This window comes from Pedobacter sp. NO84, assembly GCF_059703915.1.
In genome coordinates this window covers 3,806,103-4,036,788 of record NZ_AP046575.1, presented here as the reverse complement: position 1 = coordinate 4,036,788, position 230,686 = coordinate 3,806,103, and the positions used below count along the sequence as shown (strand labels likewise).

Below are 230,686 nucleotides of genomic sequence, written 5' to 3'. Positions count from 1 at the left end.
CTTATGAAGTTTGGCGAAATTTAAAACTTACGAAGTTTGAGCAAATTTTAAAAACTTACGAAGTTTGAGCGAGTTAAAAACTTACGAAGTTTGAGCAAAATTTAAACCTTTTTTATCATTTTTACTCTAAATACAACTAGAGTTCGTAGGTTTTAAAAATCTACGAACTTTGTTAAGATAAAAATCTTAACATATGGTAATTTTTAGCTTAAGAAATTTAGATACCTTTACAAAAACTTAAAAAAATTCAGATGAAATTAAAAATCTCTTCAATCTTATTGCTAGCTGTTATTGCTAGTTTCGCATTTGTTGCATTTGTTCCAAAAGACGACGTTTACAAGGTAGACGTTACAAAATCGACTATTTTATGGGATGCCAAAAAAACAGGTGGCGGTCATAACGGTACAGTTGATCTGTCTTCTGGTAGCCTAGCATTTAATGGCAAAAAATTAATTAAAGGTGGTTTTGTTGCAGATATGACTACCATTAAAGATTCTGGTAAAAATGGTGGCCTAGAAAAACACTTGAAAGCTGATGATTTTTTTGGTACTGATACATTTAAAGAAGCCGCATTCATCATAAAAAAAGTGGAAGGATCTGGAACAGCGTTTACAGTTACAGGCGACCTAACCATCAAAGGTGTTACCAACTCGATCACTTTCCCAGTTAATGTAGTATGGAATGCAGATAAAACCATCACTGCTACTGCTGATAAAATTACGATCGATAGAACTAAATATGGCATCAAATTTAAATCTAAATCGGTATTTGCCGACCTAGGTGACAACTTCATCTACGATGAGTTTAACTTAAGCGTAAAATTAGTTGCTTCAAAATAAATTAATTTAATAGAGAAGAAAAAAAGGCTTGATCAATGAGATCAGGTCTTTTTTTTTGTGTAAAACTTATTGTGATTGCCAAATGCAATATCTACCTTAGCCCATCACAACACACACAATACCCAATGTTAGATAGTAAAATCAATCTGTTAGTTATTGATGACGATGATATCAATATCTTTATCATTAAAAAGATTGTCGAAAAAACAGGATTTGATATCGATATGGTTTCCAAAAGTAATGGACAACAAGCAGTTGATTATCTAAAAGAAACGATTTCCAATAATATGCCTCTTCCACAACTTATTTTAATAGACATTAACATGCCTGTTATGAATGGATGGGAGTTTATTGAGGCCTATCAAACCTTAGGAATAGAAATCCCCGTAGACCTCTATATCCTTTCTTCTTCTGTTTATGAGAATGATATCGAAAAAACGAAAAGCTATTCTTCTGTAAAAGGATTTATTTCAAAGCCACTGTCTATGGAGCGTTTAACAGAGTTGATTAAGCCGTTAAGCATATAATCAGTTCGCAGTTTTTCACAAAGGGATGCCTTTAGCACAGTTCGCAGTTTTCGGTTACTATGCCCCTTGGATCATAAATTTTTCGCCATCAAATTTAACATAAGCTTGGCTTTGTGATTTTGAATGGTAGAACAAACACTTCCAGTTTTCGGCAGCTGCCTGTTTACCAAATTCCTCGCGTAGCTCCATTGCCTTACGACCATCGAAATCATATTTGGCAATAAATTTCCGAATAAGTTCTTCTGGTTCTGGCAAAACATCCCCGCCAAAAAAAACTTTTTCTGTTCCATCATCAAATAAAAAAACCTGATGGTAAGGACAATGTGCTCCTGTAAGTTGATAGTTTATCTCGTTTGTTAACTTTCCTGACCCTTCAACTAACTCGATCTGAGCATTTCTTTGCAAAAAATCAAAAATATCTGTGTGATAAGATGATGATGTACTACTGAAAGCACTCTCCCATTCGCCTCGCTGAATCACGTAAGTTGCGTGGGGAAAACTAAGCTCCATTTTGTTATTATGCTGATGGATCATGCCTCCAGAATGATCAAAATGTAAATGTGACATCAGTACAAAATTTACATCTTCTGGATTAAAACCCGCCTTTTTTATATTGTTATGCAGGTTTAACTGGCCTTTCTCATTGCTGTAGCCTAAACCCGTATCACACAAAACCAACATATCATTAAGTTTGATCAAGAAAGGTTGTACATGAATAAAAAGTGAAGCCGGGCGGTCTTTCGGGTTATCTTTTTCGGGGTCAAAAGGAATGAACTTTTTAGAAATATCAACAGAATAAGAACCTTCATGTAATGTAAAAACCGGTAATGACATCGTATTTTTTGAAAAGAAATTTTAATGATATATTTACGAACAATAGCACAAAGATAAAGAACCTGTATGAACTTATGGTCACCGCATTGTGCAAATAAGGATCATAAAAATCTAAGTTTACCCATTTCTTGGGGCAAAAAATAATAACTGAACTAAGCATAATAATAAATGGAAAAAAGATGGGCGCTGCTTGAGCAAGGCGAGATAGAAACAAGTGAGCAGCTGGCCAGCGAATTAAATATAGATCCCTGTTTAGCAAAGATCTTGGTTCAAAGGGGCATTTCTACATTTGAAGAAGCCCGATATTTCTTCAGACCTACCTTAACACAGCTTCATGATCCTTTCTTAATGAAGGATATGGAGCAGGCAATTTTGAGAATTACAAGTGCCATAGCTAGAAATGAAAAGATTTTGGTGTATGGAGATTATGATGTTGATGGAACCACCGCAGTTGCTTTAACCTATAGCTTTTTTAGTGGTTTTACCACTGAGATTGCTTTTTACATTCCCGATAGACATAAAGAAGGATATGGGATATCTACTGCGGGAATTGATTTTGCCCACGCAAATGGGTTTACCTTAATGATAGCCTTAGACTGTGGAATAAGATCAATTGATAAAATTGATTATGCGGCTAGTTTAGGCATTGATTTCATTATATGCGATCACCATTTACCTGGTGATGAACTCCCAAGGGCCGTTGCGGTTCTCGACCCAAAAAGAGCGGATTGCGAATACCCCTTCAAAGAATTGTCCGGATGTGGAATCGGTTTTAAATTAGCCCAAGCGTATTGCCAAGCCAATGGTTTACCCGATGCCCAATATGAGAAATATCTAGACTTGTGCATGGTAAGCATCGCGGCAGACATTGTGCCAATTGTGGATGAAAATAGGGTAATGGCACATTTTGGACTTATCAAGCTTAATCAAGATCCTTGTTGTGGATTAAAAGCCCTCATGCAGATTTCGGGCAAAACAGAAACTTATTCGATAACCGATGTGGTTTTTTTATTGGCCCCTCGTATTAATGCGGCTGGTAGAATGGGCGATGCAAAAGATGCAGTAAAGGTTTTATTAAGTGATGAAGTTGCTCTGGCTGATGAGCAAAGTACATTTATCAATAGTCAGAATACAGATAGAAGAACCTTTGATCAAAGTATAACTTTGGAGGCGCTGGCTATTATTGGAGAGAGCGAAATATTGATAAATCGTAAAACAACAGTGGTTTATCAGCACGATTGGAATAAAGGCGTAATTGGAATAGTTGCCTCACGCTTAACAGAAAAGTACTATCGACCAACCATTGTACTTACCGAATCGAATGGAAATTATACCGGTTCTGCTCGCTCGGTGGCGGGTTATGATCTATACGAGGCACTTTTGTCTTGCAGCGAACTATTGGAACAATTTGGCGGTCATAAATATGCCGCGGGGCTTACCATAAAGCCAGAAAATTTAGCGCTATTTTCAGAAAAATTCGAAGACGTTGTGGCAAAGAGTATCAGTCCGAATTTATTGATTCCCGAAATTAAAATTGATTGTGAGATTAAACTTGCTCAAATTGATGCCAAATTTTATCGTATTCTTTTGCAAATGTCTCCTTTCGGACCACAAAATATGGCTCCTGTTTTTATAAGCAACGGAGTGAAATTGGTTGGCGCTCCGCAACTAGTGGGTACAAATCATTTAAAGTTGAGTGTAAACCAACAAAATTCAGCTATTTTTGATGGCATTGCATTTGGACTGGGTGAGTTTGAATCATTATTAACTCCTAATCAGCTTTTCTCTATCTGCTATACCATAGAAGAGAACGTTTGGAAAGATAAAAAACGCTTGCAGTTAAATATTAAAGGCATAAAAATTGATAAGGACTGAGCAATAGGACAATCTTCAATCTATTCCGATAGTGCCACAGGCATTCCTTTGGAGCTATCGGGACATAAACCGTAAATCGTAATTCTAAATGATTCTAAAAGCCGAAAACCTAGTTAAAAAATACAAACAGCGTACAGTTGTTAACCATGTTTCTTTTGAAGTAAGTCAAGGCGAAATTGTTGGACTACTGGGGCCTAATGGTGCCGGCAAAACAACCTCATTTTATATGATTGTAGGTTTAATTAAACCTAATGAGGGCACAATTCTTTTAGACGGGATAGATATCACCAAAGATCCCATGTACCGTAGAGCGCAAAAAGGGATTGGCTATTTGGCCCAAGAAGCAAGCGTGTTCCGAAAACTTACAGTAGAAGACAATATTATGGCCATTTTAGAAATGACCAAGCTAACCAAAGAAGAACGGCACGAAAAATTAGAAGAACTGATCAACGAATTTAGTCTTCATAAAGTAAGGAAAAATCGCGGAGATCTACTATCAGGAGGCGAGCGGAGAAGAACCGAGATTGCCAGAGCTTTAGCTGCTAATCCCAATTTTATTTTATTGGATGAACCCTTTGCCGGAGTAGACCCTATTGCGGTAGAAGAAATCCAGACCATCGTAGCCAAATTGAAGAAAAAGAACATTGGTATATTAATTACCGATCATAATGTTCAAGAAACCTTATCCATCACCGATAGGGCATATTTACTTTTCGAAGGAAAAATTCTGGAATCAGGAACCCCAGAAGTACTTGCAGCAAATGAAATGGTAAGAAAGGTTTACTTGGGGTCGAATTTTGTACTACGTAGAAAAAATTTATAAAAACAGCACAGATGGCAATTGTAAATTCGATTTTTACTTGGTACATGAAAAAGCGCATCCATCAGATCGAGCTTTTCATGAAATATCCCTTAGACGTGCAGGAAGAATGGTTACATACCCTTATTTCTAGTGCCGAAAATACCGAATGGGGAAAGCTGTACGATTATAAGTCAATTTTAACCATAGGCCAATTTAAGGAACGTGTTCCGATCCAAAATTACGATACACTGAAGCCCTACATCGAGCGGATGCTAAAAGGCGAGCAGAATATCTTGTGGCCCTCAGAAATCAAGTGGTTTGCAAAATCATCAGGTACAACCAGCGATCGCAGTAAATTTATTCCGGTTTCTACAGAAGCCCTGGAAGAATGCCATTTCAAGGGCGGCAAAGACATGATTTCTATCTATTGCAACAATCGCCCCAGCACGCAAATGTTTACTGGCAAGGGATTGGTTCTAGGCGGAAGTCACCAAATTAACCAACTTTATGAAGATATCCAATATGGAGATTTATCAGCTGTGCTCATAAAAAATCTTCCCATGTGGGCAGAATATTATCGGACACCGGATATTTCTATCGCCTTAATGGATAATTACGAAGAAAAAATGGATAAAATGGCTGAGGCCACCATTAAAGAAAACGTTACCAATATATCTGGAGTACCTACATGGACGATAGTCTTGGCCAAAAAGGTGCTAGAGATGACAGGTAAAAAAAATCTGTTGGAGGTTTGGCCCAATCTAGAGCTCTATTTTCACGGAGCGGTAAATTTTACTCCCTATCGGGAACAGTTTAAAGAGCTCATTCCTTCTGATAGCATGTATTATTTGGAAACCTATAACGCTTCTGAAGGATTCTTTGGCATTCAGGATCAAGACAATTCTGAAGAGCTTTTGCTGATGTTGGACTACGGGATTTTTTATGAGTTTTTACCTTTAGAGAACCTAGCCGATGAAAATCCAAAAACCTTATCCTTAGAGCAGGTAGAATTACATAAAAACTACGCCATTATTATTTCTACAAATGCCGGTCTATGGCGTTACCAGATTGGAGACACCGTTCAGTTTACTTCTTTATCGCCGTTTAGGATTAAAATTACAGGCAGAACAAAACATTTTATTAATGCATTTGGCGAAGAACTGATCATTGATAATGCAGAGAATGCGCTAACAAAAGCGTGTACAGTTACAGCGGCCAAAATCCGCGATTATACCGCCTGCCCTATTTATTTTAAAGGTGAAGAAGTTGGCGGTCATGAGTGGATTATAGAATTTGAGACCGAACCTAATGATTTTGTGAGGTTCATTGATGTTTTGGATGAAACCTTACGCGAAATCAACTCCGATTACGACGCCAAACGCTTTAAAGATATGGCATTAAGACGGCCAAAGGTACACAATGCCCCCGAAGATACTTTTTACAATTGGCTTAAGGCCCGGGGCAAATTGGGCGGACAGCATAAAGTACCTCGATTGGCCAATGACCGATTGTATGTAGATGAAATTTTGAAAATGCTCTAATCAAATGGAAAAGAAACTCAGCTATTTCAGATTGGCTTGGCTCTTGTTTTTTTCATTTTTCTTCTTTTTGATGGCTCAGATCACGTTACGTTATATTCCATTTAACAGCGAGGTATCTTTCTTGATGATCAAGCAAACAGAAGTTACCACGGTTAAACCGTATTTAACCATTTTTTATGTACACGTTTACACCGCGATTTTCTGTTTAATTGCCGGATTTACCCAATTTAACAATGCCTTATTGCGTAGCTATCGAAAAGTGCACAGGGTGATTGGTTATCTCTACTTCATCTCCGTGGTCTTTTTTGCCGCTCCCTCTGGGATATTTATCGGCTATTATGCAAATGGCGGATTTTTTGCGCAGACTTCGTTCATGGTGCTGGGGTTTTTATGGCTTTTCTTTACCATTAAAGCGATTTGGGCAATTAAGCTTGGAAAAATTAAATTACATCGTCAATTTATGATGAGAAGTTTTGCGCTCGCTTTTTCGGCCATCACCTTGCGTTTTTGGAAAGTTATTTTAGTATATTTATTTCACCCAGCCCCAATGGACGTATACCAGGTGATAGCGTGGCTAGGTTGGATACCAAATTTATTGTTGATAGAATACTTGATTAGAAGAAAAATTGAAACAGCTCATCTTTATTAGTCTTGCCTCAACTTTACTTTTCGCCTGCAACGGAGCCCATAAATCCGACACATCAGGCACTGCAGAAATTAGTCATAAAGAATGGTATGGCTCTTGGGTCGGCGCTTTTACTCTCGCAAGGCAAGAGGATGGAATCGAAGAAGTTATCGTACCCCCTCACGACAAGATAAACCTCGTAATTAAGAAGATAAGCACCGATTCCATTTTTGGAGAAAGTATTTTGAAAGGCATAAAAAAACCAATAGTCGGAGTTTTTAAAGAGAATAAAGGAAAGTTCATCTTTACATTAAAACAAAATGAAAAAGATACTTTAGGTGGGATTTTCGAGTTTAGCATTAGAAATGATTCCCTTATTGGCACTTGGAAGCCCTATGACAGCCTGTCTTATAAGATGGGGTACACTCTTCTCAAAAAGAAACATATCTACAACGCTAGTTCTATGTTAGTTGGCGAAGGTGGATACATTGATTGGGAAAATGGGAAAGAGGAGAATTCGAGGGAAGTGTACAGACAATCATCTCCGGCAGTTTTTAAACTTAATGCTAGCACAACGGTGTTAAACGAGAAAGAACTGAAAAATTTAAGAAAGCTAGATTTAGAACTGATCAGGAATTGCATCTACGCTAGGCACGGCCTTATTTTTACCGATAAAAAAGCTTGGCAGTTTTTTGATTATGTAGATTGGTACATTCCCCTAAAAGATAATGTGGATAATGAGTTACTGTGCTAGAAAAGGCCAATATTAAACTTCTAAGTAGATTCGAAAAATACGCTACGGACAATTATGAAGCCTATGGGCGATGACGCGCTGAGCGTGGGGCTTAGGCATTTTTGGTTAAATAGTGTTTAGACATCAAGCTTAGGAAAAAATGAACTTACCAACTAAATTCTCATAACCTTACAACAAAATAATGGAAAAGCACTTTTATTACCTTTTGGTTATCGTGTTCTGCACTTCTTGTAATTCAAAACCGCAATCAAAGGTAGAGGAAGAAAAAGCACCTGTTACTGCGGTTGCAGATCAAGAATTAATAGGTTTTTGGGTAGGAGATTTTAAAGCTGTGGAGTTTAAAGCTGATCAACCTTACACAGAAATCAATAAAATCAATATAGCCATTAAAACCATAACGAGGGATTCAGTTTACGGACAAAGTATTGTAGCCGGAAACAGCAGACCAATTATGGGCAAGATTAGAAGAGAAGGCGACAAAATTTTTTTCACTTTAACCGAACCATCTGATGATAAATACGATGGTGAATTCGAGTTTGAATATGCGAATGGATTAATTAGTGGAACATGGACCGCATTTAATAAAACTTTGGCCGTTACCAAAAGATCTTATGAATTAAGTAAAAAGCAGTTCACGTATGTTCCCACCGTAATGCTCGATACAAACGATTATAGCGACTATTACAATACAAAAACCAAGACCATAACGGATACATTAGAAAATGGGGAAATCATAAAGCATACGGATGAGTTTCGTAGAAAGGGAAGTGAAAAAGTCTACACTATTAACTCATCCATACATGTCTTTACCGAAGATGAACTGAAAAACTATAAAAAGATAGATTTAGAGATTTTAAGAAATACTATTTTTGCTAGGCATGGTTATTCCTTTAAAGAAAAGATCTATCGCAATTTTTTTGATAATGCAGCGTGGTACATCCCTGTTTCAAATGATATTAAAGCGGAGTTGACCGTAGTTGAAAAAGAAAATATAAAACTATTCAAGAAATTTGAAAAATACGCTACCGATAATTACGACACCTACGGCAGATAGTTTTAGGTACGCTTATTGATAGCTTATCCGAAACCTAAACTATGAATTATTATAAATTAAAAATTCTCTTCTCTACGTTCACAAAACTTGCACAATCGTTAATAAATAATAAAAATAAGACACTAGCCAAGGTTCAAGAAGGCAGTAAAAAGGCCATCAAGAATAAAATAGAATTAACAACTGTTTGGGAAAACCTACAACTCCTTTTTTCTGTTGCCAAAGATTATTCAACAGGTGCCTATACTGCTATTCCTAAAGGCTCTATTATTGCGATAATTGCAAGTTTACTTTACTTTCTTTCACCGATAGATCTCATTCCAGATTTTATTCCTGCCTTAGGTTTTATTGATGATATTTATATTCTAAGCATGGTTTTTAGACAGGTCTCTAAAGATCTGGATAAGTACAAGGCTTGGAAAACTGCAAATAATAAAATTATTGCAATCTAACGCTTTCCGCTCTACGCCTACCGCCTATCTCCAAGCGCCTATCTCCAAGCGCAAAATTTGCTTTTCACATTTTTTTTGGTTAAGTTTAAGTAGCTAACCAATAAACGATTATGAGAACAGTTCAACAAATCCTAAATAGCAAACCCGTTCAGATATTCAGTGTAACACCTGACACTTCAGTTTTAGATGCACTTAAACTGATGACAGAGAAGAATATCAGTGCTGTGCTTATTATGGATCAGGAAAATATGCTGGGTATTTTCACTGAGCGTGATTATGCCCGTAAAATTGTGCTACTGGGTAAATCTTCAAAAGATACGCCAATTAGCGAGGCAATGACCGCTACTCCTATCACTGTAACACCAACAGATAGTATCGAACTGTGTATGCAGATCATGACTGATAAACACATTAGGCACTTGCCTATCGCAGAAAGCAACAAAATAGCCGGAATGGTTTCCATCGGCGATGTGGTAAAATTTATTATCGCAGACCAGAAGCAGACGATATCACAGCTTGAAAGTTACATCAATAGTTAGATAAGGATTACACCGATTAAAAAAAGATTACACCGATATATTTCACCATCTCCATTCCCCAGCAATCTGTAAAGGCAGTTTTAAATTCTGGCCTTCTAAAAACGCTTGTAGATCTTTTTCGCTTTGTTTCTTCACAGGAATCACTGGTGTATTGGCTAAAGCATAGGTTTGCATAGCCGAATAACGAACTGTATTTTTCATTCCCTGCTCATCAACAAGTTTAAACGTATCACCATCAGAGTGGTAGTAGGGACCAGCATTATTGGGTAATTTTCCTCCATATCCGCCCCCCGTTGTTATGCCTTCAAGCATAAATGGCTGATGGTCGCTATGTAAACCTGCAGCAGCCTGGAATAAGTTCTTGTAACCTGTGTCAATCTTTGCGATAGTTTCACCCCAACCTTTAAGCAAAGGTTCCATCTCCTTACGTGTAGTTGTAGCTCCTTTGGGATCATTAGACATATCGTAGTTTAACATATAGCTGATCTGATTAATCGTCCCGTCTTTTTTTGCTTGTTCAACATATGCTTTAGAGCCTAATAAGCCCTGCTCTTCACCCATAAACAGTACAAATTCTACAGTTCTCTTGGTAGTTAATTTGAGTTTCTTAAAAGTTCGTGCCATATCGATTACAGAAAATGATCCAATGCCGTTATCAATAGCTCCAGTAGCCAAATCCCAACTATCTAAATGTCCACCAACTACGATTTTTTCATTAGGAATGGTGGTTCCTTTAAAGGTGGCAATCACATTTCTTGCTTTGATTAATCCAGAAAAGTTAGTCATTGCTATTGCGCCAACCTGACTTTCGTTCTTCATTTTTTCCTTTAATGCCATGCCATCTTCCAGTCCGATGCAAACAGCTGGAATTGGAATTAACTTGCCGGTAACGGAAGCGGTACCGGTTAGCAACACCCCATTTGGGACCCCATTTATAATAATAACACCAACCGCACCGTATCTTGTAGCGATGGCAGTTTTTTCAGAACGATGCAAAGATGGGGTGCCTTGTGGCGATCCGGGGAGGACACCCAAATAAATCAACGCTATTTTCCCCTTAACCTTATCACCTAATCCCTGATAATCTGATTCCAATCCGTTGCCTACATCAATTAATGCGGCCTGTACGTTAGCACTTACTGGCGAATGGGCCAGAGTTACAGCTTTTACAGGAGCTAGGTTATTTGCACTACTTCCAATTTTAACCAAAATCGATCTTCTGTCCCAACTCTCTACTTCAAACGGTTGAAATCTTACTTTGCATCCATATGATTTCAATAAATTGTACACGTATTCTTCCGCCTTTGCCCCATTTGTCGACCCCGTTAACCGATGACCAATTGATGTTGTTGCATCTTTTAGTGTAGCATAAGCCTTAGAATTGGTTTGGACCTCTGCATTAATCTGCCTAAAAACCCGATCATAATTTTCTTGTGCGCTAGCCGAAAACCATATGCTCGTTAAGGCCAATAAAAAGAATTTCTTCATTGTGATTATTTTTTGCTGAAAGTAAGATTTTTTATTATGATTTCACCGATTAAGATGATTACACCGATTAAATGATTACACAGATTATGTGTCAACTGCAAACTAACTTTCAGCGCGCTTTGCTTTTTTAGGAAACATCAAAGAAGCCACAATACTTGACGTTAAAATAAACAGAATTACAAGTAACGAATGTTCAGTAGTAAAGCCCCATATCTTTAGATAATGGTGAGCTAGCATTTTTACCCCAATAAAAGTGAGCAGAAACGCCAGACCGGTTTTAAGGTAATGGAACTTATGGATGATGTTAACCAAAAGGAAAAACATAGATCGTAATCCCATAATGGCAAAAATGTTAGAGAAAAATACAATATATGCATCTTTGGTAACCGCAAAAATAGCTGGGATGGAGTCCACCGCAAAAATAAGGTCTGTAAATTCAACGATTAACAGCACTAAAAATAAAGGCGTAATTAACCTTTTCCCATTAATTTTATGAAAGAAATTATTGCCTTCGTAGCTGGGGTGGATGGCGAAAAACTTGGAGGCGAACCTCACAACAGGATGTTTTTCTGTATCTATCTTTTCTTCATCATCTTTGGAAAGAAACATTTTTATTCCTGTAAATACCAAGAAAGCGCCAAATACATATAAGATCCAAGAGAATTTGTTAATAAGCGCTGCACCGGCAAAAATAAAGATGAAACGCATGATGATAGCTCCTAAAATACCCCAAAACAGTACACGGTGGTAATATTTTTCGGAAACTGCAAAGGCGGAAAATATCAATACGATTACGAAAATATTATCAACAGAAAGTGCGTATTCGATTACATATCCCGTTAAGAATTCTATGCCAAGGTTTTGGTTATAAATCTTAATGCTTTCTGTCAAATTTCCGGGAACCAAGGTAATTTGATGCTGATGCGCCTTTACCACCTGTTCTAACTTACTAAAACTATTGATGCCATGTAGCTCCTGCCCTTCTAAAACCAAGAGAAAATAAAAGCCAACCGCTAAAAGCACCATTACAAAGCTCATTATGCCGGCTTGTTTAAGGCTTACAACATGATCTCTTTTACTAAATAGCCCCAAATCCAATGCTAAAATAAGCACGATAAAAAGTAAGAAACCACCAATAAATAAAAGTTCGTTCGACATTATTTTTTACGTTCTGTGGTATATCTTACCAATTGTTCCAATCCAGTTCGGGCTTCACTTTCTTTAAATTGGTATAAGATATCAAAAGCTTTTTGTTGATATTCTAGCATTTTTTGGTCGGCATAGTGCACACCATTCTTGCTATTTACAAAATCAATTACTTCCTGTATCTTTTTAGGATCATCCTGATGATTTTTTACCAAATTAATTATTTTCTTCCGTTCCGATTTTTCAGCTTTGTTTAAAGCATAAATTAAGGGCAACGTTACTTTTTTTTCTTTGATATCAATGCCTAACGGCTTTCCTACATCGTCTGTGCCAAAATCAAAGGTATCGTCTTTAATTTGAAAGGCTATTCCAACCATTTCGCCAAAGAGACGCATTTTTTCAATGGTATCAGCATCAGCTCCTGCAGATGCAGCCCCACAAGCACAACAGGAAGCAATTAAAGAAGCGGTTTTTTGTCTAATTACATCGAAATACAATCCTTCGCTAATGTCCATTCTCCGTACTTTTTCGATCTGCAATAACTCGCCTTCGCTCATTTGCTGAACTGCTTCCGATACTATTTTTAACAGTGCAAACTCGTTATTGTTTACCGAAAGCAATAATCCTTTGGCTAATAAATAATCTCCAACCAAAACGGCGATCTTATTCTTCCATAATGCGTTGATAGAAAAAAAGCCCCTCCGCTCGTAAGCATTATCAACTACATCATCATGAACCAGAGTTGCGGTATGCAAAAGCTCGACCAAAGCCGCACCACGATGGGTTGATTCGATAATACCCCCACATAGCTGCGCTGCAAAAAACACAAACATCGGCCGCATCTGCTTGCCTTTTCTTTTTACGATATAATGGGTAATTCGGTTCAACAGTGGAGCATCACTGTGCATAGAATCCTTGAATTTTGCTTCAAATGCATCAATCTCTGCGGCAATAGGGAGTTTTATCTGATTTATTCCTGGCATTCAAAAAAATGTGTTTGCAAACTTACTTAAATTCCATTAAAACCGTATTTTTAATCAAACTATTCATAAATTATAGATGAAAATATTCTTAGGTATCCTGTGTGTGGTCGTATTAATTTTAGTAATCATTTACTTTATCGGGCCCAAACCCACCCATCCCATATACAATACAAAATTACCTACGGTGGCTACGCTATCGGCATTGCCTGCTTACGTTGCTTTGCAGGAATCAACTTTTAAGGTTAAACCTGGAAATGAGGCAGAAATTATTTGGGCAGATTCTACGCATCAGCAAACGCCATATGCGATTGTTTACCTGCATGGATTTTCTGCTTCAAAAGAAGAAGGTAACCCAGCTTATGACTATCTAGCTAAAGCATTACATGCTAATCTGTATCTGGCCCGCTTGGCAGATCACGGATTGGATACTATCGCACCACTGCAGTACTTTACTGCAGACCGCTTATGGGAAAGTGCTAAACAAGCATATGCAATAGGTAGAAAATTAGGGAAAAAGGTAATCTTGGTAGGAACATCCACAGGTGGCACATTGGCCCTGCAATTGGCGGCAACCTACCCGGAAGTGAATAGCTTAGTGCTCATGTCTCCAAATATAGCCATCAACGATCCAAACGCGTGGTTGTTAAATGATCCGTGGGGACTGCAGATTGCCCGTAAGGTTACTGGTGGGGAAGAAAGAAAGGTAGATGGGAAAAGTCCGGTGTACAAAAAATTCTGGTATACCAATTATCGGTTGGAGTCTGTGGTACAACTTGAAGAAATGATAGAAAGTAGCATGACCAAACCACTTTTTGAGAAAGTGAAACAGCCTGTACTGATGCTTTATTATTACAAAAATAAACAAGAACAAGACCCCGTGGTTAAGGTTGATGCCATGCTCAAGATGTTTGATGAATTGGGCACACCTGCAGCTAAAAAACAAAAAATTGCTGTTCCTGGTGCAGGAAACCATGTCATTGGATCATCCATAACCAGCAAAGACATCGAAGGAGTTGAACATGCCATGGATGGGTTTATTAAGGCGAGGTTGGAGGAAGGCGGAGGCTAAAGAAGGTGGAAGGTTGCTGTCTAGAAAGCAATGGCAGTGGTTCTTTTGAAAGTGCAGTCCCGCCATTCACTCAATCTTTTGCAACCTCGTAGGTTCTGTAGAACCTACGAGGTTGTTGCAAAAGGATTTTCGTTGCTGTCGGGTTTAGACAAAAAAAGGCAATGCAAAGCATAAACAAATTAATCGTACAAGCAATTCTTAAAATGAACTTTGAATTAGAAAATGAATTAATACCAAGCCTTGGTTCGGATGAAAAACTAATCTGGACAGGAAAACCCAAAGCAGGCCTCCGATTTTCGTCTTCCGATGTTTTTTTGATTCCTTTTAGTTTAATGTGGGGAGGCTTCGCTGTAATTTGGGAAAGTTCTGTAATCGCATCAGGAGCACCGTTTTTCTTTATGATTTGGGGCATCCCATTCGTAGCTGTAGGGTGTTACATGATTTTTGGTAGATTTTTCTTCGACGCAGCAAGAAGGGCCGGTACAATTTATGGCTTAACAAAGAATCGGGTTATTATTAAATCAGGGGTTTTCAGCAAGGAAACAAAATCATTGAATATTAACACCATTTCTGATATATCTTTTACTCAAAATGCGGATGGAAGCGGCACTATCACTCTAGGCCCCGTGCCTTTTGGAATATCTTTTATGAATAATCCTAGCTGGCCTGGCAGAAATCAGGTACCTAAACTCGAACTTATCGAAAATGTAAAATTTGTATATGACCAGCTCATTTCAGTGCAAAATAAGTATTAGGTATTTCCTCATTTCAATACAGAATAGCTAAAATAAAAGATGGAAATCAACATAGACACCTTGATTATCACTTCATTATAATTTTCATTATTATTGCTTTATGAAAGTTTCTAAAATTTTACTGTTTATTGTTCTTTCAGTTGGCGCATTACCTGCTTTGGCCCAACAATTTAAAATTAATGGCATTACCGAAGGTATAGTCGATCAAACCTGGCTCTACTTAAAAACTACAGACGAGGTTAAGCTTGATTCTTGTTTAGTAAACAATGGAAAGTTCGAACTTAAGGGGAAAATCAATCAGCCTCAGCAAATGGTAATGTTGCATGATGCCAAGCTCACAAACTATGTATTTTTCTGGCTTGAGCCTAAAGAAATTAATGTTTCACTTAAAAATGGCGAATTTAAAAAGGCAATCTTTAAGGGCTCTGCTACACAAGATGAAAGCGTTCGTTTAGCTACGCTGTTGGAGCCAATTAGAAAAAAAAGAGATAGTTTATCCCTTCTGCTTAGAACTGTAAAAAATGATCAGGGAAAAACAATGGAAGCCTATCAAGCTGTAGGTACACAAGAACAAGAATTTTTCCAAAATTATGTCAAAGACAATCCAAATCAGTTGATTGCAGCAAATGTATTAAACGTTTACTCGAAATCTTGGGGGAAAACTAAGACTACCGAGCTGTATACTAATTTAACTAAAGCAATAAAAAATAGCAAGGAAGGAAAGGACATTTATAATTTTATAACTTATAATCAAGAAATAAGCATCGGTAAAAAATATGCAGATTTTGAGCAAAAAAATGCAAATGGAGAAAATGTTAAACTCTCTAATATTAAGGCAAAATACATTCTATTAGAATTTTGGGCTTCTTGGTGTGGGCCCTGTCGTGGAGAAAATCCAAATTTGGTAAAAACATATAACGCCTATAAAGATAAAGGATTTGAAGTTTTAGGGGTCTCAGCTGATAATGATAAAGCTGCCTGGCTAAAGGCGATTAAAGACGATCAATTGCCCTGGCAAAATGTATGCGATTTAAAAGGCGATAAGAATGTTATCGTATTGATTTATGGAGTTAGTTCTTTTCCAACCAATTATCTAATCAATCAGAATGGAATTATTATAGCAAAAAACCTTCGTGGAGACGATTTAAAAAAGAAATTAAGCGAGCTATTGCCTTAATCTTTCATCGCCTTACTTGGACAAGCAAAATCGGTTCGTTTGAGGCTAGTCTCTTTTATTGCTCCATAACCGCCTGCAATATCTATCACATTGTCAATTCCTCGAGCTTTTAAGATTGAAGCAGCTATCATAGACCGATAACCCCCTGCACAATGGATATAATAGGTTTCATTGGGATTGATTTCGTTTGTCCAATCGTTGATATAATCTAGAGGTCGGGTTAAAGTAGCTTCCAAATGTTCTGCTTCATATTCGCCTGGTTTGCGTACATCCAAAACATTAATATGTTTATCCTCATTTATCAAGGTTTCGAACGCTTCTGCAGAGACAGATTCGATTACATCCACTTCTTTGCCTGCATCCTGCCAAGACTTTATTCCACCTTCCAAATAACCGATAGTATGATCGTAGCCTACTCTTGCCAACCGCGTGATGGCTTCTTTGGCCATACCATTTTCGGTAACCAATAAGAGCTCCTGTTTCAAATCAGTAATTAAAGCTCCCACCCAGGGTGCAAACTGGCCATTTAATCCAATATTAATGGAATTTGGGATAAATCCCTTTGCAAATGTTTGCGGATCTCGGGTGTCTAAGATCAATGCACTTGAATGATTTGCTTTGATCTCAAATTCTTGTGGGGATAAGGCAACCATTCCCTTCTCAAAAACATCATCAATGCGATCATATCCTCCCTTATTCATTGCTGCATTTTTTGCAAAATATTGCGGTGGAGGCAAAATCCCGTCTGTAACCTCTTTTATAAATTGCTCTTTAGTACTTGCTTTTAGTGCATAATTCACTTCCTTCTGATGTCCTAGCGTATCAAAGGTTTCTTTGCTCATGTGTTTGCCACAAGCAGAACCTGCTCCATGAGCCGGGTAAACGATCACCTCATCAGCGAGTGTTAATATTTTATGATGGAGAGAATCATATAATGTCGCCGCCATATCCTCCATAGTTAGGTCTCCTTTCTGAGCTAAGTCTGGTCTACCTACATCGCCAATAAACAAGGTATCACCCGTAAAAATGCAATAATCTTTGCCGTTTTGGTTCCTTAACAGATAAGTTGTCGATTCTAAGGTATGGCCGGGAGTATGCAGGGCGATAATTGTCAATTCTCCGACATTAAATTGTTCGCCATCTGCGGCGATATGAGCATCAAAATTAGTTTTTGCTGTAGGGCCATAAATAATGGTGGCGCCAGATTTTTCTGCCAAATCTATATGTCCGGATACAAAATCCGCATGAAAATGGGTTTCGAAAATATATTTTATAACAGCCCCATTATCTTTTGCTTTTTTAAGATAGGGGTTAATTTCACGAAGCGGATCAATGATTGCTGCCTCTCCATTACTTTCAATGTAATAAGCGGCTTCCGCTAAGCATCCTGTATATATTTGTTCGATTTTCATAGATATGCGTGTGCGTTAAGCGTGTGGCGTTTGGCGTTAAGCGCTAAGCGTAGTCCAATTACTTGCAAAAGTAACGCTAATATTTTTAAACGAAACGATTTATGAGCATAATTACAGAAGTTTTACGCAATAGGAGGCATAGAGCTGAGAGCTGTAGCAGAGGGTGTGTGGCGTATCATTGAAACTAATTGGTTAATTCTCCGGCGATGGAAACTTCCAATAGTTTTTTCACTTCAGCTGTGCTCAATTTTTGTCCTAATAAATACATTAATTTGGTAACGGCGGCCTCAAAAGTTAGATCATAACCACTAATTATTCCCATTTGCTGCAATTTTCTACTGGTTTCATAAAGCCCAAGCTGTACAGAACCACCCTTACATTGAGAGATATCCAGGAAGATCTTATCATTACCGATTGCCTCCTTTAAACAATCAATAAACCATGGTGCTGTGGTAGTGTTTCCAGAACCAAAAGCCTCTAAGATAATCGCATCAGCACCCGAATCTATAATTGCCCTCACCGCGGTTTCTGTAATACCCGGGTACATTTTTAGCACGCCTATATTCGAATTAAATGTGGTATGAATTCGAAAAGGCTGGGTTGGAATTGGAAGAATATAATTTGGATAGAAGGAAAGACTTACTCCCGCCTCGGCCAGGATGGGGTAATTTGGAGAGATAAAGGCTTCAAATTTTTCGGAATTATATTTAATAGACCTATTGCCACGGAACAACTGATAATCGAAATAAATGCAAACTTCAGGTACCATCGCATTCCCATCCTTTTTGGTGGCTGCAATTTCTAAAGCAGTAATTAAATTCTCCTTTGCATCCGTTCTTATCTCTCCTATCGGTAACTGCGACCCGGTTAAAACTACCGGTTTAGCTAGATTTTGGAGCATAAAACTTAATGCCGCAGCAGTAAACGACATCGTATCTGAACCATGCAAAATTACAAATCCATCAAATTCCTCGTACTTATCCTTAATCAACGTTGCTAAAGCTGCCCATACGGATGGATCCATGTTAGAAGAGTCCAAAATTGGATCGAAGGAGTGCACAGATAAGTGGTAATCCAACCGGGCCAATTCGGGTACATTCTCTTTAATCTGTTCAAAATCAAAAGGAATTAAGGTGCCTGTTTTGGCATCGTTAACCATTCCGATGGTACCTCCGGTGTAAATAATAAGAATTTCTGTCATTGGTTAAACAAATATGCAGATTTTCTAACCGCAAAGAAGCAAAGACCGCAAAGAAAATAAAATATTCCATGGTCATAAATGGTTAACAACTCTTCGTATACCATCCTTCAATCTTAAAGCATTAAAATTCATCAATAACCCAAGTTTGTAGTTCCCCAGCTTAAGATAAGTTAATGTCTGGGCTAAATGAATATCATTTAAATTGCTTACACTTTTGAGTTCAATTACTAGTTTGTCTTCTACTAATAAGTCGATTCTGAAACCACAATCTATCTTAACATCCTCGAAAATTACAGTCAGTTTTTTTTCCTTTTCAACCTTAAACCCTGCTTAAGCAATTTTGTAAAATAGACATTCTCTATAAACACTTTCTAGCAGTCCGGGTCCGAGGGCAGTATGGACTTTTATTGCCAATCCGATTATTTCGTTCGATAGTTCATCTTCAGTCATGCTGTAATCTATTAAAAAATTATAACAAACTGAAAATCAATTGATTAATTTAATTATTACGCAAATTATTTAACTTTTCTAAAAATTCTTTACCTCCATCGCAGCCCTTTTAGAGTTATTCGCAAGCTCTGTATTTGAAATACTAAAACAATCTTTACGACCTTTGCGGTTTAACATTCTTATATCCCGAATACCTTCTTCGAATTCTCTGTGGTTACTTCCGCAACTTCGGCAACGGTAATATTATAGATCTCCGCTACTTTTTGGGCGATATGGCTGAGGTAACTGCTTTCATTGGGCTTGCCACGAAATGGCACAGGAGCTAGGTATGGAGAATCGGTTTCCAATACAATGTCTTTCAAATCAATATCGGCCAAAACCACATCCAATCCAGCTTTTTTATAGGTAACTACACCTCCTATTCCCAAGTAGAAACCCAAATTAATGGCTTGTTTGGCTTGTACTAAATTGCCCGTAAAGCAATGAAAAATACCCCTCAATTTTTCGTCATTTAATTCTTCGAGCACTTCAAATACTTCATCAAATGCTTCACGACAGTGGATTACGATGGGTAAATTTAATCCTTTGGCCCAATTGATTTGCGTTTTAAACGCCTGTTGTTGAATAGCTAAGGTTGTTTTATCCCAATAAAGATCAATTCCGATTTCGCCTATGGCATAAATTTTTCTTTGGCCTATACTATTATAAATGGTGCTAAGCTGTGTTTCAAAATCATCACTTACATCACATGGATGCAAGCCCGCCATGGCAAAACAATTTTCGGGATACTTAGACACAAGATCATCAATCATTTTGATAGATGCCACATCAACATTAGGCAGGAACAGGCGTTTCACTTCATTTTCGAAACAGCGCTGCATTAAAAGTGCTTGTTTGAGTTCGTCTGTTTCGTAATAAAGATGGGTGTGGGTATCTGTTAAAAGCATGCACAAAGGTATTAATTATCAGCTCTTGCCATTAAAAATCTTGTGACAAAAAAAGCCCCGTCCAAGTAATGAACAGGGCTAATTTATGTAATTAATGCTTATTTCTGTACTTGCGGTGCGGTAGCCGTTGGCATTGCAGCAGCAGGAGCCATAGGTTTTCCTTTTATGATGTCAAGAATCTCGATCTCAAAAGCGATTGGAGAATAAGGTCCAATTCCTGCCGGCGGGTTACCTTGTTCGCCATATCCAAGTTTTGAAGGGATTAATAGGGTCGCTTTACCGCCTTTACCTACTAAGCTTAAACCTTCAGAAAAACCTGGTACAGTACCACCGATTACCATTTTGGTTGGACCAAATGGATGACCCACATGAAGTTTATTTTCTTGAGCTAATTTCTCATCACTTGTATCGAAAACTTTATATTTTTTATCTCTGTTTAATTTTGTTGAGCTACCTGTGTAATTTACCAATACAGTATCGCCATTAACACCTTTTTCGCCACCTGGCTTAGTCATAACATACATTAATCCGCTAGGGGTTGTAGTTACTTTAAGGTTTTTATCAGCGATATAAGCTTTGATTTTTCCATCTTCTGCAGCTTTCATTTTATCAAAAGTTGCTTTATAATCTGCCTGGAAATATTCGCCTGCTCTTTTTTGGAAGGTAGAATCCGCTTCACCAGCTTTCTTTTTAAATACTTTTTCAACCTTGATGGTGAAAGTGATGTATTTATCATTTTTAAATTGCTCAGGCTTAGGCTGTTTGCTGTAAAAAGCCATTGTGTCTAAGTTCACTTTAAACGTTGCGCTATCCCCTTCTCCAAATAGCAACAACACATCATTGATATCTCCGCTGTATGTTTTCTTCGAAACTGGGAATACTTGTGCCAATTCATTATCATAAGTGGTCATCATGATCGAATCTTTGTCGTTTTTTTGAGTAAAATGCATTTTGATCACATCGCCAACTTGAATTTTATCTTTTCCTTCACTATGGTGGATGGTATATAATAGACCACCTGGACCTTTTTTTTCTCTGTTACAAGCCGCCAAACCTAAAGTTGCCGCTAAAAGAATTACTAAACTTTTTTTCATTTATTTTTTGATTTGTTTTTTAATGGTAATGAAGCTATCATGATTTAACTCTATGATTTGTGATTTAAAATCATGATGGTTTCATTATTGATTATTATTTGATTTTTAAACTATTGTAATAATTGGGTTTTATATTCTGGTAAGATAGATTTAAATTTTTCAATGGTTTCAGTTAAATTCACATCAGAAGCACCTCCAGCAGCATTTCTATGCCCGCCACCAGCGAAGTATTTTTTACATATCTCATTGGCTGGGAAATCCCCTGTAGAGCGTAAAGATAATTTAACTTTATCAGTTCTTTCTATAATAAATGCAGCTAAGTTAATTCCATTAATAGAAAGCGCATAATTTACGATGCCTTCTGTATCTCCTGTAGCAATATCGTACTTTTTTAACTCCTCTGCCGAAACGGTAATAATTGCGGTATTAAACTCTCTTAGTATCTCTAACTTATTGGATAAACAAAATCCTAAAAAGCGGAGTCTATTTTCTGAAGCATTGTCGTACACCAACTGGTGGATGCGCCAGTGCTCAGCCCCTAAATCTATCAGATCAGCTGCGATACGGTAAACTTCTGAAGTGGCTGATGGAAAGCGAAACGAACCAGAGTCGGTCATAATGCCCGTATATAAACAAGATGCCACATCTTTATTGATTAAGCTGCCCTCGCCAAGTTCGTTTAAAATGAAATCATAAACCAATTGGGAAGCTGCACAGGCATTGATATTCCAATGACGGTAATCATCGAAATCTTCTGGCTCCAAATGATGGTCGATCATTACCTTTACTGCGCTTGCGTTACGGATATGCTCGCCAAGTTCATTTATTCTGCTCAATGTATTAAAATCGCAACAGAATATTAAAGAGGCTTCATTAATTAATGCAATCGATGTTTCTACCGCCTCAGTATAGATCACTACATTGGAGTTATTGGGAAGCCACTGTAAGAAATCAGGGTAATCTGTAGGTGTAACTACAGTTACATGGTGCCCTTTCTGAATTAAAAAGGCGTATAAACCCAAAGATGAGCCCATTGCATCGCCATCAGGTTTATGATGCGTTGTAATGACAATTTTTTGAGGCGTACTTAATAGTGTTTTTAATTCGAGAATGGATATCATAATTTTTCGCCTGCAAAGCTAATAATTTTAGATTTAATTGACACCTTTTATTCGTCAAGCTTTAATGTTATGTTTAAAAATCGTATTTTTGCAGAAAATTTGATTAAATAAAGATGAGTACAAATAGAACATTTACCATGATTAAGCCAGATGCCGTTGCTAACGGACATATGGGTTCAATTATAAATGACATTACCAAAGCAGGTTTTAAAATCATTGCTTTAAAATACACAAAGCTAACTCCAGAAAGTGCAGGCGAATTTTATGCAGTTCATAAAGCCCGTCCTTTTTATAACGACTTGGTAAGTTTCATGTCGTCGGGACCAATTGTTGCTGCCATTTTGGAAAAAGACAATGCAATTGAGGATTTCAGAAACCTGATCGGTTCAACCAACCCTGCAGAAGCTGCAGAAGGAACTATCCGCCAGAAATATGCCAAATCTATAGACGCTAATGCTGTTCATGGCTCAGATTCTGATGAAAACGCCCAAATTGAAGGTGATTTCTTTTTTAGCCCAGCTGAGCGTTTCTAAATTTCCTTAAAACTTACGAAGTCTTAAGACTTCGTAAGTTTATTTCGACCTTAATTTATTGAAATGAAATCACTATTCATAACCGCACTAATCGCTACAATCGGATTAAATGCACAGGCACAAAATGTAACCAAAAATACTAAAGCGCCCGTAAAAAAAATCATCACCCCAGCAAAAACCCTGGTAAAGCCGGTCTTATTTAAGACTACGCTCGACTCTGCGTGCTATGCTTTAGGGCTAAATGTTGCGAGCAGCTTTAAATCAGGAGGGTTAAATACTATAAATTACGAGCTCTTTAACAAAGGGATGCGTGATATTTTCGCAAAAGCCACCCCTTCTTTAAGCCAACAACAAGCACAAGAAGCAATTAATAATCTGTTTACGAGCTTTACTAAGCAAAGAGAAGCAGAGGCGATGAAAGAGTATGCGCCCATCTTAAAAGAGGGAAGTGATTTCTTGGCAGCAAATAAGGTTAAACCTGGTGTTAAAACTACGGCTAGCGGACTACAATATGAGGTAATTAAAGAAGGCGATGGGCCAAGCCCAAAAGCTAGCGACATCTTTGTTGCCCATTATACGGGAACCTTGCTTAACGGTACCAAGTTTGATAGTTCGGTTGATAGAGGCCAGCCTTTGGAATATCCTGTAGCTAAAGTTATCCCGGGTTGGACAGAGGGTTTACAATTAATGAAAGTTGGTTCTAAATATCGTTTTTATATCCCCTATCAATTAGCTTACGGAGCTTCGGGTAACGGTCCGGCAATACCTCCATACAGTACATTGATTTTTGATCTAGAATTACTAGGGATAAAGTAATAAATTTTAAATACCTATGGGCTTTTAAAAACCTCATAGGTATTTATTTTAAAACTATTTTGTGTAATGGTCTGTTTTAATCGAACATTAAAGCAAAATAGCATGAAAAAATATAGTCTCTTAGCAGTTGTTGCACTTATTGCCACCACTTTATCTAGTTGTGAAGTAATCGGCGGAATTTTTAAAGCTGGCGTTTGGTCTGGCGTAATTATCGTTGTTATCGTTTTGGCCTTAATTATTTGGCTTATCTCAAAAGTTTTTGGAGGCGGAAAAAATTAATCTTCCCGATAGTTTTCGGGAAACTATTATCAAATTAGCTAATCGGCTAATTTGATAATTATAAGAACACCAACTCGGTAATCACTTCCGAGCCCGCCCGCTCATTTAATTTCTCGATGATCCCGGTACGTACCATTAGTAGTTCGTTTTTGATAACTGATGATTCTATCCGGACAAACAATTTTTTTTGACTTACATAAATCTGTGTGGTCCGATTAGCTACCGCTGTTCCCATCAACTCCGGCCAATGTGCTACTACGCCAGTTTCGTCAAACTTTCCCCGCAAACGGTAAACGGACAGCATCTTTGTGATGGCATCCTTTAAAGTGATATCGTTGGGCTTACGCATGTTTTATTATTCCATTATCTACTTCAAACAAAGTTACGTCAACTTTTATCTCTTTAAAAACGGATACTACCCTTTCTTTTCCTGTGTCTGTGATAAAAATCTGACCAAAATCATGGTGGGAAACCATTTCCATTAATTTGTGTACACGGAGATCATCCAATTTATCAAAAATATCATCCAATAATAGCAAAGGTTTAAAGCCCTTAAATTTTTGTAAGTAGCTATATTGCGCCAACTTTAAAGCAATTAAAAATGATTTTTGCTGTCCCTGAGAGCCAAATTTCTTTAGGGGCATTTCGCCTATGGCAAATAACAGTTCGTCTTTATGGATCCCCACTGTTGTACGTTCCAAAATTTTATCCTTTTCTATCGACTGACCCAATAGGCCTTCAAAATTTTGGTCGTTCAATTGGGACTGATAATTTAAAGAAACGTGTTCTGCATCATCTGTAATGTAACGATAATGTTTATCGAACAAGGGAATAAAGTCTAATAAAAACTCCTTGCGCTTCTCAAAAATCTTATTTCCCGACAAGATGAGCTGTTCATCCAAAATCTGAAGCAAAGTAACATCCAATTTTCGTGTTGCTGCAACTTGTTTAAGTAAAGCATTTCGATTTAAAAGGTGTTTATTATAAACAATAAGTTCGTCGAGATAATTGGAGTCTGTTTGAGAAATTACGTTGTCAATAAATCTTCGACGCTCCTCGCTCCCATCCATGATCAGATTTACATCGTATGGCGAAATCATAACCAGGGGGAAAAGTCCAATGTGATGTGCCAATTTATCGTATTCCTTTTTGTTGCGCTTAAATTGCTTTTTTTGATTTCGTTTTAATCCACAGGTAATCTTCTCATTTTTCTCTTTTCGGTCAAAATCACCTTGTATCAAAAAAATATCCTCGTTTGCTTTAATTTGCTGGCTATCTATAGGGTTAAAATAACTTTTGCACAGGCATAAATAATGGATAGCATCCAGTAAATTGGTTTTACCAGCTCCGTTATTGCCTACAAATACATTCACCGTTTTAGCGAAGGTGAGTTCGGCCGATGAATAATTTTTAAAATTGAGAAGTGTAATGTTTTTTAACCACATAGTGTATGCTTCAAAGATAAGTTTTTGTAACCGTATTGCGTAGTGCGATATGCGTATAGAGAGCTGTTTCAGCCCTGATTTATCGTATATTATGCAACCAATCTCAATACGCTATACGCTATACGCTATACTATCTAAACGCCCTGCGCATTAAATAGTTAAAAAAGAGGTTGATACTTTGATTGAAAAACGTATTTTTGCAATCCTTAATTTTTTAAATAAAATGTCTACAACAGAGAAAGAAACAGATCAATCCGTAAGAAAGGGTTCCTTTGTACAAGAGAATACCAAAAGCTTAATTTTTATCGCTGGAGCAATAGTGCTTTTGATTTGTATTTATATATGGTACCAAAGTGTGTATCTAACCAACAGGGCTGAAGAAGCAGCGGGAAAAATGTACAAAGCAGAACAATATGTAGGGATAGATTCTTTATCAAATAAAGCAATCAATGGTGAAGGTGGATATGATGGCCTCGAGAAAATTGCCGAAGAATACGATAACACAAAATCAGCTAACTTGGCTAACCTATATTTGGGTGGTATTTATTTACGCAAAGGCGAATACAAAAAAGCTATCGAATCTTTAGGTAAATATTCTGCTACCGGCAGTCCGGTTATTGATCCCTTAGCTTTAGGACTATTGGGCGATGCTTATAGTGAGTTAAAAGATTTTAAACAAGCTGCTACTTATTATAAGAAAGCAGCCGATAAAGCCAGCAATAAATTTACTTCACCAATGTTCTTAAAAAAACTGGGGCTAGTTAACGAAAACCTGAAGGATTTCAAAGCTGCAGAAGAGGCATATACCAAAATCAAAACACAATATCCTGAGAGCCAGGAAGCCAACATGATTGATGAATATATTGGCCGTGCTCAAGCACAACAGAAATAATTAGTTAATCTATTAATTAGCTAATTAGCTAATTGGTTCATCTTAACATGGCAACACACCTTAAAAATCTATCCGATTTTTCACACACCACTATCCCTAACGGGGAAGCCTATAAAATAGCAATCGTTGTAGCAGAATGGAATGCTAAAATTACCAGCGCACTTTATAATGGGGCTTACGATACCTTAGTTAAACATGGCGTACTAAAAGAAAACATCGTTTCTATGGCGGTACCGGGAAGTTTCGAATTACCTGGGGCTGCAGAAATCCTCTTAACAAAAAACGCAGGGCTTGATGCCGTAATTTGTATTGGTTGTGTAATCCAGGGCGACACTAAACACTTTGATTTTATCTGTGATGCTGTTGCCAATGGGATAACAAATGTGGGGATTAAACACAGTAAGCCAGTTATATTTGGGGTTTTAACTACAAATGATGAGCAACAGGCCTTAGACAGAGCAGGAGGGAAACACGGTAATAAGGGGGATGAAGCTGCGATTACCGCCTTAAAAATGGCTCATTTTTCTGCAACAATTTAATTGTTGCTTTGTTATTATAAAAAATTTGTACTTTAGAGCTTTAATAAGGAACTAAAAATTAATTGATGAAAAAGGTTGCTATTCTATTGTTGGTTGTGTTTTCTGCTATCGCGATATTAGAATCTTGCTCTTCTCGTCTTTGTCCTGCTTATAGCTCTTATCCGGAAGGAAAAAGAAGAAGAGGAGCATAAAATGCAATGGATAAATCTGAGCAACCCTAATCAGGTTGCCTCAATAAAAGAGAGCATAGGTTATAGTGTAATTTTTAAACACAGCACCAGGTGCTCTATTAGTTCAATGGCTAAAAGAAATTTCGAGCTAAACTGGGATGTTATTCCAGAAAATACCTCATTTTATTTTCTTGATTTAATTGCACATAGAGATATTTCAGCACTTGTTGCAGAAACATTTCAGGTTCATCATCAATCACCACAGGTCTTACTGATTAAAGATGGCGAATGCATCTTAGATTCTTCACATAGTGATATTTCTGCAGATGAGATTGCCGAGGAAATGAGTCAGTAGTCCATAGTTGATAGTCCATAGTCCATAGATAGGATTCATCCTTTTTTCTACAAATAAGCATGCTCAGTAGCCGGTCATGGATACTCAACTTGGTGTGAAGGCAGAGGAAATATTCCGATTTTTTTTAGTGGTTAGCAGGGTTATTCAGGTGTTCATAGCTAACGGAAAAATAAATGAACTATATCTCTAACAACGAACCCTTCGCTCCCAGTCCATCATTTATCAACCATGAACTATTAACCAAGTTCAACCTCCATCTCGCAGCCTTTTTACAACATTTCAACATTCCAACTTCCAACATTTCAACTTATCCCGTATCTTTGTTCTTATGATCGAACTTCCGGTAGTTCCTGCTATTTCTGAAAAACCACGAAAACCTGATTGGTTGAGGGTAAAACTCCCTATTGGCAAAGAATATGCGCAAGTTAGAAGTCTTGTTGATACCCACAAGCTACATACCATTTGCGAAAGTGGTAATTGTCCAAACATGGGAGAGTGTTGGGGTGCTGGAACAGCAACTTTTATGATCCTTGGTAATATTTGTACCCGTTCTTGTTCTTTTTGCGCCGTAGCTACAGGTAGGCCTATGGCTGTTGATACCGACGAACCTAACCGCATTGCCAATTCGGTAAAGCTAATGAACGTTAAACACTGTGTAATCACTTCGGTTGATAGGGACGACCTAAAAGATGGTGGTTCTATTATATGGGCCGAAACCTTACAGGCTATTAGACGAGAAAGTCCAGATACAACGTTAGAAACCTTAATCCCAGATTTTAGGGGTCAATGGGATAATTTATACCGTGTACTAGAAGAAAGACCAGAAGTGATGTCGCACAATGTGGAAACCGTAAGACGGTTAACCAAACAAGTGCGGATCCAGGCAAAATACGATAGGAGTTTAGAAGCATTAAGAAGAATTTCCGAATTTGGACTCCGAACAAAAACCGGTATTATGCTTGGCTTAGGCGAAACAGAAGCTGATATTTTAGAAGCAATGGATGATTTGGTTGCGAACGGTGTACATATTTTAACTCTGGGACAATATTTGCAGCCCACTAAAAATCACCATCCCGTTGTTGATTGGATTCATCCTGATCAATTTGCCAAATACAAAGAAATTGGTTTGGCTAAAGGCCTTCGATATGTTGAAAGTGGTCCATTGGTACGTTCATCTTACCATGCCGAAAAGCATCTTTTTATTTTTTAGAGATTTACGTCTTAAGAAAACAAAAATTTCTTTAAGCGTGTTATAGAATCTGTATATTAGTAACCTTGACAACTACAAAAAAAATATCTCTATCTGAGGAGGAACTGGTTAGCGCATTAAAAAGTCGGGATACTATTGCAATTAAAGCATTGTATGATATGTATTCAGGCGCTTTACTTGGCGTAATTTTACGTATTGTAATCCATACCGAAGTGGCCGAAGACTTGTTGCAAGAAACTTTCGTTAAGATTTGGAATTCCTCAGGTAGCTACGACCCATCCAAAGGCCGTTTATTTACGTGGATGATGAATGTTGCACGTAATTTATCAATCGACAAATTGCGTTCCAAAGACTTTAAAAATTCCAGTAAAAACCAAGACATAGAAAATAACGTAGATTTTATTGACGAACAAAAAAAGGTGAGTTTTAATGCTGATACCTTAGGATTAAAAGATTTGGTTACTACGCTTAAGCCAGATCTTAAAAACGTGCTAGACATGGTATATTTTAAAGGGTATACACATGTTGAGGCAGCAGAAGAACTGAATTTACCATTGGGTACCGTGAAAACCCGTGTAAGAATGGCGATATTGGAACTAAGGAAAAAATTTAATTGAGGTGGAAGAAATACAATCATATATCGAATCTGGGGTACTTGAACTTTACGTTTTAGGGCAGTTAACTGCACAAGAAAATGCTGAAGTTGAAGAAATGGCTACCAAGCATTCCCTTGTAAAAGCAGAGATTGCGGCGATAGAAATTGCTATGGAAGCGTATGCCCTAGAGAACGCCATCTCGCCTTCAACCCCTGCTAGAGACCGGATCCTTGCTCAATTTGATCCAGAAACTTCGAATACCGATGTGAATTCTAAAATTGTTCCTTTATACGAAAATGTAAATGATGTAAAGGTTAAGGTTTTACGTTATGCACTTGTGGCATGCATCGCTTTATTGGTAATTAGTGTGGCTACCTTATATTCTCTTTATCATCAATTGAATAATGCGCATGAGCAGATTGCGAACTTAAGTACAGAGAAACAACAATTTGTAAAAACGGTTTCTAAATTGAAGTTTGATAAAGCTGGAATGGAAAACCGAATTGCAATGACCGAGACTAACGAATGGTCGACCATTAAATTAGCAGGTGTAAAAGATTCGCCCAAAGCGAAAATGTTGGTTTACTGGAATAAAAACAATAAAAATATCCTGATTAACTATGCCGCAATAGATTTACCTAAAACAGATCCCTCGCACGAGTATCAATTGTGGGCCATGGTTGACGGTAAACCCGTGAGTTTGGGCGTTTTTGGTATGGATGAAAATGCCACCGCAGCAGTGAAACAAATGGATGCTATCCAAAAAGCTCAAGCATTTGCAGTAACGATAGAACCTAAAGGTGGCAGCATAAATCCTACTATGGAAAACATGCTTGTGATGGGAGCCATCTAGTTTTCGCTTCTCGAATGATTACACCAATTTTTTAGTTAAATCCTTTAATTTTCCAATCTTCTTTCATCCAACTCCCACTCTCAACTCCCGACAACCCCCTCATCACCCTTGGCACCTCTCTTGCCACCTCGCTAGCGGTTACAACATAATTCTTTTTTGCCAACCTATCGCCAGCCTTTCCATGTAAAAATGTGGCTAAAATTACGGCATCGGCCGAAGTGTAGGATTGAGCCACTAATGAAGTGATCATTCCAGTTAAAACATCTCCCATTCCTCCTGATGCCATTGCCGGGTTTCCAGAGGGATTGATTACTACTTCGCCTGATGGCAAACAGTTAAATGTATATTGATTTTTAAGCACAATGATCAAATCTCTGGCACGAGCCTCACTTAAGGCAGTCTCTACTCTTTCCCACCAATTTTTATGCTCTCCAAACAACCGATCAAATTCCTTCATGTGTGGTGTCAAAATACTTTGAGCAGGTAGTTTATCCAATAGATCTTTCCTATAACTTAAAATTGCTAAGGCATCGGCATCTATAACCAGTGGTTTTTTTAACTCGATCAACAGTTCGAACAGGTATTCACTTTCTTCATCTACTCCTAAACCTGGGCCAATCGCCACAATATTAAATTTTTCGAAGGCCTCAAAGGCTAAATATTTAGTACGTGGCAATGCCATCACCTCTGGTAAAGCCGTGTTTAATGCTGTCAATCCGCTTTCAGGCAAGCAAACCGTAGTTAATCCTGCACCGGTATGGAGGCAGGCCGTAGCGGCTAGCAAGGCGGCTCCCATGGTGGTCGAGTTGCCTGCAACAAGTAACGCATGCCCGTAGGTGCCCTTGTGGCTGAAATTTTTTCTCCGCTTAATTAACTTTTGTATGGACTCTTTAGTTGTCAATTGCCAGCTTCTCGGTTGCTCGGAGATAAATTTTTCGTCGAGACCAATGTCTAGTACTTTAAACTCGCTCAATGCTTTTAGGGATTCAGGAAAGAAAAAATTGATTTTAGGACGCTGAAAAGTAAGGGTTAAAGATGCATGTATGCCTTGGTATTCCCCATCAAGTGGCCCTTCAGTATTTAATCCAGTGGGCACATCCACAGCAATAACTTTCGTTTGAAGTTGATTAACATAAGTGGCCAGTGCGGCAAATTTACCGGTAAGCGGCTTGTTCAGACCTGAACCTAAAATCGCATCTATAATAACTGCGGCACTCTCCAATTTTAGGTTCTCGGGTTCAGTGATAGTAAAAAAGGAGATTTTATCCTTTACCAAGCGCTTTAAGTTTTTTTTAAAATCATCGCTCTGCTTGGTCGAAAAGTCGATGCGATAAATAGCAATCGACTTATATCCTGCCTTAATCAGTAATCTTGAAATTGCCAGACCATCGCCACCGTTATTGCCCTGGCCACATAAAACGGATATTTGGGTGGTTTTATTTTTTACTTCTTTTTTGAAGGCTTTTACAAATGCCAATGCTGCTTGCTCCATTAAATCTATTGATGAAATGGAATGATGTTTAATAGTATAAGCATCAGCCTCTTGCATTTGCCGAGAAGTTAATAAGGTTTGCATGATACTAAGTTAGGTTAAATCATAGGTACTAATACGAATTAAATTGTTTGATTGCTCTATTGTTAAATTGCTGCATGATTCAGAACCCCCAACAATACAACAATCAAACAATTTAGTATTATGATCCATGTTAGTGCAAACCTTTGCGTAAATAGATGAGAATGTTCCATAAAGATAAAACTGAATTGGCGTATCTTGGGGTAGTCAATCCAATAGTATGAAAGCTGGTTTAAGAATACTTTTACTCATTTTAATTCCTTTTTCGGTAAGCGCTCAGAAAAATCGTTTTTTTGATGTAAAAGGTACAGAAATTATCGCTCCCAATGGCGAACCCATAGTTCTTAAAGGCACTAATTTAGGTAATTGGCTGGTCCCGGAAGGATACATGTTCAAATTTAAGGATGCCACTTCGCCAAGAAGAATTAATCAGGTGATAACCGAACTTATAGGACCCGATAAGGCCACTGTATTTTGGCAAAAATATTTAGATCAATACATTACCAAAGCAGACATCCACTATTTAAAACAAAGTGGGATGAACTCTATCCGTATCCCTTTTCACTATAAATTATTTACATCAGAAAGCTATTTGGGTGCCAATGACCCTGAGCGCGGATTTGTATTGTTAGATCGTGTAATCAAATGGTGCAAGGAAGAAAATCTGCCCGTGTTGTTAGACATGCACTGTGCACCTGGGGGACAAACGGGTGATAATATTGATGATAGTGACGGTTATCCTTTCTTGTTTGAAAATGAAAAAAGCCAAGAGCTAACAAAAAATATCTGGAAAAGGGTTGCTGCCCATTATAAAAATGAAACTGCAGTTATTGGATATGATCTGTTGAACGAGCCAATTGCCCATTATTTCGATACTAAAAAGTTAAATCCACTCCTTGAACCTTTATATAAAAGCATAACCTTAGCCGTAAGAGAGGTAGATAAAAATCATCTGATATTCTTAGGCGGAGCACAATGGGATTCGAATTTTAAAATTTTTAATGCTCCATTCGATAATAAACTAGTCTATACTTTCCACAAATACTGGACAGCCACTACCCAGGATGTAATCCAAGAATACCTTGATTTTAGCAAGAAATATAATGTGCCGATCTACGTGGGCGAAACAGGCGAAAATAAAGATCAGTGGATCCTAGAATTTAGAAATTTGTTGGAAAAAAATAACATCAGCTGGCATTTCTGGCCCTATAAAAAAATGGATGCCAAAAGTGGTATTGTTACTTTCCCAATTCCAGAGCATTATAATTTGGTAATTAAATACGCCGATCAGCCTAAATCAAGTTTTGCAGATCTAAGAAGATATGCGCCAGGAGATCGTAATCTGATCGAAATTGCTTTAAACAATTTATTAGCGCAATGTAGGTTCGAAAACTGCAGTACGAACGATGGTTACTTGAAGGCCCTTGGGCTGAAGGAAGGAAAGTAAATTGGTCCTATCACATTCACTAATAGCAATTCCAGACCTTCCGATAAACAAATAATGGTTAGGTCATAACAGAGATGAGATTGCTGTAATTTCTTTTGCGCATGTATTTCTGATTTAAGTGAAATATTACCTTTGGAAATAATACCTTTAAAAGCATTCTTTCCGGATCAAAATGGATTCTAAATTTGACGCATTAATTATCGGGGGCGGTTTAGGTGGTTTAACAACTGCTTTACATTTAAATAAAATGGGAAAGACAGTACTACTGCTTGAAAAAAATGGCTACCCTCACCATAAAGTTTGCGGAGAATACTTGTCGAACGAGATTATACCCTACTATAACTGGCTCGATATTGATCTCCAAGAGTTACATCCCACCCTTATCGATAAACTAGAAATAACTACTAAACGGGGCAAAAGAATAGTGGTTAAACTCCCCTTGGGTGGAATGGGAGTAAGCCGTTATGAGCTCGATTATTTATTATATAAAAAACTAATTGAAAGAGGGGGCTTGGTGGTTGAAGATACCGTAGACGAGGTATTATTTGAACACGATCAATTTATAGTACATACCAAACTTAACCATTCCTTTCGCTCCACCCAAGTAATTGGGGCCTACGGGAAACGATCTGCGATAGATATAAAGCTTGAGCGTGGATTTATAAGAGAAAAATCTTCATATTTGGCTGTTAAAGCCCATTATGAGGGAGACTTTCCTGATAATTTAGTAGCCTTACACAATTTTAATGGGGGTTACTGTGGCGTTTCCAAAGTAGAAAATGGAAAAATTAATATTTGTTACTTAGCAGATTATGATACTTTTAAACGATTCAAAAATTTAGCGGAGTATCAAAGAAGGGTGCTTTGTCAAAACAGATCGCTTCTGCAGGTGTTCACTAATTGCAAAATGGTGTTTGAAGAACCGTTAACAATAAGCCAGATTTCTTTCGCCAAGAAAGAAACTGTGCTAAATCATATCTTAATGATTGGGGATACCGCTGGGCTCATTCATCCACTATGTGGTAATGGAATGGCAATGGCTATTCATAGTGCAAAAATTTGTTCGGAATTAGTGGTCGATTTTTTTAACGGGCAGCTAAAAAATCGTGAAGAATTGGAGCATCGTTATATTAAATTATGGAATAAAAATTTTAAAGGGCGGTTAAAAATGGGTACTATTTTATCAATTTTATTGAAAAAAGAAAAGCTCGCCAACATTTTGCTAAATGCCTTGATTAGGATGCCTATTCTTTTAACCCATGCAATAAGAGCTACGCATGGCAAACCCATATTACCGATCAATAAATGAGCATAAACACTACCTATAGAAGTTCGGCTCCAGAGATAATGGACAATTTTAATATGGAGGGTGAAATCCTGAGGGATGCTTTGGATAAAATTGCGGCCATCAACCGGTTTTTAGGCGGCAATAATGCAACAGTTGAGGGCATAAAAACAGTAATCAAGAACAAACCTAAAGCACATCCTATACGTATTATAGATATAGGCTGTGGTAATGGGGATATGTTAAGAACATTGGCAGATTTTGCCTTAAAAAATAAGTTGAATTTCATACTGAAAGGTATTGATGCCAATAACTATACGGTAGAACATGCTAAAAATTTATCAATAAACTATCCCGAGATTAGTTATGAATGTAAAGATATCTTCAAAGAAGACATAGAAGAGTGTGAGATTATGTTATGCACTTTAACCTTGCACCACTTTAAAGATGAAGAAATATTGACCTTACTAGAAGGGTATAAAAAGAGCGCACTCATTGGTATTATCATTAATGATCTACAAAGAAGTGCTGTGGCTTATTACTTATTTACCGCCCTATGTTTTGTGTTCAGATTAAATAAAATGTCTAAGGATGATGGCTTAGTCTCTATATTAAGGGGATTTAAAAAAAATGATCTCGTGCGCTACTCGGAAAAATTAAAACTAACCTCGTTTACCATTAAGTGGAAATGGGCTTTTAGATACCAATGGATAATTAGGACAAGATGAGCGTAAAAGTAAAAGCAGTAAGCAAAGCACTACCCCAATATTCGAGAGCTACGGCCGAGATTATGCCGTTTCTGGATCTTTGGTTAAATGGACAGGAAGAACGCTTCATCAAAAAAGTAAAAAAAATATTCGAAAATGCTGCGGTGGATAGACGGTATTCGATCCTCTCCCCCGAAGCAGTTTTTAGTAGCCTATCTTTCGAGGAACGAAATGAAATATATGTGAAGGAAAGCATTAAACTAGGAGCTTCATGCCTAAATTCGGCCCTTGAAAAAGCATCCTGGCTGCCTGAAGACCTGGATTATATCATTACGGTAAGCTGCACGGGTATTATGATCCCCTCCCTAGATGCCTATTTAATTAATTCCTTAAAACTTAAACAGGATATTATCAGGCTTCCCGTTACAGAAATGGGCTGTGCAGCCGGTATTTCGGGAATGATCTATGCGAAGAATTTTTTGCAAGCCAACCCAGGGAAACGTGCAGCAGTAGTAGCGGTCGAATCGCCTACGGCTACCTTTCAGTTCAATGATTTTTCGATGGCCAATATTGTAAGTGCTGCCATCTTTGGCGACGGGGCCGCTTGCGTGCTAATGAGCTCGGACCCCAATGATGATGGCCCGGAATTAATTGCAGAAGAAATGTACCATTTTTATGATGCCGAGGAGATGATGGGCTTTAAATTAACCAATACCGGATTACAAATGGTTTTAGATCCCCAGGTTCCAGACACGATTGCTCAGCATTTCACATCCATTATTAACCCCTTTTTAGCTAAAAATGGACTTGAAATAGGTGATATCGATCATTTGATCTTTCACCCAGGGGGGAAAAAAATTGTACAATTGGTTGAATCACTATTTGGTGAAATGGGAAAAAACATTAATGATACGAAAGAAGTGCTGAGGTTGTATGGAAATATGTCAAGCGCTACGGTATTGTATGTGTTGGAACGATTTATGGATTCCGCTCCTAAAAAAGGAGAACGAGGGCTCATGCTTAGTTTTGGCCCGGGTTTTTCTGCACAAAGAATACTATTGCAATGGTAAAGATACATCAAGAAATACTGGACAAACTTCCTTACAGTAAACCTTTCCTTTTTGTTGATGACCTGCTATCAATAGATGAAAATGGTGCAATAGGCACCTATACTTATGAGGAGGATCTGGATTTTTATGAGGGGCATTTTAAAGATTTTCCTATCACTCCAGGAGTGATCCTAACCGAAACAATGGCCCAGATAGGCTTGGTGTGCCTGGGCATTTATTTACTTGGCCAAACTAGTGGAAATCTATCCTTTGCGATGACATCCACTCATATAGATTTTTTAAAGCCAGTTTATCCAAAAGAAAAAGTAACGGTAACAAGTAAAAAAATTTATTTTAGATTTAACAAACTAAGTTGTGAAGTAAAAATGGAAAATCAGCTAGGGGAAATTGTTTGCAAAGGAACTATTTCCGGAATGATAATCAATGGTATTAATGCATAATCGTGTTGTAATTACGGGTTTAGGAATAGTTTCGCCAAATGGGATAAATCTTAAACAGTTTAAAGAAGCTATAAAAAAGGGCAGTTCGGGAATTCGCCATGATCAACAACTAGAGGCATTAAAATTTTCTTGTCAAATTTCAGGAACACCTCAACTGAGCGACGAAATTATTCAAGCTTCGTTTACAGTACTTGAGCTTAAATCCATGGAAAGCACGGGGATCCTATATGGTGTGATTGCAGCATTAGAAGCCTGGAAAGATGCCGGATTAACTATACAGCAAAATGATGATCCAGATTGGGAAAGCGGTACCATCTTCGGCACGGGAACATCCGGAATAGACAAATTTAGGTCTTCTGTTTATAAAATAGACAATCTGGAGGTTCGAAAGCTGGGTAGTACGGCTGTGGCCCAGACAATGGCAAGTGGAGTAAGTGCCTACATTGGCGGAAAATTGGGATTGGGAAACCAAACCACTACCAACTCATCAGCTTGCATTACCGGAACAGAAAGTTTGTTGATGGCGTATGAACGAATAAAATTAGGGCAGGCAACCAGAATGCTGGCTGGTAGTACGAGTGATAGTGGTCCATATATATGGGGCGGTTTTGATGCGATGAAGGTCTGTACGTATAAGCACAACCAAGAACCAGAAAAGGGAAGTAGGCCTATGAGTGCAACCGCTAGTGGATTTGTACCTTCGAGTGGCGCAGGAGCTTTGTTGCTCGAATCTCTTGAAAGTGCCTTAAAAAGAGGAGCTAGGATTTATGCCGAAGTGTTAGGAGGAAATGTAAACTCTGGAGGCCAACGTGGATTGGGAACAATGACAGCTCCAAATCCTATAGCCGTTCAAAAATGCATTGCAACCGCCATTCGAAATGCAGGAATAACTGCAAAGGATATCGATTTGATTAATGGCCATTTAACCGCAACTTCAAAAGATTCGCTAGAAATTGAAAATTGGGCAAATGCACTTGGCCGGTCTGGCAAAGACTTTCCTTATATCAATTCGCTAAAAGGAATGATAGGCCATCCCTTAAGTGCAGCGGGAAGCATGGAATGTGTTGCCTCGGTTTTGCAATTAGCGGAGGGATTTATTTTTCCGAATATCAACTGTGAAGATCTACATCCTGAAATAAAAACTATAATCGATACAGATTGCATCCCCACCAAGGTATTATCAAAAGAACTTACTATTTTAGCAAAAGCCAATTTTGGTTTTGGCGATGTGAATGCCTGTATTATCTTTAAAAAATTTAAAAATGCCTAAACCGCTCATCATAGAAGACCTCAAAGAAATTATTAAACCTTATACCGATTGCAAAGAAGAAATCGACAATATGAGCGAGAATACCGATTTCTTAACTGATCTCAAAATCAATTCTGCCAATCTGGTTGATATTGTTTTAGACATTGAGGAGAAATTTGGAATAACTATCGACGACGCCTCAATGAACAAAATGCTGACGGTTAAAGCTACGGTTGCCATAATTGAAGAAAAATTAGCGGAGAATGCTGGGTAATGACCTAATCGATTTGCAAAAAGCTGCAATTGATAGCAATTGGGAAAGGAAAGGATATTTAGATAAGATTTTTTCGCATGAAGAAAAACTTCAGATCTTGAATTCGGAAAATCCTTCGATTCAGGTTTGGCTCTTTTGGAGCATGAAAGAAGCCGTGTACAAAATAATAAACAGGGAAACCGGGGTAAGATTTTACGCCCCTAAGGCATTTGACTGTAAAAATAGCTGTACAACGGCACTAAGTACTGGCAAAGTACATTATGATGGAAAAATCTATCTAACGCAAAGTACAATTACATCCAATTTTATCCATACCATAGCGCTTTCCCAAAAATCGGGCAACCTCGTAGGTTCTGTAGAACCTACGAGGTTGTCCTTTAGCGAAGTCGAGGTGCTTTATCTACCAAATACTACTTCTTATGTGGCAGATTTTAATTCAATTTCTACTCGCTACATATTAACAAAAAATGAACGCGGGATTCCAGAACTTACGCAAAGAAATTCAGGTTCAAAAAAGCTTATATCAATCAGCCATCATGGAAACTCTTTGGCGATTGCATGCTTGTTAACCGAAAACGGGTAATTGCCAACTGAGAACTGGAACTAATTACATTTCTTTTTTCAAGAACTTGCCTGTTAAACTAATGGGGTTTTGAATCAGGCCTTCTGGTGTTCCTTCAAAAATAATCCTACCTCCGCCGGCTCCCCCTTCCTCACCAAGATCAATTACCCAATCTGCTACTTTAACCACATCTAGATTATGTTCGATCACCAAAACGGTATTTCCTTTTTCAACCAGCTCATTTAAAACACCTAGCAATACATTAATATCTTCAAAATGTAGGCCTGTAGTAGGTTCATCAAGGATATAAAATGTTTTTCCTGTATCTTTTTTTGATAATTCGGTGGCCAGCTTAACGCGTTGGGCCTCTCCTCCTGATAGCGTTGTAGACGACTGTCCCAATCGGATATAACCCAAACCTACATCGTTCAATGTCTTAATCTTACGGTAAATCGCAGGCATCTGCTCAAAGAAAACACAGGCCTCCTCGATACTCATATCCAACACATCGCTAATGGATTTTCCTCGATAACGAACTTCCAGGGTTTCTCTATTGTACCTTCTTCCTCCACATTCTTCACAGGGCACAGCTACATCAGGCAGAAAGTTCATTTCAATTACCTTCATTCCAGCACCTTGACAGGTTTCACACCTTCCTCCTTTTACGTTAAACGAAAAACGACCAGGTTTATAGCCACGGATTTTCGCTTCAGGTAAGAGTACAAATAGGTTACGGATATCAGAAAAAACTCCCGTATAAGTTGATGGGTTGGACCTTGGTGTACGACCAATTGGCGCTTGATCAATCTCGATTACCTTATCAATTTCTTTTAGTCCATTAATTTTTTCGTATGGGAGGGGATGTTTTTTGGCTCTAAAAAAATGATGGTTTAAAATTGGATATAATGTTTCTGTAATCAAACTGGACTTACCGCTCCCCGAAACTCCCGTTACGGCAATAAATTTACCCAAAGGGAAGTCGACCGAAACATCTTTAAGGTTATGTCCGCTTGCTTTGATGATTGAAAGCTTATGACCATTTCCTTTTCGGCGTTTTTTTGGCACTACTATTCCCTTCTTACCATTCAAATAAGCAGCGGTAAGCGTTCCCGATTTTAAAATTTGTGCCGGGGTTCCCTGAGCTACAATTTCGCCACCGTGTACCCCAGCTGCCGGACCTATATCAATAACATGATCGGCCTCTAAGATCATTTCCTTATCGTGCTCTACCACGAGAACGGTATTACCCAAATCCCTTAAATTTTTAAGTGCACCAATTAAGCGTTCGTTGTCTCTTTGGTGCAAACCTATACTTGGCTCGTCTAAAATGTACATCACGTTCATTAATTGCGAACCAATTTGGGTAGCCAAACGGATGCGTTGCGCTTCGCCGCCAGAAAGAGTACGGGCTGTACGATCTAGTGAGAGGTAGTTTAACCCAACATCCGTTAAAAAACCGATGCGGGCCCTAATCTCTTTTAGAATTTCTTTGGCAATGGTATTCTGACGATCGTTCAGCCTCGTTTCAACGTTTGCAAACCAGGTTTTTAAACTGAAGATATCCATTTCTGCCAATTCAAAGATGTTTTTACCATCCACTTTAAAATGGAGGCTTTCCTGCTTTAAACGAGCTCCATTGCAAACTGGGCAAGTTTTTAACTTTCTGAACGCATCCATATCATCCGCGTTTGCGGTATCACTTCGGCGGTCTTGCTGCTCTTCTAAAAGTTTAATAATTCCATCAAAGGTTATCTGATAGTTTTGTACGTTCCATTTATTGTATTCAACAGCTACGCTTAATAGTTCATGGCTGCCATTCAAGATGATGTCTATATTTTCATCGCCCAACTTTTCTAAAGGCGTTGATAGTGAAAAGTTATATTTTTTGGCAAGGGCTTTCAATACTTGGAACATCCAAACATCACGGTATTCTCCCAAAGGAGCCAGTCCACCATTGATAATGCTTAATTTAAGGTTTGGCATTACCGAATCCTTATCCACTACAAAGATATACCCCAATCCATCGCAACGTCCGCATGCGCCATAAGGCGAATTAAAAGAGAAACTGTTGGGTTGTGGCTCATCGTAAGAAATACCTGTTGTTGGGCACATCAAGAATTTGCTAAAATGGGATACATTATTATCCTTATCGCTAATCTTGATAATTCCCTTCCCTGATCGCATCGCCGTTTGAATGCTATCCACCAAACGTTTATGATCTTTCTTATCTATAATCAATCGGTCGACCACAATTTCGATATCGTGAATTTTGTATCGATCTACTTGCATTTTAGCTACTAAATCCTGAATTTCGCCATCAATACGAACTTTTACATAGCCCTGCTTGCGAATTTGCTCGAAAAGTTCACGATAATGCCCCTTCCTACCTTTTACTACAGGTGCCAGGATATTTACTGGGATGCCATTAAACTTATTGTAGATGTTTTTGAGGATCTGGTCTTCGCTCATACGTTCCATTTTCTCTCCGGTATTGTAAGAAAAGGCATCCGCTACGCGAGCATAGAGCAAACGCATGAAATCGTAAATTTCTGTAATGGTACCCACTGTAGAACGTGGATTTTTACTCGTGGTTTTTTGCTCAATGGCAATCACTGGACTCAGTCCAGAAACTTTATCGACATCCGGGCGCTCCATCCCTCCCATAAACTGACGAGAATAGGCGCTAAATGTTTCCATATAGCGGCGTTGGCCCTCTGCATAAATGGTATCGAAAGCTAGAGACGACTTTCCGCTACCACTTAAACCAGTAATCACCACTAATTGGTTACGGGGGAAACTAACATCAATATTTTTAAGATTATGCACCCTGGCTCCATACACTTCTACATCTTTTTGTTCGCCCAGGTCAACGTTCTTTTCGCTCATAAATTTCTCGGTTCTCGCTATTAAAAACAGCCTGCAAAAATAAGGATTTTTAAGTTAAAAAGCTAAGAAGTTACTCATCTGATGACTCTTAGTCATCAGATGAGTTCCGATGAGTCATCCGATGACTAGATAAATTTGGAACGCAAGAAAATTAAGGATAGTTTTGAAGGAGAAATGCAACTAAATAAAATGCATTATTTTTAAGGATTAGCCAATCAAATTATGATTATTGAACCAAGAATGCGAGGATTTATCTGTTTAACTGCACACCCAAAAGGTGCGGAGCAAAACATGGTCAATCAAATCAACTATATCAAATCTAAAGGACCTATTAATGGACCAAAAAAAGTACTGGTAATTGGTGCTTCTACAGGCTTTGGGATGGCGTCGAGAATTACGAGCGCTTTCGGATCAGAAGCAGCTACTATTGGGGTTTATTTCGAAAAACCGCCAAAAGAAGGAAAAACTGCCTCTCCTGGATGGTATAATACCGCAGCTTTTGAAACCGAAGCCCAAAAAGCCGGACTATATGCAAAAAGCATTAATGGTGATGCATTTTCTAATGAAGTGAAACAACAAACCATCGACCTGATAAAAGCAGATCTTGGTAAGATTGACCTCGTAATCTATAGCTTGGCTTCTCCTGTTAGAACCAATCCAGCTACTGGCATTACGCATCGTTCAACACTTAAACCAATTGGCGGAGCATTTAGTGATAAAACGGTCGATTTTCATACGGGAATTGTTTCAGAAGTAACTATAGAGCCTGCAAACGAAGAAGAAATAGAAAATACAGTTGCCGTTATGGGGGGCGAAGATTGGGAAATGTGGATTGATGCTTTAAAGAAAGAAGGTCTACTGGCCGATGGATTTACAACGGTTGCCTATTCTTATATTGGCCCAGCTGTAACCGAAGCGGTGTATCGCAAAGGAACTATCGGAAGAGCTAAAGATCATCTAGAAGCAACTGCGTTTACCATTACCGATAAGTTAAAAGAAGTAAACGGAAAAGCTTACGTTTCAGTTAACAAAGCTTTGGTAACACAGGCAAGTTCGGCCATTCCAGTTATTCCTTTGTACATTTCGCTGTTATACAAAATAATGAAGGAAGAAGGAATTCATGAAGGCTGTATCGAACAGATCCAACGTTTGTTCCAAAAGAGATTATATACCGGCGATGCTGTTCCTGTTGATGAGAAGGGAAGGATTAGGATTGATGATTGGGAAATGCGTGATGATGTTCAGGCTAAGGTAGCAGCATTATGGAAAGAAGCAACCACAGAAAATTTACCTTCAATTGGCGATCTAGCTGGATACAAGAGCGACTTTTTGAATTTATTTGGCTTTGATGTAGCGGGAGTTGACTATACTACCGACACCAATGAAATGGTTGAGGTGCCGGGATTGGTTGAGCCAAAAGTGGATTAGCTATGGTGAATTTAACAATTAGCTAATTAGTACATTCACTAATTAGCTAATTTTTAGTCCCAACTAATAGTTGTCTCGTTCTCAGTAGGATGGCCTGTGCAAACCAGCACCCTACCCTTCGCTATTTCATCATCGGTTAGCACTTCGTTATAGTCCATGCGTACGCCACCTTTTATACAGGTTGCGGTGCAAGTGCTGCACACGCCCCCGCTACAACTATAAGGCAGATTGATTTTATTCTCGAGTGCCACCTCTAAAATCCTTTTGGGATAGGGCACCATTAAATGATGAATTTTTCCTCTGAAATGCAGGTTCACGGTATAATTACTGGTATCTTTTACTTTTTCGGTTGCATCATCTTCATCAAGCTCATCTTCTGGTGGTGCGAAAGTCTCCCTCTTTATTTGTGCTGGTGCAAAACCGGCACCGAGGAGCGTAATCTTGCACACATCCATGTAATCATATGGCCCGCACAGGTAAAAAAGTGCATCTTTCTTATCAAAACTCATTAATTCTTTTACCAATTGGTTAATAAGGAAACCGTTTAACCTAGCGCGTAACAAGTTTTTCGAGTTGCTATATAAATGCACTACCTTCAACCTACCGGGATAATTAGACTCCCATTTGGCAAGTTCGTTTGAGAAAAGTGTATCATCCGCAGATCTACTGCTGTAAACCAGCACTATTTTAGAGTTAATTTCGGCTATCAATGCTGTTTTAAGAATAGAAAAAAGAGGAGTGATCCCTACCCCTGCCCCAAACAAAAAAACAGTTCTTTTAATTTCACGGTGTGGATGATAGACAAATTGTCCGTTGGGAACTGCTATGGAGACAATATCGTTTATAGCAAGCTGATGATGGATAAACCTTGAAATTTCGCCATTCTCAACCAGCTTAACCGCTATCGAAATGGCTTTATCTGCTTCTGGAGAACTACAGAACGAATAAGATCTTCGCAATTCTTTTCCGCCTACCTCAAAGATCAAGGTTAAAAATTGCCCTGAACTATAGTTAAGCTTTTCACCATCGATAGTTTCAAAACTGATTTTGATAACTTCAGCCGGTTGTTTCTCTACCGCAATTACACGAAGTTTCTGAAAGCTCATGAGACAAACTTAAACTTAAACTTACGAAGTTTAAAAAACTTCGTAAGTTTTTAAGTTATTCTACTGTTGAGGGAGTAGTAGCGGTATAAGCTATTAAAGCTTTTTGACTGGTATAACCGTTTCGAACTGGGTTTTCCATAATTTCTTTCATTGAAATTAGTTTGTAAACATAACCTCCTGTTTCGCGGTTTAATTTCATTTTGAAATAATTATCTTGATTTTGCTTGTTGATCTGTCTTTTCATATGTACGTCGCCTACATTATAAGCGGCGGCTACCAAAGCCCAGTTATCAAAAATGGCATAGAGCTCCTTAATGTACTTACAGGCTGCAATGGTCGATTTTTTCAAATTTTTCCTTTCATCAACCCTACTATTAACTTTTAAACCATAGGTACGAGCGGTGCCTGGCATAAATTGCCAATATCCCGATGCCCCTTTTGGAGAAGTACCACTTTGTAGACCTGATTCGACTAAGGGCATATATTTAAAATCATTCGGGATACCATAGGCAGCTAAAATAGGTTCGATAACAGGGAACCATTCGGCAGCTTTTCGATGTAAACGATTTGTTTGCAGTTTGCGAAAGGCATATGAAGCTAATATTTTCCTCATTTTGCCGTTAACCCGAGCATCGCCCAATGGCAATGTTTCGTCCGCAAATTCTAGTTGAGCTATGGTAAATGCTGGCTCTTCAGCGTCTTTAACTATAGTGGTGAGATTGTTGTTCTTTAGATCTTTTTTTAATGTTGGTACTGTGTAAGCAAACACTTTTGCCATAACCAGTAATGTTAAAATTACCGTACATGGAATGAGGTGTTTCTTTATCATCTTCCTCCTTTTTTTGGTGAACAAATATAATTGGTTTTGCAAAGGTACAATACATTTATCTAATTATCAAATAGTTACGGATTTTTCGGTCAAAAACAAGGTTTAAACGGTTTAAACCGTGATTTCATTTTGTTCATTTTACCCTAAATTTTAAAACCTACATTGCCCTAATTTTGTTACCTTTGCAACCGCATATTTTATGCGAACAAAAAGTTTAAGGGATGAAAGACAATAAAAGGAACAGTCGTGATGACAAGTCCAAACCGGGCGAAAAACGTACAAGCAGAAGACCTGCTGGCACCGATAAACCCAAAAGCCGATATGGCAGCAATGAAGGCAGTAGCAGCGCTGGATTTGAAAAACGAGAAGATAAAGACAGCAAAAGACCTGCCTTTACAAAATCAGAGGGCTCGACCTTTAAACCCAGAGCATCAAGAAATGGCGATTCGAAGCCATACACATCAAGACCATCTTCTGGAAAGGATTTCAAGGCAAGAACTGGTAAAGAAGGTGGAGCAAGAGAAGATAGGCCTAGAACATCCAGAGATGGAGATTCGAAACCTTACAGTGCGAGGCCCGCTACGGGAAAAGATTATAAACCTAGAACTGAAGCCAACGAAAAAGGTGGTTTTAAACCTTGGGAGAAAAAAGAAAGTGGTAATTCGGGCTACAAACCTAGAGCCTTTAAAGAAGGTAGTTCAAAAGAAGATAGTACTGAAGGAAAACGGAGCTACGTTAAAAAAGACAATTACGCAACTGGTGGTGATCAACCAAAATTTGCAGCAAAAAAAGGAGGGGTCTCTAGAAGTACAGATAGCCGTCCTTATAGAAAAAGAGAAGAAGGCGATGCCAAACGTCCAGACCGTGGAGAACGCGTTGCCCCTGCAACCAGAGCAAGGAAAATTCAAGAACCCGTAGATGACGGTTTAATCCGCCTCAATCGGTATATCGCTAACTCTGGTATTTGCTCCCGTAGAAAAGCCGACGAACTGATAGAAGCTGGAGTAATTTCGGTTAATGGAGTACCAGTTTCAGAACTTGGTCATAAAATTGATCCTTATAAAGATGAAGTGCGCTACAACGGGGAATTGTTGAAACGCGAAAAGAAAGTGTATGTACTTTTAAATAAACCTAAAGATTATATCACTACAACAGATGATCCGCAAGAGCGTAGAACGGTGATGCAATTGGTTGAGAAGGCAAGTCGCGAACGAATTTATCCGGTAGGCCGCCTGGACAGAAATACTACAGGGTTATTGTTAATGACAAATGATGGCGAATTGGCCGATAAGCTTTCACATCCAAAAAATGGCATTACTAAAATTTATCATGTAGAACTGAGCAAGAATTTAAGCCAGGGCGATTTTAACAAGATCCAATTTGGTTTAGAGCTAGAAGATGGACTGATTAAACCCGATAACATCTCGTATGTTACTGGAGCGAGCAAAAAAGAAGTGGGCATCCAAATACATAGTGGAAAAAATAGAATTGTACGCAGAATATTCGAGCATTTGGGTTATGATGTGGTAAAACTAGACCGTGTAGTTTACGGCAATCTTACCAAAAAAGATTTGCCACGTGGCAGATGGAGGTTTTTGGAAGAGCATGAACTGATCCAGATTAAGCATTTGATAAAGTAGGGCGCTGAGCGTTTGGCGGAAGCGTTGAGCGGTAAGCGTTAGATTATTAGAGTCTCCAACATTCGTTCGGAGACTTTTTTACTTGGGCTCTTATCGCTTTGCGTTTCTTTCCGTATTTTGCAGTTTAAAAATTTGGATATGAAAAAATTAATTCCCTTTCTCCTAGCTTTATTTGCAGTTATCCAACTCCGAGCGCAATCCACCAAGCTCCTTATTGGCACCTATACCAATGGCGGAAAAAGTGAAGGGATTTACAGTTATGATTTTAATGGAAAAACGGCAGAAACCACGCTTTTAAGTGTAACTAAGACCGTTAATCCGAGTTATTTGACAATTAGTGCAGATAAAAGAAATGTGTATGCTGTAAACGAGGATGGGAAGAATAGTGCGGTGAGTTCTTATAGTTTTAATGCTAGAAAGGGAACACTAAGTTTTGTTGATAAGAAGCAAACAGCAGGTGCAGATCCTTGCTACATAACTACCAATGGTAATCAGATCATTCTGGCAAACTATTCTGGCGGAAGCGTTGAAGTTTTTTATACAAGTGTTTATGGTAAATTTTTGGCCCCTAAACAACTGATACAGCATACGGGTAAAAGTATCGATCTTAAAAGACAATTAAGCGCCCATGTTCATCAAGTGCAGCTAACTCCCGACAAAAAATACCTGATGGTTACCGATCTTGGCGAGGATCAGATTTATAGTTATAGCTTTGCACATTCGCACGCAAGAGAATTAATCCTTGAAAAGGTAATCAAAACCAATCCAGGAACAGGCCCTCGCCATCTTTCCTTTTCACCGAACGGAAAATTCGCCTATTTAGCACACGAATTTAATGGGAGTATTACTGTTTTTGCCTATCAAAACGGGAATTTAAATAAACTTCAAGAAGTAACTTCTACCCCACCCAATTTTACCGGTAAAGTAGATGGTGCCGATATTCATGTTTCAGCAGATGGGAAATTTCTTTATGAAACCAATCGCGGCGATGCCAATACCATTTCTACCTTCGAAATACTAGAAACAGGCTTATTAAAACACATAGAAACCATATCTACATTAGGAAAGGGCCCAAGAAATTTCGTAATTGCTCCGAATGGTAATTTTTTATTGGTAGCGCATCAATACTCCAATGATGTAGTTATTTTTAGTCGCGATAAATTAACAGGCACATTGAAAGATACGGGCAAGAGAATTGCTGTTGGTGCACCAGTATGTTTAATTTTTGATAAGTAGGTTATGGAAAACCTATATTTTTTTCATCCTCTTTAAAAAATTGCCGCATGATATTCATGTTTCAACGCTCAATTTTTATCGTTGTCTTGCTTTCGGTTGTAGCTCTCATTTCTTTCGCTCAAGATCCAACTCACGTAACACTAAACGGGAACGTTAAGTTGCTAGTTGGGGATAAAATTGTCACCGCCGATCATATATTACTTCTGCTCAACAATACGAATAAAATTACCGAAACAAACGCAAATGGAAATTTTAGATTTACGCAAGTAAAACCTGGCAAATACCATCTAAAAACCGCGGACGAGATCTATATTAAAGTTGACACAGTGATAACCGCTAGTAAAAACAGTAAATTTATTCAACTCTATTTAACGTTAAATTGTGAAGAATATACCGCTTTTCATGCAAAAGAAGATATTCGAAACCATAAAATTAAACTTTTATTGGCCTCTGGAATTGCGATGACAACCTATCCTGGGGACATAAATTTTCAAAAGAAATATCAGCTGCAATTCTATGATTTTGGATGCATCCAACCAGATATAAATTGTATTATCCAATACAACAAAACCATATTTGCTTATTTAGATCAAAAACATGGTATAGGCTGGAGAAAAGAAGTAAGAAAAGACGTGGTTGGTTTGCATCGATAAATCAGGGTAACCTATCCCGCAACCAAAGATTGTTGCAAGACCTCGGTATAATAATCGATATACATGGGCAAGATCTTCTTTAGATCGAAATCTTGCGCCCTCTTTAACGCATTTTCTTTAAAGTATTTCAAGATATCCTCATTGCTTAAAATGGTAATTGCCTTATTGGCCATATCGTCAATATCACCCACATCGCACATATACCCACAATAATCATCGATATTTAACTCGGGCAAACCACCGGCATTAGAGGTAATTACTGGAACCTTACAGGCCATCGCCTCTAGGGCAGCTAATCCAAAACTTTCAGATTCAGAAGGCATGATGAAAAGATCTGAAACCGATAAAATTTCTTCAACTGCATCTTGCTTTCCTAAAAATCTTACGTGATCGCATAAATCCAATTCTCTACAAAGTTGTTCATTAGCGGTACGTTCAGGACCATCACCTACCATCAACAATTTAGAGGGGATTTTTTCAAGCACTTTTTGGAACATCTTGATCACATCTTCGGTACGCTTTACTTTCCTGAAATTGGAAGTATGGATTAAAATCCGCTCATTGTTGGGTGCAATCGCCTTTTTGAAATGATCTTTAGGCTTTAGGCTAAATCGATTAAAATCAATAAAGTTTGGGATAACCCTGATATCTTTTTGAATTTCGAAATGCTTGTAAGTATCTTCTTTAAGATCCTGAGAAACTGTAGTAACCCCATCACTCTGGTTAATAGAAAAAGTAACCACCGGCTTATAAGTAGCATCCTTGCCCACCAAGGTAATGTCTGTACCATGCAAGGTGGTTACAAACGGAATGTTTATTCCGTAGGTTGCTAAAATCTGTTTAGCCATAAACGCCGCAGATGCATGAGGAATGGCATAATGCACATGTAAAATATCCAATTTTTCGAAGCGAACCACATCTACCAGTTTACTGGCCAGAGCAGATTCGTAAGGGGCATAATCAAATAAGGGATAATCTCTTACCGAAACTTCATGATAAAATAAATTGGCCGAAAAAAAATCTAAGCGTGCCGGCTGGCTATATGTAATAAAATGCACCTTATGACCTTGGTTAGCCAAAGCTTTGCCCAGCTCTGTGGCAACAACACCGCTACCGCCAAAGGTAGGATAACAAACTATTCCTATTTTCATTGTAAGAGTCTAACTGGCTAGATGGAACATCATATAGCATAGCAAATTAACCGATATCTTATTGAATTTGTGTTATCCCTTGGTAAATTTTGCGATTAGCGTAAGGCGTTGAGCGTTTGGCGATAGAATAACGCTTAACGCCACATGCCTATCGCTATGCGCTGGCCATTTCAGCCTTAATTACCAGATACATTTCATTTGGACGCTGCGTACCAATGAAATATTCGAGCCCATCCCGATCGGTTAGCACAATGGCATCCTTACCGGATGAGTAAAAGCGGATACTGCCATTTCTATGAAGATTATATACAGGGTTATTAAAAATGTAATTGCTATAGGTTGATTTTCTTACCTTAACGATGCTATTTAGGTCTATTTTCACTTTTTTAGCCGTCCATAGCCCATCAATAACCACACTTTTATTTTCGATCCGGATGCTGTATTGAATAAGAAAGAGTAGGATAATAGAAACCCCAATAATTCCAAAGCCCACCACTAAAAAAAGATCAACGGTGTTATCTCTATCTCGTTCGTAAACATAAGCAGCAAAACAGAAGGCAGACATGATTAACCTAATGGCAATCCGAATATAATCGCGGCCAATGTACTGTTTTTCGATATAAATGCTTTTCTGGTCCATTATTGATTTGATAATTCGAATATAGCAACTTTTTTTGTTGTTGCATTTACTTTATATCTATCGTCCTGCCTAAAACCGGCCACCCAAATGATGTCGCCATTTCCATTAATAAGCAACGGAATTTTATCTTTTTGAGGGAGCGGAACTTTATGATCTATAAAAAAATCGCTCAATTTTTTATGCTGTTTCATCCCTAATGGTTTAAACTTATCCCCCTCTTGTCTAAAACGCACAACCAGAGGGAAAATTAACTGATCTAAATCAACAAATGCTTTGTGCGCATTAGCTTCAACTAAATTAGAAGGCGTATGGAACATAGAGATTTTTTGATCCCCAATTTGTACAAACTCTTCTGTTGAATGGATAAAATAGTGCCCTTGAGTTTCCAATTTAGGCAAAGGCGATATCAATATTTCGTCCCTGTTAATTGTTGCACGATGTGTTTGGCTGTAGAATGACGTCCCACTTTGTTTGTCCAATGAACCCAAGAGCTCATCTACCACCAAATTCGTAAAATGAAAGGGCTTTAACAACTCGAATAAAATTAATTTTCGAGGTTTCAATTCTTTCAATTTTTGAATTGAAAAATAGGTTTCGTTTTTATCAGACCTGGTAATGGATTGTTTTACTTGTGCCACATAGAGCCCTAAAACTTCTTCAGTCTCTGCAAAACGTTTAATATTCTGCTCAAAGGTTTGCTCGAGGTTCGGATTAATTTCTTTTAGCGACGGAATAACCTGCAATCGGATCTTATTTCGTGCATATTTTTGACTCTCATTTGAACTGTCGGTTACAAAATCAATATGGTTATCTTCCACTAGCTGATCAATTTGCTGTCGCGATAAAAATAACAAAGGCCTAACAAGATGTTCTCTCTTAGGTAAAATTCCATGCATTCCACTAATGCCTGTGCCTCGGGTTAAATTGAGCAGAAGTGTTTCTATCGAATCATTTTGATGATGGGCAAGGGCGATCGAACTATACCCACCTTCGCTCCTAACCTGTTCAAACCATTGGTAGCGTAAATCTCTGGCCGCCATCTGTATAGAAACTTGATGTTGAACCGCATAAGTTTTCACATCGAAATGTGCAACATAAAACGGCACTTCGAAACTAGCCGCTAATAACCTCACAAAGGCTTCATCGCGTTGAGATTCGTCGGCCCTTAAATTAAAATTACAATGCGCAATACTAAAGTTATAGTTATAGAGTTTAAATAGCTGGGCCATAAGAACAGAATCCTTACCTCCGCTCACCGCAAGCAATATTTTATCCTGCTTGGTAAAAAGCACATTTTTTTGGATGTAATCAATAAACTGCGGCAAGGGTAACATGATTCAAAAATAGTTGAATAAAAGTATAACTGATATCTTTTTATAAAAAATTGGGTTTTTGGACCTCAATTGGTGTAAAGGGCTCGAACAACAATCCTTTAAAGGAATTAAAATAAAAACATAACTTTGTAAAGTGCAGAAATTACGCTTTTTCTTCCTTCTACTGATCTTTCCAAGCATCTTATTTGCCCAACAGGGAACACAAATTGAGCTGGTAAGATCCACAAGTTTAACCGTTGATACAAAGACAGGGGTAAACTATGTGAAAAATCCCGTGTTTAAACAGGATAATGCCACCTTAACCTGCGATAGTGCTGTTTTTTACAAGGAACGAAACTTTTTTGAGGCCTTTAGAAACGTACATATCAACCAAGGAGATACCGTAAATATTTTTTCTGACTTCCTGGATTACGATGGCAATAAAAAACACGCGCATCTATCCAGCAATGTAAGAATGATTGACCGCACATCTATCCTTACCACGAATGTACTGGATTACGATATGCAACCAAAAATTGGCACCTATGTAAATGGCGGTAAGATTGTTGCCAATAAAGGGGAAGTTACACTTACCAGTAAAAATGGCTGGTATTTCGCGAATTCTAAAGATGCTTATTTTAGGTTTAATGTAAAAGTTGTTACGCCGCAAAGTGTAATCACATCTGATACATTGCGGTACAATACCCTTACCAATTGGACCTATTTTTATGGTCCAACCAACATTAAAGGTAAAGACGACAATCTGTACACCGAAAATGGCGCCTATAATACCAGCAGTGAAAATGCCTATTTTGGTAAAAAGAACCTCTATACCCAAAATACCAAATCGTTAAAGGGCGACAGTCTATATTATTACGGAAAGATTGGATATGGCAGGGCGGTAAAGAATATTCTTTTTAAGGATACGGAAGATAAGACCGAATTAAGGGGACAGCTCGGAGAATATTATAAAGCTGATGAGCGGGTAGTAGTAACCCGAAATGCCTGGTTTGCGCTGGGCACAAAAGATTCAATAACCGTTAAAAACAAGAAAATCCCCGATTCGCTCTTTCTTGGTGCCGATACCTTACAAGCGCAAATGGTTTTACAAAAGACCTTGAAATTATTAAGTAAGCCTGTTGTTCAAAAAGACAATGAAGTTGGTAGTGAGGATGAAGCAGCAATTGCGCTAAAAGAAAAAGAAAAAGCCGAAGCCAGAAAAGCGGCAAAGAGTGTAGTTAACGAAACAACATCAACTCCTACCACGAAAAAAGACACTAAAAAGCTGAGTAAAAAAGAGCGGAAAATAGAAGAAAAAAAAGCTGAAGAGCTCAAAAAGAATCCTCCTCCCAAGCTCGCCGATAGGTCAAAGGAATTAAATGATAGCCTCAAAACCGATAGCCTGAAAAAGCAGTTGGCCCTTACAATTGCTCAGAAGAAAGTTGAGGCTAAGATCGATTCTACAAAAGCTGCCCAGAAAGCTATTGTTAAACCAAAGACCAATCAAAAAAACACCGCTGCACTACCTGCTGCCACGAAACCAAAGGTCGCTGCAAATGCCTCGAAAACAGATAGCGTTGTAGCGTTTAATCCTGCAGATACAATTAGAACAAGGGTAATAAGGGCTTATCACAATGTGAGGGTTTATAAATCTAACATGCAGGCAATGGCCGATTCTTTATTTTATACCGCCGCTGATTCTGTTTTGCGATGGTATAAAAATCCGATACTTTGGTCTGACGGCACTCAACAAACCGGCGACACCATTCATGTTTTTTTTAAGAATAATAAGATCAATAGCTTCCAAGTGCTCCAAAATGGGTTTATTGTAAACGTTGAAACAGATTCTACCAAGTTTAACCAAGTAAAAGGTAAAAAAATTACCGGATTTTTTGTGAAGGGGGAGCTTAATAACATGGTTGTTGATGGCAATGCCGAAAGCATGTACTATAACAAAAAAGACAATGGCGAATACGATAACCTAAGCCAGTCTGTTAGCAGTAGGATCAAGTTTAGTTTTGCGAACAAGGAACTAACTGATGTTTTAACCGTAAAAGGAAATGAAGGAGCAGTGTATCCAATGGACAAACTGCCCAAGGAAGTTACATTAACAGGTTTTATTTGGAAGCCAGAATTACGACCAATTAGCAAGGCTGATATCATTAAGGGCAAACCAAAATCTAAATCCGATGCAAAACCCAAAGTGCCAGCTAAAAATGCGAGCGCTAGCCCAACATTAATAAAACCCACCTCGGTTCCAAAGAAAGGAGGGGATTTAAAAACCCCAAGCCAACCCGTTGTTAGCCCTACATTAAAACCGGATTCTACTGTCAAACCAATGGTGAAGAAGGTATTATAACACTTACATTCCTTTAAGAAAAGCGATTAGTTTTTGCATGGCAATGGCGCGGTGACTGATGCTATTTTTTGATTTTGTATCCATTTCTGCAAAGGTGATGCTAAAGCCATCGGGTTCGAATATAGGGTCGTAACCAAAGCCTTTATCGCCAATTGGTATGGTACGAAGCTTGCCATAAACTACCCCTTCGAATAGATGGTGCTGTTTATTTTTAATTAAAGATATAACGGTTTTAAAACGCGCGTTCCGATTGCTGATCCCTTCCATTTTTTTGAGCAGAAAATCCATATTAACCTTATCATCCCTGATACCACTGTATCTTGCCGAAAAAATTCCAGGTTCGTTATTTAGCGCTTCTACTTCCAGGCCACTATCATCAGCAAAACAATCAAGACTGAAATTTTTAACAACGTACAAACTTTTTAATGTTGCGTTGGCGGCGAATGTCTTGCCAGTTTCAGGGATGTCTGCATTACATCCAATATCTGCCAAGTTGAGCACTTGGTAATCAGGCGCTAAAATTTCCCGTACCTCTTGAGTTTTATGCAGGTTGTTAGTTGCAAAAACAAGTTGATCGGCCATTACTTTAATTTTTTTAGGGTAGACCACAATACTTGTTTACTTGCCAGATCACTATCCAACGCATGTAAATTTGCGGTAAAAATCATTTTTGTAGTGCCAAAATGGTGCAGTTGGTGCTGCGAATGTGGAGCTAAACCCAACACTTCGGCCTCAACTCCAAAAGCTAAGAGCAATTGAAAATTAAAAAACCCATTTAGATCCTCAAATTTAGCTGTGGCATAGGAAGCATAATTTACAAGTGCAAAATCGTTATTTGCAAGTCCAATTGCATCAACCAATTTTCTCAAAAGTAAATTTCCATTAGAAGAACTAACTTTATTTTCGCTGTCGTTAACCAAAATTAAAATGCTTTTTTGGTTTTTGCCCAGGTATTCGAAATTCCAGGTCTTTTTTGGTAACTCTGCGGCGGGTGGTCCACTAATTGGCGCAGGCGGAAATATTATTTTCCCCACGGTTGTTGTTGCATTCCCCTCATTAACTGGCGACTCAAGATTTTGTTTAACGATGGGTTCAAACAGCTCTTCAGCCTCATTTTTAACCAAATAAACATCTTCGGTAAAAAATAAACGAAGCGCATCTGCGTTAGTAGTGAGTTGATTGGCCATAGTATGTATTTTTGGGTAAGCGATTGGCGGACCATGAGGCTCGCTTAACGCCTATCGCTCTGCGTATAACTTTATAAATATTTCTGTTAAAATTAGTTAAATATCTTATTATAGCGCCTTAAAATTGTTACTTTTATCCATTAAATTATATAGCTGTTGTCTTTTGTGAAAAAAGTCTGTTGCGTTTTTACCTTATGTTTTTTTGCCCTTGCTTCATTTGCACAAAATGTTGCTACTGTGAATGGAAAATCCATTAGCAGTAAAGAATTTATGTGGGTCTATAAAAAAAATCATGCTGGTATAACAAGTGCTACGTACCAAGAGTTGGCCAATTATCTTTCGCTTTACATTAACTTTAAATTAAAGGTGATTGATGCCAGAGCCCAAAATCTAGATACCGATACGGCCTATAAAAAAGAGATCAGTGGTTACGAAAAAGCCCTAAAAGCACAAAAAAAAGCGGGTTCAAAGGACGTCGAGTATGATTTAATAATGAACGAATATAGAGAGGGTGTGTTAATGTTTAACATCTCTGAGAAGAAGATTTGGAGCAAAGTACTGGAGAATGAGCAAGGAGTGAGAGAACAGTACAACAAACAAACTGAAAAGTACAAAGGAAAAAGTTTTGAGGAAGCTCAAGGTCAAGTTATTGCTGATTATCAGCAGGAACTTGAAAACGAATGGGTTAAAACGTTAAGGGCAAAATATACCGTTAAGGTAAATGATGACGAACTAAAAAAGCTAGCAAAGCAATAGTACAAGCGTTGTTAGAGATAATATTAACTTTGCATAAATACAAAATACCAAAACAATAGAATGAAGAAATTTTTATTAATAGCAGGCTGTTTAATTTGCCTGTTTATAAATGCCCAAGCACAAAAACCGATCTTAGATAAAGTTGTGGCCGTAGTAGGAAGTAATATTATTTTACTCTCAGATCTAAATCAACAATATGCGATTTATTTAAATCAAGGAAATCCTGCAGACGAAAAAGCGAAATGTTACTTTTTGCAACAAATGTTGGTGCAAAAATTGTTAAAGCAACAAGCTGAAATCGATTCGATTATGGTTGAAGACAACCAAGTAGATGATGAGCTCGACAAAAGAATGCGTTACCAGATCCAACGCATGGGCGGCCAGGATAAACTAGAACAGTTCTTGCAAAAATCGGTATTGCAGTATAAAGACGAAATGAGACCTGATGTAAAAGAAGGTCTGATTGCACAAAAGATGCAGCAAAAAATTACCGAAAACACTGCGGTTACTCCTTTAGAAGTGAAGAAATATTTTGAAACCTACCAAAAAGATAGTTTGCCAGATATTGGCACTGAGGTAGAAGTTGGCGAAATTTCATTGCATCCAAAACTAACAAAAGATGAAAAACAAAAATTTTATGACAAGCTTGATGCCATAAGATTAAGGGTCAAAAGCGGTGAAGATTTTGGCTTTCTAGCTAAGACCTATTCTGAAGATCCAGGTTCGGCAAGCGAGGGCGGCGATTATGGCTTTATCGATAGAACCACCATGGTGAAAGAATTTACAGCTTGGGCATTTAAATTAAGAGCAGGAGAAATGTCTCCGGTATTTGAAACAGAATACGGCTACCATATTGTACAGGTAATTGAGCGTAGAGGAGAACAGGCGCATGTTAGGCACATTTTGATCAAGCCCCAAACTACTCCGGCTAGCTTAGAAAGAGTGAAGTTAAAAGCGGATAGTATTTATGCTGATCTAATTAGCAAAAAATTGCCTTTCTCTAGCGCCGCCTCTTTATTTTCTGATAACAAGGAAACCCAGTATAATGGGGGTATGATGTTATATGCAGATAATGTAACTGCTAGAACAACATTTTTCCCTGTCGAAAAATTGGATCCTGCAGTTTTTGTGGTAATTGATACGATGAAAGTGGGCAGCATCTCTAAGCCTGTTCCATTTGTAAGTCAGCAAGAAGGAAAAGAAGGTTATAAAATTTTCTTCCTAAAATCTAAAATACCTCCACATAAAGGAAACCTTGATCAGGATTACCCTAAGTTTAAGGAACGTGCACAAAAAGAGAAAGAAGCCAAGGTAATGAGCGAGTGGTTTGAAAAACGCAAAGAAACTACGTATATTAGAATAGATGACGAGTTTTCAACGTGTGATGAAATGAAACTTTGGGTTAATAAAGACCAGAAACACTAAATGCAATTTAAGAACGAGGTAGAGGCCGTAGATGCACTACACCAATCCTTTAAAAATATTAAGGCCGAAATAGGCAAAGTAGTTATCGGGCAGGACGAGATTATAAAATCTGTGCTGATTGCAATTTTTAGTAATGGTCACTGCTTATTGGTTGGTGTACCGGGATTGGCTAAAACTTTATTGGTACAAACTGTTTCTAATGTTTTAGACCTTAACTTTAACCGCATCCAATTTACGCCAGACTTAATGCCCAGTGACATTATTGGCGCCGAAATTTTAGGAGAAGATCGTCACTTTAAATTTATCAAAGGACCTATATTTTCGAACATTATTTTGGCTGATGAGATTAATCGTACGCCACCAAAAACCCAGGCTGCATTATTGGAGGCGATGCAGGAAAAGGCGGTAACCGCTGCTGGACATACACACATTCTACCTCAGCCGTTCTTCGTGTTAGCCACTCAGAACCCAATTGAACAAGAAGGAACTTATCCCTTACCCGAAGCGCAGTTAGATCGATTTATGTTTAACATTCAGTTAAATTATCCTGCATTTGCTGATGAATTAACCATTGTAAAAAATACGACCAGCAACCGGGAAGTAAAACTCGAAAAAATCATTAGCTCGGCTGAAATCCAATACTTCCAAAAGCTGATTAGAAATATTCCAGTTACCGATAATGTATTGGAATACGCCGTAAAATTAGCAGCTAAAACCCGTCCAAATACCGAGCTGGCCTCAGAATCCATCAATAACTATATTTCGTGGGGCGCTGGTCCGAGGGCATCTCAATTTCTTGTTTTAGGTGCCAAATGCCATGCGGCTATTTCTGGCAAATATGCTCCCGATATCGAAGATGTACAGGCAGTGGCCGAACCAATCCTACGCCACAGAATTGTACGTAACTATAGGGCAGAGGCCGAAGGATTGTCTATTGAGCAGATTATTAAGGATTTGTTCTAATTTGTTTACCTTTTTTTCTAGAAATTAAATAGCTTAATTAAGTAGTTAGTTTTATTGACGCTTACATAACCTCGTAGGTTCTGTAGAACCTACGAGGTCTATTAAAACGAAAATCTACTTCCCATTATTTTTTCAATTGCCCCATAATATTCGGATAATCAGTTATAATTCCATCCACACCTAACCGGATAAAATATTCCAAATCTTTAACAGAATTTACCGTCCATGGGATAATTTTTACTCCCGCAGCATGACATTTATCCACCAAATTTTTACCCACAAGAACAGAATAAGGGCTATAAATGGATGGTTTAAACCCTAGTTGTTCAATGTTGTTTTCAAAATCCTCTTTCTCATCAATACCCAATGAAGTTCTTATTTTTGGATATTTCTGATGCAGGTATTGTAAGGTTCTCATATCAAATGATTGGATGATCACTCGTTTTTCCAATCGTTTTCTCTTAACGATTTCCATGATAATCTCTACGTAAGTTGCTGGATCGGGCTGAAATTCGCCATCCCCTTTTCGGATCATTTTCGTTTCAATGTTGTAATCAGGCTTTGCCAATTTATTTAACTTAACATATGCTTCAACAGAATCAATCAGTTCACTCAATAAGGGCTTGTAAGCTTTAAATTTCTGTTGCCCTGGAAAGCGGGGATGAATTTTACTTCCTACATCAAATTTACGAACCTCTTCATAGTTCATTTTATAGATATTGTACTTTTTTTCATCTTTAAACTCAATTGGATTACCGGTAGGTGTTAAACTAAACTCGTGGTTAAAATAGGGTTCTTGAGATACTACCGCCTGTTTATCCTTAGAAATCACAATATCCATTTCTAATGTTGTAACTCCTAATTGCAAGCCCTTAATCATTGCTGGAATGGTATTTTCGGGCATAATTCCTCTTGCACCACGATGCCCCTGTACATCAAATTTTTGTTGTGCGAATGCGTTAATAGAAATTAAAAAAGCGATAATTATCAGTGCAGGTTTTTTCATTCGGAATAAGCTTCAATAATAGCGCCAATTAGGTGATAAGCGGGTTGATTGTTTAACTGGTTAATCGATTGCTTATCTACAATTAACCGATTAAGTGCAGAAAGAATTTCTTTGAGAAAGTTAACCAAATAAAAAAAGGGATCTCCACTATGCGGAAATCCCCTTTAACCTATGTTATCCTATCGTGAAACTTAGCGCTCTGCTAAGGTATAAATTTGGCTCATAATGTTCCAATTCCCATCAGACTGTCGTTCCCAAATATACACGTAGTTAAAGCTTTCTCGAAGTTCCATGCTTTTATAATCGATTGTTGCAACCCCATAGGTATAAGCAATATCTGCCCCTAAGGCTTTATCAAAACCAAGAGTTTTTAAGCTAATCTTATCGATCATCCGGTTATTAAATGCTTGGATTCCTTCTTTACCCACAATTAATTCTGTGCCCGGGAACATGAGCTGTGCGCCCTTGTTTAAAAAGCCGGCAAATGCGCTCGGCCCGTAAGATTTTAACGTTGTATTTAATGTCTTTTCTGTTGTATTAATAATCTCCCTACTTGCCTTAAGATCCTTTTCCTTTGCAAGTTTAGGCATATAATGATCTGTTGGCTCAGCGAAATCAACAGTAAGATTTTTTAGGGGCTTACTGGTTCCGGTACCTAGGTCTAGGATTACTTCCCAAACTCCATCTTTCACTCTCCATACCGAAAGATAGTGACCATATGTTTTCTGATCTCCACTATGCACATAATTTCCTGATGTGAAACCCAAATCACCACTTCTTGAAGCCCTTGCCAAAGTAGGTGTCCAGCTTAGGTTTTTCATATCTGGAGCTGTAGCATAGAACTTTTTACCGTTTGTAGGGTTGGGCCTAAAAACAAGTCCATCATTAGCCAAAAATTTTGTAAAGGCTACATTTGTACCATTCTTCATGGCTTCAGCGGCAAATGCTTTTTCAGCATTTACCAGAGATTTTGTAGTTCCATCAGATTTTTGTGCATTTACACTAGCGCTAACTATAAGAATTAAAAGGGTGTAGAATATTTTTTTCATTTTTTTTAAATAGTGATGCGAATATAGGATTTGAATAGGATGAGTAGACGAAAAGTAATTAACAATTAAACAATTTGATTAGCTAATGAACGAATCCGCTATCCCGATAGCTATCGGGAAGCTAATACTTTCTCACGATAGATGGTTTCTAACATCGTTTGTCCAACCGCTTTTAAGGTATTCCTATCAATATTGTTGAGGTTATCCAATTGGGTATGCCAGTTCATATAAAAACCTGACGCATCAGCATAGTGAATAACATCTATGCACGGAATGTTAGCTTGGTTAACCCAAAAATGGTCGTCGATTAAACTTCCAGAAGGTACATTTAAAAAGTAGTCACTATAACCAATTTCATTACCAATATCCCACACTTTTTTTACAATCTGAGGGGCGTACTTTCTTGAGATCTCATCCTGTGTAAATTGCGCATTAGAGCCACCTACCATATCTAAATTAATGGCATAAAGGGGTTTATAACCTTCTACTGGAGGGTTCTTTGACCAATATTGTGATCCAATGCACCATGTGGTTTCTCCAGCTGATTCATCGTTTGCTTTCCCATAATCCTCAATATCCCACAGAATAAAGTCTACGCCAACATTGGGTTGTTTCTTATTGATCTGGCGGGCCATCTCTAACAGTATGGCCACCCCACTAGCGCCATCGTTTGCAGCATCAAAGGGTTTATCGTGCATTTTAGGATCAGGATCTTGATCTGAAAATGGTCTTGCATCCCAATGGGCAGTTAATAAAATTCGTTGTGTCTTTTCAGGACACAGTGCAGCAATAATGTTCTTAAATTGATGTGTTTTACCATCGAAGGTCTTAGCTGCGGCTTGTTGAATAAAAACTTGTGCTCCAAAAGACTTAAACTTTTCGGTTAAATACTTTGCACAATTGGCATGTGATGATGTTGACGGAATTCGAGGCCCAAAATCAACTTGTGCCTTTGTATAGGCAAATGCGCTGTCGGCATCGAATTCTGGCGATGATAGTTTGATTTCGCTACTTTGATCGTCACCTTTTGGCTTGTTAGGCTGGCAGGCCTGAAAATAAAGACTGACGATAAGCGCAAATATTAAAAGTTTTTTCATTTTTTCTAAGTTAACTATTTTAGTCATCGGATGATTGAAATCATACAATGGCTAATTTTTACTCCATGTTGTTCCATCTTTACTATCTTTAAGTTGGATCCCAATATGCTGTAAACCCACGCGGATACGGTCTGAAGTGGCATAATCCTTATTTTCTTTAGCTTCTTTACGCAGGGCGATGACCATATCCAATACTTCATTTAATTCGGTGTTGCTCGAATCCTCGTCCTTTAAGCCTAGCACATCCACTACAAAATCATGCATAAGTACTTTTAATTTTTCGAGCTCCGCTAAAGAAATCTTTAATCCTCCATCATAAATGGTATTGATTATACGTACCGCTTCAAACAATTCGGCAATTACCACGGGACTATTAAAATCATCGTTCATCGCATTTTCACAATTGATCTTTAACGGATCAATTTCGCATTCACCAGTCTCACTTGCTACTAATTTCGGCAAAAGATTTATCGCATTCATCAATCTTCTAAATCCCTTTTCCGAAGCATCTAATGCTTCATTTGAGAAGTCGAGCGTACTTCTATAATGTGCCTGTAGCATGAAAAACTTAACCGTCATTGGGCTATATCCTTTTTTTAACAACGGATGGTTACCCGTAAACAGTTCTTCAGGCAAAAAACCATTTCCTGCAGATTTTGACATTCGCGTACCATTAACCGTTAGCATGTTGGTATGCATCCAATATTTGGCAGGCTGGTGATGACTGCAGGCTTCTGATTGGGCAACCTCATTGGTATGGTGCGTTGCCGCCAAGTCTAAGCCTCCCCCATGAATATCAAATTCTTGGCCTAAATATTTAGCACTCATTGCTGAGCATTCGATATGCCATCCCGGAAATCCTGGACCCCATGGTGAGGCCCATTGCATTAAGGTCTCTGGCTTTGCTTTAATCCACAGTGCAAAATCCAGTCTGCCCCTTTTATCATCCTGGCCACCCAATTCTCTGGTATTGGCTAGCATATCTTCTAAATTACGATTGGTTAGAATAGTATAATTATAGCTTTTACTGTATTTTTCTACGTCAAAATAAACAGTCCCATCCACTTCATAGGCATATCCATTATCAATGATGGTTTTTACCATTTCAATTTGCTCAATGATATGTCCAGTTGCAGTGGGTTCTATGCTTGGTGGTAATGTATTAAACATATTCATCACCTCACGAAAGCCCAATGTATATTTTTGAACAATCTCCATGGGCTCTAATTGCTCTAATTTTGCTCTTTTTGCAAATTTATCATCACCCTCATCCCTATCGCCTTCCAAGTGGCCCGCATCTGTAATATTTCTAACATAGCGCACTTTATATCCACTATATTTTAGGTATCTAAAAATTAGATCAAATGAAATAAAAGTTCGGCAATTACCTAAATGCACGTCACTATAAACCGTTGGTCCGCAAACGTACATGCCTACATGAGGTGCGTTTAAGGGCTGGAATATCTCTTTTTTTCGTGAAATGGTATTGTATAACTGAAGCTTTTGTTCCATGGTGCAAATGTAAATAAAAAGTCCCAAAGGGATGCCTTTGGCTCATCTGATTTTGTGTGGGGTATTTGTCGCATAGCGATCAGAGGTAAGCGTTCGTAAATTTTATACCAGTTAGTTCGCTGGCTTTATTTTTAGAAGAAGGTCGCTACGCACTGGAAAGTGATCAGACAATTTTGCTTCTATAATGTGGTAATTTGTTACCTCAATATCTTTTGTGGTGGCAATATAATCGATCTGAAAATTGGGGAATTTACCATTGTAAGTTTTTCCTAATCCCTGTCCTTTTTTTATAAATGCATTGTTTAATGAATCCATCATTTTTGAAACAGCGTAAGATGCAGGGGTATCATTAAAATCGCCTAAAATCACATACGGTGTTGTGCAGGTTTTCATGTGTGCTTTCATCATATCAACTTGCAGACTTCTCTTATTAAAGGCACTCTTTAACATGCGCAAGATTCTTTTGGTTGAGCTTACTTCTGCATCCATGCCTTTAACCTTATCTAGATAATTATAATCTTCCTTTTCAAATGAAATAGATTGAAGGTGTATATTATATATTCTTAACATCTGATTGCCAATTTCCAAATCAGCAAATATACTTTCGTTTCCATCTGAGTTGGAGAAAGGGATCACACCATTGGATTTTATGGGATATTTCGAAAAAATAGCTAGACCAATCGCTTCAGATTGGCTTTTCATGGTGGGCTCAAAATAAAAATACTCTGTATTTAATAATTTTTTTAGGCTATCAATGATATCATAGGGGCCTTTAAACTTAGTAAAGAATTCTTGAAAGCAAATAATATCCGGGTTTTGCTTTTTAACTACGTCCAACATTTTTTCTTTAACCTCAACATTAATTTCATCCCCATAGGGTTTAAAGTTATGAACGTTATAAGTCATTACCCGAATAAGTTTTGGATCTTCCTTTACATTTTTACCCGCATCACCAAAAAAGCCAAAAGTGGCAATCAGCGTATACCACCCAGAACAGATAATCACTACGGTAAAAAAAGCTAAGGCCCATTTTTTATGCAGTAACCACCAAAATAAAAAAATCACGTTAGCTAACAAGAAAAAGGGATAGGCCAAGCCCAAAAAAGCTATTATAATGTGTTGTAAAGGATTAAAACTACCTGCAAGTGCGCCGCCGATTAAGCCTATTGCGGCAATTACTGCTATAGCTACAATAAACTTATTAAAAAAGGGTGTGTTATTTTTCGCCATTAATTTTTACTTGCCTTAAATAAGGTATCCTTTTCTGTTTTGCTAAGTTTGTCGTATCCTGTTTTAGAGATCTTATCTAAAATAGCATCAATTTCCTTTTGATTAACTACGTTATTTGATGGTCTTGGGTTTTTTTCACTCCTAACCACTTTTAATTTAGGCTTTTTCTTAAAAATCGCGCTTAAATCATTACCATTTTGCAAGATTTTAATATAGCCAAATCCAAGGAGTGCAGCGCCTAGATGGGTTACACCAGTTCCAAAATCCCCTTGCGCAACACTAATTAGGTTAGGTATTAAATAGATGAGAAATAGATATTTAACCTTAATGTTCCCAATAAACATCAACCTAAGGTTATAATTTGGAACCAAGGTAGCTAAAGATGCAAAAATAGCCATTACTGCTGTTGATGCGGTGGTAAGAGCTATATATGGCAATGGCTTGAAAAAGGAAACATTAGAATATAATCCGAAAAATAATGCACCGGCTACTCCACCTAACAAATAAATAAAATGGAACTGACGAGGTTTAATGAAATCCATTAAAATCCTTCCTGCCAGATACAACCAGATCATGTTAAATAGGAGATGAAAAAAATTATCATCAATAAATTGAAAGGTTATTATAGTATAGATGTGGGATAGCCAAAGGGATGATGTGGCTGGAAATGCCAAATGATATATAACCTGTTCTTCAAATAAGTCGCCATAACCCATTTTTGAGCTAATGGCCTTAATAAGTTCAATAACGATAAATACGCTTACATTTAGTATAATATAAAACATTAACGGACCGCCGGACTTGAAAAATTTTTGCTTCAAATCAAACCAAATGTTTCTATTCATAATAGTCGAAATAATTGGTTTTATTGCGCCAAAGTTTCACCAAAATGAAGCCGATCAATGCACCACCCAAATGGGCAAAATGGGCAACAGAGTCGCCTTGGATCCTAGCAACCCCCAAGAAAAGTTCTAGGACAATATATATTGGAATAAAATATTTAGCTTTAATGGGTACGGGGAAAAACATCAACATGAGTTCGATGTTGGGATAGAGCATCGCAAAGGCAATCATGATCCCGAAAAGCGCTCCCGAAGCACCAACCATCGTTCCTATGAAAATAGACAATAAATTTGAGGCCTGACTAGGCGTATAGAGAGAAGGATTATACTGTCCAATTGACAGCTCAGATCGTAATTGTTCGCTAAAAAAAATTGATCCCGTAAGTTGGTGCAACTCTACAGCCTGCACTGCCCATTGAAAAAATATAGCGCCCAGACCGGTTATTAAATAAAAGTTCAAAAATCTTTTGGCTCCAAAATGTGCTTCTAAAATGCTTCCAAACATATACAATCCGAACATGTTAAAAGCAATATGCATAAAATCCCGGTCAGAGTGCATAAACATGTAGGTAACAGGTTGCCAGATCTGAAATTTCGGGGAATCAAAATAATGTGCACCTAAGATCTCTGTTAAGTCTATTTGTTGAGACTTTAAAACCCAAGTTGCAATATAAAAGATCACGTTAATGATGATCAGATTTTTAACTACAGGCGTAATGTTATTCATATATTATATAATTGAGCATTGAGTGATTTCACCGATTTGAAGGTGATCACACCGATTTTTATCTAACTTGTTTGTTCAATCTCCTTCCAACCTGTCGCGTAGCGGTTGATTACACACCTGCCTGCCGACAGGCAGGGATTAAGATGATTTCACCGATTTTTATCTAACTTGTTTGTTCCAATTCCCTTTTCCATCTTCCATCTTCCATCTTCCATCTTCCATCTTCCATCTCCCATCTTGCATCTTCCTTCTCTCACTTACCTTTCAAACCTTTGTGCAATTTCACCCACGGCAATAGTTTGTACTACTGGCTTTCCACTAATGCTAAAATTAGGTGTTTTACAAGCAAAAAGCTCTTCAATAAGCGTATTCATTTCTTGCTGGCTTAACGTTGTACCCCCCCTAATTGCACTATTTCTTGCCATACTCCTGGCCAGTGCATCCCGTCGGTCTAATTTAAGCTCTTGTTGCGAATTTTTAAAACCTTCTATCAAATGTTCAAATAATTGGGTTTCGTTAATTTTAGCGCTTCCCAAATCAACGGGGATTCCTTCGATTACCAGTGTATTTTTGCCAAACTCCCTCACTTCAAACCCTAAACTTTTAATATCGTCGAGCAGACTTTTTGCCAATTCGTAATCGTTCGGGCTCAAGGTAACCGTTTGTGGAAATAAGCTTTGTTGCGATGCTCCTTTTCTATCCTCTAAATGCAGCAAAAATCGTTCGTACAAAATCCTTTCGTGCGCGGCTTGTTGATCAATGATCATTACCCCAGATTTAATTTGAGATACAATATAACGCTGATGTATCTGCATAAATTGCTTTTGCAAAGGCTCAAATTGGGTTTCATTTTCATTGCCCAAATCTATTGCACCTTGGGCAGGTAAGTGGTGATTATTGATTTCGTACAACGAACCCCAGTTTTTACTTGGAGCCAACTGTTGGTTCTGACCTCTTGAATAGCTGGATTCTTTAGTTTTTGTAGTGCCAAAAGGGTTAAAATCCGGATTAAAAGCTATGCTAGGGGGTACAATATCTTCTGGCGCTTTATGACTGATCATATTGCTAAAGCCTGTTTCTTGATTAAAATCAATGGTTGGACTAATATTAAACCTGCCCAATGATCTTTTTACTGCAGAATGAATGATGGCATAGATTGACCTTTCATCAAGATATTTGATCTCCGTTTTAGTGGGATGAACATTTACATCGATTTTTGCAGGATCAATATCGATAAACAATACATACAATGGAAAATTATCATCTGACAACAGTTCTTGATACGCTTTGTTTACCGCGTGATTAAGATAGGCATCTTTAATAAATCTATCGTTCACAAAAAAGAACTGCTCTCCCCTAGTTTTTTTCGCAAACTCTGGCTTACCAATAAATCCTTTTAGGTTGATAATGGTTGTTTCTTCTTCAACCGGAATGAGGCGTTCGTTGTAATTATTCCCAAATAAATGCACAATTCTTTGTTTCATCGATGCTGATGGCAACCTGTACACTTCTAGGCCATCATGATGCAGACTAAACGCAATGTGCGGTTTAGCCAGGGCCACACGCTGAAACTCGTCAATAATATGACGCATTTCTGCGGGATTGCTTTTGAGGAAATTGCGGCGTGCGGGCGTATTATAAAATAGGTTTTTAATACAAATGCTTGTACCATTTGCAGTACCAATAGGTTCTTGCTTTATAAATGTTGCACCTTCTATTTGGATAAGCGTACCTACTTCATCTTCATGACGTTTGGTTTTCATCTCTACCTGTGCAATTGCTGCGATAGAGGCCATAGCCTCTCCCCTAAAACCCATGGTACGGATGGCAAACAGGTCTTCCGCTTTGCGCACCTTTGAGGTTGCATGCCGCTCAAAGCACATTCTTGCATCGGTGATAGACATGCCACACCCATTATCAATAACTTGGATCAATGCCTTTCCGGCATCCTTTACAATCAATTGGATTTTATCTGCCCCTGCGTCTATAGCATTTTCGAGCAATTCTTTTACCGCTGATGCAGGTCTTTGCACCACCTCTCCAGCTGCGATTTGATTGGCAACACTATCGGGTAAAAGTTGTATTATATCAGACATTTATGTGCTTTAGTAAGGGTGCTAATTTAGCGAAAATAAGGGCGAAAATTAGCTAATTTATGCAAAAATGCATCACTTTGTGACAAATTTGTTAATTAGCTAATTAGTAATCCCTATCTTTAAAACATGAAACGAACGGTTACTTTATTGGCTTCACTACTCATTTTATGTAGCTGTAGTAAGCCGAAAGTAGATTTGATTATCTACAATGCTAAAATTTATACAGTTAATGATCACTTTGATGTGGTAGAGGCAATGGCCATTAAAGATGGAAAAATTTTAAGTGTTGGCAACAGTGCTGATATTCGCAAACAATACAGTTCAACTGAAGAGATAGATGCAGATCAAAAAGCCGTTTATCCAGGATTTATCGATGCCCATGCTCATTTTTTTGGTTATGGAGAGAGCTTACAAAGTGTTGATTTGAGAGGTACAACAAGCTGGGAGGAGGTTTTAGAACGTACTGTCGCATTTGCCAAGACCCATCCCGAGGGTTGGCTTACAGGAAGAGGTTGGGACCAAAATGATTGGACAGATAAACAATTTCCAAGCAAGGAAAAACTGGATGAACTTTTTCCGAATAGACCCGTTTTATTGGAACGGATTGATGGACACGCGTCTTTAGCCAATCAGAGCGCATTAAATGAAGCAGGCATCTCGAAATCGTTTACCCTTACCGGAGGTGATATTGTAGAAAGAAATGGTAAATTAACAGGGCTGCTTATCGACAATGCGGTTGAACTTGTTGCCAATAAAGTACCTCCGCCAGATGCTAAAAAAGCAGAAAAAATAATGTTGGATGCCCAAAAAAATTGTTTTGCAGTAGGCTTAACTACGATAGATGATTGTGGGCTAGATTATGAGGCCGTAGAATTTATAGAAAAACTACAAGCCAATAAAAGTTTAAAGATGCGTCTATATGTGATGCTGTCTGATGCAGAAAAGAATTACGATTACCTCTTTAAACGTGGCAAAATAAAAACCGATTGGTTAAACGTCCGTGCTTTTAAAGTATATGCAGACGGAGCCCTTGGATCTAGGGGAGCCTGCTTGTTAAAACCTTACAGTGACATGCCCAACAAATCCGGATTTTTACTGAGCGATATCAAACATTTTAATGAGGTAGCCAAAAAAATCAATGAACATGGCTTTCAAATGTGTACCCATGCCATTGGGGATTCGGCAAATCGAAGCATTTTAAATATATATAATCAGGTTTTAGGAGGAAAAAATGATAAACGTTGGCGTATAGAGCATGCCCAGGTAGTGGCACAGCCTGATTTTGCCTTATTTGGAAGCGCAAGCGTAATACCATCGGTACAACCTACACATGCTACTTCTGATATGTATTGGGCCGTTGATCGTTTGGGCAAGGAAAGAGTAAAAGGCGCTTATGCCTACAAGCAATTACTTGATCAAAATGGTTGGATTCCTTTGGGGACAGATTTCCCCGTAGAACAGATCAATCCGATGCTCACCTTTTATGCCGCAACAATTAGAAAAGACGATAAAAATTTCCCACAGAACGGATATCAAATGGAAAATGCATTAACCCCAGAGCAAGCCTTACGCGGAATGACGATCTGGGCCGCAAAAGCTAATTTTGAAGAGAAAGAAAAGGGAAGTTTGGAAGTTGGAAAATTTGCCGATTTTGTTGTGCTGGAAAATGACATCATGAAAGCGAACCCTCAACAAATATTAAGCAATACCGTACTTAGGACCTATTTGAATGGCGAGCAGGTATATGTATCAGATAAGATTAAAGCTAAAAATAAGAATTAAATAAGAGCCCCCGTTAATGTATAGAGAACTGCAAAAACCAATGAAAACAAATAACCTAATCGGCATAGTTGCCACCTGTTTGATTGCCGTGTTTACCTTCAGCGCTTGCGCCCAAGATCATAAACAAAATGAAATAAGATTAAAAAATATAACCTCAATTGCCAATAGTGTAGTCCTACTTAACAATCAATCAGCCTTTATTCCAATCAAAGGCTTGGCCGAAAAGAAATTTGTTTCAATAGATTTTGGCTTTGAACATCAGCTTGCCTTTGATAGCCTATTGAATAAATATGCAGACGTCAAATCATTAAGCGCCGCTAAATACAAAGATTCGGCTACCTATAATGATTTAGAAGATGATCTTAAATACTACAACACCGTATTTATAAATTTAAATAACCAGGCCGTAGTAAGCGGAAAGGTTTTAAATTTTATTGCCAATGTGGGCAAACGTAAGAACGTGGTGCTAACCTTATTTGGTGAGGGTAAAAATTTAAGCACTTTGGATAATTTCACTATGCCAATTGTTTGGAGCCCCCAGGTTAATGTCGAAGCGGCGATGGTTGTTCCCCAAATTATTTTCGGCGGGATTGCGGCCCAGCAGAAAATCACCAAAAACTTTTCTTCCAAATATAATAACGGGGCGGGTTTTACCACTACCGTTACCAGATTAAAATATACGGTACCCGAAGATGCGGGTGTGAATGCTGATGAACTAGCGGAAGTGGATAAAATTGCGCTTGAAGCCATCCAAGGGAAAGCCTCACCTGGGATGGTAGTTTTAGTGGCCAAAGATGGTAAGGTTATCTATAACAAGGCATTTGGATACCATACCTATGATAATGTAATGCCGGATAAGGTTACCGACATTTTTGATTTGGCTTCGGTTACAAAAGTTACTGCCACAACGCCAACTGTGATGCGCTTAGTTGAGCAAAATAAGCTCAATTTAGATACAAACATTGGCTTTTACATCCCAAAAGTGCGAAATACCCCGATGAATGCCATCCATGTACGTGAGGTGATGCTGCATCAGGCAGGATTTATTCCCTATATTCCATTTCATAATTATGTTAAAGAAGGAGACTATAGCAGGGATTCATCTGCAAATTTTCCAACAAAAGTGGCCGACAGGTACTACATCAAAAAAGGATTTTTTAGCGATTTTATGTGGCCTAAGATGTTGAATTCGCCCATTAAAACACGCGGTACTTATGTGTATAGTGACATTAGCATGTACGTAATGCAGGATATCGTAGAACACCTTACCGAAACACCAGAAAACCAGTACGTACTTGATAATTTTTATACCCCATTGGGGATGCACACCGCCGGCTATCTCCCAAGAAATAGGTTTAGCAAAGATCAAATTGTTCCAACAGAAGATGATCAGGCATTTAGAAAAACCTTGCTCGAAGGATATGTACATGATCAAGGGGCAGCCTTAAAAGGAGGCGTTGCAGGACACGCAGGTTTGTTTGCGAATGCCAATGATTTGGCTATCTATTATCAATTGATGTTAAATAGAGGCACCTATGGCGGAGAACAATATTTTAAGCCAGAAACGGTGGATATGTTTACTGCCAAGCAATCAAATGTGAGTAGAAGAGGTTTAGGTTTTGACCGCTGGGATCCAGATGCTACCAAAAAATATCCGTCTGAATTAGCTTCTTCTCAAACTTTTGGTCATACCGGATATACCGGAATCGGAGTTTGGGTAGATCCATCCCGAGGATTAGTATATATCTTTTTATCCAACAGGGTTAACCCAACCGTTACCGAAAATCTAGGAAATATGCGAATTCGTCCGCGGATCCAGGATGCGATCAATAGGGCAATTGATAAGGGGTTGAAGTAAGTTGGGAGTGTGGAGTTGGGAGTTGGGTTAAACATAAAAATAGCCACAGATTTTAAGGGTTAATCTTTAAAATCTGTGGCTAAAAATTTAAAGGCGGATTGCAAATCCGAGGGTCTAGGATCGGGATTGCAAATCCCGACCAACCTTTATAAACTACTTCTTAAGTCCTATCTCTCTCAATCTTTCGTCTAAATATTCTCCCGCCGTCATATCGCTATATACTTTTGGATGCTCGGCATCAATGGTTGATGGCAAACTGGTTAAGTCCATATCAGAACGTGGGTGCAAGAAAAACGGAACAGAAAAACGTGAAGTTTTCATCAGTTCGCGAGGCGGATTTACCACTCTGTGAGTTGTAGATTTCAATTTGTTATTGGTTAAACGTTGCAGCATATCACCCACATTAACCACAATATCAGTATGGTGAGCTTTAATTGGCAGCCATTCATTGCTTCTGGTTAGCACTTCCAACCCATCGGCACTAGCACCGATTAGTAGTGTAATTAAGTTTATATCCTCATGGGCACCTGCACGTACCGCATCATCAGGCAATGATTCTGGATCTTCAATTGGGAAATAATGAATTCCTCGTAAAATCGAATTTCCATTATGAACATGCTTATCGAAATAGTCGATAGGCAACTCCAAATAAGTGGCGATGGCTCTCAATAACTGTTTTCCATTTTCTTCGAGCTTCATGTAAATCTCTCGGGTAATGGCATTAAATCCTTCGATCTCTTCCAATACCTCATTATCAGGATATTCATTTTTGATAGGATCCCCATCGCTAACTTCATTACCAATTTGCCAAAACTCTTTTAGATCGGCTGTTTTAGCACCTTTTGCAGTTTCCTTACCAGCGCTAGTATAACCTCTCTGGCCGGCTAGTTCTGGTTTTTCATACTTTCGTTTAGTTTCAACTGGCAATGCAAAAACAGCCTTAATGTTGCTATATAATTTATCAATTAGTTCCTGACTTACGCCATGGTTCGTAATGGTTACAAAACCCGAATCGTTAAAAGCTCTTCCTAATTCATCAGAAAACTTTTTGCGTTGTTCTTCATTACCATTAATGTAAGTGCCTAGATCAAGGCATGGGATATACGGTGTAGACATATAATTTTGTTTTAATGAATAGTTAAATTTAGATATTTATGTTAACAAACCTTAAGCTGTTGCTTTTTTGTAGGATAACAAATTACAAAACAATTGTTTAAGTTATTAACAAATGATCTATACAATCAGGTTTTAGCTATTTTTCATAATGCGGTTGTCGTTACGTAACAAAGACCCTTTTCTTTATCTATCGAAACTTCTATTTTTCTTGTTTTCTTTGTGTCTACCCAAGTGGTGTCGTTTTTCTTTTTATAAGACCCGCTTCCCATTTTATCTGTAAGAGCCGGCATATAATTTAACGGTAGTACACTTGTGGATTTATAACAAACATCGTTTTTGTAATTAAAAATTGTTTGCATCCCTTCTGTAAAAACTAAAGTATCACAATCATTACCCGCTAACAGTTTAAAATTCGCATTTGATTTAATGATATTTCGAATATTCTCCTTCGATTCTCCGATGGTGCTTTGTGCTTTTAAGCAAAAAGGGGGAAATGTTATAATTAACAGGGCGAGTAATTTTCTCATCGTCATTTATAAAAAAAATATTGGCTATATAAATGTATGAATAATTTTAAAATTAAATTATGTCAGCGATAAGTCCCTTTTTACTTTAAAAAAACTATCATTTATAGTTTTACGTATAATTACTTAAAAATCAAATTCACATGAAATATATCACACTACTTGCGCTCCTCATTTTTTCTACACAAAATGTGGATGCCCAAAAGCCCGCGCTTCAGAAAGCAACCTTTGGCATGGGGTGTTTTTGGTGTACCGAAGCGATTTTTGAGCGCTTAAATGGGGTTACCTTAGTAAAATCAGGTTACGAAGGAGGAGATGTTGCAAATCCCTCTTACGAAGATGTATGCACGGGCACCACTGGACACGCGGAAGTTACTGAAATCACTTTCGATCCCGCAAAAATAAGTTATGATGAGCTGCTTGAAGTTTTTTGGAAAAGTCATGATCCAACTACGCTGAACAGTCAGGGTGCTGATTTCGGTACTCAATACCGTTCGGTTATATTTTACCATAACGATGAGCAAAGGGAAACTGCGGCCAAATACAAGGCCGAACTGAATAAAACGAATGCCTTTGGTAAGCCTGTAGTTACCAGTATTGAAAAAGCAAAACCGTTTTATGTGGCAGAAAACTACCATCAAGATTACTTTATAAAAAATGGCGAATTACCTTATTGCCGATTGGTAATCTTACCTAAGATGGAAAAATTAGAAAAATTGTTCAAGGCCAAGTTGAAACATTGAGGGAGGGAGTTATTAGTTTGGAGACATCAGTTAAAAAACCGGTGTAATCATCCTCGAAGCGTAAAGTTGGGAGTTTGGATTAATGCAGGATTTGTAAAATGACACTTATCTTATCATACATCAACTAGGAACAAAATTATATTGTTCAACTTTGTGCCATTCAAAATAAAAGAACGATTATGACCTTATTAGACGCCTTAAATTGGCGATATGCCACCAAAAAAATGAATGGCGAAAAAGTTCCGCAAGAAAAAGTTAATCAAATTTTAGAGGCCGCTCGTTTGGCACCTACTTCTTCTGGTCTACAGCCTTATCAAGTAATTGTAGTTACTAATCCAGATGTAAAGCAATCCTTATTGTCTCATGCAAATAATCAATCGCAAGTGGTGGATTCGTCACACCTTTTGATTTTTGCCGCTTGGGATAATTATACTGAAGAAAGAATTAAAAATGTATTTGCTCATAGTAACCAAGAACGAGGCTTGCCCGATTCAGCAACTGCTGATTTCGAAAAATCCTTAATCAATCTCTATACGCCTAGAAGCGCGGAAGAAAATTTTCAACACGCTGCTCGCCAAGCTTATATAGGTTTTGGTTTAGCCATTGCACAGGCTGCACTATTACAGGTAGATGCTAGTCCGATGGAAGGATTTAATGGCCCAGAAGTTGATAAAGTATTGAACTTAAAGGCCAAAGGGCTGAGAAGCGTAACCCTATTGCCTTTAGGCTACAGAGACGCGTCGGGAGATTGGTTAGTAAATATGAAAAAAGTACGCCGACCAGTTGAGGAGTTTATTATAGAGTTTAACTAAAATATAACCAAATGGGAGCACCTTTAGACACCCCAAGGTGCGCGCGCTATAATTTTGAACCATATAAGGTAGATAAGCCGAAAACTTAAATATCTTATATGGTTTTTTTTATGCGCTACACCCTCCCCCACACGTTGTACGCTCTACGCAAATTGTAAAAATATGTTAAAGATTACTATTGATATCTTCCTAACCATCATAAATCAATATATTAGCGATTATTCCAAAAGCTAAAATATTAATGAGATTTACTAGAGTTTTTTTTCCATTACTTATCTTAACTATAATTTTCAATCTTTCTGCAGTGGCCCAGGATAGTGTGGTTTTAAACAATATCCTTGCTAAAACAAAAAGATTAACGGACGAACAGCCCATCGAAAAAGTTTATCTTCATTTTGATAAACCTTACTATGCGGTGGCTGATACAATGTGGTTTAAGGCCTATGTAACTATTGAGCAAAATCTTCCCTCACCTTTAAGCAAAATTGTTTACGTTGAAGTTAGAAATTCAAAAGATTCGTTAATGCAAACGCTAAAACTGCCTGTCAAAAATAGCGTAGCCTATGGCAATATTCCTTTAAATATGCTCAATTATAAACAGGGCAATTATTATGTAAGGGCATATACGCTCTGGATGCTTAATTTCAGTGATGCCTATTTTTTTACTAAAAATATTCCATTGGGCGAGGCTATCGATAAGCAATTAATTACCAATGTCTCCTATTTAAACGAACAGAATGATAAGAATATTAAGACTACCGTAAAGATCCAATTTAAGGATCTGAACAAAAAAGCTTATGCCAATAAAACAGTAAATTGGAAGGTGATCTCTAATTACGACGAATTTTCTAAAGGCAGGGGAACTACTGATCAGAACGGGGTCTTAAATGTGGTGGTAACGAGTAAGGGAGGCGAGCCAATCACTTTTGGCAGTATTATCACCGATATCAATATTAGCGATAAGGAAACTGCCAATGCAGTTTTTAATTTAAAACAAGTTGTAAATGATGCCGACTTCCAATTTTTCCCGGAAGGCGGCGAATTGATTCAGGGCATCCCCAATCAGATAGGATTTAAGGCATTAAAATCATCTGGTTTAGGTTTAGATGTTAAAGGAAGTATAATAGATGATCAAAATAATGAAATCACCTCATTTAATTCTTCTTTTGCGGGCATGGGTTCATTTTATATCTCACCCGAACCTGGAAAAAGTTATAAGGCAAAAGTAATATTTAAAGATGGACTGGTAAAAACATACGATCTCCCAAAAGCAAAGGAATCAAGTATCGCACTACAGATTATTAATAGCAATGCCGATGTTATCAACCTAAAGGTGTTGGCTAATGAGGCCTATTACAACGCCAATAAGGATAAAAGCTTTTTTATCGTTGCGCAAAATTCGAACGTAATTTATTACGCGGCAAAAACCAGCTTAAAAAATCAGATCATCATTACCAAAATCCCAAAAAAGAGCTTTCCTTCGGGCATATTGCAACTTACATTATTTGACGATAAAGGCAATCCCATCAGTGAGCGATTAACTTTTATTATGCATCCAGATGTGATGAATATCACCCTGAAAACAGATCTACCTACCTATAAGCCTCGCCAAAAAGTTAAGATAACAGTTGATGCAAAAAGTGCAGGATTGCCAGTTGTTGGTGATTTTTCTGTGGCGGTAATCGATGAGCAAAAAGTACCAGTGGATGAAAATACCGAGACTACCATATTGAGTTCATTGTTATTAACTTCAGACTTAAAGGGTTTTATAGAAAAACCCAATTACTATTTCACTAAAATGGACGAAAAAAAGGCATCCGATTTGGATAAGCTTTTATTAACACAAGGTTATCGAAGGTTTGCTTACAAAGATATTCTAGCTGGAGTTTACCCAACCGTAACCTTATTGCCTGAAGATGGGATCTCGATAACAGGAACATTAAGAGACCGTACGGGAATGCCCTTTAAAAAAGGCGCAATGCGATTGATGGTTCCAGGAAAACCCATTTCAGCGCAGACCTTAACGAGTAATTTAGGCGTATTTAGTTTTAAAAATTTAGTATTTCCTGATTCTTCCCAAGTGGTTATTAGCGCAAAATACAATCCAAATTCAGCAAATTTAATGATTATGCTAGATGGAAGTCCGACGCCTGGATCTTCAAAAAATATATACGCCGCAGAAGAAGTTACCAATATCGATACGGTATTATCTGCGTACTTAGCTAACAGCCAGAAACAATACCGGTTTATGAGAACCCTAAAAACCGTGGAAATTAAAGGCGCTGCGATTAAGAAACCCAGTCACGCAGACCATAGCGCACTCTCGGGCCTAAGCATGATGCCTGATCACCTCATACCAGGCGATAGGTTCACTGTAGGTTGTTCGCTATTGCTCGAATGTTTAAAGTCGCAAGCATCAGGATTAACTTTTGATCAAGAAAACTTCTACGTTACGAGAGATTTTAATCAAGGGAACAAAACGCCCGTACAGGTTTTTATCAATGGCAATTCTGTTGACGCCCGTGATATCAACTCTGTTAATGTTGCTGATCTCGAATCTGTTGAGATCTTTTTGAAAGACGATTTAGGCACAATAGATAGGGTCTATGGAACTAAAGGGGTGATGGTTATTAATACCAAGAAAGCACCAGTAGGCAAAAAAATGACAAAAGACGAGTTGATGAATCTATTCCCAAAAAACAACATCATCACCTTTATGCCAATGGGATATAGTAAAGAAAGGGAGTTTTATTCTCCAAAATATCTTCCTGGTGTAACCTATCCTAATAACGACCTTCGTACTACCATTTACTGGAACCCAAAGGTGATTACGGATGAAAAAGGGAACTTTAGCTTCGAATTTTTTAACGCAGATGGAAGAGGTAATTACAGAGCAGTTATCGAAGGGATTGATAAAAATGGAAATGTGGGGAGAACGGTCTTGCATTATGCGGTGAAGTGAGCTGGGCAATAGTCGATAGTCCATGATCGATAGTCCATAGTTTGGGCGCAAAGGCTTATCTCAATGCATATAGGTCTTTCTAAGCTAATAGAATGTTTAGCCGGTCAAATAAATATACGCAAGAAGATGTCAGGATCTGGTGGTTTCCCCTCCACTTCGACTACGCTCAGTGTGACATATTTTGGTGATTTGGATTAAAATCTGTCTTTGCATCTATAGTTCATAGACTGAGAGAATAGGCTTAACCCCAGAATTGATTTTTCTAACTTAAACATTCGCCATCCAGGCAATGGTCTATTGTCCATCGTCTATCATCCATGATTATTAACTCTATTATTTCAACACCTCTTTAATCCCTACGCATAGTTGTTCTAACTTTCGATAAGAACCTGGAGGATTATCTAGTTTTTTAAATTTAATGTCTATATATCCTGGTTCCGAAACGAGGTGAAACCGTATTGAATCTCCCAAATTAACATTGGTTTCTTTGGGTTCGTTCGGGTCGGTAAAAAATTTATCCTCTTTTAAGGTGCTATTGATGTATTTGATCACTTTTTCGGTTTTCCTTTTTGGGTATTCTGCGGTAAACCGGTAGCCAAATTCGTTCTTTTTAACGGTAATTGATTGATTGTTCGAGTTCATGCCCAGACCACATCCAGTAGTGGTTATTATTCCTATGGCAATAAAAGGGATTATTTTAATCATGATTTTTATGGTAAAGGTTAATTATTTCCAGCTCTATTTTTAATGTCGTCTGTTGCCGTGTTTCTTTTTCTGGCTGATTTTACTTGCTGATTTCCGAAATTATAGTTTACCGTAAATGCAGCTCTCCTACTTAAATAATGGTTAACTACATTCAAGTTTACATTTTGGTATTGCAATCTCCCTTCCCAATGGTTGGTTAAGAAAATATCATCCATGCTAAGTCTGATCTTTAAATTTTTATTCATCAACGATTTTTGGATTCCAGCATTTACAGCATATTGGGTAATTGTAGTTTCTTCCACCCCGTGGATGGATGGAGAGTTTAGCCAAAAACTAAGTTCTAACGTAAAATTTTGTGGGAGCAGTAAGGTTTGCGAACTATTTAGATTGTAGGCCATTTTATTCGCTACAAACTTTGCCCCTTCTAGGTTATCGTCATCAAATTTGTTATAATATAAACTAATATTATTTTGCATTTTCCACGCCTTACTAATTGTGATGGGAACATATAGGTTAGCTGAATAATTTTGCGCCCTTCCAAGATTTTTACGGATTACATTCACAATCCTGGTCACTTCATTTTGTTGGCTTATCTGGGTAATCAGATCTCTCGTGTCGGCATAGCTAAGGTTAAACGAAATTTCTTTATAGTTGTAGCCTACTTCAAAATTGTAGGTAAATTGTGGCTTCAAATAAGGATTTCCCTCGTCGAGGGCATAAGGATCCATATAAAAAACAAAGGGGTTGAGCTGTTGATAATTAGGACGGTCTACTCTCCTACTAAATGAGTAATTGATATTCTGTTTATCATTTAGTTTCTGGCTAATAAACACAGAAGGAAATAAAGAGAGGTAATTTCTTTCTACTTCTTTACTTGCCGTTATAGAATTGCCATTTGAGTGGGTATATTCGGTTCTGAGTCCCAATTGAAGTTCCCACTTTTTCCATTCTTTTGCCAGGTTGGTATAGGCCGCATTAATATTTTCTTTGTAAATAAAATTATTTGATTTACCAAGATCGCTTATCCAATTCCCCGCAGTAAACTGTTCTGAGAGCAAATCGTTGTTTGTGACCACATAACTGGTTTTTAGTCCCATTTCCATTTTTAAGGATTTTGAAACAGGCAGGGTATAGTCTGATTTTGCGGCAATCACATTGATAGCGGCATCGGTATGGTTTCGCAATGCTGTAGTTTTATTCATCACACCGGAGCCATTAAAGTATTGTGCATCGAAATTTTCATTTTTCGCATTACTAAAACGCGAGTAATCTACATCAAATGTTAAACTTTTGCCATCGGGCCCGAAATCTGTTTTGACATTAAAGTTAGCGCTTAGATTACTAACAGGCGATTTAGAGTAGGCCAATTGATCAACCGAATTGCTTGTTTCCAAGTTTGATTGCATCTCTTTGATTGTCAACTTACTCGTATTATCCAGGTTGGAATAAATAGCATTTGCATCTACCATTACTCCTATAACCGTTTTATCAGATACATAATAATCGGCTCCTAATTTGCCCATGTATGCAAACCCTTTCATCTGCCGCTCAAAGTTCTGATCAAAGGCACTGGCCAAAGTATTGGTTAAAGTGGTTCTTTTAACGTTAATGGTATTGAAATTAACTTTTCTGTTGAAGGCGGCGGTTCCGAATACATTCCATTTTTTAACTCTATTGTTTAAACTTAGGCTTAATCCCACTCGATACATATCAGCAGGAAAATTTGGTTGGATACCTTCACCGGTATTGAGTGATAAACTGCCATTAGTGCCAAATGCCCTATTCTTTTTAAGTTTGATATTAATAATCCCAGCATTTCCCGCAGCGTCATATTTTGAAGAGGGATTGGTAATGAGTTCGATCGTTGCCACTTGATCACTGCTCATGTTGCTCAACAATGTAGTTACATCAGCACCAGAAAGGAAATTGGTTTTCCCATCAATCATTACTGTTATACCTGATTTATTGTTTAATTTAATTTGATCGTTTTGATGGTCTATAGTTACTCCTGGGGCCTTTTCCAATACCTCAAGTATGCTATTACCTGCTGAAACTATACTTCCTTCCACATTTAACACTGTTTTATCGACCTTGCGTTCTACATAAGGCTTTTTGGCCTGAATAGTAACCTCTTTCAGCTGCTGGGTCACACTTTCTAGCTTAATAAGGGGTAATTTTAATTCATTATCGTCGTGGTAGAATTTCTCCGTTTTTTGGGTTTTGTAGCCTACCATACTGACTGTCAGCACAAAATTCCCTGGGTTAATCTGATCTAAGACGAAATCGCCATCAACACTTGTTTTGACAGTAGTTGTGGCTGTCGTATCCGGATAGGCAAACAATTTAACGATTGCATGCGCCAAATTTACTCCCTTATCACTCGTAACTTTACCGTAAATTTTCGATGTTTTTTGGCCAAAAGAAGCCCCACACGCCAAAAGGCATGTTATTAAGAGTACAAATTTTTTCATGATGTTTTTAAATTGGGCTGTAGATCTTCAAACAGCTAGCAAAAATTAAGGGGTTTCTGTATGTGGGTTTTCCAATTCGCTTTTTGATTTCAACCCATCGGCTGTCATAACCCATTCGTTAAAATCGTCGTCATTATCGTGATCCATGTAATGATTAAACTGCAAGTACCTATTTAATCGATAATTTAAAAACAAGTGTGTACCTACGGGAACTTTCAATAAAATTTTTACCTCTTGATTTCTCCAGCGTGCTTTGTCTTTGAGTAATAATTTTGGGCTAAGTGTAATCAGTGAGTCTTTTTGGATGTACTTATAGTTGATATTTTGCGCATTACGCAAGGCGATAGGAAAGGTTTTACCTTGCGACTCATAAGTTTGGAGCATCATTGTTTTCCCATTATCACTTTTTTCGATTTCCAAACGTACATTGTCACGTACCCGGAAAGGATGATCATCTGCATCATCAACTACCATTCTACCTCCGAAATCAAGTTCCTGAATTTTATAATTTAGGCTATCCTCATGGCTAAATGCCATGCTTTTATCCACATCTATCACATACGTGGGATAGCTTTTAATTTCTATCGATTGTATCAGTTCTGCGTGTTCTTGGAATTCTGACGAGATTCTTGCCACATAATATACAGTTGATGAAACACCTAAAAGCCATATCGCCAATAAAGCAAATGACAAGGTTTTATTGATGGCCATTCTGTTAAAGGCTACTCGGATTGCAAATAGAACCAATACCAAAACAGGGATGAATACTACTACAAAGGCGCCCAACATAATTTCCTCTCTAAAACCTTCATTAATGATAGACAGTGGGAAATAGTCGTATGCATTTGAATCCCAAAATCCTAAAAAAGCAGCCAGCACTATGATAAGGCCCACCAACGATCCAAAGCCTGCAACTATAAATGCACCAGCGATAACTTTGAGGATAATTTTCCCCGCACCGCCTAAGAATTTACCAATCACATTTACAAATTCGTTGATAAAGTTTCCAGATTGTTTAACCAAAGGTTTAAAATGCGCATTAGCCGATTTCATGTTTTCTTTAAAAGAAGCAAGTTCTTCTTCAAAGCTTCTCTTATAGCCATACAGATTTGTGGCTTCGCCCTTCATTTCCATTTTTTCGGATCTAGTAACCGCTCTGGGCATTGCAATCCATAGGATGAGATAAGCTAAAATACCAGAGCCGAATAAAAAGATCGTTAAAAATGCAGTTAACCTTACCCATCGGGTTTCGATGTTTAGATAATGGCCTAAGCCTGCACAAACTCCCGCGATTATGCCATCATCTGTATCGCGGTACAATTTTTTGGTGCCCGTATAGGCTTCGAAATGGGGAGCATCTAAAGTTTCCTCTTCGTCATTCTGAAAATCTTGAACACGGCCCATCTGTGCAATTACGCTTTGAACATCAGCAATCTCGATAACCTGTTTCTGAGCGTTTGCCAAAATTTCGGCAAACATTTCGGCAATGCGATTTTCGATGTCGGTTACGATCTCAAAATCATCTGCGTTCTTTGCAAAGTGCTGCTTGATCTCGTTTAAATAAGTGGTTAATATCTCGTAGGCATCTTCCTCAATGTGGATAATGGAATTGCCTATATTTATAATTAATGTCTTTTTCATGTTGTGTTGTATTTAGTGCTGAGAGTCTGATTGTTTTACTGAACCATTTTGCGAAGTAGTGATGGCGTAAGCCAATTCCTGCCATGTGGTATCCAATTGGCTTAATATCTGTGTTCCTGCCGGGGTTAGTACATAGTACTTACGTGGTGGCCCTGAGGTTGATTCTACCCAATTATAGGCCAATAGCCCATTATTTTTTAATCGAGTTAATAAAGGGTATAGCGTTCCTTCAACAACCAACAGTTTGGCCTGTTTAAGTTCGGCGATAATATCTGAGGCATAGATTTCTCCCCTAGATATTATCAAAAGCACACAATATTCGAGTATGCCCTTTCTCATTTGTGTTTGCGTATTTTCTGCTATCATAAAACAAAGATATATGTTTCATATAGTATTATGCAATACATAGTACTATAATTTTTTCGATAATTATTCTAACTTGCTGATTAACAGACCAATAATTTTAATTAAAAAAAATTACACGCAGAATTTCAACAGGAATTTCTCAAAAAATGAGGTTGTTGAGGAAGAATATAGGTGATTAAGCACCATCAAAAAACCTAATTACATCATGAAGTGATCATCATACTTATATGATTAAGTTTTAGATGCGATTGCAAGACATACAACTCTTGTGTTTATTGAAAAATGAACATGATTTTTTAGACTGAGCAGAAAATAGTACAGGTGTACTACACATCTTTATTGGCCGAAAAGATGTTTTTAAAATAAAAAATGGAAGTTTTCCACATTTTTAAGACACTGCTAATCATTGGCTTGCAATTTGTAATAGAAAATATTACCTATCCTAAAACACATCTACCTATGATTATTAAATTACCTATTCCATTCATGTATGCCTCTCATAAGGAGGCAAGAATAACAAAACCATTAACCCACAAAGAGAGAATTAAAGCAGATCGCCTGGTAATGGCTATTCTATTTTTACTTACTATTGTCGGGACTATTCTATTTGCATAGAAAGATTACACCGATTAAGATGATTACACCGATAGTAGTTCTACAATAGCAACGTATCAATTCTATGGGCCTGTACCATGTTTAGGGTGGGCGACCAACTAAAAATGGTAAAGTGGCCATCTTGCGAGGCTACGAGTGCCAAAGCCTCTTTTTGATCAAATATAAATTGTGCAGCAGATAAATGTCGCGTTCCGCCAATTTTAGCGGGGTGAAGGACTATTGCATTACCGCCCGCTATGGGTTCAGAATAAGACAATTCTTGAATGTGAGCACTACTGTTTGCCCTTCCGGTTTTTGCGCCAAAAGCTAATAATTCGTATTCATCGCTAATGATTGTTGCGCCATCTATGGCCGTTAAACCTGCTAAATGATCAATTTCTCTTTTAAGCGCGGTTTGCCAAAAAATCTCACTAGCATCAGGCCTATCTTTTCTTACCAATTCTGATAATCCCTTAAATACAGGCTTTAAGGAGTAGCTGATGGGATGAATTACCGATTGCTCCCACTGCCTTGTATTCTTTGGCACCACTAAAACCGCCCCTCCACGCCCATGCGCACGCATAGAAACGGCCAATTGGATTAATATGTTAGCAGAATCATTCCAATAAGAGTGTGCTGTTAAATCTAAAAGCGACAATAGCATGGCGGGACAATCAGCACTGGTAGCACTTTTTTCTTCAACTATTTTAATCTGGTCGCCCTTTAAAACGGCTACATTGGTATATTTTCCGAAACCGTAAATCCTACGATGTTTGATTACCAACAATCCCGGTTCCGAAACATCTACAACAAAACAGTAGTTGGGAATATTTAAGGTGGTACCCCAAATATGCAATTTATACCCATCATGCCAAACCCCAATATGGATGCCCCCGCGTTCTACTCCTGGAGCCAACTTGGTTAGGACATTAGGATTGAGCGATAATTTTTGATTGAACAATAGCGGTTTCCCAGCTTGTTCTGGGGGTAAAAAAGCAATTGAAATTTTAGGCGAATGTCCTTCCTCCTTGCGCAAACTAGCCCAAAAAGCAGCATCTAAAATCGCTTCAATTACTCTTGCAGGAGGTTGGGGAGCCAAATCAAGTTCTCCTTTTGCATTTGCCTCTGATAGGTGCTTTGCAAAATGCGCTTCAATTGTTGGCGCTACTATTTTAGCGGCCTGGTAGGTTGCTCTATTTACCATTTTACTAAGTTAACTTTTCAATTTACAGTTTTCAATTTTAGAGTTACAGTTTACATTGGGATTACACCGATTAACTTACTTTACGCTTCGCGGATGATTACATAGTCCCGGTAAGCTATCGGGAAAAAGATTACACCAGTTTTTAGCAACTTGAATAGACAGCCGGCCTTTACGCTTCGCGGGTGATTACACAGTCCCGATAGCTATCGGGAAAAAGATTACACCGATTAGGGGCGATGATTACAATTATGTCATCCAACCTTCTATAGTTTATCCTGCACCGATTTCCTTAGGCACCCTCAACTGCCAACTGAAAACTCCTAACTCAACTTTCTTATCCTACATCAATTTATAATTTCATGTGGTGTTTTATCTTTGATTAATAAATTATAACATTATGGCACAAATAGTAATACATAAAGCCAACACCCGTGGAGTGGCGGATCATGGTTGGTTAAAAAGTTATCAAAGCTTCAGCTTTGCTGGATATTACAATCCAGAACGTATTAATTTCGGCGCATTAAGAGTACTCAATGATGATATCGTTACGGGAGGGAAAGGATTTGGCGAGCACCCACATGATAACATGGAAATTATTTCAATTCCTTTAGAGGGAGAGTTGCAGCATAAAGACAGCATGGGCAATGTGGCCACCATCAAAGCTGGCGAAATCCAGGTGATGAGTGCCGGAACAGGGATTTATCATTCCGAATATAATCCAGATCCAAGCAAACCCGCAAAATTTCTTCAGATCTGGCTCTTTCCCAATAAAAGGAACGTAACCCCAAGATATGACCAGGTTTTATTGGACAGTACCGATAAAAGAAATGAATTTGTACAGATCTTATCGCCAAATGAAGGCGATGCAGGGGTATGGATTTACCAAGATGCGTGGTTTAATCTAGGAAAGTTTGATGCTGATACCGTTAAATCCTATTCATTAAAGAAAGAAGGGAATGGTGTTTATATCTTTGTGCTAAAAGGACAGGTAGAAATCGAGGGAAATCATCTAGCAGAAAGGGATGGCTTGGGCATTTGGGAAACGGACTCTTTTACCGTTAAAGCCATTGCTGATGCCGAGTTCCTATTGATGGAAGTTCCAATGGAATTTTAGAACAACCTTGGCCGATACGATTATCGGTCTAATGCATATCGCTTAACCCCAAACTCTTAACGCTTAACGAGTTAACATGACGCAAAAAATCGAAATATTAATTATTGGGACCAACCAGCCCATTGCCAGAACCATTGCCAAACTTATTGATAGGGAAGGTAAATGGCTGGCAACAATCGCTTATGATTTAACCCAAGCAAAGGCAATTTTAGCTACAAAAGAATTTTCTTTGGTGCTTATTGGCGCCGGACTTAGCGAAAGCGAAGAAGAAGGGCTTAAAGCTTATGTAAACGAAATAAATCCAAAATTACCCATAGTTAAGCACTATGGGGGTGGAAGCGGGTTATTGTTTGCCGAAATTTATCAGGGATTGCAACAGTAACCAGTTGGCAGTTTTCAGTTGAGGTCAATTCACCACATAGGAACATAGGACACATAGCGAGATTCTATGTGTCCTATGTTCCTATGTGGTTGATAATTAATAGGTAGCCGCCAATTTTAATGCATTATAGGCATTCACAATTCCACCGCTTACGCATAAGTCTGAAAAGTTTAGGCTAATGGTATCCGCATCTTTCATTGTATTTATTGTATGGTTAACCTTTGTCACTGATTTTAGGATAATTTCCTTTACCTGTACAGCGGTTAATTTTGGATAATAAGAACGAATTAGTGCAGCCAATCCTGTTACAACGGGGGCTGCCATGCTTGTACCATCTTCTTCAATGTATTTGTTATCAGGCACGGTAGATTTGATCCTAACTCCTGGCGCAAATACATCAACCGCTGTTTTACCATAATTGGAGAATGCTGCTTTTAATGTTTCATCGTCTTTTGGCCCCGAAGCCCCAACTACGATATATGAGGTAGCAACCGAGCCATCCAAGTATTTTCTAGACGGGAAATTGGCTTCAACATCAATGTTATTATTATCGTTGCCTGCGGCCTGCACCAACAGCACATCTTTGCTTACCGCATATTTAACGGCTTCATCAACTGCGGCCTTATCCCACGAATATGCTTTGCCAAAACTCATGTTCAATACTTTAGCCCCATTATCTGCAGCATAGCGGATAGCATTTGCCACATCCTTATCCCGTTCATCGCCATTCGGTGTATTTCTAACTCCAATAATGATTACATTATCGGCGACGCCTTTAATACCGATCGCATTTGTTCTATCTGCGCCAATGATTCCTGCAACATGTGATCCGTGCAAAGCATCAGGACCTTTAACATCATTATTGCCGTAAAAACGTTCTTTACCATTGTTTTGATCATCGCCCACAATTGATCTTGGATCATAGTCCAGGTTGAGGTTATATTTCACCATTTCAGACGATTGCTTAAGTCCGGCTTCAATTTGGCTTTCGTAAAATGTTTTGAAATCCATCTCCTTCATTACATCTAAAATGGCAGCTTGTACCCCTTGTTCGGGTGGAGTTGTTGCCTTGAAATTTTGGAAATCTGTAATGGTTGGGTTCTCTTTACCTATTTTTTTAACCATCTGATCTAAGTAATACTTGAAGCCAGTTATCCCCTGCAGATCGCTCTTTGCAGTTGCCACACGCTTTTCTAATTCGCCCCGGTTACTTACAAAGACCTCAAAATCTGCTTTGTCTTTGGCCGCAACATTAGATGAGGTAGTATTTGCAAATCGTGCCATATCCCTTCTCACCAAACGGGTGAGCTCTAACGTTTCGAATTCGATAGATCCGTTTTTTCCGCCCAAAAAGTTCCAACCATGCACATCATCTATGTATCCGTTTTTATCATCATCTAGTCCATTACCTGCCACCTCCTTTTTGTTGGTCCAGATTACCCGTTTTAAATCTTCATGGTTAAGATCAACACCACCATCTAACACTGCCACAATTACGGGAGTTGATTTTTTGCCTCTTAGCAGCTCATTGTAAGCTCTCTCGGTACTGATACCAAAAGTGGTATCGGTTTTAAGGTCTAGATTTTGCCAATTATCTTTTTTTTGGCCGAATGAAATAAAAGGTAAGGACGCTACTAATACAAGCGTGAGTAATTTTTTAAAGTTGGTTGTAATCATGTTATTTTCTTAATTAATACTTAGGATTGGAAAACGTATTTAAGGGGTATTTAGTACTTATGTTTGGATTGGATTAATTATCATCTACAATAATGCCATAATTGGTAAGAAGTCCGGCCAAGCCATCTGCTGAGAATTTTGCTTTTCTCAATAAATTCTTTTCAGGATCGATGGTGAAGTTGGATGCGGTTGTAAAATTTGCACTGGTTAAAATACTACGCATAAATACGGCGGCACTTAAATCGCAGCGGTCAAATATAGCAGAAGTTAAATCTGCTTCCGAAAAATCTGCTCCTTTTAGCGAACAATTAGTGAAATTGCATTTACGGTTTTTCTTTTTCATAAATGCTGCATAATCTAGAATGCAATTGGTAAAGTTGACACTGAAAAGGAAATCTTTTGTATGAGAAAAATCTGCTCCAACAAGTTTGCAATTAATAAACTCAACTTGATCAAACCCAATATGACCAAACTTGATCATACTTAAATTGCAGCCATCAAATGTGCATTTTACAAAATCGCAGCCTATAAAATCTACCATGGTGAAATCACAATTCTTAAAGGTACAAGCTTCAAAGTGGGTTTCTACAGCTCCTTTTTCTGGGAATGGTACCTTTTCGAAAAGTTGATTGAGGTAGTAATTGCTTTCTTCTGGAGACATAGTGGTTTGCGTAGTGCAAAATAATAAAATAAGTTTAGAGTTTCTCTCAAATTAATGCAAAGCGCAGCAGAGTTTTGGATATCCCTCCTTCTTACATTTTACCATTTGGCATCCCGGAACTTAACATAGCTGCACAAGCCTTTGTCATTTAAACCTGATTGCAGTGAGGGTATTTTAGAACCCGTTGTTATACCTCGTAGGTTCTGTAGAACCTACGAGGTTATAAAAGACCGCTACGAAAAGCAGGACTATAGTTCCCGAATAGTCACTAACACTGTTTTCATCTTATTGATTTTAAGGAATTGAGACTCATTTCCTACATTTACGCAATGGATGAACACTTGGTATATAGCCTGGGAGAAAGATTAGTAAAGGTAAAACCGATAGACAAAAATCTGTATAGGGTTACGGTAGACAATAGGTCTATTGGCAACATCCGGAAAAAAGATGGTGGCTGGATGATGGAGGAGTGTGCCAAGGAGGAACTTACCGCTGAAAATGTTCAATTAATTGGCGATAAAATAGATCGTTTGCCCTGGCAGTTTAAGCAATACTAGTATTTATAGATTAAGCCGTTTGCCCTGGCCGTGTAACCAATACCAGGATTTATAGGATCTGGGATTTACTGGATTAAAGACCCAAGATTGAGGAGGAAAATGAAAAATCGTTAAGTACAAACATTAACCAAGTTTAGTTATTGCTAATACTTAACGATCAAGAAATTAAATTAATTTTTTTCCAGTAACTTTTTTATCCGATCTTCGATATCATCTAGATCAAATGGTTTGCTAATGTAATCATCTGGGGCAGCCATTTGGCTCAGTTCCTTACTTTTAACATTGGCCGACATCACGATAACAGGAATGTGTTTGGTAAACATATCATTTTTTAAATCGTGGCAGATTTCAATGCCATTACCATCAGGCAACATCACGTCTAAAATGAAAAGGTCTGGAATAGAATCCTTTAACTTTTTCTTCATCTCTTTAAATGTAGAGGACAACTGCAATTCGTAACCCTCATCTTTCAATAAAAATTCGATGATATAACCTATGTCTTTATCATCTTCTAAAATGTGTATCCGTTTCTTCATATGTAATTAAAACAAAAAAAAATATTGAATTGTTTGTGCTTCAATGTACAGCTTTTTGCTCAATATTTACCTCATCTTTATAATTTAACGCATAAAAGCCATAGGCACAAAGCATTAACATAATTGTAATTCCGATATAAAGTGTGGTATAGCTAAACTGTTCCGCTACATAAAATCCTAGCGTTGGTGCAGAGATTTGGGCAATAGACCAGCTTACGGTGTAACCTGCTGCATATAGCCCCCTATTAAATTCATTGCTCCTTCTAATTACGAATGTGTTTATAAACGGAATAGATAGCATTTCGCCAAAAGTAAAAAAGGTGACGCTAACAATAGCAAGAACAATGGGCAAGAATTTAGGCATCAACAATACACCAAATGAGAGTGCAACAACAAGAACTCCCGCTACGATATAAAATTTAGGCGAACGTTTATTCTCGATCTTAGATATCATCACCATTTCGAATAAAGCTATAATAATACCATTGAGGGCCAAGACTAAACCAATTAAAGCTTCATTTAAGTGCCATTCTTCTTTATAAAACACCGGAACCACCCTAAACATTAAAAAGAAACAGGTTGCGAAAACGACATTTAATAAGAGGAATTTAACAAAGAGTGGATCTTGCCATGGTTTACGCACTAGAATACCTGCCATTTTATCGGCCGTTTTTTTTCTAAAGCCCTTAACCGAAGGTAAAAACCATAAAATTGACAAACCAACCAAAATGCTCATCACACCATCCACCATAAACAACCATTGATAATTGTAAGAGGCGATTATTCCTCCCATACTAATTCCTACAGCCCAGCCAACATTAGTGGCAAGCCTGTTTAAAGAGTACGAACGGGTTTCTTTCCCTGGTGCAGCATAGGCTGCAATTGCCGTAAAATTTGCAGGCCTAAAAGCATCATAAAAAAAGCTGATGAACATGGCTAACATACAAAGCATTTTAAAATTATTGATTTGTGAAAAAAGCAAAAATAACAGTCCCCCGATTAACGAAGAGGCAATTTGAACTGGTCTAAAACCAAACATATCAGTTAACTTGCCTCCGGCTGATGCACCAAGTATAGCACCGATACCAAATAGGGTTCCAATAAGTCCGGCATCAAAAAAAGAGCGATGAAGTGCCTGTGTAACATAAAGGCTCATAAATGGGACGGCCATATAACCGCAACGGTTAAAAAAGATAACCGTACTTAGCAACCATGATTCTTTGCTCAATCCAGAAAAAGAGGTTTTATAAGCAGTAAAAATCTGTTGAAACATTCGATTTGGTATGAATTCAAAAATAGACATTCGGCTGTAAAATCCTATGTAGAAATTCTGTATTTTTGATTCCGCCCAAAAATTCGGGCCTTCAATTTTCAATACATGTCTACAGAAATAAAGTGCCCAAACTGCAACCATGCCTTTCCGATGGAAGAGGTGATGGCCGAAGAATATAAACAGGATCTGAGAGAGAAAATGGTTTCTTTTACCAAACAAAAGGAGGAAGAATTTCGTAAAAAATCAGAAGATTTTGAAAATCAGAAAAAGCAATTAGCGGAAGTTTTCGATAAACAGAAGAAAATGCAGGAAATTGCTTTTCAACAAAAACTAGAAGCCGAGAAAAGTGCCCTGCAAGCATCAGTAACTGAAAGTTTACGCAAAACTATCAGTGCCGACTTCGAAAATAAAGTGAAAATGCTAGATGATGCCAACAAAGAAAACGAAGAAAAACTAAGGTTGGCCCGCAGCAAAGAAATTGAATTCCTTAAAAAAGAACAGGAGATCAAGACCCGGGAAGCAGAACTGGAATTGAGCATCCAGCGCAAGCTACAAGAACAGCGTGAAGAATTGGTGGCGCAGGTACGTAAGCAAGAACTAGAAAAAAACAACCTCAAAGACACTGAGCATCAGCTTCGCGTAAAAGAATTAGAAAAACAGTTAGATGATCAGAAGAAATTAGCTGAAGAAATGAAGCGCAAAGCCGAACAGGGATCGATGCAGCTTCAGGGCGAGGTACAAGAATTGATTTTAGAAGAGCTCTTGCGCAATAGTTTCCCCTTTGACGTGATCGAAGAGGTTGGCAAAGGAGTGCGCGGTGCGGATTGCGTTCATAATGTGCGTAATCAATTTGGGCAGGAATGCGGAAAGATCATTTATGAAAGCAAGCGAACCAAAGATTTTTCGCTAGAGTGGATTGAAAAATTGAAAAAAGATATGCGCGGCATGGGCGTTGATGTGGCCGTGATTGTTACGCAATGTTACCCAAAGGGGATGGATTGTTTTGGCGAAAAAGATGGGGTATGGATCTGTTCTTTTGATGAAGTAAAAGCAGTTTCCTACATCCTGAGGGATGGGATTATCAAATTATTTGGCGCAGTAAAAACCCAAGAAAACAAGGGAGATAAGATGCACATGTTGTACGACTATCTTAATGGAAATGAGTTCTCCGAGCAATGGAAAGCCATACGTGAAGGCTTTATGAGCATGAAACTCTCTATCCAACGAGAGCGCGACGCAATGGAAAGACTTTGGAAAAGCAGAGAAAAACAGCTGGAAAAAGTTTTACTAAACGCAGCACATATTAGGGGTTCTATCGAGGGTATTTCCGGAAATGACAACATCCAATTGAGCTTAGGCGATGATGAGGAAGATTTGTTACTGGAGTAACCGCGTTAGTTTACTACAAAGACACGAAGCAGTTTGTGTTAACAAGCAGAGACTGCTTTAGTTTACTCTTTGCCGTTAGCAACTTGGATGTTACCTAACCTATTGAGGTGCGGAAGTCTTTGATCACGCTCCAGCCAATGATTGGGCCTAAATCTTACGTGTTTAAAAAACTAAGATGCTCCTAAGATGCCTTAGATGGTGAAAATATCGGGAGTGTACTGTTAAAATACTTGAGGCCAGAGGATTGCTTAGGTGGTAAAATTTAAAGTATTCCCCCCATATAGGGATCCGAGATTGAATCCTCCCCGGTTTCTACATGACCAGCGTAGTGTCTCAAGAAAGGCAGACTTCCATCAATCCCTATCTTAAAATCATACCATCCTTTGCTCTTTTGTAGGTTTAACGAAACTATTTTATTGCTATTTGGAGCCATGCTGATGGTTTTGGAATTGGCGCGGTAAACGTCATCTATGATCATTATTTTTAAAGGAGCATTTTCTTTATTATCAATTCTCAATTGTAGGTTTCCCGTTGGTTTTTTGAGTATCCCGCTTAATTCATCCACACCTTCAATTGCTACTTGAGGGTCGTCTTTAGATCCCTTAAAATGCCGATAAAATCCATTTGGCCCATTAACCGATAGATTGTAAATCCCATTCTCAAAATCTTCGATGTTCCATGTATCTTCTATGGTATCTCCTGCACTTACTGCGTAATACCAATTTCTACCTGCATTCTTTTTGTATGTACTTTTCGTGTAAACATTAAATGCTGCACCCACCGGCCTCATTTTTTGACCAAACATCGTTTTTCCCGAAGAGAAGTTTAGTTTAATTTCCTTTTTCTCACCAGTTAAATTGCCATCGGAAATCAACTGATAAGGCAGTGCGCAGGCCAACCTGACCCCTTTAACTTGATCAGGTGCGAAAAGAGAAGCATTTGGGCTAAATGGTAGGTGCGTGTTAATCTTATCAATTTCAGACTTGTTTAGAGCTTCGGGAGTTACCTGAGCAGGTTTTGACTTGGCTTGCTGAATGTTAGTTAGAACGGTTTCTTTTTTTAACGGAGTTGGAATATCAAATTCCTCACCCTTATATGGCCTAAATACGCTGGTTAGATCGCCGCAAACGGCTCTCCGCCATGGGCTAATGTTATTGCTTTTAATTTGCCTTCCGGTCTTTCTACTTAAAAAATGTTCCAAAAATAGCAAGGAAGAAGTATGATCAAAAACCTGGGAATTTACAAAGCCGCCCTTGCTCCAAGGAGAAGCAACGAGCATAGGTACTCTATAGCCCAACCCAATCGGACTGTCTTTCTTATATTCATAGTCAACCCATGCCTCTAACCCATCGCTAACTTTTCCCGTGCCCGGATCTTCGGGTTTAGGCGGAACAAAGGGGGGCAGATGATCAAAGTAACCATCATTTTCATCGTAAGTGAGAATGAAAATCGTTTTCTTCCAGATTTCCGGGTTTTTCGTTAAAATGTCCATAGCTTCAGATACATACCAGGTGCCATAAAGCGGTGAACTGGTGTGATCAGAAAATCGTTGGGGAGCAACCAGCCAAGAAACGGTAGGTAGTTTTCCGCTGTCTACATCACTTCTAAATTGTTTAAAAATATCAGAGGCCGGTATAGTTAAAATTTCTTCCTTGCCTAACTCATTAATATACTTGAATGGTGATAATTTTAAGTAATCAGGATCATCGATATTAGTGGTGAAAGCCTTATCGATCAGGTTTTTTTCGCGTTCAGAAAGCTGATTGTATCTAACTAAAACCTCTGCTGCACTTAGGGCGGGATGACTGGTTTGATCCCCATTTTTACGAAAATAAGCAGAGAGTTTCACCTGATGTTGTTTCACATATTCGAGCGGATTGTCGCCGTAATTTCCTAACCAATCGTCAATTTCACCTTCGGGCAATCTAGCTGTCCACAGTTCATTTTGATATACCTTCCAAGAAACACTATGATCTTCTAACAAAGCCGGGAAAGTTTGCCAATCTACAAAAACATTATCTTGAGATTCTGCCTGACTGTTATTAACCACCGGCACCGAATTTGCATTTTGCTCGGGCCGAATTGTCCCCGTCCAAAAAAACAAGCGATTAGGTGTTGTACCGGTTAGGCTCGAACAAAAATGATGATCACAAATGGTAAACGCATCCGCCATTGCGTAATAAAAAGGAACATCTGTTCTCTTATAATACCCGAGGGTCATTAGCGATTTTACCGGAATCCATTTGTCGTATTTCCCCTTATTTCTTGCAGCCACCTGATCGCTCCATGAATGTGGTAACCCTCCCTCCCAGGTAACCTTGGTTTTATGGATATCGATATGGAAAGGGGCATACGTATTGCCCTTCTCGTCGCTTTGAAGCCAAACCTTGTTTTGGTTAGGTAAGGTTTTAGCCCGTGGATCATTAAAACCCCTTACTCCTTTAAGTGTCCCAAACATATGATCAAACGAGCGATTTTCCTGCATGAGAAAGACAATGTGCTCGGCATCATAAAATGTAGTTCCAGAATCAGCATTTATAGCCATTGCCTTTTGGATCGACATTGGGATGATGTTTGGCAGCCCAAGTGAGCCCGACAAAAACGCGGCTTTTTTAATAAAATCTCTTCTAGAATCCATTTATTTGTATGCTATAGAAAATGGGTAATTGGGAATTGAATTCCCAGCACATATCTCTATTTCCTATCCTCCACTAACTTAAAAACAAGTAACTTGCCATGTACGCTCCCAGTGGGTTTTTGGAGCAAGGGAGATTATTCCTTCCTTATCACTAAATTTTCCAGAACGAACCGGCGAATCGGCAAGGCCGCACCATGGCTCTAAACACACAAAATCTGCATCTTTAGCTGCCCAAATTCCAAAGTATGGAAAATCTTTAAACTTAAAATTTAAACCGTTATACGTCTTGGTGTTCATTAACGAAATGCTATCACTCTTTAAATCCTTAAATACGAGGGCATCATCATAAAAAAGTTCATGTCGCAAAAATAGTTTCCCATCGGTAAGCTTCAAAGTAGTGGTCTGATCTGAAATCAGGTTATCTTCAATGTGAAAGAAAGTGATTTCCTCATCATCGTTAAACTGCAAGTAATAATCTGTATATGTCCCTTGTTTGTTAAGAGGGGCCGCAAAAGCAGGATGACCACCGATCGAAAATAGCAGATTTTGTTCTGATGGATTTTGAACTTCATAAGTGCAGCACAAACTTGAACCAAAGATCTTATAGCGTACACCCAAAGTAAATTCAAAAGGGTAAACTTTTAATGTGTCCTCATTATGAGTTAGCGTAAACAACAGTTCGTGCTCATTAATGTGGCTACATTCAAATTCCATGTCGCGAGCAAAGCCGTGCCGTGGCAAGTTATAGGTTACACCATCTACTTCGTACACATTATCTTTTAAAGCGCCAACAATTGGAAATAAAATCGGACTAAATTTGCCCCAGTATTCCGGATTGCCACTCCATAGGAACTCGGTTCCGCTGTGTACACCTGTAATATGCTGCAATTCTGCCCCCTTTGTAGCAAACTTGGCTCTGAAGTGTTCATTTTCTAAAAAAATCATGCATGCTAAAAATAAGTCTTACCATCTTATTTACCGTAAAATTAAAATTAAATAACAAGTTACACTGATTTCTTTCCCTTCAGTATTAAATAACCCTCCACTACTTTTCTAATTTTAAATCTCGTAAAATTTCCTAGGATAGCCCTTTTGTTATTCCAGGTTTTGCAACGGGGTAAATCCCATTGGCATCTGGTAAAACCTTTGGCATCGCATCCCAGCTTAACTGATCCGGAAAAAGACTATTTTCTGCTTTTATCGCATCATCCCATTTGATGATTTCTCCCGAATAGGTTGCATATCGTCCCATAATCGCGGTTAAACAGCTTTTGGCAACTCGTTCTGCATCCCAAAATTTATATTCGTTTTTCGCAATTGCTTCAAAGAGTTCGTCGTGTTCGGTTTGATAAGGATTTGCGTTACCTTTTGTATTATGGTTATAAATTTCTTTGCCTTTATGGTCCCACAACACACCGGAGTTATTGGCAGAAAGGTAAACTTTTCCTTTCGTTCCCTGGAAACTCTCATCAACTCGGTTTGTAGTGCCCTCAAAATGTCGGCATTGGCTATGAATAACTGCACCATCAGCATAGGTAAGCTCTATCGAGTGGTTATCGTAAATCTCGCCATAGTTTTTACCTGTTCGCCATGCTCTGCTTCCAGTTCCTTGAATAGACACTGGATAAGCATTTTTAACCCAATTGGCAATGTCAATATTGTGTACATGTTGTTCAACAATATGATCGCCACACAGCCAATTAAAATAATACCAGTTTCTCATTTGGTATTCCATCTCGGTTTGTGTTGCAGTTCTGGGCTTTACCCATACGCCACCACTGTTCCAATATACCTGCCCGCCAACAATATCTCCGATATTTCCATCTTGGATCCGCTTTAATGCCTCTCTGTAATTGGTTTGATATCTTCGTTGCAAACCAACCACAACGTTTAGCTTTCTCTGTTTGGCCAGCTCTGCCGCAGCTAGAACCTTTCTAATCCCAGGAGAATCAACCGCAACTGGCTTCTCCATAAACACGTGCTTGCCTTGTTTTATGGCTTCCTCAAAATGGATTGGCCTAAATCCTGGAGGCGTAACCAACAACACTACATCGGCTAGAGATATAGCTTTTTGATAGGCATCAAAACCAACAAACTGCCGCTCTTTTGGTACATCCACTTTGTCGCCAAACTTTGTTGAAAGACTTGCATAGCTACTCTCTAGCCGATCTTGAAAGGCATCGGCCATCGCCACCAACTTTAGATTAAATTTAGTACTCAATGCCTGAAATGCAGCACCGGTTCCCCTATCGCCGCAGCCAATAAGTGCGATTTTAATGGTATCATCTACAGAAGAATTTACTCCTGCCCACGAGTAACCGCTCATCATTACACCTCCCGCTACAAGTGCAGAAGCTTTTAAAAATTCTCTACGCTCATTATGCGTTTTGTTGTTGTTCGTCATCTCGGTTATATTTGGTTTAAATTTTAATAATCTTTTATAGGGGGTTTATTATAATAAGCGTCTATCTGCGCTTTAGAGGGCGTCTTTACGGGTCTTACCAATCGAATTCCTATAAATGGCGCCTCCGGAAACCACCAGTTACTTTTTGGAATCTGTGGATCCATCTGTTTCCATGAGGGATCGGAAGCTGTTCTTTTTGTTGAAGTTAAGGATTTTGCATCATCTTCATAAGAACCACCACGAATTACCAATGGATATAATTTATCACCAGTGGCGATGGGATTTTCGATCTCACCATCACCCTGTTGGGCATAAAAATTGGCTATATATTGATCATATGTCCACTCGGAAACATTCCCGTGCATATCATATAACCCCCAAGCATTTGGCTTTTTTAGTCCTACCTCGTGCGTTTTGTGCCCACTGTTCTGAGAAAACCATGCGTATTCAGTCAACTTCTTCTCTTCATTACCAAAATAATAAGTAGTTGTACTTCCGGCTTTACATGCATATTCCCATTCTGCTTCTGTAGGCAATCGATAAAAAATGCCTGTTCTAACATATAGCCATTTACAGAATTGGATGGCATTGTATTGGGTCATGGCAATTGCGGGGTGGTTTTGCTTGCCCATTCCAAATGTCATGTCTAAATAAGGTTTTGTTGGACGCGTAATTGCATCAACCTGTTCAGAAATGGGCGTTAAATTAGTACTCGATTCAAAATCTCTGTATAAAAAGGGTTCAAAAATATCCCAAGTAACCTCTACTTTGCTCATCCAGAAAGCATCAATTTTAACCTTGTGAACAGGCTTTTCATCGGTACTGCCGTTTTTGCTTCCCATAAGGAAGTGTCCCTCTGGAATTGCCTGCATATCAAATGAAAGTTTGGTGCCAGTAATTTGCTGCTGATAGGATTGCTGGCTTTGCCTTGCTAGTGAAGGAAAGGTGATAGCGGTTAAACAGAGTACAATCCACAGTTTATTGTTCATGGAACTAAAAATAGAAAGAAAAATCGAAATTATCGCCGGTTTTACACAGCGTGATTATGCCTGTTTCTATGCCCATAAAGCAACAATCAGATGCGAACTGAAGGTATCTAGCGCAAAAAGGAGAGCAGAGTAACGCGACTAGCAGCATGTGAAAAAAATAGAATTGGAAATAATAAAATCATATCGTAATATTGCGATATTAAAATATAACTATGGGCGCCACTAAAACAGATCATTTTACCGAGCAGCAAAACCAAATTGCGACAATTGCAAAAGCGTTGGGACACCCGGCAAGAATAGCGATTATAGAACACTTGCTAAAAGTGAACGAATGCATCTGTAACGATATTGTAAATGAAATTCCTTTGGCTCAGCCAACGGTTTCACAGCACCTTAAAGAACTGAAAAATGCAGGTCTGATTAAGGGCAATATCGAAGGCAATTCCATTTGTTACTGCATTGACGAAAGCACAATTAGCATCTTGACCAGTTATTTTTCAGGTACTGTTGCCGCTTTAAAAAATCAACAATGCTGCTAAACATTTTTAAATTATCTATCGCAATAGTGCATTGTAACTATAATTAATTAATATGAAATTATCCGACATTAAAAACATTCTTCCAAACTTGGAGAGTGTTGAATTTCAACTTGAAAATGGCACCTATGTTCCAGAGCATTTCCATGTGACGGAGATTGGAATGATTACAAAAAAATTTATTGATTGTGGTGGTGTGATCAGAGATGAAAAGGTGGTTAACTTCCAGCTTTGGAATGCTGATGATTACGATCACCGTTTAAAACCTACAAAACTTTTGCATATCATACAGCTATCAGAAGATAAGTTAGGCATTGAGGATTTGGAAATCGAAGTAGAATATCAAAGCGATACAATCGGAAAATACGATTTAGGTTTCAATGGTAAATCCTTTGTACTTGAAGCTAAGAAAACCGCTTGCTTAGCTAAAGAAGCTTGCGGCGTTGAGCCACAGAACCGTCTAAAGAAATTACAGATGGCCACATCAACATCATGTACCCCAGGTGGTGCTTGTTGCTAGTTCAATGGCATGGAAATTAGAAAGATTGAGCAAGAAAATTATGATCAGGTAGCTGAAATTTACAGCCAAGGGATTGCAACTGGATTAGCTACTTTTCAGAACGATATTCCCGATTGGAATAGTTGGGATAAAAGTCATCTACCAACTTGTCGCTTAGCGATATTTGATGGAAAAGAAATGCTAGGCTGGGCAGCCATCACCCCAGTTTCAAGTAGGTGTGTTTATGCTGGTGTTGGAGAAGTAAGCATTTATATAGCAGCAAATTCACGTGGTAAAGGCATTGGCCAAACGCTATTGAACAACTTAATAAGGGCAAGTGAACAAGCAAGACTTTGGACATTGCAATCGGGAATTTTTGCAGAAAATATAGGCAGCATTAAACTTCATGAAAAATGCGGATTTCGGCAGATTGGGTATAGAGAAAAGATTGGCGAGAAAGATGGCGTTTGGAAAGATAATGTGATCATGGAACGAAGGAGCAAAGTTGTTGGAGTTTAGTGTTGAAAGCAAAAAACTCTCTCAGAGCATAAAAAGCCAATTATACATCGATAACCGTATTGCAATTGATAGTTGGCTTTGACGCAAAGTTTTGCCTCATCAACATCATTTGGTTATTAGTTTAAGATCATGAAAAAGAAAATATTGGTACTCTGTACTGGAAACAGTTGTAGAAGCCAAATAGCAGAGGGTTATTTAAGGCATTTCGCAGGTGGTAAAGCCGACATTTATAGTGCGGGCATAGAAACACATGGGGTTAATCCCAAAGCTATTGCTATCATGATGGAAGATGGCATAGACATATCAAATCATACATCAACTAACATTGACGAGTACCACAACATAAATTTTGATATAGTGATTACCGTTTGTGATAATGCGAATGAAAACTGTCCATTCCTTCCAACTCATGCCCTGAGGTTTCATCATAATTTTAAAGACCCAGCAAAAGCACATGGCACCGAGCACGAAGTTTGGGAGGAATTTAGGAATGTCAGGCAAGAGATCAAAACTTATTGCCATAGCTTTGTTTCCAATAACTTGTAGCGTTGAAAAAGGCTAAAAGGTATGACATAAAAAAGCCCCAGATTTCTCTGAGGCTTCTGTGGGAAATGAGGGGTTCGAACCCCCGACCCCCTCGGTGTAAACGAGGTGCTCTGAACCAGCTGAGCTAATTTCCCTGGATCCCAAAAAACAAAATGTCTTCGTTTTGGGATTGCAAATATAGTGTGTTATTACTGTTTTTCAAAAAATCTTTCACTTTTTTTAAGAAAGTACATCTTCTAATACCTGTCGGGATTTAATTTGTCCAAATGACGCTGTATGTAACCCATAGTAAACCAATATTTTATCTAATAAAAATCGTCTTGATGCATTATCTAATTTAACTTCATTTAATTTTTCGAATGGAGAAGTAAAGAGCAATAAAAAATAATCGGCTTCTTTTTTATCAATAAAATTAGGGTGGCTAGGCATAACCGAGGTAAAATCGCCTTCCTGTAAATCGAAATATTTTTGATCGTTTCTGGTTTGGATATGCGGAGCAAATCCTAAAAATCGGGAAAGCTTAATTAGGAACGCCAAATGAAAATTAACACTTAAGTCATGAGCTTCATCAAACCAGCTAATCGCATTGTAAATGAAATCAAACAAATTCTCGTCTGTATGCTGTTGCCGGATGCTTTTATACAACACCTCATTCAAAAACTGAACAATCGTATTTTTTAGCACATGGTAGGGTATAGATTTAAAAACAGGTGATGGTCTTGCTTCGGTAACACGTTGGATAGCTGCATTCATTTTATGATAAACTACCATATCCAAAAGATGGAGGGGCTGCAGAACATTGATCGGAATTTTGGCCTTCGGTTTTTTCACCCCATTGATCAAGTAGGATTGAATTCCAAATTTATCGGTAAAAACCTGTACCATTACACTGCTTTCACTATATGGAGTGGTTTTTAATACAATTCCCCTTACTTTGTGCAGCATATTAAAAGAGCTTAGGAATAAGTATGAAAGCAGCTACACTTAACGAGAAAAATGAAGCTACCAATACTGCGGCCGAAGCCACATCTTTTATGGCGCCTGCTTTGGGATGCTGCTGGGGAGAAACCAGGTCTACCAAAATCTCTATGGCCGTGTTCAATAGTTCAAGTATAAGCACTAAGGTTATGGCAATTGAAATCCACAACCATTCATCGGTTTTTAATTCGAGGTACCATCCGAGCATAACCACCCCTAAAGCAGCGAAAAGCTCTATTCTAAAACTACTTTGTGTCTTAACGGTATAAATCAATCCATTAAGGGCATAAACAAAACTTTTTAAAAACTTTTTCATAGCAGCACTAAATTACGGCAATTTACCTTAGGTTGAATCTGTCTGAGAAAACAATCATCATCATTTGCTGTTAAACTAGCATAAATTCCTTGTTAGATTTTGCAATGAGCCATTTTTATACTTTCTTTACTTTTTAAAAAAGCAGCTGATATGTGGGCTAAACTCTCTAGAGCAATACTTCAAAACCGAATTCTGATCATTCTTTTTTTCCTGATAGCGACAATTTTCATGGGATGGCATGCCAGAAATCTAAAACTTTCTTATGCAGGAAGCAAAATTTTGCCCCTAAGCGATTCTGTTTTCATTAAATACACTGCCTTTAAAAAGCAATTTGGTGAAGATGGAAGTGTGATGGTTTTAGGGATCCAAAATCCAGCAATCTTTAAAAAGGAGAACTACAATAAATGGGTTCAACTATCCGATGAAATCCAACATTTAAAAGGCATAAAAGGTGTTTTATCTATTGGAAAACTGGCTGAACTCCAGAAAGATACCATTAACCAAAGGTTTATTGTTAACCCCATCCCTGGTAGAGCGGTAGAAAGCGATGCAGAAATGGATTCGCTAAAAAACAAGTTGTATAGCATGCCTTTTTATAGCGGGCTGCTATTTAATAAAGAAACCAATGCCACTTTGATGGCCATAACCTTCGACCCAAAAATCTTAAATTCCGTTAATCGTAATCCAATCCTTAAAGAGATTGAAGCAAAAGCTGATGCATTTAGGAAAAGTACAGGTATCGAAGTTCACCTATCAGGACTACCATTTATCAGAACAGCTACCAGCAAGTTGGTATCCAATGAATTTGTGCTCTTTCTCGGATTATCAATCTTAGTATCCGCTTTGATCCTACTTATCTTTTTTAGAAGCTTTTATGCCGTGTTCTTCCCTATTTTGGTGGTAATAATGGGCGTAATCTGGAGTATTGGAACCCTAGTTCTATTTGGTTATGAGATTACCATTTTAACCGGGCTAATTCCACCACTCATCGTCATTATTGGTATCCCGAATAGCATCTTATTGCTCAATAGATACCATAACGAACTTAAAAAACATGGCGATAAACAACTTGCATTAAGCATCACGATTGAACGTATCGCAGTAACCACATTAATAGCTAATGTAACAGCGGCGATCGGATTTGGTGTACTCTACTTTACCGGAAGCGAACTGTTAATGCAGTTTGGTAGCGTTGCAGCATTAAATGTAATGTTTACCTGGCTAATGTGTCTGTGCCTGATTCCTATTATTTTTAGCTACCTGCCCGTTCCCAAAGGAAAATCAAACACTACACACGTTCCTAATTTCTTGGATAAATTGTTGGTGCACACCGATATGTTAGTGCAACGAAAAAGTGTATTAATCTATGTTGTTACATTTATTTTGTCGGTCGTTTCCTTTATCGGTATCTACAAAATTAACATCAATGGTTATGTGGTTGACGACCTACCCAAAAGTTCACAAATTTTAACGGATCTTAAATTTTTTGAGAAAAATTTTGAAGGTATTTTACCTTTAGAAATTAGTGTGGATACCAAGAAAAAGAATGGGATTTTAAGCATCGCTACCCTTAATAAAATAGATAAAATGGAAACGATGATAGCCGCCTATCCGGAGTTCTCCAGGTCTATCTCTCTTAATACAGGATTAAAATATGCATCTCAAGCTTTCTACAATGGCGATTCGGCCTTTTACCGTTTACCTACTGACATTGAGAAGAATTTTATTTTGGCCTATGCGGCAAACTCTGGCAAGGGCAACGGCAATATGCTAACCAATTTTGTAGATAAGGATAAGCAAACGGCACGGGTAAGCTTTCAAATGGCTGATGTAGGATCGAAACGCCTTGATGCATTGTTATTAGAACTAAAACCCCGAATAGATTCTATCCTACCACCAAAACGTTTTGCTGTTGAATTAACGGGCTCAAGTATTATATTCTCCAAAGGAACGGATTACTTGTTAAAACATTTATTTGAAAGTATCGGACTAGCTATCTTCTTAATTTCAATTTTGCGATTAGCCCAATTTAAAAGCTTGGGCATCATGTTCATCTCGCTTTTGCCCAATATTGTGCCTTTAATTATCACCGCCGGAATAATGGGATTTTTCCATATCCCACTAAAGCCATCCACAATTTTGATTTTCACCATTGCTTTTGGGTTGGCATCAGATCAAACGATCTATTTCTTAACCCATTATCAGCAAGAGTTAGCCTCAACAAATTATACCGTTGCGAAGGTAGTTTCGGATACTATCCGAGAAACAGGAGTAAGCATGACGCATATTGCATTGATCCTCTTCTTCGGCTTTGGTATTTTTACGGCTTCAACCTTTGGAGGAACAGTAGTCTTGGGATTGTTATTATCCATTACCTTGATCGTGGCCCTAATATTTAATTTAACATTATTGCCTACGTTGATGCTGTGGTTAGACAAAAAGAAAGCACGCAATTAAGTCATCCGGTGAATCACGGCTTTTGTAATTCAGCTGCAGATTGAGAGTATTCTTCTTACAAGACCGTACTTAGTAATGAGGATAAATTCTATGTTTAAAAAACAGCGGTTTTAAATTGGTTTGGCGGCATTCAAAATTTTAACGAGTTTCCTCGTAAAAACCTTATAGGTTTTTGTCTTCAACCGACTCTTTTACTAGGGGCTGCAACTCCACTTTCCTGCCCTCATTATCAACCTTCTTGGCAAATAATATCGGATAAAGAAATATTAATGAACCGATAATTAATAGAATCCCAGATGCGGCCAGCACGTACTTACTTTCCTCAACATGCTTACTGCTCATTATTTGTGCAATAATAAGCGCCACAACTCCTAGAATAATAGCGATTACCGCTTTCCTAAGTTTCAAGGCTTTGATCATGATAAATTATTTGATTGTATATTTAACAATCTTAACTCCCTAAAGTTTTATCGCCTAGAGAAGAGGGGCTTGAACCCGTTAAAATGCCTTCTAGTTTAACACTTTTTTCTATTTTTTGCGATTTTTGAGCAGATTAGAAATAACGAGCATCAATCCAGCCACTTCTAGCAGCATGCTGAAAATCAAAACAACTATGGTGAGGTTAGCATGGACATTTCGAAATAAAAAAGCAACGGGCATTACTACTACCGCAGCCAACATACAAAACAGTCCGATTTTAAGTCGTTTATCCATAAAACAAATTCATACAAAAGTACCATAATTCATTCTAAAACTGTAACTTTGCATCCTTTAATTTTTGAAGATACTTAATTGATGTATAGGGAATTTAAACAATTAGAACTAGCTAAAATAGGGAGAGAGATACTTGATTTTTGGAAAGCGGAAAACATCTTTGAAAAAAGCATAAGTACACGTCCGAAAAATAAGCCTTTTACGTTTTATGAAGGTCCGCCTTCTGCCAATGGAATGCCTGGTATCCACCACGTAATGGCTCGTGCGATTAAAGATATTTTTTGTCGTTATAAAACATTAAAAGGTTATCAAGTTAAGCGCAAAGGCGGATGGGATACCCATGGATTACCTATTGAGCTTGCTGTTGAAAAGAAACTTGGCATCACAAAAGATGATATCGGAAAGAAAATTTCTGTAGAAGAATACAATAGTGCCTGTAAGGAAGAAGTAATGCGTTATACCGATGTATGGAACGACCTTACCGAAAAAATGGGCTACTGGGTTGATCTTCAAAACCCTTACGTTACCTACCACAATGAGTACATCGAAACTTTATGGTGGATCCTGAAATCGTTTTACGATAAAGGATTATTATATAAAGGATATACGGTACAACCTTACTCGCCGGCCGCGGGAACAGGCTTAAGTTCGCATGAACTGAACCAGCCAGGCACCTATCGCGATGTAAGTGATACTACGGTGGTTGCTCAGTTCAAAGCCATTGAGGAAACATTACCTACTAGTTTAAAAACAGTTGGTCCCTTATATTTCCTGGCATGGACCACCACTCCTTGGACCCTGCCAAGTAATACAGCATTAACCGTTGGCCCTAAGATAGATTATGTATTGGTTAAAACTTTTAACCAGTATACCTTTGAGCCTATACAAGTCATACTAGCAAAAGCTTTAATAGGGAAACAGTTTTCCGGCAAATATTTTCTGGCACAGGGCGATGAGGATTTCATCAACTACCAGACTAACCCCGACCTCCCTGCAGGCAAGGCGGGAAAAATACCTTACACCATTCTTACCACAATTAGGGGTGCAGAGCTGGTTGGTGTTAAATACGAACAATTATTGCCTTATGCCCTTCCCTATCAAAATCCAGAAAATGCTTTTCGTGTAATTGCTGGCGATTTTGTAACCACCGAAGATGGTACAGGTATAGTTCACACAGCGCCAACTTTTGGTGCCGATGATGCTCGTGTTGCTAAACTGGCAACTCCAGAAGTACCCCCAATGTTGGTATTGGACGAAAACAATAACCCTGTCCCTCTGGTAGATCTACAAGGAAAATTTATAGCCTCTTTAGGTGGGAATTATGGCGGCAAATATGTAAAGAACGAATATTACAGCGAAGGTGAAGCACCGGAGAAATCTGTTGATGTGGAACTTGCCATACAGTTAAAAGAAGAAAATAAAGCTTTTAAGGTAGAGAAATACGTGCATACCTATCCGCATTGCTGGCGTACGGACAAACCGGTTCTATATTATCCCTTGGATAGTTGGTTTATTAAAACCACTGCCGTGAAAGAGAAAATGGTGGCATTAAACAAAACCATTAATTGGAAACCAGAAGCTACAGGAACGGGTCGATTTGGTAACTGGTTAGAAAATTTGGTAGATTGGAATTTATCGCGTTCTAGATATTGGGGCACACCCTTGCCAATTTGGCGCACTGCGGATGGATTGGAAGAAAAATGCATCGGATCCATGCAAGAATTGAAAGATGAGATGATTGCGGGAGTAAATAGCGGAGCGCTTTCTAAAGAAGAAACGATAAAACAACAATCGATTATTCAATCCTTAGATCATTCAACATTCGACCTCCATCGTCCCTATGTAGATGATGTAATTTTGGTATCGGCCAAAGGCGAAAAAATGATCCGTGAACTTGATCTTATCGATGTTTGGTTTGATAGTGGAGCAATGCCCTATGCACAATGGCATTTCCCTTTTGAAAATAAAGAGGAATTTGAAAACGCCTACCCCGCTGATTTTATTGCCGAAGGGGTGGATCAGACCCGAGGATGGTTCTTTACATTACATGCCATTGCGGTAATGTTGAGCGAAAGCAGCGATGAAATCAAGGCCATTAACCAACATGTAAACAATGGCGGAATTGCCTATAAGAATGTAGTTTCTAATGGATTGGTACTGGATAAAAATGGCAACAAAATGTCTAAACGTTTAGGTAATGCTGCAGATCCTTTCAGTACAATAGACACTTACAGTGCAGATGCCACACGTTGGTATATGATCAGTAATGCTTCGCCCTGGGATAATCTTAAATTTAATTTAGAAGGACTAGATGAAGTACGCCGTAAATTTTTTGGCACACTCTATAATACTTATTCTTTCTTTGCCTTGTATGCGAACATCGATAAATTTGAAATTGATTTAGCTAACCAAACTCCGATCGCCAAAAGAAGCGAGCTTGATCGTTGGATCTTATCATTATTACAAACATTAATAGCAGAGGTCGACGAAAGCTACAATACCTATGAGCCAACCAAGGCCTCGAGGGCAATCCAAACTTTTGTAGACGAACATTTAAGCAACTGGTATATCCGTTTGTCTCGCCGCCGTTTCTGGAAGGGCGAAATGACAGAAGACAAAAAAGCTGCTTACGAAACGTTATTTACCTGTTTAATAACCATAGCGCAAATAATGAGCCCAGTTGCTCCATTTTTTGCAGATTGGTTATATAAAAATTTGAGCGACGCTACACCAGGGAAACATGCTGAATCGGTACACTTAACCATTTGGAACGAAGTTGATGAAACTTTAATAGACCAATCGCTTAACGAGCGGATGGAATTGGCGCAACAGATCTCTTCGATGGTGTTGTCTCTTCGTAAGAAAATGGGCATTAACGTTCGCCAGCCTCTTGCCAAAGTTTTAATTCCGGTTTTGGACGAAGGTTTTCAGACTAAAGTTGAACTAGTTAAAGATCTTATCTTATCAGAAACCAATATCAAAACGATTGAATTCATTAAGGATACCGCTGGTTTTATCAAGAAAAAAGTTAAACCTAACTTTAAGGCTTTGGGGGCAAAGGTGGGAAAAGATATGAAATTGGTTACCGAAGCCATTACAACCATGTCTCAAGAAGATCTTGCACAATTTGAACGGGATGGCTCGATCGCCATATCCCATACGCCATACACCATACGCCTAGAAGATGTAGAGATTATTGCAGAGGATATTCCCGGCTGGCAGGTAACCAATCTAGGAAGTTTAACCGTAGCTTTAGATGTAACCATTTCAGATGAATTAAAACTAGAAGGATTATCTCGGGAGTTAATTAATCGGATTCAAAATTTACGAAAAGAGCTTAATTTTGAAGTTACAGACCGAATTTCGGTTAATCTTCAGAACGATAAATTAATTGCGGATGCAGTAATGCAGAACAAAACTTACATTTGCGCAGAAATATTAGCTGATGACATTACGTTAGCTAACATAACAAACGGAAACAAAATCGTAATTGAAGATGTTGAACTACAAATTATAATTGCTAAACAATAAAATGATAGGGATCTGGCATGATTTTGAGCTTATTAAGTAAGCTACTAATTATGATAGCTCCAATTACCGCCGAAAAGATAAATATTTACATAAATGGAAAAAACTGAAAAAACCCGCTATTCCGATAGCGAACTACAAGAGTTTAAAGAGCTGATCCAAGGAAAACTAAAAAGTTCAAGGGAAGAATTTCTTTCACTTACCTCTTCGTTAAGCAACCCTAATTCTCATGGAACCGAAGATACTTCTGGGGCCTACAAAACATTGGAAGACGGTTCTGCAACATTAGAAAAAGAACAGATTAATCAGTTAGCGGCCCGTCAGAAAAAGTTTATAGACAACTTAGAAGCCGCTTTGGTACGTATTGAAAATAAAACTTACGGTATTTGCAGAGAAACTGGAAAATTGATCCAAAAAGAACGCTTACGTGCAGTTCCACATGCCACATTAAGTATGGAAGCTAAATTGAAACAAGGTTAATGAAAGGCTATACTAAACCCTTAATACTTATATTTTTGGTACTGATTGCCGATCAGGTTTTGAAGACCTGGATCAAAACCCATATGGTTTTAGGTCAGGAATTTAAAATTTTAGGCGACTGGTTCATTATCCATTTCACCGAAAATAATGGGATGGCATTTGGATTGGAATTTGGTGGTGAATTTGGCAAACTGGCGCTATCGTTATTTAGGGTTGCTGCAGTGGCGGGGATTGGTTTTGGACTGCATTACCTTATTAGGCGCAAATATCACAGGGGACTGATCTTAAATGTGGCCCTGATTTTTGCTGGCGCAGTGGGAAACATTATCGATTCGGTATTTTATGGGGTTATTTATAAATATGAGACTCTATTCCATGGCCGTGTAGTAGATATGCTGTATTTCCCAATAATAAAAGGCACCTTCCCCTCTTGGTTTCCACTATGGGGCAATGAACCTTTTGAATTTTTCCGCCCGGTATTTAACCTGGCGGATGCAGCTATTTCCGTGGGTGTGATCGCCATTCTCGTTTTCCAGAAACGCTATTTCAAGGAAGAAGTAAAAGATGAAATCGGGATAAACAACGAAACTGTTGAAGATTAAATCCAAACAATCTATATTTAAAGCCATCTAGTTTACTGGGTGGCTTTTTTGTTTTAAGATGATTATATTTGGGACAGACCAAACCTAAATTCATGAAATCTAATGTATGTCTTGTATTGCTCGTCGTTAGTCTGTTTTCAGCAAAATTAGTGGTAGCCCAACAAAAAAGCCTTTTCGATGGCATTTCTCTTGCAGGTTGGCATGCCGATGTTCCAGCAAAAGACAAAGACCCAAACATTCCTCCTTCTTTTATAGTGCGCAATGGCCAACTGGTTAGCATGGGCGATCCTAGAGGGCATTTAATAACCGATGCGGTTTACCAAAACTACCGATTAGAAGTATCTTATCGCTTTGCTGGCAAACCCGGAAATTGCGGCGTGTTGGTACATGTATCAACACCAAGAGTACTTTATGATATGTTCCCAAAATCTTTGGAAGTACAGATGCAACACCAAGATGCAGGAGATTTTTGGTGTATTGAAGAAGATATTACAGTTCCCGATATGGTGGCTCGTCGCGGGCCCAAAGAAACATGGGGAGTAAACGGAAAAGCCGCAAGAAGAATCAAAAACTTAACGGATGATAGTGAAAAACCATTGGGCCAGTGGAATACCATGGTTATAGAATGCTATAAAAATTCAGTGAAGGTTTGGGTAAATGGAGTGCTGGTAAATGAAGGCACAAATTGCACCGCAAATAAAGGACAGATCGCTTTGCAGGCCGAAGGTGCTGAAGTTGAATTTAGAACACTAATGATTAAACCGATTAAGAAATTGAGCAAGAAATAAGTTAACAGTTTCGGTTCTCCATTAATTAACCTCCAAGTTACGAAGGCAAAAATTTAGCTCCTGCGAGATATGCTACCTAACGTCGTGCCTACCTCGTAGGTTCTGTAGAACCTACGAGGTAGGTCTTTAAAAAAATAATAACCCGCATAACTTTTTGATGCTCTGAGTTTTATTGTCCATTTAACACTCTTTAACATAAAACAGTTTAGCCAAATCTGTGGAATTGGTACGATTTTTACATCTGATTGGTATACACACAACAATTAAAATAAAATGAAAAAAATAACATTATTAGCCATTATTGCCTTCTTTAGTATAAGTGCAATGGCACAGCAAGTAGATTTAAGAAAGAAGATAAACGTTAGCGGAACAGCCGAAACCGAGGTTACACCAGACATTATTTACCTTAGTATTTCATTAAAGGAATATTTGAAAGATAACAATAGCAAAAAAAGGGTAGAAATTACCGAATTAGAAAATCAACTGTATAATGCCGTGATAAAAGCGGGAATTGCCAAAGAAGACCTAATGGTTAATAATGTTGCCAGCTACAGTTATGCCACTGAAAAAAAGAAAAATCCAGACTTTTTAGCAAGCAAACAATATCGTTTAAAGGTTAGTGATCTTAACAAATGGAACGATATTATTGGTGCCATCGATCCTAAAGGCATTGCCTCAACCAATATAGAAAGCTATGATTACTCTAAAATGGCAAGCCTTAAAAAAGAGCTTAAAATTAAAGCGTTGTTGGCTGCCAAAGAAAAAGCAACCTACATGGTTGAAGCTTTAGGCGACAAATTAGGGAGCGTACTTGATATCCAGGATATAGAAAATAACGCTTATCCACAACCTATGTACCGGACCGCAAATTCGGTGATGTATATGAAAGCGGGAGATACTGCGGAAGCATCAGTAGACCTAGACTTCAAAAAGATAAAACTCAGTTTTGTAGTAAATACAGTTTTTGAGATAAAGTAATCGACCAGTTCTGTATACAACTATTGAGAATAACCGAAGGATCCGATTAAATGCTTTTAAAGAAAGGCGGTTAATTTATAATAAGGAGCATTGAAAAAAAATTAAAACCTATCAAATCATTTTGGTAGGTTTTTTGTTATATAACCATCGATAACCTTAAAATTTAAACATTATGAAAAAATTCATTTACGCTCTAGTGCTAGTTTTCACTTTGGCAATTAGTACCAATACTGTTTCTGCAGCGGATAATAAAGAAACAAAAACAGAGATGACCACTGAGCAAAAAGCACAGTTTGAACAAATTAAAAACAGGGTAGAAGAAATCCGTAAAATGGATAAATCTAACTTAACCAGAGTCGAAAAGAAAGCTTTACGTGCTGAGTTAAGAGAAATGAAAGATAAGGCTCGTGCCATGTCTGGAGGTGTTTACCTTTCAGTTGGTGCCATTATCATCATCATCTTATTGTTGATCTTAATTTTATAGAAAAACACAATCCTATTATATAGAAAAGGTCCTATAGCAAATGCTATGGGACCTTTTCGTTTGCGGTAGGCGGTAAGCGTTTTGCCCGGTTTGCGCCAAACGCCCTCCGCTAATCGATAATGTCGAATCCTGTATAATTTCTAAGCACCTCGGGAATTACAATTCCTTTTTCGGTTTGATAATTCTCTAAAATTGAGGCTACAATCCTTGGCAACGCTAATGCACTTCCATTTAATGTATGGGCCAATTGTGCTTTTCCTTCCTTACCTTTGAAACGTAATTTTAATCGGTTGCTCTGGTAAGTTTCGAAATTGGAAACTGAAGAAACTTCTAACCAACGTTGCTGTGCAGCACTCCATACCTCCATATCATAAGTCATCGCTGATGTAAAACCCATATCGCCCCCACACAACCGTAATACACGATAATGCAAGCCTAATTTCTCTAATAACGACTGCACATAGGTGCTCATTTCTTCTAAGATCTGATATGATTTATCGGGATGTGCAATTTGTACAACCTCAACTTTATCAAACTGATGTAAACGGTTTAAACCACGAACATGGGCACCATAAGACCCTGCTTCCCTGCGAAAACATGGGGTATAAGCGGTATTTTTGATGGGAAGTTCCTCCTCCTTCAAAATCACATCTCGGTACAAATTCGTAACCGGTACTTCTGCGGTAGGGATCAGATACAAATCATCAATCGTTGAATGGTACATTTGCCCCTCTTTATCAGGCAATTGACCGGTACCAAATCCCGAAGCCGCATTAACCATATGTGGCACCTGCATTTCTTTATATCCCATTGCTGTGGCCTGATCTAGAAAGAAATTAATCAGGGCCCGTTGTAATTTCGCTCCTTTTCCCTTATAAACCGGAAATCCGGCACCCGTAATTTTAACGCCTAATTCGAAATCTATAATATCGTATTTCGTAGCCAATTCCCAGTGTGGCTTTGCATCTGATGCTAATTGGGCAGGCTCGCCATGAGTAAGCACAATTTCATTTTCTTCGGGGGTGGAACCTATTTTAACCAAAGAATAAGGCAAATTTGGAAGCTGCACAACTAAGTTATGCTGGGCTGTTTCCAAATCAGTTAACTTTTCTGTTAGATTTTTAATCTGCTCTTTATGTGCTGCTGTTTTAGTTTTTACAGTTTCTGCCTCTTCCTTTTTACCATTTCGCATTAATTCGCCAATCTGCTTCGCTGCACTATTTGCTTCTGCAGAAAGGCTATCCAAGGTAGTTTGAGTTTGGCGACGGTCTTCATCAATGGAGATAATCTGGTCTACCAGTTCCGGCTGTTTAAAATTACGCACACTTAAGCGTTCTAAAACTTTCTCTCTATTTTCACGGATATAGTTAACTTGCAGCATTATTGTATTTTTTTTACAAAGATAGAAGAGTTTCGCGTTTGGCGTATGGCGTTTAGAAAAAACTAAACGTTAAATTATCGCTTAACGCAAAACGCTCAACCCAAAACGCATGACTGGTAAACTATATCTCGTACCCACCCCCATTGGTAATTTAGAGGACATGACCTTTAGGGCAATTCGTATATTAAAAGAGGCCGATGTAATACTGGCAGAGGATACGCGCACAAGTGCACCACTATTGAAACATTTTGGCATCGATAAAAAAGCGTACTCCCATCATCAACATAATGAGCATAAAGCTACTTCCGAAATCATAAAATTCTTGAAACAGGGGCAAAATGTAGCATTAATATCCGATGCCGGCACCCCTGCTATTTCAGATCCAGGCTTTTTTTTAGTGAGGGAAGCCATTAAACAAGAGATCGAAGTAAATTGCCTTCCAGGGGCCACCGCATTTGTGCCGGCTTTGGTTAATTCTGGATTGCCAAGCGATCAATTCGTTTTTGAAGGATTTTTGCCCGTAAAAAAAGGCCGTCAAACGCGTTTGAAACTTTTGGCAACCGAAGAACGAACAATGATTTTTTATGAAAGTCCGCACCGATTATTAAAAACACTAACCGAGTTTGCCGAATATCTTGGCGAAGAGAGGCAAGCCTCCGTAAGCAGAGAAATAACAAAAATTTACGAAGAAACCATTCGGGGAACCATTTTAGAAATAAAATCACATTTCGAAAACAATATTTTAAAGGGAGAATTCGTAATTTGTGTGGCTGGAAGGAGCAAAGAGCAAGGCGCAAGGCGCAAGGAACAAACAAAACGAAGTATTTAAAATAAGTATAATTATAGCATCGTACATGAGACTAAGCTCCATGCACTATGCCCTATGCAAAAAAATATGAACTCAATAGATAGATTTTTAAGCGACGAGCAAGACCCAAAAGCTGTTGAAAAAGTAATTGGGAAATTGAATGATTTATTAACCACAGGTGAAGAATTGTTGTATCTAGCAGTACAAAAAAAACCTGCAGTTAATCTTTTGCCCGATAGTATTGCCATTAGCAATAAACGTATTTTTTATTGTGAACCAGGAAATTTAGGCTTAACCATGAATTTCAAGGATATCTCGTGGAAAAATATTAAAGAGGTTTCGTTTAAAGAAGAATTTTTTGGTTCGAAATTTATCTGTGTGCCGCAGCATGGCGAAAACATTGTAACCGAGTTTATTCCTAAAATACAGGCCAGGAAATTACATCAGGCTGCAAACGAACAACTCGACGCCTTCAAAGAATTACTTAGACAGCAAAAATTGGAAGAAAACCGCGCTTCAGCTTCTGCAATCAACGTACCTACCGATACGCAACCCGTATTCGAACTACCGATCGAAGAAGCGGTAGTTATAGCTCCTCAACAAATTGAAGAAGTTGAAGATGAAACCACAATGAAATTAAGAAAGCTAAAAACCTTGTATGATAAACAACTGATTACAAGAGAAGAGTACGAAAGTAAAAAATCAGCAATTTTGGATAGCTTATAATTGCCTGATGTTTAAAAAAACCTATCTCCTAGCGTTATTTAGCTCATTTTTAATGTGGTTGGCTTGGCCTCCACACCCTTGGCTTGCCCCTTTAATGCTAGTTGGACTTGTGCCTTTATTTGTAGCTTTAGATCAACTCATCGCTAAAAAAGAAAAAAAAACGGGTAAGCGTGTATTTTTAACTGCAGGATTAACTTTCTTGGTATGGAATACCGCCTGTATCTACTGGGTTTACAATGCTATCAGTGCTTTTAATGGCCCAATAGTTTCTTTCTTCGTGTCTCTTATCCCCTATGGGTTGGGGGCTCTGTTAATGACGTTTGCGTTTTGGCTCTATTATCAGTTACGAACGAAGGTAAATGCGAAAATTGCTTATTTAGGTCTTATCTGTTTCTATATCTCCATGGAATTTCTCCATCAGAGCTGGGACCTTGCTTTTCCTTGGATGACCTTGGGGAACGGCTTTGCAGAAATGCACCAATTGGTCCAATGGTATGAATATACTGGCGTTTACGGCGGTTCGCTATGGATCTTAGTAAGTAATATCCTGGCCTTTGAGGCTTATAAAGCATGGATGCACAAATCTCCTCAATTATTGAAGCCAACAGCCTACTGGTTACTCGTAACTGTATTGCCCATGGGTCTTTCCCTGTTTCTTTATTTCAACTATGAAGAAAAATCGGTACCCGTTAATGTCGTAGTAGTTCAGCCCAACATAGATCCTTATGGAAAATTTGGAAGTATTTCTCCTCAAGAACAATTTCATATAGTTAAATACCTTTCAGATTCTGTTGGCCAAATAAATACAGAATTCTTTATTTGGCCAGAAACGGCAATTCCTGCTATGGTAGATGAAGATAGAGTTCGCGAAGATTATTTTTTTTTACAAGCGCAGAAATTTATTGAAAAATATAAGAATGGTTCTCTACTTACCGGTGCTGAAACTATCAAGTGGTATAACTACAAAAACACTATTTCTTCCGTAAAACACAATAATGGATTCTACTATGACCGTTTTAATGCAGCGATACTCATAGAAAATTCTGCAAAAGTTCAGTTTTACCACAAATCAAAATTAGTTCCAGGACCAGAAAAATTACCGTTCCCAAAAATAACATCATTTATGTCCCCTGTATTTGAGGGGTTGGGAGGTAGTGTATCAGGATATGGCTGGCAAGACCACCCTGGCGTTTTCTATTCGCAAGGTGGCGTTGGCGTAGCTCCCGTAATTTGTTACGAATCGATCTGGGGCAACTGGATCGGAGAATCGGTTAAGAATGGAGCCCAGTTTATCGCTATTATCACCAATGATGGCTGGTGGGGAAATACCTCCGGAAAGGATCAGCATCTGCTCTATGCCAAGTTAAGGGCGATAGAAACGCGGAGATGGGTGGTAAGGTCGGCAAACACAGGGATCTCTGGCTTTATTAATCAACGTGGGGATGTAGTAAAAAAATCAGCATGGTGGACAAGAACAGCCTTAAAAGCAGATATTAATTTGAATGATGAACGTACGGTATATGTTAATTATGGAGATCTAGTGGCTAAGATAGCGGTAGTTCTTGCTATATTGCTTGCCTTAATTATTCCTTATAAAAAATGGATAAAATAATTTCGGTCTCTATTTTATATCACAAAATACTTTTAAGCTACATATTATGAAAAAGAAAAGTGCTATTAGATTGATTTTATTATTGACGATGGTTTCATTTAATATTGGATGCGATCAGGTCTCAAAAAGCATTGTAAGAAACAAGATCGGTTATGATGAGAGTATCAACGTCATCAAAAACCACTTTATTCTTACTAAAGTAGAGAACACAGGAGCATTTCTAAGTGCTGGCGATAATCTGCCTAATGCCGTTCGTTTTATCCTGCTAAGCATTTTACCCTTATTAGTTTTAGGATATGGACTATTTTATCTCCTGTATAAGGTAAATTTACCTAAACCAATCCAAATTGGATTATGTTTTTTAATAGGTGGGGGAATTGGTAATGTCTATGATCGCTTGGTATATGGATCCGTAACCGATTTTATGCATATGGATTTTGGCATCTTCAGAACCGGAATATTTAATCTGGCAGATGTTTCTATCATGATTGGTATCGGAATTCTACTTGTCTTTTCTATGAAATATAAACTAGTAAAATCTTCCATCTAAATCCGACTGAGAACCCCAAACTGAAGACTACTGACTTCTTTCTACTCCATGTATTTTCCTACAATAGGCATTCTTCGGCCCATGCCAAAAGCTTTTGGAGAAACCCTAAGTATTGGTGGGGTCTGGTAGCGCTTAAACTCTGCAAGGTTTACCATTTTTAGGATGCGCTTAACCAATGCCTCCTCAAATCCGGTAGCCACAATAGCTTCTGAACCTTTCTGCAGTTCAATATGTTGAAACAGAATCTGATCAAGCGTATCATAGTCGGGCAAAGAATCAGAATCTTTTTGCCCGGGCCTTAACTCTGCTGATGGGGGTTTAACAATGGTATTTTCTGGGATAATTTCTTTCTCCTTATTTATGAAGCGTGCCAATTGGAAGATTTGAGTTTTATACACATCACCTATTACCCCAATTGCTCCGCACATGTCTCCGTATAAAGTGCCATACCCCACAGCACATTCGCTCTTATTGGATGTATTAAGTAAAATGTAACCAAACTTATTAGACATTGCCATCAGCACAATGCCTCTACATCTGGCCTGGATGTTCTCTTCGGTTAAGTTAAAGGATAAACCCTCAAAAGGTTTTGCCAACATGCTATCAAAAGCATCTGCAGCCTCTTTAATTTCTATGATTTCGTGTTTACACCCAATGTTTTTTACCAGATCTAGTGCGTCTTTTATCGAATGATCCGAGGAGTATTTAGAAGGCATCAAAACGGCCATTACATTTTCGGCTCCTAGAGCCCTGCAGGCCAAAGCACATACAATTGCCGAATCGATTCCGCCAGATAGTCCTAAAACCGCTTTTTTAAATCCAGATTTACGGAAGTAATCTTCTATGCCGAGAATTAATCCATCATGGATCTGACTAATATCACTTGCTCTTTCCGGGGCGGGATACTTATTTCTTACTTCCTGTATTTCGTCTAGGTCAAATACCTGCAGATCCTCTTCAAAGTATTTCATCTCCGCTTTAACACTTCCTGTTTCATCAAAAACCAATGATCCTCCGTCAAAGATAATTTCTGTTTGGGCACCAACCTGATTAACATAAAACAAGGGCAACTTGTAATTTTTGGCATTATCAGCTAATACCTGTATCCTATCCTCATCATGTCGATAATTAAATGGAGAAGCTGCAATATTGATCATCAAGTCCGGCGATTCCTTGATCAGGGTATCCATGGGGCAGGAAACATATAACGGGTTATCATTAATGTTCCAAAGATCCTCACAAATAGTTAATGCTATTTTTTTTCCTTTAAAATTTATGCATTCAAATTGAGTGTTGGGCTCAAAATAACGATACTCGTCAAATACATCATAAGTTGGTAACAGCGCCTTTTTAGTAACTGTTTTTATTTCCCCATCGGCAATGAAATAGGCTGCGTTGTACAAATCTTTACCTTTTAACACCTCATTTTTAATTGGTAAGCCAACAATACAGGCAATGCCGATGCAATGTTTAGCAATTTGTGCTGCAGCGTTATCGCAGAGCGATATAAAATCGGTGTACTCCAGAAAGTCGCGGGGCGGATACCCACTTATGGCTAATTCTGCAAATACCACAAGATCAGCACCCTTTTCTTTAGCTAGAGCGATATTTTTGATGATATGCTGCGTGTTATAATCGAAATTACCAATGTGATAATTGAGTTGTGCAAGTGCGATCTTCATTAATGCAAACTTAATAAATTCAAATGGTTGATATTAAAAAAACACGCCAAGATTTATGCCGACGTAATGATTTTTTATCTTTTCTCCATCTAACGAACTTACATTGGTGAACCCGTTATTTAAAGTTAATCCAAGCAAGAGGCTGGTTTTACCACTCAGTTCAAATTCTCCTCCTCCACCAATTATCATTCCGGCCCTATATATACTGGTATTATCAGAAAAATCCATGTTATTCTGGCTTTGCCCTCCAGCCATCTCAAAATCAGCTTTAGCACTTATACGGATACCATTAGACAAGCCAAACTGACCAAACCAACGCACGCCTTCAATATTGCCTGTTTTTAATTTAATCGTCAATGGGATTTCGATGTATTGCATCTTATATTTATAATTCAAATCAACATACGATGGTGCAGGTGGGGGAAACATCGAACTTAATGAGGATTGATCAAATAATTTAGTAATCTTAGAATTAATGGTAGTGATCAATAATCCAGTCGAAAAAGCATAATTTTCCGCAAAATTAAAATCGCCGATTAAACCATAAGAAAATCCTAATGCTAAACCATTTCCTTTTCCTTCATCAACCTTTCCAAAGCCGAAATTTGGAGCAGCAGTTAGCCCAAGCTTAAATCCATAATTCCTAATCTGGGTTTCTTGGGCTGATACGCGTGCGGTAAAAAGTAGGATTAGTAGGGCGATTACTGTTTTTTTCATCAGTTTATGGTTAAGTTTATGTTAAATAAAAGCCTTGATATAAATAATCAGCATGCTTCATGTTACTTGTCATTATATTTGTGATCAATGAGCGAAATTAAACATTTTTCAAAAAGGATGCCTCGGACACAAATTTATCTTTTTTTTCTATCGTTAACTGTTATTTTTTCTTGTAACCAAGATAGCAAACCTAATGTTGACCATATTAAGGTAGACATAAAAATCCAACGTTTCGATCAGGACTTATATTATGGAAAAAATAAAAATGTAATCGCTACTGATCAGTTTTTAGCCCAAAAGTACGGCTATTTTTACGACGATTTTGTACATAAAATGGTTGGTACTCCATCCATAAGCGGGACAGAAATGCTTACTACCCTATATAATGATAAAGCCTATACCGATTTAAATAGCGAGGTCGACAGTATTTTCCCAGATGTAAAAAATGTAGAAAAGGAGTTAACGCTAAGTTTTAAATACATTAAATATTATTACCCAAAAGCAAAAGTGCCCCATTTTATTTCTCTCCTATCGGGCTTTGCTTATCAAATAACTACTGGAAACGATTACATGGGCATTGGTTTGGACATGTTTTTAGGAAAAAATAGTAAGTTTTATGGTGCCATTGTGAGAAGTGTTCCGCTTTATCAATCAAGAAGGTTCGAACCTCCCTACATTGTACCTAGGACTACTGAAGTGTATGCGAGGGAAGAACTTTTCCCAGAACACGATGAAGACCGATCACTCTTGGCAAAAATGATCTACAATGGTAAAATTTTATATTTTATGGACCAAATTCTTCCAGAAAGCACAGCTGACACCTTAAAAATCGGCTATACTGGTAAGCAAATGGCTTGGTGCAAACAATATGAAGGAAATATTTGGGGATATTTATTAGAAAATGAGCTCTTATACGAAACAGATTATCCAAAAATCCAGGTCTATTTATCGGATGGGCCCTTTACTCCCCAACTTGGAGAAAGAGGATCGTCGGCGCCAAAATTAGGGGTATGGCTTGGGTGGCAGATCGTAAGAAAATACATGGCAGAAAACCCAAAAGTTACCCTTCAGCAATTGATGAAAACCGTAGATGCCCAATATATTTTAACTCAAGCTAAGTATAAACCAAAAGAAGGAAAGTAGCAATTTGAGTTTGGAATGGGCAGCTTTCAGTTGGCAGTTAGCATAAGAACAATTCAACAATTAAACAATATTAAATGTCTCAATCACTCACGACAAAAAAAATCGGCATTGTTCTATCGGGTGGTGGAATTAGGGGGATTGCGCATTTAGGGATTCTAAAGGCTTTCATGAATGCGGGGATCCAGTTTAGTCATGTAAGTGGTACGAGTGCGGGTTCTATTGCCGGCGCTTTTTATGCAGCAGGCATTGATCCGGAAGAAGGATTAAATATCTTTATCAAAACCAGGTTGTTAAGATTTATTCGTCCTGCATTGGGTTCGTTAGGTTTAATCAATATCGAGAACACCCGACAAATCCTGATGGAATATTTTCCTCATGATAAGATCGAAGATCTAAACGTTCCTTTAACCATTTGTGCCACTAATTTTAGCGAAGGAAATTTGGTGTACTTTACAAAGGGCCCATTGATTAGAGCTATCCTAGCTTCCAGTTGTATTCCTGGGATCTTTAAGCCGATCATGATAGACAACCATATGTATGTTGATGGAGGGATTTTAAATAACTTCCCAGTTGAACCGCTCCTAAACAATTGTGATTATATTGTCGGCTCTTCATGCAATCACCTCAGACCTGTAGATAAAATCACAAAAATAGCGAGTTTAATGCAACGTGCGGGTATCATGTCCATCAATCATGATATGGAGCGAAAAGCTAAATTTTGTGATCTCATGATAGAACCGAAGGGGATGGGAGAAATTAGCACATTTGACATGAAAAAAGCAGAAACCATTTATTGGTTGGCACACGAAGAAGCACTAAGGGCGATCAAGAATAGTGAAACTTTTCAGGAACTGCTGAGATAAAACATCATCAAGGTACCAAGATAACTTTACGCTTGGATTATCTAGAACAAAATTTTATCGAAATTTTTCTTTTTCTTCATTAGATAATGTGTTCCACCATCCAATGAGCCTTTGTTGAGCTGTTTTTATTGTTATAAAATATAGCGTATTGTTTTCAACATAATATTGGAGTTTACAACCAATACTATCATAACCAAATCCATTAGGTTGATCAATATCTAAGCTTCTTATAAAGCTTCCTAATCTCAAATTACTTGCCAACTTAGTTTGAAAGTATGGGGAAAGCTCTTCGTTATAAAGTTTATGTTCTACTTTAACTATATCTGAAAAAGTATGATCAAATATTTTCAATGCTTCTTTAATCTGGGCATTAAAGTCGAAGTCTTTTTCCAATGAATTTTCGTTTTTTACATTAAGAGTGATTGTCAGTTTTGATATGTTTTCGGGTATTTTATTGCTTATTGGGAGGGCATTAATTTGGCATAAATCCAGAGAATTAATGATTGGCCAAAGAATTTCTGTATCGTTTTCATTTTTGATAGCTTCAAAAAGTTTGGGAATGTCAGAATTCCATGGGTCTCTCCTCAAAAGAGTCATTATAGTATAAGCATACTCTTTGTCTGAGAGTAAACCCAAAAGAGCATTTCTTGCATTTTCGTTCTTAAAATCCTCACTAAATCTTCCTACAATTTGGCCGTCAATCCCAATCAGGTGTAAAACATATATGGCACCAATTTTACCCTTTTTGCTTTTGGTAGTTTTAAAAAACTTTATTAGTTCTGGAATTGCTTTATCGCCACGACTGGCAATTGAAAACATATCTGTTGTGTATCCGATCCAATACGCCTTTCCAGTTTCAATAAACACCCAATCTGAATTTAGCTTATTAATTAACTCTGGAAGGGGGCTTTTAGTGTCGATTTTCATTCTAATTATTCCCCCTTCAACAGGTAAAAAATTCTTATTTCCATTCGGGGCGCTGTCAACAACTTGAGAATAAGCTGTTAGAGAAAACATCATTAATGCGAGTGATATGATTTTTTTCATGGGTTATAGGCTGTTGATACCAATTTCTCAACAACAAATATATTAAGCTTTCAATTTTACCAATTTCTCTCCTTCTAAAATTGGAATAGCCTCACAAAGATCTAGTTTTAAACAAAACTGAACGTCTTTTTCGATATTCAATTGCTCCAGTCTATGGCTATGTGATGATTTGTGTAGATAGGTCCTTAAATCGCTTTTTGCCAACAGGTACATATCTTCTGCTACAATACACGAATCATCAAAGTGCACAAAATCCTTTCTTAAAAAATTAACTACCGCACCAGCAAACAACGTATCTTCTAAATTAAATTTGTCTTTCCAACCGGCACATAGCAATAGCACATCCTTGTCTTGTACTTTAAGCCAATTACAGAGTGATGTAAGGTTTAAAAAAGAACCAACAACTACTTGATGGGCTCTTTTTTGAGCCATACGCATCGCTTTGGTTCCATTTGTAGTGGTAAGTACAATGGTTTTCCCCATCACTTTATCCTGGGTATAAGAGAAGGGAGAATTTCCAAAATCATATCCCTCTACTACTTCGCCATTTCGCTCGGCAGCCAACAGAAAGCCTTTATCTTTATAGTTAAGGCAATCCTCGACATGTTCCACTGGTATAATTGCCGTAGCGCCATTGTCCATGCCATAGGTAATCGATGAGGTGGCCCTCAAGATATCAATTACCACCACAATGCTATTTTCTATAGCATAAAGGTTTAATAAGGCCGGGGTTAAACAAACTTCAATTGTTCGAGACATGAGCGTGGGGCGTGGAGCGTGGGGCAGTAAGCGAACTAACGCTCAACGCCATCCGCTTATCGCTATTACTTATAAAACGGAAACTTAACTATTTTGGCTTTAACTTTATTATTTCTGATGTCGATATAAATCTCTGTATCTTCTTTGGCCAGCTCTTTATTAACATATCCCATACCGATTGCTTTCTGCAACGATGGAGATTGTGTTCCCGAAGTTACCCTACCAATTACATTTCCAGCTTCATCAACAATAGGATAATCATGACGGGGTATCCCTCTGTCTATCATTTCAAAACCAACCAATTTGCGTGCAACTCCAGCTTCTTTCTGGGCCTGTAAAGCCTCCGAATTGGTAAATTGCTTGGTAAATTTGGTAATCCATCCTAAACCTGCTTCAATCGGCGAAGTGGTGTCATCAATATCATTCCCATATAAACAAAAACCCATTTCTAAACGCAACGTATCTCTAGCCGCTAAGCCTATTGGTTTAATGCCATATGCTGCCCCTGCGGCAAAAATTTTATCCCAAAGTTCGTCTGCATACTTGTTATCGAAGTAAATCTCAAATCCACCAGCACCCGTATATCCGGTTGCAGAAACCAGCACATTTTCAATGCCGGCAAAAGTTCCCTTTTTGAATGTATAATATTCCATCGATGCCAGATCGATGTCGGTTAAGGTTTGCAGTGCATCAGCAGCTTTCGGACCTTGAATGGCCAAAAGTGAAGTCTGATCAGAAATGTTATGCATTTCTACATGGGCAGTGTTATAACGCTGGATCCAATCCCAATCCTTTTCAATATTTGATGCATTTACCACCAACATATAGGTTTTTTCGTCAATCCGATATACCAATAAGTCATCAACAATGCCCCCATCTTCGTTAGGCAGGCAAGAATACTGGACTTTGCCATCATATAATTTTGAAGCATCGTTACTGGTGACCCGTTGGATCAGATCTAATGCATTTTCTCCTTTTAAAATAAACTCGCCCATATGGCTTACGTCAAAAACGCCAACCCCATTGCGCACCGTGGCATGTTCTGCATTAATACCCTCATATTGGACGGGCATGTTATAACCTGCAAAAGGTACCATTTTGGCCCCCAATGAACTATGTTTCTCTGTTAATGCTGTATTCTTCATTGAATAGATTTTTTAACTGATCAATTGATCACTGCCAATTGAATTTGGGCTAAAATACTAAGAAAAAAACAATGTTTATGGGTTAAATTGAATTAGGTTTGAGGAGTCATCGGATGAATGTATGCGTTGTGCCTATATTCATCCGATGACTTATTTGACAACCTCGTAGGTTCTGTAGAACCTACGAGGTTGCCACTAGCCCTTAACCAACACCTCGTAAATCTCCAACATCCGCTTTGCGTTACTATTGATTTCATGATCACGTTCTACGGTTGTACGCGCATTAGCTCCAATTTCTCGCCACTTATCGGGTTGGGTTATACATTGCAGAATGGAGCGATAAAATTCATCAGGGGTATCAGCGATCAAAATATCCTTTCCATTTTTACAGTTGATCCCTTCCGCAGCCATCGAAGTAGCAATGATACATTTTTGCATCGCCATACCTTCGATAATTTTAACCCTCATCCCGCTTCCAGAAAGCAGAGGCACAATCATTATTGCTTTAGAATTCATAAATTCAACTGCATCAAAGATTTCTCCTTCTACAATTAAATTATCCGAATCATAATCGAAAAACTGTTTCTGCATGTTCTTGCCCGCAATATAAAATCGGAGTTCGCCACTCAGTTTTTCGATATCTGGCCAAATCTCATCTAAAAACCATTCCAGTCCTTCTTTATTTGGACGCCAATCCATTGCCCCTAAGTGAAATAAGGTGGGGAAACTTGTTTTGCTCAAATCAACCTGATACTTTTCAAAATCTAGTGCTACGGGAAACACATCCATTCGTGTCTGACAGCCCATCTTCAAAATGTTCTGCCGGTCTGGCCTACTTATGGCGAAAACCTGATGAAAACGATTGATCTGCTCTGTTTCATACATCTTTAAACGCCGGGACAAGAACTCTAAATACTTTCTTCTAGGGGTAAACTGTTCTCGCTCTGCCAAGCGTTGCCACACATCAAATTCGATGTTGTGTGCCCTATAGATCAGCTTTGCTTTACTGTTTGCTTTAACAATATCTAAGTAGGGCACTACAAATAAGCCCTCAAATTGGATCACATCAAACTCTTGTTCACGCAAAATATTTTCGAGGAGCTTAGCCGCATCATCATCAAAAAAACGGGAAACATTATAAGATTGGTTAGAGAAAATATTGAAAAAAGCTCCCCATATATTTACTTCGGTATCAATGGCGTACGAATGGAAATTAATCTGCTCGAAAACAGGATCATAAATATCGTCTACATCAACTTTGTTTTTTGTAGGGTTGATGCTAAACAATGAAATATCAACACTTAATTTTAACAGTCCCTTAATGGTATTGTAAACCACAATAGGGTAGCCACTATTTGGGGGAAACGGAACACGATTTGTTAAAATGAGTATTTTCACACCATGAATTTACAATTATCCGGCCACTTCTAGCGAGATATTGAACTGGGGATCGCTAACATTGAAAGTTTTACGGTGGTATGGGGATAGGCCTGTATCAATTACTGCCCTGCGATGTTCAATTGTAGCGTAGCCTTTGTTCTGTTTCCAATTATAATGCGGGTAGTCATGATGTAAATTTGCCATAAACTCATCCCGATGCGTCTTTGCCAAAATGGAAGCGGCAGCAATATTGAGGTATTTCCCATCGCCTTTTACAACACAACAATGTGGAACATCAGAATAAGCAGTAAACCTATTGCCGTCGATAACCAAATGTTGTGGAATGATCATCAGTTTATCTATCGCCCTATGCATTGCTAAAAAAGATGCGTTGAGAATATTGATACGGTCTATTTCTTCGTGATCTACCATCCCTACGGCCCAAGACAGGGCTTCTCTTTCAATAATCGGCCTTAGGCCATCGCGTTGTTCGGGTGTTAACTGTTTCGAATCGTTAAGGCCTTCTAAATAGAATTTTTTTGGCAAAATTACCGCAGCAGCAAAAACCGGCCCAGCCAAGCACCCTCGGCCAGCCTCATCACAACCCGCCTCTATTAATTCTAAGTGATAGCAGTTTAACAACATCGTCCAAAATTAGTAATTCTTAATCTTAAATTATACATCGAAACCATTTTTTATGGCATAAACTGCCAAACCAACCCGGGTTTTCAGTCCGAGTTTTTCAAAAAGGCTATCCCTGTAGCTTTCTACTGTCCGTGGGCTACAAAACATTTTGTCGGCTATTTCTTTATAGCTCATTTCCGTGATGGCAAAATGTAAAAATATCTTTTCTCTTTCGGTTATATGGTTTAGGGTGGATGTTTCTGTACTATCCTTGCTCAGGTTCGCAAAAACTTTGCTAGTAGCCCATTCTGGATAATAATGACCTTTTTTAACGAGTTCGTTGAGAGCATTTTCTAATTCAGCAGGATGTGTATTTTTTAGCAAATACCCTTTAGCACCATTTTTAATCATTTTAATTAGGCTTTGCTCGTCGTCTTGCATACTTAATGCCATTATTAAGACCTCTGGATGAGCGTTTTTTAACCAAATGGCTGTTTCAAAGCCATCCATTACGGGCATAGTAATATCTAATAAAACGATATCAGGCACATTTTTTTTATGGTTACATCTTTCTTGGAGTTCTCTGCCATTTTCACACTCATATAGCACCTCAAATTGTTCGAAATTCTTTAAAATGCTACTCAGTGCCTTAGCAATTAAAATATGGTCGTCTACAATTACAATGCTATGCCTTATCATAAGATGATTTCTATAGTCAGTTTAGTGCCTTTATTCTTGTGGCTTTCTAGGATATAGCTTCCGCCTATTAGCTCAATTCGTTTCTGCATATTAAGGAGACCAATACCCTTACTTTTATCCCTTTCTGGATCAAAGCCTTTGCCGTCATCGATCAAAATAAATTCCAACTTATCTCCCACTCTATCCAAGCTAGCGGCTATTGTTTTACAATCGGCATGTTTGATGCTATTCTGCATAAATTCTTGAGCTACCCTTAGTATTACGCTTTTCGTTTGATAGGGCAATTTAAGCTCTTTTACCTTGACACTTAGATTGGCTTTATATTTTTTTAATTTTCTAACCTTTTCGAATTCCTTTTTCAAAAGACTAATAATTGAACTGCTTTCTATTACATTATCAGTTAAAGATTTTGATAGTTGCCTTAATTCAATCAACGATTGGTTAATAATATCACCCACCCCATCTATTTTTTCGTTTATGCTTAACCCCTTGTTTTCAAATACCAATTGTTGGAGATATAGACTGGCCAGGGTTAGTTTCTGCCCAACGTTATCATGTATTTCCTGCCCAATCTGTTGCATGGTCTGTTTTTGGATTTCTAATTGTGTGTTTAATAATTCTTGACGATGGATTGCCAGTGACTTTTCTTCCTGGAGAAACTGTTCTACTTTTTTCTTCCTAAACAAAATAATGAACATCACTATGGCACTGATAAAAAGAGCAATAGTGATAGATACAAAGACTATAAATATTAATATTTCTTTTTGCTCCATGCAAAACCTATGATAAAGAAGATGTACATCAAATAATTTAAAATAACAAAAACCCAGGCGTAGGAAATAAATATCGTTTTAAAAAACTTAACCACTAAAATATTGTACAGGGCAAAATAGGGCAAGCACCCTAGATAAAAGATCAACAGGCCAGTACAGACCCAAAAAGAAACCAGTTTATTAAAATGTATTAATTCATCAGAATTAACCAGATTGATGTAATAACGTAAAATATAAATAAGGAAAAACAGGTTAGATACACTTAAGCTGAGGGAAGAATAAAAGGAATGAAAATCTGATAAAATAGTATATTCCAGTAAACTTGCGACGGTAAAAATCCCTATTCCCAAAAACAGTATTGGTTGATCCTTTCGGGGCAATATTCTTAAAAAAATAAACGAATAAAAGTAAAATATGAGTGGTATAACAACATACTTATACAAATTGATGTTTTCTTTAAAGTGTTTTTCCTTAGCTAAAACATAGCCGTAATATTCTAACGCAAATAGCAATAATAGAAAAAAAGGCATGTAGACCCATGGCGTTCCTTTTAATTTCTTAAAATGAAAAAAACCGGCAAGCGAAGCCGCCAATTCAAAATACTTGATCAGATCTATTGCGCTCAACAGTTTCATTACTAAGGGAGCTGAACAGTTCCTTCGGGATACAATGGACATGCTTGCCCCATATCTCCCACTCCTTCTTCATCTTCTCCTACAGGCTCGCCTTCATCGGCCGTGCCTGATTTTTGCGCACCCGATTTTGATGGTTTTAGTGGAAGATATAAATCGTTTAGTTTATTATCGAGTCCGGTGATGATTAAGCATAAGGTATTTTCCTTGTTCAAACCAAAGTAGATCCGGATTCCTTCGCAGTTTTTATTTTTTAGAATCGCATCAAAAATATTTCTGTTAAAGTTATATCCCAGTGGAATCTCAAATCCAATTTTATTCGTAGAAATAGAGCCATGTAATGTACTAATCATCATTGAGCCCTTTGATTTAGCAAGTAAATGATCACTTGGCAATCTGCTCTCATTTTTTTTCTTGGCTACTTTATGGCCGGGAGCTGTTAATTTTTTTTTCATGATTTTAAATTTTAATTCAATATACCTTTTGTTCAGTAAAGAACCCAAAACCTATAAAATAAAAACACCGTTAAAAAATCATTTTTACCTCCGTTAAACGACGGTAAAATTAATGGGTTTTTGCCTTGCGCTAATTCGTTTAACGCTCATTGTCTATCACTTCATTGAGCCGCAAATTTGGTCTAAAGAATTTCACTTAAAAAAAAGACAATGAAAACATTTAGACTAATGATTCTCTTTGCAATCGGGCTATCAATTCCATTTGCCAATGCGCAGAATATGGTTACCCAGAGCAAAGCGAAATGGAAAGTTACCCCTAGGGTAGGTTATGACTTTCCAACGTATGCCAATAATACTCCTTATATAGATTATAAAGGAGGGTTAGATTTGGGAATTTCAATAGACCATTATTGGAATTGGTTTGGCTTGGGACTAGATTTCGACCATATTAAAAACAAACCAAAAAGCACCTATCCTACCGATAATCTATTCAATTCTCTTTCAGCTCCTTTAACTAGTTTTTCGATAACAGAAAATCCAATAACTAGAAATTTCGTAGGTCTTGGCCCTGATTTCCGGTACCAATCCTCCTCAAGAAAATTCGAGGCCGAATTAAATACAAGAGGAGGCCTATCCTACATAAGTGGCGGAAAAACTGAGCTAAAAGAAACCACCACCAGTTTAAATGAACTACTCAATTTTCATGCTGGGTATAAGGCCAAAAATATACTTTCAGGCAAAGCTCAACTAAGATTAAACTATTTCTTTAAACCTAATTTCGGCTTAAATGTAGGCGCATATTATCTACATCATTTCAATGCCCCAGAACTTGTTGATCCTGTATTGGGCATCTCTACTGCCTATCAGCCATTTATTACTGCTGCTACCGGAGCATCGGGTGCTACAGGCAATATGTTTAATGGTGCAAGGGCGGAAAGAATTGCTCCATGTAACTGTGGGATCTCTTCGGTTGGCGTTTTTGTAGGCCTGGTTTTTAAAATCCCTGCACGAAAAGAAAAAGCAAAGAAAGAAGAATACACGCTCAGTGTTACTGCAAAAGATAAATTCACAGGAGCAATACTTCCAGAAACAGAGGTACTGGTAAAAAACAAGGATGGAGTAATTACGGATAGGGGAACAACAAATGCGGCCGGGGTTATCGTTTTTAAAAACATTGCTGCTGATGATTATACCATTACCGGAACACTCTACAATACAGCCTTAGAAGGAACAACGGTTTCCAAAACCGAATTTCTGAAGCAAAAGGTGGTATACAAAGAGATCTTATATACAGATAGGAACTTTATTATTAAAGGTAAGATATTTGCGTGCAATACCACGACTCCTCTTTCTTCAACAACAGTTGTTCTTGAAAACGTTGAAAAAGCATTCAAAAAATCAACACTAACAGATGCACAGGGAAATTTTGTATTTCAATTAACGGAAGTAGATAAATATGCCTTATATGGCAAGAAAGACAATTACTTCTCGCAATACGAAGAGGTTACCATTTCAAATTACGATCGCAATAAGAATCTGTTTATAAAACTGGAAATGTGTGCAGAGCTGATCGATTGTAATAAAGCAATTAGGTTGAATAACATTTTGTTTGATCTTGATAAATACGTGATAAAAGAGGCTGCAAAACTTGAATTAAACAGGTTGGTCCGTTTTATGAAAGATAATCCAACGGTAAGGGTCGAATTGGGCTCCCATACAGACTCTCGTGCCTCCGTTGAATATAATATCACACTATCCCAAAACCGGGCAAATGCATCTGTTGATTATATCGTTGCCAAGGGCATTGCGAGAGATAGAATAGTTGCCAAGGGCTATGGCGAATCCCAGCTATTAAATGGATGTGCTGACGGAGTTAATTGCACCGAAGCACAACATGCCATAAACAGAAGAACCGAAATGAAAGTGATTTGTAAAGATTAACCCCCTAAAATTTATTTTATGAAAATTATAGCAACACTAAAGAATGGTATTTATAAAAATATCATTTCACCTAAAATAACATTCATGCTGGTTCTGTGCATGCTGATCTTAACACAAAACTCATGTACCAAAGAGACTTGCGCCTATGATGATGATACTTATCCACCCTCGTGTACTAAAGGCATGGACGTTGTATTCGCCATCGATTATACAGGAAGCATGGGAAGTGCCATAAACAATATTAAAAGCTCGATAGGGAGTATTGTTAATACCATTATCACAAAATCAGGAGGCAATTATAGGTTAGGCCTAACCATTTTTGATGAACAGCTCAAGGGAATATTACCTGCCTATGCAAGCCAATTGCCATACACCAGCCTACCCGCCGCAAATAAATTAACCATATCAACTGGTCCAACTACAACTCAATATTTAACTGTAATGGAAAATTTCGGTAACGCCAACACGTCCTCGTTCAGTGCCCAACTTGCTAAGTTAAATGGAGCCATGTCTATGGGCAATGGTGTAAGCCAGCCAGAACCCGGAGACTTGCTGATTGATAAAATAGTAAATTCTTCTTTTGCAGGCCCATGGCGACCAAACATTGCAAAACTGGTGATCATTATTACAGATGCCCCTGCGAGTGGTAATGACGACCTTGCTTCTGCTTTGGATGATACATTTTTAACTACTCTTGCGGGAAATGCAAACAGTGCAGGGATCCAATATATATTGATTTCGACACAAGCCACCAACAATTACGACACAAAGTTAATTGCAACCAATATTGGCGGACTAAAATTAATGTCGGCAAACTTTGCCAATATCGCACCTGATATAAGTGCAATGATCAATAACCTTTGCGACAATAATGCCAAACCTTGATGTACTAAAAGTGCCCCTTTTCGGAAAACGAAAGGGGGTTTTTACTAAACACTGACGTTTTGCCCCTTTACATCAAAGGCATCGCGCAAGCCGATAGCCAAGAGATTAAATGCGTACACTGTTAACATAATGGCCAGACCGGGTAAAACAGCTAAATAGGCAGCATCCATAATGATATAACCATAATGTTCTTTGATCATCGTGCCCCAGCTTGGCATAGGAGGTTGGGCACCAAAACCAAGAAAACTCAATCCCGTTTCCAAGAGAATGGCAGATGCAAAATTTGCAGAAGCAACAACTAAAATAGGTCCGGCAATGTTTGGCAAGATATGCTTGATAATGGTTCTGGTAGTAGAAAAACCTAAGGCCTTTGAGGCTTCAACAAATTCGACCTCCTTTAATGCCATTACTTGTCCGCGCACCAAGCGGGCCACATCAACCCAGGTAGAAAGACCCACTGCAATAAAGATTTGCCAAAATCCCTTTCCCAAAGCAAAAGAGATAGCGATAACCAATAACAATGAGGGCAAAGACCAGATCACATTCATAAACCAACTGATTCCTGCATCAACCCTGCCTCCAAAATAACCTGCAATCGCACCCAAACTTACCCCGATAAAAAGAGAAATTAACACCGCCATCAGGCCAACAGAGAGTGATACCCGTATGCCGAGAATTAGGCGGCTCAATAAATCTCTTCCGTTAATATCTGTACCTAAATAAAAAGTTTGTTTATAGATATTGTTTACCTCGAAAGCCGCTTTTCTCTGTTCTAGATCAGGTATTTGTGCACAACTTTTACATAGATCTTTTAGTGGATAAGTTGTTGCTATTGCGGTTTCATCGTCGCCGATATATTCGTTTACCAAAACTTTATCCCCCGAAAGTTGATAACCCGTAATTGGGAGGCTTATAAACTTAGCTTGTTGCCCATAGAGCATCTTTTCAAAAAGCCCAACCTGTTTTACGTTTTCCTTTTTATCGGTAATCAAAAATTCAATTGTTCTACCAGGTTTGATTTTGTTCAACTGCAGGCAATAGGTATTAGCATAGGGGGTCTGATCAGGCGTAATCAAATAGCCCAAAATTCCCATTATCATTAACAGGATAATAAAAATCAGTCCTCCAAACGCCAGCTTATTACGTTTAAATCGATTCCATATTTTCTTTGAAGGGCTATTATTCATCGTTATTTAACCATGCGACTTTTCCAATTGTACTTGCCCGAATTTCCGGCGATGCCAATATAAACGAAATATATAACATGTAACACGTTAAGTACTGGCAGCAATCCTAGTAATTTGTTTCTTTTAAAGAAGTTGGTAACACTAATTAAAAAAATGAGCTCGAAAACCAACTTGCTTCCAAGCTGAAATAATAAAAAATTTAGGCTGTTACTCTCTTTATAAAAAATGGCCAATAATGAATTGATAATGATGCTCAAGTTAAATAGCCAAATGCTTACTCCTAGAATTAAAACGGATTTATCTTTATATTTTGTGCTTTTTGAGGCCCACCTTTTACGTTGTTGAATAAACTCAGACAAGCTTGGCTTGGCATGGGTGTACACGATGGCGGCTCTACATTTTAAAAAACCTATTTTATTTTCATAAAGTGCTGCCATTTTATGAAGTAGCAGTTCATCATCGCCGGAGGCAAGATCATCGATGCCCGTAAATCCTCCTACCTCAAAAAAAGCCTCCCTCTCATACGCCAAATTTGCACCATTACAGGTACTTGGGTTATTATTGCCAATAGTTGACGCTCCCAAGCCAATCAAATAAGAAAACTCTAACGTTTGAATGCGTTCAAAAAAACTTCTTTCCTCAAAATATGCCACGGGCGATGAAATCATTTTAGACTTACTCGTTTCGTAATAGTTAACGATAGATTTGAGCCAATCCACTCCCATCCTGCAATCCCCATCGGTGGTTACAATGAGTTTTCCTTTTGATTGTTGAATTCCCGTTTGTATGGCCTTTTTCTTATATGAATTTAGTGCCAGCGATTCGTTAAGCCTGATTAATGTTATGCCCCTATCCGCATAAGAATGAATGATATCGGCTGTTGCGTCTGTAGAATGGTCGTCTATAATGATAACTTCGGTTAAACTTTTATCATAACTCTGCGCCAAGATATCTTCGATGGTTTTACCAATTTGCTCTGCTTCATTACGTGCGGCTATTAAAATGGATACGGTAGTTTTTCCAGGTTCGCCACTTAATTTATAAGGTTTGATTTTAGCCCATCCCCTAATAAAAGTGCAAACTACAAACACATAGATCAGTGCTAAAAAAACAGAAAAATAATTAATTGCGTTGACTACTTCCAAAGAAATTGAGTTTAAAAACAAAATATGAACCTAAGATAGCAGGAATTATGAGATTAATAAGCCAAATACTTGCAGTACACGCAACAACAGCCGTATTCTGATTGGTTACATGTTTAAATAATTCAACTGCGGTTACACTTCTAATTCCAATATCCAATAAATCCAATGATGGCAACGACGACTGGATAAATAGTAAGATGCTTACCAACATCAGAATGTCGAGATAATGGATATTGGGGATCAACCAAACGAACATAATGAGATACTGACTGCTAAAAACAAGATATCTTGCTAAACAGAATAGGATAATCTTTAAGAGTTCGGCTTTTTTATACTGAGCTAATATGTGGTAAAATTTCTTGTATTTCCGTGTAAATCGCATGGATAAAAGAATGCCATCCAGCCATTTGATGTTAAAGAAAAAGACGATAAAAAATAGGCAAAAGGCCGTTGCTAAGCCGCAAAGTGCTAAGAAAAAACGATAATCAATAGGTACAAACCTATAGATAAAGAAGCAAACCGCGATTGACCCAAAAACATTCGTTAACACCAACTGTCCGATGTTGCCAACCGCCATTGCAACAACGCCCACAATGCGCCTTTTTGGAGAAAGAAAAAACACTCTTCCCCCATATTCGCCTAACCTATTGGGCGTAAAAACCGCCAAGGTTAATCCGCAGAATACAGATTCTATAGCTAGCCATATACTAATAGGCTCAACTTTTCTAATCAGTTTTCGCCACTTTAACGATTCTAATCCCCAGTTAAGCAGCATTAACCCAAAAACAATCGAAAGAACTGTCCAAATTTGACCCTTAGGCATCTTATTTAACAGAGCCACAAATTTTTTCAGGTCGTTATTAGCAATTAGCTTTACATAGATAAACCAAAATGCAAAAACTACGATTGCAATCTTAATAGAGATAGAAAATATTTTTTTGTATTGCGCTGTCAACTTTTTACTTTTTGTGTGTGCAAATATGCTTAATATTGTGAGATGTTGGTTGAAAAAAAGGAACGTATAATCATGGGTATCGACCCAGGCACCGCAATTATGGGTTATGGCCTGGTTTTAGAGCATGGCACAAAGATAGAATTGGTGAGCATGGGTATCGTTAGGATGGATCATTTAGACGATCACTTTTTGAAACTTCAACGTATTTTCGAAAAAACAATCAGCTTAATTGACGAGTTTAAGCCCGATGTGCTGGCAATTGAAGCACCTTTTTATGGTAAAAACATTCAGGTGATGCTCAAATTGGGTAGGGCACAGGGCATCGCAATGGCTGCTGCCTTATCCAGAAATATTGCCGTTACAGAATACGCACCAAGAAAGATCAAACAATCCATTACCGGAAAAGGTACTGCAAGTAAAGAACAGGTGGCGGCGATGCTACAAAGACTGTTAAATTTTAAGGAAACTCCAGCATTTTTAGATGCCACTGATGGATTAGCCGTTGCCGTATGCCATGCTTTTCAGCGGACCAATACCAGTACAAGTGGTAAATCTTATTCAGGTTGGGATGCCTTTGCAAAGGATAATAAGAAAAGGGTAAAATGAGCTGAAAATGGAACGTGTGAAATGGGAGAGGGATGATGGGCAAGTGATCGAGAATTTTGAAATAGTGAGAAAGGATGGTTAATCAGTGTAAATCTCAAATCTGTGTAATCCACCGCAAAGCGAGAAAAGAGACAAGCTGAACACTCAAACAGAAAATCAACAGCCTGCTCTATTCCTCGCAATTTATTGATTAATGAGCCATCTTTCTCCTGGTAAAAAATCTGATGATTAGGAATACAGTAAATCCTACGGCAAATAACGGCCATAAAGCGGCTAGCCCTAAAAGAAACTCTTTAAAGTAAGACCATCCTGCGAAAAGGTTAAGTCTTAATCGTTGAAAAAATCCTGGGCCATAATCGCTTAAGCGATCGTTAGCAACAACTAGTGTGGCTACAGTATTGTCTTGATAAAAATCCAAAGTTATAGTGCTAAACTTTACTTTGTTATCAATATCCATATTCTCAATTTTCTTATCAATATAGTCGTCGCCCAAATACACGGCAGTTTCTACATTATTTCCTTTTCTAGTGGCAGTTTTATTGATAGTTTTTAACGCCGCTGCCCGGTTCTGGGATTTCAGCTTATTGGCTAAATACATGATGCTTTGATCATCCATTTTCATGGCTTGATTATCAACAAATACCGCCATTTTTGCTACACTATTCGTAAATTCATCCAATTTCGCTGATGGAACTTTGGCAACCAATGTACCAACCTTTCGATAAGAAGTAATTTCTTTAAGGGAGTCTAGCGTATATTTCACCTTATCGCTTTGTTGAATAACACTTTCGATTACAAATTCGGTTACCGTTCCCCCCTGAGCTTTAATAGTGGTTGATAAATTTTCTTTCGTTTGTTGTACATCCTTAACCCTAAATCGCATATCAGCGGTTTTGATAATTTTTGGAGCGGCCGTTGTATCAGAACTGGTGCTATCAGCAACAGCTTTATTTAATTCATAATCCGATGATGCATAATCTTTTCGTTCTCTGGTACAGCCGAACATTGCTAATATGATCGCGATGCAAAACAAATATTTTTTCATGGTCCGTTTTTAGGATTAATGCACAGCAACCCATTTAAGTAACCTAACATTTTACCACGTAACATAAATAATACGAAAACAAAAAAGCCTACACTAGCAATGCTAATGTAGGCCTCTACGTTATAAAATGTATATTTTACTTCGCGTCTAAAATCTTAAAAACACCTTTGCAGGCTATAAAGGCACCAATAAATAAGATTATCCAAGATGCAATTGAAAGGTAGGTAGAATCAAAAGCGAAACGTAGATAACAACCTACAATACCAATTAAAACCCCAATCAAAATTGTCGTATAAATCCCGGTTTGGTTAGCATTTCCCATGCTTTTTTCTCTGTCTTCAGATTGGCTCATCTTGTTTTATTTAATTGTTAATGCAAAAATAAGATTTATTAGCTAAATAAAGCAATAAATAAACCGGATTAATTAGTTTTTTATATACGCCATTTCTAATCCTGTAATGTTTAAATCCCGCCCCCTAGTAATCCTAATAACTTTTCAGTTTGTCTAATCTTTGTTTTGCTTTATCGGCTTCATTTAATTTATCACCTTTGTACAAGAGCTTCTCCCAATCTCCATACATCGGATTGGGCAATACAATAAATTTGGAGCCGAATAAATGTTGTAATGCATTTACCTGTTCTTTTGTGTCTTTATTTTCTCTGTAAAACACATTTGAGAAATCACTCAAATTATCGCCACAGAGCAATAAAATATTATACTTTTCCAGGATTTGTTGTCTACGAGGTTCTTTGTCAGAAGTTGTTGTTTTAAGCAGAAGATGCGCCTCATCGGCATAGGGAAATCCAAACCTTTGCAGGTTTTTTAACGTGCCCTCATGGTCTGCTTCATCCCTATTGGTAACATAGAATGTTTCTACATTTTTACTTGATGCGAATTTCAAAAAAGCAAGGGCACCAGGCACCGTATCGGCCGCTGCCAAGCTTGTCCACTTTGTCCAGTCGGCCGGCAAATAGCTCACCCCATTCTTGATTTCGTGTCCTTGGAAAGCTGAATTATCAAGGATGGTTTCATCAGCATCAACAATAACACAGTTGGGTTTAGTATTTGCCTGTTGCCACAATGCCTCTTTAAGCGATAAACGGGCAAAGTTATAGGCCTGAAATGCCAATGCTCGGTATTCGCCGCTAAATTGTTGCCACAAAACAGCGTTAGTGTAATCTCGTGCGGGGGTTAAGGCTTGAGCCGAAGCCAGCAAAGGAAATAAAGTGAATATTAAAACTATGAGTTGTTTTTTCATATAGGTATCAGTTATAATCAATCCAATAAAAGCATAATTATTTTGGATTAGCTTACAAATTAGTCATAATATTTTTGGATTAGAAGGAATAAACTTATAAAAAAACCCTCATCATTTAAGACAAGGGTTTATAGTATTAAAAGAACCAGACTCAGGACTATTAACCTAAGACTTAGGACTATCCATTAAGCGCTGCAGCTCCACTAACAATCTCTGTCAACTCTGTTGTGATTGCAGCTTGACGAGCTTGGTTGTAGGCTAATTTTAATGCTTTTAATAAATCTCCAGCATTTTCGGTTGCCTTATCCATTGATGTCATACGGGCTCCATGCTCTGATGCATGAGAATCCAACACTGCTTTATATAATTGGATCTTTATCGATTTAGGAATCAACTGCGTGATGATTTCATCTTGATTTGGCTCCAAAATATAATTGATCGTTTTCTTATTTGTTGAAACGGCTTCTTCGGTCTTCGCTAAAGGAAGCAATTGCTCAGTAGTTAAGATTTGAACGGCGGCATTTTTAAAGCGATTGTAAACTACATCAACCCTATCGAAATCGCCCTTAACAAAACCGGCCATAATCGCCTCGGTAATTTTGGTTACATTTTCGAAAGTTAATGCGGTGTACACTTCGTTGTTATTTCCAACCACTTTATAATTGCGTTTTTCGTAAAAATCCTGAGATTTTTTACCAATCGCTACGATGCTTACGTTACCGTTCTTTAATTGTTCACTATATTTTTCGGCAATTAAATTATTAGCAGATTTAATGACGTTCATGTTAAATGCACCTGCCAGACCACGGTTTGATGATACAACAATAACAAGCACTTTATGTGGCTCGCGTTCCTGAATAAAAGGAGATGAGGCACCTTCCAAACTAGCAGAAAGATTTGCTAAAATCTCTTTCAGTTTGGTAGCATACGGACGTAACTGTACAATAGCATTTGTAGCGCGCTTTAACTTGGCAGCCGAAACCATTTTCATGGCTTTGGTAATCTGCTGAGTAGACTGCACTGACGCTATACGAATTCTTACTTCTTTTAAATTTGCCATTTTCGAGTATTGCGTTGGGCGTAGGGCGTATGGCGTTTGCTCTTCAAAACGCTTAGCGCTTAACGCTCAACTAAAATTTAATATTTACCTGAAATCTCTTTTGCAATTGTTTCTAAAACTCCAGTAATTTCATCATCCAACTTACCAGCTTTTAAGGCTTTTAAAGTTTCAGGACTACGTAATTCTAAAGATTGAAGATACTCTGCCTCAAATTCTTTCACTTTATTTACAGGAACAGAACGCATCAAATTTTTAGTGCCTAAGTAAATGATCGCTACTTGTTTTTCAACAGTCATTGGCGAAAATTGTCCTTGTTTCAAAACCTCTACGTTACGTGAACCTTTATCAAGTACTGATTTAGTAGCTGCATCCAGATCAGATCCGAATTTAGAGAAAGCCTCTAATTCGCGGTATTGTGCCTGATCTAGTTTTAAAGTACCAGCTACTTTTTTCATCGATTTAATTTGTGCATTACCACCAACACGTGATACCGAGATACCTACGTTAATTGCCGGACGGATCCCTGAGTTGAACAAGTTCGACTCTAAGAAAATCTGACCATCAGTAATCGAGATTACGTTAGTTGGGATATAAGCAGAAACATCACCCGCTTGGGTCTCGATAATAGGTAAAGCAGTTAATGAGCCACCACCTTTAACGATTCCTTTTAATGATTCTGGTAAATCATTCATTGCCTGTGCAATTTCATCATTGGCATTGATTTTTGCAGCACGCTCTAATAAACGACTGTGAAGATAGAAAACGTCGCCTGGATAAGCCTCACGGCCTGGTGGGCGGCGCAATAATAAGGATACCTCACGGTAAGCTACAGCTTGTTTAGATAAATCATCATAAACAATTAGAGCGGGGCGGCCGGTATCACGGAAAAACTCACCAATTGCAGCACCTGCAAAAGGAGCATAAAACTGTAGTGGAGCAGGTTCTGCGGCAGAAGCAGCAACAACAACTGTATAGGCCATAGCACCATTTTCTTCTAAGGTACGTACAACGTTTGCTACAGTACTAGCTTTTTGACCACAAGCTACATAAATACAGAATACAGGATTACCTGCTTCGTAAAATTCTTTTTGATTGATGATGGTATCAATACAAACAGCTGTTTTACCAATCTGGCGATCACCGATTACTAACTCACGTTGTCCACGACCAATTGGAATCATACCATCAATAGCTTTGATACCCGTTTGTAAAGGCTCTGTAACAGGCTGACGGTAGATTACACCGGGAGCTTTACGCTCTAATGGCATCTCGTAGGTTTGACCTAAGATTGGACCTTTACCATCGATAGCTTCGCCAAGTGTATTCACCACACGGCCTAACATACCTTCACCTACTTTGATTGAGGCAATTTTTTTGGTACGTTTAATGGTATCGCCCTCTTTAATCTCATCTGATGGGCCTAATAAAACCACCCCTACGTTATCTTCTTCAAGATTTAAAACGATACCTTGTAATCCGTTAGCAAACTCAACTAGCTCACCACTTTGCACCTTAGTTAAGCCGTAAACACGAGCAATACCATCACCCACTTGTAAAACGGTACCAACTTCTTCCAATTCAGCTTCTGATTTAAAGCCTGACAATTGTTGTCTGATAATTGCCGAAACTTCGTCTGGTCTTACCTCTACCATAATTTCTATTTTTGTTTTTGAGCGTGGGGCGCGGAGCATGGAGCGTTTTCGATCCATTTCCAAACGCTTTCCGCGTTATGTTATGTTTACTATTTTGTTTGGCGTTGCGCCTGGAGCGATGGCGTTCTACCGCTTTACGCTTACCGCTATTCGCTTATCTATTGCGCAAATTCCTTTTTAAGTTTACTTAATCCGCCAGAAATACTAGCGTCAAATTGTTTATCACCAACTTTCAAAATAAAGCCACCAATTAGTTTTTCATTAATCTTTTCTTTAACGATAACCTCATTAGCGCCTAATTCTTTTTTAACCAAGCTTACAATTTCTTCTCTGCTTGCTTCTGTTAGTTGAATAGCTGATGTTACTTCGGCAGTTACAATTCCTTTAATAAATTGATACTGTGCAATAAACTGCTTTGCCGTTTCGAATAAAATGTTGGCTCTACCTTTACTTACTACCAGTTTAAAAAAGCTTTTTGTAATCGCGTGCACTTTGTTGCCGAAAACATCATTCAAAATTCCCGCCTTTTTATCTAAAGGAACAATGGGATTTCTTAATATTGCCTCCAATTCGCTGTTGTGACCCACAACCTGCTCAAACAAAACCATATCATTCATCATGTCCTGCAAAGCATTCTGCTCTGTAGAAAGATCGATCAATGATTTTGCGTATCTGCTTGCTGCTTTACTCGACATATATTTTGGTTTGGGGCTTTGAGCATGGGGCATGGAGCTCCCTGCTCGCCGCTCTATGCTTTTAATTTAATTCAACATCCTTTAACAAGCTGGCAACCAAATCCTGTTGTTTCGCTTTATCATCCAATTGGCTACGTAACACACGTTCGGCAATATCTAATGACAATGTAGACACTTGTCCTTTTAACTCGGCCAAGGCAGCTTTTTTCTGATTTTCGATCTCTATGCGAGCTTTTTCAATCAATTTATTGCCCTCAGTTTGAGCCGAAGTTTTAGCTTCGTTTACAATATTGTCCTTAAGTATTTTAGCTTCTTTCAAGATATCATCACGTTCTGCACGAGCTTGTTTCATCAATTCCTCATTTTGAGAAGTTAAACGGGCCATTTCTTGTTTAGCCAACTCTGCTTTGTTTAAAGCCTCGTCAATAAATTGTTCACGCTCTTTAATAGCAGCCAAAACAGGTTTCCAAGCAAATTTGCCCAAAACAAGCATTAGCAATAAAAATGCTATGGTTTGAAAAACGACTAAGCCAACTTCAGGTATTAATAAATCCATCTCAGTATATATTATAATTTTTTAAACTCATTTAAGAAATAAGTTCCTTGCAAAACAACCTTTTGCAAGGAACTTAAATGGGTGTTACATTAAAGCAACAACAACCGCAAATAACGCAACCGCCTCAACAAAGGCAGCAGCAATTAACATTGCAGTTTGAATTTTTGATGTAGCCTCTGGCTGACGAGCAATACCTTCCATTGCAGATCCACCAATTTTACCGATACCGATACCAGCACCGATAGCCGCTAATCCTGCACCTACTGCAGCAATACTTCCTGTAATCATGATTTTATATATTAAGTGTTAAATTATTAATTATTAGTGGTGTTCTTCTACCGCCATACCAATAAATAGGGCAGATAGAATGGTAAAAATAAACGCCTGTATAAATGCAACCATCAATTCAATTGCGCCAATAAACATAGCAAACGGAATAGATGCAGCAGAAACCCAATAGCTATTGAAAACAAATATCAAGCAGATTAATGAAAGCATTAAAATGTGTCCTGCAGTAATGTTTGCGAACAATCGAATCATTAATGCAATTGGTTTGGTGAAAATACCTACAAATTCTAACGGAGCTAAAAATAGTTTGATCAATACAGGAACTCCTGGCATCCAAAAAATATGTTTCCAATAGTGTTTATTACCATTAAATATCGTGATAAAGAAGGTGGCCAACGCCATAACCATAGTTACCGCAATGTTTCCTGTTAAGTTTGCCCCACCCGGAAGGAAAGGTACAAGGCCTAGCATATTATTAAACCATATAAAGAAAAATACAGTTAATAGATAGGGCATAAACCGCTCATGCTTGTGCCCTAAATTTGGCTTAGCAATATCATCGCGAACAAAAAGTATAACGGGTTCTAACCAAGATTGTAAACCCCGTGGAGATTTGCCCTTACGTTTTTTGTAGCTATTAGCCACATTTAAAAACACAACGAGCAAAAGAATAACCGAGATAAGTAAAGTACAGGTATTTTTAGTCAGCGAAAAATCAAGTGGTCTTTTGTTTTCAGCATGATGCGCAGCATTTAAATCTACATACTGTCCTTCATGATTTGCGGTAGCTGAAGCATAATAAATTTTTTCGTGTAATTTCACAAAACGTTGCCCACCTCTTTCAACCACTACCTTTGCATCATCGTCATGATTGAAATCACTGCTATTAAAAGTTATGATCTTACCATTAGCATATAACATAATCGGCAAGCCAATATAAGTCTCTCCGATTACATGCCAACTATGAGAATCCGCAATGTGGTGTAAGGCAAATTTTCCTATTTCGAATTTCTTTTCTTTACTAGCCTCATCTGCATGTTTTTCTACCGTTTGCAAGGTATCAACTTGCGCATTTGCTGAAATTGAAACTGACAAAAACACAGAAAAAAGCGCAAAAACAACAATTAATCTAATAAACCTAAACTCAAAAACGTGGCTACAATCCATATATTAGCAGATTTTACTATTTATTTTGGTCGCGCAAGTTACACAAGATAGCGAATATTTCAAAGCGTATTATTAAATAAAAATCTATAAAGTTGACTAAGTTCTTTTTGATCAAAAAAAAGCAGGTTATTTTAAATTTTTAATTAAAAAATAAACCTCAAAAACAGTAAAACCTACATATAAAAAAAAGAAATTTAATATAAAAGCGATATCCTTTCCCGTATGTCGTAAACTATAAACTAAAACGAAGATCAAGCAGAAAAGAAGTTTCAATGTTATTGAACCCATAATTGCTAAAATCCCTCCATCTACATTTCTTTTGATACCCAAATAAGCTACAAGGTAGGCTATAAAGGTTAGTCCTCCTATAAAGAGAAAAATCAACCAAAAATCATGAGCTAAAATCTTTGGCGAAAAATAGGGCAAAAGTATTGCAATTCCAGCTAATAAAATTGAATATCCTAAATAATATAAAATGAAGCGCGATAAACCCAATGTTCTAATAATTTTCCAAAGGTAATAAACGGGGATAGATATTTAAAGTCTTAATCAGCACCTCATAGCCTTAATTTAATTGCCTTTTTTAGTCAAGGATCTAACTATCATAAATAAAGAGATTAACGTTCCCAATACACCCAAAACTGCGGTATAAATTAATTTATGATGGGAGCTATTTTCATCGATTTTGTATCCAATAAATGCAAACAATCCAATAGTTGCCAACATCTGAAATGCCATCCCGCTGTATTTAGCGAAATTATTTACATTCTTGTTGTTTTGGTCGTCTTCAGAATTAATCATAAATGAATAGTTAAAATAAAAATATACCGTAAATAGTAAGAATTTATTGCCGAATAAAATATTTTTGCATACATTTTGTTATATTGTAGGTAGTACTCAATTCTAAAATTCTTGAGCAATAACATCAAACTTAGTATAAAAATCCTTTTCACTTGCTTAAGCGCCCTTCTATTTTATGGTTGCTCTACGCAAAAGGATAACGCCTCAAACAGGAGTCTGCAAAACCTTTCTGCCCGTTATAACTTAATATATAACTCAAATGTTTTGTTAACTGCTTATCAGGAAGAACTTGCACTAAGCAATAAGGATAATTACGATAATTTTTTAGATGTTTACCTTGCTCCACCAGCAGTTGATAACCTATCTTCAACTAACGCATCAGTAAATGCTAAACTGCTGGATGAAATTGCGCAAAAGGCCCAAACCATCATCTCAGAAAAAGGACTTAGCAATTATGTGGGCGACGCCTATCTTCTCCTGGCAAAAACCAATTTTTACAAAGGCAGCTACTTTACCGCTGCGGCCTACTTTGATTATACCGCTAAAGCCTATCCAACCGAGAGTGATATTTTTCTGAATGCCACAACCTGGAAAGCCCGGAGCTTAATGCAGCTCAACGAATTTAAACAGGCTGATGCCATTTTAGATACAGTAAGCAAATTCCTGGATTTAGGTAAAAAGGTAAAAGCCGAATCCTTCGCCACTTTGGCACAAATGAGTATCTACAAAAAGGATTTCAAAAAAGCTATAGGATATCTCGAGCTAGCCATAAAAGAAAGCAACAAAGCCCAGCAAAAAATAAGGTGGTCGTATATTTTAGCGCAATTGTATGAAAATGATAAACAATATGAGGCGAGCTTAGAAAATTATACAAAAGTAGAGAAGAGTAATGCTCCATTTGAAATGTATTTCAACGCAAGGCTAAGCAAGATCCGAATTAATGACGCGTTAACCAACAAAATTTCTGATCGGAAGGAACAATTGTTGAAACTCTTAAAAGATGATAAGAATCTTGATTATAATGATCAGATCTATTACGAAGTTGCTGAAGACTATTTAGCGCATCAGGATTATAGCCAGGCCGAAGTATATTACAAACTTTCTTCCCAAAAAAGTCTCCTAAACCCCTATCAAAAAGGACTTTCCTACCTAAGATTGGCCGATCTTAACTTTAAAAATTTAGGCAATTATGTAAACGCTAAACTATATTACGATAGCGCTGCGGCTACGCTTCCAAAAACCTATCCTGGCTATGAGGCCATCGTTAAAAAGGCCGAGAATTTAGAATATTTAACCCAGCGCTATCAATTAATTTCCAAGCAGGATACCTTACAGGCCATTGCGTTATTGCCGCAACAGACCAGGGAAATGAGGTTAGAAGAAATGTTCACGGAAAAAGTAGCTGCTGCACCTATTAGTACGCCCGGTACCAACCTTCCAACCGTTAACAACAATCAGCTCAAAACTCAAACCAGCGGTACGTTTTATTTTAGTAACCAAAGTGCCATTTCAAGAGGGTTTACGGACTTCAAGAAGAGATGGGGAAATCGACCTTATGGCGATAATTGGAGACAGAGCGTAAAGTCTTCTGCACAGGTTAATCAGCAAAACCAAACCAACGTCATTACTAACGGTAATGCAATAACAACAACAGCACAAAATACCATAAATGCAAACAAAGCTAGTCAAATAGCCGAATATACCGCTCAATTGCCTTTAACGGCTGAGCAATTAAGCCGCTCCGATCAGCAGATTATCGACGCCTATTTTGAAATTGGAAATTTCTATCAGCAGGTGCTTGAAGATCATCAGGAAGCTGTAAAAGTATATGAAACCGTATTGAAACGTTACCCTAAAAACAATCGCTTAGATGCGATGTATTATAGCCTGTACTTAGGGTATGCTCAAACTGATAAGGTAAAGTCTGAAAACTATAGAAGGTTGGTTTTAACTGATTTTCCGACTTCGATATATGCCAAAACCATTTTAGACCCTAATTTTTCTGCCAAACAAAATGCTATCGACCTCATCGTTAACACCAATTATAATACTGTCTTTCATACTTATGAGAAAAAGGATTTTAATGGGGTAATTTCGAGTGTAAATGAGGCCAATAACCGCTATCCGGGAAATAACCTACAGGCACAGTACGATTATTTAAAAGCGATCGCCATTGGTAGAACCCAGCCTGTAGATAGTTTGCTAACAGCTTTTAACAAGATACTTGTCCAATATCCAAACGACAATTTAATTAATCCGCTCGTTAAAGATCATCTTGTATACATTAATGCAAATTTGGCGGCCTTTAAAGCAAGAAAAATCGCATTGGTAGACTTCGATCCTACCGAGCCCCGTTTTATTGCCCAGCAGGATATTCCAGTAGCTCAAAAACAGGAGCCTCAAAAAGTTAACCCTACGATTGTTACGCAAAAAGCCGTAGTACCTAATTCAACGGCAACCAATCCTGCAGCTCCTATTGTTCCATCTACCCAAAATCAGCCGGGCGCTAAAACCGATCCAATGGGTAAGGCAACAGCCGATAACTTATTTAATAAATTAGAATCAAAAAATTATCTCTATGTGATCAGCGTTTCGGACGTCACCTTAAGCGTAAGTTCATCACGTTTTGGAGTTGGACAGTTTAATCGTGGCAACTACTCTGGATCCGGCCTAAAACATCAATTGTACGAACTTGAAGAAGATCAGCTTATTTTTGTAGGTAATTTTGCAACCTTGCCAGACGTTAAAACATATGCTGATGGCATTACACCACAGCTGCCCCGCATCATGAAAGTTCCTGCTGGGGTATACAAAAGTTTTTATATCAGTCAGGAAAACTTTGATAAGATAAAGAATAGAGAAACACTGAATAAATATATCGAGTTTTTTAAGAATAATTATTGATACAAATGAACAAGTCCCTCACAAAAGAAGATATTAAAAGATATAACCGTAGGCTTTGGAAAGTGCTATTGGGCAGTATGCTGTTGTTTGCCTTGTTTATTGTTTCGATAGGTTTTGGTCTCTTTGGCGAAATACCATCTTTTAGGGCAATAGAACATCCAAAAAGCAATGAAGCCACAGAGATACTTTCGGAAGATGGAAAGGTGATCGGTACTTATTTTGTTAAAAACCGTTCAAACGTTAATTACAGCGAAATTTCTCCCAATGTTATTAATGCCCTTATTGCGACAGAAGATATCCGCTATCGCTCCCATTCTGGCATCGATTTTAAAAGGACCTTTACCATTTTCTTGTATGCGATGACCGGCAAAAAACAGGGCGGAAGTACCATCACACAACAATTAGCCCTTAATCTCTTCTCTGAAGAAGGAAGGCAGAAGAATGTTTTTAAAAGGATTATACAAAAATTCCAGGAATGGGTAATCGCCGTTAAACTCGAACGAAATTATACCAAGGAAGAAATCATCACTATGTATTTAAATACGGTAGATTTTGGCAATCAGGCCTTTGGGATCAAATCTGCTGCCCGTGTTTATTTTAATACTACCCCTGATAAGTTAACTGTTCCGCAAGCTGCTGTTTTGGTGGGTATCCAAAGAGGGATTACCCGTTATTCGCCTACTAAAAATCCAAGTAGGGCTTTAACCAGACGAAATACGGTAATGGCATTAATGGTTAAATCAGAATTTCTTACCCAAGAAGAATTTGATAACGTAAAAGATAAACCTCTCGATCTACATTTTAATGCCGCAACAACAAATGATGGAATTGCCCCTTATTTTAGGTCGGTGCTAAAATCCGAAGTTAAAAAAATCCTTGAAGAAAGATCAATTACAAAAAATGGAGTGCCCTATGATTTGGATAGGGATGGCCTTAAAATCACCACTACCATAAACTATGATATGCAGGTTTATGCCGAGGAAGCCCAAAAAGAATACATGAAAACCCTACAACAGCAATTTACCAACAGTTGGAAAGGACGCAACCCATTTAAAGGGATGGAGCTGCAGATTGATCAGGGGATCAAACGGTCAGATCGTTATAAAGCGCTAAAAGCAGAAGGTAAGTCTGAAGAAGAAATCAAAGAAAACTTTAACACCCCTGATCAGCTTACGATATTTACATGGAAGGGGAATATCGACACCCTAATGAAACCATTAGATTCGGTTAAGTATTACAAATTATTATTACGCAATGCGATGATGGCCATGGATCCAAAAACAGGGTATATCAAAGCTTGGGTGGGTGGAATAAATTTTGAGCATTTTAAATACGACCAAGTAAAAATGGGTACCCGCCAAGTAGGATCAACCGCCAAGCCCTTTACTTATGCCGTAGCTATAGAAAATGGCTATTCTCCTTGTTATTCTGTAGATAACGTTCCCATTACTATACAATCGCCAGGTAGTCCTGATTGGACTCCTCGTTCTTCAGGAACCCTCCCCGGAAAAATAACCCTTCAAAAGGCTTTAGCTTACTCGCAGAACTATGTAGCTGCCTATTTGATGCAACAGGTAGGACCAACTGCAGTAGCTACTGAAATTAAAAAACTGGGAATAACCACTGAAGTGCCCATCGTGCCATCTATCTGCTTAGGCTCTTTTGATGCCTCAATTTACGATATGGTAGGTGCTTATGGTGCTTTTGCAAATAAAGGCGCTTGGATCCAGCCTACCTACATTCTTAAAATCGAAGATAAAAATGGGGTAGTATTGTTCGACAGTAAACCTGCGATTAAAGTAGTAATGAACGAAGAGATCGCCTATGTAATGACCCGAATGCTAAGAGGCGTTGTAGTTAACGGTACAGGTTCTAGATTGAGCTATAAATATAAAGTAACTGCGCCAATCGGCGGAAAAACGGGAACAACATCTAACAATTCTGATGGCTGGTTTATGGCCATTACGCCGGATTTAGTGGCTGGTGTATGGACGGGCTGTGAAGATAGGGCATTCCATTTTACAAGTACCAGAGACGGTGAAGGCGCAAATTCGGCACTGCCTATATACGCCCTATTTATGCGAAGGGTTTATGCGAATTCGAACCTTAAAATAGGTAAAGCGGATTTTGAGGCTCCTAAAAATGGGGTCAGCATTGTGTACGATTGTAATCAATACCAACCACAAGAGGCAGGCACCACAGAGCTTGATAAAAAACTGGGATTTTAATAATCTGCGTAATCATTTCTAATCGGTGAAATCAGTATTTGATCATAAAAAGGCATTGGCCGATATTCCACATAAGCCTGGCGTTTACCAGTATTATGATGTGGAAGACACGCTTATCTATATCGGCAAGGCCAAAGATCTGCGCAATCGCGTGGGCTCTTATTTTGTACAGGATAAACAGGTAAACGGTAAGACCCGGATGCTTGTTTCAAAGATACGTCGCATTAGTTTTACCATTGTTGATACTGAAATTGATGCCTGGCTCTTAGAGAATAACCTGATAAAAAAACATCAGCCACGATATAATATCAGTTTAAAAGATGATAAGACCTATCCTTGGATCATCATCAAAAAAGAAGCTTTCCCCCGTATTTATTGGACACGTAATCCTATAAAAGATGGTTCGACCTATTTGGGGCCGTATGCCTCTGTTGGGATGATGCACACCATTTTAGATCTTATAAAAGAAACGTACACCCTTCGCACCTGCAATTTGCCCTTAACCCCACAAAATATAGCAGAAGGTAAATTTAAGGTCTGCCTAGAATTTCAGATCGGAAACTGCAAAGGTCCTTGCCAAAATTATCAGAGCAAGGAAGATTACGATCAAAATATCGAGGAAATCCGCGAAATATTAAACGGTAAGGTGAGTAGCGTAATCAAAGCGGTAAAACAGGTGGTACAAAAGGCTTCTGAAGAACTAAACTTTGAGCTTGCGCACAGCTATCAACGTAAATTGGGGATCCTCGAAAAATACCAAAGCAAATCTACCGTTGTTAATAGCGCTATTACCAATATTGATGTAGTTAGCATTGCAGCTGATGAGCGCTATGCCTTTGTGAATTACCTAAAGGTGATGAACGGAAGTATTATCCAAACACAGACCATCGAGATCAAAAAGCGATTAGACGAAACGGATGAAGAGCTGTTGACACTAGCAATAACCGAGTTTAGAACCAAATTTAGTAGTACCTCTAAAGAAATTATTGTTCCTTTTTCGATCCCGCTAGTTGATCAAAATTTGAAATTTACCGTACCTAAGCTAGGCGAAAAGAAAAAGTTGCTCGAGCTATCTGAAAAAAACGTGTTATTCTTCAAAAGGGAAAAACTTAACCAATACGAAAAACTAAATCCCGATCTAAGAACAGAGCGCATTTTAACCCAGATGCAAAAAGACTTACGGTTAACCCAACTTCCGCATCATATCGAGTGTTTTGATAATTCTAACTTTCAAGGAAAATATCCGGTGTCAGCAATTGTAGTATTTAAGGACGCCAAGCCAAGCAAAAAAGACTATCGCCACTTTAATGTGAAAACAGTTGAAGGCCCGAATGATTTTGCTACTATGGAGGAAGCAGTGTATAGGCGCTACAAAAGGATGTTGGAGGAAGGAGGCTCATTGCCGCAACTCATTATTATTGATGGTGGTAAAGGACAGCTGTCCTCAGCAGTGAGCAGTCTAAAGAAATTGGATATCGATAAAAAAGTTACGGTTATTGGTATTGCAAAGCGATTGGAAGAGCTGTATTATCCCGAAGATAGTTTCCCCCTATATTTGGATAAGAAATCGGAGACCTTAAAAATTATCCAACAGCTTCGTGATGAGGCGCATCGATTTGGGATCACCTTCCACCGCAAAAAACGCGATCAAGGCACCCTTAAAACCGAGCTGTCCATTATTCCGGGTATAGGCAAAACTACTGCAGATAAGTTGCTGGTTAGATTTAAATCTGTTAAAAAAATCAGAGAAGCAACTGAAGAGGAACTGATGCAATTGCTAAATAAAAAACAACTGCTTGCACTTAACACTTATTTTAACCCCCAATCTTCTGAAGGTGGCTTGCCTAGCGCTTAATTACCAAAAACTGAGGCTATAAAAAAGCCCCGATTAAATCGAGGCTTAAATGCATTAAACTAAGGCCTCCTTCAGGTCCTGCCTGGAACCTATGATAGAGTTAGGACTAGGTCGTCAATACTCCCAGAGCCCCTGCTCAAAATCAGCCATTGCTTTTTTATACCTTTCTGATTCGAGCAATCGATCTTTTGAATTAAATAAAATATCCTCAATTCTATTATCAGCAGAGTTAGACACCTTTGTGATGTTGCTATAGAATAATCTTCGTACAAAAACATCATCAAAGTTAATTCCCGAATTATCATTCTGGTTATTTGAAATCTTGTGTTTTACCAAGATCTCTCTCAGGTCTTCAAAGTTGATCCATCCAGCCAGAAATTTAACCGTATCAGCTCTAACTTTACCCGTAACAGGATCTGGAACCGGATTACCATTGTTATCAACTGCTTGTTTTACATCAATCCTAACTGGAGCGATGCCGATAATCCGAGGTTCAAAAATTCCTCTTTTAATATCTAAGATCCAATCTTCCTTAATCCTTAAAGCAACAAAGCTGGCTACAAAAAATTCGTTGTTAGCTCTATTTACTTCATTAGTGCTTGGGTTAACGCCCAAAAAAGCAGTATCAGCTACAGAGCTACTCGTTACTTTTGGATTGTTTCCTTTTTTTGCACTCAAAGGATCAACGCTCCAATCCTCAACATTACTAGGATAAAGATCCAATTCTCCATTACTAATGGCATCGTAAACAATCCCTATCAAATTAACTTTGGGTGAAGCCAATATAGCATTACCACGATCACGTAAGTCTATTTCGCGCCATACCCTTTTGGTATAAACAACATCTTCACGGGCAACCTTTGCATAAGGAACTACGGTATCCGCTTCGGTTACTTCATTAAAGATAAAGCCATCTTGTTTGGGCACTTTTTTCTTTGGCACAACTTTCTTATCAACTGTTCCAGCCGAATTAGATTGATTTTGTGCAAATGCAAAAACCGTTATCAAAAGAAAAAAAGAAAGGAAAAACGTTTTTTTCATCATATTTTAATTTACGGTAAATACCATCGAGTTTAACGTTACTGTTCGTCCATCGGGCATTCCCGCCTGAACTCCTTCTATATAAACCCTCGAGTTAAATGGAAGAGCAGATAGTACTGCCTTAGCCTGAGAACTAAAGGTATCACCAGAACAAAAGAATTGTTGAGGGTCTTGGCGTGGTCTGATTACAACCACAGTAAATTTAGTTACTCTTACTTTAATATCAAATTCGAAATTTTCTAAAGCGGCCGTAACCTGGTTTTCAGTCGCCATTTTATTACCTGAGATGATCCCACCCATTCTACCTGCAAACTTAGCGGTTGGATTTGGGATCTGCTTTACTCTAAATACGTTGCTACCTAAACCTAACGTTTTACCTTCGTTGGTTGCGGAAACGTTTATGGTAACCGTTTGGCCAATCTGACTTGCCGGTACATTGATCATGAATTTCCCTGAACCGCCAGACATTGATCCGGCAGAAATAGATGCTCTTACGCTTTCTAATGGGAAGCCTGGTGCCGAAATAGAGAACGGATTAGGTATACCCGCATAAATTACATTCAAATTAGTTGAAGACACCGTTGCAGAGGGTTTCGCAACTTGGTATGTTATTTCAGGCGTCTTGTAGTCTTTAAAACTACCGTCGGTTTGCTTTACACGTACTGTCCCTGTCCATTTAAATACACCCACAGATCCTGTTCCACCTGTATAGGTACCCACCCCTTCTTTGATAGGTAATGAACTTCCATTTACGGTAATGATAGGATTAGATTTAGAATCGCTTGCGGTTAGGAATACTTCAGCTTTATAAGGTTGCCCTTGGATCACATAACTACTCGAAGGAACTGCAACTGCATTAAACCTGTCTAACGTAACTTGCGTATTGCTCATTTGGCTAAATAGCTTTTTAATTACTTCAGCTTCTGCGTTCTGTAAATCTGCTTGAATTTTAGTTAAAATTGTATTCGCAGCCGTTAATGGATTTCCTTCTCCAAAATTAACATCCTCCCATTTGGTTTTTCCATTTACAGGTTGTTTAGGGTCAATCGCTTGCAAGTTAAAGGATACACTGGCATTTGGTCCAAGTAGAGAAATCAATTTTTTTCTGGTCTCATTAATTTTAGCCTTTAGCTTTTCCCCCTCTTTACCATTAATCATGATTTCTTGAGCGATATCGGTATTTTCTCTAAGCGTGAAATCTCCAGTCTCAGGATTAATACCTCCTCCTTTAGTCTTAAATTCTTCTTTCAGTCTTAAAATATCTTTTTCAAGATCATCGGCATACGCTTTAGCCAAGTTTGCTTTATCCCAAAGTGGTTTAGCACGTTCGGGTTTATTTTTTAGTTCGGTATTCTCAAAAGCGTCAAATAATTGTGCGATATTGGTACTTACATTCGCCCTCGTCGCATCCAAGCTATCGTTAATGTTCTTAAACGCATTTAACAATGTATCTGAAACGTTTAAGGCAAGCATAGCAAGCAATACGAGATACATCATATTGATCATCTTCTGCCTTGTTGTTTCTTTTCCTCCAGCCATGTTTAATTAGATTTTGTTTAACTAAATAAATTGTTTGAACTAATTAAATACGTGGTTGATTCATAGCGGTTAACATATTGCCATAAATTGCATTAAGCGATGCCAAGTTTTTGGCCAATTTACCCACTTCTTCTTTAAACTGTTTAGAATCTTCCATTGATTCGTTGAAGTTCCCCATCGTTAACGATAAATTCTGATAGAATTTATTCATTGATTTTAAGTGGGCGCTAGAATCCTGTAATTCTAATTCGTAAACAGCATTTAAGGCCGATAAATTTTTCGCTAAATTATTTACTTGATCATGATAAGCTTGTGTATCAACTTTACTTTCGCCCATTTCAACTAAATTGGCAGTAGCTTTACCGAAAGCGTTGCTCAAATCATCAAAACTAGAAGAAGCTGTTTTTACTTTTCCTGTAAACTCGGTTGTTGCAAGCGCAGCATCACTCACATTAGAAATTGTAGACACTTTATCGCCAAAGGTACGGAGACCAGTACCTAAACTTTCGATCAAGTCTGGACCAATCTTAGCATCTTCCAACATTTTATCCAGCGCAGCTGAAGAAGAAAAATTACCGCTACTAATTGGCCTCGCCGAAGCTTTTGGCAGCTCACCCGCAAAACCATCGTTAAGCTCTGGGTACACTCTCTCCCATGGCAATTCTGGCTCCGGCGGAAAAAAAGCCGTTACAGCAAATAAAATGGCCTCGGTTACTAGTCCCACACTAATAATATAATTTGCCCATACACCACCGAAGTGAATGATTTTTGCCAATGCTCCTAGGATTACCACACTTGCTCCTAACGAGATAGCGACATGTAACCATCCTGGTTGTCCTTTACCTTTTGCTGCCATAATCTTTTTAAAATTTTGTTCTTGTTTTAGTTAAGTTGATGATTGATTTTAATTTAATGCGTTACCTGGGAAATCGGAAACGCAGCGGAACCCAATATAAGATCTTGCCTTATCTTGGTATTCATAAGTGCCTACAGAGTTTTGCAAAAAGAAGCCCATGTCTTTCCATGAACCACCTCTAACTACTTTGGCTCCCTTGGCAATATTGGTATAATTTGGACTAAAGTCTGAAAGTAAGCTGGTGGCAGACCGGTTATATGCGGTAACCGTCCATTCGGAAACGTTGCCCGCCATGTTATACAAACCATAATCATTTGGAAGATAGGCTCTAGCGTCAACGGTATATAAACCACCATCATCCGTATAATTACCTCTTCCTACCTTAAAGTTCGCCTGTAAGCAACCTTTTGTATTTTTGATATACGGACCTCCCCATGGGTATTTGGTTTGCGTTCTTCCGCCCCTGGCAGCATATTCGAACTCTTGATCTGTAGGTAGCCTGTATTTTAACCTGCTATTAACAGGGATTTTTCTTGATGCTGCAACATTGCTGTATAATCGGGTTCTCCAGTTACAAAATGCTGTAGCCTGATCCCAGGTAACGCCTACAACAGGATAACGATCATAAGAGGGGTGATTAAAATAAGCTTCTACCATCGGATCATTTTGTGCGTAAGCGAAATCTAGTTTCCAAACCAAGGTATCTGGATAAACACTTACAGAAGGATGCTCATTCGCTTTACCAGGAGTTGGATTATCAGTATAAGTTTGGATAAAATCCTGTCTGCTTTTGCTAGGATCATTTCTGCCCGCAGCTTCTAGATCATGATCTAAATAGCTATAAGCGTACCTCATCTTTCTCACATCAAATTCTGTTCTACCTGGCAATGCATCATTACCTGAATAGTACATGTTCTGTAATCTAGCTTTATACGCACTATTTTTGCCCCAAAGTACATTTGTCTTTCTTAATGCTCTCCAATTAATGTCTTGTTGCCCTGTTGGAGAACCACCGTTTGCCGCAACCGCAGGGGGGACAGGCTTATAAAGTGCAGGTGCACCAGATGGGCCCAAAGATGATACAGCGATCGAATCTCTAACCCAATTTACAAATTGCCTGTATTCAGCATTTGTAATCTCGGTTTGATCCATATAAAATGCTGGAAAAGAAGTCATTCTGCTAGTATTAGCCTGATAGAAGCTAATATCCTCATCTGTCATTCCAATTAGAGTTCTACCTGGCGGAATAAAAACCATGCCCAGCGGGATGGTCTTATTCTTGAACTTTCTATTGTAAGCACCTACGAGCTCTCCTTGCTGGCCTTTTGAGCAGCTTGCTAAGAACCCACAAATGATGAAAAAACTAAATAGGTATATTTTTCTCATAAAATTAGTTGAAGGAGACGGTAATATTTCTATAGCAATTTTATCGAATATCCTTGACATAAACAATTATTTGCCTAAATAAATGCATAACAATTTAAAGTTAAACTCCTTACGGGTTTCCTTTTAACCTACAATAACGGAAGATAATCTAGCTATAATTTTTTGCAATTACGTAAAAATTAAGTCTTTGGTTGGCTTGTTTTTATTAAATATTGAGTCTTAACGATAAAAAATATAAAAAATTACTTGTTCGATTTCTTTATATAATTTTCAATCGCCATAATCATGGATGGCGCCTCCGGACTAGGGGCTGCAATATCTACAATCTGACCGGCGTCAGTTGCTGCTTTATTTGTATTTGACCCAAATGCAGCAATTCTAGTATTGTTCTGTTTAAAGTCTGGAAAATTAATATACAAAGATTGAATACTTGAGGGACTAAAAAACGCAATAACATCATAAAACACTTCGGCAAGATCTGATAAATCGCTCACTACGGTTCTAAAAAGTACAGCCGGAGTAAAATCATAACCATTTTTCTGCAAGAAATTCATAGTGTCTTCTGTGGCAACATCAGAACAAGGATACAAAAATTTCTCTCCCGCATGTTTCTTCAGCACCTCTGCCAAATCTGATGCAGTTTGTTTGCCAAAGAAAATTTTACGCTTTCTGTATTGGATGTACTTCTGAAGATATAAAGCGGTTGATTCTGAAATGCAAAAATATTTAAGATCGGCAGGCACATCGTACCTCATTTCTTCGCAGATTCTAAAAAAGTGATCTACAGCATTACGACTCGTAAAAACAACTGCAGTGAAGTCTACCAAGTTAATCTTGTCTTTCCTAAAATCTCTGGCCGGAACGCCTTCAACATGAATAAACGATCTGAAATCGATTTTCAAATTAAATTTTTTAGCCAAATCAAAATAAGGTGATTTCTCTGTTTCGGGCTTTGGTAAAGTGATCAGTATACTTTTTACTTTACGTAATCTATCTTCGTTCTTTTCCTGCATGTTAAGTAATTACCTCCTAAAATCCTCTATCGCCTTGATTAATATTAATATAGGGCAAATTTCGAGGGTGCAAAAGTATAAAAATAAATACACTTTTGAAAACCTATAATTTGATAAAATATTTACACCTGCCCTAATAAATTGAAAAACAAAAACGATTAATAACAAAACTATGGCGATAATGATATAAATGGAGCCATATTTTAGCGGCGAGAGCGCAAATGCAACTACCAATGGAATAAACAATAAAGCCGTATTAAAATAACTTAAATATAATATTGATACGTATTCACCTACTGGTTTTTGTATATTAAATATAAAACCAATCACCCTTAATAGCAAAATTTTTAAAGCATACAGTACAATAATTAGTCCAGAGGCGGTTAAAAAAAACTGAAATCCATTTTTGGCCATCCCTACCTGCTGGTTTTGTGCAACCAAATAAAAGAACATTCCTATAGTAAAGCCCAACTGTACAAACAGCACTAAAAATGGCCAAGAAGTAAACAGATTATCTTCTTTATTTAGGTTACCTAAAATTCTGTTACTAAAAAACGACTGTACTATCGTGGTGAGCTGCTTAGCGAAAATCTGCTTTACAACTGCAAATAATACCAGCAAACAAGCTATAAATGCCAATACCCATACATCCCCTTTGGGTAATAATTCTCCCTGTTGATGCAGATCCTTACTTACCGAGTTCAATAAAAATTTGGCAATCAGTGCATCAAAATCTGTTTGCTCATACCCATATCCCTTACTCCAATTACTTGTTATATTGGCTACTGTTAATGAATCCAAAGGTCTTAAAGTCTTTGGCGTAATGGTGTCGGGAGCAATAACCGGTGCCACTCTAGCCGAATCTACACTATCGGGAAGGAAGTAGATTTTACGAAGGCTATCTACATTTAGAGGCTGTTGCTGCGCCTTTACAGACAGCACCATGCAAAGAAAAAAGAAACTAAGCCACAAACTCCTCTTAAACATTCTTAAACTTACTATTGTAAAAATTGTGATCGTTTACACAAAATACGATCGGTTTGCAAAGCTAAGCTTATTCCTTTGTTTTATAATTATGTAGCTGATTAAATTAGAATAAGGTATTGTAATAAAGTAGCAAAATTGCTACCTTTGTGAATGAACTTCAGGGAAGTGCTGAAGCTGCTTAAAAAAGATGGTTGGGAAGAAAAGACCCAAAAAGGTAGTCATCTGCAGCTTACGCATCCTTTCAAAGCCGGGTAAAGTTACCTTACCGGTTCACGGGGGAGATATACCTAAGGGTACCCTTAATTCAATTTTGAAACAGGCCGGACTTAAATAGTCCGCCTGTACTTCTAATAAAATGAAAAATGAAAAAAATAAAGTTAGAAATGATCATTGAGCGGGGGAATGGGAATTTATCAGGGAGGGTAGTCTATAATGAAAATTTGATTGTTGAAAATGGGGCTACCGTTTTTGAGCTTGAAGAAAAAATAAAAAATCTTTTATTTGAATTTGAAGATTTGTCGCCTGACAAAGTCAGTTTTGAATGTCTTTATGATGTTTATGCACTTTTCCAACAATTTGATTTTCTCAATATAGGAAAAGTAGCTGAAAGAGCTGGGATTAATGCGGGCTTATTACGTCAGTATGCTAGTCAAGTTAAGCATCCCTCAGCAAAACAAGCACAAAGAATTGAAGAAACTATACACAAACTTGCAGATGACATGAAGAAAGTACTAGTTTACGCATAGTTAATGGCCGGCATCTACATCCACATTCCTTTTTGCAAAAAAGCCTGTACTTATTGCGATTTCCATTTCACTACATCTTTTAAGTATGTTGATGAGATGACAACTGCTATTTGCAACGAGATTAGGCTAAAGCAAAATCGTATTACCACAACAGTGGGAAGTATTTATTTTGGCGGAGGCACTCCCTCTGTTCTGCCCGCAGAATCGTTAAGGAAGATCTTTGATACGCTCATATCTTGTTTTTCCATATCGGCCGATGCCGAAATTACCATTGAGGCCAATCCCGATGATCTTGATTCTTTAAAAGTTGCAGCGCTAAGGCAATTGCCCATCAACAGATTTAGCATTGGGATTCAATCTTTTTTTAATGAAGATCTGGTTTGGATGAACAGGGCCCACAATGCCAACGAAGCCGAGAGCTGCATCAAAAGATGTCAGGATGCCGGCTTTGAAAACCTGAGCATAGACCTCATTTATGGTTATCCGCTCTTAACCGATGAGAAGTGGCTACATAATATCAATAAAGCAATTGAACTGCAATCTCCTCACATTTCTGCCTATTCGTTAACCGTAGAAGCCCGCACTGCACTGGCAAATGCGATTAAAAAAGGTACTCAAATTAACATCAACGAGGAACAAGGTGCGGCTCAATTTTTAACGCTGATCGATAAATTACAGCATGCTGGCTTTGAACACTATGAAATTTCTAACTTTAGTTTACCTGGAAGATATGCCATTCACAATACCAATTATTGGAGAGGCATCCCCTATTTGGGAATTGGGCCCGCTGCACATGGTTTTGATGGAATAAACCGGTATTTAAACATTCCAAATAATGCGAAATACCTCAGTTGCCTGTTAAATAACCAATTGGCAGAAACCGTTGAAGAACTTAGCTTAACTGATCGTTTTAACGAATATATCATGACCTCGCTTCGCACCATGTGGGGAACAGACCTGATTAAAGTAATGCAAGATTTTGGAAAGAATTACAGCGAGCAATTAGTGAAAGATATTCGTCCGTTTATTGATAATGGGCAGCTCATTTTAGCAGAACAGCACGTATATTTATCAAAGGAAGGTAAATTATTTGCGGATGGGATCGCTTCAAGTCTTTTTGAGGTTGACGAATAATGTAATTCAAAGCATTTTTCATATTTTTGTAAATCCCCTATTTACCTATTGTTATGACCGCGCATAATTTTTTGAAATACATTTTCGACGTAGGCACAAGGTATTTTCTAATCGCAGGAATTGCCTTTTTGCTTTTTTATGTGATCTTTAGCAAACGTTTTAGTGGCAAAAGGATCCAAACCAAATGGCCCAAATTATCTGATCATAGAAGGGACATCTTCTATTCGATCATTACTATTGTTATTTTTGGGGCACTTCCGGTTATATTTTTAGAGAATGACAAAATAAGACCTTATACTTGGCTCTATCAAAATGTAGACGATTACGGCTGGGTGTACTTTTTCCTTGCTTTTCCATTAATGATACTCATCCATGATGCCTATTTTTACTGGACACACAGAATCATGCATCATCCTAAGTTGTTTAGATGGTTTCATTTGATTCATCATAAATCAACTAGTCCAACTCCATGGACTGCCTATTCATTCCACCCACTAGAAGCGGTAATTGAAACCGGCATATTTGTGGTTATTATTTTCATCATGCCCTTTCATCAGATTCATTTGGCCGTATTTTTTACCATCGTGTTTGTATATAATGTATATGGCCACTTGGGTTATGAATTATTTTCACCAAAATTCCATAAAACGGCCGTTGGAAAATGGATAAGTACCGGAACGGCCCATAATATGCACCACCAGTTTTTTAAGGGAAATTACGGTTTATACTTTTTGTTCTGGGATAGATGGATGGGAACTTTAAGACCAGAGTATGATAAAAAATTCGGCATCAACATCGGTCACCAAAAAGAGATAATCGAAGAGAAGTCAATGGAAGAGCAAGTAATTGAAGCCGACGAAAAACATGATTCTCAGGTTTTAGTAGATGAAAGATAAGGTAGTTTGGATTACAGGCGCATCCTCCGGAATTGGAGAAGCGTTGGTATATGCTTACAATAAGCTAGGTGCCCATCTAATCATTTCTTCACGCAATCGCGATGAGCTGTTTCGGGTTAAATCAAACTGCAAAAACCAGATCAATGTTCATGTGCTATCTTTAGATCTAGAAGATAATGAGGCATTGGCCAGCAAAGCTGATGATGCTATTCGAATTTTTGGAAAGATCGATATTTTGATTAATAGCGGTGGGATTAGTCAACGAAGTTTAGCACTCGAAACCAATTTAGCCACCGAACAGCGCTTCATGAGCATTAATTTTTGGGGGACTGTTATTTTAAGTAAGGCAGTATTACCGCAGATGTTAGCACGGGGTAAAGGAACGATTGTTTGTGTAAGTAGTTTGGTTGGAAAATTTGGCACCCGTTTTCGTTCTTCTTATTCGGCCTCTAAACATGCTTTGCATGGATATTTCGATTCTCTAAGGATTGAAATAGATCACCCCGATGTTCATATCTTATTGGCCTGCCCAGGTTTTATCAAAACAAATGTTACCATTAACGCTTTAACAGCAAATGGCTCTGCCCAGGGAACAATGGATGATGCGCAGGAAAACGGCATGTTACCCGAAGTTTGTGCAGATCAGATCATTAAGGCCATAGCCGCTAAAAAACAAGAGGTATACATCGGCGGAAAAGAAACTATGGGAGTGCTGTTAAAACGATTTTTCCCAAGAATGTTTTCTAAGATTATCAAAAAAACACAGGTTACGTAGAACCGCGGGGAAGGGTTCATGTTTATAGTTGATGGATCATAGTTCATAGTTCATAGCTTATAAACCTAGCAGTTAATACTATTAATCCTGTCCATCAACCATGAACCATGAACCATATGCTAAAATAACTCTGTGTAAATCAGTTATTTAAATGTCTATTTGAACTTCTTCCAATCCGCCAACTTTAGATATGCGTATCTGCTTTCATATCAAATTAAAAAAATATGAAAAAATTATTCTTATCTGCGATTGTCATAGGAGCTATGGCATTCTCTACCCAAGTTTATGCCCAAAAAAACCCTATGGTTGGCGGTGCGGCGATGTATTCAACAAAAGATATCGTTGATAATGCGGTAAACTCTAAAGACCATACTACGTTGGTAGCTGCCGTTAAGGCTGCTGGTTTAGTAACAACATTAAAAAGTGCTGGGCCATTTACAGTGTTTGCACCAACCAATGCAGCATTTGATAAATTACCAACCGGAACAGTACCTATGTTGGTTAAACCAGAAAACAAAGCGATGTTAACTAAGATCTTAACTTACCACGTAATTGCTGGTAAAATGGGAAGTAAAGAAATTGCCGCAGCGATTAAAGCGGGAGGCGGAAAAGCAACGTTAACAACAGTACAAGGCGAAAAGTTATGGGCATGGATGGATGGAAAATCCTTAATGTTAAAAGACGAGAAGGGCGGAATGGCTAAAGTAACCATTAAAGACGTGTTTCAAAGTAATGGCGTTATACATGTAATCGACACTGTTTTAATGCCAAAGTAAAGCTACTTATTGCAAAATTAGTAAGAAACGTTTCCAAAATTTGGGAGCGTTTTTTTTTGTAAAATAGTTCACAGCTCATGGCCAATGGTCCTGGCTTGGGTTATAAGATGGCCGGCTGTCAGCTACGAACCATGAACTATCCACCACTAACGTCTACGATAACTCAAATTTATCATTAGCTTAACATTTTATACATAAATCACCTTCATTTTAAATTATAATTTACATTTTTGTAGGGGAAAAATAATTAACCAATTTCCTGAAAATTTACTTTTATTGGTACGATATGAGCTTTATTTTAAAACCTGTTGATACTGTTGAAACCATAACACGAGAAGATTTCAAGAAAAATTACCTCGACGCAAGAAGGCCTTTGATTATTAAGGGTTTAACCAAAGATTGGCCGGCCCGTGAAAAATGGACAACGGATTATCTAAAAGAAATTGGTGGTGATATTGAAGTTAATTTGGTCGATAATTCTAAAGCAGACCCTTCTAAACCTATAAATGCATCTATTGCAAGCATGAAATTTGGCGACTATTTGGACCTGATCAAAAGAGAGCCCACTGAATTGCGCATTTTCTTTTTTAACCTCTTTAAACACGTTCCAAGTTTAATAAACGACATAAAAATCCCCAAAGATCTAATGGGAGGCTTTATTGAAAGTATGCCGGCTATGTTTTTTGGTGGCTCCAACTCGGTTACCTTCCTACATTACGATATCGATCTTCCGCATTTGTTTCACACCCATTTTGGGGGAAGAAAACACATCATATTGTTTGATAACAAATGGAAAAAACGTCTATATTGTATTCCCAACGCAACTTATGCTTTAGAAGATTACGATGTAGCTAATCCTGATTTTGAAAAGTTCCCAGCCTTAAAGGGCATAGAAGGGTACGAGGTTTTCTTAGAGCATGGCGATACGCTATTTATGCCTACCGGAATGTGGCATTGGATGAAATACATAGATGGGTCGTTCTCCTTAAGTTTGAGAGCCTGGGACGAATCCATTAGCAGAAAAATCCAAAGTGTTTTTAATTTGGCAGTTAAAGGTGGGGTTGATAGCTTACTTAAAATGACTCTCAAGGTTCCTTACGCCAAATGGAGAGAGCGCCTAGCCGTAAAACGTGCCGAAAGAGCCATGAGAGCTGGAAGTCCGAAATAAGAAAGGTCTATAGTCAATAGTCCACAGTTAATAGTCTGGGTGGTTAGACATCATGATCATAGACCATCGTCTATTGACCATCGACTCCATCTAAATGTAAAATCCATTTCTGATTTTTTTGAGCTATCTTTCCCTCAAGATTCTACAGAACTATGGCAAAGTCTACCGAAAAGAACAACACTTTAAAAACAGGCTTATATGCTGCAATAGTTGTTTTTTTTGCTTACACCATGATTTTCGGATTTAGGAAATCGTTCACTGTTGCTACTTTTGATGGTTTAACCATTGCAGGTTACAGTTATAAAACCGTGCTGGTTATTTGTCAGATGCTTGGCTACCTATTAGCTAAGTTCTATGGAATAAAATTCATTTCTGAACTGAAGAGAACGGGCAGAGGTAAAATTATCATTATCCTAACAGCTATTTCATGGATCAGTTGGCTATTTTTCGCCATTGTTCCCCTACCCTATAATATCGTTTTTTTATTTATCAATGGCTTTCCACTTGGAATGCTTTGGGGTGTCGTATTTTCTTATGTGGAAGGCCGAAAAAGTACTGATTTTATCGGTGCAACCTTGGCAGTGAGCTTTATTTTTGCCGCAGGCTTTGTTAAATCAGTTGGCTCCTGGTTAATGGTTGATTTTGGAATTTCAGAGTTTTGGGTTCCTTTTTATACAGGATTGGTTTTTGCACTCCCGCTATTGCTATTTGTATTTTTGATGGAAAAAATTCCTGCCCCCAATGATGCTGATATCAAGTATAGGGCAGAACGAATTCCCATGTCAAACATGGATAGAAAGGCGTTTACCAAAGAATTTTTAGGCGGTTTAATTGCTTGTGTGATCATATATTGCTTTGCCACCATTTTTAGAGATATTCGGGATAATTTTAGTGCTGAAATGTGGAAAGAGATGGGGTTTTTCAATAAACCAGAATTATTTGCCCAAACAGAAACACCTATCACATTGATTGTCCTTGTTTTAATCGGCAGTATGGTTTTTATCAAAAACAACTTCCTTGCCTTAAAAACGGCGCATTGGTTTATTTTAGTCGGGTTTGTATTAGCAGGTACATCTACCCTACTCTTCAAAGCAGATCTAATGGCGCCCATTTGGTGGATGACACTTGTTGGATTAGGGCTATACATGGTTTATATCCCTTTTAATGCGGTGTTTTTCGACCGTTTGATCTCTACGTTCAAGTATGCGAGTAATGTAGGTTTTTTAATTTATGTCGCCGATTCTTTTGGATATGTAGGAAGTATAGGAGTATTATTAAGCAAAGAAATCTTTAAGGTTCAGCTCAATTGGGTAACTTTTTTCTCGCAAAGCGTGATAATACTGTCGGTTATCGGAAGTGTGCTTACACTATTTTCGTTATACTATTTTGCGAGGAAGTATAGAAAGCTTTCAGAAACAACTAGCTAATATTCGACCCCGCAGGGGTCGGTTGATCATCTCGGACCTGTTATCAATATGTAATCCCCCTGGGATTGGGCAACTACGCAACTACCATCTACATAGGGGCTCATATCATAAACCATTTTTTGACACGCTGGGGTTGAGCATCCCGGATCTGTTATCAATATGTAATCCCTCTGATTGGGTAACAATGGAACTACCATCTAAACATCAGGGCTCATATCATAAACCTTGGCACATTTTTTCGACACGCTGGGGGTTGATCATCCCGGATCTGTTATCTATATGTCCCCCTGGGATTGGGTAACAATGGAACTACCATCTAAACATCAGGGCTCATATCATAAACCTTGGCACATTTTTTCGACACGCTGGGGGTTGATCATCCCGGATCCGTATCAATATGTACTCCCCCTGGGATTGGGTAACTACGCAACTACCATCTAAACATCGGGGCTCATATCATAAACCTTGGCACATTTTTTCGACACCATGGGGGTTGATCATCCCGGATCTGTTATCTATATGTGATCCCCCTGGGATTGGGCAACTATGGACCACCATCTAAACATCGGGGATCATATCATAAACCTTAGCCCATTTTTTTGACACGCTGGGGGTTGATCATCTCGGATCGGTATCAATATGTAATCCCCCTGGGATTGGGTAACTATGGAACTACCATCCAAACATCGGGGCTCATATCATAAACCTTGGCACATTTTTTCGACACGCTGGGGGTTGATCATCCCGGATCTGTTATCTATATGTGATCCCCCTGGGGTTGGGCAACTATGGACCACCATCCAAATCGGGGATCATATCATAAACCTTGGCACATTTTTTCGACACGCTGGGGGTTGATCATCCCGGATCTGTTATCTATATGTGATCCCCCTTGGATTTGGCACCTATGGAACTACCATCCAAACATCGGGGCTCATATCATAAACCTTGGCACATTTTTTCGACACGCTGGGGGTTGATCATCCCGGATCTGTTATCTATATGTGATCGCCCTGGGGTTGGGCAACTATGGACCACCATCCAAATCGGGGATCATATCATAAACCTTGGCACATTTTTCGACACGCTGGGGGTTGAGCATCTCGGATCTGTTATCAATATGTAATCCCTCTGGACTGGGTCTACGCTACGCTTCCGGAGGTTCCCGATCATCGGGCGTCGATAGGGTTAATCTAGTATTAGGGCAAGTATTCTTGCGCTGAAAACACTTGATATCTCGGGGAAGACAACTATTGTAAACCAACTTATGCGCCGCGTGGTTAATTCGATCCCGTAGAGACCTCGGAGAGGTCACATATTTATAAAACCTAAGGCTTTTAGGTTCGACCCCAGCGGGGTCGTATTAATCTTTAAACTTAAACGTATATTCGTCCTTATACTCAACTTCATGTGTTTTCAAAAATTCAATATATTCATCGTGAAATAGTACCCGCCCATGATGTAACTTTTGGTTGTTAATATATTCCACTACATTTTTCAGATCATTTTGACTATACGAAAAGGCTCCAAAACCTTCTTGCCAAGTGAAAAATTTTGAAAACCCTTTTTGCTTTATCCAATTTGTTGAAGCTTTTTTAATTTCCCGCACCAGATCAGACAAGCAACAAGTTGGCCTCATCCCAATTAAAATATGGATATGATCTGGCATCCCGTTTATAGCGATCAATTTTTGGCCCTTTTCTTTAATAATGCCAGTAATATATTTATAAAGTTCATCCTCCCAAGTAGAACTAATGAGGGTTCGTCGATTTTGAACTGCAAATACGATTTGGATACTGATTTGAGAATAGGTATTGGCCATATGTCGAAGATATGGCGATTATTTAAAAATTTTTAGTCTTGGGGGGGATAAAAAAGTCTTTTCTCTTGCTATTTTATCCTTTAACTGCTATGATCAACTACAACTTTCCATATTCCGTTAATTTTACGGAGTAATAAGGTGAAATATCCTTTTAGTTCCCCCGTTTCTTGTTTTACATTCCAACTGCCAAGTACAAATGCTCTGTCTTTGGTTAGCAGCTCTATTTTTTTTATGCCAAACGTTAGATAGCCCATTGCAGCTTTATCAGGATATCCTTTTTTATAATTAGCTAATGTTTTTTCCCATCCATAGGTTGGTCCATTTTTGCCCACAAACAATAAGCTATCGCTTTTCCAATAACCTTGCATGTACGCCTCAACGTTTCCTGCATTCCAATCGCTACGCTGTTGCTCAAGCAACTTTAGAATCGCTTGTCTATCTTTTGATGATTGTGCATTAACACCAATTGATACCATCAATAAAAAAAAGAAGAGTATTTTTTTCATGCTATTTTCCTGTTGTTGTAAAACTAATGAAATAAAATTGTTCCTTTACCTACAGCTTTAAATTTATGAAAAAGACGGTTGTAGCTATCGGCGAAATGTTATGGGATGTATTTCTTGACGGGAAAAAGGCGGGAGGGTCGTCTATGAATGTAGCCCTTAATTTGCATAAGCAAGACATCAATAGTCTATTTATAAGTGCCGTTGGCGATGACCAACATGGAAGAGACCTGTTAAGATACTTAGAGAATCTAGACTTTCCAACACAATTGATCCAAACAAACAACCTACCCACAAGTACTGTAGAAGTTAAGCTCGACGAAGAACAACAGGCAAGCTATACTATTGTTGAACCAGTTGCCTGGGATGAAATTGTAGTAACTAAAGAAACGCTTCGCGCTGTCGAAAATGCGGATGCATTTGTGTACTGCAGCTTAACCTGCAGAAATGAAAAAAGCAGGAAAACCATTTTTAAATTGCTCGAAATAGCTAAGATCAAAGTGTTCGATATCAATCTTCGGGAACCATTTTACACCCTTGAAACTTTAGTATTTTTACTACGAAGTGCAGATATCTTAAAGGTAAACGAGCACGAGTTGATTTATTTAAAAGAAAATTTAAGGTTAAGTGGTTCATCAGATGAGCAACTATTACAGCAGTTAAGTATTAATTTTAGTGTTTCGATCATTTGTTTAACCGTAGGAGAAAAAGGTGCATTTGTATTTTATAAAGACAAACTCTATCTCCATCCGGGTTATCCCATAAAAGTATCCGACACAGTAGGCGCAGGTGATGCATTCTTAGCAACTTTTGTCGCGAGCTACCTTACGGGATATTCGATGGAGGAAATTTTAGCACGATCTTGTAGAGTTGGCGCCTTTGTTGCTTCACAAAAAGGTGCAAATCCCGCCTATAACATGGAGATTTTTAAAGCATAATTATGCAAATTCCTTTAAAATTTAACCTTCGCTATTTATTGCTGGCCATTTCACTCTTTATAATAGAAATAGGTATTGCCCTTTACGCCCACGACCAAATTATTAGGCCCTATATTGGTGATGTACTGGTGGTAATCCTTATCTATTGTTTCGTTAAAAGTTTCGTTAACACTCCCCCTTTTGCAACCGCTATTGCAGTCCTCCTTTTTTCTTTCGTGGTAGAAACCTTACAATATTTTCAATTTATTAAACTGATCGGCTTAGAAAAATCAGCCATAGCTAGTGTTGTTATTGGAACCGACTTTGCTTGGCAAGATCTGATTGCCTATACCATTGGCTTTGTGATAGTATTGATTAGCGAAAATTTAATAAAAACGAAAATTGAAGCTGCCGAGTAGTTTAGTCATCGGATAAATATAGGCATGGTGCCTACATTCATCCGATGACTGCTTGGATCCCAAAGCGCTAAACGCCATGTGCTCACCGCCCTGCTAAAAATGACATCACGCTTAAAATTGTATTATGTTAAACTTTTAACTTCGGTATTCCGTTTATATAGCTCATGAGAGGATTCCAATTTTCTAAATTCTTGCCCAATGAACTGCCAAAAGGCGGATTTGACGAACTGTTAAAGCTTTTTACAGAACTGCTCAATTATACCGCAGGTGATGCTGGAGAAACACTGGCTTGGATGAACGAGCTTGATAAGCAGTATAAATTTACGAACAACGACTATGGGATGGGCAATTTTATTGACGATCTCAAAGAAAAAGGGTATTTGAAAGAAGAAAATGGCGACATGAAGATTACTGCAAAAACTGAGCAGACCATTCGCAAATCGGCGTTGGAGGAAATTTTTGGAAAGCTTAAAAAAGCCGGCAAGGGTAACCACAATAGTAATATTTCGGGTATTGGAGAAGAAAAAAATGCCGATAGGCGCGAGTATTCTTTTGGTGACAGTTTAGACCAGATAGACATGACCGCCTCCGTTCAAAATGCACAGATTAATCACGGGATAGAAAATTTTACACTCACCGAACGGGATCTAGAGGTAGAGGAGAAGGATTATAAGACACTTACTTCTACCGTTCTAATGATTGATATTTCCCATTCCATGATTTTATATGGTGAAGATCGGATTACTCCCGCAAAGAAAACAGCTATGGCATTGGCAGAGCTGATTAAAACCAAATATCCGAAAGACACATTAGATATCGTAGTATTTGGCAATGATGCGTGGCCCATTACCATAAAAGACCTGCCTTATCTACAAGTAGGCCCTTATCATACCAATACCCTAGCGGGACTGGAACTAGCCACCGATTTATTGCGCAGGAGAAAAACCCACAACAAACAGATTTTCATGATCACAGATGGCAAGCCTACCTGCTTAAAAGAAAATGGAAGGTATTATAAAAACAGCATGGGCTTAGACCGAAAGGTAATTGGTAAAACGCTGAATATGGCCGCACAGTGCAAGCGTTTAAATATTCCGATTACTACTTTTATGATTGCACAAGACCCTTACTTACAGCAATTTGTTAGACAATTTACGCAGGTTAACGGAGGAAGGGCATTTTATAGCTCTTTAACAGGTCTGGGCGAATATATCTTTGAAGATTACATTAAGAACCGACGAAAAACATTTAGATAACTTAACTCTACTCATCTGATGACTTTAAGTCATCAGATGAGTAGAGAGACGCCTTTGGCAAACTTTAAAACACTACAACAACCAAAATGATAGAAATCAACACACTAGGTCAACTTAAAGCCTCCAATTATACTTCTTTAAGCGTTAAGGATGAGCTGAGGAAAAACCTGATCAGTCAGTTACAAAATAAAGAGGCTGGTTTTGAAGGAATCCTAGGTTACGATGAAACGGTAATCCCAGAACTACAAACTGCAATTTTGTCTCGTCACAATATATTGTTACTTGGATTACGCGGCCAGGCGAAAACAAGAATTGCTCGTTTGATGGTTAATTTACTCGACGAATATATTCCTTACGTTGCTGGCAGCGAGATTTTTGACGATCCTTTGAATCCGATTTCCTGGTTTGCCAAAAACGAAATTGCTGAAAAAGGTGATGAAACTCCCATTTTATGGCAGCACCGCAGCGAGCGCTATACCGAAAAGTTGGCGACACCTGATGTAACCGTAGCGGATCTGATTGGGGATGTAGATCCGATCAAGGCCGCAACGTTAAAGCTAACCTACAATGATGAAAGAGTAATCCATTTCGGGCTAATACCACGGGCACACAGGAGCATTTTTGTAATTAACGAATTGCCCGATCTTCAGGCAAGGATCCAGGTTGCGCTCTTTAACATGCTCCAAGAAAAAGATATTCAAATTCGTGGTTTTAAATTACGATTACCACTAGATATTCAGTTCGTGTTTACTGCAAATCCTGAAGATTATACCAATCGTGGCAGTATCGTAACCCCATTGAAAGATAGGATCGAAAGTCAAATTCTAACCCACTATCCCAAAACCGTTGAGATCTCTAGAAAGATTACCTTTCAGGAAGCTAAGCTCACTGATTCTCAACGTCTAATTGAGGCAGACGGACTGCTGAAAGATCTGATTGAACAAGTAGCTTTTGAGGCCAGAAAAAGTGAATTTATTGATCAAAAATCTGGTGTTTCGGCCCGTTTAACCATTTCGGCGTTCGAGAATTTAATTAGTAACGCAGAGCGAAGAATGTTGATCAACCATGAAGAATCAACTTTTGTACGTTTGGCAGATCTAAGTGGAATTATTCCGGCAATTACTGGTAAAATAGAGCTCGTTTATGAAGGCGAACTAGAGGGGCCAGCAAAGGTTGCCCACATTTTGATAGGAAAGGCAATTAAGCACTTGTTTGCGCGTTATTTTCCAGATCCAGAAAGAGCGAAAAAAACCAAGGCAGCTAATCCATATACAAAAATAACCGCTTGGTTTACAGACGGAAATACAATTGACATTGCCGATGGTTTGACAATTTCTCAGTACAAAAAAGCTTTACTAGCAGTTGATGGGCTAGAAGACCTTATTCAACAATTTCATCCTAAACTAAGCGAAAACCAAAAACTGTTGTTGATGGAATTTGTGCTGCACGGTTTGGCCGAATACTCGCAATTGAGCAAAAACTATCTGCATGGTGGTTATGGTTTCGCTGATATGTTCGAAAGCCTGTTCAATACCGATCTAGCAGAAGAGGATGAAGATGAGGATAACTTTAGATAGAATTATTGTTTAATTGTTTAATTGTTACCAACCGCCAACTTTAAACTCCCAACTGGAAACTGATACATGCCCAGATACCTTCTACTTTCTTTACTTACCCTATTCGTAATTGCCTTTGACTTTTATTGCTATTATGCGATTGTATCCGTTTTTAAGCATTGGAAGTCTCGCACAAAGAAAATTTTTAAAATTAGCTATTGGTTATATGCTATTTTATTAATCATTGGTGTCTTCTGCTCCATCTATTTTAAAACCGTCTTATTTCTTTCGCTTAAGTCAATCATACTCGTTGCATTTTTCCTAACAGTGGTTTGCAAGGTTTTTATGCTTCCGTTTCTATTGATCGATGATTTAAGACGACTGTTTCTGGTTTTGATTAGGTTTTCAAAAACAAAAATAGAGTTACCTACTAAAAAGCCAATTGCCGGAGAACCAATAAGCAGATCAGCATTCTTGGTTAAAACGGGTTTAGTTGTGGCAGCTGCACCCTTAAGTTCATTAACTTGGGGCATTGTTTCGGGTGCTTATGATTATCAGATTAAAAGAGTGGATCTTATTCTGCCAAATTTGCCCAAGGCCTTTGATGGTATAAGGATGGGACAGATTTCAGATATTCATTCAGGCAGTTTTTACAACAAAACCGCAGTTAAAGGCGGCGTAGAAATGCTATTGGCAGAAAAAACAGATTTTATCTTTTTTACGGGCGATCTGGTAAATAATCTAACCAATGAGGTGAGGGAATATCAAGAGATATTCGCTAAAATTAAAGCTCCTCTTGGCGTGTATTCTACGCTGGGAAATCACGATTATGGCGATTATTATTTTGGTAAAGAGAGCTCCCCTGCCAAGATGAAAAACCTTAAGGATATGATTAAAACCCATCAGATTATGGGCTATGATCTACTAATGAATGAAAATAGACGACTAAAAGTTGATGGAGAGGAAATTGGAATTTTGGGCATCGAAAACTGGGGTATGGGGCGCTTTCCCAAATACGGAAAAATGGAGTTGGCTACTAAAAATACCGCAGATCTGCCGGTTCAGTTGTTGCTTTCTCATGATCCATCCCACTGGCGTGGTGAGGTGCTTCAAAAATATCCAGCAATTGATGCCATGTTTAGTGGCCATACCCATGGGATGCAGTTCGGCGTACGATTAAAGGATTTTCAATGGAGCCCTGTGCAGTACTTATACAACGAATGGGCGGGCCTATATGCTGAGGGCAAGCAACAGCTTTATGTAAATGTAGGCTATGGTTTTTTAGGCTATCCAGGCAGAGTAGGAATTTTGCCAGAAATTACGATATTTACATTGAAACGCTCGTATTAGCCAATTATAGATGTTAAAAAAGTTACTTTTCGCTATCTTGGATTTTTTGCTTTTTAGCAATGTTTTTATTGCACTGTGTGCCGTAGCGCAGGGCTTGGTTACCTACAGTCTATTGAACCAAAAGCCAGATAAGTATGTGCTGATGTTCTTGTTCTGCTCTACATTAGTAGTCTATAATTTGAGCATGCTACTTTCTAAGCCTGCAGACCCTCAACTCTCGCCCTTTAAGCGTGTAAGATGGATCTTCTCCCATCACAGATTAATTATATCCATAACTTTAGTGGCCAGCCTCTGCATCATCCCCTTGGGCTTATGGTATTTGGGTTTTCAAGCAAAATTGCTAATGGGTTTTATAGGCGTTATTGCATTGGCCTATAATTTTCCATTTCTGAAATTACATGAGAAAAAGATCGGATTAAGAAATTTACCTGGGATCAAATTATTTTTAATTGCCTTTGTGTGGGCTATAAGCTGTGTGCTGTTACCTATTGTTGAACTCGAAAGCTCATTTTATCCAATAACTGTTTCACTTTCCCAAACCTTACTTTTGGTGGCAAAAAGATTTTTGTTCATCTGTGCCATTACTATTCCTTTTGACATCCGAGACCTGTTCCAGGATAAGCTTTACGAGCTAAAAACTATTCCAGTAATGCTGGGAGAAAAAAAGGCTTGGGTTTTCTGTTTCGCTTTATTGGCAGCATATCTAGTATTGCTACTTCTATTTACCCAACACATTACTCTGGATGTAATTGGTTTAGCATTCACGATACTCGTAACGAGTTGGTTGATCTTTAAATCAAATCTCAAGAAAAACGAATATTATTATTTCTTCTTTTTAGATGGAACGATGATCTTGCAGTTTTTGATCCTTTGGGGATTACACTTCTTAAACTAGACTTACGAAGTTTAGAGCTAGACTTACGAAGTTTTTTTAAACTTCGTAAGTCTATCCCGCATTAAACCTATACCCTATTCCACGTACGGTTTGCAAAAGCTGTGGATTATCAGGGTTGAGCTCAATTTTTTTACGCAGTCTTACAATGTGCATATCCAATGTACGGGTATTTACATCCGAATTATAGCCCCACACTACTAACATAAGCTCATCGCGATTAATTACTTTATTTGGATTGCGCAAAAAGTAAAGTAGAATTCTGTTCTCCAAAATGGTAAGTTCGATTTTCTTACCATCGCGAAACAAGGTATGAATATTTGGATGGTGCTCCATGTTACCAAAACGATGGATTTCTGAGCGATCATTATTCAACAAGAACTTCACCTTGCTATCTAACATCGCCACTAGTACATCCATATTAAAGGGTTTGGTTACATAATCAGATGCTCCAAAATTATAGGCATCAATCTTATCCACGTCTTGAGCTTTGGCCGTCATCATGATGATTAGACCTTCATATCCTTGCTTGCGCACTTCTTCGCAAACATCTGCTCCCTCTTTGCCCGGCAACATCCAATCCAACAGTACTATATCTGGTTTCTCGGTAGTTATAGTTTCAACTGCTGTTAAGCCATCACTATTTTCTAATAGTTGATAACCCTCTGCCTGTAAACGATGAACCACTAAAAAACGTAGATTTTCATCATCTTCAACAATTAATATTTTTATTCCTTTCGACATGATATGTGTTTAATATTGTAACATTAGAATGTTGGAATGTTGATGTGTACCTGTGGCTTCACTTATTGACAACATTTCATACCTAACTTTTAAATTATATATATTTTAATTATTCTTTACAACAATCGTTAACCTAATTTTATCAAAACATTACAACGTTTGAACCTTGCCCCAAAGGGATGCTTTGTAATAACTGTTCAATCAATTAGTTGATGTAAGGTAATACTATTTTAAACTCGGTTCCTTTATCAACCACACTTTTTACCGAAATTTCGCCGCTCATAAAGTTAACGAGTTCTTTACAAAAAGCCAAGCCTAAGCCTACACTTCCATTCTGGTTATATCGATTTTGAATGCGATAGAATTTTTTAAAGATATTATTAATTTCTGACGAAGGGATACCAATTCCAGTATCTTTAAATCTAAGAACAATCCGCTCTTTAATTAAGCGTGCAGTAATGTGCAATTGTTTATGGTTTGGAGGCGAATACTTGTACGCATTTTCGATAAGGTTATCAAATAGGCTTCCCAACAACACCGGATCAGTAATAAATGTTCTGAATCCAGAAATCTCATAGGTAAGTCTAAATTCAGGATGCTTAAGTAGATGAACCTCAATCGTACTTTCGATAAAATCTTCCATGTTTACTTCATCCTGATTTAAGGTAATTGCCTTATTCTCAATTTGCGTAAATGCCAATAATTTATTCATCAGGGCATTTAGTTTATCGGCCTCCTCGTCTAAAATCCTGCCGTATAACTGTTGTTCTTTTGCCGTTAAACTTGCTGAACTCTTGATGTTGTTACCAGCAATCTTGATCACACTAACTGGGGTTTTAAATTCGTGGGTTAAATTGGTTACAAAATCATATTGGAGCTTAAACATTTTATGGTTAACATTTAAATTTCTGTAGATTAAGAACGCAACTAATACCAAAATTCCATAAAACAACAATAATAGAGCAGCTATGGGCAAAAAATAGCTGAAAATTTCATCCTTAACAAAAGATTTGGAAGAAATAAAATAGAGCTTATAATCAGAAAAGGGCCCACCTAACGTTATTTCTCCAGTAACATAATCAGATGAAACATCAAGTGGATCGTACGTGATAGGCTCTATTCGGATATTCTGATACAATAAGGGGCGAGTATTTTTTATCTTGATCTTACTTGGGTCTAGCTCAAAGGAGAGCATATCCTGCTGATAAACCGGATCTGTATCCAATTTATAGGTAATCATCCTTTTATAGGTTTTAAGCAGCTCAAAGCTCGGAATATTGAAGTAATCTATTCTATTGGAGCGAATGTTGGTAAAATTACTGAAGAGATTTTCTTGGCTTGGAACTTTCGTGGTGTCCATTTTCTGGACAAAAGTGATTAACTTTAAAGATAGCGCACTAAAATTATCGATATCAACAGTGTTGATCACCTCGTTTTCACCGTATAGCTTAAGCGAATCTTTAGGAACCGCACTTCCAAATTGATAGACATTTTTAACCCCAATAGAACAATTGCCGTAATTTATCCCATTATCTTCAATTTTAATGTTCTTTACTTGTGCATCATAAAAGAAAACCTTTTTAATGAATGGATATTGCAATAATATGGTGTCCGCAAATTTTGAGGCTGTTGTAGAATCGAGATAGCCATTATAATACGAGATTTCTGGAAGTTTATTTAAAAAGAAATCATTGTAAGGTTTGTTGCTCTCTTCGAGCACATTGGCTTTGGCCGATACAAAATCGTTTTCGATATTTTTTTTACTAAAATTATAGGCTAGAAATAACGAAAGAATAAAAAGAACCGAAATTAAGGCAATAAAAGTTACTATCAGCGAAAAATTCTTGCGGTAACCACTTTCCTTTTCTGAAATCATGTTTATGTAAACAGGTTATTTCTTTTTCAAATTCGTTTCCAAAAACTGTTCTAATGCGGTATATACTTTTTGACGACTTTCTTCACGGTTAATTGAAAAAGGGGAATCCTCCCTTTCAAAATAAGTAACCGACAAATTTCTCTTTTTAAGTTCTTTTACAAATTGAATAGCATCACTAGAATTGATCCTTGGATCTTTAACGTTCTGAGTGATAAATATAGGGATTTTAACCTTATCAGCATGAAACAATGGAGATGCCTGATGCATATAATCGAAATCTGTATTGGGATTACCAACAATTTCGTAGTACATCAGCAGATTAGACTTTAAAAATGGAGGGATAGACTTCAGGTAGCTGAATAAGTTTAGCACTCCGGCATTAGAGGCCGCACATTTATACATGGTTGGGTTCCTAATCGCACTATTTAAAGCTATAAAACCCCCAAACCCACTGCCATAAATAGCTACTTTTTTAGGATTGGCAATTTTTGAATTAATTAACCATTTTACACCGTCATCGATGTCTTCTTGGATCTTTCCATCCCACTCCTTAAATCCTGCAGCATAAAAATTCATCCCGTAACCGGTAGAGCCACGGTAATTGATCTGCAACACGGCATAACCCCTATTGGCTAAAAATTGTACCTCCGCATTGTATCCCCAGGTATTACGTTGCCCTGGACCATTGTGGGGCATCACGATAACCGGAAGATTTTTTACTGCGCTCTTTAAAGGTAACGTGAGATAGCCGTTTATTTTAAGTCCATCTCTAGCAGCATAACTAATAGGCTTCATCTCGCACATCTGCTCTTCCTTAATGGCTGAGTTATTATCGCTGAGTTTTTTTATACTGCCCTTGTTTGCGATATACAAATAATAAGAACCCGGGTTTCTATCGGTAAATGTTCTTACTACAAATACATTTTCATTTTTATCTCCATCAATAATCCTAGACTCTGTTTTAGGAAGCAATTGATCTAATTTTTGGTAGAGGAGTTTAGCATCGTTATCTAAATAGTGCTTTTCCTTTTTCCAATTCTCGCAAACCACATAGGCTACTTTACCCTTTTGTTTGGAATATTGGGCATCTACTACATTTAACGAGTCGTTGGCAAATAATACACTTTTTTCTTTTCCAGAAGTACAATCCAATTCTACAAGGGCATTTTTATCCCTTTTTACATTGGATATGGCGTAGATTATATTGGGTTTGTTTTCTAAAAAAGCTACAGGTCTTAGGGTTGTTTTAAAATTATTTGTAACTACAGGTTTAAAATGTTGGGCTTCATTCTCGCGGTACCATAAGGTTTCATTCACTCCGTCACTAGAAATTGCAATCCGTAATTTACCTTTTGAATCGGTCATCCAACTGGTAATATTGCCAGGATTTTGCGCTGCCATTTCCATTTTCCCGTCCCTAACATTTAAGCGATACACATCCGATACGGTTGAATCTCGTTTGTTGGAAAGTACCAATAAGAATTTGCCTTCCATCAATTGGTCCTCCAGCACCCTGATCCTGCTCTTTTCATTTGTGCTCAGCTTTCTTTCGTCTTTGCCTGTTTTGTTAATGATAAAAAGGTCGGCCTGAAAACGTTCGCCACTTTTTTCTTTATAATAAATGAGTTCATCATCACTTACCCAAGAGTAGAAGCTGATGCTCTTTTCCTGAACGTGAGTTAGCTGAACAATTTTACCTGTACTGATTTCTTCTACAAAAAGATTCTGTTTTTTGTCCTGTAACTTAAGGTAAGAAATGTGCTTACCGTCTGGCGAAATTCTATAGGCAGCTCTATCCTGCGATTTAAAAAAATCGTTCACCGGAATAATATCCACTTTATTTTTCTCCTTACATGAAAAAAACGAAGCCATTATCAGCAACAAAAGAAAACGCTTAGCGACTGTCATATCCAAATATGCTACAAAAATACACAACCCGATTTGGCAAAGTCATTAATCATTAATATTGTTACTTTCCAAAATCAAAATCGAGCATTTAATGTAGCAACATTGTAAGTATTCAACGAAAAATATGAGTAACAATTAGAATACGCGGCAACAATTTTCGTTATTTTAGCGAGGGGCTTTACTTTGTGCTAAAAATCATTTAATTTAAGCCTATAGCTAGTACCATACCTAATGAAGAAATCCGTATTAACCTTATTGATTGCTTGTGTTTCCTTTTGTTTGCATGCGCAGGATAATGTGGATGAAGCTTTAGCCTATCAATATTATCAGCAAGCAGACTACGAAAAGGCAGCTGTATTGTTCGAAAAATTGTTCAGCAAGAATAAAAATGACAATTATTTTGACCTTTATTTTTCATCCTTAATTAAAGTTAAGAAATATACTGAAGCAGAAAATATCCTTAAAAAACTGATTAAACAATATCCGTCAAAAACTCAATATGCCGTGGCATTGGGTAGGGTCTATCAAGAAAACGGAAGAACTGCAGAAGCCAATAAAATTTATCAGGAAGCAATAAACAGTACCCCTAAAGACGAATCGAGGTTTAGGGAATTAGCCAATAGTTTTTATCGTTTTGAAGCTTATGACATGGCCATCAGCGCTTTTTTACAGGGAAGAAAACTATTTGGGGATGAGCAGTTGTTTGTTTATGAACTGCTTAGTATTTATCGCTTTAAAAAGGATAAGCAGATGCTGATCCAAGAATACATTAATGCCCTTCCCGGCACCCCGCAGCTACTGCCCCAAGCACAAAGTGTGTTAGCTGCAGTTTTTGAAGACAATAAAGATTACCAATTATTACAGGCTGCACTGTTAAAAAAAATCCAGAAAGAGCCGCAAACGGAGATCTATACCGATTTGCTTATTTGGCAATACATCCAGCAGCAAGATTATGAAATGGCATTGCGACAGTTGATTGCTCAAGATAAAAGAACAAAAGGCGATGGGACCAATCTTTTCAATACCGCCAATACATTTTTATCAAATCGCGCATATACTACAGCCATTAAGGCTTATGAATATTTTTTGACCAAGGGTCCAGAGAACGAACTTTATCTTCAGGCCAAAATTGAATTGGTTAATGCAAAGTATGAACTGGCAGTTGCCGGAAAGTATGAGATTCCAGCTATCCAAGCATTAGCAAATGAGTATCAGGAAATCTTAAATCAGTATGGCAAAAATGGACAAGGATTAACCGCCCTAAGAAAGTTAGCCTATTTGCAGGCCTACTACCTCAAAGACCTCAAAAAGGCAGAAGCTACACTTGAGGATGGGCTGAAGGTTCAAGGCGTATCCCAAATGGACATCGCGCAATTGAAAATGGATTTAGGCGATGTTTATATCTTAACTAAGCAGCCATGGGAGGCGATTTTGGTATACGAACAGGTGTCAAAACAGTTTGAAAGCGCGGGTATCGGGAACGAAGCAAGGTTTCGCTCGGCAAGGTTATCATTTTATCAGGGCAATTTCGAATTTGCCAAATCACAGGCAGATGTACTAAAAGCATCTACTACCTTACTCATTGCCAATGATGCCTTAAACCTTAGCCTATTGATTTCTGATAATCTGCAAAACAAAAATGATAGCTTGGCACTTCAAATGTACGCTGATGCTGAAATGCTCCAGTTTATGAACCGTCAAGACCAAGCACTTTTAAAGTTGGATAGTATCGATATCGCCTATCCAAACAACAGTTTGGTTGACGATATTTTAATGGCTAAAGCTAAAATATATCTTAAGACAAATGATTTAACTCATGCGGTAACTATGCTCAAATCCATTATTGATACGTATAGCGATAGTATTTGGACTGATGATGCTCTATTTGCATTGGCCGATCTATATGAGAAAAAACTTAGCAATCCTGAAGAAGCCAAAAAATTATACCAACGGCTAATGAACGATTTTCCGGGCAGCATGTTCAATGCCGAGGCCAGGAAGAGATTTAGGAATATAAGGGGCGATGACTTGGGCACCTAGACTTACGAAGTCTAAGACTTGGTTAGTCTAGCCAAAATTCTGTTCGCTTAACGCCTTCCGCCAAGCGCTAAACTTTACTAACTTTGTAAGATGCTATTATACAACGTAACCTTAATAATCGAAAATGATATTGCCAGTGAGTGGCTTAAATGGATGGAAGAAACCCATATACCAGAGGTTATGGCTACAGGAAAGTTTGTTTCCAATCGTTTGCTTAGAGTTTTAGATTCACCAAATGAAGGTGTAACCTATTGCGCTCAATATGTGGCCGAAACGCTTGCTGATTACGACGATTATCAGCTTAACCATGCACCTGGACTACAAGCAGATCTACAACTAAAATTCGCCAATAAATTCGTGGCCTTTCGTACGTTGATGGAGTTTGTGTAGTTTATTGTGAACTGGTTAATTGTTTAATTGCAGTAAGACAGATGCCAAAGGCATCCTTTTGGGACAGTTAACCAATTTAAACAATTGGACAGTTAACCTAAACCTTACTGTTTTATCAGATCATACAATTCATCCAATTTTGGCGAAAGGACAATTTCAATTCTGCGGTTCTTACTACGGCTTTCAGGAGATGTATTTGGGCCCAACGGTTGGTACTGTCCCTTTCCGGTTGCTGTCATTCTTACACTCTCCACCTTTTGCTCCTCAGTTAAGAAACGAACTACCGAAGTAGAACGGAGTACACTTAGGTCCCAGTTATCCTTAATCTGACCCAGATTATTTATCTTTTGCGAATCCGTATGTCCTTCAACTGCGATATTAATTTCTGGTTGTTGCTTTAACACGGTTGCCAATTGGGTAAGTGCTTGTTTTCCTTTTTCATCGATGATGATACTTCCAGATGGAAACAACAATTTATCCGTTAACGAAACATATACTTTACCATTCTTGATTTCTACGGTTAATCCGTTCTTAGTAAAGCCCAATAATGCTTCTTGTAATTTTGCTTTTAGCTCGTTAGTTGCCGCATCTCTCTTTTTTAAGATTTCTTCTACCTCATTTAAGCGCTGCTCGCGTTTTTTAAGATCATCAGATAGCCTATTGATTTCACTGGAGCTATTGCTGCGCAATTTGGTATAATTAGTTTCCATTTCGCCATACTGTGCCCTTAAACTGCCCAATTGACTATTTAGATCTGACGTATCCTTTCTCAGTTTTGCAATGCGCTGTTCTAATCCTTCTCCATTAAGTTGCGATTCGGTTAAGCTTGTATTTAAAGAATCCTGTTTGGCTAGTAAGGCTTTATATTTTTTTGGTGATAGGATTACGCAAGCGCTAAACGATGACGCTAATAAACAGAATACGAAGGCTAGGAAGAGGTTTTTCATTTAATGGGTAATTGGTTAACTTAAGTTTTTAACTGAATTGGTTAATTGATTAATCGGTTAACTGTTGAATTGGTTATTTGCGGATACGGTAAACCAGTTGTACAATTTAAACAGTTAACCATTATCCACAGCTTTTCTCAAAAATAAGATGAACGGTTGGATAGTTGCAAAAGCAGTTATCAACTTATCAACGATTGTTTCCTTTAAAAATTCTTCATCGGGCAAAGGATAGATGGCAATAAAGCTTTTTAATTTCAATAGATCGATTGCTGGATGATCAATTTCATAGCCTTTTGGGGCCTTTTTTAATTTATCTTCCTGGCTGAGACGGTAAATAGCTGTAAACTTCTCATCGTTGATCACTTCCAAAAATTCGGAAGTATTGTAATCAATCTCTTCCCTAATCATTTTCAGCACTGCTGCTTCTGGTTGCCAAAATCCCGCACCAAAAAAACACTTGCCTGGTTGGATATGCAGGTAGTAACTAGGTGTCCGCGGGCCATATCCTTTAACGTCGAATGCAATGCCATAATTATTTTTATAGGGGTCTTTGTTTTTGCTGAAACGTACATCCCTGTAAATACGCATTAATGCTTTCTTGGGCTCGGTATCTGCTGAGTATTGTGGGTCTATCGCCGCCAGTTCCTTAATCAGCTTTGCGATCAGTGGAAACAGATCAGCCTTAACCTCTTCATAACGGTATTTGTTAATGGCAAACCATTCACGATTGTTATTTTCGGTTAAATCTTTAATAAATTGAAAGGTTTTTTGTTGTAGCATACCCTATTGTAATTGGTCTTTTAGGAATGATTTTATCCGGTTTGCCTGAACATTCTTTTATCCAATACTCTCACATTCACTCATTCACTACCTTAGCTCATGTTGCTTTTTGCGATAGTTTTTATACCACAGCACACCAATGCCAGCAATTAAGATATAGGGAATTACCAAAAGGTAAATAATGCCAGAGTTTAAGCCTTTTCCTTGAGTGTTTCCGTTTTTAGTGCCTTGTTCTGCGCTGATAGTACACATAGAACACTGCGCCTTTACTTTTGGTACAATAGCAAAAGTAGAAACAAGGAGAAATAAAATGAAGATTATTCGCTTAAACATTGATGCAAAGATAAAAATAAACTTACGGGATTATTAAAAATTATGTCATAAAAAACCCTTACTTTTTAGGGTAAGGGCTAATTATTAATCAACTACTAAATTATCTTGGTCTCCAGCTAATCCAAGCTTGAGCATCACCAAAACGAACCATATCGTATTTTGTTCCGTCTGCTGATGTAGGAATGAGATACCAATCCTGGAAACTACCAACTGTTGCGCCGCCATATAGAATAGCTCTTGCTGATGTCATCGCCACATTTAATGGGGCCGTTCCGGTAAATGTTCCGTTATTAACATTTAGGGTAAAACGGGCAATTCCGTTAGTTATCGAGAATGGTACTTTTGAATACGTGTATGGGGCAGTTAAAGCTCCTGTAAACGCAATCAAACCTTCGTTAGTACCACCAAACACTGCAGGACCAGCGTACCATAGATTTTGGAAATTTGGCACAGCTTTAAAATTACAGAAGTCATCCACTCCACCTGCGTGGAAGGCTTTGTCTGAAACCCAGCAGTTATTAAAATTGATGGCCATCTGGCTATACCATTTTTGTGCAGCGGTTACATCGTATTTTAATGGGGTGGTAGATTCTTTCAATTGAAATGCGGTTCCGTTAACTGTACCTCCTAAAATAAAAGTGGCTGCATCAAATGTTACCGCTTTGAATTCAGTAAAGGTAGTGGTACCAATGGTTACAGGCCCTAAAAACACAATAGACGTGCCATTTACATAGAACTTGCCGGTTACAGATACAGGATTTCCATTTACCAAATAGGTGAATGTTAATTGTTTGTTAACCCCATCAATTCTTACTTCACAATCTGTACCACCAATTGTCATTCTTTTAAAGTAAGTTCTCAATTGATTCATCTTGTTCAAGATGTCTTGAGTTCCTTTAGTAAACGATTCGTAATCTGCCGTAGAGGTAGCCCTTACCAGTAATAACGCGCTTCCCAATTTATTCCCCACCAATCTAATGGTATCAGCAGAGCTCTTATCAAAATAAAATTCGATATCAGAATTATAACCGTTACCAGCTACACCACCTGCTACAGACGGATCTGGATCAGCCAATAAGTGAATATAAGAGTAGGTATCAAACAATAATGTTGGGGCAGTTTGTTGCCTTAACCTATAGGTACTTTCTAAAGTTGTTCCAGAAGTAGTGGTATTGATATCGGCATACATCGAAACCCTATCATTATCATTAAACTTCATAGAGAAAAGGTACACACCTCCTCCTTTAGGGAAAAGCAGTGCTTTCCAACCATTAGTGTTCGAGGTTAACGTAGACTTGTAGCTTGTTAAAAGGGCTGAGGAGCGTTCTTCAGGCCTATCTCCCGGAGCAGGATCAATTCCCTTGCTACAGCTATTTAATAAGGCTATAGCTAAAGCTCCATATATGATATATTTTTTCATAATTTCTTAAATTTTAATTCAATGTTCCTATAATGTATGAAGTCGGATCGGTTGATTTGTAGAATGCTCCGAAAGCTCCAGGTAAACCTTTTGTGCCTGCAACAACATTTGGTCCGTAATCAACATTAAATTTATTGTTAGCCAAATACGCAGCAATTCCCGCTAGTGATGGTTTGACAACATTATAGTTAGCATATGTTGTGGATGTTGGTTGTGTAGAAAGCAAAGTAAGGGTTGCTACTCCATTAGCATCATAGGTGATGTTATAATCAACATCTCCAAAATAGGTGGTTGTGCCTGCAGGATTAGTAAAAGTATATCTTACAGTTAATGAGCTACCAGCTCCAAAAGTCATAGTAAACTGAGTAAGAATAAAACCTTGAGCTGCCACCGCTGTTTTAGCAGTATTCCATAAAGCCAAGAACTCAGTTGACTGAGGGGTTTGAGTAGATGGACTGGCAGTTAAAGTGGTATAGGTTTTACCAGTTCCCAATACGCTATATAAAGCTGGCGCATTGCGATCTGTTGCTGCAGTAACCTCTGCTTGCAAGGCATAAAAATCAATGTTCCAAGCAGTTTTAAAGTAATCTACCACAAATTGTTCTTTTTTACGAAGTTTGGTTTGCGGATCAGTAGGTAGCGCATTTACGATCGCATCGTATCTTAACTTACCATACTGAAGCATTGTTGATGCCATTTCTGCAAAATCTTCTAGTGGGTTAGAACGCGAATATTGAGTAATAAAACCTAAAGATCTAGCTGTAGCTAAATTCGGAATATTCCAGTTTGCTGTATAATCAGATTTGGTAACCAAATCAAAATCTGGTTTATAAGCAATTTTCTGATTAAGAATGTGCGTAAACTCGTGTTGGATTACATGCATCATTTCTTGAGTTGCAGCCGTATTGCTTTTAGCAAAATTATTGATCACATACAATACGATTTTCTTTCCACCTTCGGCGGTTCCTAAGGTTATTGTTCCATCTCCATTATAAGAAGGACTTCCTACCAAATAGAATTGTTTTGGCGTATTAATTTTCATAAAATTAGCACCACCAACTTTTTCATATGGTTTAATCCAGATGTCACGTACTGTTTCCATTACCGGAATAACCTGACTTTCTTTAGGCGGGGTTAAATCTTTATCTAAATCCGCTTCAAAAGGATCAAATCTATATTTCACCTCAATGTTGTACGGATCTAGATAATTACTGATCAACCATGTATCTAAAGGTGATTTAGCAGTCGAATTTCTGTCTATAGCGTCTAGATTAGCATTTAATGTGCCTTCTTTCTTGCACGAAGAAACTGCTAAAAGCGCAATTAATAGGAGCAAACTTGTTTTTAATATCTTTTTCATCTTATATAAATTTAACTATTATCTCGGATTTAATTCAATGCCAGATAACGAAACCTCTGTAGGAAGTTGAAATTGGCGACGAAGATCATTGGGGCCTAACGTATCAAATGTACTTGATCCATCAGCCGCCTTAATATTGTGTTTTACAGTTAGGCCTAACCTTACAATATCCAACCAACGCATACCTTCTTCCTTAAATTCTAAACGTTTAAAATCTAATGCAGTATTGATCAGACCTACTTTTGGATCTGTAGTGCCATAGAAAGTTGCAATTTTTGCTAAAGTTACTGCATGGGTAGTGGCATTATAGCCTGAGATCCTTGTACTTGCGAAAGCATTTAAATCTGCAAGGGCAGCGGTATTGTTACCTTTATTAGCATAGGCTTCGGCACGGTTTAACAACAGCTCATCCGTTGTAAATTGCAGGCACATGGTATATGGGTAACCAATAGTAGCATTCGGGCTTGTACGAATAAATAGCTCTAAGTATTTATACATGGTATAAAAAGGTACGCCATATTGATAAACCTTTTCTGCAGAGAAATTGGTTCCTGTAACAGTTGGCTGTAAGCCAAAAGAATTTAAGGTTAAGCCTGTACCGTAGCGATAAAATGCTTGATTACGTGCCCACACCGATGGTGCTTCTGTAAGCAATAGAGTAGAAGGTTCAGCGGCCTGTGTAAAGGCAATGCGAAACTCGTTAGCAGTATAACCGAAATATCTCGTATTCCATGGTCTAAGCACTGCGGTTACATTGGCTGTTGGCAATGCTGCGGCAGCATAAGAAATTACTTTATCATAATCCCCCTTGAACAGGTAAAAACGAGCTGCAAAAGCATTAGCGGCAGCTAAATTAAAGTGATACTTAGGCACTTTATAGGCATTATCCTTAATTAAAGGCAATCCTTCTAACAAATCTTTCTCTATAGCTGCATAGGTTGATGCAACAGTACCTCTAGTATACTGTCCGAATACTACTTTCTCTGGTGAAGTTACGTAAGGAATACCAGGTGAGCTATTTGCGGCATTCGGCGTAATATCATATGATTTAGAAAATAATACCACCAACATGAAATGTGCGTAGGCACGGGCAACTAGGGCTTCACCTTTGTAAGGTAGGTAAGCAGTTTTATCTGGAGCCTGATCAATAGCCTCTAATGCTGCATTTGATGCCGCAATAGCAGTATAACTTGCATTCCAAAAGTTAATCGGAGATCCAGAGTCTCTATCTTGTACTTCTTTCCATAAATAAGCGTCCTGATTTTCTGGAGCTACATCTCCTACATTAATTCCTTTATCTTCAGAATTATCAGAAGCTGCTTCACAAAAAGTAATGTAATCTGCTTGGGTATACGCAGTTGCTAACACTTCAGCAACCTTTTCGGGGGTATTCAGCTTGGTTCGCTGATCTGGAGCCGTTTCCAGGAATTTTTTACAACCACTTATAGAAATGATTGCAATTACGGCTGGGATAATGATATATATTTTCTTCATGATTAATTATAATTAGAAACCAACTTTTAACGATAAAGTAAACTGACGCGGGATTGGTAATGCAACACCACCAGTTCCAAAAAATTCAGGATCTTTTCCAGCTAACATATCATCTGAATATAGGAGTACGACATTATTGGCAACAACGTTTAACGAAGCTGTTCTAAAACCGAATTTAGTTGCCATATCAGGTTTAAATGTATAACCGAATGACACTTGTTTTAATCTCACAAAGCCGCCATCTGCTACTCTAGCCGATGAATAGTTGTAATTATTATATGGATAACCATCCAAGGTTCCAACCGTTCTTCTGTCGATAATTGCAGGCACGGTAGTATTATTTTCATCACCTGGCGATAACCACCTGTTTAAGAAGATAGAAGATGTTGCATCCAAATCACTATAACCTGATTTAAACACTGGATCTAATCTCACCTTATTACCAGCACTGAATGTAACTAAAGCTGATAAGCTAAAGTTTTTATAGGTAAATGCGTTATAATAACCACCCGTTAAAGTTGGATCAACAGGTCCTTCATATTTTAAGTATTTTGTTACATCGCTCTGCAAATAAACATTTGTACCTGTAACTCCATCTTCGTTAATAAATTGAGGAACACCAGTAGCATGATCTAAGCCTTGGAAATCAAGTGAGAACAAACCTCTTTGTGGATAACCTAATTGTGCGCCGCCATCTGCATTAACTAAACTGAAGATGATCGGTTGATTTTGTAAATTGGTGATCTTAGATTTATTGAAACCAAAGTTTAGCTGCGTGTTCCATCCCCAATTTTTTCTCTTGAAGATTGAAGCACCTAATGTTGCTTCTAAACCTTTTGATTTCATATCGGCATAGTTGGCAATTTTTGTGCCTTCACCACCAATACCGGATGTTCTGATCGCACCGATCAAATCAAAGCTTCTTCTATCATAAGCATCCACCGTAAGTGTAATCCTATCTTTTAAGAACCCTAAATCTAAACCTACGTTAAACTCATTTAATTTCTCAAATGTTAATTCTGAGTTTTCAAGACCTGCGATATATAAAGCAGTTTCTTTTTCAGAAATATATGGTCTACGTGTGCTTTGCGCTAATAATACTAAACTAGAGTTACTTGCATTACCGGTGTTGGCTACCAATCCATAAGTTACACGTAGTGTACCACGGTTAATGATATTTTGGATCCATTCCTTTTGCATGAATTTCTCAGTATCAAAGTTCCAAGCTCCAGATACGTTCCAAGTAGGTAACCATCTTGCCTGACGAGACTCTCCTAGTAAGTTTGATCCATCATAACGGCCTGTAGCATTAATGCTATATTTACCTTTATAAGAATAAGCTCCACGTACCGAATAGTTCAAATATCTATCGTAGTTGTAACCCATACTGTAATAGTTGAAGTTAGACTCAACGTTTTGTTTTACAATGTTAGGATCGATATATGGAACTCCACCTTGATCGTACTGGTAACCATAACCATCAAATGTTTTATGTTGACGGTTAATATAACGTAGCTCTTGTGCAGCATAAACGTTAAATAAATGGTCTGAATTGATTGTTTTATTATACTCTAAGGCATTACGGAAATAATAGTTGGTGATATTATCATCAACTGTGTTATAAAACCCTCCAAATGGCAATACAGACACTGGCAATGCATTTGGGTTATCAGGATTCCTGTATAAGAACCTGTTTGCATTAATAATTGTAGGATTTTGTTCTGCCACACCCGCACGATAAGCCTTAGCCTGATTTGAATTTTCAGTTACTTTATGCTCTTGGTTGGTTTTCGCAAAACGATAAGCACCGTCAAATGAATATTGTAAATCTTTGATCACTTTGTACTTAACACCTAATTGACCTTTAAAATCAATTTGGGTTAGTCCCAACGTATTGTTTTGCAGCTCTGAGATAATGTTAAATGGTGCGTAATCTTTAGTGAAATACTCTAAATTACCATTTGCATCATACGGTGTCAAAACACGACTGGTATTGATGGCATAGCTAAAAGGATTAATATCAAAATCACGATCATAAGTACCAAAAACCGGATTACTATTTCTTCCTAATGTTCCCGGAGCAGCCTGATCACGCACAGATCCTTGCGTTAGCAACTCGAAAGTTAATTTATCATTAATTTTGAAAGTTCCTCTTAAGTTACCTGTAAAACGGTTAACCTTATCTCCAATCGTCCAACCATTATCATTTAAAAAACTGGTTGAAGCATAAAACTGAGATTTGTCAGTTCCAGAGGTTACACTCAGTGAGTGCTCCTGCATCAATGAATTTTTAAATAATACATCAAACCAATCGGTGTTTGCATTTGCATAACGTTGTAAATAGGCCTTTTGACTAGGTACATCATTACGCAGAGAAAAAGTATTGGTAGCAGCATCAAATCTGTACATCTCATTGTACATTTTAGTAAATACGCCTCCATTAGCCGCGTTTGCTGTTGTACCCTGATTAAGCCATCCTTTATTTTGCATCTCAAGATAAACATTCATTTGATCTGCAGAATTCAAAATATCATAATTGCTATATGATGGTTTCATATAGCTAGAAAAATTACCTGTGTAAGATACCAATGCCTTACCTTCGGTATTCCTTCCTTTTTTAGTCGTAACAATTACAACTCCATTCATTGCTCTTGCGCCATATTGGGCTGTTGCTGCAGCGTCCTTCAAAATATTGAAACTTTCAATATCATCAGCATTTAATCCTGCAACAGAAGATCCGATCAATGTATTGGCATCCCCAGATGAAAGCTGTTCGTTTGAGATGTTAACTACATCTTCAAGAATAACCCCATCAACTACCCATAGCGGTTTGTTATCACCACTTAGTGAAGTTGCACCACGCACCCTGATTTTTGGCGCTGCCCCAAATGTTCCTGAAACGTTTTGAACCGATACTCCGGCTACTCTACCTTCAAGCATACGGCTGATATCAGTGATACCTTCTCTTTTAACATCACTTGCTTTTAATGAAGTTGCTGCCCCCGTAAACAATTTCTTGTTCAGGTTTTGGTATCCTGTAGAGATTACTTCAACTTGAGCAAGGTTGTTGGCATCCTCTTCTAGATCAACATTAATTGTTGTTCTGTTGCCAACAGTAACATCTACAGTTTTGTATCCTAAATACCTAAATGTAATTACTGCTGTCTCATCCTTTACCGAAATTTGGTATTCTCCTCTATCGTTTGTGGTTGTTACAATATTGGCGCCCTTTACAGCTACCGTTACTCCCGGTATACCATTTCCATCTTTTTTATCTCTAACAATACCTCTTACCGTAATGTCTTTTTTTATGGTTCTGGCAGGGGAAGTTTCCACCTTTAAAATTACCTGGTTACCTACTTGTTTGTAACCGATGTTTTTTTGCTTTAGTGGTTCAAGAGATTCTGCTATTGTACCTAATTTTTCAGGCACGTCTAAAATCATTGCTTTACTGATTTCTTCAGAATCATAAACAAAGCTTATTTTATAAGTTTGTTCGATCTTTTTAAGATAGTTTTCTAATCTTTCTGGCTTTCCTTTTCCCTGCTGACCATCAGCTTGGGCTACGAAAGACCAAAAGATTGCACAAATAAGTAGTGCCAATCGGCAATAACTCATTACAGCTTTTCTTTTGTAGAAGTTTTTCTCCATAGTGGGTTGGTTTTAATTGATTGTTTAAGGTGTGATTAAGTTTATCTGGTTGTTTTCTTTGTTGATTTTAATATTGTAAGTTCCGTTCAATACAATAAGCACATCATTTAAGGTTTGACCTTTAAATTTTGCGTTTAGTCTCTTTGAACCTCTTGTATTGTCCTGAAGCTTGATGATTGTGCCGTAATAATCTGTTAATTGCTCACAAACTTCTTTCAAAGGCGCATCTACAAAAACCAATTCTTTGGTAAGCCATGAATCTAAATTGTTAGCGGTTTTTGAAATCAGTTCTCTTTTTTTAATGTCGTAAGACAATGCCTGTCCGGCAGTTAAGATAGAGGTTGCACCATCTTTATAAGGTGAAAACAGTACCCGGCCGGTTTTAACGCCAAGCTCTATTTTATTCTCATTTATTTTAATGTTAAATGAGGTACCTAAAACAACCACATCCGATTTGTCTAGATTTACCTTAAAGGGGTGGCTTGCGTCCTTTGCAATTTTAAAGAATGCCTGCCCCTTAAGAAGGGAAATCTCTCTATTGCCAGAATCAAACTTCTCTGGATATTTTAATTCGCTATTTCCTGCAAGAATAATTATTGAGCCATCCGTTAATCTCACAGAATCTATCTGATTTTGGGCGGTGGTTTTAATAATATAATTGATGGTTTGGTTTTGGCCGTAAATCAGGTATCCCACAACAAAGAATAGAAGGGAAGCCGCAACAGCCGTTAACCAAGTGATATAGCCGCTACGTGGTACCGATTTAGTGGATAAACCCTTTTTCAGTTTTTGCACAGAAACAGAAGCATTTACGCCTTCTAAACGTGCTGCAGATACTGAATGTCTCCAAATTTTTTCGATTCCAATAAAATAATCTTCATTTTCTGTAGAAATCGCACGAAATTCAGCGATCGCTTTCTGAAGTTCTGGATCAGTAGGATTGTTTAAATATCTAGAAATTAAATCTAGAGATTTAGGTGATTCGCGCATATAATTTGTCTAGGTTATATGCTATGACAAACGGAAACAACAAATCCCCTAGTTTGTTTTTAAAAAAAGATAAATATTTTAAAAAAGATATAAACTCATCATCAAATCTATTCCATTTGAAGATCTGTGATTGTTTTTTTTAGCGATAAAAGCTTTTCGAAGAGATTTTAACGCTGTGGCGATGTGATTTTCGACTGTTCTTTCAGAAATCCCTAACATATCTGCAATTTCCTTGTATTTAAGTTGCTCAAATCTACTAAGCTTGAATACTTTTTGACATTGGGGCGGCAGTTTATTGATTTCAATGTGTAACAACACGACAAGTTCATTTTCTTCATCCAATTCCATCAGCTCCTCTTCTGTAGATTCTGCGGCAATTTTTAAATGGTGGATTTCTATGTTCTTTTGTCTATTTACATAATTTATAGATGCATTGATTACAGCTCGGTACAAATAAGGTTTAATAGATTTAATTTCATCGATGCTTTCGGGATTCTCCCAAATCTTTAAAAAAATGTCCTGTACGATTTCTTCTGCGACAAAAATATCTTTGACATGTTTATCGCTAACGAGCAAAAGCTTCTGAAAAAAGGTGGTATAAAATTCGGTAAAAGCCGGAACCTGACTTTCATTTACTAGAGTAAATAAATCTTTTCCTGTTTTTATAACCATCGGTCCGCCAAATTTATTTTATTTTAAATATAGGCAATAAACCATTATGGAGTAAGCATTTTTTAATTTACAGTTAAAAAAATGTGAATTAAGCCGTGTAATAAGGTGATATCAATAAGTATACGATTACTCCCGTTACAGCTACGTATAGCCACAGAGGAAAAGTTATTTTTGCAATTTTCTTGTGCTTATCAAAACGCTGTGCCAATGCCCTAACATAGGTAATCAACACCATGGGAATTGTAGCGATAGACAACACAATGTGAGAAATTAAAATAAAGAAGTAGACATATTTGATTATTCCAATTCCACCAAATTTAGTTGATGGTGTGGTCATATGATAAGCAATATACATCAGCAGAAACAGTAAAGAACAGCCAATTGCAAACTTCATTAGTGTTTGGTGCAGTTGGATGTTCCCATTTTTTATGGCAACCACAGCGGTTACCAACAGTATGGCAGTAATACCATTAATTGTTGCATATATAGGGGGCAAAAATGTTAAATGGGGTGCATTGGGGATTTTTACTACAAATAATATCGCTACCGCTACTGGGATAACGATAGACAATAAAATAATCCATTTATTGTACTTTTGTTCTATTGGGGTTTCCATTTGTAAAATATAGTTGATCTAAAAAAATTGCTAACCTGAAACTGAAATCCCGATATCGGGAAAAATTGTAAACTGTAAATGCTCTAAGACATCCTTTCAGGGCTATCTATCTCCCATCCCTCATGTTTCGTAACTCTTCGGCAATAAGAACCTTTATTTCGTCATCCAGTTTAGAAAGTGCCTCTTGATTAGTGGCCTCATAATAACCTCTAATCCGATATTTCGAATCAAGCAATACAAACATGTTGTTGAAGGTGAATTTTGTCTGTCCGTTTTCGGTGGTCTTGATTGCATCTAATAACAGGCCATCCTTAACTACTTTAGCTACGGTTGTACTATCTCCCGTGAGTAAATCCCATTTTCCAGCTACTGCTGATTGAGTTTTGGCATAGGCATCTAACACATTCGGCCTATCGTAGTTAGGGTCTATGCTTAATCCAACAAAATGTACCATTGTGTTTTTTTCGTAGGTTTTATTAAAGGCTTGCATCGCCCGGTTGGCGAAACCTACACCTGTACTTTCATTATGGGTATAGAAAAGATTCATCAGTATGATTTTACCTTTATATTTTTCAAGACTAATGGTATCTCCAGCTTGGTTAAGGAGTTTAAAATCTTCTAATGCATGATAAATGGTGTCGGGAATCTGCTTGCCTCTAACGGAATGAAACGTGGGCGCCACTTTTTTCGGGCCGTATATAGCCAACGGCTTATACCGGTTTTTTCCTTTTTCCTGGAGTAAATAATATAAAAATCCTGGTACCGCTAGAATGGTGACCAGGATTAATATCTTTTTTATAGGATTATACTTAATCCGTGGGATTTTATTTTCTGATGGCGTGGTAGAGTCTTTGATCATTTAAATAATCCAAATACATAAAAATTAATCCTATTTAAATGACGACGGATTTATTATTGTTTGGGCATGTGCAGGTGAAGATAGTTTCCTTCGACTAACATGAGCGCAATAAAATAAATGATAAAAATAAATGAAACGGTAAGTGCTAATCTCAGCCCTAATTTCTCAAATTTAAGGTGCATAAAATAGGCAACGATATAAAACGCCTTCAATAAGGTTAATCCAATATAAATAAAGTTACCTATATGTTGGGTGATATGGCCCTTAGGGATAGCCCACAGGGCGATAATAAATTCTATTACCGTTATTAATAAAAGGATTCCGAATACTTTCCAGATTTTCTTTTTGGTCATTCCTTCATGATCTCCATGAGAATGATCATCGGCGGTGTGGATATGCTGTTCTGACATGTTATTTTTTTTATAAATGAAATTAAACGAGGTAGAAGAAGGTAAATACAAACACCCACACTAAATCTACAAAGTGCCAATATAAGCCCACTTTTTCTACCATTAAATAGTGGCCACGTCTTTCAAACGTTCCATTAATGGTCATACATAGAATGATGATATTAATAACGACACCACTAAATACGTGGAAACCGTGGAAGCCAGTAATAGTGAAAAACAGATTGGCAAATTGTTGAGCAGAAACTACCGATATATCTCCATGAAAGAATGGCTGTAAGGCCTGGGTGATTGCACCTGCCTCAATTTTTCCGGTTGCAGGATTAGTACCCCACCAAAATCCTTCATGATGTAAGTGTGTCCATTCAATGGCCTGACAACCAAGGAACATAAGACCACCAATAATAGTTCCTATCATCCACCAGATTACTTCTTTTTTTGCTCTTCTATGTCCTGCTTCAACAGCAAGAACCATCGTTACCGAACTCATGATCAAAATAAAAGTCATTATCCCTACGAAAACTAAGGGAGCCCCTTCGTCTGTTATTCCAGGGATTGATTGAAACACTTTATCTGGTGCAGGCCAAGTAAATTTGGTAAAGCGTTGTGCTCCATAATAAATCAACAATGAGGAGAATGTAAAAGCATCTGATAGCAAGAAAAACCACATCATTATTTTACCATATTCTACATTCCACGGAGAATGGCCACCAGCCCATGGAGTGGTTTTAACTTGGTCTATTTTCGATATTGAATCCATTTAGTAGTCGTATAATAGTTTGTTAAAAAATCTAACTGTTCAAAAGTAAAAAAACATACAGATATATCCATAATATATCTATAAAATGCCAAAAAATAGCAGTAATCTCTTGGCGGTAGGCTGCTTTTTCTGGAGAAATCTGTTTATAAGACCCTACCAAGCTATTTAATAGGAAGCAGACCCCTGCGAAGATATGCAACAGGTGAAAGCCTGAAACAATATATATCATCGAAATAGCCGCATTATTGTTAATAAGAAATGCCCCAGAGTGATATAAACTGGTCCAGGCCTGAAATTGAAGATAGCCAAAGGTTATTCCTAGGGCCAGTGTTAGCCATAAAAACAATTGTTGGCTTTTTATATTTTTGTTTCTTAGGGCTTTTGAAGCTAAGAAGAGTGTAATGCTGCTAACCACCAAAACTGCGGTACTGTAGTTAAAAGCATCAGGGAGTGCCAAACCATGGCCTTTTCCTTTTGAAGCTGCGAAAACGATATAGTAGCTCGTCCAGCCCCCAAACATAATGGTTGATGACACCACGAACAGCCAAACTACAAATTTTTTGGGTCTGGCATCAAATTTTATCTCTTGTTGTTGCATTGTATGCACCATTTTAAATCCTTAAACTATTAAATCAAACAATAAAATTAATTGTACCAAAGGGATGTAAAAGAACGAACAAAACATCACTTTTCTGGCACTAGGCAAATCCATTTTAACCATTAACTGGTAGGCAAAATAACTAAACGTCAATCCTGCGATAATAGAAACACCTGCAATATAATAACCGCCGAAGCCAAAAAAAGTTGGCAGCAAACTTACTGGAATTAAAACCAGTGTACTTATAAAAGTAAGTACAGCAGTAGTTTTATCCCGCTTTTTAGTTGGTAATAACCTAAAACCAGCTTTTTTATAATCATCATCTAAAACCCATGCAATTGCCCAAAAATGGGGGATTTGCCAAACGAATTGAATTAAAAATAAAATTCCAGCTAATTGATAATCCTCGATGACATAGCCAATTTGAGGCATGTCTGGCACCGGTTTTACGCTGCCTATCGCCGCAATGTAACCTATAAGCGGAGGCAAGGCACCCGGTATAGCTCCTACAATAACTGCAATAGGAGAAACTCTTTTTAATGGAGTGTAAGCAAAAGCGTATAATAATATGGAAAATACAGACAATAAACCAGTGGTGATACTTAGTTGCCCAAGTAACCAAGTACCTGCCATCCCCATAATAAGTCCTAGCACCAATCCCTGTCCTGTAGTCATCCTGCCAGCCGGCATAGGCCTATCTTTGGTCCTATCCATCAGTTTATCCAGGTCTTTCTCTATAATTTCATTAAAGCAATTTGCTGCACCAGTAACCAAAAATCCCCCTGCAATTAAGATCAGCCAATTCTTCCAATTAATGCCATCAACGATTGCCCTATCGATCTGGATTTTAGAACCAATCAAAAAAGTAACAGACGCAGAGAAAACCACTAAAAAGGTTAGTCTGAATTTGATTAATTTGGAGAAATCTGATAAAAAATGTTTCAATGTATGTTAGTTGATTAATTGTTATTCCAATAGCTATCGAGAGCAAACTGTTAACTGCAATCCCGATAGCTATCGGGAGTTAACAGTTTATGTAGGTTTATAGGTTGCTGTTCGGTACACTAATAGGAATAGATAATATTGTAAACTAAATAAGATTGTTGCAAATAAAAGATGTATGACCTGTGCATACGGAGGTAGAGACATGTACGACAATAACAATCCCGTTGCCAACTGCACACCCAAAGTTATCATCATATAGTTTGCCGTTAATAAAGGCCAAGCTTTTCCGCTAAAACGATCAATCACCATCTTATACACTACAAAATTGCAAATTGCTACTAGGATGGCTAAATCTCTATGGTAGGAAAATATGCCTCCAACTTTACTGATCCAGGTGTTGCGACCTGAAAACTGAAGCGACCTGGCGAGGGCATCAATGCTTTCTCTAACTTCGGTACCTAAGACAATCTGCAGAATGGTAATCAGAATAGTAAAGGCTAAAAATCCCTTCAACCATAAAATCCGGTACATAATTACACTTCGTTTTTTATGCAGTTGTTTTGCATAATTATAGGTGTAGATGGCGATACCTAAAATAACCAAAGCAAGTAGCATGTGTACCGTAACTACCCACTGCGTTAGATTTGTAGAGACCACAATAGATCCCAACCATCCCTGATAGCCAACAATCAGTATATTTAAAACAGATAGAACAACAATCCGCTTTGCTGTTTTACGATAGGTAAAGGAGAAAATTCCCAAAAGCAATAGGCAAACACCCAAAACCACACCAGTAATTCTATTTATATATTCTGTCCAGGTTTTAGCTGGATTAAATTCTTCTGGAACAGCGATAGTTTTATCATTTCTAATGCTATCTGCAAGCTCCTTTTTGCCCATACTTTCTAAGTATTTTGCAAATTTCTCGTTCTTTTTAATTCGCCCAGCCACATATTTTTCTTTATAATCTGCAGGCAATTGACTAGCTGAAGTTGGGGGTATATATTGGTCGAAGCATTTAGGCCAATCAGGACATCCCATACCCGATCCCGTGCTGCGAACAATCCCTCCAGCCAAAATGACCATAAGGGTTACAACAATGGTAATGAAGTTTAATCTTATAAATCTATTTTCAGATTTAGCAATCATTGATATTAGATTAAATGAAAAATGGTGATCGGTTCACTGGTCTCCCGATAGCTATCGGGAGGTTCATTAGTCCATTGCCATTACAAACTATCCCATTTTTCCTGCCTGTCCGGCAGGCAGGCATTTTCCCTATTACATTTACCTTATTTAGTGGTCTAAGTCTGCTTCTTGGTCTGGCTTATTAATTTTGTCCCAGTCTTTCTGAATTTGTTCTGCTTCTGTATTTCCCTCAAAATCATGTGGCAAATTAGAACTCATGGTTTGTGAGAAAGGAATAGTCTGTGGAATAAAATCTTCTTCGGCACCTGGCTTACTATAATCATATGGCCAACGGTATACTGTTGGAATTTCTCCAGGCCAGTTTCCATGTAGATGTTCTACTGGAGCTGTCCATTCTAATGTATTTGCGCCCCAAGGATTTTGCGGTGATTTTTTACCTCTAAATATCGAGTAGAAGAAATTAAACAGGAATGCTACCTGAGCTAAGGCGGCAACAATTGCAGCCCAAGTTACAAATACGTTAACCGTTAACCATTTGTTCATAAATTCAAATTCCGTAAATGCGTAGTAACGACGAGGTACACCATCCAAACCTAAGAAGTGGAGTGGGAAAAATACCAGATAAGCGCAAATAAAGGTTAACCAAAAATGTAGGTACCCAAGTTTAGGGTTCATCATTCTACCGAACATTTTAGGAAACCAGTGGTAAACACCAGCTAGCATACCAAAAATAGCTGCAGAACCCATTACCAAGTGGAAGTGGGCAACTACAAAATAGGTATCGTGTAAGTTGATATCCAATGCGGCATTACCTAAGAATATTCCAGTTAAACCACCTGAGATAAAGAATGAAACCAAACCGATAGCGAACAGCATGGCTGGAGTAAATCGAATATTTCCTCTCCACAATGTGGCTAAATAGTTAAATGTTTTTACTGCCGATGGTACCGCAATAATCAATGTTGTAATCATAAATACCCCACCAAGCCACGGGTTCATCCCGGTAACAAACATGTGGTGACCCCAAACAATAAAGGATAGCGTGGTGATACCGATCAATGAATAGATCATGGCATGGTAACCAAAGATTGGTTTTCTAGAGTTTACCGAGATAATCTCTGATGAAATACCTAAAGCAGGCATAATTACAATATATACTTCGGGGTGACCCAAGAACCAGAATAAATGTTGCCATAGTATGGGCGAACCGCCCTCGTTAGGTAAGATCTGCGTTCCCATTACAATGTCTGACAAGTAAAAACTTGTACCGAAACTACGGTCGAAGATTAAAAGTACAACTCCTGCAACCAACACCGGGAACGAGAGGATACCTAATATTGCGGTTAAGAAGAATGCCCAAATTGTTAATGGCATTTTCCAAAGATCCATTCCTTTGGTACGCATATTTAATACCGTAGTAACGTAGTTGATACCGCCCATTAGAGACGATGCCACAAAAAGAACCATACTGATCAACCACATGGTCATCCCTAATCCAGATCCTGGAATTGCTTTTGGGATTGCAGATAGTGGGGGATAAATGGTCCATCCTGCACTTGCAGGCCCGGTTTGTATAAAGAATGAGCTCATCATTAACACACAAGCCGAAAAGAAGAACCAGTAAGATAGCATGTTTAAAAACGGTGAGGCCATATCCCGCGCACCAACCTGTAAAGGAATTAAGAGGTTACTAAATGTACCGCTTAATCCTGCGGTTAGCACGAAAAATACCATTACCGTACCGTGAATGGTTACGAGTGCCAAATAAAAATCTGGTCTAATTCTTCCACCTTCTGCCCATTTACCTAGAAATGTTTCTAAGATTGGGAAACTTTTCTCTGGCCAAGCCAATTGAAGTCTGAACAAAATAGACAATCCCATTGCCACAACAGCCATGATGATACCAGTTATTAAAAACTGTTTAGCAATCATTTTGTGATCCTGGCTAAAGACATATTTAGTTAAGAACGTTTCATGGTGATGTCCGTGACCGTGATCATCATGATTATCGTGGTGGTGTGTATCTTGTAGTGATATAGTTGACATAATAAGGGCTCTCCAGTATTATTTTTTTAAAGCTATTTGATTTGTTTTGGCTGCTGTATCTTTAGCGGTAGTATCAGCCGCTGCTGGAGCTGTTTTAGGCTCTTCGAGTACAGGTAAATTAAACGTCTTTCTCAAATCGTTGGTTAAGTAAGGGGCCTGTTTAACAATCCAAGCATCGTATTCTGCCTGTGTTACTACTCTAACAGGTTTTTGCATTTTATAGTGGCTATCTCCACATATTTTGGCGCAAAGTATTAAGTATTTAAATGAAGGATCATTGGTTTTAGCCTTCATTTGCTCTGTGGTAATGGTTGGGGTAAACTCGAAATAAGAAGTCATGCCCGGTACTGTATTCAATTGTACCCTGAAATGGGGCATATAAAAACTATGCAATACATCTTTACTGGTTAGCGCCAAGCGTACTGGCCTACCCACTGGTAATACCAATTCATCAGCAGTTTGGTCATCTAAGCTGTTTTTATCATTAAAGTCTATCCCTAAATTGTTAATTGAAGTGATTTTTTTATAGTTTTTAACTCCAACCACACCATCCGCACCTGGATAACGGATATCCCATTGAAACTGAGATGAAGTAATTTCGATGCTTATAGGTTTATTGTTCGGATCTGCGATCTTGTAGAAGATTGATCTCCATGTTAAAAATCCCATCAACACTAATACGGTTAAAACAACAGCGGGTACAAATGTCCATATCTTCTCGATCAGGTTATTATGTGGATAGTAGTATGCCTTCCTTTTGTTATCGCTCTTGTAAAGATAAGCGAACATAAAAAGCGCGATGTGGGTAATTACAAATACAATGGTGGTTATGATCAATGTGATGTTAAACATATCATCAATCTTCTTTCCGTGTATTGAGGCTGCTTCTGGCAAAAGCATTTTTCCGTGCACTGTATATTCCCAATGAACCCCATATAGCCCTACAACCAAGAATAAAGCGAATAATACGCCATTAACCGTATCCCAATTAATCCCTTCTGATTTGCCTTGGGTTGCTCGTGTTAGCTCGTATACCTTAATGGCCTTACCAATTATTGCAATGAAAAGGCAAAGCAATAAAAATAGTAATACGTAAAATAGTGCCGATTGATAAATCGGTCCCATATCTACAGGTTTAGCTGGAGCAGCAGCTTCTTGAGCAAAGGCACTCGTGCTTGCAAATACAGTAAAGATTACTGCTAAAGCTGCCATTGTTTTATTAATTATGATCTTTTTTAAACTCATTTTCTTAAAAGTAAGTACGCTGTACTTTTATATTAATTTATATAATGCTAAACCTTACAAATGGTGATTTAAACTTTCTTGTAAAAACGGATGGTTCTTAGCAATTAAAGGTTTTTTGCTTAAGGCAGTTAAAACGGTAAATGTAAACAAGCCAACAAATCCTAGTGCGGTTCCTATTTCTATAAGTCCAAATCCACTTCCTGGGTGACCATCAATCTCTTTCGGGCCGAATTCAAACACACCAGGCATAATCATCTGGTAATAATCAACCCAGTGACCACAAAGTACAATGATACATACTACCATAAGCACATTTTTACTTCTCTTATTATCACGATCCATTAACAATAACAATGGCGACAAGAAGTTCATGATCAAGTTAATATAAAACCAAGCTTCGTAGTTGTTAAAGCGTTTATAGAAATAAACAGTTTCTTCGGACATATTTGCATAATAGATCAATAAGAATTGAGCAAACCACACATAGGTCCAGAAAATAGAGAAACCAAAAATAAATTGACCAAGGTTATGTAAATGGCTGTTGTTAACCCAACTCATGTATCCTGCTTTTTTCAATAAAATAAGGATCAAAGCAATGGTTGCTAAGCTACTAACCCACATAGCAGCGAAGTTGTACCAACCGAACATGGTTGAGAACCAATGGGCTTCTAATGACATGATGGTATCAAAGGCAAATATTGGTGTAGTAAAACCGTAGATCACCAAGAAAATACAAGCGTATTTAAAACTTTTACGGTATGAGGCTAACCCTCCAGCTAAATCTTCGTTATACGACCATTTGGTAATAAAATAAGCAAAGATGCTATAGGCTCCTAAAAACACTACTTGTCTTCCCAAAAAGAATGGGATATTTAAGAATGCCGATTTCCCGGCAATGAGCTTATCAAAATGTTCGCTACTTGAATCAGCCAAACCGGGTGTTGCCCAATGTTTATATAGATAAGGTACGGTAAGCTTTACCCCTTCCTCAGTAACTTCATGTTGTATAAATAAACCAGCTGCAACCACAGCGATTAAAATGATAGCTGCCAATGGCAAAGTTTTCGCCATAGCTTGAGGTACGCGAAGTATTGATGCAGACCATCCTGCCTGTGCAACATATTGAACGGCTAAAAAGAAAGCCCCAGACATACACAAACATGCGAAATAGTATGCCATAAGTAACAGGTTAGCAAAAGTACGCTCAGCAGAGCCACTAACAAAGCCATAAGCAATTGCTCCAGCACCGATAAGGATACCGAGTATGCTCAGGATTTTTACTTTTCCTGTAAACTCAAATTGTTCACTTAAATTATAATGATGAGTTCCCATTTAAATCTGCTTTTCTTATTTTATTTTTTGTAATTGTTGAACATACATCACTACTTTCCATCTTTCTGTTGGTGTTAGTTGTGAAGCATAAGATCCCATTGCATTAAGGCCATAAACAATAGTATGATAGATTTTACCAGCTGGCATAGTTGACATTGCTCCACCACGTGATGAAACTGCATCTGGCGCATGATAAGAAGGCACTCCAGAAATACCCTTATCTAATTTTACAATATGACCTTGACCATCGCCCTTTACTCCATGACAAGGTGAACAGAACACATTATAAAAGTGTTGTCCCTGTAATAGGTTTGGCTCGTTTAATGCCAATGGATTAACAAGGGCTGCCGAAGCTTCATACCCTTCTTTGGTATTGGGAAATTCGTATCTCACAAAACCTATAGGCACTGTATTTGCTGGCGGAGTTTGTGACGTTTGTCCGTTAAAACTTGGGATCTTACTGGTATCCGTTGGTTGATCCTGATTATAACCAATCGGATCATACATATTTCTTGCATACTCCAGACCTGTACTTTTCTTATCGTTACAAGCCGAAAGTATCGCCACTGTAGCAAGCATAATAACCGCGGCGAAAACTATATTTTTCTTATTCATAGCTAACATACTTCCTTTCATTATACTTAACTTCCAAGGCTCCTGCACCTTTTAATAGTTCATCGATTTTTGTGTGCTCTACATTTTCTTTGGCATCAATTGCGATAATAAAGCGATCGTTGGTAGCACGCAGGTCCATCACTCTTGGTGCTCTTCCCGGAAATAAGTGGGTTGATGCGTAATACGATCCTACAAGGCCAAAAGCACAAAATAGAATGGTTAACTCAAAAGTTATTGGAATAAAATCTGGCAATGCGAAGTGGGTTTTACCACCAATATTAATTGGCCAATCTACTACAGTAGCCAAATAAACTCCTGTTAGCATTGTCAACGTTCCGGTAATACCGAAAAAGAATGCGGCAATATCTAATCTAGATCTTTTAACTCCTAATTTTGCTTCGATGCCGTGAATAGGCATTGGCGTATACACATCATGTATTTTGATGTTATTTTCCTGTAATTTATCAATGCCATGCATCATTTCATCAGGATCGCCAAAACTGCCCAAAATATATTTGATATTACTCATTGTTATTTTTTTGCGTAATCTGCTTGGTTAACACTATCAAACTTATCCAAAGACTCGATATAGTCTTCAACTTGTTCGTTATCTAAATGACCTTCGTCTATTAGTTCTTTCTTGGCTTGCTCACTTGCGCTCTTCAATAATAATTTCACCTCTGCTATTGCGATAGAAGGCAATACTCTTAAAAACAATAAGAACAAGGTAAAGAACACACCAATTGAGCCTACAAATACACTTACGTCTACCCATGTTGGATAGAACATAGCCCAACTTGATGGTAAATAATCGCGGTGCAAAGAGGTAACGATAATTACGAAACGCTCAAACCACATACCGATATTTACAACGATCGATAAAATCCATGTGGCTGCAACACTGGTACGGATCTTTTTAAACCACAGCAATTGCGGAGAGATTACGTTGCAGGTCATCATCATCCAATATGCCCACCAATACGGACCTGTAGAACGGTTAATAAATGCATACTGCTCATATTCTGAACCAGAATACCAAGCGATGAAAAATTCGGTTAAATAAGCCACACCTACGATCGAACCGGTTAAGATGATAATCTTGTTCATCGACTCGATGTGAAACATGGTGATGTAGTTTTCTAGACCTAAAACCTTACGGGCAACCAATAATAAGGTTAATACCATTGCAAATCCAGAGAAAATCGCTCCAGCAACAAAATAAGGTGGGAAAATGGTGGTGTGCCATCCAGGAATAACCGAAGTTGCAAAGTCCATTGATACAATCGTGTGTACCGAAAGTACCAGTGGTGTAGAAATACCTGCTAAGATTAATGATACGGCCTCAAAACGTTGCCAAGTTTTAACATTTCCTGTCCATCCGAAAGAGAGTACGGTATATATTTTTTTCCGCATTCCTGCAGCGCGATCTCTAATGGTAGCAATATCAGGCAATAAACCGGTATACCAGAATAATAAGGATACAGAGAAATAAGTAGAGATGGCAAACATATCCCATACCAATGGGGAGTTAAAATTTACCCAAAGTGATCCAAATTGGTTTGGCAAGGGTAACACCCAATACGCTAACCATGGACGGCCCATGTGGGATACGACATATGTGGCTGCGCAGATAACGGCAAAAATGGTCATCGCCTCTGCAGAACGGTTAATGGAGTTACGCCAATTTTGGCGGAAGAGCAGGAGTACGGCAGAAATTAGTGTTCCTGCGTGACCGATACCTACCCACCATACGAAACCTGTGATATCCCAAGCCCATCCTACTGTTTTATTTAACCCCCATGATCCGATACCGTACCAAAAGGTATAGCTCACGGCAACTACCCAAAGTGTAGCGCCACAAAGTGCAATAATAAATCCTATCCACCAGGCCTTGTTAGGCTTGTTTTCTACCGGTAGTAAAATATCATCCGTAATTTGTGCATACGTGATGTTTTTCCCGGTAATTAATGGTTCTCTTAAAATTGATTCGTTATGTCCTGACATAATTTATATTTCTAGTACGAGCTTAAGCGTGTACTTCTTTAGTTTCTGAATCTATATTTCTAATTTTTGTCATATAACCAATACCTGGTTGTACGTTGATCTCTTCTAAAACATAGTAGACGCGTTCGCTCTTCAATGCTTTGGCCACTTCTGAATTCGGATCATTTTTATCACCAAAGATGATGGCATTTGCAGAACAAGCCTGTTGGCATGCCATTTTAATATCTCCATCTTTTAGTGCACGTTTCTCCATTTTAGCATTTAGTTTACCGGCTTGGATACGTTGGATACACATCGAGCATTTTTCCATTACCCCTCTCGAACGAGACGTTACATCTGGATTTAATACCAACTGGGTAAATTCATTCTGCAAATAGTTATCGAAACGTGAATCATTCCAGTAATTGAACCAGTTGAAACGACGAACTTTATAAGGACAGTTGTTGGCACAATAACGTGTACCTACACAACGGTTGTAAGCCATGTGGTTTAATCCATCTGATGAGTGTACCGTTGCCAAAACCGGGCAAACCGTTTCGCATGGTGCGTGATCACAATGCTGGCATAACATGGGTTGATGTACAACCGAAACGTTATCCAGATTAGACATGTGCGCAATCTCTTTTTCTTCAGTTACATCATGCCCGGTTTTCTCATCATTAAAGCTGTAGTAACGATCAATACGTAACCAGTGCATTTCTCTGCGTCTACGTACTTCGTCTTTACCTACAACAGGGATATTATTTTCTACGTTACAGGCAACAATACAAGCACCACAACCGGTACAAGCATTTAGATCGATTGCCATTACCCAATCGTTACCTAATTTTTCATATTTATCGGTAGTCCACAAATCATAAACTTTATGTTTATGGTGGTTGCCTGAACCCGCAGCGGGATCTTTAAGGTAATCCTTTAAAGTTGCCTCACGAATAATATTTCTACCTTCGAAAGAATAATGGGTTTGTGTTTGCGCTAGTTCATCCCTGTCGCCAGTTGATGCCAGTGTAGCGGTAGTACCATATTTAAGGGTACCATTGTTAAAGCTTACAAAAGGGAATGCATTTTTACCTACATTATTTCCGGCCTTACCTACTTTAGTACGTCCGTAACCTAAGGCTACTGAAGCGGTTCCCATGGCCTGACCCGGTTGGATCAATACCGGAAGATTAATTTCGGCGCCATTTGCCTTTACACTTACTACATCAAATTCTTTATAGCCCCAAGCCTCGGCTTGTTTTGGCGCAAGGGCGATATAATTATCCCAAGTTACTTTTGAAACAGGATCAGGCAATTCTTGTAAGAAAGCGTTGTTTGCACTTTTACCATCACGCATCGGAATGCTTTCATAGATGTGCAGCTCTACTTCGTTCTTCCCTGATTTTTTAAGTGCTGTGCTACTTGCATTGATTGAAGACGCAACCGCATCCAATGACATGCTGAAACCGTAGGTTCCTGCCGTTTTAGGGGTTGTACCAAATACACCTACTTGTAATAAATCAGCCCAGGTTTTACCTATTGCTGGTAATATGTTTTTCTCCCAATTGTTGCGTACATATTGATAGTAATCCTGTACGGCGTTATCAGACCAGATCAATAAACTCTGCTCTGCTTGACGAGAATTAAATACAGGATTGATGGTAGGTTGTACAATTGAGTACATTCCTTCGTGTGTATTTGCATCGCCCCATGCCTCTAAATAGTTAGGTGTAATAGCAATTACATCACACAGGTCTGAAGTTTCGTCAACTCTATCTGCAAAAGAAACCTTTAACGCTACTTTTTGCAGTGCATCCGTAAATGCCTTGGCATTGGTCGCATCGTAAGCGGGATTGCTGTTTAAGAAAAATACCGCGGCCACTTCGCCCCTGTTCATTTCGTTAATCAGCTCTGCGAATTCAGCATCATTACCTTCGTAGCGTTTACAAGGGTTATCCAAATCAATTGTTGTACCGTAACTTCCGATAGCGGCGTTAATGGCATTCACCAAAATCTGGGTAGATACATCATTCGAACCAGAAACTACCAACGATTTTCCTTTATTGAGAAGCAATTCTTTTGCTATCAATTTTAGGGCTTTATCAGCAGTAACGTTATTACCTAAGTTACCACCAGCTAAATTATTGCCCGTAATTGCATTATATAAGGTGATTAATGCTGGCCCCTCTTCAGAAAGTTTAATCGGAATGCGGGTATCGGCATTGGTACCTGTTAAGCTCATTCCAGTTTCAAACTGAAAATGGCGAGACATTTTTCCTTTTTCTAATGATTTATGGTTTCTATTAGAAACGTATTGTGCTGTAAATTCTTCGCCGCTGATCCAAGTTCCCAAGAAATCAGCTGCAAAACTTACAATTAGATCTGCTTTATCGAAATTGTATTTTGGCAATACGGCTTTACCAAAGCTATTTTCATTGGCTTTGATCATTCCTGTATAAGAAACGGCATCGTATTGTACATGTTTGGTTGTAGGATACTTAACTGCAAAATCAGCAACTACTGCTTTAGCCGATGGGCTGTTTAAGCTAGAAGAGACGATACGGATCTTTTTACCTGAAGCTTGTGCTTTATTTAATTCTCCTTTAACAAAAGTATCCAGCGAACTCCAAGAAGCAGCTTTCTTTTGTACATATGGGTCTTTTAATTTAGATACATCATATAAGTCTAATACAGAGGCTTGGGCCTGTGCATCGGTTCCTGTACTAAAAATACCTCCATTTGGGTTAACTTCAATTTTAATCGGGCGTCCTACCACAGTTTTAACCAAGATAGGGTTTCCTTTAAAGGTAGAGACATAGAAGTTAGGGATTCCTGGCACAACTTCTTCCGGTCTGATGAGGTAAGGAATTGATTTGTGCACGGGTGCAGTTTGGCAAGCTGCTAGCGTAACAGCTCCTAATCCAAAACCTAAGGCTTTTAAAAAGTCGCGGCGTGGCGTAACTGTACTTAATCCTGCTTCACTTAAAACATCTTCTATTGGAAGTGGCTCTGCAAATTCGTTTTTGTTGTTTGCAACAAAATCGGGAGTGTTTTTATACTCCTCTAAGCCTTTCCAGTATTTTTTATTGCTTTCCATTTAAGCTATATTACTGTTTATCGAACGTTCTTACTAAACTCTGTTAATTAATAATGGCATTTACCACACTCTAAACCACCTAGCATTGCTGGGGTAATTTTTTCACCTTTTTTGATCTTCTCGTGTGCTGCAATGATCTTGGCATAGAAGGCGTCGTTTTTCTTGCCCGAGATATCCGCATCCTTGTGGCAATTGATACACCATTTCATGGTTAGTGGAGAATATTGGTAGATTTCTTCCATTGTATTAACCGGACCATGACACGCAAAACACACTGGATCTTTTGGATCGATACCTTTTTCTTTTCTAATGGCCGCCTCGCCAACAACTACGTGCTGTGAGTGGTTGAAATAAGCAAAATCAGGCAAATTGTGTACACGAACCCATTCAATTGGTTTCTCTTTTGTTTTATCGTAGGTACCGGTTTCGACATCGTAACCTAAGGCATTGTATATTTTCTGAATTTCTGGAGAAACCTGTCCATCTTCGGTTCTGGCCTGTACACTTTTATGACAGTTCATACAAACGTTAAGCGATGGGATAGTTGAGTTTTTTGATTTGAATGCTCCAATATGGCAGTACTGACAATCGATCTGGTTGATACCAGCGTGCAACTCGTGTGAAAACTTGATAGGTTGTGTAGGTTGATATCCGGTATGAACCCCTGTTTCCCACATGCCCATCCATCCAAATGAACCCAATACAAGAATTAAGCACAACACGAAGAAACCAACAAATTTTTTGTTTTTAAATAACCTACGAATACCAGTTGTTAAAGAAACCTCATTATCCTCTACTACTATACCTTGTTTCTCTAAAATTAAACGCTCTAATGCTTTTACCGCTTTACCTAAAAGGACTAACACACCGATAGCTACAATAATGATGGCGATTACACCAATTAACGAAAGACTTGAAACACCTTCGTCTTTAGCAGCCGCCCCTGGATTTGGATCGGCTATTTTTGGCTCTCCTACTTTCGCATAAGCGATGATGCTTTTGATCTGCGGTTCGGTTAATGTAGGAAATGCTGTCATCTCTGATGGAGAGAATTTAGCAGCCTCAATTGCCTGTGCATTTCCTGAAGCTCTTAATGCAACGTTATTCTGAATCCATTTGATTAAAAATGCTTCATCAAGTTCGTTCATCTTTGGCGTTAAAGCTGGCCCAGTAGAATTATGGTCAAGAGCGTGGCATGAAGCACACTTTCCTTTAAATAATGTCTTACCCTCCGCTAAATCTTGTGCCTGCGTTACAGTTACAATTAAGAAAGATAGGGATGCGAAAATGAATGCCGACCTCCAAACTCTCTTAAAAATTAATGAGATATTCCTCATAATGAGTATTTTATGCTGTTTTTTGAAATTAAAATTAAACCTAGGTGATGATTTGATGGTAGTCGCCTCCAAAAGATTTGAACAAAAGTAAAATTTATTAAGTTACCAATGACATATTAATGACACTGAAATACAATTTATAATCATTCTAAATTATTAGATTTCTTGCTTTAGCGCTCCAAAAAACAACAATTTTTAAATCTATCAGATTCTTAAAAGCACCAATGCGATAAAAAAAATTTGGAAGTTCCACGAATTTTATTTGTTGCTTAAGCTTCGCTAATTTAAACTACTTAAAAGCCACAGATGCACAGATTATTAGCAATAAATCTGTGCATCTGCGGCTGTTCTTTTTAGTTGAATTGGCTCAGCGGATGAGCACTCTTATTGCTTCAAAATCCAGGCAAAAATCAAAGGCGCTACTATGGTTGCGTCTGATTCTACAATAAATTTAGGGGTGTGGATATCAAGCTTGCCCCAGGTAATCTTTTCGTTGGGTACTGCGCCAGAGTAAGATCCATAGGATGTGGTCGAATCAGAGATCTGACAGAAATAGCTCCAGAATGGGATATTCTCCATTTCCATATCTTGATAGAGCATAGGCACTACACAAATTGGAAAATCGCCAGCAATGCCCCCACCGATTTGGAAGAATCCGATTCCTTTACCTGCAGAATTGGCGATATACCAATCGGCAAGCCACCCCATATACTCAATTCCACTTTTCATTGTGGTTGCCTTTAGCTCGTTCTTCATTACGTAAGAAGCAAATATATTTCCCATCGTAGAATCTTCCCATCCTGGAACTACAATTGGAAGGTTCTTTTCGGCTGCTGCCAACATCCAAGAATTTTTGGGATCAATTTCATAATATTGTTCAAGATCTCCACTCAACAGCATTTTATACATGAATTCGTGCGGAAAATAACGTTCGCCAGCGGTATCAGCATCTTTCCAGATTTTGTGGATGTGTTTTTGCAAACGACGGAAAGCTTCCTCTTCCGGGATACAGGTATCGGTAACACGGTTATAGTGGTTTTCTAGAAGATCCCATTCGTCTTGTGGACTTAAATCGCGGTAATTTGGTACCCTTTTATAATGTGAGTGGGCTACCAAATTCATGATATCTTCTTCTAGATTAGCTCCTGTACACGAAATGATGGCTACTTTATCCTGTCTGATCATTTCTGCCAACGAAATTCCCAATTCGGCAGTACTCATTGCGCCTGCCAGTGTGATCATCATTTTTCCGCCTTCATCCAAATGGGTCTCATAGCCTTTTGCCGCATCCATCATTGCTGCCGCATTAAAGTGGAGGTAATTGGTCTCCATAAATTTCGATATCGGTCCTCTTGTAGTACTCATCTTTATATTTTTTGTTGTGGCGCAAAAGTAAGAGTTTTTTTTAGACTTGCGAAGTCTTAAGACTTCGCAAGTCTCGTTCTATAAGCGCAGAGCGATGGCTCAGGGCTGAGGCTCAATTCAACGCCCAACTCCAAACTCCAAACTAATTTCCTAGATTTGCCCCAATGAAAAAACTGATCGCCATCTTGTTTTTGTTGCTAATGGCTCATCCCCTTTGGGCACAAAAAAAACTCATCCAAAAACTGTTTTCAAACGAAAAAGACACTACTAGAAAGGCAAGCTTTATGCCTATCCCTGTATTGGGCTATGCGCAGGAAACCGGTTTCGAATTTGGCTTGGGAGCGCTTTATTCGTTTTATATCGATAGAAAAGACACTACTAACCGCAGCTCCAACTTTTCTGGAACTGCATCTTACTCAACAAAAAAAACCTATAATATTGCATTAAAAGGAGATGCTTGGACCAAAGGAAATAACTATCATTTCATTGGTGAAATAAGGTTTAAAGAAAACCCATTTAACTTTTACGGCATTGGCAACAATACCCAACAAATTGATGAGGATAGATTAGTGCAACAGCAAATTAAAATTGCTTTAGATGCCGAAAAAGAATTGTATAAATCTTACTATACTGGCATTTCTCTAGGGTTTGAAAATTATAAATTTACAGACAAGGTACCTGGCGGGATTTACGGCACGTCGCCAAATTTAAATGATCGGGAGGGTGGTAGCGTAATGTATATAGGCCTATCTCAAAGCTACGACACGAGAAATTCCAACAACTATCCCACTAAAGGCTTTTTTGGTCGTTTAACATACCAATATGCTCCTGATGTATATAAAGGAAGCAATTTTACGGGAAGCTTGATTAAGTTAAATCTTCGTGGTTTTATATCCTTAGCACCAAAACTGGTTTTAGGCCTACAAGGAATTTCGTATACCATAAGTAGCGATGATACTCCGTTTTATCTCTTGCCACAACTGGGTAATGATGAGATCATGCGGGGATATTATACCGGACGCTACCGCGATGAGAACCTGCTTGCAACCCAGGCCGAACTGAGGTATCGTTTTATGAACAGGTTGGGTGTTGTTGCTTTCGCTGGAGCAGGCAAGGTGTATGCCAACGGCAATCTCTCTTTAAATGACCTTAAACCCAATTACGGAATTGGAGGTCGATATTTCTTTGATACTGCAAAAGGATTGAGTGTAAGGCTTGATTACGGTATTGGCGAGAAAAGGCCAAATGAGAAGCGCCAAAGCGGAATGTATATTAGTTTAGCGGAAGCGTTCTAAAAAAGTTGATTACTTCCCTGCCTTGCCGGCAGGCAGGGATTAAATAGATTTCACAGGTGAGGATTTAAGATATGGCATGGATAATCTTAAAGAAAAGCGATAATCTGTATGCATACACCAGTGCAGTATATAAAACAATAAACACGATTGCACCGATTATCGATTGAAGCATTGACGCTTTATAAAACCTCTGCGAAGCGAAAACATAATAAATTCCAAAAATGCCTAAAGCAATGAGCGAACTAGTTATATCATACGTACTATCGTAGGTTCCTTTTACCAAAAAATAGTAATAGGGATTGGTGATAAAAAAACCCAAAAAGGTATAAAATAGAAGCATGAAAGCAAATAAGTGCGTGGTAAACACCAAATGTTCTGAAAGGTGTCTTCTCTTTTGCACCAACACACCCACAAGTGTAAGCAGCGGAATGAACACTACTAAAAAGGCCTTAGACTCAATAGCCATTCTGTCATTAAATCTCGCCGAAACAATCTTAAATTCATCATTTGTGGGAGCAAGACGATCTATAATCTCTTTTGAGTGAAATTCCGTAAAGGGATAAAAATTGTAAAAGCTACTTAACGGTGTAGAGAAAAGGTTGTTTTGACCGATCAATAAAAAGTAAATTATATTGCACACAAAAAATAAAGCAAAAGGGCGCATGTAAGGCACTCTTTTTCCATTACAGAAATCTTCCGATAAAAGTCCTGGTTTAGCAATTAAAATCTTTACCGATTTAAAAAATTTATTATCAAAATGGGTAACGCCCTCAAATGATTCTTCGATATAGTGCCTAAGTGTTAAATCATGAGGTTCTAATCTTTTTTCACCACAAAAACTACAATAATTTTCTGTGATTATTGATCCGCAGGAAATGCATTTAATTTGATCTTTTATTGGGTATTGATTTTGTCTGTTGTGAGGCATGAAATTAGATTTAGTTCTAATTTCGTTATTTATTTAGAGCAAAGCAAATTGGGTGTTAGATTGTAGAAATTCTTAAAAGTATTGTTACAAGTTTTTAATTTAAAATGCCTGGAATAATGCAAATCTTGTGCACACCTTAATTTTTTCAGCCACAGATTAAATATATGAGCCTCTGGTAATAGTTTTGATTCGGTGGCGATTAAATTTATGTGTTGAAATGCAAAGTGATTACCAAGGAGATTTTACCGTATTTACATTTTTAGTTAGTTTAAAGCTTTTAGAATTTAAAAGGGAAGAAATGGATTTGTAAATCAAAAATAATTCCCATTTTAGGCTCGCAGTCACTACTATCAGCTGTGCTTTAAAAACCAACATTATGAAAAAACTGCTTTTGCTTTTATTACTGCCTCTTTCTGTTTTCGCACAAAAATTTACTGCTCCAGAAATTGCCTCTTTTAATGCACAGGCTAAAAAAGTAACCATAATTAGGGATACCTGGGGAATTGCGCATGTATATGGTAAAACCGATGCCGATGCAGTTTTTGGTTTACTATATGCACAATGTGAAGATGATTTTAAACGCATTGAACTAAACTACATCGAAAAGTTAGGAAGATTGGCCGAAATTAATGGAGAACGGGCTGTGTTTGATGATTTGCAGATAAAATTGCTCATCGATTCTGCAGACGCAATTGCCGATTACCAAAAAGCACCACCTTGGCTCAAAAAATTGTTGGATGCCTATGCGGCGGGCATCAATTTTTACCTCATTAAAAACCCACATGTTAAACCATTATTATTAACCCGGTTTAAACCTTGGTATACCCTTTTGTGGACGGATGGCAGTATTGGCGCCATTAATACAGCAGATCTCACTGTTTCAGAACTAAAGAAGTTCTACTCTGGCGATTATTCTCCCACTGCCTACATACCTGTTATTAAAGATCAGCAAAGTGGATCCAATGGATTTGCTTTTGCACCATCGATAACGGAATCCGGTAATGCAATTTTGTACATCAATCCACATACAACCTTTTACTTTAGGCCAGAAATACAGATGCAGAGCGATGAAGGATTAAATGCCTATGGAGCCGTAACCTGGGGTCAATTTTTTATTTACCAAGGCTTTAATGAGTTTTGTGGTTGGATGCACACCTCAAACAATGTGGATATAGCCGATATGTATGCGGAGAAAATCGCCAAAACCGATAAGGGACTGTTTTATGAATACGATCAGAAGAAATATCCTGTTGGGCAGAGAAAGATCAGTATCAGCTATCGGGATGGAAAGGAATCAAAAACCAAAACGTTTACCACTTACTTTACCAATAACGGTCCGGTAATGGCGATAAGGGATGGGAAATGGATCAGTTTAAAATCCAAAAACAGAAACACCCAAAGTTTGATCCAGAGCTGGGTACGCACCAAATCAAAAAGCTTTGAAGATTATCAAAAGGCAATGGATTTAAAAGCAAATGCATCAAACAATACGGTTTATGCAGATGCGAAGGGCAATATCGCCTATTGGCATGGCAATTTTATTCCAGTTAGAGATCCGAAATTTGATTGGTCGGCAGTAGTTGATGGAAGTACATCAGCCACCGCATGGAAAGGTCTACATTCAGTCAAGGAAAGCGTCCATTTGTATAATCCCAGCAATGGTTGGCTGCAGAACTGTAATTCTACACCTTTTAGTGTTGCGGGTAAGAACAGTCCGATAAAAGCAAACTATCCTGGCTACATGGCACCAGATGGAGAAAATTTTAGGGGAGTTGCTGCTGTTAGGCTTTTAAGCAGACCTATAAAGTACACCTTGGATAAAGTTATCGCCACTGGCTACGATAGGTATATGCCAGGCTTCGAAGTCTTGGTTCCGGCATTGGTAAGGGCTTATGAACAATTACCACAAAGTGATCCACTTGTTGTGGAGTTAAAAAGTCCGATTGAGGTGCTTAAAGCGTGGGACTACCGATCAGGAGAAAATTCGGTGGCAAGCACCTTGGCAATGGAATGGGGAATCCGTTTAAATCCGGTCATCCAGAAAGTTTACATCAACCCGCGAGAAAAAGACCAAGTAGAAAATACCAAAGATTTTGTAGCTGGCGCTAGACCAACGGATCTGTTGGAACCTTTTAAAGCAACAATTGCTGATCTAACCAAACGGTTTGGCAGATGGGATATTGCCTGGGGAGAGGTTAATCGTTTACAGCGTTTAACTGGAGAAATAAATGAGAAATACGACGATAAGCTTCCAAGCATTCCGGTGGGATTTGGATCGGCATTATGGGGCCAACTTCCGTCTTATCGCAGCAACCTATTTGCAACCAATAAACGTTATGGTTTTAGCGGAAATAGTTTCGTTTGTGCTGTCGAATTTGGGCCCAAAATTAAAGCGAAATCTATCCTTGCGGGAGGGAATAGCGGCGATAAGAACTCTAAACATTTTAGCGATCAGGCCTTAATGTACAGCAGAGGACAGTTTAAAGATGTACTTTTTTACAAAGAAGATGTGCTTAAACACGTGGAAAGAAGCTATCAGCCAGGGCAATAGTTGAGGCGGATTATATCCCAATGGCTATCGGGACTTAGTTCAAAGGTCGACCAATATTCAAATCTCGACCAACAGTAAGTGCAGCAATTGTTGGCCACAGATTAAGAAAGATTTAATCCTTTTTAATCTGTGGCCATAAATTTGAATATTGCCAAATTAATGCGGATTTGATCTGTGTTCATCCTTCTTATCTGTGGTTATTTTCTTGGGAGGTAAATTAGCCCCAGATATCGAGAAAGATTTAATCCTTTTTAATCTGTGGCCATAAATTTGAATATTGCCAATATTAATGCGGATTTGATCTGTGCTCATCCTTCTTATCTGTGGCTATTTTCTGGAGGGGCAAGAATCGATAGCCACAGATTTTTATGAAAGATTAAATCCTCTTAAATCTGTGGCTATAAAATTTTAGACATGGACACAAGTTAACGATATTAAAAACGCCTATCCCAATGTTTATTAGGTCCTGAAAGAATATCGGTGATCATTCCTTTCTTAGTTACTGTATTGTATGAAATTATTTTTCCTTTAATGGGTTGTTCCTCAAGGCCTGTTATTTCAGCATTGTAAGCGGTAACCACATCAGAATTTTTATTGATCTCAATTTTATCCCCACTTATTCTTGTCCCATCTAAAACTATGGCAGCCTTACCATATAGGGTAATGGTATTTTCAGTTTTTGAAACCCGAACCGAATCTGATGCTTGAAAAGGTAATTTGCTTAATAATTCAAAGACAGCCGATTTAGCCTGTTTAATATTTCCAGAGGCATTTAGTAATGAATAAGTATTGGCTTTTAAGTTATAAATCAAAGATTTTCCACTTATAATATTGCCCTCTTTTCCTGTTAATGTTGCATTTTGAGCAGTAATTAGCTCATTATTTTTATCCCAAGTAATGTCTTCGGCTTCCAACAACAAACGGTCGGTAATTTCTATTTTCCCCTTTTTAATATAAAATTTATTGGTTTTGGTATCAACTGTTAAGCTCGATGAATAAAGTAATTTAGGGTTTGACGATTGGGTGGTAGCCTGTGCATCTCCAGGTTTAACCGACTTTGTGGCAACTAACTCTTCAGGCACAATCTGAGATCCATCTTCATGGTAAAAACGGCTGTAAAGTGTCGGATTTCTTAGTTCATATTTTTTTGGTTGCGAATAAAGTACGATCATCTTATCCGTAGAATAAGTTTTGCTTCCGGTTAATTTTTCTCCAAAGAATTTAACCAAAACTTGGTCGCCAACCTTAAAATTAGCGTTTTTAAACTTTTGGGCAGCCACATTTAAATTAATAGTGAAAGTTTTATCGTTTAGCACTATTTTGTTTATCACCCCGTTTGAATTTTTCTCTATAGATTTAATTTTAGACCAAGCGAAACGAGCACGGTTTGCCTCGTACAAAAAAGGTTGTTTTTTTAACGGAGGTTGTGTATAAATTATAACACCGCCTTTTTTGATGGTCGCGGGGTTAATGATCAAGTAGCTTGCCTCCTGTGAAATTAAGGCCATAGCTACTTTGATTTCTATTTCCTCGTTGGGTTTTAACATTCTTAAGACCTCCATCTTGTGTGCTGCCTGAAGAATATAGGTTTTATCGCCTACGGTAAATAATTTGCCATTGTTTAAGGTAGATTTAGCTTCTAAATAATCATTTCCTATAATGCCAACCAGTACTTTTCCATTTATTGCCTGGGCCAGGTTATATCGTTTCAAAAATTCGGGAGATTTCCGGTAAGCTTCCGCTTTCAATCTCGAAGCTTTAATTTTTGCATATTTTGACGTATCCTGCTTAACTATGTGCTGGTTTTGTTGTGGTAGCGCATAAACAACGTTTACTGTAAACCCCCAGATTAGGGCCATCCCAATAGGTATCACAAGCAAATAAATTAACTTTCTCCAATTTTTTGATTTAGTGTTAAACAACATTTTTATCCTTGCTTTTATCGGGCTTTTCACAAAATTATGCACTAATGGCATCTGTCCTCCTTCTACTGCTAACCTTAGCAATAAGCTTGCATAGTTATTTGCGCCAAAGTCTGCGCTAGTTGTTTCGTCTGCCTCGTACTCATGCGTTTGTTCTAATGCTCTATCGTATAAATAAATAATTGGATTAAACCATAATATAGCTTTAGCAATCATCAACATTATTTTATCGATAGAATGCAATTGCTTTGCATGCACTTCTTCGTGCTTCAGCAATACACTAATTTCTGAGTCGCTTAGTTTTTCTTGATCAATAAATACGTAATTGAAAAACGAGCAATTGGTAAAGCCTTTGGTTTTTGCAACTATTTTAAGTCCGTTAACTTTTTTCGCACTGCGATTAGTGTATTTTAAGAGCGTGCATACCTTCCAAAGCGTCATCATCAATAACCCTGCTACAATTGCCATATAGGCATAGGGCAATAGCAAATACCAATCATAAGAAGTTTTTTCAATGCTTACGGGTAACACACCAACTTGAATTGGCGCCTCAAATGCTGAAGTGGCCAAGTCAGCATCCCGAACAGCGATCGGGTTTTCGATAATCGAAATCTGCTCTACCTCCCTCTCAATTGTAAATTGCAGCGATGGAATAATAAAACTGAGCAGCAGCGTACACAACAGGTAAAATCGATTAAATTTAAAGAAGGTAAGTTTATGGAGTACGAGCTGATAAAGGGCGAAGAATAACAGTAGGCAAGCGCTTACTTTTAAGAGGTAATTTAATAATTCCATATTAGGATTTTTTATTGATCAAAGCTTTTAACTCTTCTATATCCTTTTCACTTAGTTTTTCTTCTTTTACCATGAACGATAATAAGCTACTTGGCGAATTATCAAAATAACCAGAAAACAATTTGGAGAATGTGGTTTTGGTATAATCTTCCTTGCTGATTGCGGGAAAATACTCGTAGGTTTTACCATAGGCATGATAGCTTACATACCCTTTCTTTTCTAAAAGCCGTACTATAGACGAAATTGTATTATATGGTGGCTTTGGTTCCTCATCCAATTCATCGATGATATCTTTAACAAATGCTTTTCGCAGTTTCCATAAAACCTGCATGATCCGCTCTTCTGCTTTAGTTAATTCTTCCATAAACTAAATCTATAACTTATTTTACAGTTATACAACTAAAAAATCAGTTAAAAGTATAATTAGTTGATAATCAAATAATTAATTTAACGAGCATGGAGCATAGAGCATGGCGTTGGCTAGACTCTAGGCGTGTTCTCCCCTATGCGCTTTGCGCTTTGCTCTTAATCTAAGCATGGAGCATAGAGCATGGCGTTGGTGAGAGTCTAGGAGTGTTGGTCCCTATGCGCCTTGCTCTCTGTCTTTGCTCTTAGTACTTGATTTTAAAGTGTTCTTTCGCCTGTCCTTGTTTAAAATACACCAGTCCAATCCAGAACAGATCTACGGTGACGGACACCTGGGGATGGCTTTTTATAATTTCCCAAGCTTCTTTCATTCCTTTGCTCCAATAGATATCATCAAAGATCAACAACGAATTCTCATTAACTTTTGGCAAGCACCAATTAAAATAATTTAAGGTTGCTTCTTTGGTGTGATTGCCATCGACATAAACAAGGTCTAGCGTTTCGGCCTTATTTATGGCTATTGGTAGGAGTTGATTAAAGTTTCCGATCTGCAAGTCGATAGTTGCCAACTGTAGTTCATTAAAATTCTTTTGCGCAACTGCCGCGGTTTCTGGGCAACCTTCTATGGTAAGCAATTGTGCATTGGGTTGTGCTTTGGCCAAATAGGCGGTAGTAATACCTAAACAGGTTCCCAACTCGATTATACTGTTGGGCTTTTGATGAGCGGCCAGGCGGTAGATCAGTTGGGCCAATCTCGGTGTTTTTAAAGCGTTCTTTGCGATCTCACGAACCTTTTTGATCTTGTTTTTATTTAAGTGTGATCCAGCTCCAAGATCTGTTACCCTCACTATGCTATCGTCATGCAAAAGTTTTTTTCGTTGCTCTTCGATACTTTCGTATTCTTTTTTGGCAGAAAAATCGTAAATTACCTCATCAGTTAGCTTGTAAACGAATGGCGAGTGTGTACCATGCCTACTTTTTGCAGTAAAACGATGTTTAAGGTAATCGGCAACGAATTGAAAAATCATACCGACAAAAATAGGCAAACAGAAAATTGTAATTTGCATTTTTAATGGAAAATCTTGCAGAAATAGATGCTTTAGTCAAATTATTGGATGATCCTGATGAGGAGATTTTCCAACATGTGCAAGAGCGGCTTCTCACCTACGGCAACGAAGTGATTACGTATTTAGAAAGCGCTTGGGAGCAATCGCTTAATACGCTTTTGCAGGAGCGCATTGAAAATATAGTACATACGATACAGTTCAATAATGTTAAAGAAGATCTTAACTTATGGTACCAAAGTGGAGCTTTTGATTTATTGCAGGGAGCTTTGGTTATTAATCGCTATCAGTATCCCGACCTTGACGAGCAGCATATTATTAATCAGATCGAAGAAATAAAGCGTGAGATCTGGCTATCGATGCAGCATGAAATGAGTTCTATAGAGAAAATAAAGCTCATCAACCATGTTTTCTATAGCCAATATGGATTTAGCGGCAATACTAAAAACCATCACGATCCGCAAAACTCGTACTTAAACCAGGTATTAGAGAGCAAAAAAGGGAACCAAATTTCTCTTGCCATCGTTTATGCCACATTAGCCCAAAAATTGGATATCCCTGTTTATGGGGTAAACCTACCACAGCATTTTATTTTAGGCTATATTGATGAAAGCAATGCTGAAAAAGAATATGGTGTGCTTTTTTATATCAATGCTTTTAATAAAGGGGCTATTTTCGGGAAACATGATGTAGACCAATTTCTCCGTCAGCTTAATCTGGAACCCCAACCTGGATTTTATTCGCCATGCAGTAATACCGAAATTATCAGAAGAATAATAAGGAACTTAATTTCTGCCTACGAGAATTTGGGCGCAGCCGATAAAGTGCAGGAATTGAAACAATTGCAGGAGATTTTATCGGAGTAGCGTGGAGCATTCTGCTCGCCAAGCGCAACACTCCCAAGGCCAAACTATAAAAATTTATTTGTCGCCAGCCAATTCGTTAACCTTTCAAACCAATCGTCTTTAGTTGTTTTATTGTATAGACCAAATCCATGGCCACCCGCAGCATAGAGATGCATTTCGGCAGGAACCTTGTATTTCGTAAGAGCTTCATTGTACATGATACTATTTTTTACGGGCACGGTGCCATCATTATTGGCGTGCACTAAAAAAGCCATTGGCGTTTGTGCGTTCACATGGAGCTCTGATGACCAGTATTTTCTTTGCTCATCAGTAGGATTTTCGCCCAGCAGCCTTGTTAAAGAGCCTTGATGGGTGTTTTGACCGAAGCTTACCACAGCATACATTAAGATAGAGAAATCAGGCCTTAAACTAATGCCTTCTGGGTTTTGCACCTTCATATCATTGTAATGTACACTTAAGCTACCTGCTAAATGCCCTCCGGCAGAAAAGCCCATAATACCTATCTTCATCGGGTCGACACTCCAAACACTTGCATTTTTGCGCACCAGATACATCGCCTGCAAGGCATCCTGAAGTGGCCCATTGGCCTTATCTTCCATAATTAAATCGCTTGGCAAGCGGTATTTTAGTACAAAGGCGGTTACACCAATTTCGTTCAATTTTTTCGCAACTAGGGTCCCTTCTTTATCAATTGCTAAGATGCTATATCCCCCACCTGGGCAAATAATTACAGCTGTCCCATTAGGTTTGGCGGGCAAATACGCAATTAATGAGGGCTCGGTAACCATACTAACTCTCGAAACGCCATCGGTACCAATAACCGTTTTCTCTGCATAGTCTGAGGGAGGTGCTTTAGCGCCAGGTATTGCGCCTTTATATAAGGGAATAACTTGTTGGGCATCGGTTGTGCTCATGAATACAGAAAGAGAAAATAAGAAAACGAAGATCTTTTTCATTGGAAATACTATGGTTATCTAAAAGTATCAAAAAAAGTTGAAAGTTGGGCGTTTGGCGATTTGCGTAACACGAAGGCTTAACGCTAAAACTCCATCAAATATGCCTTTAAAAAGTCGTTCAGGTCTCCATCCAATACTGCCTGTGGATTGGAGGACTGGAAATTGGTGCGGTGGTCTTTCACTCTTCTATCATCAAGCACGTAGCTCCTTATTTGCGAGCCCCATTCTATCTTCTTTTTGGATCCTTCTATTGCTGCTATTTCTTCGTTTCTCTTGCGCTGCTCAATTTCGTACAACTGCGATTTTAATAACCTCAAGGCATTTTCTTTGTTCTGCAACTGCGATCTTGATTCTTGGTTCTTAATCGTAATCCCTGAAGGTTTATGGTATAACCGCACAGCGGTTTCAACTTTGTTCACGTTTTGTCCGCCGGCACCGCCTGCTCTAAAGGTTTCAAATTCTACATCTGCCGGATTGATATCGATATGGATCGTATCATCAACCAATGGATATACGTAAACCGAAGCAAAAGAAGTATGTCTGCGGGCATTCGAATCAAATGGCGAAATTCGTACCAAACGATGTACACCATTTTCTCCTTTTAGGTAACCATAGGCAAACTCGCCCGCAATTTCGATGGTAACCGATTTAATTCCTGCTACCTCTCCCTCTTGATAATCCTGCTCTGTAACTTTATAGCCATTTTTATCGGCCCACATCATGTACATCCGCATTAGCATATACGCCCAATCACAGCTTTCTGTTCCTCCGGCTCCTGCAGTAATTTGCACAACAGCATGCAGTTGATCTTCTTTGCTATTGAGCATGTTTTTAAGCTCAAGCGCTTCCACTGCTTTTAAACTGGTATCGAACTGCTCTTTTAATTCTTCTTCTGTGGCATCCCCACTTTGAAAAAATTCGAAAAGTACTTCTACATCCTCAACCGCTGCATTGGCTTGTTGCCAACCATCAGTCCATACTTTTTTCTGATTGATCTTAGAAATATGTTGCTCGGCCTTTTTAGGATCATCCCAAAAATTGGGTTGCAGGGTAAGTTCCTGCTCTATACGGATTTCTTCGAGTTTATCTTCAACGTCAAAGATACCTCCTCAGCGACGTTACTCTGTCCCTTAAATCCTGAATTTGTTCTTTAGTCATGTTGTAAACTTACGAAGTTTTGCAAACTTTGTAAGTTTATTTCAAAATTAGTCATCGGATGAATATAATCATCCGATGACTATTTCCCATTCATGTAATCCAACGTTAAATTACATAGCGCTTTTACTCCCAGATTAAAACCACTTTCGTCTAAATAGAAATCGGGCGTATGGTGGGAGGGGGCCTTTAATGGGTCTTGATCCTTTGGCATCCCTCCTAGAAAGAAAAACAAGCCTGGAACTTTTTCCTGATAAAAAGAAAAATCTTCTGCTCCTGTTACGGGGGCTTTTAGCTTTACGTTATCAGTCCCTGCTGTAGCTTGCAAGCTTGGCAACATTTTTTCTGTTAAAGCAATATCATTGAATGTTACGGGATAATGTGCACTATAGGGAATTAAAACATCGACTTTGGCACCGTAAGCTTCACCGGTTTTTATGGCGATCGTTTTAATGCGCTCAATAAATAAGGCTTCGTCTTCTTTGGTAAAATTGCGGACAGTACCTAGCATTTCTACTTTTTCGGGAATAATGTTAGAGCGAACGCCACCATGGATGGAGCCAATGGTTACTACTCCAGGATTTTCGGTAAGGTTTAAATTCCTACTCACGATAGTTTGTAGGTTATTTATTATTTGTGCCGAAACCACAATCGGATCGATACTGCTCCAAGGGTAGGCTCCGTGTGCCGATCTACCCATTACTGTAATTTTTAAATCGTTAACCGCAGCCATCACCCCTCCTGGTCGATAGGTAATTTGACCAACAGGAGTTTGGGAGTTAATGTGCAGTCCAAAAACTACATCAACTTTAGGGTTTTGTAGCACTCCTTCTTTAACCATCAGTTCGGCACCACCTTCTTCGCCCACTGGCACCCCCTCTTCTGCGGGCTGAAATATAAATTTCACGGTTCCTGCCAAATCCTTTTTCATTCCTGCCAAGACTTCGGCCACACCCATCAAAATGGCCATATGCGAGTCGTGTCCACAGGCATGCATTACCCCCACTTCTTGGTCGTTATAGGTGGTACGTACTTTAGACGCAAAGGGCAATGAGCCGCGTTCTGTTACGGGTAACGCATCCATATCGGCTCTTAATGCCACAACTGGTCCCGGTTTAGCACCAACAAGTATACCTACAACACCGGTATGGGCTACCCCTGTTTTAACCTCAATCCCTAAGCTCTGCAAATGTTTGGCAATGATGGCAGCTGTTCGCGTTTCGCGGTTGCCCAGTTCAGGATTTTGATGGAAATCTCTTCTCCAATCGATTACCTTTTGTGTCAAGGCCTCAGCTCTCCTGTTCACTTCCGCTTTCTGGGCCTGTGCGAACAAAAAAGAAGGAATGCAAAAAAATGAGATTAAAAATAAGGAGGTTTTCATGCTAGTTTAGATTTCCATCCAAGATAGAAAATTTCTTCAGAAGATGGAACCCATCTTATCTTCGCGGTTTATTATAAAGTCTATTAAAACACTTTGTCAATCATTTAACTTTAGTAAAAGGTATTTAGTAATTTTACGATATAAACAATCAGTTATGCTTCCAAAAATAGATTTCACTACAACCAATGCCTACAAATATTTGGCAGATCATTTTATTGATATTACCGAAACAGATCTTAAAACTTTATTTAAGGAAGATTCTGAACGTTTTAACAAATTCTCCCTTCTGTTCGAAGAGATCTTGTTTGATTTCTCTAAAAATAGAATTGATGACACTACATTCGCTTTATTAATTCAATTGGCACACGAATGCAAGTTGGATGAAGCCATAAAGGCGATGTATGAAGGTGATATAATCAATCAAACAGAAGGTCGACCTGTATTGCATATCGCTCTGCGCAACCAAAGCAATTCTCCAATTTTGGTAAACGGCAAAGATGTAATGCCTGAGGTGAATGCTGTTTTAGCTAAAATGGAAAAATTTAGCAATTCCATTATTTCTGAAGAATGGAAAGGCTACACGGGTAAAGCAATAACAGATATTGTGAATATTGGGATTGGAGGTTCAGATTTGGGCCCTGTAATGGTAACCGAAGCATTAAAAACCTATAAGACTCGTTTAAACCTTCATTTTGTATCTAATATCGATGGCACCCATCTGGCCGAAACGCTAAAATTGGTAAACCCAGAAACCACCTTATTTCTTGTGGCCTCTAAAACATTTACTACGCAAGAAACGATGACCAATGCGCACAGTGCAAGAACGTGGTTTTTGGAAAGTGGCGCAAAAAAGGAAGACATTGCCAAGCATTTCGCTGCGCTTTCTACTAATGCAAAGGATGTATCGGCTTTTGGGATAGATACCGAAAATATGTTCGAATTTTGGGATTGGGTAGGTGGCCGCTATTCGTTATGGAGCGCAATCGGACTATCGATTTCGTTAGGAATTGGCTTTGATAATTTTAAGCAACTGCTTGCAGGGGCGCACGCTAGCGACCAACATTTTAAAGACACCCCTTTTGAACAGAATATCCCCGTAATTTTAGGGATGCTTGGGGTATGGTATATCAATTTCTTTAATGCCGAAACACATGCCATTTTACCATACGATCAATATATGCATCGCTTTGCAGCGTACTTTCAACAGGGAGACATGGAAAGTAATGGCAAGCATGTGAATAGGAACGGAAAGGCAGTAGATTATGAAACCGGACCTGTAATTTGGGGCGAACCTGGCACAAACGGACAGCATGCCTTTTATCAGCTTATACACCAAGGAACGCGATTAATTCCATGTGATTTTATCGCCCCTGCGCAAAGTTTAAATCCATTAGGAGATCACCATCCTATATTATTGTCGAACTTCTTTGCACAAACCGAAGCACTAATGAATGGAAAGAGCCTAACCGAAGTAGAAAAAGAGCTCAAAGATTCAGGAAAATCAGCTACCGAGATTAATGAATTGGCACCCTTTAAAGTTTTTGATGGTAATAGACCAACAAATTCTATTCTACTAAAAAAGGTTACGCCATATAGTTTAGGAAGTTTAATTGCTTTTTATGAGCATAAAATATTTGTACAGGGCATTATTTGGAATATCTTCAGTTTCGACCAGTGGGGCGTTGAACTGGGAAAACAATTAGCGCAGAAAATCCAACCTGAATTAAAAAATGATGATCCGATAAGTACACACGATTCTTCTACTAATGGATTGATCAATCAATATAAAAAATGGAAATAGGAATTGGGAAATAGATAACTCTTCCTATTTCCCAATTCCCTAATTTCTTTCCCCATTCCTTACTCGCCATTTACTTGGAAAAATCCAAAGTAAATGGCGATTTTTATTTAAAGAAATTTCTAGAGACAGAAGCAACCTTTATAAATCATTGCCCGTAACTACTGAAAACTAACCTTACTTAGAGAATATTTTGCTGACACCTGAACTAATCAATGGCTGTTTAAAAAAAGATCGAAGAAGTCAAAAAGACCTTTATCGTCTCTATTATGGCTATGCTATGCGGATTTGTTCGCGCTATGCGAAAAGTAAGGATGAAGCAGTTGAAATGGTTAACGATGGTTTCATGAAGGTTTTTATGAATATGCATCGATACGATAAGCAACGATCATTTAATGCTTGGATAAGCACGATTATGATCAATACTTCAATAGATTATTATAGAGCTAGAATGAGACAAATACAGATGGAAGAACTAAATGCCAAACATGAACTGGAAGGTAGTGAGAGCATTCTTTCCCGTTTAAATTATGAAGATTTAATAAAATTGGTTCAGCGGCTGTCATATGCCTACAGAACAGTATTCAATTTATTTGCTATAGACGGCTATTCTCATGAGGAAATCTCTGTGATGCTTTCTATTTCTGTAGGAACTTCTAAGTCTAATCTATTCAAGGCAAGAGAGAACTTAAAAAAAATGCTAGCAGAAACACCAATGACGGCGAAACAAAAAATTAATTGTTAAAATGAAAGAGTTGAATGATGAAGACTTTGACCAGGCGTTCAAAAACAGGATTACACAAGAAATACCTGAGTTTGACAACGAGTCGTGGTTAAAGATGGAGGAAAAGTTACGTAAGAAAGATCGGCTCATATTTTATCGATATGCCAGTGTGGTCTTGCTGTTGCTCTCATTTGGATTAGGGTTTTACCTGATTAGCAGAAATGGAATTACCCCTGGTAACGGAATCGCAGGAAATAAACCTGAAACTAAAAAAGAACTTGGAGGCATCAAAGACAGCCCGTCTGCAACTTCTGTGGCCAGTTCAACGCCAAATGTTCCATTACCTACCATCAATCCCGGAGAAAATGTCACCAAGATTGTTAAAGACCCTATATCTACCATAAGCAAAGGTTTACAGGCAGCCAAATTAGAAGGTTTGGAAATCTTGGTGTCAGGGAAGCAACCTGCAGGGAATGAGCCGGGCAAAGTAACACAAAATAGTAACCAAAGCACTCTTACCACAAAAACCAATGTTATTGATATTGGAGCTGAAAACGTTGAACAGCCCAATAAGCAACCAGATCCTGTCATAGCTGCAAATATTGATGATGTTAAGCTGGATGGGGAGAAACCAGAGGGAAAGATTAAAAAAGTAAGACGTAAGCTCCCGCTTAGTTTAGCCATAAATGTAGGCCCGGATTTTAATTCAACTACTTCAGTGATTGGAGGTAAAGCAAATGTTGCTTTTGGAGTTAGCCTCGGAGTTGGCTTAACCAAAAAGTTAAGTTTACAAACTGGGTTAAATTACGGGCACAAAAACTATACGGCTGTTAGCAATGAATACACCACGGGTTACTATCCAAAAAACACCATCGTAAACATCGATGCGCAATGCAAAGTGCTCGAAATACCATTAAGAGCATCGTTCAAAGTGAACGAAAACAACGAGAGAAGCATTACTGTAAATGCTGGCCTATCTAGTTACATGATGTTAAAGGAAAATTATGTATTTAAATATGATCCTTCGTTGAAGCGGGCAGATCGTACATCGGAAGTAACCAACAGCAATCAGCATATTTTAAGTGTGGTAGACCTTTCTGCTACCTATAATATAAAGTCGAAGAGCAAGAAAATAGCCGTAGGCTTAGAGCCCTACATTAAAATTCCCCTGTCGGGGATTGGCGAGGGCAGTGTTCCTTTAAAATCGAGTGGAGTATCCTTAAAACTAAGTTATGATTTTACTAAAAAACATTAAATTGATTTTATTGATTGTGCTTTATTTTGCTTTTGTTATTGCGGCAAGTGCACAAACCTATGTAAGTAAAAATGTGAAAGTCGGCATTTTTTCTTCCACGCCAGTAGAGGACATCCGAGCTAACAGTTCAACAGGGGCCGCTGTTTTTAATACAGAGAACCAAGAATTGGCCGTGGCAGTTTCCATCAAGAGCTTAGAGTTTGATAAAAAATTGATGCAGGAGCATTTCAATGAGAACTACATGGAAAGCGATAAGTTTCCATTGGCTAAATTTAAAGGGAACATTGAGCAAAAAATAGATTGGAAGAAAGATGGCGAATATCCGGTAACGGCCAAGGGAACACTTACCGTTCATGGAGTAACCCAATCAAGAAGCATACAAGGTATTATAAGAATAAAAAACGGCGCCCTATCACTAAATTCCAACTTCGATGTCGCCTGTAAAACTCACCAGATTAAAATTCCAACCTTGGTTTTTACCAAAATTGCAGAGGTAATTAAGGTAACTATTGACGGTACATTAACCTTATTAAAATAAATAATCATGGAGAAGAAACTATCTATTTACCTCTTTCTAATGTTAATAGTTTTAGCTTTAAGTGCAGGTGCACAGACGGTAGATTCTTTGTTGAACACATTAGACAGCAGTAAAAAATTCAACAAAGTTGATGCAACTTTTAAGGCCAGCCATGTGGTCTTATCGCATTCTACCGAGACACAGAAAAAACATGATCTTGATTTAAGAATTCGCCATCATTTTGGCGATATAGGAGGCCCATTTGGAAGCGCACATACTTTATATGGATTAGATGTTGCCACTGATTTATTTATTGGGTTGGATTATGGGGTAACAGACAAGTTAACCATCGGTTTTGGCAGAAGCAAACATGACGAACTATATGATCTATATGCGAAGCAAAGGTTGATGCAACAGAAGAATGATGGGTCTATGCCTTTAAACCTTACTTTGTTGGCACAGGTTGGATTAGTGGCCAGGGAGCCCTTTTCAGTTAGCGAGTTCGGCAGCTATTCAGATCGTTTAAGTTATTTTATCCAGCCTATCTTTTCCAGAAAATTTTCATCGAGCATCTCTTTAGCTGTTATGCCCTCCTTGCTTATCCGTTCTATAACAGAAGACCCACTAGATCCTGAAAACTTGTTTTCGTTAGGATTTGCCGGAAGGATTAAGTTAACGAAACGCTTATCATTTGTTGCAGATTACACCATGGTTAGAGGTTTATCAAGACCGGTCAATCTTCCGGTGCAATTTTATAACCCTTTCGGCGTAGGCTTAGAAATTGAAACTGGCGGACATATTTTCTCTCTTAATTTCATGAATTCGGAATATATAGTTGAAAATAATTTTATAGCCAATACTAAAAAGTCGTGGGGTGATGGGGGCGTTCGCTTCGGGTTTACCATTTCCCGCAATTTCTCCCTGTTTAAATCAAAGAACAAGGATCCCAATACTAAATCAACCATTTACTAAAAAAATAATCATGGAACGTAACGAATTTATCAAATCATTAGGGCTTGGTATAGCTCTTGTTTGCACAGGAAGTTGTATTTCGAGTTGTGGAGGCAAGTCTAACGATCCAACTCCTACGCCCGGAGGAAGCGGGCCCCCAGCTGGTACAAAGGTGAATGTAGATTTAAGCACACAATTATTAACGGTGGGCTCATTTCTTTCGAGTGGCGGTATATTATTTGTTAGGCTTGCCGCAGCAAATGCTATCAGTTCCTTTACTGCAACTCAAGCCACCTGCCCACACCAAGGTGGGGCATTAAACTGGATCCAGGCCAATAACCTCATTCAATGTAGTTTGCATTCTTCACAATACACCTCTGGAGGAGCGGTTATTTCGCAGCCAAATGATGGGGGCACTACCAGCACGCTTAAAGTTTACAGCACCTCTATTTCAGGAACTATTTTAACTGCAACAGTATAATAGGTTAAGGTTGATCAGGGAGTGTTGTAGAGTTCCTCCTTGATCAACCCTTTCTATACTAATCATGGCATATTATTTGAAGCTATTTATGGAAATTACGTTTAATTAGCATCCTCTCTAAAGAAAAACGATTATATGTATAATCGCTTATAGAAAGATATTATGAACACCATTAAAAAGCTTGCTTTTTCAATATTGACATTAACAGCATTAAATGTTAGTGCCCAAACCAACAAGGTTACCACAGCTAAAATTATAGAAGAAAAAAACTATGTCTTTGTAGCTACAACGGCGATCCCAGCAAACAGTGCTGATTTGGATAGGGTGATGAGCAGCATGTCGCCTGGTGCAGGCGGCGGCGCGGTTAGCCTATCTGGAGGGTATTATGATTTGGTTGTTAAGGCGGATAGTATTGTTGCATATTTACCCTATTATGGAAGATCCTATCGTGCTACCTTAAACAACGATGAGAATGGGCATAAATTTACAGCTAAGAAATTTACGTATACTACAACCAAACGTAAGAAAGGTGGTTGGGATATTACCATGATAACAAGAGATGTTACTGATAATGTTCAAATGAATTTATCGGTAAGCGAAACTGGATACGCTACGTTAAGTATCAGCAGTAACTACAAGCAGCCCATATCTTACAATGGATATTTAATGGAAGAGAAGAAAAAGACACTCTAATTTTTAGATGGATTAGAAAGGGAGATTTCATAGAGTTTTGGCCATTTTTTTCCTCCAACAAAAAGTCTTCTTCCAATTTTATCCCAAGCTATGCCATTTAATACATTATTCTGTATCTCCTCGGATGTTTTGAAATAATTTTTTGGAACTAAGGCCGATAGATCCACCTCGGCCTCTACTGCTCCAGAAACCGGATCTATTCTTATAATTTTTGTGCTTGGATAAACATTGGCATAGATCTTCCCATCTATATACTCCAGTTCATTTAAGCTGTCCATCGGACCGTTATTGTCGTATACTTCTAAGTAGCCTTCCTCCCTATAGGTGTTGGCATTCATTCGCCAAATGCGGTTGGTACCATCTGTCCGTAGAATCTGCTTACCATCAAAGGTTAATCCCCAGCCCTCTCTGCTA

The 230,686-nt window shown here is 38.1% G+C and carries 215 protein-coding genes, 1 tRNA gene and 1 pseudogene (1 of these 217 running past the window's edge); 99 read left to right on the top strand and 118 right to left on the bottom strand.

The features are described 5' to 3' along the window. Nucleotides 1–251: 251 nt before the first annotated feature. The gene (locus AC6H0V_RS17885; protein WP_497561569.1) at nt 252–839 is read left to right on the top strand and encodes a YceI family protein; all 588 of its coding nucleotides are present in this window, start codon (nt 252–254) and stop codon (nt 837–839) included. A gap of 125 nt (nt 840–964) precedes the next feature. After that, nucleotides 965–1,366, top strand: coding sequence for a response regulator (locus AC6H0V_RS17880; protein ID WP_497561568.1), 402 nt, complete (start codon nt 965–967; stop codon nt 1,364–1,366). Nucleotides 1,367–1,423: 57 nt separating this feature from the next. Here the strand turns inward: AC6H0V_RS17880 and AC6H0V_RS17875 are convergent, their stop codons facing one another. Further along, a complete protein-coding gene (locus AC6H0V_RS17875; protein WP_497561567.1) occupies nt 1,424–2,200 on the bottom strand; it encodes an MBL fold metallo-hydrolase in 777 nt (258 codons plus the stop codon). Between the two features lie 168 nt (nt 2,201–2,368). On the opposite strand from AC6H0V_RS17875, the gene recJ reads away from it, so the two are divergent. From recJ to AC6H0V_RS17835, 8 genes are all read left to right on the top strand, one after another. After that, a complete protein-coding gene (gene recJ, locus AC6H0V_RS17870; RefSeq protein ID WP_497561566.1) occupies nt 2,369–4,075 on the top strand; it encodes a single-stranded-DNA-specific exonuclease RecJ in 1,707 nt (568 codons plus the stop codon). Between the two features lie 88 nt (nt 4,076–4,163). Next, complete coding sequence (lptB, locus tag AC6H0V_RS17865; protein ID WP_497561565.1) at nt 4,164–4,898, top strand: LPS export ABC transporter ATP-binding protein; 735 nt, start codon at nt 4,164–4,166, stop codon at nt 4,896–4,898. A gap of 11 nt (nt 4,899–4,909) precedes the next feature. Continuing rightward, nucleotides 4,910–6,418 carry a GH3 auxin-responsive promoter family protein gene (locus AC6H0V_RS17860; RefSeq protein WP_497561564.1) on the top strand — a complete coding sequence of 503 codons (1,509 nt, stop codon included), beginning with the start codon at nt 4,910–4,912 and terminating at the stop codon, nt 6,416–6,418. Nucleotides 6,419–6,422: 4 nt separating this feature from the next. Next, nucleotides 6,423–7,067 carry a DUF2306 domain-containing protein gene (locus tag AC6H0V_RS17855; RefSeq protein ID WP_497561563.1) on the top strand — a complete coding sequence of 215 codons (645 nt, stop codon included), beginning with the start codon at nt 6,423–6,425 and terminating at the stop codon, nt 7,065–7,067. Next, nucleotides 7,045–7,797, top strand: coding sequence for a YARHG domain-containing protein (locus AC6H0V_RS17850; protein ID WP_497561562.1), 753 nt, complete (start codon nt 7,045–7,047; stop codon nt 7,795–7,797). Before AC6H0V_RS17855 ends, AC6H0V_RS17850 begins: the two co-directional genes overlap by 23 nt. 181 nt (nt 7,798–7,978) lie before the next feature. Then, nucleotides 7,979–8,851: a YARHG domain-containing protein gene (locus tag AC6H0V_RS17845; protein ID WP_497561561.1), complete on the top strand. Its 873-nt coding sequence runs from the start codon at nt 7,979–7,981 to the stop codon at nt 8,849–8,851. Nucleotides 8,852–8,892: 41 nt separating this feature from the next. Beyond that, nucleotides 8,893–9,300, top strand: a complete 408-nt coding sequence (locus tag AC6H0V_RS17840; protein ID WP_497561560.1) for a YkvA family protein — start codon at nt 8,893–8,895, stop codon at nt 9,298–9,300. Between the two features lie 110 nt (nt 9,301–9,410). Next, a complete protein-coding gene (locus AC6H0V_RS17835; protein ID WP_497561559.1) occupies nt 9,411–9,839 on the top strand; it encodes a CBS domain-containing protein in 429 nt (142 codons plus the stop codon). 42 nt (nt 9,840–9,881) lie between these two features. Here the strand turns inward: AC6H0V_RS17835 and AC6H0V_RS17830 are convergent, their stop codons facing one another. From AC6H0V_RS17830 to AC6H0V_RS17820, 3 genes are all read right to left on the bottom strand, one after another. Further along, nucleotides 9,882–11,327 (bottom strand): M28 family peptidase, encoded by a 1,446-nt coding sequence (locus AC6H0V_RS17830; RefSeq protein WP_497561558.1) that lies wholly within the window; start codon nt 11,325–11,327, stop codon nt 9,882–9,884. 102 nt (nt 11,328–11,429) lie between these two features. Further along, entirely contained in the window at nt 11,430–12,485 is a 1,056-nt protein-coding gene (locus AC6H0V_RS17825) for a TerC family protein (RefSeq protein WP_497561557.1), read from the bottom strand. Further along, a complete protein-coding gene (locus AC6H0V_RS17820) occupies nt 12,485–13,456 on the bottom strand; it encodes a polyprenyl synthetase family protein (RefSeq protein ID WP_497561556.1) in 972 nt (323 codons plus the stop codon). Before AC6H0V_RS17820 ends, AC6H0V_RS17825 begins: the two co-directional genes overlap by 1 nt. 76 nt (nt 13,457–13,532) lie before the next feature. On the opposite strand from AC6H0V_RS17820, the gene AC6H0V_RS17815 reads away from it, so the two are divergent. The 3 genes from AC6H0V_RS17815 (at nt 13,533) to AC6H0V_RS17805 (ending at nt 16,457) form a co-directional block, all read left to right on the top strand. Next, the gene (locus AC6H0V_RS17815; protein WP_497561555.1) at nt 13,533–14,525 is read left to right on the top strand and encodes an alpha/beta hydrolase; all 993 of its coding nucleotides are present in this window, start codon (nt 13,533–13,535) and stop codon (nt 14,523–14,525) included. 161 nt (nt 14,526–14,686) lie between these two features. Then, nucleotides 14,687–15,280 (top strand): PH domain-containing protein, encoded by a 594-nt coding sequence (locus tag AC6H0V_RS17810; RefSeq protein ID WP_497561554.1) that lies wholly within the window; start codon nt 14,687–14,689, stop codon nt 15,278–15,280. Between the two features lie 100 nt (nt 15,281–15,380). Beyond that, nucleotides 15,381–16,457, top strand: coding sequence for a redoxin domain-containing protein (locus tag AC6H0V_RS17805; protein WP_497561553.1), 1,077 nt, complete (start codon nt 15,381–15,383; stop codon nt 16,455–16,457). On the opposite strand, the gene AC6H0V_RS17800 is transcribed toward AC6H0V_RS17805, so the two are convergent. The 6 genes and pseudogenes from AC6H0V_RS17800 to AC6H0V_RS17775 form a co-directional block, all read right to left on the bottom strand. After that, on the bottom strand, nt 16,454–17,869 hold the full coding sequence (locus tag AC6H0V_RS17800; RefSeq protein ID WP_497561552.1) for an MBL fold metallo-hydrolase: 1,416 nt from the start codon (nt 17,867–17,869) through the stop codon (nt 16,454–16,456). The genes AC6H0V_RS17805 and AC6H0V_RS17800 overlap by 4 nt on opposite strands. A gap of 184 nt (nt 17,870–18,053) precedes the next feature. Further along, entirely contained in the window at nt 18,054–19,070 is a 1,017-nt protein-coding gene (locus AC6H0V_RS17795; protein ID WP_497561551.1) for an asparaginase, read from the bottom strand. Nucleotides 19,071–19,142: 72 nt separating this feature from the next. After that, nucleotides 19,143–19,520 (bottom strand): annotated as a pseudogene (locus tag AC6H0V_RS17790) (GxxExxY protein). Between the two features lie 179 nt (nt 19,521–19,699). Further along, complete coding sequence (locus tag AC6H0V_RS17785; RefSeq protein WP_497561550.1) at nt 19,700–20,467, bottom strand: TatD family hydrolase; 768 nt, start codon at nt 20,465–20,467, stop codon at nt 19,700–19,702. Nucleotides 20,468–20,565: 98 nt separating this feature from the next. After that, nucleotides 20,566–21,561, bottom strand: coding sequence for an FKBP-type peptidyl-prolyl cis-trans isomerase (locus AC6H0V_RS17780; RefSeq protein WP_497561549.1), 996 nt, complete (start codon nt 21,559–21,561; stop codon nt 20,566–20,568). A gap of 110 nt (nt 21,562–21,671) precedes the next feature. Further along, nucleotides 21,672–22,682 carry a DHH family phosphoesterase gene (locus AC6H0V_RS17775; RefSeq protein WP_497561548.1) on the bottom strand — a complete coding sequence of 337 codons (1,011 nt, stop codon included), beginning with the start codon at nt 22,680–22,682 and terminating at the stop codon, nt 21,672–21,674. Between the two features lie 113 nt (nt 22,683–22,795). On the opposite strand from AC6H0V_RS17775, the gene AC6H0V_RS17770 reads away from it, so the two are divergent. The 3 genes from AC6H0V_RS17770 to AC6H0V_RS17760 all read left to right on the top strand — a co-directional run bounded on the left by AC6H0V_RS17770 (nt 22,796) and on the right by AC6H0V_RS17760 (nt 24,310). After that, on the top strand, nt 22,796–23,215 hold the full coding sequence (locus tag AC6H0V_RS17770) for a nucleoside-diphosphate kinase (protein WP_497561547.1): 420 nt from the start codon (nt 22,796–22,798) through the stop codon (nt 23,213–23,215). Between the two features lie 63 nt (nt 23,216–23,278). Next, a complete protein-coding gene (gene bamJ, locus AC6H0V_RS17765; RefSeq protein ID WP_497561546.1) occupies nt 23,279–24,031 on the top strand; it encodes a BamJ family beta-barrel-assembly machinery protein in 753 nt (250 codons plus the stop codon). Nucleotides 24,032–24,133: 102 nt separating this feature from the next. After that, nucleotides 24,134–24,310: a hypothetical protein gene (locus tag AC6H0V_RS17760; RefSeq protein ID WP_497561545.1), complete on the top strand. Its 177-nt coding sequence runs from the start codon at nt 24,134–24,136 to the stop codon at nt 24,308–24,310. Between the two features lie 58 nt (nt 24,311–24,368). Here the strand turns inward: AC6H0V_RS17760 and AC6H0V_RS17755 are convergent, their stop codons facing one another. Both AC6H0V_RS17755 and recF read right to left on the bottom strand, forming a co-directional pair. Beyond that, nucleotides 24,369–24,659: a DciA family protein gene (locus AC6H0V_RS17755; RefSeq protein ID WP_497561544.1), complete on the bottom strand. Its 291-nt coding sequence runs from the start codon at nt 24,657–24,659 to the stop codon at nt 24,369–24,371. Then, entirely contained in the window at nt 24,652–25,755 is a 1,104-nt protein-coding gene (gene recF / locus AC6H0V_RS17750) for a DNA replication/repair protein RecF (protein ID WP_497561543.1), read from the bottom strand. The genes AC6H0V_RS17755 and recF overlap by 8 nt, the downstream gene beginning before the upstream one ends. 223 nt (nt 25,756–25,978) lie before the next feature. Here recF and AC6H0V_RS17745 point away from each other — a divergent pair, with 223 nt between their 5' ends. From AC6H0V_RS17745 to AC6H0V_RS17720, 6 genes are all read left to right on the top strand, one after another. Next, nucleotides 25,979–26,647, top strand: coding sequence for a tetratricopeptide repeat protein (locus tag AC6H0V_RS17745; protein ID WP_497561542.1), 669 nt, complete (start codon nt 25,979–25,981; stop codon nt 26,645–26,647). A gap of 47 nt (nt 26,648–26,694) precedes the next feature. Continuing rightward, complete coding sequence (gene ribH / locus AC6H0V_RS17740; RefSeq protein ID WP_497561541.1) at nt 26,695–27,186, top strand: 6,7-dimethyl-8-ribityllumazine synthase; 492 nt, start codon at nt 26,695–26,697, stop codon at nt 27,184–27,186. Nucleotides 27,187–27,378: 192 nt separating this feature from the next. Beyond that, a complete protein-coding gene (gene ytxJ / locus AC6H0V_RS17735) occupies nt 27,379–27,711 on the top strand; it encodes a bacillithiol system redox-active protein YtxJ (RefSeq protein WP_497561540.1) in 333 nt (110 codons plus the stop codon). 328 nt (nt 27,712–28,039) lie between these two features. Continuing rightward, nucleotides 28,040–28,921: a lipoyl synthase gene (lipA, locus tag AC6H0V_RS17730; protein ID WP_497561539.1), complete on the top strand. Its 882-nt coding sequence runs from the start codon at nt 28,040–28,042 to the stop codon at nt 28,919–28,921. 65 nt (nt 28,922–28,986) lie between these two features. Beyond that, the gene (locus tag AC6H0V_RS17725; RefSeq protein ID WP_497561538.1) at nt 28,987–29,538 is read left to right on the top strand and encodes an RNA polymerase sigma factor; all 552 of its coding nucleotides are present in this window, start codon (nt 28,987–28,989) and stop codon (nt 29,536–29,538) included. 1 nt (nt 29,539) lies between these two features. Beyond that, complete coding sequence (locus tag AC6H0V_RS17720) at nt 29,540–30,370, top strand: anti-sigma factor (RefSeq protein WP_497561537.1); 831 nt, start codon at nt 29,540–29,542, stop codon at nt 30,368–30,370. 31 nt (nt 30,371–30,401) lie between these two features. Here AC6H0V_RS17720 and AC6H0V_RS17715 read toward each other — a convergent pair whose 3' ends face one another. Then, nucleotides 30,402–31,946 (bottom strand): NAD(P)H-hydrate dehydratase, encoded by a 1,545-nt coding sequence (locus tag AC6H0V_RS17715; protein WP_497561536.1) that lies wholly within the window; start codon nt 31,944–31,946, stop codon nt 30,402–30,404. A gap of 217 nt (nt 31,947–32,163) precedes the next feature. Between AC6H0V_RS17715 and AC6H0V_RS17710 the strand changes: the two genes are divergently transcribed. The 8 genes from AC6H0V_RS17710 to AC6H0V_RS17675 all read left to right on the top strand — a co-directional run bounded on the left by AC6H0V_RS17710 (nt 32,164) and on the right by AC6H0V_RS17675 (nt 38,998). After that, entirely contained in the window at nt 32,164–33,390 is a 1,227-nt protein-coding gene (locus tag AC6H0V_RS17710) for a glycoside hydrolase family 5 protein (protein WP_497561535.1), read from the top strand. Nucleotides 33,391–33,562: 172 nt separating this feature from the next. Further along, nucleotides 33,563–34,699, top strand: a complete 1,137-nt coding sequence (locus AC6H0V_RS17705) for an NAD(P)/FAD-dependent oxidoreductase (RefSeq protein WP_497561534.1) — start codon at nt 33,563–33,565, stop codon at nt 34,697–34,699. Continuing rightward, on the top strand, nt 34,696–35,403 hold the full coding sequence (locus tag AC6H0V_RS17700) for a methyltransferase domain-containing protein (protein ID WP_497561533.1): 708 nt from the start codon (nt 34,696–34,698) through the stop codon (nt 35,401–35,403). The genes AC6H0V_RS17705 and AC6H0V_RS17700 overlap by 4 nt, the downstream gene beginning before the upstream one ends. Beyond that, complete coding sequence (locus tag AC6H0V_RS17695; protein WP_497561532.1) at nt 35,400–36,452, top strand: type III polyketide synthase; 1,053 nt, start codon at nt 35,400–35,402, stop codon at nt 36,450–36,452. Before AC6H0V_RS17700 ends, AC6H0V_RS17695 begins: the two co-directional genes overlap by 4 nt. Next, nucleotides 36,446–36,892 (top strand): 3-hydroxyacyl-ACP dehydratase FabZ family protein, encoded by a 447-nt coding sequence (locus AC6H0V_RS17690; RefSeq protein ID WP_497561531.1) that lies wholly within the window; start codon nt 36,446–36,448, stop codon nt 36,890–36,892. Before AC6H0V_RS17695 ends, AC6H0V_RS17690 begins: the two co-directional genes overlap by 7 nt. Next, a complete protein-coding gene (locus AC6H0V_RS17685; protein WP_497561530.1) occupies nt 36,885–38,162 on the top strand; it encodes a beta-ketoacyl-[acyl-carrier-protein] synthase family protein in 1,278 nt (425 codons plus the stop codon). Before AC6H0V_RS17690 ends, AC6H0V_RS17685 begins: the two co-directional genes overlap by 8 nt. Beyond that, entirely contained in the window at nt 38,155–38,415 is a 261-nt protein-coding gene (locus AC6H0V_RS17680; protein WP_497561529.1) for an acyl carrier protein, read from the top strand. Before AC6H0V_RS17685 ends, AC6H0V_RS17680 begins: the two co-directional genes overlap by 8 nt. Further along, entirely contained in the window at nt 38,405–38,998 is a 594-nt protein-coding gene (locus AC6H0V_RS17675) for a 4'-phosphopantetheinyl transferase family protein (RefSeq protein ID WP_497561528.1), read from the top strand. The genes AC6H0V_RS17680 and AC6H0V_RS17675 overlap by 11 nt, the downstream gene beginning before the upstream one ends. Before the next feature lie 24 nt (nt 38,999–39,022). Here the strand turns inward: AC6H0V_RS17675 and uvrA are convergent, their stop codons facing one another. Further along, the gene (gene uvrA / locus AC6H0V_RS17670) at nt 39,023–41,863 is read right to left on the bottom strand and encodes an excinuclease ABC subunit UvrA (protein WP_497561527.1); all 2,841 of its coding nucleotides are present in this window, start codon (nt 41,861–41,863) and stop codon (nt 39,023–39,025) included. A 222-nt stretch (nt 41,864–42,085) separates the two neighbouring features. Here uvrA and fabV point away from each other — a divergent pair, with 222 nt between their 5' ends. Continuing rightward, entirely contained in the window at nt 42,086–43,291 is a 1,206-nt protein-coding gene (gene fabV, locus AC6H0V_RS17665; protein ID WP_497561526.1) for an enoyl-ACP reductase FabV, read from the top strand. 53 nt (nt 43,292–43,344) lie between these two features. Here the strand turns inward: fabV and AC6H0V_RS17660 are convergent, their stop codons facing one another. Continuing rightward, nucleotides 43,345–44,397 (bottom strand): 2Fe-2S iron-sulfur cluster-binding protein, encoded by a 1,053-nt coding sequence (locus AC6H0V_RS17660; protein ID WP_497561525.1) that lies wholly within the window; start codon nt 44,395–44,397, stop codon nt 43,345–43,347. A 55-nt stretch (nt 44,398–44,452) separates the two neighbouring features. Continuing rightward, nucleotides 44,453–45,226 (bottom strand): lytic transglycosylase domain-containing protein, encoded by a 774-nt coding sequence (locus tag AC6H0V_RS17655; RefSeq protein ID WP_497561524.1) that lies wholly within the window; start codon nt 45,224–45,226, stop codon nt 44,453–44,455. Between the two features lie 221 nt (nt 45,227–45,447). Between AC6H0V_RS17655 and AC6H0V_RS17650 the strand changes: the two genes are divergently transcribed. The 3 genes from AC6H0V_RS17650 to AC6H0V_RS17640 all read left to right on the top strand — a co-directional run bounded on the left by AC6H0V_RS17650 (nt 45,448) and on the right by AC6H0V_RS17640 (nt 48,755). Beyond that, on the top strand, nt 45,448–46,866 hold the full coding sequence (locus AC6H0V_RS17650; RefSeq protein WP_497561523.1) for a pseudouridine synthase: 1,419 nt from the start codon (nt 45,448–45,450) through the stop codon (nt 46,864–46,866). 138 nt (nt 46,867–47,004) lie between these two features. Next, nucleotides 47,005–48,102: a lactonase family protein gene (locus AC6H0V_RS17645; protein WP_497561522.1), complete on the top strand. Its 1,098-nt coding sequence runs from the start codon at nt 47,005–47,007 to the stop codon at nt 48,100–48,102. A gap of 47 nt (nt 48,103–48,149) precedes the next feature. Beyond that, nucleotides 48,150–48,755, top strand: coding sequence for an FEKKY domain-containing protein (locus tag AC6H0V_RS17640; protein ID WP_497561521.1), 606 nt, complete (start codon nt 48,150–48,152; stop codon nt 48,753–48,755). A gap of 11 nt (nt 48,756–48,766) precedes the next feature. Here AC6H0V_RS17640 and bshA read toward each other — a convergent pair whose 3' ends face one another. The 3 genes from bshA to tilS all read right to left on the bottom strand — a co-directional run bounded on the left by bshA (nt 48,767) and on the right by tilS (nt 51,880). Next, nucleotides 48,767–49,906, bottom strand: a complete 1,140-nt coding sequence (bshA, locus tag AC6H0V_RS17635; protein ID WP_497561520.1) for an N-acetyl-alpha-D-glucosaminyl L-malate synthase BshA — start codon at nt 49,904–49,906, stop codon at nt 48,767–48,769. Nucleotides 49,907–50,060: 154 nt separating this feature from the next. Continuing rightward, nucleotides 50,061–50,546: a hypothetical protein gene (locus AC6H0V_RS17630; protein ID WP_497561519.1), complete on the bottom strand. Its 486-nt coding sequence runs from the start codon at nt 50,544–50,546 to the stop codon at nt 50,061–50,063. Then, complete coding sequence (gene tilS, locus AC6H0V_RS17625) at nt 50,546–51,880, bottom strand: tRNA lysidine(34) synthetase TilS (RefSeq protein WP_497561518.1); 1,335 nt, start codon at nt 51,878–51,880, stop codon at nt 50,546–50,548. The genes AC6H0V_RS17630 and tilS overlap by 1 nt, the downstream gene beginning before the upstream one ends. A 133-nt stretch (nt 51,881–52,013) precedes the next feature. On the opposite strand from tilS, the gene AC6H0V_RS17620 reads away from it, so the two are divergent. Further along, a complete protein-coding gene (locus tag AC6H0V_RS17620; RefSeq protein WP_497561517.1) occupies nt 52,014–54,218 on the top strand; it encodes an OstA-like protein in 2,205 nt (734 codons plus the stop codon). A 3-nt stretch (nt 54,219–54,221) separates the two neighbouring features. Here the strand turns inward: AC6H0V_RS17620 and rdgB are convergent, their stop codons facing one another. Further along, nucleotides 54,222–54,800 (bottom strand): RdgB/HAM1 family non-canonical purine NTP pyrophosphatase, encoded by a 579-nt coding sequence (gene rdgB, locus AC6H0V_RS17615; RefSeq protein ID WP_497561516.1) that lies wholly within the window; start codon nt 54,798–54,800, stop codon nt 54,222–54,224. Further along, nucleotides 54,800–55,405 carry a hypothetical protein gene (locus AC6H0V_RS17610; RefSeq protein ID WP_497561515.1) on the bottom strand — a complete coding sequence of 202 codons (606 nt, stop codon included), beginning with the start codon at nt 55,403–55,405 and terminating at the stop codon, nt 54,800–54,802. The genes rdgB and AC6H0V_RS17610 overlap by 1 nt, the downstream gene beginning before the upstream one ends. Before the next feature lie 165 nt (nt 55,406–55,570). Here AC6H0V_RS17610 and AC6H0V_RS17605 point away from each other — a divergent pair, with 165 nt between their 5' ends. Genes AC6H0V_RS17605 through AC6H0V_RS17595 form a run of 3 tightly spaced genes read left to right on the top strand, consistent with a single transcriptional unit; the run spans nt 55,571 to nt 58,549 of the window. Continuing rightward, a complete protein-coding gene (locus tag AC6H0V_RS17605) occupies nt 55,571–56,161 on the top strand; it encodes a hypothetical protein (protein ID WP_497561514.1) in 591 nt (196 codons plus the stop codon). 60 nt (nt 56,162–56,221) lie between these two features. After that, on the top strand, nt 56,222–57,586 hold the full coding sequence (locus tag AC6H0V_RS17600; RefSeq protein ID WP_497561513.1) for a peptidylprolyl isomerase: 1,365 nt from the start codon (nt 56,222–56,224) through the stop codon (nt 57,584–57,586). Then, nucleotides 57,587–58,549: an AAA family ATPase gene (locus AC6H0V_RS17595; RefSeq protein ID WP_497561512.1), complete on the top strand. Its 963-nt coding sequence runs from the start codon at nt 57,587–57,589 to the stop codon at nt 58,547–58,549. 124 nt (nt 58,550–58,673) lie between these two features. On the opposite strand, the gene AC6H0V_RS17590 is transcribed toward AC6H0V_RS17595, so the two are convergent. The 8 genes from AC6H0V_RS17590 to mutL all read right to left on the bottom strand — a co-directional run bounded on the left by AC6H0V_RS17590 (nt 58,674) and on the right by mutL (nt 68,108). Next, complete coding sequence (locus AC6H0V_RS17590; RefSeq protein ID WP_497561511.1) at nt 58,674–59,555, bottom strand: glycerophosphodiester phosphodiesterase family protein; 882 nt, start codon at nt 59,553–59,555, stop codon at nt 58,674–58,676. A 191-nt stretch (nt 59,556–59,746) separates the two neighbouring features. Next, nucleotides 59,747–60,604 (bottom strand): DUF4440 domain-containing protein, encoded by an 858-nt coding sequence (locus AC6H0V_RS17585; protein ID WP_497561510.1) that lies wholly within the window; start codon nt 60,602–60,604, stop codon nt 59,747–59,749. A 110-nt stretch (nt 60,605–60,714) separates the two neighbouring features. Continuing rightward, nucleotides 60,715–61,701, bottom strand: a complete 987-nt coding sequence (locus AC6H0V_RS17580; protein ID WP_497561509.1) for a M28 family peptidase — start codon at nt 61,699–61,701, stop codon at nt 60,715–60,717. A 51-nt stretch (nt 61,702–61,752) separates the two neighbouring features. Continuing rightward, a complete protein-coding gene (gene cysS, locus AC6H0V_RS17575) occupies nt 61,753–63,213 on the bottom strand; it encodes a cysteine--tRNA ligase (RefSeq protein ID WP_497561508.1) in 1,461 nt (486 codons plus the stop codon). 111 nt (nt 63,214–63,324) lie between these two features. After that, nucleotides 63,325–64,443, bottom strand: a complete 1,119-nt coding sequence (locus AC6H0V_RS17570) for an endonuclease/exonuclease/phosphatase family protein (RefSeq protein ID WP_497561507.1) — start codon at nt 64,441–64,443, stop codon at nt 63,325–63,327. Beyond that, nucleotides 64,443–65,288: a rhomboid family intramembrane serine protease gene (locus AC6H0V_RS17565; RefSeq protein ID WP_497561506.1), complete on the bottom strand. Its 846-nt coding sequence runs from the start codon at nt 65,286–65,288 to the stop codon at nt 64,443–64,445. Before AC6H0V_RS17565 ends, AC6H0V_RS17570 begins: the two co-directional genes overlap by 1 nt. After that, complete coding sequence (locus tag AC6H0V_RS17560) at nt 65,281–66,012, bottom strand: rhomboid family intramembrane serine protease (RefSeq protein ID WP_497561505.1); 732 nt, start codon at nt 66,010–66,012, stop codon at nt 65,281–65,283. The genes AC6H0V_RS17565 and AC6H0V_RS17560 overlap by 8 nt, the downstream gene beginning before the upstream one ends. A gap of 257 nt (nt 66,013–66,269) precedes the next feature. Then, nucleotides 66,270–68,108: a DNA mismatch repair endonuclease MutL gene (gene mutL / locus AC6H0V_RS17555; protein ID WP_497561504.1), complete on the bottom strand. Its 1,839-nt coding sequence runs from the start codon at nt 68,106–68,108 to the stop codon at nt 66,270–66,272. Between the two features lie 126 nt (nt 68,109–68,234). Between mutL and AC6H0V_RS17550 the strand changes: the two genes are divergently transcribed. After that, the gene (locus AC6H0V_RS17550) at nt 68,235–69,890 is read left to right on the top strand and encodes an amidohydrolase (protein ID WP_497561503.1); all 1,656 of its coding nucleotides are present in this window, start codon (nt 68,235–68,237) and stop codon (nt 69,888–69,890) included. A gap of 40 nt (nt 69,891–69,930) precedes the next feature. Further along, nucleotides 69,931–71,748 (top strand): serine hydrolase domain-containing protein, encoded by a 1,818-nt coding sequence (locus AC6H0V_RS17545; protein WP_497561502.1) that lies wholly within the window; start codon nt 69,931–69,933, stop codon nt 71,746–71,748. A 153-nt stretch (nt 71,749–71,901) separates the two neighbouring features. Here the strand turns inward: AC6H0V_RS17545 and AC6H0V_RS17540 are convergent, their stop codons facing one another. Together AC6H0V_RS17540 and AC6H0V_RS17535 are read right to left on the bottom strand one after the other, a co-directional pair. Continuing rightward, a complete protein-coding gene (locus AC6H0V_RS17540; RefSeq protein WP_497561501.1) occupies nt 71,902–72,864 on the bottom strand; it encodes an isopenicillin N synthase family dioxygenase in 963 nt (320 codons plus the stop codon). A gap of 143 nt (nt 72,865–73,007) precedes the next feature. Continuing rightward, nucleotides 73,008–73,391, bottom strand: coding sequence for a hypothetical protein (locus AC6H0V_RS17535; protein WP_497561500.1), 384 nt, complete (start codon nt 73,389–73,391; stop codon nt 73,008–73,010). 140 nt (nt 73,392–73,531) lie between these two features. Between AC6H0V_RS17535 and msrA the strand changes: the two genes are divergently transcribed. The 3 genes from msrA to AC6H0V_RS17520 all read left to right on the top strand — a co-directional run bounded on the left by msrA (nt 73,532) and on the right by AC6H0V_RS17520 (nt 77,905). Next, the gene (gene msrA / locus AC6H0V_RS17530; RefSeq protein ID WP_497561499.1) at nt 73,532–74,131 is read left to right on the top strand and encodes a peptide-methionine (S)-S-oxide reductase MsrA; all 600 of its coding nucleotides are present in this window, start codon (nt 73,532–73,534) and stop codon (nt 74,129–74,131) included. A 179-nt stretch (nt 74,132–74,310) separates the two neighbouring features. After that, complete coding sequence (locus AC6H0V_RS17525) at nt 74,311–74,943, top strand: nitroreductase family protein (RefSeq protein ID WP_497561498.1); 633 nt, start codon at nt 74,311–74,313, stop codon at nt 74,941–74,943. Between the two features lie 241 nt (nt 74,944–75,184). Continuing rightward, on the top strand, nt 75,185–77,905 hold the full coding sequence (locus tag AC6H0V_RS17520; RefSeq protein WP_497561497.1) for a carboxypeptidase regulatory-like domain-containing protein: 2,721 nt from the start codon (nt 75,185–75,187) through the stop codon (nt 77,903–77,905). A 333-nt stretch (nt 77,906–78,238) separates the two neighbouring features. Here the strand turns inward: AC6H0V_RS17520 and AC6H0V_RS17515 are convergent, their stop codons facing one another. Genes AC6H0V_RS17515 through AC6H0V_RS17500 form a run of 4 tightly spaced genes read right to left on the bottom strand, consistent with a single transcriptional unit; the run spans nt 78,239 to nt 83,088 of the window. Then, nucleotides 78,239–78,610, bottom strand: a complete 372-nt coding sequence (locus AC6H0V_RS17515) for a hypothetical protein (protein WP_497561496.1) — start codon at nt 78,608–78,610, stop codon at nt 78,239–78,241. Nucleotides 78,611–78,627: 17 nt separating this feature from the next. Continuing rightward, nucleotides 78,628–81,081, bottom strand: a complete 2,454-nt coding sequence (locus AC6H0V_RS17510) for a TonB-dependent receptor domain-containing protein (protein WP_497561495.1) — start codon at nt 81,079–81,081, stop codon at nt 78,628–78,630. A gap of 45 nt (nt 81,082–81,126) precedes the next feature. Then, nucleotides 81,127–82,722, bottom strand: coding sequence for a PspC domain-containing protein (locus tag AC6H0V_RS17505; RefSeq protein ID WP_497561494.1), 1,596 nt, complete (start codon nt 82,720–82,722; stop codon nt 81,127–81,129). A 12-nt stretch (nt 82,723–82,734) separates the two neighbouring features. Then, complete coding sequence (locus AC6H0V_RS17500; RefSeq protein ID WP_497561493.1) at nt 82,735–83,088, bottom strand: PadR family transcriptional regulator; 354 nt, start codon at nt 83,086–83,088, stop codon at nt 82,735–82,737. A 369-nt stretch (nt 83,089–83,457) separates the two neighbouring features. Here AC6H0V_RS17500 and AC6H0V_RS17495 point away from each other — a divergent pair, with 369 nt between their 5' ends. Continuing rightward, nucleotides 83,458–83,703 (top strand): hypothetical protein, encoded by a 246-nt coding sequence (locus AC6H0V_RS17495; RefSeq protein ID WP_497561492.1) that lies wholly within the window; start codon nt 83,458–83,460, stop codon nt 83,701–83,703. Between the two features lie 40 nt (nt 83,704–83,743). Here the strand turns inward: AC6H0V_RS17495 and AC6H0V_RS17490 are convergent, their stop codons facing one another. Continuing rightward, nucleotides 83,744–84,886 carry a putative sensor domain DACNV-containing protein gene (locus tag AC6H0V_RS17490; protein ID WP_497561491.1) on the bottom strand — a complete coding sequence of 381 codons (1,143 nt, stop codon included), beginning with the start codon at nt 84,884–84,886 and terminating at the stop codon, nt 83,744–83,746. 397 nt (nt 84,887–85,283) lie between these two features. On the opposite strand from AC6H0V_RS17490, the gene AC6H0V_RS17485 reads away from it, so the two are divergent. Both AC6H0V_RS17485 and AC6H0V_RS17480 read left to right on the top strand, forming a co-directional pair. Continuing rightward, the gene (locus AC6H0V_RS17485) at nt 85,284–86,000 is read left to right on the top strand and encodes a pirin family protein (protein WP_497561490.1); all 717 of its coding nucleotides are present in this window, start codon (nt 85,284–85,286) and stop codon (nt 85,998–86,000) included. 76 nt (nt 86,001–86,076) lie between these two features. After that, on the top strand, nt 86,077–86,382 hold the full coding sequence (locus tag AC6H0V_RS17480) for a hypothetical protein (protein ID WP_497561489.1): 306 nt from the start codon (nt 86,077–86,079) through the stop codon (nt 86,380–86,382). A 96-nt stretch (nt 86,383–86,478) separates the two neighbouring features. On the opposite strand, the gene AC6H0V_RS17475 is transcribed toward AC6H0V_RS17480, so the two are convergent. Beyond that, a complete protein-coding gene (locus AC6H0V_RS17475; protein ID WP_497561488.1) occupies nt 86,479–88,059 on the bottom strand; it encodes a S8 family peptidase in 1,581 nt (526 codons plus the stop codon). Nucleotides 88,060–88,132: 73 nt separating this feature from the next. Next, the gene (locus tag AC6H0V_RS17470) at nt 88,133–88,720 is read right to left on the bottom strand and encodes a pentapeptide repeat-containing protein (RefSeq protein WP_497561487.1); all 588 of its coding nucleotides are present in this window, start codon (nt 88,718–88,720) and stop codon (nt 88,133–88,135) included. 329 nt (nt 88,721–89,049) lie between these two features. Here AC6H0V_RS17470 and AC6H0V_RS17465 point away from each other — a divergent pair, with 329 nt between their 5' ends. Continuing rightward, the gene (locus AC6H0V_RS17465; RefSeq protein ID WP_497561486.1) at nt 89,050–89,277 is read left to right on the top strand and encodes a hypothetical protein; all 228 of its coding nucleotides are present in this window, start codon (nt 89,050–89,052) and stop codon (nt 89,275–89,277) included. 170 nt (nt 89,278–89,447) lie between these two features. Here the strand turns inward: AC6H0V_RS17465 and AC6H0V_RS17460 are convergent, their stop codons facing one another. After that, nucleotides 89,448–89,813, bottom strand: a complete 366-nt coding sequence (locus AC6H0V_RS17460) for a response regulator transcription factor (RefSeq protein WP_497561485.1) — start codon at nt 89,811–89,813, stop codon at nt 89,448–89,450. Between the two features lie 40 nt (nt 89,814–89,853). Next, the gene (locus tag AC6H0V_RS17455) at nt 89,854–91,086 is read right to left on the bottom strand and encodes an MFS transporter (protein WP_497561484.1); all 1,233 of its coding nucleotides are present in this window, start codon (nt 91,084–91,086) and stop codon (nt 89,854–89,856) included. Between the two features lie 105 nt (nt 91,087–91,191). On the opposite strand from AC6H0V_RS17455, the gene AC6H0V_RS17450 reads away from it, so the two are divergent. Further along, a complete protein-coding gene (locus tag AC6H0V_RS17450; protein WP_497561483.1) occupies nt 91,192–92,475 on the top strand; it encodes a DUF2130 domain-containing protein in 1,284 nt (427 codons plus the stop codon). A gap of 262 nt (nt 92,476–92,737) precedes the next feature. Here AC6H0V_RS17450 and AC6H0V_RS17445 read toward each other — a convergent pair whose 3' ends face one another. The 4 genes from AC6H0V_RS17445 to AC6H0V_RS17430 all read right to left on the bottom strand — a co-directional run bounded on the left by AC6H0V_RS17445 (nt 92,738) and on the right by AC6H0V_RS17430 (nt 98,506). Then, complete coding sequence (locus AC6H0V_RS17445) at nt 92,738–95,113, bottom strand: phosphocholine-specific phospholipase C (RefSeq protein WP_497561482.1); 2,376 nt, start codon at nt 95,111–95,113, stop codon at nt 92,738–92,740. A gap of 78 nt (nt 95,114–95,191) precedes the next feature. Next, nucleotides 95,192–96,058 (bottom strand): aldose 1-epimerase family protein, encoded by an 867-nt coding sequence (locus AC6H0V_RS17440; protein WP_497561481.1) that lies wholly within the window; start codon nt 96,056–96,058, stop codon nt 95,192–95,194. 133 nt (nt 96,059–96,191) lie between these two features. Further along, nucleotides 96,192–97,517: a Gfo/Idh/MocA family protein gene (locus AC6H0V_RS17435; protein WP_497561480.1), complete on the bottom strand. Its 1,326-nt coding sequence runs from the start codon at nt 97,515–97,517 to the stop codon at nt 96,192–96,194. A gap of 23 nt (nt 97,518–97,540) precedes the next feature. Continuing rightward, nucleotides 97,541–98,506: a formylglycine-generating enzyme family protein gene (locus AC6H0V_RS17430; RefSeq protein WP_497561479.1), complete on the bottom strand. Its 966-nt coding sequence runs from the start codon at nt 98,504–98,506 to the stop codon at nt 97,541–97,543. Between AC6H0V_RS17430 and AC6H0V_RS17425 the strand changes: the two genes are divergently transcribed. The 5 genes from AC6H0V_RS17425 (at nt 98,505) to AC6H0V_RS17405 (ending at nt 100,606) form a co-directional block, all read left to right on the top strand. Next, nucleotides 98,505–98,639 (top strand): hypothetical protein, encoded by a 135-nt coding sequence (locus AC6H0V_RS17425; RefSeq protein WP_497561478.1) that lies wholly within the window; start codon nt 98,505–98,507, stop codon nt 98,637–98,639. The genes AC6H0V_RS17430 and AC6H0V_RS17425 overlap by 2 nt on opposite strands. Nucleotides 98,640–98,718: 79 nt before the next feature. Further along, nucleotides 98,719–99,045 carry an ArsR/SmtB family transcription factor gene (locus tag AC6H0V_RS17420; protein ID WP_497561477.1) on the top strand — a complete coding sequence of 109 codons (327 nt, stop codon included), beginning with the start codon at nt 98,719–98,721 and terminating at the stop codon, nt 99,043–99,045. A 52-nt stretch (nt 99,046–99,097) separates the two neighbouring features. Next, nucleotides 99,098–99,562 (top strand): DUF6428 family protein, encoded by a 465-nt coding sequence (locus tag AC6H0V_RS17415; protein ID WP_497561476.1) that lies wholly within the window; start codon nt 99,098–99,100, stop codon nt 99,560–99,562. A gap of 9 nt (nt 99,563–99,571) precedes the next feature. Continuing rightward, nucleotides 99,572–100,060: a GNAT family N-acetyltransferase gene (locus AC6H0V_RS17410; protein WP_497561475.1), complete on the top strand. Its 489-nt coding sequence runs from the start codon at nt 99,572–99,574 to the stop codon at nt 100,058–100,060. Between the two features lie 129 nt (nt 100,061–100,189). Next, a complete protein-coding gene (locus AC6H0V_RS17405; protein ID WP_497561474.1) occupies nt 100,190–100,606 on the top strand; it encodes an arsenate reductase ArsC in 417 nt (138 codons plus the stop codon). A 59-nt stretch (nt 100,607–100,665) separates the two neighbouring features. On the opposite strand, the gene AC6H0V_RS17400 is transcribed toward AC6H0V_RS17405, so the two are convergent. The 3 genes from AC6H0V_RS17400 to AC6H0V_RS17390 all read right to left on the bottom strand — a co-directional run bounded on the left by AC6H0V_RS17400 (nt 100,666) and on the right by AC6H0V_RS17390 (nt 101,900). Further along, nucleotides 100,666–100,740, bottom strand: a tRNA-Val gene (locus AC6H0V_RS17400). Between the two features lie 85 nt (nt 100,741–100,825). Then, a complete protein-coding gene (gene recO / locus AC6H0V_RS17395) occupies nt 100,826–101,551 on the bottom strand; it encodes a DNA repair protein RecO (protein WP_497561473.1) in 726 nt (241 codons plus the stop codon). A gap of 1 nt (nt 101,552) precedes the next feature. Continuing rightward, complete coding sequence (locus tag AC6H0V_RS17390) at nt 101,553–101,900, bottom strand: diacylglycerol kinase (protein ID WP_497561472.1); 348 nt, start codon at nt 101,898–101,900, stop codon at nt 101,553–101,555. Nucleotides 101,901–102,050: 150 nt separating this feature from the next. Here AC6H0V_RS17390 and AC6H0V_RS17385 point away from each other — a divergent pair, with 150 nt between their 5' ends. After that, on the top strand, nt 102,051–104,357 hold the full coding sequence (locus AC6H0V_RS17385; protein ID WP_497561471.1) for an efflux RND transporter permease subunit: 2,307 nt from the start codon (nt 102,051–102,053) through the stop codon (nt 104,355–104,357). Between the two features lie 162 nt (nt 104,358–104,519). Here AC6H0V_RS17385 and AC6H0V_RS17380 read toward each other — a convergent pair whose 3' ends face one another. Both AC6H0V_RS17380 and AC6H0V_RS17375 read right to left on the bottom strand, forming a co-directional pair. Continuing rightward, nucleotides 104,520–104,777, bottom strand: a complete 258-nt coding sequence (locus AC6H0V_RS17380) for an isoleucyl-tRNA synthetase (RefSeq protein ID WP_497561470.1) — start codon at nt 104,775–104,777, stop codon at nt 104,520–104,522. 108 nt (nt 104,778–104,885) lie between these two features. Beyond that, a complete protein-coding gene (locus AC6H0V_RS17375) occupies nt 104,886–105,071 on the bottom strand; it encodes a hypothetical protein (protein WP_497561469.1) in 186 nt (61 codons plus the stop codon). 81 nt (nt 105,072–105,152) lie between these two features. On the opposite strand from AC6H0V_RS17375, the gene ileS reads away from it, so the two are divergent. The 6 genes from ileS to AC6H0V_RS17345 all read left to right on the top strand — a co-directional run bounded on the left by ileS (nt 105,153) and on the right by AC6H0V_RS17345 (nt 111,931). Beyond that, nucleotides 105,153–108,602 carry an isoleucine--tRNA ligase gene (gene ileS / locus AC6H0V_RS17370; protein WP_497561468.1) on the top strand — a complete coding sequence of 1,150 codons (3,450 nt, stop codon included), beginning with the start codon at nt 105,153–105,155 and terminating at the stop codon, nt 108,600–108,602. Between the two features lie 93 nt (nt 108,603–108,695). After that, entirely contained in the window at nt 108,696–109,079 is a 384-nt protein-coding gene (locus tag AC6H0V_RS17365; RefSeq protein ID WP_173271671.1) for a TraR/DksA family transcriptional regulator, read from the top strand. Beyond that, a complete protein-coding gene (locus AC6H0V_RS17360) occupies nt 109,079–109,681 on the top strand; it encodes a lipoprotein signal peptidase (RefSeq protein WP_497561467.1) in 603 nt (200 codons plus the stop codon). The genes AC6H0V_RS17365 and AC6H0V_RS17360 overlap by 1 nt, the downstream gene beginning before the upstream one ends. A 92-nt stretch (nt 109,682–109,773) precedes the next feature. Further along, a complete protein-coding gene (locus AC6H0V_RS17355) occupies nt 109,774–110,469 on the top strand; it encodes a 3-keto-disaccharide hydrolase (protein WP_497561466.1) in 696 nt (231 codons plus the stop codon). A gap of 273 nt (nt 110,470–110,742) precedes the next feature. Then, nucleotides 110,743–111,447, top strand: a complete 705-nt coding sequence (locus tag AC6H0V_RS17350) for an SIMPL domain-containing protein (protein WP_497561465.1) — start codon at nt 110,743–110,745, stop codon at nt 111,445–111,447. A gap of 172 nt (nt 111,448–111,619) precedes the next feature. Further along, the gene (locus tag AC6H0V_RS17345) at nt 111,620–111,931 is read left to right on the top strand and encodes a hypothetical protein (RefSeq protein WP_497561464.1); all 312 of its coding nucleotides are present in this window, start codon (nt 111,620–111,622) and stop codon (nt 111,929–111,931) included. A 109-nt stretch (nt 111,932–112,040) separates the two neighbouring features. Here the strand turns inward: AC6H0V_RS17345 and serS are convergent, their stop codons facing one another. Continuing rightward, the gene (serS, locus tag AC6H0V_RS17340; protein WP_497561463.1) at nt 112,041–113,312 is read right to left on the bottom strand and encodes a serine--tRNA ligase; all 1,272 of its coding nucleotides are present in this window, start codon (nt 113,310–113,312) and stop codon (nt 112,041–112,043) included. A gap of 109 nt (nt 113,313–113,421) precedes the next feature. Here serS and rsmI point away from each other — a divergent pair, with 109 nt between their 5' ends. From rsmI to lspA, 4 genes are all read left to right on the top strand, one after another. Then, nucleotides 113,422–114,141 carry a 16S rRNA (cytidine(1402)-2'-O)-methyltransferase gene (gene rsmI / locus AC6H0V_RS17335; protein WP_497561462.1) on the top strand — a complete coding sequence of 240 codons (720 nt, stop codon included), beginning with the start codon at nt 113,422–113,424 and terminating at the stop codon, nt 114,139–114,141. Nucleotides 114,142–114,207: 66 nt separating this feature from the next. Then, complete coding sequence (locus AC6H0V_RS17330) at nt 114,208–114,846, top strand: PH domain-containing protein (RefSeq protein ID WP_497561461.1); 639 nt, start codon at nt 114,208–114,210, stop codon at nt 114,844–114,846. A gap of 7 nt (nt 114,847–114,853) precedes the next feature. Next, nucleotides 114,854–116,458 (top strand): apolipoprotein N-acyltransferase, encoded by a 1,605-nt coding sequence (lnt, locus tag AC6H0V_RS17325; protein WP_497561460.1) that lies wholly within the window; start codon nt 114,854–114,856, stop codon nt 116,456–116,458. A 46-nt stretch (nt 116,459–116,504) separates the two neighbouring features. Continuing rightward, nucleotides 116,505–117,008 carry a signal peptidase II gene (gene lspA / locus AC6H0V_RS17320; RefSeq protein WP_497561459.1) on the top strand — a complete coding sequence of 168 codons (504 nt, stop codon included), beginning with the start codon at nt 116,505–116,507 and terminating at the stop codon, nt 117,006–117,008. Nucleotides 117,009–117,049: 41 nt separating this feature from the next. Here lspA and AC6H0V_RS17315 read toward each other — a convergent pair whose 3' ends face one another. Continuing rightward, a complete protein-coding gene (locus tag AC6H0V_RS17315) occupies nt 117,050–118,690 on the bottom strand; it encodes an NAD+ synthase (RefSeq protein ID WP_497561458.1) in 1,641 nt (546 codons plus the stop codon). Nucleotides 118,691–118,723: 33 nt separating this feature from the next. Continuing rightward, entirely contained in the window at nt 118,724–119,407 is a 684-nt protein-coding gene (locus AC6H0V_RS17310; RefSeq protein ID WP_497561457.1) for a porin family protein, read from the bottom strand. 87 nt (nt 119,408–119,494) lie between these two features. Between AC6H0V_RS17310 and gldB the strand changes: the two genes are divergently transcribed. Together gldB and AC6H0V_RS17300 are read left to right on the top strand one after the other, a co-directional pair. Continuing rightward, entirely contained in the window at nt 119,495–120,550 is a 1,056-nt protein-coding gene (gene gldB / locus AC6H0V_RS17305) for a gliding motility lipoprotein GldB (RefSeq protein WP_497561456.1), read from the top strand. A 74-nt stretch (nt 120,551–120,624) separates the two neighbouring features. Continuing rightward, a complete protein-coding gene (locus AC6H0V_RS17300) occupies nt 120,625–121,413 on the top strand; it encodes a patatin-like phospholipase family protein (protein ID WP_497561455.1) in 789 nt (262 codons plus the stop codon). A gap of 54 nt (nt 121,414–121,467) precedes the next feature. Here the strand turns inward: AC6H0V_RS17300 and AC6H0V_RS17295 are convergent, their stop codons facing one another. The 9 genes from AC6H0V_RS17295 to AC6H0V_RS17255 form a co-directional block, all read right to left on the bottom strand. Next, nucleotides 121,468–122,460: a hypothetical protein gene (locus AC6H0V_RS17295; protein ID WP_497561454.1), complete on the bottom strand. Its 993-nt coding sequence runs from the start codon at nt 122,458–122,460 to the stop codon at nt 121,468–121,470. 42 nt (nt 122,461–122,502) lie between these two features. After that, on the bottom strand, nt 122,503–123,219 hold the full coding sequence (locus AC6H0V_RS17290; protein WP_497561453.1) for a 2-phosphosulfolactate phosphatase: 717 nt from the start codon (nt 123,217–123,219) through the stop codon (nt 122,503–122,505). A gap of 65 nt (nt 123,220–123,284) precedes the next feature. Next, on the bottom strand, nt 123,285–124,364 hold the full coding sequence (gene gcvT, locus AC6H0V_RS17285) for a glycine cleavage system aminomethyltransferase GcvT (RefSeq protein ID WP_497561452.1): 1,080 nt from the start codon (nt 124,362–124,364) through the stop codon (nt 123,285–123,287). Between the two features lie 195 nt (nt 124,365–124,559). Continuing rightward, entirely contained in the window at nt 124,560–125,762 is a 1,203-nt protein-coding gene (locus tag AC6H0V_RS17280) for a glycosyltransferase family 4 protein (protein WP_497561451.1), read from the bottom strand. A gap of 15 nt (nt 125,763–125,777) precedes the next feature. Continuing rightward, a complete protein-coding gene (rnhB, locus tag AC6H0V_RS17275; protein ID WP_497561450.1) occupies nt 125,778–126,389 on the bottom strand; it encodes a ribonuclease HII in 612 nt (203 codons plus the stop codon). Between the two features lie 30 nt (nt 126,390–126,419). Beyond that, on the bottom strand, nt 126,420–127,067 hold the full coding sequence (locus AC6H0V_RS17270; protein WP_497561449.1) for a response regulator transcription factor: 648 nt from the start codon (nt 127,065–127,067) through the stop codon (nt 126,420–126,422). After that, a complete protein-coding gene (locus tag AC6H0V_RS17265) occupies nt 127,064–127,840 on the bottom strand; it encodes a sensor histidine kinase (protein WP_497561448.1) in 777 nt (258 codons plus the stop codon). The genes AC6H0V_RS17270 and AC6H0V_RS17265 overlap by 4 nt, the downstream gene beginning before the upstream one ends. Next, the gene (locus AC6H0V_RS17260; RefSeq protein WP_497561447.1) at nt 127,819–128,475 is read right to left on the bottom strand and encodes a hypothetical protein; all 657 of its coding nucleotides are present in this window, start codon (nt 128,473–128,475) and stop codon (nt 127,819–127,821) included. The genes AC6H0V_RS17265 and AC6H0V_RS17260 overlap by 22 nt, the downstream gene beginning before the upstream one ends. A 2-nt stretch (nt 128,476–128,477) precedes the next feature. Next, on the bottom strand, nt 128,478–128,927 hold the full coding sequence (locus AC6H0V_RS17255) for a hypothetical protein (RefSeq protein WP_497561446.1): 450 nt from the start codon (nt 128,925–128,927) through the stop codon (nt 128,478–128,480). A 210-nt stretch (nt 128,928–129,137) separates the two neighbouring features. Here AC6H0V_RS17255 and AC6H0V_RS17250 point away from each other — a divergent pair, with 210 nt between their 5' ends. Together AC6H0V_RS17250 and AC6H0V_RS17245 are read left to right on the top strand one after the other, a co-directional pair. After that, a complete protein-coding gene (locus AC6H0V_RS17250) occupies nt 129,138–130,868 on the top strand; it encodes an OmpA family protein (protein WP_497561445.1) in 1,731 nt (576 codons plus the stop codon). An 18-nt stretch (nt 130,869–130,886) separates the two neighbouring features. Next, complete coding sequence (locus AC6H0V_RS17245; protein ID WP_497561444.1) at nt 130,887–131,753, top strand: vWA domain-containing protein; 867 nt, start codon at nt 130,887–130,889, stop codon at nt 131,751–131,753. A gap of 44 nt (nt 131,754–131,797) precedes the next feature. Here AC6H0V_RS17245 and AC6H0V_RS17240 read toward each other — a convergent pair whose 3' ends face one another. From AC6H0V_RS17240 to AC6H0V_RS17230, 3 genes are read right to left on the bottom strand one after another with little or no spacing between them, the layout of a single operon-like run. Beyond that, nucleotides 131,798–132,946 (bottom strand): ABC transporter permease, encoded by a 1,149-nt coding sequence (locus AC6H0V_RS17240; RefSeq protein WP_497563393.1) that lies wholly within the window; start codon nt 132,944–132,946, stop codon nt 131,798–131,800. Further along, nucleotides 132,943–134,085 (bottom strand): glycosyltransferase family 2 protein, encoded by a 1,143-nt coding sequence (locus AC6H0V_RS17235; RefSeq protein WP_497561443.1) that lies wholly within the window; start codon nt 134,083–134,085, stop codon nt 132,943–132,945. Before AC6H0V_RS17235 ends, AC6H0V_RS17240 begins: the two co-directional genes overlap by 4 nt. Continuing rightward, a complete protein-coding gene (locus AC6H0V_RS17230) occupies nt 134,063–135,040 on the bottom strand; it encodes a hypothetical protein (RefSeq protein WP_497561442.1) in 978 nt (325 codons plus the stop codon). The genes AC6H0V_RS17235 and AC6H0V_RS17230 overlap by 23 nt, the downstream gene beginning before the upstream one ends. A 42-nt stretch (nt 135,041–135,082) precedes the next feature. Between AC6H0V_RS17230 and ruvC the strand changes: the two genes are divergently transcribed. Next, nucleotides 135,083–135,646: a crossover junction endodeoxyribonuclease RuvC gene (gene ruvC / locus AC6H0V_RS17225; protein ID WP_497561441.1), complete on the top strand. Its 564-nt coding sequence runs from the start codon at nt 135,083–135,085 to the stop codon at nt 135,644–135,646. 190 nt (nt 135,647–135,836) lie between these two features. Here ruvC and AC6H0V_RS17220 read toward each other — a convergent pair whose 3' ends face one another. The 10 genes from AC6H0V_RS17220 to AC6H0V_RS17175 form a co-directional block, all read right to left on the bottom strand. After that, entirely contained in the window at nt 135,837–136,691 is an 855-nt protein-coding gene (locus tag AC6H0V_RS17220) for a DUF4349 domain-containing protein (RefSeq protein WP_497561440.1), read from the bottom strand. 136 nt (nt 136,692–136,827) lie between these two features. Further along, nucleotides 136,828–137,043 (bottom strand): hypothetical protein, encoded by a 216-nt coding sequence (locus AC6H0V_RS17215; RefSeq protein ID WP_497561439.1) that lies wholly within the window; start codon nt 137,041–137,043, stop codon nt 136,828–136,830. A 133-nt stretch (nt 137,044–137,176) separates the two neighbouring features. Then, nucleotides 137,177–137,950, bottom strand: a complete 774-nt coding sequence (locus AC6H0V_RS17210; RefSeq protein ID WP_497561438.1) for a 5'-nucleotidase, lipoprotein e(P4) family — start codon at nt 137,948–137,950, stop codon at nt 137,177–137,179. 178 nt (nt 137,951–138,128) lie between these two features. Beyond that, nucleotides 138,129–139,010 (bottom strand): ATP synthase F1 subunit gamma, encoded by an 882-nt coding sequence (atpG, locus tag AC6H0V_RS17205; protein WP_497561437.1) that lies wholly within the window; start codon nt 139,008–139,010, stop codon nt 138,129–138,131. Nucleotides 139,011–139,087: 77 nt separating this feature from the next. Then, entirely contained in the window at nt 139,088–140,662 is a 1,575-nt protein-coding gene (gene atpA, locus AC6H0V_RS17200) for a F0F1 ATP synthase subunit alpha (protein ID WP_497561436.1), read from the bottom strand. A gap of 158 nt (nt 140,663–140,820) precedes the next feature. Then, entirely contained in the window at nt 140,821–141,357 is a 537-nt protein-coding gene (atpH, locus tag AC6H0V_RS17195; RefSeq protein ID WP_497561435.1) for an ATP synthase F1 subunit delta, read from the bottom strand. 61 nt (nt 141,358–141,418) lie between these two features. Beyond that, nucleotides 141,419–141,913, bottom strand: coding sequence for a F0F1 ATP synthase subunit B (gene atpF, locus AC6H0V_RS17190; RefSeq protein ID WP_497561434.1), 495 nt, complete (start codon nt 141,911–141,913; stop codon nt 141,419–141,421). Between the two features lie 84 nt (nt 141,914–141,997). Beyond that, the gene (gene atpE, locus AC6H0V_RS17185) at nt 141,998–142,198 is read right to left on the bottom strand and encodes an ATP synthase F0 subunit C (RefSeq protein WP_497563392.1); all 201 of its coding nucleotides are present in this window, start codon (nt 142,196–142,198) and stop codon (nt 141,998–142,000) included. 36 nt (nt 142,199–142,234) lie between these two features. Beyond that, complete coding sequence (gene atpB / locus AC6H0V_RS17180; protein ID WP_497561433.1) at nt 142,235–143,368, bottom strand: F0F1 ATP synthase subunit A; 1,134 nt, start codon at nt 143,366–143,368, stop codon at nt 142,235–142,237. A 570-nt stretch (nt 143,369–143,938) separates the two neighbouring features. After that, nucleotides 143,939–144,169 (bottom strand): AtpZ/AtpI family protein, encoded by a 231-nt coding sequence (locus AC6H0V_RS17175; RefSeq protein WP_497561432.1) that lies wholly within the window; start codon nt 144,167–144,169, stop codon nt 143,939–143,941. Nucleotides 144,170–144,280: 111 nt separating this feature from the next. Between AC6H0V_RS17175 and porW the strand changes: the two genes are divergently transcribed. Genes porW through uvrC form a run of 3 tightly spaced genes read left to right on the top strand, consistent with a single transcriptional unit; the run spans nt 144,281 to nt 151,156 of the window. Then, nucleotides 144,281–147,073 carry a type IX secretion system periplasmic lipoprotein PorW/SprE gene (gene porW, locus AC6H0V_RS17170; protein WP_497561431.1) on the top strand — a complete coding sequence of 931 codons (2,793 nt, stop codon included), beginning with the start codon at nt 144,281–144,283 and terminating at the stop codon, nt 147,071–147,073. 5 nt (nt 147,074–147,078) lie between these two features. Further along, nucleotides 147,079–149,301, top strand: coding sequence for a transglycosylase domain-containing protein (locus AC6H0V_RS17165; protein ID WP_497561430.1), 2,223 nt, complete (start codon nt 147,079–147,081; stop codon nt 149,299–149,301). Between the two features lie 25 nt (nt 149,302–149,326). After that, nucleotides 149,327–151,156 carry an excinuclease ABC subunit UvrC gene (uvrC, locus tag AC6H0V_RS17160; RefSeq protein ID WP_497561429.1) on the top strand — a complete coding sequence of 610 codons (1,830 nt, stop codon included), beginning with the start codon at nt 149,327–149,329 and terminating at the stop codon, nt 151,154–151,156. A gap of 114 nt (nt 151,157–151,270) precedes the next feature. Here uvrC and porN read toward each other — a convergent pair whose 3' ends face one another. The 6 genes from porN to AC6H0V_RS17130 all read right to left on the bottom strand — a co-directional run bounded on the left by porN (nt 151,271) and on the right by AC6H0V_RS17130 (nt 157,936). Next, the gene (gene porN / locus AC6H0V_RS17155) at nt 151,271–152,200 is read right to left on the bottom strand and encodes a type IX secretion system ring subunit PorN/GldN (RefSeq protein WP_497561428.1); all 930 of its coding nucleotides are present in this window, start codon (nt 152,198–152,200) and stop codon (nt 151,271–151,273) included. Nucleotides 152,201–152,203: 3 nt separating this feature from the next. Then, complete coding sequence (gene porM, locus AC6H0V_RS17150; RefSeq protein ID WP_497561427.1) at nt 152,204–153,736, bottom strand: type IX secretion system motor protein PorM/GldM; 1,533 nt, start codon at nt 153,734–153,736, stop codon at nt 152,204–152,206. A 43-nt stretch (nt 153,737–153,779) separates the two neighbouring features. Continuing rightward, nucleotides 153,780–154,592: a type IX secretion system motor protein PorL/GldL gene (gene porL / locus AC6H0V_RS17145; RefSeq protein ID WP_497561426.1), complete on the bottom strand. Its 813-nt coding sequence runs from the start codon at nt 154,590–154,592 to the stop codon at nt 153,780–153,782. Nucleotides 154,593–154,640: 48 nt separating this feature from the next. Continuing rightward, a complete protein-coding gene (gene porK, locus AC6H0V_RS17140) occupies nt 154,641–155,978 on the bottom strand; it encodes a T9SS ring complex lipoprotein PorK/GldK (RefSeq protein ID WP_497561425.1) in 1,338 nt (445 codons plus the stop codon). A 242-nt stretch (nt 155,979–156,220) separates the two neighbouring features. Continuing rightward, nucleotides 156,221–156,991 carry a uroporphyrinogen-III synthase gene (locus tag AC6H0V_RS17135; RefSeq protein ID WP_497561424.1) on the bottom strand — a complete coding sequence of 257 codons (771 nt, stop codon included), beginning with the start codon at nt 156,989–156,991 and terminating at the stop codon, nt 156,221–156,223. Nucleotides 156,992–157,000: 9 nt separating this feature from the next. Further along, nucleotides 157,001–157,936, bottom strand: a complete 936-nt coding sequence (locus tag AC6H0V_RS17130; RefSeq protein ID WP_497561423.1) for a DUF4271 domain-containing protein — start codon at nt 157,934–157,936, stop codon at nt 157,001–157,003. A 192-nt stretch (nt 157,937–158,128) separates the two neighbouring features. Here AC6H0V_RS17130 and AC6H0V_RS17125 point away from each other — a divergent pair, with 192 nt between their 5' ends. The 9 genes from AC6H0V_RS17125 (at nt 158,129) to AC6H0V_RS17085 (ending at nt 164,900) form a co-directional block, all read left to right on the top strand. After that, nucleotides 158,129–158,233 (top strand): type II toxin-antitoxin system HicA family toxin, encoded by a 105-nt coding sequence (locus AC6H0V_RS17125; RefSeq protein ID WP_497561422.1) that lies wholly within the window; start codon nt 158,129–158,131, stop codon nt 158,231–158,233. After that, complete coding sequence (locus AC6H0V_RS17120; protein WP_497563391.1) at nt 158,199–158,312, top strand: type II toxin-antitoxin system HicA family toxin; 114 nt, start codon at nt 158,199–158,201, stop codon at nt 158,310–158,312. Before AC6H0V_RS17125 ends, AC6H0V_RS17120 begins: the two co-directional genes overlap by 35 nt. Before the next feature lie 28 nt (nt 158,313–158,340). Further along, nucleotides 158,341–158,724 (top strand): hypothetical protein, encoded by a 384-nt coding sequence (locus AC6H0V_RS17115; protein WP_497561421.1) that lies wholly within the window; start codon nt 158,341–158,343, stop codon nt 158,722–158,724. 3 nt (nt 158,725–158,727) lie between these two features. Beyond that, entirely contained in the window at nt 158,728–159,858 is a 1,131-nt protein-coding gene (gene hemW / locus AC6H0V_RS17110; protein WP_497561420.1) for a radical SAM family heme chaperone HemW, read from the top strand. A 53-nt stretch (nt 159,859–159,911) separates the two neighbouring features. Beyond that, nucleotides 159,912–160,754, top strand: a complete 843-nt coding sequence (locus AC6H0V_RS17105; protein WP_497561419.1) for a sterol desaturase family protein — start codon at nt 159,912–159,914, stop codon at nt 160,752–160,754. Beyond that, nucleotides 160,744–161,529 carry an SDR family oxidoreductase gene (locus tag AC6H0V_RS17100; protein ID WP_497561418.1) on the top strand — a complete coding sequence of 262 codons (786 nt, stop codon included), beginning with the start codon at nt 160,744–160,746 and terminating at the stop codon, nt 161,527–161,529. Before AC6H0V_RS17105 ends, AC6H0V_RS17100 begins: the two co-directional genes overlap by 11 nt. Before the next feature lie 224 nt (nt 161,530–161,753). Further along, nucleotides 161,754–162,305 (top strand): fasciclin domain-containing protein, encoded by a 552-nt coding sequence (locus AC6H0V_RS17095; protein ID WP_497561417.1) that lies wholly within the window; start codon nt 161,754–161,756, stop codon nt 162,303–162,305. A 286-nt stretch (nt 162,306–162,591) separates the two neighbouring features. Next, entirely contained in the window at nt 162,592–163,473 is an 882-nt protein-coding gene (locus AC6H0V_RS17090) for a cupin-like domain-containing protein (RefSeq protein ID WP_497561416.1), read from the top strand. A gap of 152 nt (nt 163,474–163,625) precedes the next feature. Further along, nucleotides 163,626–164,900, top strand: coding sequence for a DUF5690 family protein (locus AC6H0V_RS17085; RefSeq protein WP_497561415.1), 1,275 nt, complete (start codon nt 163,626–163,628; stop codon nt 164,898–164,900). Nucleotides 164,901–166,263: 1,363 nt separating this feature from the next. Here the strand turns inward: AC6H0V_RS17085 and tnpA are convergent. Beyond that, a complete protein-coding gene (gene tnpA, locus AC6H0V_RS17080; RefSeq protein WP_497561414.1) occupies nt 166,264–166,722 on the bottom strand; it encodes an IS200/IS605 family transposase in 459 nt (152 codons plus the stop codon). Between the two features lie 80 nt (nt 166,723–166,802). Then, nucleotides 166,803–167,228: a YybH family protein gene (locus AC6H0V_RS17075; RefSeq protein WP_497561413.1), complete on the bottom strand. Its 426-nt coding sequence runs from the start codon at nt 167,226–167,228 to the stop codon at nt 166,803–166,805. 65 nt (nt 167,229–167,293) lie between these two features. On the opposite strand from AC6H0V_RS17075, the gene AC6H0V_RS17070 reads away from it, so the two are divergent. From AC6H0V_RS17070 to AC6H0V_RS17045, 6 genes are all read left to right on the top strand, one after another. After that, nucleotides 167,294–168,163, top strand: a complete 870-nt coding sequence (locus AC6H0V_RS17070; RefSeq protein ID WP_497561412.1) for a carbohydrate kinase family protein — start codon at nt 167,294–167,296, stop codon at nt 168,161–168,163. A 2-nt stretch (nt 168,164–168,165) separates the two neighbouring features. After that, on the top strand, nt 168,166–168,561 hold the full coding sequence (locus tag AC6H0V_RS17065) for a ribosomal maturation YjgA family protein (protein WP_497561411.1): 396 nt from the start codon (nt 168,166–168,168) through the stop codon (nt 168,559–168,561). Nucleotides 168,562–168,725: 164 nt separating this feature from the next. Then, nucleotides 168,726–169,817 (top strand): vWA domain-containing protein, encoded by a 1,092-nt coding sequence (locus tag AC6H0V_RS17060; protein WP_497561410.1) that lies wholly within the window; start codon nt 168,726–168,728, stop codon nt 169,815–169,817. An 86-nt stretch (nt 169,818–169,903) separates the two neighbouring features. Beyond that, nucleotides 169,904–171,394 carry a P-loop NTPase family protein gene (locus AC6H0V_RS17055; RefSeq protein WP_497561409.1) on the top strand — a complete coding sequence of 497 codons (1,491 nt, stop codon included), beginning with the start codon at nt 169,904–169,906 and terminating at the stop codon, nt 171,392–171,394. Between the two features lie 66 nt (nt 171,395–171,460). Further along, entirely contained in the window at nt 171,461–172,723 is a 1,263-nt protein-coding gene (locus AC6H0V_RS17050; RefSeq protein WP_497561408.1) for a metallophosphoesterase, read from the top strand. Between the two features lie 10 nt (nt 172,724–172,733). Then, nucleotides 172,734–173,618, top strand: a complete 885-nt coding sequence (locus tag AC6H0V_RS17045; protein ID WP_497561407.1) for a UbiA prenyltransferase family protein — start codon at nt 172,734–172,736, stop codon at nt 173,616–173,618. Nucleotides 173,619–173,669: 51 nt separating this feature from the next. On the opposite strand, the gene AC6H0V_RS17040 is transcribed toward AC6H0V_RS17045, so the two are convergent. The 3 genes from AC6H0V_RS17040 to AC6H0V_RS17030 all read right to left on the bottom strand — a co-directional run bounded on the left by AC6H0V_RS17040 (nt 173,670) and on the right by AC6H0V_RS17030 (nt 178,107). Next, the gene (locus AC6H0V_RS17040; RefSeq protein WP_497561406.1) at nt 173,670–174,359 is read right to left on the bottom strand and encodes a response regulator transcription factor; all 690 of its coding nucleotides are present in this window, start codon (nt 174,357–174,359) and stop codon (nt 173,670–173,672) included. 205 nt (nt 174,360–174,564) lie between these two features. Next, a complete protein-coding gene (locus AC6H0V_RS17035) occupies nt 174,565–176,235 on the bottom strand; it encodes a sensor histidine kinase (RefSeq protein ID WP_497561405.1) in 1,671 nt (556 codons plus the stop codon). 15 nt (nt 176,236–176,250) lie between these two features. Then, nucleotides 176,251–178,107: a S9 family peptidase gene (locus AC6H0V_RS17030; protein ID WP_497561404.1), complete on the bottom strand. Its 1,857-nt coding sequence runs from the start codon at nt 178,105–178,107 to the stop codon at nt 176,251–176,253. 267 nt (nt 178,108–178,374) lie between these two features. Between AC6H0V_RS17030 and AC6H0V_RS17025 the strand changes: the two genes are divergently transcribed. Both AC6H0V_RS17025 and AC6H0V_RS17020 read left to right on the top strand, forming a co-directional pair. Then, nucleotides 178,375–180,183: a tetratricopeptide repeat protein gene (locus AC6H0V_RS17025; protein ID WP_497561403.1), complete on the top strand. Its 1,809-nt coding sequence runs from the start codon at nt 178,375–178,377 to the stop codon at nt 180,181–180,183. 90 nt (nt 180,184–180,273) lie between these two features. Further along, entirely contained in the window at nt 180,274–180,573 is a 300-nt protein-coding gene (locus tag AC6H0V_RS17020) for a DUF4286 family protein (RefSeq protein ID WP_497561402.1), read from the top strand. A 104-nt stretch (nt 180,574–180,677) separates the two neighbouring features. Here AC6H0V_RS17020 and AC6H0V_RS17015 read toward each other — a convergent pair whose 3' ends face one another. From AC6H0V_RS17015 to AC6H0V_RS16895, 25 genes are all read right to left on the bottom strand, one after another. Next, complete coding sequence (locus AC6H0V_RS17015) at nt 180,678–181,520, bottom strand: OmpA/MotB family protein (RefSeq protein ID WP_497561401.1); 843 nt, start codon at nt 181,518–181,520, stop codon at nt 180,678–180,680. A 114-nt stretch (nt 181,521–181,634) separates the two neighbouring features. Further along, a complete protein-coding gene (locus tag AC6H0V_RS17010; RefSeq protein ID WP_497561400.1) occupies nt 181,635–182,300 on the bottom strand; it encodes a DUF2461 domain-containing protein in 666 nt (221 codons plus the stop codon). Between the two features lie 87 nt (nt 182,301–182,387). Further along, complete coding sequence (locus AC6H0V_RS17005) at nt 182,388–182,633, bottom strand: hypothetical protein (RefSeq protein WP_497561399.1); 246 nt, start codon at nt 182,631–182,633, stop codon at nt 182,388–182,390. A 100-nt stretch (nt 182,634–182,733) separates the two neighbouring features. After that, nucleotides 182,734–184,053, bottom strand: a complete 1,320-nt coding sequence (locus tag AC6H0V_RS17000) for a DUF4302 domain-containing protein (RefSeq protein ID WP_497561398.1) — start codon at nt 184,051–184,053, stop codon at nt 182,734–182,736. A gap of 13 nt (nt 184,054–184,066) precedes the next feature. Then, a complete protein-coding gene (locus tag AC6H0V_RS16995; RefSeq protein ID WP_497561397.1) occupies nt 184,067–185,413 on the bottom strand; it encodes a zinc-binding metallopeptidase in 1,347 nt (448 codons plus the stop codon). 18 nt (nt 185,414–185,431) lie between these two features. Next, complete coding sequence (locus AC6H0V_RS16990; protein ID WP_497561396.1) at nt 185,432–186,907, bottom strand: RagB/SusD family nutrient uptake outer membrane protein; 1,476 nt, start codon at nt 186,905–186,907, stop codon at nt 185,432–185,434. A gap of 12 nt (nt 186,908–186,919) precedes the next feature. Then, a complete protein-coding gene (locus AC6H0V_RS16985) occupies nt 186,920–190,558 on the bottom strand; it encodes a SusC/RagA family TonB-linked outer membrane protein (RefSeq protein WP_497561395.1) in 3,639 nt (1,212 codons plus the stop codon). Between the two features lie 24 nt (nt 190,559–190,582). Continuing rightward, entirely contained in the window at nt 190,583–191,548 is a 966-nt protein-coding gene (locus AC6H0V_RS16980; RefSeq protein ID WP_497561394.1) for a FecR family protein, read from the bottom strand. A 78-nt stretch (nt 191,549–191,626) separates the two neighbouring features. Further along, nucleotides 191,627–192,220, bottom strand: a complete 594-nt coding sequence (locus AC6H0V_RS16975; protein WP_497561393.1) for an RNA polymerase sigma-70 factor — start codon at nt 192,218–192,220, stop codon at nt 191,627–191,629. Between the two features lie 88 nt (nt 192,221–192,308). Then, nucleotides 192,309–192,836 (bottom strand): DUF420 domain-containing protein, encoded by a 528-nt coding sequence (locus AC6H0V_RS16970; protein ID WP_497561392.1) that lies wholly within the window; start codon nt 192,834–192,836, stop codon nt 192,309–192,311. A 106-nt stretch (nt 192,837–192,942) separates the two neighbouring features. Then, nucleotides 192,943–193,695 carry an SCO family protein gene (locus tag AC6H0V_RS16965; RefSeq protein WP_497561391.1) on the bottom strand — a complete coding sequence of 251 codons (753 nt, stop codon included), beginning with the start codon at nt 193,693–193,695 and terminating at the stop codon, nt 192,943–192,945. A 53-nt stretch (nt 193,696–193,748) separates the two neighbouring features. Then, nucleotides 193,749–194,105 (bottom strand): cytochrome C oxidase subunit IV family protein, encoded by a 357-nt coding sequence (locus AC6H0V_RS16960; RefSeq protein ID WP_497561390.1) that lies wholly within the window; start codon nt 194,103–194,105, stop codon nt 193,749–193,751. Between the two features lie 22 nt (nt 194,106–194,127). Continuing rightward, complete coding sequence (locus tag AC6H0V_RS16955; RefSeq protein ID WP_497561389.1) at nt 194,128–194,862, bottom strand: cytochrome c oxidase subunit 3; 735 nt, start codon at nt 194,860–194,862, stop codon at nt 194,128–194,130. Nucleotides 194,863–194,893: 31 nt separating this feature from the next. Beyond that, nucleotides 194,894–195,460 carry a cytochrome c oxidase subunit 3 gene (locus AC6H0V_RS16950; RefSeq protein WP_497561388.1) on the bottom strand — a complete coding sequence of 189 codons (567 nt, stop codon included), beginning with the start codon at nt 195,458–195,460 and terminating at the stop codon, nt 194,894–194,896. 21 nt (nt 195,461–195,481) lie between these two features. Beyond that, on the bottom strand, nt 195,482–196,405 hold the full coding sequence (gene cyoE, locus AC6H0V_RS16945; RefSeq protein ID WP_497561387.1) for a heme o synthase: 924 nt from the start codon (nt 196,403–196,405) through the stop codon (nt 195,482–195,484). Between the two features lie 87 nt (nt 196,406–196,492). Next, nucleotides 196,493–197,554, bottom strand: a complete 1,062-nt coding sequence (locus AC6H0V_RS16940) for a COX15/CtaA family protein (RefSeq protein ID WP_497561386.1) — start codon at nt 197,552–197,554, stop codon at nt 196,493–196,495. Between the two features lie 147 nt (nt 197,555–197,701). After that, nucleotides 197,702–199,600 (bottom strand): cytochrome c oxidase subunit I, encoded by a 1,899-nt coding sequence (locus tag AC6H0V_RS16935; RefSeq protein WP_497561385.1) that lies wholly within the window; start codon nt 199,598–199,600, stop codon nt 197,702–197,704. Nucleotides 199,601–199,618: 18 nt separating this feature from the next. Then, the gene (locus tag AC6H0V_RS16930) at nt 199,619–200,812 is read right to left on the bottom strand and encodes a cytochrome c oxidase subunit II (RefSeq protein WP_497561384.1); all 1,194 of its coding nucleotides are present in this window, start codon (nt 200,810–200,812) and stop codon (nt 199,619–199,621) included. 87 nt (nt 200,813–200,899) lie between these two features. Next, nucleotides 200,900–202,177: a quinol:cytochrome C oxidoreductase gene (locus tag AC6H0V_RS16925; RefSeq protein WP_497561383.1), complete on the bottom strand. Its 1,278-nt coding sequence runs from the start codon at nt 202,175–202,177 to the stop codon at nt 200,900–200,902. A 15-nt stretch (nt 202,178–202,192) separates the two neighbouring features. Further along, nucleotides 202,193–202,792: a c-type cytochrome gene (locus AC6H0V_RS16920; RefSeq protein WP_497561382.1), complete on the bottom strand. Its 600-nt coding sequence runs from the start codon at nt 202,790–202,792 to the stop codon at nt 202,193–202,195. Beyond that, the gene (locus AC6H0V_RS16915; RefSeq protein WP_497561381.1) at nt 202,785–203,321 is read right to left on the bottom strand and encodes a DUF3341 domain-containing protein; all 537 of its coding nucleotides are present in this window, start codon (nt 203,319–203,321) and stop codon (nt 202,785–202,787) included. Before AC6H0V_RS16915 ends, AC6H0V_RS16920 begins: the two co-directional genes overlap by 8 nt. 2 nt (nt 203,322–203,323) lie before the next feature. Beyond that, on the bottom strand, nt 203,324–204,796 hold the full coding sequence (nrfD, locus tag AC6H0V_RS16910) for an NrfD/PsrC family molybdoenzyme membrane anchor subunit (protein WP_497561380.1): 1,473 nt from the start codon (nt 204,794–204,796) through the stop codon (nt 203,324–203,326). A gap of 22 nt (nt 204,797–204,818) precedes the next feature. Further along, the gene (locus AC6H0V_RS16905; RefSeq protein WP_497561379.1) at nt 204,819–207,872 is read right to left on the bottom strand and encodes a TAT-variant-translocated molybdopterin oxidoreductase; all 3,054 of its coding nucleotides are present in this window, start codon (nt 207,870–207,872) and stop codon (nt 204,819–204,821) included. Between the two features lie 47 nt (nt 207,873–207,919). Beyond that, nucleotides 207,920–209,209, bottom strand: coding sequence for a c-type cytochrome (locus tag AC6H0V_RS16900; RefSeq protein WP_497561378.1), 1,290 nt, complete (start codon nt 209,207–209,209; stop codon nt 207,920–207,922). A gap of 384 nt (nt 209,210–209,593) precedes the next feature. Next, complete coding sequence (locus AC6H0V_RS16895; RefSeq protein WP_497561377.1) at nt 209,594–210,574, bottom strand: deoxyhypusine synthase family protein; 981 nt, start codon at nt 210,572–210,574, stop codon at nt 209,594–209,596. Nucleotides 210,575–210,738: 164 nt separating this feature from the next. Here AC6H0V_RS16895 and AC6H0V_RS16890 point away from each other — a divergent pair, with 164 nt between their 5' ends. After that, on the top strand, nt 210,739–211,869 hold the full coding sequence (locus AC6H0V_RS16890) for a BamA/TamA family outer membrane protein (RefSeq protein ID WP_497561376.1): 1,131 nt from the start codon (nt 210,739–210,741) through the stop codon (nt 211,867–211,869). A gap of 64 nt (nt 211,870–211,933) precedes the next feature. On the opposite strand, the gene AC6H0V_RS16885 is transcribed toward AC6H0V_RS16890, so the two are convergent. Continuing rightward, a complete protein-coding gene (locus AC6H0V_RS16885) occupies nt 211,934–212,797 on the bottom strand; it encodes a DUF3667 domain-containing protein (RefSeq protein ID WP_497561375.1) in 864 nt (287 codons plus the stop codon). 376 nt (nt 212,798–213,173) lie between these two features. Between AC6H0V_RS16885 and AC6H0V_RS16880 the strand changes: the two genes are divergently transcribed. After that, nucleotides 213,174–215,348, top strand: a complete 2,175-nt coding sequence (locus AC6H0V_RS16880) for a penicillin acylase family protein (protein WP_497561374.1) — start codon at nt 213,174–213,176, stop codon at nt 215,346–215,348. A gap of 434 nt (nt 215,349–215,782) precedes the next feature. Here the strand turns inward: AC6H0V_RS16880 and AC6H0V_RS16875 are convergent, their stop codons facing one another. The 3 genes from AC6H0V_RS16875 to AC6H0V_RS16865 all read right to left on the bottom strand — a co-directional run bounded on the left by AC6H0V_RS16875 (nt 215,783) and on the right by AC6H0V_RS16865 (nt 219,459). After that, complete coding sequence (locus tag AC6H0V_RS16875; protein WP_497561373.1) at nt 215,783–218,065, bottom strand: M56 family metallopeptidase; 2,283 nt, start codon at nt 218,063–218,065, stop codon at nt 215,783–215,785. Nucleotide 218,066: 1 nt separating this feature from the next. Continuing rightward, on the bottom strand, nt 218,067–218,429 hold the full coding sequence (locus AC6H0V_RS16870) for a BlaI/MecI/CopY family transcriptional regulator (RefSeq protein ID WP_497561372.1): 363 nt from the start codon (nt 218,427–218,429) through the stop codon (nt 218,067–218,069). 247 nt (nt 218,430–218,676) lie between these two features. Then, on the bottom strand, nt 218,677–219,459 hold the full coding sequence (locus AC6H0V_RS16865; protein WP_497561371.1) for an O-methyltransferase: 783 nt from the start codon (nt 219,457–219,459) through the stop codon (nt 218,677–218,679). A gap of 44 nt (nt 219,460–219,503) precedes the next feature. Here AC6H0V_RS16865 and AC6H0V_RS16860 point away from each other — a divergent pair, with 44 nt between their 5' ends. After that, complete coding sequence (locus AC6H0V_RS16860) at nt 219,504–220,361, top strand: transglutaminase-like domain-containing protein (RefSeq protein ID WP_497561370.1); 858 nt, start codon at nt 219,504–219,506, stop codon at nt 220,359–220,361. Between the two features lie 44 nt (nt 220,362–220,405). On the opposite strand, the gene AC6H0V_RS16855 is transcribed toward AC6H0V_RS16860, so the two are convergent. The 3 genes from AC6H0V_RS16855 to AC6H0V_RS16845 form a co-directional block, all read right to left on the bottom strand. After that, nucleotides 220,406–221,317, bottom strand: coding sequence for an alpha/beta hydrolase (locus AC6H0V_RS16855; protein ID WP_497561369.1), 912 nt, complete (start codon nt 221,315–221,317; stop codon nt 220,406–220,408). An 83-nt stretch (nt 221,318–221,400) separates the two neighbouring features. Then, nucleotides 221,401–222,475 (bottom strand): peptide chain release factor 2 gene (gene prfB, locus AC6H0V_RS16850; protein WP_497561368.1). Its coding sequence is split into 2 segments (ribosomal slippage): nt 221,401–222,414 and nt 222,416–222,475, totalling 1,074 coding nucleotides; the frame shifts between segments, so codons are not numbered across the junction. Between the two features lie 79 nt (nt 222,476–222,554). Continuing rightward, entirely contained in the window at nt 222,555–223,853 is a 1,299-nt protein-coding gene (locus AC6H0V_RS16845) for an amidohydrolase (RefSeq protein WP_497561367.1), read from the bottom strand. Nucleotides 223,854–224,007: 154 nt separating this feature from the next. Between AC6H0V_RS16845 and pgi the strand changes: the two genes are divergently transcribed. From pgi to AC6H0V_RS16810, 7 genes are all read left to right on the top strand, one after another. Beyond that, on the top strand, nt 224,008–225,654 hold the full coding sequence (pgi, locus tag AC6H0V_RS16840; RefSeq protein WP_497561366.1) for a glucose-6-phosphate isomerase: 1,647 nt from the start codon (nt 224,008–224,010) through the stop codon (nt 225,652–225,654). Between the two features lie 190 nt (nt 225,655–225,844). Then, the gene (locus tag AC6H0V_RS16835; protein WP_497561365.1) at nt 225,845–226,396 is read left to right on the top strand and encodes an RNA polymerase sigma factor; all 552 of its coding nucleotides are present in this window, start codon (nt 225,845–225,847) and stop codon (nt 226,394–226,396) included. Nucleotide 226,397: 1 nt separating this feature from the next. Continuing rightward, nucleotides 226,398–227,630: a porin family protein gene (locus AC6H0V_RS16830; protein ID WP_497561364.1), complete on the top strand. Its 1,233-nt coding sequence runs from the start codon at nt 226,398–226,400 to the stop codon at nt 227,628–227,630. Then, nucleotides 227,608–228,168 (top strand): YceI family protein, encoded by a 561-nt coding sequence (locus tag AC6H0V_RS16825; RefSeq protein ID WP_497561363.1) that lies wholly within the window; start codon nt 227,608–227,610, stop codon nt 228,166–228,168. The genes AC6H0V_RS16830 and AC6H0V_RS16825 overlap by 23 nt, the downstream gene beginning before the upstream one ends. A gap of 6 nt (nt 228,169–228,174) precedes the next feature. Further along, nucleotides 228,175–229,119 (top strand): DUF5777 family beta-barrel protein, encoded by a 945-nt coding sequence (locus tag AC6H0V_RS16820; RefSeq protein ID WP_497561362.1) that lies wholly within the window; start codon nt 228,175–228,177, stop codon nt 229,117–229,119. 10 nt (nt 229,120–229,129) lie between these two features. Beyond that, nucleotides 229,130–229,579 (top strand): QcrA and Rieske domain-containing protein, encoded by a 450-nt coding sequence (locus AC6H0V_RS16815; RefSeq protein WP_497561361.1) that lies wholly within the window; start codon nt 229,130–229,132, stop codon nt 229,577–229,579. A gap of 162 nt (nt 229,580–229,741) precedes the next feature. Further along, complete coding sequence (locus AC6H0V_RS16810) at nt 229,742–230,272, top strand: DUF4251 domain-containing protein (RefSeq protein WP_497561360.1); 531 nt, start codon at nt 229,742–229,744, stop codon at nt 230,270–230,272. Here the strand turns inward: AC6H0V_RS16810 and AC6H0V_RS16805 are convergent. Further along, on the bottom strand, nt 230,269–230,686 hold the 3' end of the coding sequence (locus AC6H0V_RS16805) for a glutaminyl-peptide cyclotransferase (RefSeq protein WP_497561359.1). 677 nt of this gene lie beyond the right edge of the window; the window shows 418 of its 1,095 coding nt (coding positions 678–1,095); the start codon falls outside the window, past its right edge; its stop codon occupies nt 230,269–230,271. The genes AC6H0V_RS16810 and AC6H0V_RS16805 overlap by 4 nt on opposite strands.

What these genes read in the sequence shown, in the direction of transcription:
- AC6H0V_RS17885 (WP_497561569.1), top strand. Translation starts at nt 252, where the DNA reads ATGAAATTAAAAATCTCTTCAATCTTATTGCTAGCTGTTATTGCTAGT.
- AC6H0V_RS17880 (WP_497561568.1), top strand. Translation starts at nt 965, where the DNA reads ATGTTAGATAGTAAAATCAATCTGTTAGTTATTGATGACGATGATATC.
- AC6H0V_RS17875 (WP_497561567.1), bottom strand. Translation starts at nt 2,200, where the DNA reads ATGTCATTACCGGTTTTTACATTACATGAAGGTTCTTATTCTGTTGAT.
- recJ (WP_497561566.1), top strand. Translation starts at nt 2,369, where the DNA reads ATGGAAAAAAGATGGGCGCTGCTTGAGCAAGGCGAGATAGAAACAAGT.
- lptB (WP_497561565.1), top strand. Translation starts at nt 4,164, where the DNA reads ATGATTCTAAAAGCCGAAAACCTAGTTAAAAAATACAAACAGCGTACA.
- AC6H0V_RS17860 (WP_497561564.1), top strand. Translation starts at nt 4,910, where the DNA reads ATGGCAATTGTAAATTCGATTTTTACTTGGTACATGAAAAAGCGCATC.
- AC6H0V_RS17855 (WP_497561563.1), top strand. Translation starts at nt 6,423, where the DNA reads ATGGAAAAGAAACTCAGCTATTTCAGATTGGCTTGGCTCTTGTTTTTT.
- AC6H0V_RS17845 (WP_497561561.1), top strand. Translation starts at nt 7,979, where the DNA reads ATGGAAAAGCACTTTTATTACCTTTTGGTTATCGTGTTCTGCACTTCT.
- AC6H0V_RS17840 (WP_497561560.1), top strand. Translation starts at nt 8,893, where the DNA reads ATGAATTATTATAAATTAAAAATTCTCTTCTCTACGTTCACAAAACTT.
- AC6H0V_RS17835 (WP_497561559.1), top strand. Translation starts at nt 9,411, where the DNA reads ATGAGAACAGTTCAACAAATCCTAAATAGCAAACCCGTTCAGATATTC.
- AC6H0V_RS17830 (WP_497561558.1), bottom strand. Translation starts at nt 11,327, where the DNA reads ATGAAGAAATTCTTTTTATTGGCCTTAACGAGCATATGGTTTTCGGCT.
- AC6H0V_RS17825 (WP_497561557.1), bottom strand. Translation starts at nt 12,485, where the DNA reads ATGTCGAACGAACTTTTATTTATTGGTGGTTTCTTACTTTTTATCGTG.
- AC6H0V_RS17820 (WP_497561556.1), bottom strand. Translation starts at nt 13,456, where the DNA reads ATGCCAGGAATAAATCAGATAAAACTCCCTATTGCCGCAGAGATTGAT.
- AC6H0V_RS17815 (WP_497561555.1), top strand. Translation starts at nt 13,533, where the DNA reads ATGAAAATATTCTTAGGTATCCTGTGTGTGGTCGTATTAATTTTAGTA.
- AC6H0V_RS17810 (WP_497561554.1), top strand. Translation starts at nt 14,687, where the DNA reads ATGCAAAGCATAAACAAATTAATCGTACAAGCAATTCTTAAAATGAAC.
- AC6H0V_RS17805 (WP_497561553.1), top strand. Translation starts at nt 15,381, where the DNA reads ATGAAAGTTTCTAAAATTTTACTGTTTATTGTTCTTTCAGTTGGCGCA.
- AC6H0V_RS17800 (WP_497561552.1), bottom strand. Translation starts at nt 17,869, where the DNA reads ATGAAAATCGAACAAATATATACAGGATGCTTAGCGGAAGCCGCTTAT.
- AC6H0V_RS17795 (WP_497561551.1), bottom strand. Translation starts at nt 19,070, where the DNA reads ATGACAGAAATTCTTATTATTTACACCGGAGGTACCATCGGAATGGTT.
- AC6H0V_RS17785 (WP_497561550.1), bottom strand. Translation starts at nt 20,467, where the DNA reads ATGCTTTTAACAGATACCCACACCCATCTTTATTACGAAACAGACGAA.
- AC6H0V_RS17780 (WP_497561549.1), bottom strand. Translation starts at nt 21,561, where the DNA reads ATGAAAAAAAGTTTAGTAATTCTTTTAGCGGCAACTTTAGGTTTGGCG.
- AC6H0V_RS17775 (WP_497561548.1), bottom strand. Translation starts at nt 22,682, where the DNA reads ATGATATCCATTCTCGAATTAAAAACACTATTAAGTACGCCTCAAAAA.
- AC6H0V_RS17770 (WP_497561547.1), top strand. Translation starts at nt 22,796, where the DNA reads ATGAGTACAAATAGAACATTTACCATGATTAAGCCAGATGCCGTTGCT.
- bamJ (WP_497561546.1), top strand. Translation starts at nt 23,279, where the DNA reads ATGAAATCACTATTCATAACCGCACTAATCGCTACAATCGGATTAAAT.
- AC6H0V_RS17760 (WP_497561545.1), top strand. Translation starts at nt 24,134, where the DNA reads ATGAAAAAATATAGTCTCTTAGCAGTTGTTGCACTTATTGCCACCACT.
- AC6H0V_RS17755 (WP_497561544.1), bottom strand. Translation starts at nt 24,659, where the DNA reads ATGCGTAAGCCCAACGATATCACTTTAAAGGATGCCATCACAAAGATG.
- recF (WP_497561543.1), bottom strand. Translation starts at nt 25,755, where the DNA reads ATGTGGTTAAAAAACATTACACTTCTCAATTTTAAAAATTATTCATCG.
- AC6H0V_RS17745 (WP_497561542.1), top strand. Translation starts at nt 25,979, where the DNA reads ATGTCTACAACAGAGAAAGAAACAGATCAATCCGTAAGAAAGGGTTCC.
- ribH (WP_497561541.1), top strand. Translation starts at nt 26,695, where the DNA reads ATGGCAACACACCTTAAAAATCTATCCGATTTTTCACACACCACTATC.
- ytxJ (WP_497561540.1), top strand. Translation starts at nt 27,379, where the DNA reads ATGCAATGGATAAATCTGAGCAACCCTAATCAGGTTGCCTCAATAAAA.
- lipA (WP_497561539.1), top strand. Translation starts at nt 28,040, where the DNA reads ATGATCGAACTTCCGGTAGTTCCTGCTATTTCTGAAAAACCACGAAAA.
- AC6H0V_RS17715 (WP_497561536.1), bottom strand. Translation starts at nt 31,946, where the DNA reads ATGCAAACCTTATTAACTTCTCGGCAAATGCAAGAGGCTGATGCTTAT.
- AC6H0V_RS17710 (WP_497561535.1), top strand. Translation starts at nt 32,164, where the DNA reads ATGAAAGCTGGTTTAAGAATACTTTTACTCATTTTAATTCCTTTTTCG.
- AC6H0V_RS17705 (WP_497561534.1), top strand. Translation starts at nt 33,563, where the DNA reads ATGGATTCTAAATTTGACGCATTAATTATCGGGGGCGGTTTAGGTGGT.
- AC6H0V_RS17700 (WP_497561533.1), top strand. Translation starts at nt 34,696, where the DNA reads ATGAGCATAAACACTACCTATAGAAGTTCGGCTCCAGAGATAATGGAC.
- AC6H0V_RS17695 (WP_497561532.1), top strand. Translation starts at nt 35,400, where the DNA reads ATGAGCGTAAAAGTAAAAGCAGTAAGCAAAGCACTACCCCAATATTCG.
- AC6H0V_RS17690 (WP_497561531.1), top strand. Translation starts at nt 36,446, where the DNA reads ATGGTAAAGATACATCAAGAAATACTGGACAAACTTCCTTACAGTAAA.
- AC6H0V_RS17685 (WP_497561530.1), top strand. Translation starts at nt 36,885, where the DNA reads ATGCATAATCGTGTTGTAATTACGGGTTTAGGAATAGTTTCGCCAAAT.
- AC6H0V_RS17680 (WP_497561529.1), top strand. Translation starts at nt 38,155, where the DNA reads ATGCCTAAACCGCTCATCATAGAAGACCTCAAAGAAATTATTAAACCT.
- AC6H0V_RS17675 (WP_497561528.1), top strand. Translation starts at nt 38,405, where the DNA reads ATGCTGGGTAATGACCTAATCGATTTGCAAAAAGCTGCAATTGATAGC.
- uvrA (WP_497561527.1), bottom strand. Translation starts at nt 41,863, where the DNA reads ATGAGCGAAAAGAACGTTGACCTGGGCGAACAAAAAGATGTAGAAGTG.
- fabV (WP_497561526.1), top strand. Translation starts at nt 42,086, where the DNA reads ATGATTATTGAACCAAGAATGCGAGGATTTATCTGTTTAACTGCACAC.
- AC6H0V_RS17660 (WP_497561525.1), bottom strand. Translation starts at nt 44,397, where the DNA reads ATGAGCTTTCAGAAACTTCGTGTAATTGCGGTAGAGAAACAACCGGCT.
- AC6H0V_RS17655 (WP_497561524.1), bottom strand. Translation starts at nt 45,226, where the DNA reads ATGATAAAGAAACACCTCATTCCATGTACGGTAATTTTAACATTACTG.
- AC6H0V_RS17650 (WP_497561523.1), top strand. Translation starts at nt 45,448, where the DNA reads ATGAAAGACAATAAAAGGAACAGTCGTGATGACAAGTCCAAACCGGGC.
- AC6H0V_RS17645 (WP_497561522.1), top strand. Translation starts at nt 47,005, where the DNA reads ATGAAAAAATTAATTCCCTTTCTCCTAGCTTTATTTGCAGTTATCCAA.
- AC6H0V_RS17640 (WP_497561521.1), top strand. Translation starts at nt 48,150, where the DNA reads ATGATATTCATGTTTCAACGCTCAATTTTTATCGTTGTCTTGCTTTCG.
- bshA (WP_497561520.1), bottom strand. Translation starts at nt 49,906, where the DNA reads ATGAAAATAGGAATAGTTTGTTATCCTACCTTTGGCGGTAGCGGTGTT.
- AC6H0V_RS17630 (WP_497561519.1), bottom strand. Translation starts at nt 50,546, where the DNA reads ATGGACCAGAAAAGCATTTATATCGAAAAACAGTACATTGGCCGCGAT.
- tilS (WP_497561518.1), bottom strand. Translation starts at nt 51,880, where the DNA reads ATGTTACCCTTGCCGCAGTTTATTGATTACATCCAAAAAAATGTGCTT.
- rdgB (WP_497561516.1), bottom strand. Translation starts at nt 54,800, where the DNA reads ATGGCCGATCAACTTGTTTTTGCAACTAACAACCTGCATAAAACTCAA.
- AC6H0V_RS17610 (WP_497561515.1), bottom strand. Translation starts at nt 55,405, where the DNA reads ATGGCCAATCAACTCACTACTAACGCAGATGCGCTTCGTTTATTTTTT.
- AC6H0V_RS17600 (WP_497561513.1), top strand. Translation starts at nt 56,222, where the DNA reads ATGAAGAAATTTTTATTAATAGCAGGCTGTTTAATTTGCCTGTTTATA.
- AC6H0V_RS17595 (WP_497561512.1), top strand. Translation starts at nt 57,587, where the DNA reads ATGCAATTTAAGAACGAGGTAGAGGCCGTAGATGCACTACACCAATCC.
- AC6H0V_RS17590 (WP_497561511.1), bottom strand. Translation starts at nt 59,555, where the DNA reads ATGAAAAAACCTGCACTGATAATTATCGCTTTTTTAATTTCTATTAAC.
- AC6H0V_RS17585 (WP_497561510.1), bottom strand. Translation starts at nt 60,604, where the DNA reads ATGAAAAAAATATTCTACACCCTTTTAATTCTTATAGTTAGCGCTAGT.
- AC6H0V_RS17580 (WP_497561509.1), bottom strand. Translation starts at nt 61,701, where the DNA reads ATGAAAAAACTTTTAATATTTGCGCTTATCGTCAGTCTTTATTTTCAG.
- cysS (WP_497561508.1), bottom strand. Translation starts at nt 63,213, where the DNA reads ATGGAACAAAAGCTTCAGTTATACAATACCATTTCACGAAAAAAAGAG.
- AC6H0V_RS17570 (WP_497561507.1), bottom strand. Translation starts at nt 64,443, where the DNA reads ATGGCGAAAAATAACACACCCTTTTTTAATAAGTTTATTGTAGCTATA.
- AC6H0V_RS17565 (WP_497561506.1), bottom strand. Translation starts at nt 65,288, where the DNA reads ATGAATAGAAACATTTGGTTTGATTTGAAGCAAAAATTTTTCAAGTCC.
- AC6H0V_RS17560 (WP_497561505.1), bottom strand. Translation starts at nt 66,012, where the DNA reads ATGAATAACATTACGCCTGTAGTTAAAAATCTGATCATCATTAACGTG.
- mutL (WP_497561504.1), bottom strand. Translation starts at nt 68,108, where the DNA reads ATGTCTGATATAATACAACTTTTACCCGATAGTGTTGCCAATCAAATC.
- AC6H0V_RS17550 (WP_497561503.1), top strand. Translation starts at nt 68,235, where the DNA reads ATGAAACGAACGGTTACTTTATTGGCTTCACTACTCATTTTATGTAGC.
- AC6H0V_RS17545 (WP_497561502.1), top strand. Translation starts at nt 69,931, where the DNA reads ATGAAAACAAATAACCTAATCGGCATAGTTGCCACCTGTTTGATTGCC.
- AC6H0V_RS17540 (WP_497561501.1), bottom strand. Translation starts at nt 72,864, where the DNA reads ATGTCTACACCGTATATCCCATGCCTTGATCTAGGCACTTACATTAAT.
- AC6H0V_RS17535 (WP_497561500.1), bottom strand. Translation starts at nt 73,391, where the DNA reads ATGAGAAAATTACTCGCCCTGTTAATTATAACATTTCCCCCTTTTTGC.
- msrA (WP_497561499.1), top strand. Translation starts at nt 73,532, where the DNA reads ATGAAATATATCACACTACTTGCGCTCCTCATTTTTTCTACACAAAAT.
- AC6H0V_RS17525 (WP_497561498.1), top strand. Translation starts at nt 74,311, where the DNA reads ATGACCTTATTAGACGCCTTAAATTGGCGATATGCCACCAAAAAAATG.
- AC6H0V_RS17520 (WP_497561497.1), top strand. Translation starts at nt 75,185, where the DNA reads ATGAGATTTACTAGAGTTTTTTTTCCATTACTTATCTTAACTATAATT.
- AC6H0V_RS17515 (WP_497561496.1), bottom strand. Translation starts at nt 78,610, where the DNA reads ATGATTAAAATAATCCCTTTTATTGCCATAGGAATAATAACCACTACT.
- AC6H0V_RS17510 (WP_497561495.1), bottom strand. Translation starts at nt 81,081, where the DNA reads ATGAAAAAATTTGTACTCTTAATAACATGCCTTTTGGCGTGTGGGGCT.
- AC6H0V_RS17505 (WP_497561494.1), bottom strand. Translation starts at nt 82,722, where the DNA reads ATGAAAAAGACATTAATTATAAATATAGGCAATTCCATTATCCACATT.
- AC6H0V_RS17500 (WP_497561493.1), bottom strand. Translation starts at nt 83,088, where the DNA reads ATGATAGCAGAAAATACGCAAACACAAATGAGAAAGGGCATACTCGAA.
- AC6H0V_RS17495 (WP_497561492.1), top strand. Translation starts at nt 83,458, where the DNA reads ATGGAAGTTTTCCACATTTTTAAGACACTGCTAATCATTGGCTTGCAA.
- AC6H0V_RS17490 (WP_497561491.1), bottom strand. Translation starts at nt 84,886, where the DNA reads ATGGTAAATAGAGCAACCTACCAGGCCGCTAAAATAGTAGCGCCAACA.
- AC6H0V_RS17485 (WP_497561490.1), top strand. Translation starts at nt 85,284, where the DNA reads ATGGCACAAATAGTAATACATAAAGCCAACACCCGTGGAGTGGCGGAT.
- AC6H0V_RS17480 (WP_497561489.1), top strand. Translation starts at nt 86,077, where the DNA reads ATGACGCAAAAAATCGAAATATTAATTATTGGGACCAACCAGCCCATT.
- AC6H0V_RS17475 (WP_497561488.1), bottom strand. Translation starts at nt 88,059, where the DNA reads ATGATTACAACCAACTTTAAAAAATTACTCACGCTTGTATTAGTAGCG.
- AC6H0V_RS17470 (WP_497561487.1), bottom strand. Translation starts at nt 88,720, where the DNA reads ATGTCTCCAGAAGAAAGCAATTACTACCTCAATCAACTTTTCGAAAAG.
- AC6H0V_RS17465 (WP_497561486.1), top strand. Translation starts at nt 89,050, where the DNA reads ATGGATGAACACTTGGTATATAGCCTGGGAGAAAGATTAGTAAAGGTA.
- AC6H0V_RS17460 (WP_497561485.1), bottom strand. Translation starts at nt 89,813, where the DNA reads ATGAAGAAACGGATACACATTTTAGAAGATGATAAAGACATAGGTTAT.
- AC6H0V_RS17455 (WP_497561484.1), bottom strand. Translation starts at nt 91,086, where the DNA reads ATGTTTCAACAGATTTTTACTGCTTATAAAACCTCTTTTTCTGGATTG.
- AC6H0V_RS17450 (WP_497561483.1), top strand. Translation starts at nt 91,192, where the DNA reads ATGTCTACAGAAATAAAGTGCCCAAACTGCAACCATGCCTTTCCGATG.
- AC6H0V_RS17445 (WP_497561482.1), bottom strand. Translation starts at nt 95,113, where the DNA reads ATGGATTCTAGAAGAGATTTTATTAAAAAAGCCGCGTTTTTGTCGGGC.
- AC6H0V_RS17440 (WP_497561481.1), bottom strand. Translation starts at nt 96,058, where the DNA reads ATGATTTTTTTAGAAAATGAACACTTCAGAGCCAAGTTTGCTACAAAG.
- AC6H0V_RS17435 (WP_497561480.1), bottom strand. Translation starts at nt 97,517, where the DNA reads ATGACGAACAACAACAAAACGCATAATGAGCGTAGAGAATTTTTAAAA.
- AC6H0V_RS17425 (WP_497561478.1), top strand. Translation starts at nt 98,505, where the DNA reads ATGGAACTAAAAATAGAAAGAAAAATCGAAATTATCGCCGGTTTTACA.
- AC6H0V_RS17430 (WP_497561479.1), bottom strand. Translation starts at nt 98,506, where the DNA reads ATGAACAATAAACTGTGGATTGTACTCTGTTTAACCGCTATCACCTTT.
- AC6H0V_RS17420 (WP_497561477.1), top strand. Translation starts at nt 98,719, where the DNA reads ATGGGCGCCACTAAAACAGATCATTTTACCGAGCAGCAAAACCAAATT.
- AC6H0V_RS17415 (WP_497561476.1), top strand. Translation starts at nt 99,098, where the DNA reads ATGAAATTATCCGACATTAAAAACATTCTTCCAAACTTGGAGAGTGTT.
- AC6H0V_RS17410 (WP_497561475.1), top strand. Translation starts at nt 99,572, where the DNA reads ATGGAAATTAGAAAGATTGAGCAAGAAAATTATGATCAGGTAGCTGAA.
- AC6H0V_RS17405 (WP_497561474.1), top strand. Translation starts at nt 100,190, where the DNA reads ATGAAAAAGAAAATATTGGTACTCTGTACTGGAAACAGTTGTAGAAGC.
- recO (WP_497561473.1), bottom strand. Translation starts at nt 101,551, where the DNA reads ATGCTGCACAAAGTAAGGGGAATTGTATTAAAAACCACTCCATATAGT.
- AC6H0V_RS17390 (WP_497561472.1), bottom strand. Translation starts at nt 101,900, where the DNA reads ATGAAAAAGTTTTTAAAAAGTTTTGTTTATGCCCTTAATGGATTGATT.
- AC6H0V_RS17385 (WP_497561471.1), top strand. Translation starts at nt 102,051, where the DNA reads ATGTGGGCTAAACTCTCTAGAGCAATACTTCAAAACCGAATTCTGATC.
- AC6H0V_RS17380 (WP_497561470.1), bottom strand. Translation starts at nt 104,777, where the DNA reads ATGATCAAAGCCTTGAAACTTAGGAAAGCGGTAATCGCTATTATTCTA.
- AC6H0V_RS17375 (WP_497561469.1), bottom strand. Translation starts at nt 105,071, where the DNA reads ATGGATAAACGACTTAAAATCGGACTGTTTTGTATGTTGGCTGCGGTA.
- ileS (WP_497561468.1), top strand. Translation starts at nt 105,153, where the DNA reads ATGTATAGGGAATTTAAACAATTAGAACTAGCTAAAATAGGGAGAGAG.
- AC6H0V_RS17365 (WP_173271671.1), top strand. Translation starts at nt 108,696, where the DNA reads ATGGAAAAAACTGAAAAAACCCGCTATTCCGATAGCGAACTACAAGAG.
- AC6H0V_RS17360 (WP_497561467.1), top strand. Translation starts at nt 109,079, where the DNA reads ATGAAAGGCTATACTAAACCCTTAATACTTATATTTTTGGTACTGATT.
- AC6H0V_RS17355 (WP_497561466.1), top strand. Translation starts at nt 109,774, where the DNA reads ATGAAATCTAATGTATGTCTTGTATTGCTCGTCGTTAGTCTGTTTTCA.
- AC6H0V_RS17350 (WP_497561465.1), top strand. Translation starts at nt 110,743, where the DNA reads ATGAAAAAAATAACATTATTAGCCATTATTGCCTTCTTTAGTATAAGT.
- AC6H0V_RS17345 (WP_497561464.1), top strand. Translation starts at nt 111,620, where the DNA reads ATGAAAAAATTCATTTACGCTCTAGTGCTAGTTTTCACTTTGGCAATT.
- serS (WP_497561463.1), bottom strand. Translation starts at nt 113,312, where the DNA reads ATGCTGCAAGTTAACTATATCCGTGAAAATAGAGAGAAAGTTTTAGAA.
- rsmI (WP_497561462.1), top strand. Translation starts at nt 113,422, where the DNA reads ATGACTGGTAAACTATATCTCGTACCCACCCCCATTGGTAATTTAGAG.
- AC6H0V_RS17330 (WP_497561461.1), top strand. Translation starts at nt 114,208, where the DNA reads ATGAACTCAATAGATAGATTTTTAAGCGACGAGCAAGACCCAAAAGCT.
- lnt (WP_497561460.1), top strand. Translation starts at nt 114,854, where the DNA reads ATGTTTAAAAAAACCTATCTCCTAGCGTTATTTAGCTCATTTTTAATG.
- lspA (WP_497561459.1), top strand. Translation starts at nt 116,505, where the DNA reads ATGAAAAAGAAAAGTGCTATTAGATTGATTTTATTATTGACGATGGTT.
- AC6H0V_RS17315 (WP_497561458.1), bottom strand. Translation starts at nt 118,690, where the DNA reads ATGAAGATCGCACTTGCACAACTCAATTATCACATTGGTAATTTCGAT.
- AC6H0V_RS17310 (WP_497561457.1), bottom strand. Translation starts at nt 119,407, where the DNA reads ATGAAAAAAACAGTAATCGCCCTACTAATCCTACTTTTTACCGCACGC.
- gldB (WP_497561456.1), top strand. Translation starts at nt 119,495, where the DNA reads ATGAGCGAAATTAAACATTTTTCAAAAAGGATGCCTCGGACACAAATT.
- AC6H0V_RS17300 (WP_497561455.1), top strand. Translation starts at nt 120,625, where the DNA reads ATGTCTCAATCACTCACGACAAAAAAAATCGGCATTGTTCTATCGGGT.
- AC6H0V_RS17295 (WP_497561454.1), bottom strand. Translation starts at nt 122,460, where the DNA reads ATGAAAAAAATCATATCACTCGCATTAATGATGTTTTCTCTAACAGCT.
- AC6H0V_RS17290 (WP_497561453.1), bottom strand. Translation starts at nt 123,219, where the DNA reads ATGTCTCGAACAATTGAAGTTTGTTTAACCCCGGCCTTATTAAACCTT.
- gcvT (WP_497561452.1), bottom strand. Translation starts at nt 124,364, where the DNA reads ATGAAGAATACAGCATTAACAGAGAAACATAGTTCATTGGGGGCCAAA.
- rnhB (WP_497561450.1), bottom strand. Translation starts at nt 126,389, where the DNA reads ATGTTGTTAAACTGCTATCACTTAGAATTAATAGAGGCGGGTTGTGAT.
- AC6H0V_RS17270 (WP_497561449.1), bottom strand. Translation starts at nt 127,067, where the DNA reads ATGATAAGGCATAGCATTGTAATTGTAGACGACCATATTTTAATTGCT.
- AC6H0V_RS17265 (WP_497561448.1), bottom strand. Translation starts at nt 127,840, where the DNA reads ATGGAGCAAAAAGAAATATTAATATTTATAGTCTTTGTATCTATCACT.
- AC6H0V_RS17260 (WP_497561447.1), bottom strand. Translation starts at nt 128,475, where the DNA reads ATGAAACTGTTGAGCGCAATAGATCTGATCAAGTATTTTGAATTGGCG.
- AC6H0V_RS17255 (WP_497561446.1), bottom strand. Translation starts at nt 128,927, where the DNA reads ATGAAAAAAAAATTAACAGCTCCCGGCCATAAAGTAGCCAAGAAAAAA.
- AC6H0V_RS17250 (WP_497561445.1), top strand. Translation starts at nt 129,138, where the DNA reads ATGAAAACATTTAGACTAATGATTCTCTTTGCAATCGGGCTATCAATT.
- AC6H0V_RS17245 (WP_497561444.1), top strand. Translation starts at nt 130,887, where the DNA reads ATGAAAATTATAGCAACACTAAAGAATGGTATTTATAAAAATATCATT.
- ruvC (WP_497561441.1), top strand. Translation starts at nt 135,083, where the DNA reads ATGTTGGTTGAAAAAAAGGAACGTATAATCATGGGTATCGACCCAGGC.
- AC6H0V_RS17220 (WP_497561440.1), bottom strand. Translation starts at nt 136,691, where the DNA reads ATGAAAAAATATTTGTTTTGCATCGCGATCATATTAGCAATGTTCGGC.
- AC6H0V_RS17215 (WP_497561439.1), bottom strand. Translation starts at nt 137,043, where the DNA reads ATGAGCCAATCTGAAGACAGAGAAAAAAGCATGGGAAATGCTAACCAA.
- AC6H0V_RS17210 (WP_497561438.1), bottom strand. Translation starts at nt 137,950, where the DNA reads ATGAAAAAACAACTCATAGTTTTAATATTCACTTTATTTCCTTTGCTG.
- atpG (WP_497561437.1), bottom strand. Translation starts at nt 139,010, where the DNA reads ATGGCAAATTTAAAAGAAGTAAGAATTCGTATAGCGTCAGTGCAGTCT.
- atpA (WP_497561436.1), bottom strand. Translation starts at nt 140,662, where the DNA reads ATGGTAGAGGTAAGACCAGACGAAGTTTCGGCAATTATCAGACAACAA.
- atpH (WP_497561435.1), bottom strand. Translation starts at nt 141,357, where the DNA reads ATGTCGAGTAAAGCAGCAAGCAGATACGCAAAATCATTGATCGATCTT.
- atpF (WP_497561434.1), bottom strand. Translation starts at nt 141,913, where the DNA reads ATGGATTTATTAATACCTGAAGTTGGCTTAGTCGTTTTTCAAACCATA.
- atpB (WP_497561433.1), bottom strand. Translation starts at nt 143,368, where the DNA reads ATGGATTGTAGCCACGTTTTTGAGTTTAGGTTTATTAGATTAATTGTT.
- AC6H0V_RS17175 (WP_497561432.1), bottom strand. Translation starts at nt 144,169, where the DNA reads ATGATTAATTCTGAAGACGACCAAAACAACAAGAATGTAAATAATTTC.
- AC6H0V_RS17165 (WP_497561430.1), top strand. Translation starts at nt 147,079, where the DNA reads ATGAACAAGTCCCTCACAAAAGAAGATATTAAAAGATATAACCGTAGG.
- porN (WP_497561428.1), bottom strand. Translation starts at nt 152,200, where the DNA reads ATGATGAAAAAAACGTTTTTCCTTTCTTTTTTTCTTTTGATAACGGTT.
- porM (WP_497561427.1), bottom strand. Translation starts at nt 153,736, where the DNA reads ATGGCTGGAGGAAAAGAAACAACAAGGCAGAAGATGATCAATATGATG.
- porL (WP_497561426.1), bottom strand. Translation starts at nt 154,592, where the DNA reads ATGGCAGCAAAAGGTAAAGGACAACCAGGATGGTTACATGTCGCTATC.
- porK (WP_497561425.1), bottom strand. Translation starts at nt 155,978, where the DNA reads ATGAGAAAAATATACCTATTTAGTTTTTTCATCATTTGTGGGTTCTTA.
- AC6H0V_RS17135 (WP_497561424.1), bottom strand. Translation starts at nt 156,991, where the DNA reads ATGCAGGAAAAGAACGAAGATAGATTACGTAAAGTAAAAAGTATACTG.
- AC6H0V_RS17130 (WP_497561423.1), bottom strand. Translation starts at nt 157,936, where the DNA reads ATGGTGCTGTCTGTAAAGGCGCAGCAACAGCCTCTAAATGTAGATAGC.
- AC6H0V_RS17125 (WP_497561422.1), top strand. Translation starts at nt 158,129, where the DNA reads ATGAACTTCAGGGAAGTGCTGAAGCTGCTTAAAAAAGATGGTTGGGAA.
- AC6H0V_RS17115 (WP_497561421.1), top strand. Translation starts at nt 158,341, where the DNA reads ATGAAAAAAATAAAGTTAGAAATGATCATTGAGCGGGGGAATGGGAAT.
- hemW (WP_497561420.1), top strand. Translation starts at nt 158,728, where the DNA reads ATGGCCGGCATCTACATCCACATTCCTTTTTGCAAAAAAGCCTGTACT.
- AC6H0V_RS17105 (WP_497561419.1), top strand. Translation starts at nt 159,912, where the DNA reads ATGACCGCGCATAATTTTTTGAAATACATTTTCGACGTAGGCACAAGG.
- AC6H0V_RS17100 (WP_497561418.1), top strand. Translation starts at nt 160,744, where the DNA reads ATGAAAGATAAGGTAGTTTGGATTACAGGCGCATCCTCCGGAATTGGA.
- AC6H0V_RS17095 (WP_497561417.1), top strand. Translation starts at nt 161,754, where the DNA reads ATGAAAAAATTATTCTTATCTGCGATTGTCATAGGAGCTATGGCATTC.
- AC6H0V_RS17090 (WP_497561416.1), top strand. Translation starts at nt 162,592, where the DNA reads ATGAGCTTTATTTTAAAACCTGTTGATACTGTTGAAACCATAACACGA.
- AC6H0V_RS17085 (WP_497561415.1), top strand. Translation starts at nt 163,626, where the DNA reads ATGGCAAAGTCTACCGAAAAGAACAACACTTTAAAAACAGGCTTATAT.
- tnpA (WP_497561414.1), bottom strand. Translation starts at nt 166,722, where the DNA reads ATGGCCAATACCTATTCTCAAATCAGTATCCAAATCGTATTTGCAGTT.
- AC6H0V_RS17075 (WP_497561413.1), bottom strand. Translation starts at nt 167,228, where the DNA reads ATGAAAAAAATACTCTTCTTTTTTTTATTGATGGTATCAATTGGTGTT.
- AC6H0V_RS17070 (WP_497561412.1), top strand. Translation starts at nt 167,294, where the DNA reads ATGAAAAAGACGGTTGTAGCTATCGGCGAAATGTTATGGGATGTATTT.
- AC6H0V_RS17065 (WP_497561411.1), top strand. Translation starts at nt 168,166, where the DNA reads ATGCAAATTCCTTTAAAATTTAACCTTCGCTATTTATTGCTGGCCATT.
- AC6H0V_RS17060 (WP_497561410.1), top strand. Translation starts at nt 168,726, where the DNA reads ATGAGAGGATTCCAATTTTCTAAATTCTTGCCCAATGAACTGCCAAAA.
- AC6H0V_RS17055 (WP_497561409.1), top strand. Translation starts at nt 169,904, where the DNA reads ATGATAGAAATCAACACACTAGGTCAACTTAAAGCCTCCAATTATACT.
- AC6H0V_RS17050 (WP_497561408.1), top strand. Translation starts at nt 171,461, where the DNA reads ATGCCCAGATACCTTCTACTTTCTTTACTTACCCTATTCGTAATTGCC.
- AC6H0V_RS17045 (WP_497561407.1), top strand. Translation starts at nt 172,734, where the DNA reads ATGTTAAAAAAGTTACTTTTCGCTATCTTGGATTTTTTGCTTTTTAGC.
- AC6H0V_RS17040 (WP_497561406.1), bottom strand. Translation starts at nt 174,359, where the DNA reads ATGTCGAAAGGAATAAAAATATTAATTGTTGAAGATGATGAAAATCTA.
- AC6H0V_RS17035 (WP_497561405.1), bottom strand. Translation starts at nt 176,235, where the DNA reads ATGATTTCAGAAAAGGAAAGTGGTTACCGCAAGAATTTTTCGCTGATA.
- AC6H0V_RS17030 (WP_497561404.1), bottom strand. Translation starts at nt 178,107, where the DNA reads ATGGCTTCGTTTTTTTCATGTAAGGAGAAAAATAAAGTGGATATTATT.
- AC6H0V_RS17025 (WP_497561403.1), top strand. Translation starts at nt 178,375, where the DNA reads ATGAAGAAATCCGTATTAACCTTATTGATTGCTTGTGTTTCCTTTTGT.
- AC6H0V_RS17020 (WP_497561402.1), top strand. Translation starts at nt 180,274, where the DNA reads ATGCTATTATACAACGTAACCTTAATAATCGAAAATGATATTGCCAGT.
- AC6H0V_RS17015 (WP_497561401.1), bottom strand. Translation starts at nt 181,520, where the DNA reads ATGAAAAACCTCTTCCTAGCCTTCGTATTCTGTTTATTAGCGTCATCG.
- AC6H0V_RS17010 (WP_497561400.1), bottom strand. Translation starts at nt 182,300, where the DNA reads ATGCTACAACAAAAAACCTTTCAATTTATTAAAGATTTAACCGAAAAT.
- AC6H0V_RS17005 (WP_497561399.1), bottom strand. Translation starts at nt 182,633, where the DNA reads ATGTTTAAGCGAATAATCTTCATTTTATTTCTCCTTGTTTCTACTTTT.
- AC6H0V_RS17000 (WP_497561398.1), bottom strand. Translation starts at nt 184,053, where the DNA reads ATGAAAAAATATATCATATATGGAGCTTTAGCTATAGCCTTATTAAAT.
- AC6H0V_RS16995 (WP_497561397.1), bottom strand. Translation starts at nt 185,413, where the DNA reads ATGAAAAAGATATTAAAAACAAGTTTGCTCCTATTAATTGCGCTTTTA.
- AC6H0V_RS16990 (WP_497561396.1), bottom strand. Translation starts at nt 186,907, where the DNA reads ATGAAGAAAATATATATCATTATCCCAGCCGTAATTGCAATCATTTCT.
- AC6H0V_RS16985 (WP_497561395.1), bottom strand. Translation starts at nt 190,558, where the DNA reads ATGGAGAAAAACTTCTACAAAAGAAAAGCTGTAATGAGTTATTGCCGA.
- AC6H0V_RS16980 (WP_497561394.1), bottom strand. Translation starts at nt 191,548, where the DNA reads ATGCGCGAATCACCTAAATCTCTAGATTTAATTTCTAGATATTTAAAC.
- AC6H0V_RS16975 (WP_497561393.1), bottom strand. Translation starts at nt 192,220, where the DNA reads ATGGTTATAAAAACAGGAAAAGATTTATTTACTCTAGTAAATGAAAGT.
- AC6H0V_RS16970 (WP_497561392.1), bottom strand. Translation starts at nt 192,836, where the DNA reads ATGGAAACCCCAATAGAACAAAAGTACAATAAATGGATTATTTTATTG.
- AC6H0V_RS16965 (WP_497561391.1), bottom strand. Translation starts at nt 193,695, where the DNA reads ATGATCAAAGACTCTACCACGCCATCAGAAAATAAAATCCCACGGATT.
- AC6H0V_RS16960 (WP_497561390.1), bottom strand. Translation starts at nt 194,105, where the DNA reads ATGTCAGAACAGCATATCCACACCGCCGATGATCATTCTCATGGAGAT.
- AC6H0V_RS16955 (WP_497561389.1), bottom strand. Translation starts at nt 194,862, where the DNA reads ATGGATTCAATATCGAAAATAGACCAAGTTAAAACCACTCCATGGGCT.
- AC6H0V_RS16950 (WP_497561388.1), bottom strand. Translation starts at nt 195,460, where the DNA reads ATGCAACAACAAGAGATAAAATTTGATGCCAGACCCAAAAAATTTGTA.
- AC6H0V_RS16940 (WP_497561386.1), bottom strand. Translation starts at nt 197,554, where the DNA reads ATGATTGCTAAATCTGAAAATAGATTTATAAGATTAAACTTCATTACC.
- AC6H0V_RS16935 (WP_497561385.1), bottom strand. Translation starts at nt 199,600, where the DNA reads ATGTCAACTATATCACTACAAGATACACACCACCACGATAATCATGAT.
- AC6H0V_RS16930 (WP_497561384.1), bottom strand. Translation starts at nt 200,812, where the DNA reads ATGGCAGCTTTAGCAGTAATCTTTACTGTATTTGCAAGCACGAGTGCC.
- AC6H0V_RS16925 (WP_497561383.1), bottom strand. Translation starts at nt 202,177, where the DNA reads ATGGGAACTCATCATTATAATTTAAGTGAACAATTTGAGTTTACAGGA.
- AC6H0V_RS16920 (WP_497561382.1), bottom strand. Translation starts at nt 202,792, where the DNA reads ATGAATAAGAAAAATATAGTTTTCGCCGCGGTTATTATGCTTGCTACA.
- AC6H0V_RS16915 (WP_497561381.1), bottom strand. Translation starts at nt 203,321, where the DNA reads ATGAGTAATATCAAATATATTTTGGGCAGTTTTGGCGATCCTGATGAA.
- nrfD (WP_497561380.1), bottom strand. Translation starts at nt 204,796, where the DNA reads ATGTCAGGACATAACGAATCAATTTTAAGAGAACCATTAATTACCGGG.
- AC6H0V_RS16905 (WP_497561379.1), bottom strand. Translation starts at nt 207,872, where the DNA reads ATGGAAAGCAATAAAAAATACTGGAAAGGCTTAGAGGAGTATAAAAAC.
- AC6H0V_RS16900 (WP_497561378.1), bottom strand. Translation starts at nt 209,209, where the DNA reads ATGAGGAATATCTCATTAATTTTTAAGAGAGTTTGGAGGTCGGCATTC.
- AC6H0V_RS16895 (WP_497561377.1), bottom strand. Translation starts at nt 210,574, where the DNA reads ATGAGTACTACAAGAGGACCGATATCGAAATTTATGGAGACCAATTAC.
- AC6H0V_RS16890 (WP_497561376.1), top strand. Translation starts at nt 210,739, where the DNA reads ATGAAAAAACTGATCGCCATCTTGTTTTTGTTGCTAATGGCTCATCCC.
- AC6H0V_RS16885 (WP_497561375.1), bottom strand. Translation starts at nt 212,797, where the DNA reads ATGCCTCACAACAGACAAAATCAATACCCAATAAAAGATCAAATTAAA.
- AC6H0V_RS16880 (WP_497561374.1), top strand. Translation starts at nt 213,174, where the DNA reads ATGAAAAAACTGCTTTTGCTTTTATTACTGCCTCTTTCTGTTTTCGCA.
- AC6H0V_RS16875 (WP_497561373.1), bottom strand. Translation starts at nt 218,065, where the DNA reads ATGGAATTATTAAATTACCTCTTAAAAGTAAGCGCTTGCCTACTGTTA.
- AC6H0V_RS16870 (WP_497561372.1), bottom strand. Translation starts at nt 218,429, where the DNA reads ATGGAAGAATTAACTAAAGCAGAAGAGCGGATCATGCAGGTTTTATGG.
- AC6H0V_RS16865 (WP_497561371.1), bottom strand. Translation starts at nt 219,459, where the DNA reads ATGATTTTTCAATTCGTTGCCGATTACCTTAAACATCGTTTTACTGCA.
- AC6H0V_RS16860 (WP_497561370.1), top strand. Translation starts at nt 219,504, where the DNA reads ATGGAAAATCTTGCAGAAATAGATGCTTTAGTCAAATTATTGGATGAT.
- AC6H0V_RS16855 (WP_497561369.1), bottom strand. Translation starts at nt 221,317, where the DNA reads ATGAAAAAGATCTTCGTTTTCTTATTTTCTCTTTCTGTATTCATGAGC.
- AC6H0V_RS16845 (WP_497561367.1), bottom strand. Translation starts at nt 223,853, where the DNA reads ATGAAAACCTCCTTATTTTTAATCTCATTTTTTTGCATTCCTTCTTTT.
- pgi (WP_497561366.1), top strand. Translation starts at nt 224,008, where the DNA reads ATGCTTCCAAAAATAGATTTCACTACAACCAATGCCTACAAATATTTG.
- AC6H0V_RS16830 (WP_497561364.1), top strand. Translation starts at nt 226,398, where the DNA reads ATGAAAGAGTTGAATGATGAAGACTTTGACCAGGCGTTCAAAAACAGG.
- AC6H0V_RS16825 (WP_497561363.1), top strand. Translation starts at nt 227,608, where the DNA reads ATGATTTTACTAAAAAACATTAAATTGATTTTATTGATTGTGCTTTAT.
- AC6H0V_RS16820 (WP_497561362.1), top strand. Translation starts at nt 228,175, where the DNA reads ATGGAGAAGAAACTATCTATTTACCTCTTTCTAATGTTAATAGTTTTA.
- AC6H0V_RS16815 (WP_497561361.1), top strand. Translation starts at nt 229,130, where the DNA reads ATGGAACGTAACGAATTTATCAAATCATTAGGGCTTGGTATAGCTCTT.
- AC6H0V_RS16810 (WP_497561360.1), top strand. Translation starts at nt 229,742, where the DNA reads ATGAACACCATTAAAAAGCTTGCTTTTTCAATATTGACATTAACAGCA.